At 48.9% G+C, this 205,482-nt stretch carries 216 protein-coding genes, 8 tRNA genes, 3 rRNA genes, 1 other RNA gene, 2 pseudogenes, 1 riboswitch and 1 other annotated feature (1 of these 232 only partly in view); of the genes and pseudogenes, 181 read left to right on the top strand and 49 right to left on the bottom strand.

The window, feature by feature from the left end; translation table 11 throughout:
• The first annotated feature begins 448 nt into the window (after positions 1-448).
• From rpmH to rpsR, 16 genes are all read left to right on the top strand, one after another.
• Positions 449-586 carry a 50S ribosomal protein L34 gene (gene rpmH / locus RQP18_RS13330; RefSeq protein ID WP_000240855.1) on the top strand — a complete coding sequence of 46 codons (138 nt, stop codon included), beginning with the start codon at positions 449-451 and terminating at the stop codon, positions 584-586.
• 195 nt (positions 587-781) lie between these two features.
• The gene (gene rnpA / locus RQP18_RS13325) at positions 782-1,117 is read left to right on the top strand and encodes a ribonuclease P protein component (RefSeq protein ID WP_031546770.1); all 336 of its coding nucleotides are present in this window, start codon (positions 782-784) and stop codon (positions 1,115-1,117) included.
• A 16-nt stretch (positions 1,118-1,133) separates the two neighbouring features.
• Complete coding sequence (gene jag / locus RQP18_RS13320) at positions 1,134-1,985, top strand: RNA-binding cell elongation regulator Jag/EloR (RefSeq protein ID WP_342388148.1); 852 nt, start codon at positions 1,134-1,136, stop codon at positions 1,983-1,985.
• 14 nt (positions 1,986-1,999) lie between these two features.
• A complete protein-coding gene (gene mnmE / locus RQP18_RS13315; protein WP_342388147.1) occupies positions 2,000-3,379 on the top strand; it encodes a tRNA uridine-5-carboxymethylaminomethyl(34) synthesis GTPase MnmE in 1,380 nt (459 codons plus the stop codon).
• Between the two features lie 13 nt (positions 3,380-3,392).
• The gene (gene mnmG / locus RQP18_RS13310; RefSeq protein WP_342388146.1) at positions 3,393-5,276 is read left to right on the top strand and encodes a tRNA uridine-5-carboxymethylaminomethyl(34) synthesis enzyme MnmG; all 1,884 of its coding nucleotides are present in this window, start codon (positions 3,393-3,395) and stop codon (positions 5,274-5,276) included.
• Positions 5,273-5,989, top strand: coding sequence for a 16S rRNA (guanine(527)-N(7))-methyltransferase RsmG (gene rsmG / locus RQP18_RS13305; RefSeq protein ID WP_342388145.1), 717 nt, complete (start codon positions 5,273-5,275; stop codon positions 5,987-5,989). Before mnmG ends, rsmG begins: the two co-directional genes overlap by 4 nt.
• A 13-nt stretch (positions 5,990-6,002) precedes the next feature.
• Entirely contained in the window at positions 6,003-6,815 is an 813-nt protein-coding gene (locus RQP18_RS13300; protein ID WP_342388144.1) for a ParB/RepB/Spo0J family partition protein, read from the top strand.
• A 109-nt stretch (positions 6,816-6,924) separates the two neighbouring features.
• Positions 6,925-7,776, top strand: coding sequence for a ParB/RepB/Spo0J family partition protein (locus RQP18_RS13295; protein ID WP_342388143.1), 852 nt, complete (start codon positions 6,925-6,927; stop codon positions 7,774-7,776).
• 8 nt (positions 7,777-7,784) lie between these two features.
• The gene (locus RQP18_RS13290; RefSeq protein WP_373446089.1) at positions 7,785-8,756 is read left to right on the top strand and encodes a mechanosensitive ion channel family protein; all 972 of its coding nucleotides are present in this window, start codon (positions 7,785-7,787) and stop codon (positions 8,754-8,756) included.
• Entirely contained in the window at positions 8,731-8,925 is a 195-nt protein-coding gene (locus RQP18_RS13285; RefSeq protein WP_031546760.1) for a DUF951 domain-containing protein, read from the top strand. The genes RQP18_RS13290 and RQP18_RS13285 overlap by 26 nt, the downstream gene beginning before the upstream one ends.
• A 12-nt stretch (positions 8,926-8,937) precedes the next feature.
• Entirely contained in the window at positions 8,938-10,038 is a 1,101-nt protein-coding gene (gene ychF, locus RQP18_RS13280) for a redox-regulated ATPase YchF (protein WP_342388141.1), read from the top strand.
• Positions 10,039-10,154: 116 nt separating this feature from the next.
• Positions 10,155-10,451: a 30S ribosomal protein S6 gene (gene rpsF / locus RQP18_RS13275; protein WP_342388140.1), complete on the top strand. Its 297-nt coding sequence runs from the start codon at positions 10,155-10,157 to the stop codon at positions 10,449-10,451.
• Positions 10,452-10,475: 24 nt separating this feature from the next.
• On the top strand, positions 10,476-10,979 hold the full coding sequence (ssb, locus tag RQP18_RS13270; protein WP_342388139.1) for a single-stranded DNA-binding protein: 504 nt from the start codon (positions 10,476-10,478) through the stop codon (positions 10,977-10,979).
• A gap of 209 nt (positions 10,980-11,188) precedes the next feature.
• Positions 11,189-11,956 (top strand): molybdate ABC transporter substrate-binding protein, encoded by a 768-nt coding sequence (modA, locus tag RQP18_RS13265; RefSeq protein WP_342388138.1) that lies wholly within the window; start codon positions 11,189-11,191, stop codon positions 11,954-11,956.
• A complete protein-coding gene (gene modB / locus RQP18_RS13260) occupies positions 11,937-12,623 on the top strand; it encodes a molybdate ABC transporter permease subunit (protein ID WP_342388137.1) in 687 nt (228 codons plus the stop codon). Before modA ends, modB begins: the two co-directional genes overlap by 20 nt.
• A gap of 194 nt (positions 12,624-12,817) precedes the next feature.
• Positions 12,818-13,057: a 30S ribosomal protein S18 gene (gene rpsR / locus RQP18_RS13255; protein WP_031546752.1), complete on the top strand. Its 240-nt coding sequence runs from the start codon at positions 12,818-12,820 to the stop codon at positions 13,055-13,057.
• 105 nt (positions 13,058-13,162) lie between these two features.
• Here rpsR and RQP18_RS13250 read toward each other — a convergent pair whose 3' ends face one another.
• From RQP18_RS13250 to RQP18_RS13240, 3 genes are read right to left on the bottom strand one after another with little or no spacing between them, the layout of a single operon-like run.
• Positions 13,163-13,897 carry a hypothetical protein gene (locus tag RQP18_RS13250; RefSeq protein ID WP_342388136.1) on the bottom strand — a complete coding sequence of 245 codons (735 nt, stop codon included), beginning with the start codon at positions 13,895-13,897 and terminating at the stop codon, positions 13,163-13,165.
• Positions 13,897-15,117 carry a tyrosine-type recombinase/integrase gene (locus RQP18_RS13245; protein WP_342388135.1) on the bottom strand — a complete coding sequence of 407 codons (1,221 nt, stop codon included), beginning with the start codon at positions 15,115-15,117 and terminating at the stop codon, positions 13,897-13,899. Before RQP18_RS13245 ends, RQP18_RS13250 begins: the two co-directional genes overlap by 1 nt.
• Before the next feature lie 36 nt (positions 15,118-15,153).
• A complete protein-coding gene (locus RQP18_RS13240) occupies positions 15,154-15,774 on the bottom strand; it encodes a helix-turn-helix domain-containing protein (protein ID WP_342388134.1) in 621 nt (206 codons plus the stop codon).
• A 123-nt stretch (positions 15,775-15,897) separates the two neighbouring features.
• On the opposite strand from RQP18_RS13240, the gene RQP18_RS13235 reads away from it, so the two are divergent.
• The 16 genes from RQP18_RS13235 (at position 15,898) to RQP18_RS13160 (ending at position 24,359) form a co-directional block, all read left to right on the top strand.
• Positions 15,898-16,164, top strand: coding sequence for a helix-turn-helix transcriptional regulator (locus RQP18_RS13235; protein WP_342388133.1), 267 nt, complete (start codon positions 15,898-15,900; stop codon positions 16,162-16,164).
• 13 nt (positions 16,165-16,177) lie between these two features.
• Positions 16,178-16,450, top strand: coding sequence for a helix-turn-helix transcriptional regulator (locus RQP18_RS13230; protein WP_342388132.1), 273 nt, complete (start codon positions 16,178-16,180; stop codon positions 16,448-16,450).
• 14 nt (positions 16,451-16,464) lie between these two features.
• A complete protein-coding gene (locus RQP18_RS13225) occupies positions 16,465-16,959 on the top strand; it encodes a hypothetical protein (RefSeq protein ID WP_342388131.1) in 495 nt (164 codons plus the stop codon).
• Positions 16,956-17,132 carry a hypothetical protein gene (locus tag RQP18_RS13220; protein WP_342388130.1) on the top strand — a complete coding sequence of 59 codons (177 nt, stop codon included), beginning with the start codon at positions 16,956-16,958 and terminating at the stop codon, positions 17,130-17,132. Before RQP18_RS13225 ends, RQP18_RS13220 begins: the two co-directional genes overlap by 4 nt.
• Before the next feature lie 24 nt (positions 17,133-17,156).
• A complete protein-coding gene (locus RQP18_RS13215) occupies positions 17,157-17,450 on the top strand; it encodes a hypothetical protein (protein ID WP_342388129.1) in 294 nt (97 codons plus the stop codon).
• Between the two features lie 109 nt (positions 17,451-17,559).
• Complete coding sequence (locus RQP18_RS13210; protein ID WP_342388128.1) at positions 17,560-17,820, top strand: helix-turn-helix domain-containing protein; 261 nt, start codon at positions 17,560-17,562, stop codon at positions 17,818-17,820.
• Positions 17,817-18,677 carry a DNA replication protein DnaD gene (locus RQP18_RS13205; protein ID WP_342388127.1) on the top strand — a complete coding sequence of 287 codons (861 nt, stop codon included), beginning with the start codon at positions 17,817-17,819 and terminating at the stop codon, positions 18,675-18,677. The genes RQP18_RS13210 and RQP18_RS13205 overlap by 4 nt, the downstream gene beginning before the upstream one ends.
• Positions 18,678-19,040 carry a hypothetical protein gene (locus tag RQP18_RS13200; protein ID WP_342388126.1) on the top strand — a complete coding sequence of 121 codons (363 nt, stop codon included), beginning with the start codon at positions 18,678-18,680 and terminating at the stop codon, positions 19,038-19,040.
• Complete coding sequence (locus RQP18_RS13195) at positions 19,033-20,310, top strand: replicative DNA helicase (RefSeq protein ID WP_342388125.1); 1,278 nt, start codon at positions 19,033-19,035, stop codon at positions 20,308-20,310. The genes RQP18_RS13200 and RQP18_RS13195 overlap by 8 nt, the downstream gene beginning before the upstream one ends.
• Positions 20,311-20,327: 17 nt before the next feature.
• Positions 20,328-20,663 (top strand): hypothetical protein, encoded by a 336-nt coding sequence (locus RQP18_RS13190; protein WP_342388124.1) that lies wholly within the window; start codon positions 20,328-20,330, stop codon positions 20,661-20,663.
• Positions 20,660-20,938, top strand: coding sequence for a hypothetical protein (locus RQP18_RS13185; RefSeq protein WP_342388123.1), 279 nt, complete (start codon positions 20,660-20,662; stop codon positions 20,936-20,938). Before RQP18_RS13190 ends, RQP18_RS13185 begins: the two co-directional genes overlap by 4 nt.
• A gap of 382 nt (positions 20,939-21,320) precedes the next feature.
• Complete coding sequence (locus RQP18_RS13180) at positions 21,321-21,527, top strand: hypothetical protein (RefSeq protein WP_373446088.1); 207 nt, start codon at positions 21,321-21,323, stop codon at positions 21,525-21,527.
• A 33-nt stretch (positions 21,528-21,560) separates the two neighbouring features.
• On the top strand, positions 21,561-21,863 hold the full coding sequence (locus RQP18_RS13175; RefSeq protein WP_373446087.1) for a DUF771 domain-containing protein: 303 nt from the start codon (positions 21,561-21,563) through the stop codon (positions 21,861-21,863).
• 510 nt (positions 21,864-22,373) lie between these two features.
• Entirely contained in the window at positions 22,374-23,042 is a 669-nt protein-coding gene (locus RQP18_RS13170) for a hypothetical protein (RefSeq protein WP_342388120.1), read from the top strand.
• Complete coding sequence (locus RQP18_RS13165; RefSeq protein WP_342388119.1) at positions 23,043-23,522, top strand: hypothetical protein; 480 nt, start codon at positions 23,043-23,045, stop codon at positions 23,520-23,522. It begins immediately after the preceding gene.
• Positions 23,523-23,714: 192 nt separating this feature from the next.
• Positions 23,715-24,359 carry a hypothetical protein gene (locus RQP18_RS13160; RefSeq protein ID WP_342388118.1) on the top strand — a complete coding sequence of 215 codons (645 nt, stop codon included), beginning with the start codon at positions 23,715-23,717 and terminating at the stop codon, positions 24,357-24,359.
• Here RQP18_RS13160 and RQP18_RS13155 read toward each other — a convergent pair.
• Positions 24,346-24,483: a hypothetical protein gene (locus RQP18_RS13155; protein ID WP_342388117.1), complete on the bottom strand. Its 138-nt coding sequence runs from the start codon at positions 24,481-24,483 to the stop codon at positions 24,346-24,348. The two genes, RQP18_RS13160 and RQP18_RS13155, sit on opposite strands and share 14 nt — an antisense overlap.
• Before the next feature lie 405 nt (positions 24,484-24,888).
• Entirely contained in the window at positions 24,889-25,440 is a 552-nt protein-coding gene (locus RQP18_RS13150) for a hypothetical protein (RefSeq protein ID WP_373446086.1), read from the bottom strand.
• Between the two features lie 303 nt (positions 25,441-25,743).
• Between RQP18_RS13150 and RQP18_RS13145 the strand changes: the two genes are divergently transcribed.
• From RQP18_RS13145 to RQP18_RS13135, 3 genes are all read left to right on the top strand, one after another.
• The gene (locus tag RQP18_RS13145; protein ID WP_342388115.1) at positions 25,744-26,838 is read left to right on the top strand and encodes an Abi family protein; all 1,095 of its coding nucleotides are present in this window, start codon (positions 25,744-25,746) and stop codon (positions 26,836-26,838) included.
• 164 nt (positions 26,839-27,002) lie between these two features.
• Entirely contained in the window at positions 27,003-27,692 is a 690-nt protein-coding gene (locus tag RQP18_RS13140; RefSeq protein WP_373446085.1) for a hypothetical protein, read from the top strand.
• Between the two features lie 12 nt (positions 27,693-27,704).
• Positions 27,705-28,346, top strand: coding sequence for a hypothetical protein (locus RQP18_RS13135; RefSeq protein WP_342388113.1), 642 nt, complete (start codon positions 27,705-27,707; stop codon positions 28,344-28,346).
• A gap of 351 nt (positions 28,347-28,697) precedes the next feature.
• Here the strand turns inward: RQP18_RS13135 and RQP18_RS13130 are convergent, their stop codons facing one another.
• Positions 28,698-29,978: a DUF2382 domain-containing protein gene (locus tag RQP18_RS13130; RefSeq protein WP_342388112.1), complete on the bottom strand. Its 1,281-nt coding sequence runs from the start codon at positions 29,976-29,978 to the stop codon at positions 28,698-28,700.
• Positions 29,979-30,170: 192 nt separating this feature from the next.
• Here RQP18_RS13130 and RQP18_RS13125 point away from each other — a divergent pair, with 192 nt between their 5' ends.
• Both RQP18_RS13125 and RQP18_RS13120 read left to right on the top strand, forming a co-directional pair.
• Positions 30,171-31,016, top strand: coding sequence for a helix-turn-helix domain-containing protein (locus tag RQP18_RS13125; RefSeq protein ID WP_373446084.1), 846 nt, complete (start codon positions 30,171-30,173; stop codon positions 31,014-31,016).
• A 211-nt stretch (positions 31,017-31,227) separates the two neighbouring features.
• On the top strand, positions 31,228-31,866 hold the full coding sequence (locus RQP18_RS13120; RefSeq protein WP_373446083.1) for a YfbU family protein: 639 nt from the start codon (positions 31,228-31,230) through the stop codon (positions 31,864-31,866).
• 73 nt (positions 31,867-31,939) lie between these two features.
• Here the strand turns inward: RQP18_RS13120 and RQP18_RS13115 are convergent, their stop codons facing one another.
• Positions 31,940-32,335 (bottom strand): general stress protein, encoded by a 396-nt coding sequence (locus RQP18_RS13115; protein WP_342388109.1) that lies wholly within the window; start codon positions 32,333-32,335, stop codon positions 31,940-31,942.
• Between the two features lie 149 nt (positions 32,336-32,484).
• Positions 32,485-32,585, top strand: a riboswitch (purine riboswitch).
• A gap of 79 nt (positions 32,586-32,664) precedes the next feature.
• On the opposite strand from RQP18_RS13115, the gene guaB reads away from it, so the two are divergent.
• Together guaB and guaA are read left to right on the top strand one after the other, a co-directional pair.
• Positions 32,665-34,134, top strand: coding sequence for an IMP dehydrogenase (gene guaB, locus RQP18_RS13110; protein WP_342388108.1), 1,470 nt, complete (start codon positions 32,665-32,667; stop codon positions 34,132-34,134).
• 20 nt (positions 34,135-34,154) lie between these two features.
• On the top strand, positions 34,155-35,699 hold the full coding sequence (gene guaA / locus RQP18_RS13105; RefSeq protein WP_342388107.1) for a glutamine-hydrolyzing GMP synthase: 1,545 nt from the start codon (positions 34,155-34,157) through the stop codon (positions 35,697-35,699).
• Positions 35,700-35,849: 150 nt separating this feature from the next.
• Here guaA and RQP18_RS13100 read toward each other — a convergent pair whose 3' ends face one another.
• Positions 35,850-36,566 carry a hypothetical protein gene (locus RQP18_RS13100; protein ID WP_342388106.1) on the bottom strand — a complete coding sequence of 239 codons (717 nt, stop codon included), beginning with the start codon at positions 36,564-36,566 and terminating at the stop codon, positions 35,850-35,852.
• 372 nt (positions 36,567-36,938) lie between these two features.
• Between RQP18_RS13100 and RQP18_RS13095 the strand changes: the two genes are divergently transcribed.
• The 22 genes and pseudogenes from RQP18_RS13095 (at position 36,939) to rsmI (ending at position 58,782) form a co-directional block, all read left to right on the top strand.
• Positions 36,939-37,844: a YitT family protein gene (locus tag RQP18_RS13095; protein ID WP_342388105.1), complete on the top strand. Its 906-nt coding sequence runs from the start codon at positions 36,939-36,941 to the stop codon at positions 37,842-37,844.
• A gap of 159 nt (positions 37,845-38,003) precedes the next feature.
• Positions 38,004-38,852, top strand: coding sequence for a prealbumin-like fold domain-containing protein (locus RQP18_RS13090; protein WP_342388104.1), 849 nt, complete (start codon positions 38,004-38,006; stop codon positions 38,850-38,852).
• Positions 38,853-38,958: 106 nt separating this feature from the next.
• Complete coding sequence (locus tag RQP18_RS13085) at positions 38,959-40,173, top strand: ammonium transporter (protein WP_373446082.1); 1,215 nt, start codon at positions 38,959-38,961, stop codon at positions 40,171-40,173.
• Between the two features lie 246 nt (positions 40,174-40,419).
• Positions 40,420-41,868, top strand: a complete 1,449-nt coding sequence (gene treP, locus RQP18_RS13080; RefSeq protein ID WP_342388102.1) for a PTS system trehalose-specific EIIBC component — start codon at positions 40,420-40,422, stop codon at positions 41,866-41,868.
• Between the two features lie 24 nt (positions 41,869-41,892).
• A complete protein-coding gene (treC, locus tag RQP18_RS13075) occupies positions 41,893-43,536 on the top strand; it encodes an alpha,alpha-phosphotrehalase (RefSeq protein WP_342389418.1) in 1,644 nt (547 codons plus the stop codon).
• Positions 43,537-43,593: 57 nt separating this feature from the next.
• Positions 43,594-44,322, top strand: coding sequence for a trehalose operon repressor (gene treR / locus RQP18_RS13070; protein WP_342388101.1), 729 nt, complete (start codon positions 43,594-43,596; stop codon positions 44,320-44,322).
• 47 nt (positions 44,323-44,369) lie between these two features.
• Positions 44,370-44,635, top strand: an RNA gene (gene ffs, locus RQP18_RS13065) — signal recognition particle sRNA large type.
• A gap of 121 nt (positions 44,636-44,756) precedes the next feature.
• On the top strand, positions 44,757-46,409 hold the full coding sequence (dnaX, locus tag RQP18_RS13060; RefSeq protein ID WP_342388100.1) for a DNA polymerase III subunit gamma/tau: 1,653 nt from the start codon (positions 44,757-44,759) through the stop codon (positions 46,407-46,409).
• 76 nt (positions 46,410-46,485) lie between these two features.
• Complete coding sequence (locus RQP18_RS13055) at positions 46,486-46,809, top strand: YbaB/EbfC family nucleoid-associated protein (RefSeq protein WP_031546737.1); 324 nt, start codon at positions 46,486-46,488, stop codon at positions 46,807-46,809.
• Between the two features lies 1 nt (position 46,810).
• A complete protein-coding gene (recR, locus tag RQP18_RS13050) occupies positions 46,811-47,407 on the top strand; it encodes a recombination mediator RecR (RefSeq protein WP_342388099.1) in 597 nt (198 codons plus the stop codon).
• A gap of 318 nt (positions 47,408-47,725) precedes the next feature.
• A 16S ribosomal RNA gene (locus RQP18_RS13045) occupies positions 47,726-49,278 on the top strand.
• 234 nt (positions 49,279-49,512) lie between these two features.
• A 23S ribosomal RNA gene (locus RQP18_RS13040) occupies positions 49,513-52,392 on the top strand.
• A gap of 81 nt (positions 52,393-52,473) precedes the next feature.
• Positions 52,474-52,588, top strand: a 5S ribosomal RNA gene (rrf, locus tag RQP18_RS13035).
• Together the 16S, 23S and 5S rRNA genes form the textbook arrangement of a ribosomal RNA operon.
• Positions 52,589-52,690: 102 nt before the next feature.
• Positions 52,691-53,938 carry a hypothetical protein gene (locus RQP18_RS13030; protein ID WP_342388098.1) on the top strand — a complete coding sequence of 416 codons (1,248 nt, stop codon included), beginning with the start codon at positions 52,691-52,693 and terminating at the stop codon, positions 53,936-53,938.
• Entirely contained in the window at positions 53,935-54,567 is a 633-nt protein-coding gene (gene tmk, locus RQP18_RS13025) for a dTMP kinase (protein WP_342388097.1), read from the top strand. Before RQP18_RS13030 ends, tmk begins: the two co-directional genes overlap by 4 nt.
• Positions 54,564-54,893, top strand: coding sequence for a cyclic-di-AMP receptor (locus RQP18_RS13020; protein WP_031547740.1), 330 nt, complete (start codon positions 54,564-54,566; stop codon positions 54,891-54,893). Before tmk ends, RQP18_RS13020 begins: the two co-directional genes overlap by 4 nt.
• A 12-nt stretch (positions 54,894-54,905) precedes the next feature.
• On the top strand, positions 54,906-55,820 hold the full coding sequence (locus tag RQP18_RS13015; protein ID WP_342388096.1) for a hypothetical protein: 915 nt from the start codon (positions 54,906-54,908) through the stop codon (positions 55,818-55,820).
• 6 nt (positions 55,821-55,826) lie between these two features.
• Positions 55,827-56,636 (top strand): PSP1 domain-containing protein, encoded by an 810-nt coding sequence (locus tag RQP18_RS13010; RefSeq protein ID WP_342388095.1) that lies wholly within the window; start codon positions 55,827-55,829, stop codon positions 56,634-56,636.
• Entirely contained in the window at positions 56,636-56,950 is a 315-nt protein-coding gene (locus tag RQP18_RS13005; protein WP_031547735.1) for an initiation-control protein YabA, read from the top strand. The genes RQP18_RS13010 and RQP18_RS13005 overlap by 1 nt, the downstream gene beginning before the upstream one ends.
• A gap of 36 nt (positions 56,951-56,986) precedes the next feature.
• Positions 56,987-57,715, top strand: a complete 729-nt coding sequence (locus RQP18_RS13000; RefSeq protein WP_342388094.1) for a tRNA1(Val) (adenine(37)-N6)-methyltransferase — start codon at positions 56,987-56,989, stop codon at positions 57,713-57,715.
• A pseudogene (locus tag RQP18_RS12995) lies at positions 57,708-57,944 on the top strand (GIY-YIG nuclease family protein); the annotation flags it as partial. The gene RQP18_RS13000 and the pseudogene RQP18_RS12995, both read left to right, overlap by 8 nt.
• 13 nt (positions 57,945-57,957) lie before the next feature.
• Positions 57,958-58,782: a 16S rRNA (cytidine(1402)-2'-O)-methyltransferase gene (gene rsmI / locus RQP18_RS12990; RefSeq protein ID WP_342388093.1), complete on the top strand. Its 825-nt coding sequence runs from the start codon at positions 57,958-57,960 to the stop codon at positions 58,780-58,782.
• A 28-nt stretch (positions 58,783-58,810) separates the two neighbouring features.
• Here the strand turns inward: rsmI and RQP18_RS12985 are convergent, their stop codons facing one another.
• Entirely contained in the window at positions 58,811-59,089 is a 279-nt protein-coding gene (locus RQP18_RS12985; protein ID WP_031547729.1) for an AbrB/MazE/SpoVT family DNA-binding domain-containing protein, read from the bottom strand.
• A 298-nt stretch (positions 59,090-59,387) separates the two neighbouring features.
• Between RQP18_RS12985 and metG the strand changes: the two genes are divergently transcribed.
• The 5 genes from metG to RQP18_RS12960 all read left to right on the top strand — a co-directional run bounded on the left by metG (position 59,388) and on the right by RQP18_RS12960 (position 64,006).
• On the top strand, positions 59,388-61,361 hold the full coding sequence (metG, locus tag RQP18_RS12980; protein ID WP_342388092.1) for a methionine--tRNA ligase: 1,974 nt from the start codon (positions 59,388-59,390) through the stop codon (positions 61,359-61,361).
• A gap of 12 nt (positions 61,362-61,373) precedes the next feature.
• Entirely contained in the window at positions 61,374-62,138 is a 765-nt protein-coding gene (locus tag RQP18_RS12975; protein WP_342388091.1) for a TatD family hydrolase, read from the top strand.
• A gap of 75 nt (positions 62,139-62,213) precedes the next feature.
• A complete protein-coding gene (gene rnmV / locus RQP18_RS12970) occupies positions 62,214-62,765 on the top strand; it encodes a ribonuclease M5 (RefSeq protein ID WP_342388090.1) in 552 nt (183 codons plus the stop codon).
• 5 nt (positions 62,766-62,770) lie between these two features.
• A complete protein-coding gene (gene rsmA, locus RQP18_RS12965) occupies positions 62,771-63,667 on the top strand; it encodes a 16S rRNA (adenine(1518)-N(6)/adenine(1519)-N(6))-dimethyltransferase RsmA (protein WP_342388089.1) in 897 nt (298 codons plus the stop codon).
• A gap of 75 nt (positions 63,668-63,742) precedes the next feature.
• Positions 63,743-64,006 (top strand): Veg family protein, encoded by a 264-nt coding sequence (locus RQP18_RS12960; RefSeq protein ID WP_031547719.1) that lies wholly within the window; start codon positions 63,743-63,745, stop codon positions 64,004-64,006.
• 85 nt (positions 64,007-64,091) lie between these two features.
• Here the strand turns inward: RQP18_RS12960 and RQP18_RS12955 are convergent, their stop codons facing one another.
• Positions 64,092-64,655 (bottom strand): NADPH-dependent FMN reductase, encoded by a 564-nt coding sequence (locus tag RQP18_RS12955; RefSeq protein WP_342388088.1) that lies wholly within the window; start codon positions 64,653-64,655, stop codon positions 64,092-64,094.
• A gap of 179 nt (positions 64,656-64,834) precedes the next feature.
• Between RQP18_RS12955 and RQP18_RS12950 the strand changes: the two genes are divergently transcribed.
• The 34 genes and pseudogenes from RQP18_RS12950 to RQP18_RS12785 all read left to right on the top strand — a co-directional run bounded on the left by RQP18_RS12950 (position 64,835) and on the right by RQP18_RS12785 (position 91,037).
• Positions 64,835-65,746 (top strand): LytTR family DNA-binding domain-containing protein, encoded by a 912-nt coding sequence (locus RQP18_RS12950; protein WP_342388087.1) that lies wholly within the window; start codon positions 64,835-64,837, stop codon positions 65,744-65,746.
• A 161-nt stretch (positions 65,747-65,907) separates the two neighbouring features.
• Positions 65,908-66,756 (top strand): ABC transporter ATP-binding protein, encoded by an 849-nt coding sequence (locus RQP18_RS12945; RefSeq protein ID WP_342388086.1) that lies wholly within the window; start codon positions 65,908-65,910, stop codon positions 66,754-66,756.
• Position 66,757: 1 nt separating this feature from the next.
• Positions 66,758-67,462 carry an ABC transporter permease gene (locus RQP18_RS12940; protein ID WP_342388085.1) on the top strand — a complete coding sequence of 235 codons (705 nt, stop codon included), beginning with the start codon at positions 66,758-66,760 and terminating at the stop codon, positions 67,460-67,462.
• Positions 67,463-67,539: 77 nt separating this feature from the next.
• On the top strand, positions 67,540-68,385 hold the full coding sequence (gene ispE / locus RQP18_RS12935) for a 4-(cytidine 5'-diphospho)-2-C-methyl-D-erythritol kinase (protein ID WP_342388084.1): 846 nt from the start codon (positions 67,540-67,542) through the stop codon (positions 68,383-68,385).
• 63 nt (positions 68,386-68,448) lie between these two features.
• Positions 68,449-69,312: a pur operon repressor gene (gene purR / locus RQP18_RS12930; RefSeq protein ID WP_342388083.1), complete on the top strand. Its 864-nt coding sequence runs from the start codon at positions 68,449-68,451 to the stop codon at positions 69,310-69,312.
• 3 nt (positions 69,313-69,315) lie between these two features.
• Positions 69,316-69,696, top strand: coding sequence for a RidA family protein (locus RQP18_RS12925; RefSeq protein ID WP_342388082.1), 381 nt, complete (start codon positions 69,316-69,318; stop codon positions 69,694-69,696).
• A 61-nt stretch (positions 69,697-69,757) separates the two neighbouring features.
• Positions 69,758-70,066 (top strand): annotated as a pseudogene (gene spoVG, locus RQP18_RS12920) (septation regulator SpoVG); the annotation flags it as partial.
• A 242-nt stretch (positions 70,067-70,308) separates the two neighbouring features.
• Entirely contained in the window at positions 70,309-71,670 is a 1,362-nt protein-coding gene (gene glmU / locus RQP18_RS12915; RefSeq protein WP_342388081.1) for a bifunctional UDP-N-acetylglucosamine diphosphorylase/glucosamine-1-phosphate N-acetyltransferase GlmU, read from the top strand.
• A gap of 12 nt (positions 71,671-71,682) precedes the next feature.
• Positions 71,683-72,657: a ribose-phosphate diphosphokinase gene (locus RQP18_RS12910; protein ID WP_342388080.1), complete on the top strand. Its 975-nt coding sequence runs from the start codon at positions 71,683-71,685 to the stop codon at positions 72,655-72,657.
• 115 nt (positions 72,658-72,772) lie between these two features.
• On the top strand, positions 72,773-73,432 hold the full coding sequence (locus tag RQP18_RS12905; RefSeq protein WP_342388079.1) for a 50S ribosomal protein L25/general stress protein Ctc: 660 nt from the start codon (positions 72,773-72,775) through the stop codon (positions 73,430-73,432).
• A 65-nt stretch (positions 73,433-73,497) separates the two neighbouring features.
• Complete coding sequence (pth, locus tag RQP18_RS12900; protein WP_342388077.1) at positions 73,498-74,070, top strand: aminoacyl-tRNA hydrolase; 573 nt, start codon at positions 73,498-73,500, stop codon at positions 74,068-74,070.
• Positions 74,063-77,533, top strand: coding sequence for a transcription-repair coupling factor (mfd, locus tag RQP18_RS12895; RefSeq protein WP_342388076.1), 3,471 nt, complete (start codon positions 74,063-74,065; stop codon positions 77,531-77,533). Before pth ends, mfd begins: the two co-directional genes overlap by 8 nt.
• The gene (locus RQP18_RS12890) at positions 77,530-78,708 is read left to right on the top strand and encodes a MazG nucleotide pyrophosphohydrolase domain-containing protein (protein ID WP_342388075.1); all 1,179 of its coding nucleotides are present in this window, start codon (positions 77,530-77,532) and stop codon (positions 78,706-78,708) included. The genes mfd and RQP18_RS12890 overlap by 4 nt, the downstream gene beginning before the upstream one ends.
• The gene (locus tag RQP18_RS12885) at positions 78,698-78,973 is read left to right on the top strand and encodes an RNA-binding S4 domain-containing protein (protein ID WP_342388074.1); all 276 of its coding nucleotides are present in this window, start codon (positions 78,698-78,700) and stop codon (positions 78,971-78,973) included. Before RQP18_RS12890 ends, RQP18_RS12885 begins: the two co-directional genes overlap by 11 nt.
• 62 nt (positions 78,974-79,035) lie before the next feature.
• On the top strand, positions 79,036-79,428 hold the full coding sequence (locus RQP18_RS12880) for an FtsB family cell division protein (protein WP_342388073.1): 393 nt from the start codon (positions 79,036-79,038) through the stop codon (positions 79,426-79,428).
• Between the two features lie 86 nt (positions 79,429-79,514).
• Positions 79,515-79,892, top strand: a complete 378-nt coding sequence (locus RQP18_RS12875) for a S1 domain-containing RNA-binding protein (protein ID WP_342388072.1) — start codon at positions 79,515-79,517, stop codon at positions 79,890-79,892.
• 60 nt (positions 79,893-79,952) lie between these two features.
• A complete protein-coding gene (gene tilS, locus RQP18_RS12870; protein WP_342388071.1) occupies positions 79,953-81,206 on the top strand; it encodes a tRNA lysidine(34) synthetase TilS in 1,254 nt (417 codons plus the stop codon).
• A complete protein-coding gene (gene hpt / locus RQP18_RS12865; RefSeq protein ID WP_342389417.1) occupies positions 81,196-81,729 on the top strand; it encodes a hypoxanthine phosphoribosyltransferase in 534 nt (177 codons plus the stop codon). The genes tilS and hpt overlap by 11 nt, the downstream gene beginning before the upstream one ends.
• Positions 81,730-81,803: 74 nt before the next feature.
• On the top strand, positions 81,804-83,918 hold the full coding sequence (ftsH, locus tag RQP18_RS12860) for an ATP-dependent zinc metalloprotease FtsH (protein WP_342388070.1): 2,115 nt from the start codon (positions 81,804-81,806) through the stop codon (positions 83,916-83,918).
• A 44-nt stretch (positions 83,919-83,962) separates the two neighbouring features.
• Positions 83,963-84,838 carry an Hsp33 family molecular chaperone HslO gene (gene hslO / locus RQP18_RS12855; RefSeq protein WP_342389416.1) on the top strand — a complete coding sequence of 292 codons (876 nt, stop codon included), beginning with the start codon at positions 83,963-83,965 and terminating at the stop codon, positions 84,836-84,838.
• 69 nt (positions 84,839-84,907) lie between these two features.
• Positions 84,908-85,837, top strand: coding sequence for a cysteine synthase A (gene cysK / locus RQP18_RS12850; protein ID WP_342388069.1), 930 nt, complete (start codon positions 84,908-84,910; stop codon positions 85,835-85,837).
• A 124-nt stretch (positions 85,838-85,961) separates the two neighbouring features.
• On the top strand, positions 85,962-86,750 hold the full coding sequence (folP, locus tag RQP18_RS12845) for a dihydropteroate synthase (RefSeq protein WP_342388068.1): 789 nt from the start codon (positions 85,962-85,964) through the stop codon (positions 86,748-86,750).
• Positions 86,743-87,108, top strand: a complete 366-nt coding sequence (gene folB, locus RQP18_RS12840; RefSeq protein WP_342388067.1) for a dihydroneopterin aldolase — start codon at positions 86,743-86,745, stop codon at positions 87,106-87,108. Before folP ends, folB begins: the two co-directional genes overlap by 8 nt.
• A complete protein-coding gene (gene folK, locus RQP18_RS12835; RefSeq protein ID WP_342388066.1) occupies positions 87,108-87,584 on the top strand; it encodes a 2-amino-4-hydroxy-6-hydroxymethyldihydropteridine diphosphokinase in 477 nt (158 codons plus the stop codon). Before folB ends, folK begins: the two co-directional genes overlap by 1 nt.
• Positions 87,577-88,572, top strand: coding sequence for a tRNA dihydrouridine synthase DusB (dusB, locus tag RQP18_RS12830; protein WP_342388065.1), 996 nt, complete (start codon positions 87,577-87,579; stop codon positions 88,570-88,572). The genes folK and dusB overlap by 8 nt, the downstream gene beginning before the upstream one ends.
• A gap of 12 nt (positions 88,573-88,584) precedes the next feature.
• Positions 88,585-90,072 carry a lysine--tRNA ligase gene (gene lysS / locus RQP18_RS12825; protein WP_342388064.1) on the top strand — a complete coding sequence of 496 codons (1,488 nt, stop codon included), beginning with the start codon at positions 88,585-88,587 and terminating at the stop codon, positions 90,070-90,072.
• A gap of 133 nt (positions 90,073-90,205) precedes the next feature.
• Positions 90,206-90,281, top strand: a tRNA-Val gene (locus RQP18_RS12820).
• Positions 90,282-90,300: 19 nt separating this feature from the next.
• Positions 90,301-90,376 (top strand) — tRNA-Thr (locus tag RQP18_RS12815).
• 79 nt (positions 90,377-90,455) lie between these two features.
• Positions 90,456-90,539 (top strand) — tRNA-Leu (locus RQP18_RS12810).
• A gap of 26 nt (positions 90,540-90,565) precedes the next feature.
• Positions 90,566-90,640, top strand: a tRNA-Gly gene (locus tag RQP18_RS12805).
• A gap of 42 nt (positions 90,641-90,682) precedes the next feature.
• Positions 90,683-90,756: transfer RNA gene (locus RQP18_RS12800), tRNA-Arg, on the top strand.
• Between the two features lie 11 nt (positions 90,757-90,767).
• A tRNA-Pro gene (locus RQP18_RS12795) sits at positions 90,768-90,841 on the top strand.
• A gap of 25 nt (positions 90,842-90,866) precedes the next feature.
• A tRNA-Ala gene (locus RQP18_RS12790) sits at positions 90,867-90,939 on the top strand.
• 24 nt (positions 90,940-90,963) lie between these two features.
• A tRNA-Ile gene (locus RQP18_RS12785) sits at positions 90,964-91,037 on the top strand.
• Positions 91,038-91,155: 118 nt separating this feature from the next.
• On the opposite strand, the gene RQP18_RS12780 is transcribed toward RQP18_RS12785, so the two are convergent.
• The gene (locus RQP18_RS12780; RefSeq protein WP_342388063.1) at positions 91,156-92,490 is read right to left on the bottom strand and encodes a PLP-dependent aminotransferase family protein; all 1,335 of its coding nucleotides are present in this window, start codon (positions 92,488-92,490) and stop codon (positions 91,156-91,158) included.
• Positions 92,491-92,589: 99 nt separating this feature from the next.
• Here RQP18_RS12780 and pdxS point away from each other — a divergent pair, with 99 nt between their 5' ends.
• Positions 92,590-93,474, top strand: coding sequence for a pyridoxal 5'-phosphate synthase lyase subunit PdxS (gene pdxS / locus RQP18_RS12775; protein ID WP_342388062.1), 885 nt, complete (start codon positions 92,590-92,592; stop codon positions 93,472-93,474).
• Positions 93,474-94,055 carry a pyridoxal 5'-phosphate synthase glutaminase subunit PdxT gene (gene pdxT, locus RQP18_RS12770; RefSeq protein ID WP_342388061.1) on the top strand — a complete coding sequence of 194 codons (582 nt, stop codon included), beginning with the start codon at positions 93,474-93,476 and terminating at the stop codon, positions 94,053-94,055. The genes pdxS and pdxT overlap by 1 nt, the downstream gene beginning before the upstream one ends.
• A gap of 60 nt (positions 94,056-94,115) precedes the next feature.
• Here the strand turns inward: pdxT and RQP18_RS12765 are convergent, their stop codons facing one another.
• Positions 94,116-95,015: an SDR family NAD(P)-dependent oxidoreductase gene (locus RQP18_RS12765; protein ID WP_342388060.1), complete on the bottom strand. Its 900-nt coding sequence runs from the start codon at positions 95,013-95,015 to the stop codon at positions 94,116-94,118.
• Between the two features lie 176 nt (positions 95,016-95,191).
• Between RQP18_RS12765 and RQP18_RS12760 the strand changes: the two genes are divergently transcribed.
• Together RQP18_RS12760 and brnQ are read left to right on the top strand one after the other, a co-directional pair.
• A complete protein-coding gene (locus RQP18_RS12760; protein ID WP_342388059.1) occupies positions 95,192-95,578 on the top strand; it encodes a hypothetical protein in 387 nt (128 codons plus the stop codon).
• 279 nt (positions 95,579-95,857) lie between these two features.
• Positions 95,858-97,183 carry a branched-chain amino acid transport system II carrier protein gene (gene brnQ, locus RQP18_RS12755; protein ID WP_342388058.1) on the top strand — a complete coding sequence of 442 codons (1,326 nt, stop codon included), beginning with the start codon at positions 95,858-95,860 and terminating at the stop codon, positions 97,181-97,183.
• A 54-nt stretch (positions 97,184-97,237) separates the two neighbouring features.
• Here the strand turns inward: brnQ and RQP18_RS12750 are convergent, their stop codons facing one another.
• Genes RQP18_RS12750 through RQP18_RS12705 form a run of 10 tightly spaced genes read right to left on the bottom strand, consistent with a single transcriptional unit; the run spans position 97,238 to position 104,297 of the window.
• Positions 97,238-97,429, bottom strand: a complete 192-nt coding sequence (locus RQP18_RS12750; RefSeq protein ID WP_342388057.1) for a hypothetical protein — start codon at positions 97,427-97,429, stop codon at positions 97,238-97,240.
• A 16-nt stretch (positions 97,430-97,445) separates the two neighbouring features.
• Complete coding sequence (hisIE, locus tag RQP18_RS12745) at positions 97,446-98,069, bottom strand: bifunctional phosphoribosyl-AMP cyclohydrolase/phosphoribosyl-ATP diphosphatase HisIE (RefSeq protein WP_342388055.1); 624 nt, start codon at positions 98,067-98,069, stop codon at positions 97,446-97,448.
• The gene (gene hisF / locus RQP18_RS12740; protein WP_342388054.1) at positions 98,066-98,830 is read right to left on the bottom strand and encodes an imidazole glycerol phosphate synthase subunit HisF; all 765 of its coding nucleotides are present in this window, start codon (positions 98,828-98,830) and stop codon (positions 98,066-98,068) included. The genes hisIE and hisF overlap by 4 nt, the downstream gene beginning before the upstream one ends.
• Positions 98,827-99,528: a 1-(5-phosphoribosyl)-5-[(5-phosphoribosylamino)methylideneamino]imidazole-4-carboxamide isomerase gene (hisA, locus tag RQP18_RS12735; RefSeq protein ID WP_342388053.1), complete on the bottom strand. Its 702-nt coding sequence runs from the start codon at positions 99,526-99,528 to the stop codon at positions 98,827-98,829. The genes hisF and hisA overlap by 4 nt, the downstream gene beginning before the upstream one ends.
• Positions 99,529-100,104 (bottom strand): imidazole glycerol phosphate synthase subunit HisH, encoded by a 576-nt coding sequence (gene hisH / locus RQP18_RS12730; protein WP_342388052.1) that lies wholly within the window; start codon positions 100,102-100,104, stop codon positions 99,529-99,531.
• The gene (gene hisB, locus RQP18_RS12725; protein WP_342388051.1) at positions 100,101-100,679 is read right to left on the bottom strand and encodes an imidazoleglycerol-phosphate dehydratase HisB; all 579 of its coding nucleotides are present in this window, start codon (positions 100,677-100,679) and stop codon (positions 100,101-100,103) included. Before hisB ends, hisH begins: the two co-directional genes overlap by 4 nt.
• Positions 100,624-101,658, bottom strand: coding sequence for a pyridoxal phosphate-dependent aminotransferase (locus tag RQP18_RS12720; protein WP_342388050.1), 1,035 nt, complete (start codon positions 101,656-101,658; stop codon positions 100,624-100,626). The genes hisB and RQP18_RS12720 overlap by 56 nt, the downstream gene beginning before the upstream one ends.
• Positions 101,659-101,662: 4 nt before the next feature.
• The gene (gene hisD, locus RQP18_RS12715) at positions 101,663-102,895 is read right to left on the bottom strand and encodes a histidinol dehydrogenase (protein WP_342388049.1); all 1,233 of its coding nucleotides are present in this window, start codon (positions 102,893-102,895) and stop codon (positions 101,663-101,665) included.
• Positions 102,892-103,497 carry an ATP phosphoribosyltransferase gene (hisG, locus tag RQP18_RS12710; RefSeq protein ID WP_342388047.1) on the bottom strand — a complete coding sequence of 202 codons (606 nt, stop codon included), beginning with the start codon at positions 103,495-103,497 and terminating at the stop codon, positions 102,892-102,894. Before hisG ends, hisD begins: the two co-directional genes overlap by 4 nt.
• Complete coding sequence (locus tag RQP18_RS12705; protein ID WP_342388046.1) at positions 103,494-104,297, bottom strand: ATP phosphoribosyltransferase regulatory subunit; 804 nt, start codon at positions 104,295-104,297, stop codon at positions 103,494-103,496. Before RQP18_RS12705 ends, hisG begins: the two co-directional genes overlap by 4 nt.
• Before the next feature lie 160 nt (positions 104,298-104,457).
• Between RQP18_RS12705 and RQP18_RS12700 the strand changes: the two genes are divergently transcribed.
• Positions 104,458-104,745 (top strand): YerC/YecD family TrpR-related protein, encoded by a 288-nt coding sequence (locus RQP18_RS12700; protein ID WP_342388045.1) that lies wholly within the window; start codon positions 104,458-104,460, stop codon positions 104,743-104,745.
• Positions 104,746-104,893: 148 nt separating this feature from the next.
• Positions 104,894-105,175, top strand: a complete 282-nt coding sequence (locus RQP18_RS12695) for a hypothetical protein (RefSeq protein ID WP_342388044.1) — start codon at positions 104,894-104,896, stop codon at positions 105,173-105,175.
• Positions 105,176-105,182: 7 nt separating this feature from the next.
• Here the strand turns inward: RQP18_RS12695 and RQP18_RS12690 are convergent, their stop codons facing one another.
• Positions 105,183-105,992: a metallophosphoesterase gene (locus RQP18_RS12690; protein WP_342388043.1), complete on the bottom strand. Its 810-nt coding sequence runs from the start codon at positions 105,990-105,992 to the stop codon at positions 105,183-105,185.
• A gap of 154 nt (positions 105,993-106,146) precedes the next feature.
• On the opposite strand from RQP18_RS12690, the gene RQP18_RS12685 reads away from it, so the two are divergent.
• Positions 106,147-106,701 carry a GNAT family N-acetyltransferase gene (locus RQP18_RS12685; protein WP_342388042.1) on the top strand — a complete coding sequence of 185 codons (555 nt, stop codon included), beginning with the start codon at positions 106,147-106,149 and terminating at the stop codon, positions 106,699-106,701.
• Between the two features lie 100 nt (positions 106,702-106,801).
• Here the strand turns inward: RQP18_RS12685 and RQP18_RS12680 are convergent, their stop codons facing one another.
• Positions 106,802-108,013 carry a NupC/NupG family nucleoside CNT transporter gene (locus tag RQP18_RS12680; protein WP_342388041.1) on the bottom strand — a complete coding sequence of 404 codons (1,212 nt, stop codon included), beginning with the start codon at positions 108,011-108,013 and terminating at the stop codon, positions 106,802-106,804.
• A gap of 204 nt (positions 108,014-108,217) precedes the next feature.
• On the opposite strand from RQP18_RS12680, the gene RQP18_RS12675 reads away from it, so the two are divergent.
• From RQP18_RS12675 to tuf, 29 genes are all read left to right on the top strand, one after another.
• Positions 108,218-108,685 carry a CtsR family transcriptional regulator gene (locus RQP18_RS12675; RefSeq protein ID WP_031545967.1) on the top strand — a complete coding sequence of 156 codons (468 nt, stop codon included), beginning with the start codon at positions 108,218-108,220 and terminating at the stop codon, positions 108,683-108,685.
• A 4-nt stretch (positions 108,686-108,689) separates the two neighbouring features.
• Positions 108,690-109,208: a UvrB/UvrC motif-containing protein gene (locus RQP18_RS12670; RefSeq protein WP_342388040.1), complete on the top strand. Its 519-nt coding sequence runs from the start codon at positions 108,690-108,692 to the stop codon at positions 109,206-109,208.
• On the top strand, positions 109,162-110,226 hold the full coding sequence (locus RQP18_RS12665; protein ID WP_342389415.1) for a protein arginine kinase: 1,065 nt from the start codon (positions 109,162-109,164) through the stop codon (positions 110,224-110,226). Before RQP18_RS12670 ends, RQP18_RS12665 begins: the two co-directional genes overlap by 47 nt.
• Before the next feature lies 1 nt (position 110,227).
• Entirely contained in the window at positions 110,228-112,666 is a 2,439-nt protein-coding gene (locus RQP18_RS12660) for an ATP-dependent Clp protease ATP-binding subunit (RefSeq protein ID WP_342388039.1), read from the top strand.
• 144 nt (positions 112,667-112,810) lie between these two features.
• Entirely contained in the window at positions 112,811-114,184 is a 1,374-nt protein-coding gene (radA, locus tag RQP18_RS12655) for a DNA repair protein RadA (RefSeq protein WP_342388038.1), read from the top strand.
• A gap of 15 nt (positions 114,185-114,199) precedes the next feature.
• Positions 114,200-115,255, top strand: coding sequence for a PIN/TRAM domain-containing protein (locus RQP18_RS12650; RefSeq protein ID WP_342388037.1), 1,056 nt, complete (start codon positions 114,200-114,202; stop codon positions 115,253-115,255).
• The gene (gene ispD, locus RQP18_RS12645) at positions 115,252-115,929 is read left to right on the top strand and encodes a 2-C-methyl-D-erythritol 4-phosphate cytidylyltransferase (protein ID WP_342388036.1); all 678 of its coding nucleotides are present in this window, start codon (positions 115,252-115,254) and stop codon (positions 115,927-115,929) included. The genes RQP18_RS12650 and ispD overlap by 4 nt, the downstream gene beginning before the upstream one ends.
• 1 nt (position 115,930) lies before the next feature.
• Positions 115,931-116,413 carry a 2-C-methyl-D-erythritol 2,4-cyclodiphosphate synthase gene (gene ispF / locus RQP18_RS12640; RefSeq protein ID WP_342388035.1) on the top strand — a complete coding sequence of 161 codons (483 nt, stop codon included), beginning with the start codon at positions 115,931-115,933 and terminating at the stop codon, positions 116,411-116,413.
• Positions 116,413-117,867, top strand: a complete 1,455-nt coding sequence (gene gltX, locus RQP18_RS12635; RefSeq protein WP_342389414.1) for a glutamate--tRNA ligase — start codon at positions 116,413-116,415, stop codon at positions 117,865-117,867. Before ispF ends, gltX begins: the two co-directional genes overlap by 1 nt.
• 255 nt (positions 117,868-118,122) lie before the next feature.
• Positions 118,123-118,779 carry a serine O-acetyltransferase gene (gene cysE / locus RQP18_RS12630; RefSeq protein ID WP_342388034.1) on the top strand — a complete coding sequence of 219 codons (657 nt, stop codon included), beginning with the start codon at positions 118,123-118,125 and terminating at the stop codon, positions 118,777-118,779.
• Entirely contained in the window at positions 118,763-120,157 is a 1,395-nt protein-coding gene (gene cysS / locus RQP18_RS12625; RefSeq protein WP_342388033.1) for a cysteine--tRNA ligase, read from the top strand. Before cysE ends, cysS begins: the two co-directional genes overlap by 17 nt.
• A complete protein-coding gene (locus RQP18_RS12620; RefSeq protein ID WP_342388032.1) occupies positions 120,150-120,551 on the top strand; it encodes a Mini-ribonuclease 3 in 402 nt (133 codons plus the stop codon). The genes cysS and RQP18_RS12620 overlap by 8 nt, the downstream gene beginning before the upstream one ends.
• Positions 120,544-121,284, top strand: a complete 741-nt coding sequence (gene rlmB / locus RQP18_RS12615) for a 23S rRNA (guanosine(2251)-2'-O)-methyltransferase RlmB (RefSeq protein ID WP_342388031.1) — start codon at positions 120,544-120,546, stop codon at positions 121,282-121,284. The genes RQP18_RS12620 and rlmB overlap by 8 nt, the downstream gene beginning before the upstream one ends.
• A gap of 1 nt (position 121,285) precedes the next feature.
• Positions 121,286-121,813: an NYN domain-containing protein gene (locus RQP18_RS12610; protein WP_342388030.1), complete on the top strand. Its 528-nt coding sequence runs from the start codon at positions 121,286-121,288 to the stop codon at positions 121,811-121,813.
• A gap of 60 nt (positions 121,814-121,873) precedes the next feature.
• Positions 121,874-122,506, top strand: a complete 633-nt coding sequence (locus RQP18_RS12605) for an RNA polymerase sigma factor (RefSeq protein ID WP_342388029.1) — start codon at positions 121,874-121,876, stop codon at positions 122,504-122,506.
• A 37-nt stretch (positions 122,507-122,543) separates the two neighbouring features.
• Entirely contained in the window at positions 122,544-122,681 is a 138-nt protein-coding gene (gene rpmG, locus RQP18_RS12600) for a 50S ribosomal protein L33 (RefSeq protein ID WP_175287866.1), read from the top strand.
• An 18-nt stretch (positions 122,682-122,699) separates the two neighbouring features.
• Complete coding sequence (gene secE, locus RQP18_RS12595; protein WP_031545932.1) at positions 122,700-122,876, top strand: preprotein translocase subunit SecE; 177 nt, start codon at positions 122,700-122,702, stop codon at positions 122,874-122,876.
• A 16-nt stretch (positions 122,877-122,892) separates the two neighbouring features.
• Positions 122,893-123,432, top strand: a complete 540-nt coding sequence (gene nusG / locus RQP18_RS12590) for a transcription termination/antitermination protein NusG (RefSeq protein WP_228311190.1) — start codon at positions 122,893-122,895, stop codon at positions 123,430-123,432.
• A gap of 139 nt (positions 123,433-123,571) precedes the next feature.
• Entirely contained in the window at positions 123,572-123,997 is a 426-nt protein-coding gene (gene rplK / locus RQP18_RS12585) for a 50S ribosomal protein L11 (RefSeq protein ID WP_342388028.1), read from the top strand.
• A 77-nt stretch (positions 123,998-124,074) separates the two neighbouring features.
• Positions 124,075-124,770, top strand: a complete 696-nt coding sequence (rplA, locus tag RQP18_RS12580; protein WP_342388027.1) for a 50S ribosomal protein L1 — start codon at positions 124,075-124,077, stop codon at positions 124,768-124,770.
• Between the two features lie 53 nt (positions 124,771-124,823).
• Positions 124,824-124,968: a sequence feature (ribosomal protein L10 leader region), on the top strand.
• Positions 124,969-124,996: 28 nt separating this feature from the next.
• The gene (gene rplJ / locus RQP18_RS12575) at positions 124,997-125,497 is read left to right on the top strand and encodes a 50S ribosomal protein L10 (RefSeq protein ID WP_342388026.1); all 501 of its coding nucleotides are present in this window, start codon (positions 124,997-124,999) and stop codon (positions 125,495-125,497) included.
• Positions 125,498-125,525: 28 nt separating this feature from the next.
• Positions 125,526-125,894: a 50S ribosomal protein L7/L12 gene (gene rplL / locus RQP18_RS12570; RefSeq protein WP_342389413.1), complete on the top strand. Its 369-nt coding sequence runs from the start codon at positions 125,526-125,528 to the stop codon at positions 125,892-125,894.
• A 99-nt stretch (positions 125,895-125,993) separates the two neighbouring features.
• Entirely contained in the window at positions 125,994-126,596 is a 603-nt protein-coding gene (locus RQP18_RS12565; protein WP_342388025.1) for a class I SAM-dependent methyltransferase, read from the top strand.
• A 228-nt stretch (positions 126,597-126,824) separates the two neighbouring features.
• Positions 126,825-130,361 (top strand): DNA-directed RNA polymerase subunit beta, encoded by a 3,537-nt coding sequence (gene rpoB, locus RQP18_RS12560; protein WP_342388024.1) that lies wholly within the window; start codon positions 126,825-126,827, stop codon positions 130,359-130,361.
• A gap of 37 nt (positions 130,362-130,398) precedes the next feature.
• Positions 130,399-134,022 (top strand): DNA-directed RNA polymerase subunit beta', encoded by a 3,624-nt coding sequence (gene rpoC / locus RQP18_RS12555; RefSeq protein WP_342388023.1) that lies wholly within the window; start codon positions 130,399-130,401, stop codon positions 134,020-134,022.
• Positions 134,023-134,243: 221 nt separating this feature from the next.
• Entirely contained in the window at positions 134,244-134,660 is a 417-nt protein-coding gene (rpsL, locus tag RQP18_RS12550; protein ID WP_342388022.1) for a 30S ribosomal protein S12, read from the top strand.
• Positions 134,661-134,713: 53 nt separating this feature from the next.
• Positions 134,714-135,184 (top strand): 30S ribosomal protein S7, encoded by a 471-nt coding sequence (rpsG, locus tag RQP18_RS12545; protein ID WP_031545910.1) that lies wholly within the window; start codon positions 134,714-134,716, stop codon positions 135,182-135,184.
• A 65-nt stretch (positions 135,185-135,249) separates the two neighbouring features.
• Positions 135,250-137,331: an elongation factor G gene (gene fusA / locus RQP18_RS12540; protein ID WP_342388021.1), complete on the top strand. Its 2,082-nt coding sequence runs from the start codon at positions 135,250-135,252 to the stop codon at positions 137,329-137,331.
• A 126-nt stretch (positions 137,332-137,457) separates the two neighbouring features.
• Positions 137,458-138,645, top strand: coding sequence for an elongation factor Tu (tuf, locus tag RQP18_RS12535; RefSeq protein ID WP_342388020.1), 1,188 nt, complete (start codon positions 137,458-137,460; stop codon positions 138,643-138,645).
• 89 nt (positions 138,646-138,734) lie between these two features.
• Here tuf and RQP18_RS12530 read toward each other — a convergent pair whose 3' ends face one another.
• Genes RQP18_RS12530 through RQP18_RS12520 form a run of 3 tightly spaced genes read right to left on the bottom strand, consistent with a single transcriptional unit; the run spans position 138,735 to position 142,257 of the window.
• A complete protein-coding gene (locus tag RQP18_RS12530; protein ID WP_342388019.1) occupies positions 138,735-139,907 on the bottom strand; it encodes a M20 metallopeptidase family protein in 1,173 nt (390 codons plus the stop codon).
• Positions 139,904-141,094, bottom strand: coding sequence for an amidohydrolase (locus tag RQP18_RS12525; protein ID WP_342388018.1), 1,191 nt, complete (start codon positions 141,092-141,094; stop codon positions 139,904-139,906). The genes RQP18_RS12530 and RQP18_RS12525 overlap by 4 nt, the downstream gene beginning before the upstream one ends.
• Positions 141,079-142,257 carry a M20 metallopeptidase family protein gene (locus RQP18_RS12520; protein WP_342388017.1) on the bottom strand — a complete coding sequence of 393 codons (1,179 nt, stop codon included), beginning with the start codon at positions 142,255-142,257 and terminating at the stop codon, positions 141,079-141,081. The genes RQP18_RS12525 and RQP18_RS12520 overlap by 16 nt, the downstream gene beginning before the upstream one ends.
• Positions 142,258-142,393: 136 nt before the next feature.
• Between RQP18_RS12520 and RQP18_RS12515 the strand changes: the two genes are divergently transcribed.
• The 5 genes from RQP18_RS12515 to RQP18_RS12495 all read left to right on the top strand — a co-directional run bounded on the left by RQP18_RS12515 (position 142,394) and on the right by RQP18_RS12495 (position 146,723).
• On the top strand, positions 142,394-143,584 hold the full coding sequence (locus RQP18_RS12515) for a glycine C-acetyltransferase (protein WP_342388016.1): 1,191 nt from the start codon (positions 142,394-142,396) through the stop codon (positions 143,582-143,584).
• Between the two features lie 16 nt (positions 143,585-143,600).
• A complete protein-coding gene (locus tag RQP18_RS12510) occupies positions 143,601-144,542 on the top strand; it encodes an L-threonine 3-dehydrogenase (protein ID WP_342388015.1) in 942 nt (313 codons plus the stop codon).
• A gap of 44 nt (positions 144,543-144,586) precedes the next feature.
• Positions 144,587-145,303, top strand: a complete 717-nt coding sequence (locus tag RQP18_RS12505) for an HAD family hydrolase (protein WP_342388014.1) — start codon at positions 144,587-144,589, stop codon at positions 145,301-145,303.
• Positions 145,296-145,754, top strand: a complete 459-nt coding sequence (gene tadA, locus RQP18_RS12500) for a tRNA adenosine(34) deaminase TadA (protein WP_342388013.1) — start codon at positions 145,296-145,298, stop codon at positions 145,752-145,754. Before RQP18_RS12505 ends, tadA begins: the two co-directional genes overlap by 8 nt.
• 63 nt (positions 145,755-145,817) lie before the next feature.
• On the top strand, positions 145,818-146,723 hold the full coding sequence (locus RQP18_RS12495) for a Cof-type HAD-IIB family hydrolase (RefSeq protein WP_342388012.1): 906 nt from the start codon (positions 145,818-145,820) through the stop codon (positions 146,721-146,723).
• 155 nt (positions 146,724-146,878) lie between these two features.
• Here RQP18_RS12495 and RQP18_RS12490 read toward each other — a convergent pair whose 3' ends face one another.
• Positions 146,879-148,213: an MFS transporter gene (locus RQP18_RS12490; RefSeq protein WP_373446081.1), complete on the bottom strand. Its 1,335-nt coding sequence runs from the start codon at positions 148,211-148,213 to the stop codon at positions 146,879-146,881.
• Between the two features lie 134 nt (positions 148,214-148,347).
• On the opposite strand from RQP18_RS12490, the gene RQP18_RS12485 reads away from it, so the two are divergent.
• From RQP18_RS12485 to RQP18_RS12470, 4 genes are all read left to right on the top strand, one after another.
• On the top strand, positions 148,348-149,598 hold the full coding sequence (locus tag RQP18_RS12485; RefSeq protein ID WP_342388010.1) for a helix-turn-helix domain-containing protein: 1,251 nt from the start codon (positions 148,348-148,350) through the stop codon (positions 149,596-149,598).
• Between the two features lie 150 nt (positions 149,599-149,748).
• Entirely contained in the window at positions 149,749-149,910 is a 162-nt protein-coding gene (locus RQP18_RS12480) for a hypothetical protein (RefSeq protein WP_342388009.1), read from the top strand.
• Positions 149,904-151,313, top strand: a complete 1,410-nt coding sequence (locus RQP18_RS12475; protein ID WP_342388008.1) for a hemolysin family protein — start codon at positions 149,904-149,906, stop codon at positions 151,311-151,313. Before RQP18_RS12480 ends, RQP18_RS12475 begins: the two co-directional genes overlap by 7 nt.
• The gene (locus RQP18_RS12470) at positions 151,303-152,328 is read left to right on the top strand and encodes a hemolysin family protein (RefSeq protein ID WP_373446080.1); all 1,026 of its coding nucleotides are present in this window, start codon (positions 151,303-151,305) and stop codon (positions 152,326-152,328) included. Before RQP18_RS12475 ends, RQP18_RS12470 begins: the two co-directional genes overlap by 11 nt.
• A gap of 484 nt (positions 152,329-152,812) precedes the next feature.
• Here RQP18_RS12470 and RQP18_RS12465 read toward each other — a convergent pair whose 3' ends face one another.
• The 5 genes from RQP18_RS12465 to thiD all read right to left on the bottom strand — a co-directional run bounded on the left by RQP18_RS12465 (position 152,813) and on the right by thiD (position 156,412).
• Positions 152,813-153,421, bottom strand: coding sequence for a YkuS family protein (locus RQP18_RS12465; RefSeq protein WP_342388006.1), 609 nt, complete (start codon positions 153,419-153,421; stop codon positions 152,813-152,815).
• A 162-nt stretch (positions 153,422-153,583) separates the two neighbouring features.
• On the bottom strand, positions 153,584-154,462 hold the full coding sequence (gene folE2 / locus RQP18_RS12460) for a GTP cyclohydrolase FolE2 (protein ID WP_342388005.1): 879 nt from the start codon (positions 154,460-154,462) through the stop codon (positions 153,584-153,586).
• A gap of 11 nt (positions 154,463-154,473) precedes the next feature.
• On the bottom strand, positions 154,474-155,142 hold the full coding sequence (gene bshB2, locus RQP18_RS12455; protein ID WP_342388004.1) for a bacillithiol biosynthesis deacetylase BshB2: 669 nt from the start codon (positions 155,140-155,142) through the stop codon (positions 154,474-154,476).
• Positions 155,143-155,153: 11 nt separating this feature from the next.
• Positions 155,154-155,513, bottom strand: a complete 360-nt coding sequence (locus RQP18_RS12450) for a DUF1806 family protein (RefSeq protein WP_271401760.1) — start codon at positions 155,511-155,513, stop codon at positions 155,154-155,156.
• A gap of 68 nt (positions 155,514-155,581) precedes the next feature.
• Positions 155,582-156,412 carry a bifunctional hydroxymethylpyrimidine kinase/phosphomethylpyrimidine kinase gene (thiD, locus tag RQP18_RS12445; RefSeq protein WP_342388003.1) on the bottom strand — a complete coding sequence of 277 codons (831 nt, stop codon included), beginning with the start codon at positions 156,410-156,412 and terminating at the stop codon, positions 155,582-155,584.
• A gap of 114 nt (positions 156,413-156,526) precedes the next feature.
• On the opposite strand from thiD, the gene RQP18_RS12440 reads away from it, so the two are divergent.
• From RQP18_RS12440 to RQP18_RS12415, 6 genes are all read left to right on the top strand, one after another.
• On the top strand, positions 156,527-157,180 hold the full coding sequence (locus RQP18_RS12440; protein ID WP_342388002.1) for a uracil-DNA glycosylase: 654 nt from the start codon (positions 156,527-156,529) through the stop codon (positions 157,178-157,180).
• The gene (locus RQP18_RS12435; RefSeq protein ID WP_342388001.1) at positions 157,177-157,500 is read left to right on the top strand and encodes a DUF5327 family protein; all 324 of its coding nucleotides are present in this window, start codon (positions 157,177-157,179) and stop codon (positions 157,498-157,500) included. Before RQP18_RS12440 ends, RQP18_RS12435 begins: the two co-directional genes overlap by 4 nt.
• Before the next feature lie 23 nt (positions 157,501-157,523).
• Complete coding sequence (locus RQP18_RS12430; protein WP_342388000.1) at positions 157,524-157,889, top strand: DUF423 domain-containing protein; 366 nt, start codon at positions 157,524-157,526, stop codon at positions 157,887-157,889.
• Between the two features lie 127 nt (positions 157,890-158,016).
• Positions 158,017-158,397 (top strand): GntR family transcriptional regulator, encoded by a 381-nt coding sequence (locus RQP18_RS12425; RefSeq protein WP_342387999.1) that lies wholly within the window; start codon positions 158,017-158,019, stop codon positions 158,395-158,397.
• Positions 158,387-159,271 carry an ABC transporter ATP-binding protein gene (locus RQP18_RS12420; protein ID WP_342387998.1) on the top strand — a complete coding sequence of 295 codons (885 nt, stop codon included), beginning with the start codon at positions 158,387-158,389 and terminating at the stop codon, positions 159,269-159,271. The genes RQP18_RS12425 and RQP18_RS12420 overlap by 11 nt, the downstream gene beginning before the upstream one ends.
• A complete protein-coding gene (locus RQP18_RS12415; RefSeq protein ID WP_342387997.1) occupies positions 159,268-159,963 on the top strand; it encodes a hypothetical protein in 696 nt (231 codons plus the stop codon). Before RQP18_RS12420 ends, RQP18_RS12415 begins: the two co-directional genes overlap by 4 nt.
• Positions 159,964-160,204: 241 nt before the next feature.
• Here the strand turns inward: RQP18_RS12415 and hemQ are convergent, their stop codons facing one another.
• The gene (hemQ, locus tag RQP18_RS12410; protein ID WP_342389412.1) at positions 160,205-160,951 is read right to left on the bottom strand and encodes a hydrogen peroxide-dependent heme synthase; all 747 of its coding nucleotides are present in this window, start codon (positions 160,949-160,951) and stop codon (positions 160,205-160,207) included.
• 136 nt (positions 160,952-161,087) lie between these two features.
• On the opposite strand from hemQ, the gene pta reads away from it, so the two are divergent.
• The 12 genes from pta to RQP18_RS12350 all read left to right on the top strand — a co-directional run bounded on the left by pta (position 161,088) and on the right by RQP18_RS12350 (position 173,483).
• Positions 161,088-162,074: a phosphate acetyltransferase gene (gene pta / locus RQP18_RS12405; protein WP_342387996.1), complete on the top strand. Its 987-nt coding sequence runs from the start codon at positions 161,088-161,090 to the stop codon at positions 162,072-162,074.
• On the top strand, positions 162,067-162,888 hold the full coding sequence (locus RQP18_RS12400) for a lipoate--protein ligase family protein (RefSeq protein WP_342387995.1): 822 nt from the start codon (positions 162,067-162,069) through the stop codon (positions 162,886-162,888). Before pta ends, RQP18_RS12400 begins: the two co-directional genes overlap by 8 nt.
• 179 nt (positions 162,889-163,067) lie before the next feature.
• Positions 163,068-163,280 (top strand): hypothetical protein, encoded by a 213-nt coding sequence (locus RQP18_RS12395; protein ID WP_342387994.1) that lies wholly within the window; start codon positions 163,068-163,070, stop codon positions 163,278-163,280.
• Between the two features lie 92 nt (positions 163,281-163,372).
• The gene (locus tag RQP18_RS12390; protein ID WP_342387993.1) at positions 163,373-164,674 is read left to right on the top strand and encodes an HD domain-containing protein; all 1,302 of its coding nucleotides are present in this window, start codon (positions 163,373-163,375) and stop codon (positions 164,672-164,674) included.
• A 12-nt stretch (positions 164,675-164,686) separates the two neighbouring features.
• Positions 164,687-165,211, top strand: a complete 525-nt coding sequence (locus RQP18_RS12385; protein WP_342387992.1) for a YwhD family protein — start codon at positions 164,687-164,689, stop codon at positions 165,209-165,211.
• A 185-nt stretch (positions 165,212-165,396) separates the two neighbouring features.
• Positions 165,397-166,752: a magnesium transporter gene (gene mgtE, locus RQP18_RS12380; RefSeq protein ID WP_342387991.1), complete on the top strand. Its 1,356-nt coding sequence runs from the start codon at positions 165,397-165,399 to the stop codon at positions 166,750-166,752.
• Positions 166,753-166,825: 73 nt separating this feature from the next.
• Complete coding sequence (locus tag RQP18_RS12375; RefSeq protein ID WP_373446079.1) at positions 166,826-167,206, top strand: DUF1934 domain-containing protein; 381 nt, start codon at positions 166,826-166,828, stop codon at positions 167,204-167,206.
• Positions 167,207-167,209: 3 nt separating this feature from the next.
• Entirely contained in the window at positions 167,210-168,856 is a 1,647-nt protein-coding gene (gene argS / locus RQP18_RS12370; RefSeq protein ID WP_342387989.1) for an arginine--tRNA ligase, read from the top strand.
• A gap of 48 nt (positions 168,857-168,904) precedes the next feature.
• Positions 168,905-169,816 carry a helical backbone metal receptor gene (locus tag RQP18_RS12365; RefSeq protein ID WP_342387988.1) on the top strand — a complete coding sequence of 304 codons (912 nt, stop codon included), beginning with the start codon at positions 168,905-168,907 and terminating at the stop codon, positions 169,814-169,816.
• The gene (locus RQP18_RS12360) at positions 169,809-170,765 is read left to right on the top strand and encodes a FecCD family ABC transporter permease (protein WP_342387987.1); all 957 of its coding nucleotides are present in this window, start codon (positions 169,809-169,811) and stop codon (positions 170,763-170,765) included. The genes RQP18_RS12365 and RQP18_RS12360 overlap by 8 nt, the downstream gene beginning before the upstream one ends.
• Before the next feature lie 85 nt (positions 170,766-170,850).
• Entirely contained in the window at positions 170,851-172,806 is a 1,956-nt protein-coding gene (locus tag RQP18_RS12355) for a S9 family peptidase (protein ID WP_342387986.1), read from the top strand.
• 119 nt (positions 172,807-172,925) lie between these two features.
• Positions 172,926-173,483 (top strand): sugar O-acetyltransferase, encoded by a 558-nt coding sequence (locus tag RQP18_RS12350; RefSeq protein WP_342387985.1) that lies wholly within the window; start codon positions 172,926-172,928, stop codon positions 173,481-173,483.
• A 46-nt stretch (positions 173,484-173,529) separates the two neighbouring features.
• Here the strand turns inward: RQP18_RS12350 and RQP18_RS12345 are convergent, their stop codons facing one another.
• Positions 173,530-174,141 carry a hypothetical protein gene (locus RQP18_RS12345; RefSeq protein WP_342387984.1) on the bottom strand — a complete coding sequence of 204 codons (612 nt, stop codon included), beginning with the start codon at positions 174,139-174,141 and terminating at the stop codon, positions 173,530-173,532.
• Between the two features lie 115 nt (positions 174,142-174,256).
• On the opposite strand from RQP18_RS12345, the gene RQP18_RS12340 reads away from it, so the two are divergent.
• Positions 174,257-175,357, top strand: a complete 1,101-nt coding sequence (locus RQP18_RS12340; protein ID WP_342387983.1) for a M24 family metallopeptidase — start codon at positions 174,257-174,259, stop codon at positions 175,355-175,357.
• 31 nt (positions 175,358-175,388) lie between these two features.
• On the opposite strand, the gene RQP18_RS12335 is transcribed toward RQP18_RS12340, so the two are convergent.
• Positions 175,389-176,276 (bottom strand): EamA family transporter, encoded by an 888-nt coding sequence (locus tag RQP18_RS12335; protein WP_342387982.1) that lies wholly within the window; start codon positions 176,274-176,276, stop codon positions 175,389-175,391.
• 134 nt (positions 176,277-176,410) lie between these two features.
• Between RQP18_RS12335 and RQP18_RS12330 the strand changes: the two genes are divergently transcribed.
• Positions 176,411-177,229 (top strand): ZIP family metal transporter, encoded by an 819-nt coding sequence (locus RQP18_RS12330; protein WP_342387981.1) that lies wholly within the window; start codon positions 176,411-176,413, stop codon positions 177,227-177,229.
• Between the two features lie 77 nt (positions 177,230-177,306).
• Entirely contained in the window at positions 177,307-177,930 is a 624-nt protein-coding gene (locus RQP18_RS12325) for an SDR family oxidoreductase (RefSeq protein WP_342387980.1), read from the top strand.
• A gap of 399 nt (positions 177,931-178,329) precedes the next feature.
• Here the strand turns inward: RQP18_RS12325 and nhaC (RQP18_RS12320) are convergent, their stop codons facing one another.
• Positions 178,330-179,796 carry a Na+/H+ antiporter NhaC gene (gene nhaC, locus RQP18_RS12320; RefSeq protein WP_342387979.1) on the bottom strand — a complete coding sequence of 489 codons (1,467 nt, stop codon included), beginning with the start codon at positions 179,794-179,796 and terminating at the stop codon, positions 178,330-178,332.
• Positions 179,797-179,993: 197 nt separating this feature from the next.
• Between nhaC (RQP18_RS12320) and RQP18_RS12315 the strand changes: the two genes are divergently transcribed.
• Positions 179,994-181,154 (top strand): DUF1722 domain-containing protein, encoded by a 1,161-nt coding sequence (locus tag RQP18_RS12315; protein WP_342387978.1) that lies wholly within the window; start codon positions 179,994-179,996, stop codon positions 181,152-181,154.
• A complete protein-coding gene (locus tag RQP18_RS12310; protein WP_342387977.1) occupies positions 181,155-182,003 on the top strand; it encodes an aldo/keto reductase in 849 nt (282 codons plus the stop codon). It begins immediately after the preceding gene.
• A 55-nt stretch (positions 182,004-182,058) separates the two neighbouring features.
• Here RQP18_RS12310 and RQP18_RS12305 read toward each other — a convergent pair whose 3' ends face one another.
• A complete protein-coding gene (locus RQP18_RS12305) occupies positions 182,059-182,496 on the bottom strand; it encodes an acyl-CoA thioesterase (protein ID WP_342387976.1) in 438 nt (145 codons plus the stop codon).
• 227 nt (positions 182,497-182,723) lie between these two features.
• Between RQP18_RS12305 and RQP18_RS12300 the strand changes: the two genes are divergently transcribed.
• Genes RQP18_RS12300 through uxuA form a run of 5 tightly spaced genes read left to right on the top strand, consistent with a single transcriptional unit; the run spans position 182,724 to position 188,003 of the window.
• The gene (locus RQP18_RS12300; RefSeq protein WP_342387975.1) at positions 182,724-183,737 is read left to right on the top strand and encodes a TRAP transporter substrate-binding protein; all 1,014 of its coding nucleotides are present in this window, start codon (positions 182,724-182,726) and stop codon (positions 183,735-183,737) included.
• Entirely contained in the window at positions 183,724-184,221 is a 498-nt protein-coding gene (locus tag RQP18_RS12295) for a TRAP transporter small permease (protein ID WP_342387974.1), read from the top strand. The genes RQP18_RS12300 and RQP18_RS12295 overlap by 14 nt, the downstream gene beginning before the upstream one ends.
• Positions 184,218-185,522, top strand: coding sequence for a TRAP transporter large permease (locus RQP18_RS12290; protein ID WP_373446078.1), 1,305 nt, complete (start codon positions 184,218-184,220; stop codon positions 185,520-185,522). The genes RQP18_RS12295 and RQP18_RS12290 overlap by 4 nt, the downstream gene beginning before the upstream one ends.
• 30 nt (positions 185,523-185,552) lie before the next feature.
• Positions 185,553-186,953 carry a glucuronate isomerase gene (gene uxaC / locus RQP18_RS12285; RefSeq protein ID WP_342387973.1) on the top strand — a complete coding sequence of 467 codons (1,401 nt, stop codon included), beginning with the start codon at positions 185,553-185,555 and terminating at the stop codon, positions 186,951-186,953.
• Positions 186,954-186,968: 15 nt separating this feature from the next.
• A complete protein-coding gene (gene uxuA / locus RQP18_RS12280) occupies positions 186,969-188,003 on the top strand; it encodes a mannonate dehydratase (RefSeq protein WP_342387972.1) in 1,035 nt (344 codons plus the stop codon).
• A 38-nt stretch (positions 188,004-188,041) separates the two neighbouring features.
• On the opposite strand, the gene RQP18_RS12275 is transcribed toward uxuA, so the two are convergent.
• A complete protein-coding gene (locus RQP18_RS12275; protein ID WP_342387971.1) occupies positions 188,042-189,211 on the bottom strand; it encodes an ROK family transcriptional regulator in 1,170 nt (389 codons plus the stop codon).
• A 95-nt stretch (positions 189,212-189,306) separates the two neighbouring features.
• Here RQP18_RS12275 and RQP18_RS12270 point away from each other — a divergent pair, with 95 nt between their 5' ends.
• The gene (locus RQP18_RS12270) at positions 189,307-190,158 is read left to right on the top strand and encodes an SDR family oxidoreductase (RefSeq protein WP_342387970.1); all 852 of its coding nucleotides are present in this window, start codon (positions 189,307-189,309) and stop codon (positions 190,156-190,158) included.
• 137 nt (positions 190,159-190,295) lie between these two features.
• Here the strand turns inward: RQP18_RS12270 and RQP18_RS12265 are convergent, their stop codons facing one another.
• Both RQP18_RS12265 and RQP18_RS12260 read right to left on the bottom strand, forming a co-directional pair.
• Positions 190,296-191,303 (bottom strand): sugar kinase, encoded by a 1,008-nt coding sequence (locus RQP18_RS12265; RefSeq protein ID WP_342387969.1) that lies wholly within the window; start codon positions 191,301-191,303, stop codon positions 190,296-190,298.
• Entirely contained in the window at positions 191,300-191,944 is a 645-nt protein-coding gene (locus tag RQP18_RS12260) for a bifunctional 2-keto-4-hydroxyglutarate aldolase/2-keto-3-deoxy-6-phosphogluconate aldolase (protein WP_342387968.1), read from the bottom strand. The genes RQP18_RS12265 and RQP18_RS12260 overlap by 4 nt, the downstream gene beginning before the upstream one ends.
• A gap of 102 nt (positions 191,945-192,046) precedes the next feature.
• Here RQP18_RS12260 and RQP18_RS12255 point away from each other — a divergent pair, with 102 nt between their 5' ends.
• The 3 genes from RQP18_RS12255 to RQP18_RS12245 all read left to right on the top strand — a co-directional run bounded on the left by RQP18_RS12255 (position 192,047) and on the right by RQP18_RS12245 (position 194,799).
• On the top strand, positions 192,047-193,027 hold the full coding sequence (locus tag RQP18_RS12255; protein ID WP_342387967.1) for a LacI family DNA-binding transcriptional regulator: 981 nt from the start codon (positions 192,047-192,049) through the stop codon (positions 193,025-193,027).
• 146 nt (positions 193,028-193,173) lie between these two features.
• A complete protein-coding gene (locus RQP18_RS12250; protein WP_342387965.1) occupies positions 193,174-193,581 on the top strand; it encodes a MarR family winged helix-turn-helix transcriptional regulator in 408 nt (135 codons plus the stop codon).
• A gap of 15 nt (positions 193,582-193,596) precedes the next feature.
• A complete protein-coding gene (locus RQP18_RS12245; protein WP_342387964.1) occupies positions 193,597-194,799 on the top strand; it encodes an MFS transporter in 1,203 nt (400 codons plus the stop codon).
• Positions 194,800-194,851: 52 nt separating this feature from the next.
• On the opposite strand, the gene RQP18_RS12240 is transcribed toward RQP18_RS12245, so the two are convergent.
• Positions 194,852-195,433 (bottom strand): GntR family transcriptional regulator, encoded by a 582-nt coding sequence (locus RQP18_RS12240; protein ID WP_373446077.1) that lies wholly within the window; start codon positions 195,431-195,433, stop codon positions 194,852-194,854.
• A 125-nt stretch (positions 195,434-195,558) separates the two neighbouring features.
• Here RQP18_RS12240 and RQP18_RS12235 point away from each other — a divergent pair, with 125 nt between their 5' ends.
• From RQP18_RS12235 to RQP18_RS12220, 4 genes are all read left to right on the top strand, one after another.
• Complete coding sequence (locus tag RQP18_RS12235; RefSeq protein ID WP_342387962.1) at positions 195,559-196,434, top strand: NAD(P)-binding domain-containing protein; 876 nt, start codon at positions 195,559-195,561, stop codon at positions 196,432-196,434.
• A 6-nt stretch (positions 196,435-196,440) separates the two neighbouring features.
• A complete protein-coding gene (locus RQP18_RS12230) occupies positions 196,441-197,826 on the top strand; it encodes a four-carbon acid sugar kinase family protein (protein ID WP_373446076.1) in 1,386 nt (461 codons plus the stop codon).
• 10 nt (positions 197,827-197,836) lie between these two features.
• Positions 197,837-198,115, top strand: a complete 279-nt coding sequence (locus RQP18_RS12225; RefSeq protein WP_342387960.1) for a hypothetical protein — start codon at positions 197,837-197,839, stop codon at positions 198,113-198,115.
• 146 nt (positions 198,116-198,261) lie between these two features.
• Positions 198,262-198,468 (top strand): hypothetical protein, encoded by a 207-nt coding sequence (locus RQP18_RS12220; protein WP_342387959.1) that lies wholly within the window; start codon positions 198,262-198,264, stop codon positions 198,466-198,468.
• A 199-nt stretch (positions 198,469-198,667) separates the two neighbouring features.
• On the opposite strand, the gene nhaC (RQP18_RS12215) is transcribed toward RQP18_RS12220, so the two are convergent.
• From nhaC (RQP18_RS12215) to RQP18_RS12185, 7 genes are all read right to left on the bottom strand, one after another.
• On the bottom strand, positions 198,668-200,104 hold the full coding sequence (gene nhaC, locus RQP18_RS12215) for a Na+/H+ antiporter NhaC (protein WP_342387958.1): 1,437 nt from the start codon (positions 200,102-200,104) through the stop codon (positions 198,668-198,670).
• Between the two features lie 28 nt (positions 200,105-200,132).
• Positions 200,133-201,362 (bottom strand): dihydrolipoamide acetyltransferase family protein, encoded by a 1,230-nt coding sequence (locus tag RQP18_RS12210; protein ID WP_342387957.1) that lies wholly within the window; start codon positions 201,360-201,362, stop codon positions 200,133-200,135.
• 13 nt (positions 201,363-201,375) lie between these two features.
• Positions 201,376-202,368: an alpha-ketoacid dehydrogenase subunit beta gene (locus RQP18_RS12205; protein WP_342387956.1), complete on the bottom strand. Its 993-nt coding sequence runs from the start codon at positions 202,366-202,368 to the stop codon at positions 201,376-201,378.
• On the bottom strand, positions 202,365-203,477 hold the full coding sequence (pdhA, locus tag RQP18_RS12200) for a pyruvate dehydrogenase (acetyl-transferring) E1 component subunit alpha (protein ID WP_373446075.1): 1,113 nt from the start codon (positions 203,475-203,477) through the stop codon (positions 202,365-202,367). Before pdhA ends, RQP18_RS12205 begins: the two co-directional genes overlap by 4 nt.
• 4 nt (positions 203,478-203,481) lie before the next feature.
• Complete coding sequence (locus RQP18_RS12195) at positions 203,482-204,612, bottom strand: Glu/Leu/Phe/Val dehydrogenase dimerization domain-containing protein (RefSeq protein ID WP_342389409.1); 1,131 nt, start codon at positions 204,610-204,612, stop codon at positions 203,482-203,484.
• 30 nt (positions 204,613-204,642) lie between these two features.
• Positions 204,643-205,038, bottom strand: coding sequence for a thioesterase family protein (locus RQP18_RS12190; RefSeq protein WP_373446074.1), 396 nt, complete (start codon positions 205,036-205,038; stop codon positions 204,643-204,645).
• Between the two features lie 144 nt (positions 205,039-205,182).
• On the bottom strand, positions 205,183-205,482 hold the final stretch of the coding sequence (locus tag RQP18_RS12185; protein ID WP_342387954.1) for a GntR family transcriptional regulator. It continues 342 nt past the right edge of the window; the window shows 300 of its 642 coding nt (coding positions 343-642); its start codon lies off the right edge, out of view; it ends in the stop codon at positions 205,183-205,185.

Raw genomic sequence — 205,482 nt, 5'->3', positions numbered from 1 at the left:
ACGATTGTCCTCTTTTCCTATTCACATAATCACAGTGTGTGGATAATCATTTCCACAGCGTTGAATAACTATCCACAGGTTACTCACATTCTGTGGACAAACTCTATTACCAAGACACCTTTTCCACAAATTTATATTCAAAATTATAACGAAAAACATAAGTAATATCAACAGTTTCACAAAGATATGCACAATATCCAGACTTATCCACAAGCCGTCTATAAACATGTGTGAAACTGGGGATAACTTATGCAGAAAGGTGTGGAAAAGAAATATCCACAATATAGTTATCCACACAGCTTGTCAACAGCGTGGGTTATCCACATCATGGAGTTCTCAAATCCAGGTGAAAAATGTATTGAAATCTGCAGGACCATCTGTTATTCTTTAATAGTTACAATTCTAAAAGCTATACACAGGCAATAGGTATCATGGAGGTGTATTTAATATGGTAAAACGTACTTACCAGCCAAATAAACGTAAGCACAGCAAAGTGCACGGTTTCCGTAAAAGAATGAGCACAAAGAACGGCCGTAAAGTATTGGCCCGTCGTAGAAGAAAAGGTAGAAAAGTACTTTCAGCCTAATCCTCAAGATCATCTGAATAGGTGATCTTTTTTTGTGTAGCAAGGCAGCTTTACATTTTACCACTTGCAGGCGGGGCCGCCGGGTATTGCTGGTGCCAGCCCTGAGCACAACGGGGCTTTTCAATGTATATGGCGTGCTATAATGACGATGGATTTTGTATAATGAAATATCATATATGAGAGAGCGTACTAATGATGAAAAAGAGATTCAGAATAAAAAAAGAACGTGATTTCCAGCTCGTCTTCAAAAAGGGCAGATCGTATGCAAACAGGCAGTTCGTCGTGTATTTGGCCGACCATCCGAAAACCGATCATATGAGGCTCGGAATCAGTGTGTCCAAACGGCTTGGCAACGCTGTGAAGCGCAATAAGATCAAGCGGCGCATACGCGTCTTCTTCCATAAGCATCAGGAGCGGCTGAAGCCGAGGGAGTATGTCGTCATTGCGAGGCAGCCGGTCAGCGACATGGATTATCATCAGATGGAAAAATCATTATTGCACGTGCTGAAAATCGCAAAATGTATAAAATGATACGGGGGTTACCGCCATGTACAGAGTTTACACAGATGAAACTGTTGATCGTGCAATCGCCAAAGGCCTTGAAGAGCTGAAAGTTTCCGAAGCGGATGTCAAAATCGATGTCGAAGAGGAAGGCAAGAAGGGGCTGTTCGGCTTCGGCAGGAAAGATGCCGTCGTCAGACTGACCGTCATAAACCCTGAATTGAAGATGTATGAATCGATCGAAGCCCTGATCGCAAGAGATGCGGAGAAGGCGGACAGCATCGTCGCTGAAGAAGCACCGGAAGATGGGGGGGCGCCCGGTCCCATCACCGAACCTTCCGATTCAATGGAAAAAGATGAAGAAGCGGATGTCATCGATACGGAAGAACTGGAGCATGTTCCTGCCCAGGAGGAGGCGCTGGATGAAGAAGTGCGTGTCCAGATCTCCATCGAAGAAGCGGCGGAACAGACAAGGACCTACGTGGAGCGGATCATCCAGGACATGAATATAGAAAGAACCAGTGAAGTCGAAGTGGTTCAGAATGAAGTGCGCATCGAACTGTTCTCGCCGATGGCAGCCAAGCTGATCGGCAAGCGCGGCGTGACGCTCAACGCACTGCAGGAAGTGGCACAGCAGTTTTTCAATTCGATATACAAGAGCTATGGTGTCATCACACTTGATGTGGAGGACTATCGGGAGAAGCGGCGTGAAACACTCGAAAATCTCGCAGTCAATATGGCGAAGAAGGCAAAACGTACAGAGGGGCCGGTAAAACTTGAACCGATGCCTTCTTTTGAACGAAAGATCATGCATCATGTGCTGAGCAGTATTGAAGGTATAGAAACGTATTCGGAAGGTGCAGAACCGAATCGTTATATTGTGATAGAAAAGAAGTAAAGGAGCATTGCATCATGCAATTAGAAACAATATCCAGCATCTCCACACCGGTGGGCGAAGGTGCAATTGCGATCGTGCGTCTTTCCGGCGTGGATGCAGTGGAAATCGCAGACCGTCTTTATAAAGGAGCGAATCCACTGGAATCGGTGGATTCGCATACGATCAACTACGGCCATATTGTGGATCCCGAGACCGGGGAGACCGTGGAAGAAGTCATGGCGGCAATCATGAGAGCGCCCCGCACCTACACGCGCGAGGATATCGTTGAAATCAATTGCCATGGTGGCGTCCACACGGTCAACCGCGTGCTCCAGCTGACACTGAAGCATGGTGCCCGCATGGCGGAGCCGGGGGAATTTACGAAACGTGCCTTTCTCAACGGCAGGATCGACCTGTCCCAGGCAGAAGGCGTCATGGATTTCATCAGATCTAAGACGACGGAAGCGTCTAAAGTTGCGAACCAGCAGATGCAGGGCAGGCTGAAGACACATGTCGAAGGCTTGCGCCAGAGCATCCTCAACATATTGGCACAGGTGGAAGTGAACATCGACTATCCGGAGTACGATGATGTCGAAGAGGCGACCACCTCATTCCTCGAGGAGGAAGCACAGAAGGTCAAAGATGAGATCAGGAAGCTGCTGAAGAGCAGCGCCCAGGGAAAGATCCTGCGGGAAGGCCTGAGCACTGTCATCGTCGGAAAGCCCAACGTCGGCAAAAGCTCATTGTTGAACTATCTCATCCAGGACAACAAGGCCATCGTCACCGACGTGGCAGGAACGACGCGCGACATACTGGAGGAATACGTGAATGTCAACGGCATTCCGCTCAAGCTCATAGATACGGCAGGCATACGGGATACCGACGATATCGTTGAAAAGATTGGTGTCGAACGCAGCCGCCAGGCGCTGAAGGAAGCGGAGCTCATCCTCTATGTATTGAACAACAATGAACCGCTGACGGATGAGGATATCGAAATTCTCGATTCGATGTCGGATCAGAACGTCATCAATATCGTCAACAAGCTGGATCTCGAACCGAAGCTCGATATCGAAGATCTTCAGTCGAGGTATCCCGACATGCCGGTCGTCAGAACATCAATCATCAATGGAACGGGTGTGGATGACCTTGAGGACCGGATCGCCGGCCTGTTCTTTGAAGGTGAAATCCAGTCTGTGGATTCCACCTATGTATCGAACAACCGTCATATCCACCTGCTCGAGCAGGCGGCATCAGCGATATCCGATGCGATAGAATCAGCCGGAATGGACGTACCGGTGGATATAGTACAGATAGACCTTGTCAAAACGTGGGAACTGCTCGGAGAAGTGATTGGGGAAGATGTCAGTGAACAGCTGATCGATCAGCTCTTCAGCCAGTTCTGTCTTGGAAAATAAAAGGAGGAGAACTATGACAGATAATATGAAATACGATGTTGTTGTCATCGGTGCAGGCCATGCGGGCGTAGAAGCAGGGCTCGCCTCTGCACGAAAAGGGCTGAAGACGCTGATGCTGACGATCAATCTCGACAACATAGCGTTCATGCCATGCAACCCTTCAGTAGGGGGACCTGCGAAAGGGATCGTCGTTCGTGAAGTGGATGCACTCGGTGGACAGATGGCAAAAGTGATCGACAGGACGCATATACAGATGCGCATGCTGAATACCGGCAAAGGACCGGCAGTCCGTGCCCTGCGGGCCCAGGCGGATAAAGTGCTCTACCAGCAGGAGATGAAACGTGTACTTGAGGACGAGCCGAATCTTGACATCCTCCAGGGCATGGTGGATGAAATGATCGTTGAAGACGACGAGGTCAAAGGTGTCAGAACGAATATCGGCACCATTTATGAAGCGAAGGCAGTCATTGTCACGACAGGCACCTTCCTGCGTGGGGAGATCATCCTCGGCGACCTCAAATATTCCAGTGGGCCGAACCACCAGATGCCTTCGGTACCCCTTGCAGACCAGATGAAGGATCTCGGTTTCGAAATCGTCCGCTTCAAGACGGGGACACCGCCGCGGGTCAACTCGGACTCCATCGACTACTCCAAAACGGAGATACAGCCCGGAGACGATGTACCGCGGGCCTTCAGCTTCGAAACGACTGAATTCATCATGGATCAGCTGCCTTGCTGGCTGACCTATACTTCGGAAAATACGCATATGATCATTAACGACAATCTGCATCTTTCTGCGATGTATTCCGGCATGGTCAAAGGTACAGGCCCACGCTACTGCCCATCCATCGAAGACAAGATCGTGCGCTTCAACGACAAGCCACGGCACCAGATCTTCCTGGAGCCGGAAGGCCGGAGCACAAAAGAAGTCTATGTACAGGGACTCTCCACAAGCATGCCGGAAAATGTCCAGAGGGAGATGCTCTCTTCTGTTCCCGGACTTGAAAATGCCAGGATGATGCGTGCAGGCTATGCCATCGAATATGATGCGCTCGTTCCGACGCAGCTGTGGCCGACACTTGAAACGAAGAAAATCAGGAATCTCTATACTGCCGGCCAGATCAACGGTACCAGCGGATATGAGGAAGCGGCCGGACAGGGCCTCATCGCAGGCATCAATGCAGCGAGCAAACTGCTCGGGGAAGAGGAGCTTGTGCTCAGCCGTTCCGATGCATATATCGGCGTCCTCATCGATGACCTTGTGACGAAAGGGACGAATGAACCGTACAGGCTGCTGACTTCGAGGGCGGAACACCGTCTGCTCCTGCGTCATGACAATGCAGACATGCGCCTGACCGAAATCGGCCACGCCATCGGCCTGATTTCTGAGGAAAGGCTCGAGGCGTTCCAGACGAAGAAGCAGCATATCGAAGAGGAATTCGACCGTCTGAAGAACATCCGCATCAAGCCGAACGCCCATACGCAGGCCGTCGTGGAGGAAAGGGGCGGCACACCACTCAAGGACGGCATACTGGCGATCGATCTGCTCAGACGTCCTGAAATGGACTATGCCTCCATCATGAAAATACTGGAGGAGGAAACGACGCTCACACAGGAAGAATATGAGCAGGTCGAAATCCAGGTGAAATATGATGGCTACATCAAGAAGTCGCTCATGCAGGTCGACAAAGTGAAACGCATGGAGAAGAAGAAGATCCCTGTGGATATCGACTATGATGCGATCCATTCACTCGCGACAGAGGCAAGGGACAAGCTGAAGACCGTCAAACCGCTCGATATCGCCCAGGCTTCGAGAATTTCAGGGGTCAACCCTGCGGATATTTCGATCCTCCTCGTCTATATTGAACAGGGCAGCATCCAACGGGTGGAAGCATGAAGGAAGCACAATTCATAGAGGCACTGCGCCAGCAGGGCATCATATTGGACGATGGTCAGATCGCCCAATTCAGAAGGTACTTCGAAATGCTGGCTGAATGGAATGACCGGGTGAACCTGACTGCCGTAACTGATGAAGCAGGCGTCTATCTGAAACACTTCTATGATTCGCTGACACCGCTCTTCCATGTGGACCTCCCCGAAAAAGCAAGCATATGCGATGTCGGGGCAGGGGCAGGCTTTCCAAGCATTCCGCTGAAGATCGTCAGACCCGATCTCAAAGTGACGATTGTAGATTCATTGAACAAACGCATACTGTTTCTGAATGAACTGACAGCAGAGCTTGATCTGGATAGGATTCATCTGGTCCATGATCGTGCGGAGACATTTGCACAGGGTGCCCAGCGCCATATGTTCGATATCGTGACCGCCCGTGCCGTCGCCCAGTTGAATGTGCTGGCGGAACTCTGTCTGCCGCTCGTACGTACGGGGGGACGGTTCATTGTATTGAAGGGCAGAAAGGGCATCGAGGAGCTGGAAGAAAGCCAGTTTGCACTGGACCTCCTTGGAGGCGAGCTTGTGGACATCTACAACTTCACCCTCCCGGAGGAGGACAGCGAACGCCATATCCTCGAGATCGTGAAGAAAAGGAAGACTCCGAAGAAGTATCCGCGCAAGCCGGGTACACCAAATAAATCTCCATTAAAACAATAGGCAGGTGGTGCACGTGAAAAAACCATTTTCAAGACTTTTCGGCTTGATAGACAAAAGTGAAGATCAGCAGGAGAATGTATCCCTGCAACACTTGCCGATGGAAAATATCGTACCGAACCGTTATCAGCCGAGGACTGCATTCGACCGGGACCGTATCCGGGAACTGGCGGACTCCATCGAGGAGCATGGGCTGCTTCAGCCGATCACTGTCCGTCCCATAGAGGAGGGCATGTTTGAAATCATTGCAGGGGAACGCAGGTTCAGGGCGCTGAAGATGCTCAACCGTGAAGAAGCGGAGGTCATCGTGAAGTATCTGACCGATACCGAATCTGCAGCGATTGCACTGATAGAAAACATCCAGCGGGAGAACCTTTCCAGCATAGAAGAGGCGAAAGCCTATAAGAAGCTCCTCAAGATGGATGGCATCACCCAGAAGAACCTTGCACAGAATCTCGGCAAAAGCCAGTCCTTCATCGCCAACAAGCTGCGCCTTCTGAAATTGTCCGATGAGGTGATCGAAGCCCTCCAGAAGCAGGAAATCACCGAACGGCATGCAAGGTCCCTCCTGAGTTTGGAGGACGCGGGCCAGGAAGAGATGCTTGAAGACATCAGGAAGCAGAAAATGACGGTGAAAGAGACGGAACATGCAGTCAAAAAGAAGCTGAAGCATGTCAATGATGAGCTGGATTTCGACGAGGACATGTCCTTCATACTGAACGACCTCAACCGTGAAGTGGACAGGCTGAAAGACAAAGGATTCAATGTATCCTATGAGTCGGCCGATGAAGATGCGTTCCATGAGGTGACGATAAAGATCTATAGGTAGACACTCACTGTGTGGGTGTTTTTCTTATGTTACAATGGGCAGGTTGACTGATATAATGGCATCATGTGATTTTATACTTATGAGAACCCTGCACTGGAGGTAGTGGCGCATGGCAAGGCAAAAAGGACTGGGAAAGAGTCTGGGAAAGGGACTGGATGCTTTATTTTCCAGCAGCAAGGAAGGTGAGACGGTCATCGAACTCAAAATTTCCGAAATCAGAAGAAACCCCTACCAACCCCGGATGGAGTTCAACGCGGACAAGCTCAGGGAACTGGCTGATTCCATTGAGACACATGGCGTGATCCAGCCCATCGTGGTGAGGAAATCCGTCAAGGGCTACGATATCGTGGCAGGGGAAAGAAGGTACAGGGCATGCAGGATGCTCGGCAGGGAGACCATTCCGGCAATCGTCAAAGAGATGACGGATACCGAAATGATGGAGCTCGCCATCATTGAAAACCTGCAGCGTGAGAACCTCAATCCCCTGGAAGAGGCGATGAGCTACCGCCAGCTGATGACCACTTTGAACATCACCCAGAATGAAGTCGCTGAGCGGCTGGGCAAATCACGGCCCTATATCGCAAATATGCTGAGACTGCTCAACCTGCCGAATGCCATCAGACAGATGATCAATGACGAGATGCTCTCGGGGGCGCACGGGAGGACACTTCTGGCGCTCAAGGACCCCCTCCAGATGGAACGCGCAGCAAAACGCGCCATCGATGAAGGGATGAGCGTCAGGACACTCGAAGCCCATGTCAAAAGCCTGCAGGAAACCCATGTCAAAAGAAAACAGAAGCATGACAAGCCAAAGTTCATCGAAAAGCATGAGACAATGCTCAAGGAACAATTCGGTACGGCAGTGGAGATAAAGAAGAAGCGGAAAAAAGGAACGATATCATTCGAATTCAGGAATGAAGAAGAGTTCAAAAGACTTATCTCCATGTTGGAAGATAAGTAAACTGGAAAGTGAAGGTGGAAGCAGTGTTTGCGAATATACTGATGACAACAGCGGATGAACAATTCATGTTCATCGCTGAAATCATGGATACTTTGAGGGACCCCGATCTATGGATGGGTATTGCTTCAAAGGTGATATGGGCACTTATACTGATCATTGCAGCGATGATCATTGTCAGAATCGTCAACAGGATGATCGAGAATTTCTTCAAGGTCAAATCGAAGTCCCGGATGAAAGGGAACAACAAGCGCAACCAGACGCTGATAAATGTGCTGCAGAATGCAGTGACGGTATTCATATGGTTCGTCATCATCATGATGGTGCTTGAAACGTTCAGCCTGCCTGTAAGGACGCTCCTCGCCGGTGCCGGAGTTGTCGGGCTGGCGATCGGTTTCGGTGCACAGAGCCTTGTAAAGGACATGATTACGGGATTCTTCATCATTCTGGAGAACCAGTTCGACAAGGGCGACTTTGTCAGGGTGAACACTTCCGGTACGACGGTTGCCGAGGGCGAAGTGCTGTCCCTCGGCCTCCGTGCTTCAAAAATCCAAGGGTGGGAAGGCGAACTCTTCATCATCCCGAACGGCACCATCAACGAAGTCGTCAATTTCTCCCGCTACAATGCGATATCCATGCTGGATATGAATGTTTCGGTGGAAGAGGATCTCGACCAAGTCGAGAACATATTGGAGAGATTCCTGGACGCCCATTGGCAAGAAGAGGAGATGCTCGTATCCAAACCTGAAATTCTCGGACTGCAGGGCATACAGAGCGGTGAAGCCATCATCCGGGTAATGCTCGAAACACAGCCGATGGAGCACTTTGGTGTGACACGGCGCATGAGAAAAGCGATCAAGAACCATCTTGAAGGCAAAGGGATTGGAATTTCCGTACCTAAAATGGACATCAAGCACTTTGATGTTAAAATGGCTGAAGATGAAGGTGAATATAATCATGACAAAAGAATATGGTCTGAATGATATCGTTGAAATGAAGAAGCCGCATCCGTGCGGAAGCAGACTGTTCTCCATCACCCGCATGGGGGCGGACATCAAGATAAAATGTAATCAGTGTGACCGGGTCATCATGATGCCGCGTCGTGATTTCGAGAAAAGAATGAAAATGGTAAGAAAAAAATATGAAGCATAAAGGTGATTATAAATGGCTCTGACAGCAGGGATCGTCGGGTTGCCGAACGTCGGCAAATCGACATTATTCAACGCAATAACCAAAGCAGGTGCGCTCGCAGCAAACTATCCGTTCGCCACAATCGATCCGAATGTCGGCATCGTTGAAGTGCCGGATGAAAGATTGAATGTACTGACGGAAATGGTGGAACCGAAAAAAACCGTCCCTACGGCATTTGAATTTACAGACATCGCAGGCATCGTCAAAGGTGCGTCCAAGGGCGAAGGGCTGGGGAACAAATTCCTCGCCCACATCCGTGAAGTGGATGCGATATGCCAGGTGGTGCGTGCATTCGATGATGAGAATGTCACACACGTATCCGGCAAGGTGGATCCGATCGATGATATCGAAATCATCAATATGGAACTGATTTTTGCGGACCTTGAAAGTGTGGAGAAAAGGATACCGCGCCTCGAGAAGATGGCGAAGCAGAAGGACAAGGATTCGATAGCCGAACTTGCACTGCTTTCCAAGATCAAGGAAGGTCTTGAGAACGACCGTCCGGTCCGGGCGCTTGAATTTACAGCTGAAGAGGCGAAGCAGGTCAAAAATCTCCATCTGCTGACACAGAAGCCGATGCTGTACGTTGCAAATGTAGCAGAAGAAGAGCTCGGCAATCTCGAACAGAATGAATACCTGAAATCCATTGAAGCATATGCGGAAAAAGAAGGCTCCGAAGTCATCGTGATTTCTGCGAAAGTGGAAGAGGAGATTGCGGTGCTGGATGAGGACGAGAAAGAGATGTTCCTGGAAGATCTCGGCATAGAGGAATCCGGGCTGGATAAGCTCATCAAAGCCGCATATAATCTGCTTGGTCTGGCGACATACTTTACAGCAGGCGTCGAGGAAGTCCGGGCATGGACCTTCAGGGAAGGCATGTCAGCACCGGAATGTGCAGGCATCATCCATACGGATTTCCAAAAAGGCTTCATCCGTGCAGAGACGGTAAGCTATGACGATCTGGTGGAGAATGGAAACATGGTCAAGGCCAAAGAGGCGGGCAAGGTCCGCCTTGAAGGAAAAGACTATCTCATGAAGGACGGAGACGTCGTCCATTTCAGATTCAATGTGTAAAAATGATTGTAAATAGAACCGATCACTGGTATAATATCGGATTGTGAGTAATGAAAATTATTCCTTGCTTATTTCTACGGAAATGGGCCGCTAAAGACCATAAGGAGGTGTAGAAGATGAGAGCATATGAAATACTATATGTGATTCGCCCGAATATTGAAGAAGATGCGAAACAGGCGCTTGTTGAGCGTTTTGATACCGTTTTGACTTCACAAGGTGCGGAAATCGTCGAATCAAAAGAGTGGGGTAAACGTCGTCTTGCTTATGAAATCGAAGATTTCAGCGAAGGCTTTTATCAAATCATCAAAGTGAATGCTGATGTAGAAGCCACAGATGAATTCGAACGTTTGGCCAAAATCAACAATGATATCATTCGTCATATCATTGTACGCGATGAACAAGCAGAAAAATAGTAATAATACAATGGAGTTGATTACATGCTGAACCGTGTTGTATTGGTAGGGCGTCTTACAAAAGACCCCGAACTGAAAGTCAGTCAAAGTAATATATCTGTAGCGACCTTCACTCTGGCAGTCAACCGTCCGTTCACAAGTGCGAACGGCGAACGTGGGGCTGACTTCATCAACTGTGTCGTTTTCCGCAAACAGGCAGAGAACGTCAATCAGTACTTGAAGAAGGGCAGTCTGGCGGGAGTCGATGGCAGACTGCAGAGTCGTTCCTATGAGAACAAAGAAGGTCAAAGGGTATATGTGACTGAAGTAGTGTGTGATAGTGTGCAGTTCCTGGAACCTAAAGGACAAGGGCAAGGCAGTAATCAACAGCAAAATAACTCAGCAGATAGCTATCAGAATGCGTACGGTAACCAGTCCACTGGTTCAAGACCCGCACCTCAGAAATCCAGACAGGATTCAAAAGAGGAAAACCCATTCGCCAATGCAGATGGGCCGGTCGACATCAGTGATGACGATCTACCATTCTAATCCATACCCAAAGATCGGGTATGCATGATAGACGTGTGAAAAGTGTGTGTGTGCATGTGTAGGATATAGTGTGTGTATCCTATACCCGAGGCATTCCGGATTATCCGGAATGCCTTTTTTATTTCAATAATCGTCATCCAGCATATTCTCTAAGGCAGCAGAAATGTTTATAATGACAGTTAAGCATACATTTAGATTGGAGAGCTTTTATGAAAAAGGGCGCTTTGGCATGGATATGCATGATGGGCATGCTTTTGATAATGATCGGTTGTGGCAACGATGCAACGGGAAACAGTGGAAAGGCAATTACGATCTCGGCGGCAGCAAGTCTGAGCGATGCGATGGAGGAAGTCGGAGCACTCTATGAAGAATCACATCTGGATGTCGAACTGTCCTTCAACTTTGGGGGCTCCGGTTCCCTGCAGCAGCAGATTTCCCAGGGCGCCCCGGCCGACCTGTTCATTTCGGCCGCAGAGGACAAGTTCCAGGTGCTGCTCGATGAAGGATCAATCGATTCTTCAGCAAACACGGAACTCCTTGGGAACTCCCTTGTGCTCATCGTCCCTGAAGGCGGGGAGGTATTCGGCCCTGATGACCTCAACCATGCAGGGAAGATTTCGATTGGCACGCCGAGTGCCGTACCTGCAGGCATGTACGCCAGGGAAGCGCTGGAATCCTTGGACATCTTCAGCGATATTGAAGAAGATATCGTCTATGCGAAGGACGTGAGACAAGTGTTATCCTATGTGGAGACGGGGAATGTCAAAGCGGGCCTCGTCTATCGTACAGATGCCCTTTTGAGCGATAAGGTGGAGATTGTCCATGAATTTTCGGCATCCCTTCATACGCCCATCACATACCCGGTAGGCGTGACGGAAGATTCCCCAAATCATGAAACCGCCGTGGAATTCTATGAATTCCTTCAATCCGAAACGGCCCTAAAGGTGTTTGAAGCATATGGATTCACTATTCAGTGACATTACATTCGAAGAATTCCTGGATCCGATCCGGCTGTCGATCCGGGTTTCCGTTCTGGCCTTCATCATTGTGCTCATTCTGGGCACACTCCTGGGCAAGTGGATGGTGGACAGAAAATTTCCCGGGCAATCAATCATCGAGACTCTCATCATGCTGCCGCTTGTACTGCCACCGACAGTCATTGGTTTTCTGCTGATTGTCCTCTTCGGCAATAACAGTCTGATCGGTGGTTGGATCACCTTTATTTTCAACCAGCCCATCATCTTCACCTGGTATGCCGCAGTGCTCGCAAGCGCTGTCGTCGCCTTTCCCCTGATGTATCAGTCAGCCAAGGCGGGTTTCCAGAATATCGACAGGGATATTGAAGAGGCGGCCAAAGTGGATGGGGCGGGCAGGCTCCAGACATTTTTCAGCATTTCCATCCCTCTTGCCTCAAAAGCCCTGATGGCCGGAGGCATATTGAGCTTCGCACGGGCGCTCGGGGAATTCGGTGCAACCCTGATGTTTGCCGGGAACATACCGGGTCGGACACAGACTGTGCCGACAGCGATATACATCGCTCTGGATTCCGGGAAGATGATCCTTGCCTGGATGTGGGTCATCACCATCGTCATCATATCATTCATCATGCTTTTCATCGTAAGGACGAAAAGCAGCAATGCTTAATTGTGTAGTTATAGGCAACAATTTGTGCATCACTGATTGACAATAGGCCTGGAAATGTGTAAAATATACCATGCACATACAAAAACACTTACACACGTTCATCAGGAAATAACTAAAATTATAGATATGAATACGCATTTGCAGTACCACACACTACTGCATGGCAACATTCAATCTGTAGAGGAGGATAACTCATGGCAGGTCCAAGAAGAGGCGGTCGTCGCCGTAAAAAGGTTTGCTACTTCACAGCCAATGGCATTACGCACATTGACTACAAAGAAGTAGATCTCCTTAAAAAGTTCATTTCAGAACGTGGTAAAATTCTTCCAAGACGTGTAACAGGTACTTCTGCGAAGTATCAACGCCAGCTTACAAAAGCGATCAAGCGTTCACGTCATATGGCATTGCTTCCATATGTGAAGGAAGAACAATAATATAAGTTAAGTGTAAAACCCTTGATACAACAATGTTTCAAGGGTTTTTATTATATTTAAATTTAGTTTTCAGGGCAATCTCAGGGCAAAGTATCGAAAAAAAAATTAATATTGATCTCTATATTCACTCTCTATTTCTCTTTTTAATTCCTTTAAATACTCCTCTTTTTGATTTTTAAGTTCTTCTACATATAGCAATTGATGATACAGCATTGATAATTCTTCCTCGATTTTAGTTGAGATCACTTTAAAATTATATAATGAAATAGTTATATTATCTGTTGTCTCAGTATAAAAATATCTGTCTTTTTTAATGTTCAATGGATAACGAGTAAAGTCTAAATGTTTACTATCTTTAAAAATTTGATACTTATTAAGTTGTGATAAATATGATTTTAAATACTTGAATCTTTTTTCGGTTTTTTCTATTTTAGGAAGATTGGAATCCTTTAATATCTTAATAAGGTCACATGTAAGTTCATTTATATTGTGACCTTTAGGAAAAGGTACAAAATATTGCTCTCCATTTTCCTCTTTTTGCAGTATTTCTTTTAGTCTTTTGTTGTCTTTATCCAAGTATACGTAAGAATTAATAATCGCTTTGATTTTTAATTCTATATAATGGTTGAAAGAAAATAATATAGCAAAAATAATGGAATCTGCTTTCTTATCTGTATTATTGTTGATGGCTGCATCTAAAAGTATTTGAGACGAATCGAAATATGATTCACTCATGGTATCGAGCATTGTATGTTCGTCCTTCGTAAATTTACTATAACGCCAATTTAAATAAGCATGATTGTTATGCCCACCAGGTCCTTTGTATATATCGATTTTCATTAAATACTCACCTTCTCCAGTTTATTCATCAAGTCCTTATTCATCTGTTGTGTTACATGCGTATAGATGCGCAGCGTTGTCTTGTGGTCTGTATGACCTACCCGCTCCATTATCGCCTTCAGGGAGCCGCCCAGTTGCGCCAGCAGGGAGATATGAGTATGCCGCAGAGTGTGGGAGGTAATTTTTTTATCAATGCCGCACCATTCAGCAGCTTCTTTGAGCAGGACATTCACCTTTTCTTTGAAGAGGGGTGTACCTGCCACACTGGTAAATACATATTGCTTATCCTGGAACCGATCACTCCACATGGCTTCTTTCTTATTGTCGAGCATGGCTTTTCTCAATATCTCACAACTCCTATCTGTCAGGTCAATGACACGATAGGATTTTTCTGTTTTAGTGGTGTCTTTGATGCCGAACCCTTCATCACTCTTTTCCCAGATGATGGAGCCGTCTATCTCCAGCTTTTTATTGTCGAGATTCACATTATGATTCTGTATGGCCAAGAGTTCACTGATGCGCATGCCATTCAGCACCTGGAACTCTATGATATATCTCATCATCTGAAGATTCCTTTTGATGTCCGGCCGCTTATTGTTTTTAATCTTATAGTCGATATACTCCAGTATTTTCTTTACTTCATCCATTTCAAGATAATTATTGCGCTTACTCTTTATCTCCTCGATGGTCTTTACCTTCACCGGCACCTCTATATCATGAACAGCCACATTGGATTTAATGTGATAGTTCTTTTCCCCAAACTTGATGATGAACTTGATGACGGAAAGGTATCCCGTGATTGACCCCCGGCTCATTTCCCTATGATGGAGATCGTCTATGAAGTCCTGGATAATCCGGGTGTTCAGATTCTTGAAGAGGATGTCTGCATCAAATGCCCGATAGATGCCATTCAGCTTGGAACGCTTCTCCTTCATCGTCCCCCGCTTGCTGCCGGATGTCAGCTGGTACCGCTCAAACCATTCATGCGCCATCTGATGAAAGGTGAGGTCATCCAGACCAGGGGCATGAGAAGTGGATGTCTTGACCTTCTTCTCTATGCGCTCATTAAGGAGCCGCTGGGCTTCCTTTTGGGATGGACGGGTATCCTTATTCATTACAACGCTGGTACGCTTTCGCTTGCCGCTCATGGGATCTACATAACGCTCATAAAAGCGGTACTTAGTATTGCCCTCTTTGTCCTGGAATGGTTCAGACCACATATTATTCCCTCCTTTTTGCTAACGAAATTCATCGCATTAGAGTTCTTCTATATTCGATTGAGTTTGTGATAGCTCATCTACTATATTATTAATTAGCTCTTCGGAAACATTGTTATCTTTAAGTATTCTAGCGATATCGTACTTCATAGCGTTGATTTGTTCTGTTACAAACCATATAGTATTTCTTTTATTAAAAGGCTTGTATTTTTGAGTTTTATCAGAATCATAAATTTTATTTCTTATAATTTCTAAAACAACATTATCTGCATCGAAATTCATACCTTTATAATGCTCATTTTTTGAATCAGTAGATTGCCCTTCGATAATATCAGTAACTTCTTTAATTAAATTATACTTGAAATTAATATCATATAATTCTTTATATCTTTTATCGACATTCGTGTCCTCCTCTAATTTTTCTACTAACTGCTTAACTCTTTCATGTGTTTCTGGTCTAGTAAGGTGATGTGTAGACACTCCCCCAAGTTCGGCAATCTTCTTTAATGTGATATCGTTAGGAACATTTTTTCCACTTTCCCATTTAGAGACATTACTTTTCCCCGAATTCAATTTTTTTGCAAATTGCTCCATTGTTTCTTGCCTGTTAACCCTAATATTTTTGATCCGTTGTCCCAATACTTTCTTATCAATATCCAATAGCATTCACCTCTTTATAATAAATATTACCACATAAGTGTCAAAAGTTGAACAAAAAACATTGCATCGTGTCCTCGTATTTGTTAAGATTAAAGTGTCAAAAGTTGAAAGGTGGTGATTGGCTTGAAAAACAATGTCTCTAAGTACCGAAAGTTTATAGGTCTGACACAAACCGAATTAGCTGAACATTTCGATATAACTCTACAATCATATTCTAGGAAAGAGAGAGGAGTTATACCTTTTAATGACAGAGAAAAGGTAGAAATAAAGAATCTTTTACTCGAACATTTTCCGGATATCACAATTGACGAAATTTTTTTTGCGGATGAAGTGTCAAAAGTTGAAATGGGAGTTAAGGAGAACGTTAGAAATCAAAACATTAGCAATTAAGGAGGGATAAGCAATGGGAGAAGTGCATCAGATCTATGAGGAGCCGAACTTGAACAATACAGTTACAAAGCCGGAACAAGTCACAACTAAGCCAATATATGTGAGCAAGAAAGTCGCTGCTGAAATGTTCTCGGTCAGTAAATCGACCATCTATAAGTGGCTGGCCGAAGCTGAGGATAGTGGGGAATGGCCGATCTTATCAGTTAGACCCTCAGCTACAATCACTCTGATCCACCTGGATACATTAGAAAAATTCATTGTTTCAAAAAACAAAAGTTTTCTTTAAAGGAGGTGAAAAGCATGTCCGAATTTGTTGAAAAAATGATGGAGGTTGCTGAAGCTTCAGACACCAGCCAACTGATTGATGCTGATAATGCCTTCGACCTCCAGGCTGTCTACACAGCTGAAAGAGATCTGTTCATCATCGGCTTTAGGAACGTTCTGAAACCCTACCACAAAAGCGCCATAGCGACCGTCTCAGAGCAATCTATATCTGAAGGGCACTATCAGTTCAGACACTGCATCAGTCGCTTGTGTGAGGGCTTCGAGGTCTATTATGAGGAGATTAACCATTCTCAACCTGGCATGAGAGATGTCAATAAAATATACAGGAATGTCAATCAGCTCCATGATGCAATGACCGACCTCATTCTGTATGCAGCAGCCATTGAAGAGCCGACAGCTGAAGAGGTGCAAAGCTTCAATAAGGCACACACCTACTTTACCAAACGAAAGGATTTAACCGCAGCAGATCTATTAATCATCCGCGAAGAGATAGGGGGAGTGAGCGCATGAAACTATTACAAGCATTAATTCCAGAGATCCTGGTCGTGTCCAGTGTTCTTACGGCAAGCATAGCCATGCTGGTACTGATGGGGTGGCCGTATGCATTGATATTCTTCAGCGCATTCTTGCTGGTCGCTAGTGTCTATGTCAATAACGTGATGCGAACCGAATTGGATGAATAATAAAAAATCAAAGGAGTGTTTTGAATGGTAGTAAATGAGACTAGAAGTTATACACACGTAACAGAAGAGGTTAAGGAATTCAGTCCGGCACTAGGCCATGAGGTGTACGACTTAGGAAGTGACCTGGAGAGTGCTGAAACTGAGAAAGAAATTAAGAAAGAGGGCATCGAAGCGATGGTGCAAAGCTTGAAGGAAGAGCTGGATGAATTAGAGGGCTTCTATGATGTGCATGCTGAGGGCAAAAAAACTATTGTTCACGAAAAGGTGGAAAGGCTTAGAGCGTTAATTGAAGTAGTCAGGGTTTACAATCTCAATTAAAAAATCGACCACTTATTAAAGTGATCGATAGTTACCGACGGCCATCGGTAGGACGAGAAATCGCATGTGTATATTATAGCAAACTTTGGAGGTGATGACTATTAACAACATGAAAACAGTAGAGATGGGAGGTGTCTTTGACGAAGGTTATGGCATCATCCCTAAAAAAGTAATGAAAGATACCGAATTAAGCATTGAAGCGAAGGCGATATATTCATTACTTAGTACCTATGTCGCAGGAGAATCAGATGATTCTAGTGTCGCTACGATCTGCTGCTCCTTGAACATATCCGAGCGTAGATATTACAGGCACCGTAAGCAGCTAATAGATAAGGGATATATGACCGTGAAAAAGGAGGGGAGGTTATGAGTAGTTGGTTTTCAATTCATCGAAGCATTAAAAATCATTGGTTGTTCCAGGAAGAAAGAAAGTTTTCCAAGTTTGAAGCATGGTTCTTCATTTTGATGGAAACGAACTTTGCTGATGGTAAAGTGCCAATCGGAAACCAGATTGTAAGTGTGAAGAGAGGAGAGTTTTTCACTTCTAAACTTAAATTGTCTGAAAAATTTGGATGGTCTAGAAAAAAATTAGATGCATTTTTAAGAGCGCTCGAAAGAGACAACATGATACACATCAAAAGCACAACGAAATATACCCTTATAACCGTTGTCAATTATGACTTTTATCAAGGTAACGAAGGACGAAATGCACAACAAAAGAGACAACAAGAGAGACAACAAAGTGAACAACAACCGCACAACAACCGCACATCAAATGCACAACAACTGCACACAACGAATAAGAAAAAAGAATTTAATAATGTTAATAACTTATATAGCGCAGCTGGTGAAGAATCAAATTCAAGTTATGAACACGTGGATAAAGGTCATGAACCGAAAGAGAAAACCAATACAGTCGATCTACTGAATAAGTACGGTATGCCTGATAATAAGTTAGGCAATAAAGACCGCATGGAACTCTTCGAGCTTCATGAGAAGGTGAAGGATAAGTATTTCATTCGAGCCATAGAGAAGGCAAAGACTAAGAACGCTCCAACTGCCAATTATGTCCTTGGGATATTAAGGCGTGAAACAGAGGGTGGGAAGCTCACTTATGAAGACCTGGAGAAGCAGCCTGTTAAAACGTATGGGCATCGTAGCAGGAATAATGACCCAATCAAACGATTGAGAGAGCTAACTGAAGAAGATGTGTTTGGAGGGGAGTAGATGGAATTCATTCAAGCCAAATCAATAATGGAAGAGTTATATGCAGTATATCCCAACTTCAACCGCAAAGGCATTGAGGACTTCGACAAAATATGGATCAAGCGCCTGATGAAGGGGGACTATAAGAAGACCATGCGTAAGGTTGAAGAGTACACGGGAACCAACCCGTACCCACCTTCTCTTGCAGATGTCCTGGTCAAAGAATATAAACCAACACCAATAGCGCAGATGGAACTGCCCAGGGCAACTGCGGAGGTCGAAAGGGAGCTGGCCGACCCTGAAGCCCGGAAGAGACGGGAAGCCACCCTGGAGAAAGCCCGACAGAAGAGAATGGAGTTTCAGGAGCTGATGCGAAGTGATTAATGAAAGCACCAGGATGACCGATGTCGATTATTCAGAGAAGGCCGTCCTTTCCGTTGCGATCAAATATCCGGAGAAGAGACGGGACATCCGATTGAAGCCTGAACACTTCGCAGACAAGCGGCATGCAGCCATCCTGGAAGCGATAGTGAGCAATCCGCACTTTACCGAAAACGATTTATTGAGCATGGCGCTGAAAGACAGTAAGAAGTATGGCGGTTTTGACTTTGCAAATGATATCGCCAACTTCCCATTGCCTACAAGGTTGACATTCAAGACCGACCAGATGGAAGTATACCGCTTATACAAGCATCGGGAGATCTCAAAGCTGGTGGATGAATACAAGGCTGCCCCGACAGATGGAGCGGCACTGGAAATCAGCGGTAAGATTATCAGGATGAACCAGTTCGACATTAACGGAGACAGCTCCAAAATTGATGTCATGTCCGAGATCCTGGACGACATGAATAATCCCAAATCGAACCGGGTGATTCCGACAGGCTTCAAGAAACTCGATTACCTTATTACCGGATTCGAGGACGGCCAACTGAATGTTGTAGCTGCTAGACCATCGATTGGGAAGACCGCCTTTGCAATTGAATTAGGAAAGAACTTGGCGACTGAAGAGAATCAGGTTGTGTTTTGCTCAATGGAAACTAGAGAACGAAACATAACGGAGCGCATCCTAGCGAACATTGCCAAGGTGCCGCTGGTCAAGTTCAAGAATCCTTCGAGGGATATGAACCAGGAGGAAATGGATCGTGTGCTTGCTGCAATGGATGTCTACAACAAAATGAATCTGAGGGTGGTGGAGAAGCCGAAGATGACACCGGATGAAATCCGGGGCATAGCAAATTCATTGAGTGAAGCCGAGCATGGCATCATCATTATCGATTATCTCCAGCTCATGCAGTCAGACAGCAAGCATAACAGCAAGTATGAAGAAGTCAGTCATATCTCCCGTGAGCTGAAGATCATCGTCCAAGAATTCGAGAATATCACCATTGTGGCGATTGCGCAGCTGAATAGGAGTGTGGAGCAGCGACAGGACAAACGCCCGATGATGAGCGACTTGAGGGATTCAGGGGGCATAGAACAGGATTCCAACATGATTATGATGCTTTACCGGGATGATTACTACTACAAGCCCGAAGAGCAGGATACAGAGCCGGGTGCCCCAAGTACCATGGATGTCATTGTTGCGAAGAGTAAAGACGGGGCGACAGGCACCGCACAACTTAAATTCTATAAGACCATTCAGAGATTGTATTAAAAAAAGGAGTTGATCGTATGGCAAGAACACAGAACGTTTTAAATGCACTCAATTCAATCGAACTTGGCATCTGCTTTGCCGAAAAGCAGAGGGGCAGCAGTTATGGCGAAAGAATCTATATGACCTATAACGTATTGAAACATTCCATGTTCCATGCTGTCTCCAAAGATAAGATGACGATGAGCGACCCCATCGAGCGTTGGGAGGAATACCAGGAAGCCCACAGCTTTTTGGAGCATCTGCATTTTGCCAATGAATATCTTACTTCCATCGGCCAAGAGCCGCTGGATTGCAGTGAAGCGGTGATGGATGAATTCAAGGCGATTGCCTTCAGCAAGGGACGATACAAATGACCACGGTTAAGGATCACCTGGAAGGCATTAATTACACCCTAAAAGAGAATGGAGCGGAAACCACGATATTCAAGTTAAGCCTGGTATGGAAATACTCAATCCTCTACCTGATCCAAAAGGGAGCGCTGGACTTCTCAGATCCAGTGGAGAAGTGGAAAGCCTATGTGGAGAGGTATTCACCAGCCGACCATTTCAAGACGGCCAACGCCTTTCTGAAGCGACAGGGCGCAGCACCGCTGAACTACCGTGATGACATGTTCCGAAATAGCGTATAAAAAAGAGATCTGCTAATCAATCAGCAGACCTCACATAGAAAGAGTGTATTTAGATAATTCCATTATACATCATTTCAATTCATGAAGGTGTATCAAATAAGTTTAGGTGGTGTAAGTGTGAGCTTTAATTTTCTATGTGAGGCTGGAAGAGGAATGTTGTTTGCCAAGTCTAGTGAAGTGCTGGCGCAGAGGTGGTCCTGTGATTAAGTGGCTCAGCAGGTACGAGGCTATCAACCAAGAAATTGCCGTAATTGAAATTGATATCGGTTGTGCAGAAATAGAATATTACAGGTGGAAGGAGGGAGACCTATCCAAAACTCAGTCATTCGAAGCCCTACTCTTAAAGCAGCGTGAGCTCTCGCAGTTAATCCAAGACAAAAAGGTGCTAATCAACAAGCTCAAGGAACAGTCGGAAGCCATCGAGAAGACCGTTGAAAAGTTCAAGGGCATCCATAATATGATTGCGAAAGAGAAATATATTCACGGGAAAACACTCGCGAAGATTGCAGGAGAAAATCACTATTCGGAGCAGTACATCTATAATAAGCATGCTGAGATCAAGAAGATACTCAGCTACACTGAAAGCTGAATTAGTAGAAAGCAGGCGGTTTAAATCCAAAGGTTGAATATTCAAGTGACGATCCCGGAAGACCATGTCATCATTACTCGCGAAGAATACGAGGCGCTTCAGAGTGTGGAGTTGACAGGCAAGTTCATCAAGATGAAAGAGCTGGTCGCTCACACAAGCCATAGCGCTCCATGGATTAAACAGAATGTGCTTTATAAACCAAATTATCAGAAGGATTTAGAGGAGATTGTCTACTACCCAAAAAATCAGGGTGACACATTTATCTTCAAGGCCAAAGAGATGTACGAGTTTCTTGATAAAAACTTCTTAAATATTTTGAGAGAAGAAAGGGAGTGAATCTATAAACGTATTCACATATGATAAGTCAGGCAAGCCGATAGTATTACCCGATCATATCACAAGACAAATACTGATGATGTTAAGGAAGGAGCGGTAGAATTGATATTTGATGAAAAGTTTTAAAATTTCTCGTTCAAGAAGCGTTCAAAGATGTACCTTCGAAGAAAGAACAAGGGTTGTACTAAGAGTGAACAATTCTCAGCATCAGCGGGACAAAAGAAACCTGGTTCAATGAAAAATTGCTTGCACATCTGACTTTCAAAGAGTTTATCTTTCGGCCAGACAATAACTATTAGATTCATGTAACTAAGGGATTAGCAAAACTTGAAGTTGTACTGAGGAATCTGGAAAAAAACTAGACCCCCGGGTCAAACCAAATGGATTTTAATTTGAGTCCAGGGAACGGCGAGGGGGAGTCTACTCCAGAAAAAAAGTTAAAAATAATTTCAATATAAGGGGGGCTCCCCCTAATCTAAATCTAGATTAATGATAAAAAGAGGAGATTCTATGAATATTAAAGATATGCTTAAAGTATGGAAGGAAAAAGATCAGGAGTACAAACTCGGAAGTGCTTTAAGTAGAAAGACAGTGATTGACAAAAAAGAACTTAAACTACCGTACTTTGAAGAGACGTTTAAAGTAATGTTACATCTTGATCAGGAGGAGCAACGTTTGTCGAATGAAATGAGTTATACAGAAGAACTTGAGATGTATGAAGAAGCATTAGAAAAAGCTAAGACCGAAGACGAGTATAATCATATCGAAAAAAACATTAATCATTTAAAGCGATCTTTAAAATTGAATATAAATAAAATTTCAGTAACCATTCCCGCAGAAAAAGTAAAAGTGATTTTAGATAATCACCAAGTTGAAAAGGCAAAAGCTGAAGCAAGATCTAACCAGCTAATTAAAGATAGAAACAGCATTCAGAGTCAGGTTGAAGAATTGAGAAGGAAAGAAAAAGAAATTGAAAAAGAGATATCTAAAATAAGTAAGCTAATTCGTCAAGCAGACGTTTTACCCGAATTTATTAAGAGTGAGGGGAACACTGTATTGCTTTCTTATAACAAAGAACAAAAGACCGCAGTCCAACCATTGTATAAAACACTACTGTACTTAGAGAATTGGCATACTACAGATGGAAATCCCTACAAGACTATTAAGGAAGTGAAGTAGATGAGCATGATTATTCCTCGCATTGAAAAAGCCAAGCAAAATTTCGAAAAGCGAAGAAAGACGCTTAGCGTCACAGTAAAGTATAAACTATTTAATGAACCCACTATAAAGCAGTTTCACACTGCTCTTAACACTCATATCGACTCTAAGGGTTCTAATGAAATAACCAAAGAGATTGTATTTTATATAGAAGAAAAATTTTGGGACGAAAATGAGATCTATTTAGAAACCATTGGAAGAGCTAGAAATATAGTATCTGGAGTACCATTGATCGAATTAGATGGACATACTACCAAATGGCACGGTATCAGAAGTAGGATTATCTTCCACATGTATTCTTTAAAAGATAAGGCGGTAAATTTTCCTAAGCCTATAAAAGAGAACGAAGATTTCAAAATAACAATAGAAAGCATCACCGCTTATGAACACGACACAGACATTCCTTTCTCATGGGACGACGTTCAACCAATTGAAAATTGAGGAATGTTTTAAACCGGAGTAGTTTAATGGTTTGAGACATTTGTCAAAGAAGTTCAAAAGGTCTTACATCGATATTTAATTAGATGTGAGACCTTTTGCTTATCTTTAATATATAATTTCAGTGCTCATTTATACCTAGGTGTTAGTATTAGGTAATGAAGTTGGTATAATAAAAAGAAAAGGTGATTATTAGTGAATTTGTTTTTATCAATCATAGCCACAGGTGTACCAGGGTTTATATCATACTGGATTCTAAGCCAATTTAGACTATTGGATGTAGATAAAAATAATAAAGATGAGAAACTAATTCTTCTTACAGGATTATCCCTCATCAATATCTTTGTGGTTTATTTAGTACTTGTTTCTCGTGATTACTCGTTTCCGTTAGAGTCAATAACACCAAAAACTCTTATAGGTGTTGCTCTTACTTCTATGATAGTTGTTCTTATACTTTCTGTGTTAATTTGGCCGCTAATAATTAAAATTACTAAAGATTTATTAAATAAGTGGAAATTCGTGCTTAACATTCCTAACGATTCTAACCGCACTGTGTTTGATGAAATAATGATGAGTAGACCCAATGAAACTTTCACCCAAGCATATATATTTACGTTTGATGACAAGCTTATTATAGAGGGTGCAACGGGCTATATTTCACATGACAGACCAGAATTATCGATAAGAAATAAAATAGATATCACCACCACATATGAGCAAGCGATCAAAGTTTATAATAAAACTGATAACGAACATAGAGAAATTCTCATAGACTACGAGCGACAATTAAAAATAATCCTAATCCATTTTGCTAAACCTAAAAAATCTAATCCTTCTTAGGAGGTTCAGGTGAGTTTTTAGGTTTCGGGTTATACTCGCTGGTTGTAAAGTTTTTAGATTCTTTTAATGCGTGGGGTCTGCTGTTCTCTTTCTTAGTTTCTTTATTGTTCTTATTCTCTGTCATATTCTTCTCCCTTTCATGTTAAAATAATTTTGAGAGGCTACCGCTTTTCAACAACCACTCAGTTTAGGCGGGCAGGGTGGTTATTTTTATTTAACTAAGTCTTCTTATATCTATTTTTTGTAATAAAATGTTCTGGAAGCTTATATAAATTAGTATACCAAAGAGTAAAGGCTTAAATATGATGGTAAATTAGTCTTTAGCTCTAAAATAAATAAGATAATGTATATGTGATTAGCACCGAGTCAAATGATGATTCGGTGCTTTTTTACGTTTGTAACATATATCGCAGATAGTAGTAGAAAGGTTATAAATAACCGTACTTGTCAGTAATTTAAAATCTTTCACGCAATTGTTGGAGCCAGAAGTACAAACGTTCTGCTGGTGATGAGTAAAAAAGTTTAGCATCTAAGAAAATAGATTCATTAAAATCTCCCATACCTTGTCTCTCAATAGTAAGAGTATTGGCGTAAATATCCAATATAAAATATTGACGACTCGAGTAAATACATTGTCATTGTTTAGGCCAAGATATCCAATCACACACTTTGGGAAAAATACAACCGAGTCTATCCAGTACATTAAATTAAAATTTTGATGAAACTTATACTGATGTGCGTCGACTCCTTGATATATCAGGGGTAGCAACTGCTTCAAAACTTGTCGATCAGCTGTCGGATAGCTTTGTAAAGGGGCGACTGCAACATTTCTGTAATGTCGGGGACCTAAAACATCAGTATACGCAATTGGGGTGTCGTTAATATCAACCTTTTTTAGTAGTTGCCTCATTACTTCGCCATTAGGAGCTTTGACTAATTTATCTTTATCATTTAACCAATTTTCGAATTTATTAGCTTCACGTTTGATTGAGTTATAATCCAATCCAGTTGAGGTTGTTCTATATAAAAAAATCGCTAGTAAAAATGCAAACATATATACAAAGATCACATCAACACTCACTTCCTTTATAAATTAACTAAATTATAACAAAGAAAAGGAATTTAATGTTAGAGTGAAAGAGCACATAAGATAGATGGAGTATAGCGTTTATGAACTTTTACGATATATGCTCTTAAAATATTTGAAGTCGCTCAGAATGGCTTATTTTACCACATAACTTGGTGTAAATATTATATAAAAATAGTGTTAAAAAACTTTACTACTATACTTATGTGTAGTACAATAATATGTAATATAAGGCTAACCGCCATGGCTCTACTATTTTAAATAAATAGTAGAGCTTTTCTTATAAGTGGGGATATAATGGTTAATGAAATTAAAGGAATGAATTTTTATAGTTTTTTAAATAATGACGCACTTGAGAGAAGATGGGGTATTGAGGAGTTATTAAATCAACTATATAGTATAGAAGATAGGTTTTATTCGAAGAAACCTTTTATAACTAAAGCTCACCAGATAAAGTTATTAAAAAAGCGTAATCTTAAATTTGAGCAAGAAGATGTAGCTGAAGTAGTATTACATAATATTCCTTACTATAAATTGGTCAATGGATTCAAGAATAACATCTTGAAGGATTCTAAAGAAGATTATAGCGGGTACAGCTTCGAAGATTTAATTGATTTATACAATTTTGATAGAGAACTGAGTACAGTCATTTTTAAGTATATATTGATATTTGAAGAGTCCTTTATATCGAGTTTGTCACATTATATATGCATCCATTTAAGTTATAAAGATCAAGTTTATTTAGATAGAAGTAAATATAATAGAGGCAAGTTATTACCAAGCGGTGCAACAGAAAAAGACATTGTATTTCAAAATATTGAACGGTTGAAAAAAGAGAGAATAAAGCCAATAGAGCACTATAAAAATTATTACGATAATGTACCACCATGGATACTATTTCAAAGTATGGATTTTGGCAATAAGAAATATTTGTATAAAATCTGTAGTGAGAAAATCAAAGACGATATTGTAAGTCACTACTTAGGTGGTTATAAACAGCATCAAAAAGATATATTTATGTATAGTTTAAACATGATGAACAATTACAGAAATGGCGCAGCTCATGGGGATATAATTTCTAACACATTTTACATAAAGCAACCCAAAATTTCAAAAGAATCTTATGTAAGAGGATTAGCTTCTAAGAGATATGTATTTAAAAATTACAATGAAGATATTGGTAAAGTTGGGCTTTTCTCTCTCATGCTATGCATGAATAGGGTATTTAGGAAAAGGACTACAGTCAAAGATGACTTTAGAAATGATATAAGTAAGACTATTAATGATTTTGAGACCAATAATCCAAAGTTATATGGAGAGTTTTGTAAATCTATGACATTTCCCCGAGACTACTTAACGTATTTCGATGATTTAAATAACAATGTAAATTGAAAAATGTGATCAGGTGATTTGAAAGGAGCGATGAGTCGCTCTCTATTCCCTAAATAAAATGCTTCCCTCAAATGAGAGAGGTTACTTAAAATTGGGTATTAAAAGAGAAGAAAGTCAAAAAAGATATAATGATTTCAATTTACTAAAAAATAATGTAAATTTATATGAAGAAAGGCGGTGTTATAATGGAATTGATTGGATATATCTCTTCAGTTTTTGGAATTCTAGGGACAGCTTATGGACTATTTCAACACTTTTACCATAACCAGATAAAATTCTATTTCTTTATAACAAAACTTTTTAATAGGAAAAAGGCCGTCAAGTTTTCAGTTCTTTCAAGGGCAACCATTGACGAATTGGATATCAAGAGTCTAGCTAAATCAGTTAGAGATAACTATACTGAAAGCAAGAAAGTAAACTCTTCGAATAATTCTATAACCATTAATATGGGTGACTTTATTGCTTCGATAAATTTCGATGATTTTCCAGCAGATGAATTTGGAGAGAACTTCTCTATAGAGTGTTTCGTTACCACAACTAACTATAAGAACGCTATTAATACTGTTGACGATTATATTGATTTTTGTAAATTTATTAAAAATAAATTGAACATAGATAGCTTTATGTATACCCTTACTATTGATTACAGTAAAGTTAAAAATCCTTATCTATCAGCTGATATAGGGGCTCTCAAATCAGGGTACATTAAAAAATTGTTATGTGTAATTGATACTAACTTCATATCAGAAAACAATATAAACGATGAAGTTATTATTAGTAAGAATAAACTTAACTTTACTTCAAAAAATGACATCCAGGTTTATAAAGTTGCAGAAAAATTTATGATTGTTTAAGGAGATAAAACTATGCAATCCATATGGATATTTGAAACGATGAGTAATAATATCGAAGTTAATAATAATACTGCCGAAAGAATAGAAGAAATTAACGGGTACGATGAAAAATTAACTACTCAACTATTCACAAATGAAGAAGTTAGAAGTTATATCAGATGCAATTTAGTAATGGATGAGGTAATCAGTATTAGAGCAAGAGCATTAGGAGAAGAGCTAGATCAAGTTATAGTAAAAAACAACTATGATGTGTTAGTAAGACCATCTGATGGTACAATGATAGCATTCGCCAACAAAAAAGCAGCAATGGAAATCAGAGATTTTTTTAAGGCACAATACCAATTGGAATACGAAGCTAGAACATTTGATTTGAATGAAATCATGGAAACCTCAAATAACGTTAGGAAAACTCAATTCAAAAATGTCACTATAGAAACTCTTTCTGGTAGTTCATTAAGCGGTCAACAAGTTCACAACACGGAAGTTTTCGACATAATGCACACTGCTGGTGAACTTACTAATGTGGCTGTTGCTTATCCATTCAGGGATAAAGAAGCCAGTTTTACAGTTTCTATATATGGCAGTGTTGTAATGTACTCGAATTTATCCATTGAAGAATGTCTAGAGTTATTAGATGAACTTTTTAATATATAACGATTTCTGCCACCTCATAATAGGTGGCTTTTTTACTTTACAATACAAGCATAATGAACTAATTAATATAGAGTAGATACTATAAGGTATTCTCACCTAGAAAGAGTTTGGTTTCAGGGCAATCTCAGGGCAAAATTTTAAATAAAGGGCAAACGGTATCGGAATTGAAACAAGACTGAAGTACCCAAAAACCTTGGAATAACGTTATTTCTATTAAGTCTAGTACCCTTGTAAAGCGTACTATATAAAAGAAGAACAATAATAATGTGAGTGAAATCCCCATCCTTAATGGATGGGGATTTTTTGCGTAAAAAAAGCCCATGGCCTGAGCCATGGAGCCAATTGAATCTATTATAGTCTATCTTTGTCTCTATCCAGACGATCGTCATCAAGACGTCCTCTGTCATTTGTCGTCTCGTCAATGTCCACATCTTCGTGGCGGACATCTTCGGAAACGTGTTCCGTGTCTCTGACTTTGTCTTTCTTGACGACAACTTCTTCATTTACGACATCTTCTTTTTCTACATTTACACGCTCTTCGTTGACCGGTACATTGATGGAGTCATGGTCATCCGCGTCAACATCGCCTGCAGGACGGTCTCCATCCACGGGGCGTCTCTCTACTGTGACCTCTTCACGTTCGACCGGCACATCGAATTCCTGATGATCCGTCTCAACATGCTTGTCGACATTCACTTCACCTGTCTGAACCCTCTCTTTGTCTACGTTCAGCCGTTCTTCGCGAAGCTGGATTTTCTCTTCGTCCGTAAGGTCATCCCGGTCTGCAAACTCATCGGTATCGTTTGCAGGGCCACTGGTGTTCAAGGCGCGTTCATCAACGCTATAGCGCCCTTCCCTATCATCCAATGGTGCATCCCGTTCTGTATTGATTACATTCTGGTCACGACGTCCTTCGACCATGTCGTCGTTGATTGCGCGGTTATCCCGATCAGCATATTGATAGTCCTCTTCGATTTCCGGCCGTTCAGCACCATCGACATAACGGTTTTCATCCCGTTTATTGGAACCGATGCCGCCATCTGCTTCAGTCGTACCTTCGTTGTGTGCGCTACCGAGGGCGGAATCTGTTTCCCTGTCGATTTCCGGCCGTTCAGCGCCATCGACGTAACGGTTTTCATCCCGCTCATCAGAACCGATGTCACCAGCTGCCGCTGTAGCACCAGCCGCTCCTGTTACACCAGGGCTATGCGCACTGCCAGGAGTGGATCTTGGACGCTCTGCAGAGTCACCCTTATCCACCCTGTCTTCATCATCTTCGAGCAGTGGATCTTTAGGATAGTCAGTGGTGTCCCCTTCAATTTCATCGTTGACATAGAGAAGAATCTTACCGCTATCCAAGGCTTCCTTATACTCTTCCTCTTCCTGTGGATTCAGATTGAGGCCTGTCATTACCCGTTCTTCAGGCTGTTCTGCAGTAAACCAGGAAACGATCTTATCCCAAGTGCTTCCTTCGGAAGTCTTGTAGTTCACATCAGTATAGTTCAAGGAAGAACCTTCAAGCTCTTCTCTGGAAACTACAGTAATCTGATTTTCGGCTATCCCTTCGGATTTAAGCTGTTCAATTCTCCCCAACATTTCCTGTTCGCTCATGTATGATTCAATCTTACGCATAACTCATACCTCCATTTTGTTTGATGATTAGGTTTCGTTACATCTCTAGAAAATGACTGATCATAGCGCGCATGCATCATCCTAATACGTATTAGATTTATACCCCTGTGTATATTTAATAAACTCTCCTGAAAAATTTAATGGACGTCCTGACAGGGCTGTGGAATAATAATCTAAAAAGGGTGGAAATGATTGGAAGATATCTCAAGCAAGATCAGGATAAGAAGAAAAATGATGGCACTCTCCCAGGGAAAACTTGCGGAAGGCATTACCTCCCAACCCGCAATATCCAGATTGGAAAATGGAAAGTTCACCATACGTTTGGATGAATTTCTGGATGTGATGGAACGCCTCAATCTGAGCATACATGATGTATTCTGCAACGGTGACAAGACACCCGACCTTATTGTGCGGGAGCGATTGGATGATGCAAGATCAAACCAGGATTACATAAAGATGGCTGAGATTCTGGAAAGCGAGAGCGGCGGATTCTGGAAGCAGTCGCCGGAACTCGATGGATATAAGTATTGGCATCAGGGGCTTGTAAAGCAATCAAAGGGAGAATATAGAATGGCACTCCGCCTGATCAGTACAGCGATAGAAAAGAACCAGACGAATGAATGGATGTATGAAGCGGTCGCAGAAATGCATCTGGCCAAAGGAAATATATACAATATGACTGATTTGGGTGGTTTAGATTCTTATAAAGATGCCCTATTATTTTATGAAAAATCAAAGAAACAATCTCCGGGCCTGGTAGTGAAAATCCTATACAACTTGGCAGTCAGTCTCTGTGAAGATAACGAACATGAAAAATCATTGAAGTATTGTAACAAAGCCTTGGATATACTTCATAAAAATGACTCTACATACTTGATTGTTCATATATTGTATATGAAATTGTCCGCCTTGATACACTTGCGACAGTATGAAGAATATACAGTTTTGAAAGAAAAGAATAAGATTTTTTTTGAAAACTATAATGAGGTTGAATTGTTGAATAAATTAGAAAACTATTCAGCGAGGAATATTTCCTAAAAAACAATGCTTATTTTCTTTCAAATCTTTTACAATGGATGTGTTCCTATATAGAAACAATACTCGAAAAAGATTAGGAGATATGAAATTGAAAAAGTTGATAAAATATTTGATGGTGGCAATGCTACTGGTTGGTGGGAATAGTATGCCACTTAGTGATGACGCAATGAAACAAGCAAGCAACTGCTGGTGTCTGGACTTCATCTTCTAAATGGGGGCGGACGACAACGGAGTGAATGGGCTGGATAGTCCTCTGGCAAGATTGGTGCTCTTGAACCAGTTCAAGATTATGAGTCTCCTTGACTCGGCAAATTGGGATTCCTATTGCTACTACATGGATATTCTTACTGAAGGGATACAGAAGAAGTATCCCCATGTCATGGAAATGATCAGCCGGGATGAGGTGACTATGGATGTGTCCGGAGAGGTGGACCTGGTTCTTGAAATTTTCAACAAGGTGGAAAGATCGATGGGACAGTTATCCGAAGAGGTGCAGGATGAACTGTCTGCAGGCTATCATGTACATTTCAATGGGTTCGATAGCGGCAGTAATGTAGAACGTCATCATTTTACATACTGCAATTTTTTGAACCGGCATAAGGAAATTGATATCCAAAAAAGGGAAGGTGACATATATAATTTGTCGCTTCATCATTATAGGCAGATGATCCTGAACCACAAGTCGTATGAATATATGGACCTTCTATCGGCTGATGAGATTAGGAATGTCTGTATTGAAAAGGGGCATGAAATGGAAATGCTCAGGCCGAAGAATCTGAATATTACTGATGTGGGCGGCTTGAATGCACTGCAGGTGGTGAAGGAAAGCGGCTTGGGCGCGAAGGAGTAATTATTAGTGGAACCACAGAATAAAAATGATCTGAAGCTGCATACAGCAGCTTCAGATCATTTTTTCTTCCGATCTATTCAGGGTCTTTGACTTCCCCTTTGAAATCCGCTTCTGCACTTTCTTCCCTTTCCTGCTGTTCTTCCCTCCGTTCCATGAGATCCAGGTCTGCATAGAACATCAGATAGTTCCCTTCACTGATTTTGAATAAGTATCTTTCTATTTCGTCTTCATCCAGTTCATAATCATGAAGGAACCGTTCTGCCGGCTCGTTTCTGGCTAATATCTCCTTCAGTCCTATGTCACCCGTCACGTGGATATGATAGACGACTTCTGTATATTCAAGGGCTTCGAATTCTTTATCGTCCCGGCCCATAAGATGGATATCCTCTTCATAATACCCTTCAGCTTTCAACTGTGTAATCCGATCGAGCACTGCTTCCTGACTATCATACAGTTCGAAATAATTCACGATGAACCTCCTTTTCACAAATATCTTCAATTTTAGTTAATATTCCCTGTCTGACCTCTTCAAAACCCTCTTAAAGTATTTGTTCAAATTTTCAGTATTATCCCTATTATCGAAAATGCATTGTTTATACCGGGCTTTTTTGCTATCATAAGTAATTAATTATTTTATTTCATATAATCATAATAATATGGATTATGAGTTTCTAGGCTTTACCTTAAATAAAGCTGCTATGGAATAACAATTGGATATCCGATCATCGGCTGTATCTTCATTGTTCCTATCATATGTCTTTTTTAAGGTGCACTATTTTAAAATAGGAGGCAATAAGAATGTGGGAAAGAAAGTTTGAAAAAGAGGGTTTGACGTTTGATGATGTGCTGCTGGTACCGGCGCATTCAGAAGTATTACCGAAAGAAGTGGATCTGTCCGTACAGCTGTCCGAGAGCATCAGGCTGAACATACCGGTTTTGAGTGCAGGCATGGATACGGTGACTGAATCTGCCATGGCGATTGCGATTGCACGCCAGGGGGGTCTTGGTGTCATCCATAAGAACATGTCGATTGAACGCCAGCGTGATGAGGTGGAGAAGGTCAAGCGTTCCGAGAACGGTGTCATCAAAGATCCCTTCTTCCTGACGAAGGAGGAGCAGGTGTTTGCAGCAGAGCATCTGATGGGCAAATACCGTATTTCCGGTGTTCCAATCGTCAACAATCCGGAAGAGAAGAAACTGATCGGCATCATTACAAACCGTGACCTGCGTTTCATCGAAGACTATTCAAAACCGATTGATGATGTAATGACGAAGGAGAATCTTATTACTGCTGAAGTGGGTACGACACTGGATGAAGCGGCACAGATTCTTCAGAAATACAGAATTGAAAAACTCCCACTGGTCGATGAAGACAATATATTAAAAGGACTCATCACAATAAAAGACATCGAGAAGGTCATCGAATTCCCCGGTGCTGCCAAAGATAGCCAGGGGCGTCTGCTTGTGGCGGGTGCCATCGGCATCGCCAAAGAGACGGACAAGCGTGCTGAAGAGCTTATCGCAGCCGGGGTGGATGCGCTCGTCATCGATACGGCGCATGGACACTCGGAAGGTGTACTCAAAGCGATCCGTGATGTCCGCGATAAATTCCCTGATATCACGCTGATTGCCGGAAACGTGGCAACAGCGGAAGGCACGAAAGCACTGATCGACGCAGGTGTCGATGTAGTCAAAGTCGGCATCGGTCCGGGTTCCATCTGTACAACACGGGTGGTTTCAGGTGTTGGTGTTCCTCAGATCACTGCAGTCTATGACGCAGCGAGTGAGGCAAGGAAACATGGTAAGACGATCATTGCAGATGGCGGCATCAAGCTGTCCGGCGACATCGTCAAAGCACTTGCAGCCGGGGGACATGCTGTCATGCTCGGCAGCCTGCTTGCAGGGACGAGCGAATCTCCAGGGGAGACTGAAATCTTCCAGGGGAGAAGATATAAGACATACCGTGGCATGGGTTCACTGGGGGCGATGGAGAAAGGCTCCAAGGACCGCTATTTCCAGGAGGATTCGGAAGCGAAGAAATTTGTTCCTGAAGGCATTGAAGGGCGTACAGAGTATAAGGGGCCACTCAGCGATACAATCTATCAGCTGATGGGTGGATTGAGATCCGGCATGGGCTATACGGGATCACAGAACCTTGAGGCTCTGAGGGAGGACTCCCAATTCGTCAAGATTACGGGTGCAGGACTGATCGAGAGTCACCCGCACAATGTCCAGATCACTAAAGAATCCCCGAACTACTCTAGATAAGATAGGAGCACGGTTGAAAGATGGAAATGGCTAAAGAGCAGGAACTCATACTGGTTATCGACTATGGCAGTCAATATAACCAACTCATTACACGGCGTATCAGGGACCTTGGAGTCTACAGTGAACTCCATAACCCAAGCATTACAATAGAAGAAATCAGAGAATTGAACCCACAGGGCGTTATCCTCTCAGGCGGACCCCGTTCCGTCTATGCAGAGGATGCATTTACTGTGGATCCGGAAGTGTTCGAACTTGGCGTACCGGTGCTCGGCATCTGCTACGGCATGCAGCTCATCACACAATTGAACGGCGGGGAAGTCGTCCCTTCAAATGAGAAGGAATTCGGACCGACTGAAATCAGTCTGGATATCAATGCACCACTGTTCAAAGGACTGGCGGAAAATGAAACGGTTCTGATGAGCCACAGCGACAAAGTCACTCATATTCCGGAAGCCTTCAAACAAATCGCCTATACGCCGTTGTGCCAGTATGCAGGCATCAGGCATGAAGAGAAGGAAATCTATGGCGTGCAGTTCCACCCGGAATCCAAGCACTCCAAAAATGGCGATACATTCCTCAGGAATTTCATACGTGACATCTGCGGATGCCACGGAGAATGGTCGATGGATAATTTCATCGCCATTGAAATTGATAAGATCCGCGAGGAAGTGGGCGACAGGAAAGTGCTGTGTGCAATGAGCGGCGGGGTGGATTCATCCGTTACCGCCGTATTGATGCACAGGGCGATCGGCGACAACCTCACATGCATCTTCGTCGATCATGGTCTGCTCCGCAAGGGCGAAGCGGAAATGGTCATGGAACAGTTTGGTGAAGGGTTCAACATGAATATCATCAAAGTGGATGCAAAGGACCGTTTCCTGAATAAGCTTAAAGGCGTGGCCGATCCGGAACAGAAGCGGAAAATCATCGGCAATGAATTCATCTATGTATTCGACGATGAAGCGTCCAAGCTCGAAGACGTTGATTTCCTTGCCCAGGGCACGCTCTACACGGATATCATCGAATCCGGTACAGAAACGGCAACGACGATCAAGTCGCACCATAACGTCGGCGGACTGCCGGAGGACATGCAGTTCAAGTTGCTCGAACCGCTCAACACACTGTTCAAGGATGAAGTGCGTGAGCTCGGCATAGAGCTCGGCATCCCTGAGCACCTTGTATGGAGGCAGCCGTTCCCGGGCCCGGGCCTCGGCATCCGCATCCTTGGTGAAATCACAGAAGAGAAACTGGAAATCGTGCGCGAAAGCGACTGGATCCTCCGGGATGAAATCAAGAAGGCAGGACTCGACCGTGAAATCTGGCAGTACTTCACAGTCCTTCCGGACATCCGCTCCGTCGGTGTCATGGGTGACTACCGTACATACAGCCACACCATCGGCATCCGTGCCGTCACAAGCATCGACGGCATGACGAGTGAATTCGCCAAAATCGACTGGGATGTACTGGAACGCATTTCAAAACGCCTCGTCAATGAGAGCGAACAGATCAACCGCGTCGTCTATGACGTAACAAGCAAGCCACCGGCGACAATCGAGTGGGAATAGCTGAATAGAATTAAAGCACTCTATAACGGCAGTGGTTATAGAGTGCTTCTGTTTTATAGTCATGAATCAGAAAATGGATTACAGACAAGACACGCCGCAGGAAAACCGTCCTGCGGCGTGTCTTTTTATTTGTCTAAACTTAAAATTGGACTACTTCTTCTTATATGACCAGGACCATTTTTCTCCATCAGAAGAGAAATGATAAACATACTTGTTTTCATGATCGTATAAGTGGAAGTCGTAGGCCCCGGCTTTCACCGGCTTTTCATTCAGCTTCTCTGGATCATTATGGGCCAGGTAAATCAGCTCATCATCCGTAAAGTTCTTTGAAGTTGCATATGACCATTTCCAATACGTGCCGTCATAGGAAAAATGGAATTCATAACCGTCATAAACAAAGTTATAGTTATACGGTGTATCTTTCAGCGGAGCGTCATTCAATTTTTCAGGTGAATATAATGCCAGTTCAGCCATATTTTCTTTTGTTGCATCCATATCCACTGCGTCAATTCCTTGCTGAGGAAAGTTTGTCTGTCCGTTATTTTCTCCAGCCTGAAGCTGCTGTTCTTTTTGGTATATTGCTGCGACTTTTTCATTAAATTCTACTTGGGACAACTCGCCGAAGTCCTTTTCGTAAGCCAATTCGTTAATTCTGTCCTGAGATTCTTGGGACATCCATGTGATATCAAATCCTGTGTTCGCCCATCCGTCACCATCCGGATCAGTTTCTGCAGGGAGTATTTCGCCCCAGACAGTTTTCGCTCCCTCTTCTTCCTCCGCTTCATCTGCTTGTGCCGTGCCGCTCATTCCTGTAAACACCAGTGTACTCGAGACTAGTAGTGAACTGAGTAAAGTTCTTTTCTTCATTTAAGAACTCCCCTTTCAGAGATGATTGAATCTCTTTCTACCATGAAAGTAACATAGGCAATTTGACGTTTCAAATGTACTGAAAATACTGAAAATATTAAACAATACATGGCATACTTTATATCAAACTTAACTTTATTATTGCTGTCGATATTCTATAAAAGACTGTCACATCAACTATATTGCTGCATATTGTATTGGCGAAGTATCGGGTGGGAATAACAGCATATATTCTATAGTCCTCTGATCCTTTTAGGACAGAGGTTTTTTTTGGGTTAAAGAATATAAATTAAATAACATTTCCAGTGTTGATGCAATATGAGACTAAAACTTATATACTTGAAATCATTGTAGAGAAAAAGGATGTGCGATATGAAAAATTTTGGACTTATGGTACTGGGTACTTTTTTCTTTGCTTTTTCAGTAGCGATATTTGCCATGCCCAATTCGCTGGCAGAGGGAGGAATCCCTGGGTTGTCCCTATTGCTATATTTCGGCCTGGGCTGGTCTCCGGCACTGGTAACTTTGGTTGCGAATGGTCTGGTTTTATTAATTAGTTATCGTTATCTGCCTAAATCGATAATATTAAAATCAATTATTTCCATCCCCTTATTTTCCATCTTTCTCTTCTTATTGGAAGGTTTTGGTTCCCCGATGGGTGATCCTCTCCTTGCGGCGCTTTATGCAGGCGTTTTTACTGGAATCGGTTTTGGTTTCATTTTCCGTTCAGGGAGTACTATTGGCGGGACATCTACAATTGCAAAGGTATTGAATTATAACTTTGGCTGGGGAATAACAGGAACCAACCTTGTGCTGGATGCTTTAGTAGTGGCGGGTGGGGTAATGGTTATAGGACCCATTCTGACACTATATACTGTTGTGGCCTTATTTATAGGAAAAAAAGTGACTGACTATGTTCTGGAAGGTTTTGAATCAAAGAAGATCATACATATATTTTCGGACTATAGTGAATCAATAGCCCGTTCCATCAGAAATAATCTCGGCGCCCACACCACCATACTGCAAGGAAGGAACGACCGGAGTGGGGATGATGAAAATCTTATTTATGTTGTAGTTCCAAAACAGCAACTATTCTATTTGAAAAAACTGATTGGGGAGATAGATGAGAACGCATTTACTGTTGTCAGTACTGTGAAGGATGTGAGCGGAGGTTCATTTTCAAGGGCGCATTATCCGCTTCAGAAAACTTTTATCAGTGAAAAGGAAGAAAAACAGTATTACAAAGAAAAAGCGGATTCTGATGAGGAGCCAAGATAATGAATAAATGAAGCAAGCCATGCTTCAAGTCATAATTCAGTTTGTACCCAAGGTGTTCTTATTTTTTATTTTATAGTATTATTTAACCTAGTGTTACAGATATTGGTGGATTGAAATGTATGCATCACTAAAAATATAAGACTATCATTGGAGGCTGACATGCGTAAAATTGCCTATTATATCGCTATTATACTATTCATTATACTCATACCTGTTTCTCGGGTAGCTGCAGATACTCATGAGGAAGCGACCCAGGAGAATTCACAGGACCCTTCGACTGAAGACACGATGGAGGAGCCGACCTCAGAACCTTCTGCAGAAGAGGAATATACCGGCGAGTACTATGAGGAGTGGACGGAAGAGACATATGATTACGTCCCTCCTCAAACTGAAGAGACATATGAAGAATGGACTGAGGAATCTTACGAAGATTCATATGAAGACTACGAACCTGAACCGACTGTGGAACAGACGCTTGAGCCGACTGTCGAGGAATTCACCCAGGAGGTCATCGAAGAACCGGTTGAAGTGCCAACTGAGGAGCCGGTTGTAGAAATGGAACCGGTGAAGGTGAATATCAATCAGTCTGAAGTGACTGAGTTTTCGATTGAGGGAAAGGTAATGGCAGGTGCCAAAGGTGTGGAGGATGTCACGGTCTCCCTCTCGGGAGAGAAGGAAGATGAAGCGGTGACGGATGCAGAAGGAAAATTCCAATTCCCGGAAGTGCCGGCCGGAGACTATACGCTTGAAATGGATGTACCTGAGGGGTATGAAGCGGATGAGGCAGACAAAACATTGACGATTGATAATAAAGGAAAAAAAGGTCTCGTCTTTGACCTTTCTGAAAAAGATGAACCGCAAGCAGAAAATCTGGAACCGGAAGAACAGGTATCTGCTGGTGAAAACATAGAAGACCCGGGGATGAACACGATGCTGGTGATTATGGGAAGTGTGCTTCTGATGCTCGGTCTGTTGATATATGCCATTCGGATGCTTCGGAATAGATAGATGATGTGAGAAAGTCTGACATGTGATGTCAGACTTTTTTACATGGATTTTGAACATTCAGAAAATGGTTATATAATGTCCTCATACTTAATTTGGGGGAATGATCATGGATACGATTTTTATATTTCTTTGTACACTTCTGGTCTGGCTGATGACGCCGGGACTGGCACTGTTCTACGGGGGTCTTGTGCAATCCAAGAATGTGCTGAATACTTCGATGCACAGTCTTGCCGCTATTGTCGTCGTAACTTTTGTGTGGGTGGGTCTCGGATTTTCCTTGAGTTTTGGGGGGAGTAACCTGTTCATAGGAGACCTTTCATATATCGGTCTGACAGGAGTCGGATATGAACCGAACGCTGCATTTTCCGAAACGATTCCATTTGCCTTATACATGCTGTTTCAGCTGACATTCTGTACGATTGCAGTCTCCATCCTTACAGGGTCGGTTGCAGAACGTATGAAGTTTGGTCCTTTTCTATTATTTATGGCATTATGGGTCATCCTTGTCTACAGTCCGGTCGCGCACTGGGTGTGGGGCGGTGGGTGGATTCACTCCATCGGCGCAATCGACTTTGCCGGAGGGACAGTCGTCCATATCTCATCCGGTGTGTCAGGCCTGGTACTCGCTTTGATGCTCGGGTCAAGGAAGCCGGATAATAAAAAACCGCCGCACAACCTTGTCATCACGATGGTCGGTGCCATCCTGGTATGGTTCGGCTGGTTCGGATTCAACACAGGTAGCGCACTGACATTTGATGCCATTGCGATGAGTGCTTTTGCAAATACGATTCTGGCTTCTACAGCCGGGATTGCCGGTTGGGTACTGGTTGAAAGACTCATGAAAGGCAAGGTGTCACTGATCGGGACACTGTCAGGCATGCTTGCCGGACTGGTGGCCATCACGCCGGCAGCCGGATTCGTCACCTATGGTGGAGCCATGGCTCTTGGTCTCCTGGGCGGTGCAATCTGTTTCTTCGCCATCACAAAACTGAAAGTGCTGTTGAACTACGATGACGCGCTCGACGCATTCGGGCTCCACGGTATCGGAGGCATCGTCGGCGCAATCGGCACAGGGGTCCTTCAGACAAGTGCCGTAAATCCGGGCATTTCAGACGGCCTCCTTGCAGGCGGCGGATTCACGCCTGTAGTTGCGCAGATTGTTGCGGTGACCGCCACAATCCTGTTCAGTGCTGTAATGACATACGGAATCGCCAAAGGCATCAGCCTCTTCACGACACTCCGCACGGATGAGAAAGAAGAGCTCGATGGACTTGATGTTGTCATCCATGGCGAGAAGGCATATGAGTATTCCAACTCATAGAAGTGAGGGAGATATAAAATAGGGGAGAAGTGTTTCATTCATTTAAAAAGGGGTAACATATAATAAAGATTGAAAGTAGTATTTGCTTTCACTGATAAAGTGCCGCTCCAAGTAGCGGCACTTTTTTATATGGCATGCATTCCGAAGGAAAAAATTTACATTTCACAATTTATGAAAGCCTTTACATTGCTGTCTATACATGTTATAGTTATGGCGATAAATCAACATTGAAGGAGTGTGGAATGAATGGCAGTGAACCGTGATGATGTCAAAGCCATTATTGACGCGATTGGTGGCGAGGAGAATGTCAATGCAGCAACACACTGTGTGACAAGATTGCGTCTTGCTCTTGAGGACGAATCCAAGGTGGACAAAGAGAAGCTGGATTCGATCGATCTTGTAAAAGGCTCTTTTGCTGCGAACAACCAGTTCCAGGTGGTCATTGGCCAGGGTACTGTAAATGAAGCGTTTAAGATTTTCGAGGAGGAGACGGGCAAGGGTGGCGGCTCGAAGGATGAAGTGAAGGCGGCAGCGGCCCAGAAGATGAATCCGATCCAACGGTTCATCAAGATGCTTGGTGACATATTCATTCCAATTCTTCCTGCAATCGTTACAGCGGGTCTGCTGCTCGGTATAAACAACCTGCTGACAGTGGAAGGGCTGTTCTGGGACAATGATTCCGTCATTACCCAATTCCCTGGCATCGAAGGCATTGCGAGTATGATCAACTTCATTGCGGTTGCACCATTCATCTTCCTGCCGGTGCTGATCGGCTGGTCTGCCATGAAGGTGTTCGGTGGAAATCCGCTGCTCGGTATCGCACTCGGTGTGGCATTATGTCACCCGGATCTTGCAAGCCAATATGGACTGTTCGACGCGGAAGCCGGCGAACTGGCAGAAATTCCAACATGGAATTTCTTCGGTCTGCAAATTGAACAGCTGAACTATCAGGGTCAGGTCCTGCCGGTACTTGTAGCCGCATGGCTGCTTGCGAAAGTTGAAAACTTCCTGGATAAACGGATCCATGACATGTTCAAGCTACTTCTGGTCGCACCGATTTCATTGCTCGTAGTCGGTATACTTACTTTTACTCTGATCGGTCCCATCACTCTCTTCCTGAGTGGCGTCATTTCTGACAGCGTAGTCTGGTTGTTTGAATCTGCAGGCATCCTGGGTGGTGCGGTCTATGGACTGTTCTACGCACCACTTGTCATAACAGGTCTGCACCATATGTTCCTGGCAATGGACCTTCAGCTTATCGGAACCACTGGCGCAACATACCTCTGGCCGATACTGGCAATCTCAAACATCGCCCAAGGCTCCGCAGCCTTCGGTGCGTGGGTCATCTACCGCCAGCAGAAGAAGAAGAAGGAGGAAGGTCTGGCAATGACTTCCGGTATTTCCGGTTGGCTCGGTGTCACTGAGCCTGCAATGTTCGGTGTCAATCTGCCGCTCAAATACCCATTCCTTGCAGCAATCCTGACCACAGCATTTGTCGGCGGACTTTTTGGAATGAACGGCCTGACCGCAGCGAGTGTCGGTGTCGGCGGGGTGCCGGGAGTCATCTCCATCACGGAAGGCTTCTGGATGCTCTTCACCATAGGTATGGGAATTGCAATCGTTGTTCCATTCCTGCTTACACTGCTCTTCTCCAGATTTGCAAAAGAGAAGACGAAAGATATGGTCAAAGATTAAACCAACTAAAAGGAGTTTTTTATGATGGCATCTACAGACTGGAGAAAATCGGTGGTCTACCAGATCTATCCCAAATCATTCAATGACACGACTGGAAGCGGAGAAGGGGATATCAGGGGCATCATAGAGAAGCTGGACTATTTCAGGACATTGGGTGTGGACTATCTCTGGCTCACACCGGTCTATGAATCCCCCATGAATGACAACGGCTATGACATCAGCAATTATTATGAAGTGAATCCCCAGTTCGGAACAAAGGAAGATCTTGAGGAACTGCTGGAGAAAGCCCATGACAAAGGCCTCAAGATTATGATGGATATCGTCATCAACCATACGTCGACAGAGCATCACTGGTTTGTCGAATCAAGGAAATCCCGGGACAACAAGTATCGGGACTACTATATATGGAAGGATGGCACATATGACACACCCCCTACGAACTGGGAATCAAAATTTGGCGGGAATGCATGGGCATATGATGAAAATACAAACCAATATTATCTCCGGCTGTTCGATATCACCCAGGCCGATCTGAACTGGGAGAATGAAGATATGCGACGAGACATCTATGACATGATCAACTACTGGATAGACTTCGGTGTGGATGGTTTCCGTTTTGATGTCGTCAACCTGATATCCAAAGGGGAATTCAAGGACTCCGAGGGCCCGGGGAAAGAATTCTACACCGATGGTCCCAAAGTTCATGAGTACATCAATGAACTGAATCGCAATACTTTCGGTGACAGGGACATCATGACGGTTGGAGAAATGTCCTCGACGACCATCGAACATTGCCTGAAATACACCAATCCCGAACGTAATGAACTGAATTCAGTGTTCAACTTCCATCACCTGAAGGTCGATTATCCCGGAGGGGAAAAATGGGCGCTTGCGAACTTCGATTTTCTGGAACTGAAAAGAATATTGATGGAATGGCAGGTGGCAATGGATGAAGGCGGGGGCTGGAACGCCATTTTCTGGTGCAACCACGACCAGCCCCGCGTCGTATCCAGGTTTGGCAATGATGAAACCGAAGAAAACAGGGTGCTGAGCGGAAAAATGTTGGCGATTGCACTACATGGATTGAAAGGCACGCCCTATATCTACCAGGGCGAAGAGATAGGCATGACGAACCCCGACTTCAAACGCATCGACCAGTACCGGGATGTGGAAAGCCTCAATGCATATTCGATACTGAGGGATGAAGGAATGGATGCATCCCTTATACTGGATATCCTGGCCACCAAGTCCAGGGACAACTCAAGGACGCCGGTGCAGTGGGATGATTCAAAGCATGCGGGATTTACAGAAGGTGTGCCGTGGATCGAAGTATCTGACAGGTACGAAGAAATAAACGTTGCACGCGCTCTCGAAGATGGCAACTCCATTTTCTATACGTATCAGAAGCTGATTCAGCTGAGACATGAACTGGATGTGCTGACATACGGCAGTGTGGAGCCCCGTCTTATGAAGGATGAGGACCTCTTTGTCTATGAGCGTCTATATGAAGGGGACCGCACCACTGTCATAGCCAACTTCAGGAACAGGGAAGTGCCGTATCCGGAAAGCATTGATGCAGAAGGGGAGGTCCTTCTATCCAATTATGAGGACAGGCAGGATGTTCTCAGGCCTTTTGAAGCCATGATGATATATGGACAAAGCAAGTAAAAAAGGATATGATGTATGTGATTTTAATACATCCGGGAAAACGGTAGGGTGAGTCCAATGAATTTGAACAAATACAATCATATTTATCAGGTGCTGTCTAGTGATATTGCAGAAGGCAAATACAACAAGGGTGATGTTCTGCCTTCTGAGCATACGCTGGTCAGCATGTTCGATGTATCCAGAGAAACAGTCAGAAAGGCTCTGAATCTACTGCAGGAGAATGGCTACATCCAGAAGATGAAGGGCAAAGGTTCTGTGGTCATCTATAACCCTTCCATGGATTTCACCGTTTCCCACCTTACAAGCTTCAAGGAAATCCAGCAGCTGAAAACAAAGCAGTATTCCACAAAAGTGGTGGAGCTCAAGCAGTATCCTGCTGAAGATTTCCCGCGTGTAATAGAGGCATTGAAACTTCAGCCTGAGGAGAGGGTATGGCGTCTGATCAGGCAAAGGCGTTTTGAGGACAGGACGCATATTGTGGATATAGACTACTTCATCGTAGAGATGATGCCTGGATTGAACGAGAAAATTGCAGGCGATTCAATCTATGAATACATTGAAAAAAGAATGGGACTCACAATTGCCTATTCCCATAAGGAAATTACATTTGAGCCAATGAATGAACAGGACCTTGAGCTGTTCGGCAATGTGATTCCTCCATACACCGCAACGGTCCGTTCAATCGTCCATCTGAACGATGCCAGACCATTTCAGTTCAATGTCTCCAAGCACCTGGCCAATGAATTCAAGTTTGTCGATTTCTCCCGCCGCTTTCATGGCGAATAGTGGTTTAATCTTGCATTGGGCCATGGATTTTGATATTATATAATATGCCGTGCTAAGTGGGGAGGTAGCGGTGCCCTGTACCTGCAATCCGCTCCAGCAGGACCGAATTCCGCTTCCGAGGATACTCGGTGTGAGGACTGCCTCGATCTCACCAGTGTTGAGATCCCGGTCCTATGCAATAGAACGTCACGAACCATGTCAGGTCCGGAAGGAAGCAGCATTAAGTGGCCCATTCTATGTGCCGTAGGACAGCCGGGGTTGAGCTGGTGGATCGAGTAACGCTTGTGCCGGGTGTTCGAAGAGCGGTGCACGGTTACATAGCAGATGACTGCATCTTATGATGCAGTCATTTTTTTTGTTGCTCCGATTAGGGTGGATAGTTTATATATGGTATAATAAACAGCATAAATGACTCAGTATGGAGGTGCCGCTGGATGGAATATCAAGCCTTGTATCGGGCGTTCCGGCCGCAGACATTTGAAGATGTGGTGGGGCAGAAGCACGTCACTAAAACTTTAAGAAACGCGATAATCAGAGATAAGGAATCCCATGCATACCTGTTCAGCGGACCAAGAGGGACGGGAAAGACAAGCATTGCGAAAATATTTGCCAAAGCGCTCAATTGTCGTTTTGGGTCCGAAGGTGAACCATGCAATGAATGCGATATCTGCATGAGCATCACTGAGGGCAGTGCGAATGATGTAATAGAAATCGATGCTGCCAGCAATAACGGTGTGGACGAAATCAGAAATATACGTGAAAAAGTGAAGTATGCACCTTCTGAAGCAATGTACAAAGTGTATATCATCGATGAGGTGCATATGCTGACGACAGGTGCTTTCAACGCACTGCTGAAAACTCTCGAGGAGCCGCCGGGCCACGCCATCTTCATTCTGGCGACGACAGAGCCCCATAAGATTCCGGCTACCATCATTTCAAGGTGCCAGCGCTTCGATTTCAAGGCGATCGAGCTGAATGAGATTGTGGAGAGGCTTGAGTATGTGGCACAGAGTGAATCCCTTGAATATGAAGCGGATGCCATAGAATATATTGCAAGGACTTCCGAAGGCGGGATGCGGGATGCACTCAGCATCATGGATCAGGTCATTGCCTACAGCAATGATGTAATCACCCTGGAGGATGCCATCATGATTACGGGAGGCATCAAATCCGAGGAGCTGAACGAATGGCTGAAACTGATTGACCACAGGGACTCAAGGGAAGCGTTCATCAAATATCATCAGTTCATCGAAGAGGGTAAAGATCCGACAAGACTGATCCACGAGCTTGTCTATTACATCAGGGACATCATTCTGATGAAGCATGACGGAGAAATCAATGAGGATGTCGCCTTTGCCCATACCGAGGACAAGGTGCTCTACGAAATGATTGATGTATTGAACGATGCGATGGTCATGATGCGCTTTTCCGTGAATACGAGCGTCCACCTTGAGGTGGTCATCGTCAAGCTGATCCAGGTGCTCAACCGGAACGACCGGGCTGTGGAACCACAAGCGGTGGATCTTTCCCACATCGAACAGAAACTGGCGGAGCTGGACAAGAAGCTCTCCAATTATTCCCAAACCCCGAGCTCCCAGGCCCCGGAACCGCAAAAGAGGACGGAAAGTCAAAGCCGGTCTTCAAAAGGCTTCTCTTTGAGACAGATTGAGAAAGTCCTCGATAATGCCAACAAGGAAGACCTGGTGAAACTCAAGGATGATTGGCCGAAGGTCTATCAGCATGTCGAAGAGAAGGGCTATCATGCTCTGAGGTCACTGATCAAAGATTCGGAACCTGTTGCTGCCAGTGACACACATGTCCTCCTCAAGTTCAAAAGTGATTTGCATAGCGATCTGATCAATAAGGATGAAAAGAAACGGGAGGAGCTGGAAGCGGTCATCCCTTCCATCATTGGGAAGGACGTAAAAGTTGTCGGTGTGCCCGACTCCAGCTGGCTGCAGGTAAGACACGACTATATTCAGGAAAAGAAGGCGCATAAGGAAAAGAAATCTGATGAGGATGGCAAGAAGCCCTCTGATGTCGCCAAAGAGATTTTTGGAAGCGACGTTGTAGAAACGCGCTCATGATATCTGTTTATAAAAGAAGCAATTTCATATATACTATATAGAAGAAAAATGAAAACTGATTTGGAGGAGAATATATATGCGTGGCGGAATGAACAATATGCAAGGCATGATGAAACAGATGCAGAAGATGCAGAAGAAGATGCAGGAAGAGCAGGAAAAGCTGAAAGAAGAGAAAGTTGAAGGCACTGCTGGAGGCGGCATGGTCAAGGTGACCGTTTCCGGACACAAGGAAGTGCTCGATGTGGAAATCCAAGAAGAAGTGGTGGATCCGGAAGATATCGAAATGCTCCAGGATCTGATCGTCGCTGCTACGAATGAAGCGATGACGAAAGCGGATGAGCTCTCAAGCGAACGTCTTGGCCAACATACCAAAGGTATGAACATCCCGGGAATGATGTAGAATGCATTATCCGGAACCAATATCAAAGCTGATTGACAGCTTCATGAAATTGCCGGGCATTGGGCCGAAGACTGCCCAACGTCTGGCATTTTATGTACTCAATATGAAAGAAGACGACGTTGTCAACTTTTCACGCAGCCTAATGGAAGTGAAAAGGGATCTGCAATTCTGTTCCGTGTGTGGACACATTACAGACATCGATCCCTGCTATATATGTCAGGATAAAAATAGAGATCGCTCCATCGTCTGTGTTGTACAGGATACGAAAGATGTCATCGCAATGGAGAAGATGCGCGAGTATAAGGGTCTGTACCATGTCCTTCATGGTGCAATCAGTCCAATGGATGGCATTGGACCGGAAGACATCAATGTGGCCACATTGATCGAGAGACTGAAGGATGACCAGATAAAAGAAATCATATTGGCAACGAACCCCAATATAGAAGGGGAGTCTACAGCAATGTACATTTCCCGTCTGGTCAAGCCGATCGGTGTGAAGATCACGCGCCTTGCGCATGGACTGCCGGTCGGAGGAGACTTGGAATATGCAGATGAAGTCACCCTGTCAAAGGCGATAGAGTACCGCACAGAGCTGTAGAAGAAACCAGGCCATTGAACGAAAAGATGGTCTGGAAAACTTTTTTGAAAAACCCCTTGCATTCTTTAATCAAACCCTGTATAGTTATTTCTTGTCGGACGAAACGCAAAACCGACACAACAAACGTTACTATTAAGTTAAAAAAGATATAAAAAAGTGTTGCATCGCTCAGATCAACATGCTATAATAGTAAAGCAGTCAAAACAGAGAACATTGAAAACTGAATGACAATATGTCAACGTTAATTCCGAAAAAAACGAATGCTCCGGCATTCACTTGGGCGACAAGTAAAACCGCAACGGAGTCAGAGAACTTCCAATTATGGAGAGTTTGATCCTGGCTCAGGATGAACGCTGGCGGCGTGCCTAATACATGCAAGTCGAACGCGCGGATCAGGAGCTTGCTCCTGTGACGCGAGTGGCGGACGGGTGAGTAACACGTAGGCAACCTGCCCATCAGACCGGGATAACCACGGGAAACCGTGGCTAATACCGGATAATCCTTTTCCACACAGGTGGGGAAGTTGAAAGGCGGTCTTTTGGCTGTCACTGGTGGATGGGCCTGCGGCGCATTAGCTGGTTGGTGGGGTAATGGCCCACCAAGGCGACGATGCGTAGCCGACCTGAGAGGGTGATCGGCCACACTGGGACTGAGACACGGCCCAGACTCCTACGGGAGGCAGCAGTAGGGAATCTTCCGCAATGGACGAAAGTCTGACGGAGCAACGCCGCGTGAGTGAAGAAGGGTTTCGGCTCGTAAAACTCTGTTGTCAGGGAAGAACGCCGACGGGAGTAACTGCCCGTCGGGTGACGGTACCTGACCAGAAAGCCACGGCTAACTACGTGCCAGCAGCCGCGGTAATACGTAGGTGGCAAGCGTTATCCGGAATTATTGGGCGTAAAGCGCGCGTAGGCGGTTCGTTAAGTCTGATGTGAAAGCCCCCGGCTCAACCGGGGAGGGTCATTGGAAACTGGCGGACTTGAGTGCAGAAGAGGAGAGTGGAATTCCATGTGTAGCGGTGAAATGCGCAGAGATATGGAGGAACACCAGTGGCGAAGGCGGCTCTCTGGTCTGCAACTGACGCTGAGGTGCGAAAGCGTGGGGATCAAACAGGATTAGATACCCTGGTAGTCCACGCCGTAAACGATGAGTGCTAAGTGTTAGGGGGTTTCCGCCCCTTAGTGCTGCAGCTAACGCATTAAGCACTCCGCCTGGGGAGTACGGCCGCAAGGTTGAAACTCAAAGGAATTGACGGGGACCCGCACAAGCGGTGGAGCATGTGGTTTAATTCGAAGCAACGCGAAGAACCTTACCAAATCTTGACATCCTCTGACCACCCTGGAGACAGGGCTTCCCTTCGGGGCAGAGTGACAGGTGGTGCATGGTTGTCGTCAGCTCGTGTCGTGAGATGTTGGGTTAAGTCCCGCAACGAGCGCAACCCTTATTACTAGTTGCCAGCATTCAGTTGGGCACTCTAGTGAGACTGCCGGTGACAAACCGGAGGAAGGTGGGGATGACGTCAAATCATCATGCCCCTTATGATTTGGGCTACACACGTGCTACAATGGACAGGTTACAAAGGGCAGCCAGACCGCGAGGTTGAGCGAATCCCATAAAACTGTTCTCAGTTCGGATTGGAGTCTGCAACTCGACTCCATGAAGCTGGAATCGCTAGTAATCGTGGATCAGAATGCCACGGTGAATACGTTCCCGGGTCTTGTACACACCGCCCGTCACACCACGAAAGTCGGTAACACCTGAAGCCGGTGGGCCAACCCTTTGGGGGGCAGCCGTCGAAGGTGGGACCGATGATTGGGGTGAAGTCGTAACAAGGTAGCCGTATCGGAAGGTGCGGCTGGATCACCTCCTTTCTAAGGATATTACAGGAGACATCTGCTCCGGCAGATGTAGCGGAACCGTTGACATATTGTATTCAGTTTTGAATGGTCTTATTTGGCTATTCTCCATGTACATTGAAAACCGTATAGAAACAATGCGAAAAATGATTTTTAACCGAAAATCTAGCGTAGAAAACCGAGAACCGAAAGAGTTCAAAAAAACACGCGTTGTGTCAGCTTCGGCTGGCACACTCACAATTTCATTGCGATTAAGTAATGAAGGGCGCACGGTGGATGCCTTGGCACCAAGAGCCGATGAAGGACGGAACCAACACCGATATGCTCTGGGGAGCTGTAAGTAAGCGTTGAACCAGAGATTTCCGAATGGGGGAACCCCGCACATTAGTGCGACTGTCCGGTGAATACATAGCCGGACAGAGGTAGACCCGGGGAACTGAAACATCTTAGTACCCGGAGGAAGAGAAAGAAAAATCGATTCCCTGAGTAGCGGCGAGCGAAACGGGAAGAGCCCAAACCAGCTTCGGCTGGGGTTGTAGGACACCGATGATACTGCGCATCGCGAGCAGAACGGTCTGGAAAGGCCGGCCATAGGGGGTAACAGTCCCGTATGCGTAGCGATGCAAGGTTGCGGTGGATCCTGAGTACGGCGGAACACGAGGAATTCCGTCGGAATCCGGGAGGACCATCTCCCAAGGCTAAATACTCCTTGGTGACCGATAGTGAACCAGTACCGTGAGGGAAAGGTGAAAAGCACCCCGGAAGGGGAGTGAAATAGAACCTGAAACCGTGTGCTTACAAGTAGTCAGAGCCCGTTTATGGGTGATGGCGTGCCTTTTGTAGAATGAACCGGCGAGTTGCGATTTCATGCAAGGTTAAGCAGAGGATGCGGAGCCGCAGCGAAAGCGAGTCTGAACAGGGCGTTTAGTATGGGGTTGCAGACCCGAAACCAGGTGATCTACCCATGTCCAGGCTGAAGTCCAGGTAACACTGGATGGAGGGCCGAACCGACTTACGTTGAAAAGTGACCGGATGAGGTGTGGGTAGCGGAGAAATTCCAATCGAACCTGGAGATAGCTGGTTCTCTCCGAAATATATTTAGGTATAGCCTCGTGTTAGCATCGTGGAGGTAGAGCACTGTTTGGACGAGGGGCCCATCCCGGGTTACCGAATTCAGACAAACTCCGAATGCCACAGATGTGATGCACGGGAGTCAGACAGCGGGTGATAAGGTCCGTTGTCGAGAGGGAAACAGCCCAGACCACCAGTTAAGGTCCCAAAATATATGTTGAGTGGAAAAGGATGTGGCGTTGCACAGACAACTAGGATGTTGGCTTAGAAGCAGCCATCATTTAAAGAGTGCGTAATAGCTCACTAGTCAAGTGACGCTGCGCCGAAAATGTACCGGGGCTAAACATATTACCGAAACTGTGGATCAATTATATTGATGGTAGGAGAGCGTTCCAATGGCAGGGAAGCATGACCGTGAGGACATGTGGAGCGATTGGAAGTGAGAATGCCGGTGTGAGTAGCGAAAGACGGGTGGGAATCCCGTCCACCGAATGACTAAGGTTTCCAGAGGAAGGCTCGTCCGCTCTGGGTTAGTCGGGACCTAAGCCGAGGCGGAAACGCGTAGGCGATGGACAACAGGCAGAAATTCCTGTACCGGTGATATGTGTTTGAGTGAAGTGGTGACGCAGGAGGAGAAGCAGAGCGTGCGGAAGGAAGAGCACGTCCAAGCATCGAGTCGGCAGGGTAGGCAAATCCGCCCTGTGCCAACGACGAGGTGTGACGGGGAGCCGAAATCTAGTAGGCGAAGCTGTGGATTCACACTGCCAAGAAAAGCTGCTGGCGAATATATCACTGCCCGTACCGCAAACCGACACAGGTAGTTGGGAAGAGAATTCTAAGGTGAGCGAGCGAACTCTCGTTAAGGAACTCGGCAAAATGACCCCGTAACTTCGGGAGAAGGGGTGCTCATGGAGACATGAGCCGCAGTGAATAGGCCCAAGCGACTGTTTATCAAAAACACAGGTCTCTGCCAAACCGAAAGGTGACGTATAGGGGCTGACGCCTGCCCGGTGCTGGAAGGTTAAGAGGAGCGCTCAGCGTAAGCGAAGGTGCGAATCGAAGCCCCAGTAAACGGCGGCCGTAACTATAACGGTCCTAAGGTAGCGAAATTCCTTGTCAGGTAAGTTCTGACCCGCACGAAAGGCGTAACGATTTGGGCACTGTCTCAACGAGAGGCTCGGTGAAATCATAGTACCTGTGAAGATGCAGGTTACCCGCGACAGGACGGAAAGACCCCGTGGAGCTTTACTGTAGCCTGATATTGAATCTTGACCTCACCTGTACAGGATAGGTGGGAGCCGATGAAGTGTGGACGCCAGTCTACATGGAGGCACTGGTGGGATACCACCCTGGTGATGTTGAGATTCTAACCCGCGCCCGTGATCCGGGCGGGAGACAGTGTCAGGTGGACAGTTTGACTGGGGCGGTCGCCTCCCAAAGAGTAACGGAGGCGCTCAAAGGTTCCCTCAGAATGGTTGGAAATCATTCATAGAGTGTAAAGGTATAAGGGAGCTTGACTGCGAGACATACAGGTCGAGCAGGGTCGAAAGACGGACTTAGTGATCCGGTGGTTCCGCATGGAAGGGCCATCGCTCAACGGATAAAAGCTACCCCGGGGATAACAGGCTTATCTCCCCCAAGAGTTCACATCGACGGGGAGGTTTGGCACCTCGATGTCGGCTCATCGCATCCTGGGGCTGTAGTCGGTCCCAAGGGTTGGGCTGTTCGCCCATTAAAGCGGTACGCGAGCTGGGTTCAGAACGTCGTGAGACAGTTCGGTCCCTATCCGTCGTGGGCGTAGGAAATTTGAGAGGCGCTGTCCTTAGTACGAGAGGACCGGGATGGACATACCACTGGTGGACCAGTTGTCGTGCCAACGGCATCGCTGGGTAGCTATGTATGGCCGGGATAAGTGCTGAAAGCATCTAAGCATGAAGCCCCCCTCGAGATGAGATTTCCCCATTAGATCCCTCAGAGATGATGAGGTGGATAGGTTCGGCGTGTAAGTGTGGCGACACATTCAGCGGACGAATACTAATCGATCGATGACTTATTCAATTAATGAAAACCGTGTTGGTTTTCTGCGCAGCGCATTGTTTCTATCCGGTTTTGAATGTATATCATTCAACCTGAATATTGTCCGGTGGCACTGGCGGAGAGGCCCCACCTGTTCCCATGCCGAACACAGCAGTTAAGCTCTCCAGCGCCGATGGTAGTTGGACTGACGTCCCGTGAGAGTAGGACGCCGCCGGGCAATTACATACAAGGATTCCTTTTATAGGAATCCTTTTTTTGTGTTATTGGAACCTTTTTGCTTATAATTAAAGGAAAATATATCAAACCCAGTGGTGAATATATGGAACTGTATAAAAAGATAACTGAGAAGATCCGGCATGAATGCATTTCGATGCATGTACCAGGGCATAAAAATAATACAATCGGCTATTTGTCTGATTTGGATTGGCGCTATGATATGACAGAGATAGAAGGACTGGATGACCTTCACGATCCTGCTGATGTACTCAGTCGGCTGAATGCAGATATTGCCACAAAATATGAAGGATATAAGGCGCAACTGATGGTAAATGGAACTACAAACGGGATTATATCCGCCATCTATGCACTTTCCCAAGCTCATGAGCGCTTTATTGTCATCAGAGGTGCGCATAAATCGGTCTATCATGGTTTGGGTCTCACGGGGTCATCGTATCGGGAGATGGCTTTGGAAGAAATCTACTCAAATGACATCAACCCGGGGGACGTCGTGATCATTACTTATCCTACATATACTGGAGAATGTTTTGATATAGAGAATGCCATCCATCATATCCATTCGCTAGGGGGCCTTGTACTGACGGATGAGGCCCACGGAGCCCATCTCGATATAGCAGAAGGGTTTCCATCTTCCTCAATGAAATTCGATTCGGACATCACTATCCAGTCGTACCACAAGATGCTGCCTGCCCTGACGATGGCTTCGGTCATCTTTGTCAGGGATGTGAAATTATATGAAAGCATCATGAAATATATCAATTACTTCGAAACATCGAGTCCTTCCTACCTGGTTATGCTTTCGATAGAACAGGCGCACGCATTCTATAGGAACTATTCAGCCGATGAGTTCTTCCGAAAGAGGTCGCTGATGATTGAAATATTGGAAAGGGAAGGACTCCAGGTGAATGAACAGGATGACCCGGCGAAAATTCTTCTGAAGCATAAGGATATGACGCCCTTCATGTTGCATGATGTCTTCACTGCCCATTATATCTATCCGGAGATGGTGACGGATGAAGGTGTTCTGTTCTGTCTTCCCCTGTTTCATGCACAGGACAGGTATCCCTTTTCACTGCTCATCGACCGTATCGGGAAAGTGGAGTTCAGAGCAAGGAAGCTTGAACCGGCCGAAGCAGAGGTGGACATATTAGAGGGACGGAGGTGTGTGAAAACCATCGTACCCTATCCACCAGGGATTCCGCTCGTCCATGAAAATGAAGTGATCACACAGGCGCACCTTAAATCGATTAAGCACTATCTTTATAATCATGTTAGAATAGAAGGTATAAAATATAATTTACAATACTACAGTAATGAGGATAATCAATGAGCCATTTCATAACTTTTGAAGGACCGGAAGGTTCGGGAAAGACGACGCTCATCGCCCGGGTTTTCGAATATCTTTCCAAGTCGCATGAAGTAATCATGACGCGGGAACCTGGTGGCATAGGGATAAGCGAGATGATCAGGGAGATCCTTTTGGCCAAAGGGAACGACATGGATGAAAGGACCGAAGCATTGCTTTTTGCCGCATCCAGGCGACAGCATCTTGTAGAAAAGGTGATTCCTGCACTGGAGGCAGGGAAGATTGTCCTATGCGACCGCTTTATAGACAGTTCCATTGCCTATCAGGGTTATGCGCGGCATATAGGCACTGAAGCAATAATGGATATCAACCGTTTCGCGATAGAGGACCATATGCCCGATTTGACAATCTATCTGAAGTTGGACCCTGAAATCGGTCTTGAGCGCATTTCCAGTAATGAACGGAACCATAACAGATTGGATGCCGAAGAAATAGACTTTCATAAAGATGTTGTTATGGGTTATAATGAATTATCAGAAAATTACCCAAGCCGCATTAAAATAGTAGATGCAAACCAGTCGCCTGATAGGGTGATGGAGGATGCAATAGAGATAATTAACCAATACTTGAATCAAGAGGTGAATCAGTCATGAAAATGATAATCGCAATTGTACAGGATCATGACAGTCAGAGGTTGGCTGATCGGTTGGCTAAAAACGACTTCAGGAGTACCAAGCTTGCAACGACAGGCGGATTCCTCAGGGCAGGAAATACGACCTTCCTTTGTGGTGTCAGAGATGAGCGTGTGGATGAACTGCTCACACTGATCGATGATACTTGCGGAAACCGGGAGCAGACAGTGGCTCCAGTCACGCCAATGGGAGGAAACGCAGATTCCTACATCCCTTATCCGGTAGAGGTTGAAGTGGGTGGCGCAACAGTATTTGTACTGCCTATTGAACAATTTGAAAGATTTTAAGAGTGAAACGCTATGAAGGCTGAAAATAGCGTCGTTGAAAACCAATTGAATCGAATTATAGAAAATGGCAGATTGAGTCATACTTACATGTTTGAAGGAGATGCGATAGAGACCTTAAAGCGTTATAGCGAGTATTTCGCACTGAACATCCTTGGGCATACACCAAGGAACGCGCGGCTGATTTCAGAGGGGAACCATCCGGACTACTTCTACCTTGAGACTTCGGAAACGAGTATCAAGAAGGAAGCGATCGAAGACCTCGTCCGGCGAATGAATCGCAAACCGACCGAATCCGAGTATAAGGTCTATGTGATCGAAGCCTTTGAAAAGCTGACACCTCAGGCAGAAAACAGCGTATTGAAGTTTCTTGAAGATCCTCCAGACAAAACGATTGCAATTCTGCTTACCATAGATAAAAGCAGCATACTTCCCACCATCCACTCGAGGGCTCAGCACATCCATATTAAAGGAGAGCGTGATGACCGTATAAAGATGCTGGATTCATTGAGTCAGCCAGAGCTTACCACCGTAGATGTACTAGCTCTGAATGCCCAGCATGTCAAAGATCTTGAGGCGTCATTTTCAGGTCTGAGACAGGCTGCAATGGATTTTTCAGCAAAATGGCTCGGGAATCATCCGCTGGTACTGATAGAGATCAAACCGATGCTCGACCTGTGCCAGAACAAAAGGGACCATGCCCTCCTGCTGCAGATGATTGACGGCTACGTCAGGCAATGTCTGCATGAACTGCTGGAGCTTGAGGATTTCAAACCATTCGGGGATGAAGTGAAAAATATGAAAGCAGGGCAGCGTGTGGAAAAGCTGTCGCGCATGCTGGAGGAAGTTCAGACTGCAAACCGTCTGCTACAGTCCAATGTGCATCCGATGCTCGTATTTGAAAGTATGGTTATCTGCTCGAAAGGTTGAATGATTATGATAGAACTCATCACTGCTACCCAACTGGACTATTTCGATAATATTTATATAGAAGCGAAGGAAGATAAGGTCGAGCGCGATGATTTCATTGTCACCGAGACAAAGCGCGGTATTGAAATGCTGCGTGTTGTGAAATCGAACTACCGTGTCTCAAAAGATAATATTGTGGAGCCTGATGGCAGGTTCATCCGCAAGGCAACAGATGAAGACGTGGAGACATTCCATAACAACCAGTCTCTGGCACAGGAAGCGCTCGGCTTCTGCAAGGAAGCCGTCGTACAGGAAGCGCTCGACATGCAGCTCGTCAACGCCAAGTACACCATGGATCGCAAGAAGCTCATTTTCAATTTCACGGCAGATGAAAGGGTGGACTTCAGAAACCTGGTGCGGGTGCTGGCGACCCGTTTCAAGACGCGTATCGAATTGCGCCAGATCGGCGTAAGGGACGAAGCGAAATATCTGGGAGGCATCGGACCTTGTGGCCGGGCCCACTGCTGTTCGACATTTCTTGGCGATTTCGTCCCCGTAAGCATACAGATGGCCAAAAACCAGGACCTTTCGCTGAGTCCGACAAAGATATCAGGGGCATGTGGCCGCCTGATGTGCTGTCTGAATTATGAAGACGAATATTATGAAGATGCACGCGAACAGATGCCTGACGTCGGACAGACGATTGAGACGCCTGATGGACGTGCTGTTGTAATCGGCATGAACATACTGGATCTGGTCGTGAAAGTGAAGTATAAGGATGACTATATCCGCGAATACCACTGTGATGAACTGAATGCAGCCGGCGGGGTGCAGTAATGGATCGGGAACGCCTGTTTACGCACATCAGCAAACTTGAAGCGGATATGAATCATATGTATGAGGAGCTTCAGACATTGAAGGAGCTCTCGGTCCGCCTCGTTGAGGAGAATGTAAGCCTGCAGATGGAGAAGGACAACTACGAGCAGCTTCTGGCGAAGGAAGAATCCGAGAAGGCGAAGTCATTCAAACAGAATACTTTAAACAATCTCTATGATGAAGGTTTCCACGTGTGCAGTATTCATTTCGGCACACACCGCCATGGCGAGGACTGTCTGTTCTGCCAGGGCTTCCTTCAGCATAGGAACAACTAGGCGGCTTCGGCCGCTTTATTTATTGAGGGTGAAGACATGTTAAAAGAAGGCGAACGTGTGGATGAGCTGTTCAGGGAGTCGATGAAGATCATCCAGAGCGAGGCGGTGTTCTCATTTTCTGTGGATGCGCTTTTGCTGGCAAACTTCACACGATTTTTGAAAAGGGACAGCCGCATCATCGATCTATGCTCCGGAAATGGCATCATTCCGCTGTTGCTGTCGCACCGGACCACACTTCCGATTGAAGGGGTGGAGCTCCAGCCTGAACTCGTCGATATGGCAGAACGCAGCATCGTAATGAATGGCAAAGAATCACAGATTCAGCTTTCCCAGGGAGACATCAGCAACATCAGGGAGATGTACCAGCATTCCACCTTTGATGTCATTACGGTAAATCCTCCGTATTTCACGAACAACCAGCCGCTGAAGAACAAAGGGCCGCACAGCATCGCCCGCCATGAAATCCACATCGATCTCAAGGGTGTAATCGGGGCGGCACGGTTCCTGGTGAAGAACAAGGGCCGACTTTATATGGTGCATCGTGCTGAACGGAGCATGGAAGTGGTGAATGAGCTCTTCAATGCAGGATTCCGCGTCCGGCGGCTGCAGTATGTCTATAATGACCTGTCGTCCGGGACGGCGCTGTTTGTCCTGGTAGAGGCCATATTCAACAGTCAGGCTTATGCGGACATCCTGCCACCAATCTATATCTATGATGAGAAGGGGAACTATACGGAAGAGATGATGGCGGTCTACTATGGCTGAGCACTTCGTCTATATCGTGAAATGTGCCGATGGTACACTCTATACCGGCTATGCAAAAGATGTCCGGAAGCGGCTGGAGAAGCATAACAGTGGTCAGGGTGCCAAATATACCCGCAACCGGGGCCCGGTCGAGCTCATGTATCATGAAGGACATGATACAAAAAGTGAAGCATTGAAAAGGGAGCATGCAATAAAAAAATTGACCAGACAGGAAAAGCTGGCATTGATCGGGAGGGATGGATATGCAACTCTATATCACGGGGACACCACTCGGCAACTTGGAAGACATGACCTACAGGGCGGTTGAGACGCTCAAAACCGTAGATATCATACTGTGCGAGGATACGCGTACGACACGGAAACTGACCACACATTTTGGCATCGACACGCCTCTGAGGGCATATCATGATTTCAATAAGGAAGAAGCCGAAGATCGGATCATCGAAGAGATGCATGATGGCCGGACGTTCGCCCTGGTAAGTGATGCGGGGATGCCGGTCATTTCCGATCCCGGTTTTGAACTGGTTGCCCGCATGCAGGATGAAGGGCTTGAATACGTGGTCATTCCATCAGCTTCCGCTTTTACGATGGCGCTTGTCGCGAGTGGCATCCCATCATATGAATTCACCTACTTCGGTTTTCTGCCGAAGACAGGGGGGAAGCGGAAGAAGAAGCTGAAGGAGATTATGGCACATGAGCTGACATCTGTGCTGTATGAATCTCCCCATAAGATAAAAGATACTGTGGCAATGATCAGAGATGTCGATGAAAACAGGATGGTCAGCATATCGAGGGAAATCACGAAAAAATTCGAACAGCATGTCAGAAGGCCGGCAGCCGAGATGCTGGATCTGCTGGGCGTAGACATCCCTTTGAAAGGGGAGTTCGTCATCGTCATAGAAGGGGCGGAAGCAGAGGCGGTGCACTTCGACATTCCGGTGGCCGAACATGTGGAAGCACTCATCAAGGAGGGGCTGACACCGAAGCAGGCAATCAAGAAAGTGGCGGGAGCCCGTGAACTGAAGAAGCAGGATGTCTATGATGAGTTTCATGAAACAAAAAAATAAGCGGTGGTCGCCGCTTATTTTTTATGCATTACTTATTCATCTTTGATTGGATCTCTTCGATGAGCTTCTCTGCGCCTTCCTGGCTCAGAATGATACGGCCGTCTGCAAGGCGCATGTTCTGTTCGGAGACATCTCCAGTGACAGCACACGTCATCTGAGGTTTATATTTCTTGAGAATGATCGTATCATCATCCGTATATATTTCAAGTGCATCCTTGACTTCGATATCAAGTACACGCCTCAGTTCTATAGGGATGACCACCCGTCCAAGTTCATCCACTTTGCGTACAATCCCCGTTGATTTCATAAGAATCCCTCCATAAATTCATTCATCCACTTACCCTATGCCACCTTCCTATCCATGTCCCAGAAGAAATCATGAAAAGGGAGGATCAGTATCTAGATTGGTTACCCGAGATAAAATTGATGAAACATCGAATTATCATATTGACGAACAATTGTCAATAAACATATGCCGGCTCTCTGTTGAGTTCTTGCTGATTATAGCATATTGCTTCCTCAGGTGCCAATATAAACCACTGATATTATTGAAAAAAACCGTTATATTAGTTATATTTAATAGATGAACAAATAGGAGGAAGAGCATGGAGAAACCAACTTACTATATCACCACACCGATATATTATCCAAGTGGAAAGTTGCATATCGGCAACGCCTATACAACGATTGCATGCGATGTCATGGCAAGATACAAGCGCATGCGTGGATACGATGTCTATTATCTGACTGGTGCTGATGAACATGGCCAGAAAATAGAGAAAAAAGCAGAAAAAATGGGCATTTCGCCACAGAAATATGTGGATGATATGGCAGAATATATGCAGAACCTGTGGTCGCTTCTGGAAATCACCAATGATCAGTTCATCCGTACGACAAGCCCGGGTCACAAGGCTGCAATCCAGAAGATTTTTGACAAGCTCTATGAGCAGGGCGACATCTATCTGGGTGAATATGAAGGCTGGTATTCCGTCGAAGACGAGGAGTTCTTTACAGAAACCCAGCTGGAGGAAGTCTATCGGGATGATGCCGGCAACATGATCGGCGGCATGGCACCAAGTGGCCATGAAGTGGAGCTCGTCAAGGAAGAAAGCTACTTCTTCAAAATGAGTAAATATGCAGAACGCCTCGAGAAATTCTATGAGGAAAATCCCGGCTTCATCCAGCCGGAATCCCGCAGGAATGAAATGCTGAACAACTTCATCCGTCCGGGTCTCGAAGATCTGGCGGTATCCCGTACGACATTCGATTGGGGCGTACCCGTCAAATCCAATCCCGAACATGTGGTGTATGTATGGATAGACGCCCTGTGCAACTACATTACAGCGTTGGGTTACGAGTCGGATGATGATGGCCTGTTCCAGAAATACTGGCCTGCAGATCTCCATATGATCGGCAAGGAGATCGTCCGTTTCCATGCCATCTACTGGCCGATCATGCTCATGGCGCTCGACCTGCCACTGCCGAAGAAGATACTCGGCCACGGCTGGCTGGTGATGAAAGACGGCAAGATGTCGAAATCCAAAGGCAACGTCATCTATCCGGAGACGGTTGTGGAGCGGTATGGCCTTGATGCACTCCGCTATTACCTGATGCGGGAGGTGCCATTCGGCTCTGATGGCGTCTTCACACCGGAAGCCTTTGTCGATCGTACAAACTATGACCTGGCAAACGATCTCGGGAACCTGGTCAACCGTACAATCTCCATGATCAACAAATACTTCGACGGCAACCTGCCTGACTACACAGGCCACAACAATGCTTTTGATGAAAGCCTGGAGAGTACTGTATATGAAAACGTCAAACTCTATGAAGAAAGCATGGAGGAGATGGAATTCAACAAGGCACTCAGAGCCGTATGGACGATCATCAGCCGTACGAACAAGTACATTGATGAAACGAAGCCCTGGATCCTCGCAAAAGACGAGTCGGAACGTGAAGCGCTCGGCAGCGTCATGGTGCACCTGGCGGAAAATATCCGCATCATTGCAATTCTCCTGAAGCCGTATCTGACACATGGACCGAAAGAGGTCTTCAGGCAGATGAACGTGACAGACCTGGAACTTCAGACGTTCGATTCCATCCTGTCATATGGCAGCATCCGAACAACGGGACAGATGATCACAAAACCGGAACCGATCTACCCGCGTCTTGATGTGGAAGCGGAAGTCTCCCACATCAAGGATCTGATGACACCTGAGGAGCCGGAGGCAGATGTCGAGGAAGAAGAGGATGCTGGGAAAATCACAATCAAGGATTTCGATAAGGTGGAAATCAAAGTCGCGACAGTCATTCATGCAGAAGGCATCAAGAAAGCGGACAAGCTCCTCAAGATCGAGGTGGACCTTGGAAGTGAAAAACGTCAGATTGTATCCGGCATCCGCGAGGCTTATGAACCTGAGGATATCGTCGGTAAAAAAGTGCTTGTAGTGACGAACCTTGAACCGGTGAAGCTCCGGGGGGAACTGTCCCAGGGAATGATCCTTACAGCAGAGAAGGGCAACCACCTGACGCTGATATCAGTGCCGAGCGGCATTGAGAACGGCAGTACAGTCAAATAAGGAGGACATATCATGCTTATTGATACGCATGTACATCTGAATGCAGACCAGTATGATGAAGACCTGGAAGCCGTCATCGAACGCGCGGAGGAAGCGGGTATCGGCAAGATGGTCGTCGTCGGTTTCGACAGGAAGACGATCGAACGCACGATGGATCTGATCGACCGGTATGACAACATATACGGTGTCATCGGATGGCATCCGGTGGATGCCATAGACTGTACAGATGCGGATCTTGAATGGATTGAGGAACTGTCCAGTCATGAAAAGATAGTGGGTATCGGTGAGACCGGACTCGACTATCACTGGGAAAAGTCCCCGCATGATATCCAGAAGGAAGTCTTCAAAAAGCAGATCGCCCTTGCCAAACGTGTCAACCTTCCGATCATCATCCATAATCGCGAAGCAACATTGGATTGTGTCGACATCCTGAAGTCGGAAGATGCACACGAAATCGGCGGCATCATGCATGCATTCAGCGGCACCCCTGAGATTGCAGATGAAGTCATCAATATGAACTTCCATGTTTCGCTGGGTGGGCCTGTAACGTTCAAGAACGCCCAGGACCCGAAAGAAATCGCCAAGCATGTGCCGATCGACAAACTGCTGGTGGAGACGGATGCGCCATACTTGGCACCACATCCGTACCGTGGAAAAAGAAACGAGCCGGCCAATGTGAAACTTGTTGCTGAAAAGATAGCCGAACTCAGGGAAATATCCTATGAGGAACTGGCAAAGCAGACAACAGAAAATGCCGAGAGGCTTTTTAAGATATAGAAATAAAATCACCGCACCGACGGTGGTTTTATTTTTTGCATGAAAAATATGATATTATGGAAATGAGGTGCATATATGGACAGACCGGTAATAAAGGAAGTCATCATCGTCGAAGGCAGGGATGACACAAGGCGTCTGAACGAAGCTGTTTCCTGTGAAACAATAGAGACGAAAGGCTCCGCCATCGACGAAACAGTGATGCGTGAAATAGAAGTGGCGCTGGCCACGAGAGGTGCAATCATATTTACCGATCCGGATTACCCTGGGCAGAAGATCCGCAATACGATACTCGAAAGATTCCCGGACATCAAAGAGGCCTTCATGCCCCGGGCGAAAGCGAAGGGGAAGAACGGGGGAATCGGGATAGAACATGCAGCTGTGGAGGATATCATCGAGAGCCTCTCGCAGGTGTATACAAGCGTATCGGACCATGAAGAAAAGATCACCATCCAGGACATGGTCAGATGGGGACTGTCCGGAAACAGGGAAGCTGCAAACCGTCGGATATACTTGTGCAGCCGGCTGAACATCGGTTATGCCAATGCAGGGCAGCTGAGGAAGAAGCTGAACCGATACAGTATTGGTCATGCACAGATCGAACGGATACTAAATGAATTAAAAAGGTGAATAGAATGAAGGATATCGCGACAGTAGGAAGAACAAAGCAAATATTGGCAGACCACGGATTCACCTTCAAGAAGAGCCTTGGACAGAACTTTCTCGTCGACCTGAACGTGATCAGGGAAGTGCTGAACAAGGCCGGCATCACGGAGAGGACCGGCGTCATAGAAGTGGGGCCGGGTATCGGCTCATTGACCGAGCAGCTTGCGAAGCGTGCAGGTAAAGTGGTGGCCTTCGAGATTGATCAGCGCCTGATTCCCGTGCTCGAAGATACACTCTCCCCGTACGCCAACATTGAAGTGATCAATGAGGATATATTGAAAGCCGATATCAGAAGGACGATTGCCGAAGAATTTTCGGAATGTGACGAAGTGATTGTCGTTGCGAATCTGCCCTATTACATTACAACGCCCATACTGATGAATTTCCTGGAGCAGAATCTCCCCATTGCGCGCTTTTATGTCATGATGCAGAAGGAGGTGGGGGAACGGATCAGCGCAGCACCGGGCAGCAAGACATATGGGTCATTGTCCATCGCCATCGATTATTTTACAGAAGCACGTGTGGTCCAGAACGTTCCCAAGTCCGTATTCATGCCACCACCGAATGTAGACTCCATCATAGTGGAGATGGTGCGCCGTGAGACACCGAAAGTGGAAGTGGAGGATGAAGCGCTATACTTCAAGCTGACACGTGGTGCATTCGGCCAGAGGCGGAAGACGATCCTCAATAACTATTCGAGTATCTTTGAAGATGGGAAGAAGAAAAAGGAAGCCATCCATCAGATGCTGGAGCAGGCGGGCATCGACCCGGGACGACGCGGCGAGAGTCTTTCTACGGAAGACTTTGCAAAAATATATGATGCACTCAAAGCGTTTCCGGAGCTCAAAGTAAGTGGTGAAGTCTGAAAATTGACTGAATTTACTCGAAATTTTGACAGAATTATGTAAACTTGCTATAATGGATGTAGTGAGGTGGGCCAAATGCCAAAAACTTTAGTCGACATCAAAAATATTCTTGATTGTCAATTGGGGAATCCAGTTTTACTCCGTGCAAATGGAGGACGCAAGAAATTGATTGAACGACGGGGTATTCTTAGAGAAACGTATCCTTCTGTCTTCGTCGTAGAGCTCGATCAGGAGGAACATAGCTTTGAAAGAGTGTCATATACATATACGGATGTATTGACATCAAACGTTGAAGTGACATTCTATAATGAAGAGAGAGAAGCATTTGTAATCCAATAATCGAACGGCGGCCGCCATCCTGGGATGGCGGCTATTTTTTTATATCAAATATAGAAAAGGACAAGCTGAGGCTTGTCCTTTTCTGCTATCTGATTGTTTTGAGTCCTTTGGACCAGTTCACTGTCGTCGTGATGACGTTCTCCATCGTCGCATTGTGCAGCTCCGCCGGTTTGAAAGTCGTCATGTTCTCAAAATCGGTGAACAGGCTGAAGGCACCGAACGGCGTTACCGTTGCGATGTTCAGGTTGCCGAGGATCTGACGCAGGGAGAGTGTCGCCGCAACTGCCAGTGTGGAACCATAGCCTACGATGCCTGCTGCCTTGTTGCCCCATTCCGGTCCGATATAGTCGATGGCATTCTTCAGGGAAGAAGTGATGCTCTTATTGTACTCAGGTGTGATGAATATGAAGCCATCAAGCTCATCAATCTTCTGGGACCACGCATTGACCGTATCCTTGGAGTATTCCTTGTTCGCCATGGCAGGCGGTACGTCTTCATTGAACATCGGGAACTCGTATTCTTTGATATCGACGATTTCGAATTGCGCATCCAGGTCCATCTTTTCTGCGAAATCCTTTACCCATTCTGCAACCTGCAGATTGACGCGTGCAGGGCGTGTGCTGCCTGTAATAATTCCAATTTTAACCATAAATGATTCCTCCATCAAGATATATATTCTAGTTATAAAAAGTAACTTACTTTTTATATATTACATTAAATGGATTAGATTTCAACCTTTTTGTCTTCAATGAAAATCGTATTTGTGGAAAGCAGAAGAACCCCAACTATAATATAATATACATATAATCGGATTTTGAGGTGAAGGGAATGGACGAGATCAGAGTTTCCGAAGTGATTGGTAAAGAGAACGGGCAGGCAATAGCGTTTGAGCCCGGAGAATCAGTCGTTATACAGATGCCGGTGGAGTATATCAACAGAATCGCCGATATGTTGAAACGCTCACAGGACATCTTCTTACTCGAGAGCTCAATGCCCTTCTATAATCGTCTGACAGTACGGGAGCAGCTCAAATTCAATGCAAAGTGGCACGGCAGCGGACTGGCTGTTGAAAATATCATCAGACAATACAACCTCGAACCATGGCAGAAGACGCGACTTTCCAAATGTACTGAGGAGATTATCCAGAGGATGGGTTATATCCATGCAATGATGTCTTCACAGAAAAATATTCTTGCAGTAGATCCTCTGCATAGTGCAACGGTCGATAATATCCATCTATTCCATAAAGCCATTCATCAGATGAAACGGATGGAAAAATCTATGGTGATTATTACGCAGAGCACAGAAGAAGCGTTCGTACTGTCATCAGACATATTGAAACTCAATGAGCAGGGACTCAAATCAGTGGCAACAGACGAGGCTTCGGAGGAACCACAGGTTACGCTCAAGAGGCTGAAGGCAAAATACCAGGATAAAACGATCTTCATAGACCTTGAAGATATAGAATATATCGAAAGCAGTGAAGGGAAGGTACTGATAAATATTTCCCGGGAAAAGTTCGTGATGGAGGGCACACTTGCCCAGGCAGACGAAAATTTGAGAAGTTACGGCTTCTACAGATGTCATCGTTCATACATCGTCAACCTGAAAAAGGTGAAGGAGATCATTTCCTGGTCGAAAAATACATATTCGGTGGTCATGGATAACCCGGAAAAGACCAAGATTCCCTTATCCAGGACAAAATATAATGAGATTCAGGAGTTATTGTTGCACCACTAGTACAATCCGGCTGAAATGTACTCATTTCAGCCGGATTTGTTCACTCTCCATCTTTCCCCTTCCACAATCCATCCTCATTATTCAACATCTCAAATGGAATCCATCGCGACAGGTCCATAGACTTTCTATAATGAAGTCGAAGAATGAATGGAGGTTGAATTATGGAAAGAGTAATCATTATGGAAAATGTGAAGAAACATTTTGCCAATGAAGAAGCTTTGAGAGGTATAACATTTGAAATCGCGAAAGGAGAAGTATTTGGTCTACTGGGACCGAGTGGGTCTGGAAAGACGACTACCATCAAAATACTGACAGGGGAACTCGAACCCTCGGAGGGACGGGTTGAAGTGCTGGGCCATTCACACGAAACATTCAATAGTACGCAATATGTAAAATCGCTAGGCATACTCTCGGACAACAGCTCATTGTATGAACGTCTCACTGTTAAAGATAACTTGGCACTTTTCAGAAAGTTATACAGTACAGAGCAGACGAAAGTGAATCAGGTACTGAAAGATGTAGGCCTGGAAGAACATATCAATAAGAAGGTCAAGGACCTGTCCAAAGGTATGAAACAGCGCATACTGCTGTGCAAGGCGGTACTTCATGAACCGGAAGTACTCTTCCTTGATGAACCGACAAGCGCCCTTGATCCTGTGACAACAGACAGCATTCATGCCATGCTCCTTAAAATCAAGTCGCAAGGTACAACAATCATGCTGACGACGCATAATATGGACGAGGCGACAGCGCTCTGTGATACGGTTGCTTTCCTGAACAGTGGCACAGTCATTGACATGGGTTCTCCGGAGTCGCTCAGGCAGGCCTACAAGACCAATGACATCCATATAACATACAGAAATGGGACGACCAGACATATACCGAGACATAAGGAAAACAGGTCACAGCTGGAAAATGCCCTATTCGATCCGGAAGCCGTCAATATAGAAAGCGACTATCCAACATTGGGTGAAGTATTCAAAAAAGTAACGGGAAAGGAGCTTGTCTGATATGAACACAGGAAGAATCATGGCAATATTTGAGAAGGATCTGAAAGAGTTCATGCGGAATGCGATGCTTTTCACGACAATACTACTCCCCATTTTTCTGGCATTCATGTACTCACGCATGGGTGATGGGGAGGAAGCTCTTCCTACAATGCTCGTATATCTTATTGTCGGCGTCGCATTCTCGGCGATACTATGCAGTGGCATTATGACAATGATGGCTGAGGAGAATGAAAAGAATACATTGAGAGGGCTGATACAGTCACCTGCATCAATGGTGGATATATTGGCCGGTAAGAGCCTTGTCGTTATTCTGATGACTGCCGCTTCTCTTGTCATATCCTTCCTTATTATGGATGTGGCATTTGAATGGTCGGTTGCTTCGGTTGGGGGTCTGGTTCTGCTGGCACTGTTTTTCCTTAATGTCGGCATAGCTGTCGGTCTTACCGTCGATAGTGTAGCTACAACCTCAGTCTATCTGCTGCCAATAATGTTTGTATTCGGCTTCACTCCGATGATTGAGGTGATTATACCGGATTCGGATCATTTCATCAGACAGTTGACCGATTACCTGCCACTGTACCAGAATATCGCACTGCATGAGAACGAAACAGCGGTTCCATTACTCATTCTGGTCGCCTGGACACTTGTGAGTTTCCTCTATGTCACATGGGCTTTCAGAAAGCGTATGAGCGACGAGGCGAAATAGATGCCCCAAAGTCATATTGTATCCAGTGGATTTATGATAAACTGATACAAAAATGACCGTATAATGGAAGTGAAAGCATGCATTTTGAAACAGCACCAGCCAAGATCAACCTGACTCTGGACACACTATACAAAAGGGACGATGGATATCATGAAGTGAATATGGTCATGACGACCGTCGATCTGAACGACCAGCTCTCCTTTGAGAAAAGGACTGATAGGAAAATAGTCATCGAAACTGAACACCAGTATGTCCCATCAGACCGACGCAATCTGGCATATCAGGCGGCGGAGCTCATGATGGATACATATGGCATCACCAGTGGTGTGACCATTTCAATAGAGAAGAACATACCGATTGCTGCCGGACTCGCCGGTGGATCTGCTGATGCTGCTGCAACATTCAGGGGCATCAATGCCCTGTACAACCTGGAGCTTGATATCGATACGCTCGCTGAACTGTCCGGTGAACTCGGATCGGATATCCCCTTCTGTGTGTACGGGGGAACGGCCCTGGCCTCAGGAAGAGGAGAGAGGATAGAGCATCTGCCCAAACCGCCGAATGCCTGGGTGGTGCTGGCAAAGCCCAAGGTGAATGTCTCGACGAAGACGATCTACCAGGCACTGGAGCCCGGCAGGAATGTCCCGGCTTCCCCAAAGATGGTCGAAGCGATAGGGAACCGGGATTACCCGTTGATGATGCAGGTGATGAAGAACGATCTGCAGGAAGTGACCATGAAGAAGTACCCGGATGTCAGGAAACTGATCGATACGATGCTCAGCAATGGTGCAGACGGTGCCATGATGAGCGGCAGTGGTCCGACGGTCTTCGGGTTTGCGCATAAGGAGAGGCAGGCCACCCATCTCTACAACGCAATAAAGGGATGCTGTAACGAAGTTTATAAAGTGAGATTGCTCGGATGATTGCCGAAAACCGAACTTTTATGGTAACATCACTATATTAAATACGGTATTAGGAGTTATCTTATGAAATTCAAACGCAGTGAACGTCTGGTCTTCATGACCCAGCATCTCACATCGCATCCGAACGAGCTGATTCCCCTCACTTATTTTGTCAACAAGTTCACGCAGGCAAAGTCTTCCATCAGCGAGGATATCCGGATTCTCAAAGATGTTTTTGAGAATGAAGGGATCGGTACGGTGCAGACGACGGCCGGTGCAGGCGGCGGGGTGACATTCCAGCCAAGGATAAGCGATGCGCGTGCGCGGGAGACCGTCGGCCGTTTCATGGAGATATTGAAAATGAAGGACCGGCTGCTCCCGGGAGGTTATCTGTACATGTCCGACATCATGGGCAACCCCCATCTGATGAGCGATATCGGCGAGCTGATTGCGACGATGTATGGTGATGAGACGATCGATGCCGTCGTGACGGTGGCGACGAAGGGGATTTCCCTCGCAAACGCAGTTGCAAGAAAGCTGAATGTGCCTGTGGCAGTGATCCGGAAGGATAATAAGGTGACGGAAGGCTCGACTGTCTCCGTTAATTATGTGTCGGGGTCGACACGGAAGATAGAAACGATGGTCCTGTCCAAAAGGACATTGAAGGAAGGTTCGAAAGTGCTGGTCGTGGACGACTTCCTCCGGGCGGGCGGCTCGATTTCAGGAGTCATCAATCTGATGGAGGAATTCTCCGCAGAAGTGGTCGGTGTCAGCGTACTTGTAGAAGCGAAGCAGGTGGAGAACAGACGTTTCACCGACTACACTTCGCTGCTGAAGGTATCTGAGATCGACGAGTTCAACCAGTCCTTCCTGGTAGAAGAAGGCAACTGTTTGGAGTATATTGAAAGAAGAAAAGAAGTATCCAATTCACAGTCAAAGGAGTTTTAAACAATGGAACCCATCAATTCTTCAAAAGCACCGGAAGCACTCGGTCCATACAGCCATGGAATGAAAGTCGGACAGATATTCTATTCTTCAGGACAGATTCCACTCAACCTCGAGGGGGAGATCGTCTCAGAGGACGTCCAGGAACAGACGAAGCAGGTGATGGTGAACGTCGGCCATGTACTGGAGGCTGCAGGACTTGGGTATGGGAATGTGGTCAAGACTACGATTTTCATCAGCGATATGAATGACTTCCCGCTCATCAATGAAGTTTATGGCAGCTACTTTTCGGGTAAACTACCAGCAAGATCATGTGTAGAGGTCAGTCGTTTGCCGAAGGATGTAAAAGTAGAGATAGAAGTTGTCGCATCTGAAGCGAACGAATAATCTGGGTGGCTGAAGCAGTACACATTCGATCCAACAATAATTATTATTGGGGGAACAAACGATGAAGATAACAGATGTAAGACTGCGGAAAGTGAATAACCAAGACACCAGAATGAAAGCACTCGTATCGATTACTTTTGAAGATGCATTCGTAATCCATGACCTCCGGGTCATTGAAGGAAATAATGGACTGTTCGTCGCCATGCCAAGCAAGAGGACGCCCGATGGGGAGTTCCGTGATATCGCGCACCCGATCCATTCCGATATGCGCCAGCATGTACAGGAAGAAGTCATGCGCGTATATGACGAGACGGAAGATCCCGAACCACAGGAATCCCAGGAGCAGCAGGGGTCTCAGGATGATGCTGCAATCGAGACGGCAGAAACGATCGAAGATCCATCCCAGGACGCTGCGGCGCGTGATGAAGAACATCACCGGGACGCACCGAAGCAGGGCGAACTTGAAATCGAAGACGACAAGTAGCATTCACCCGTGAAGCGCATGCTTTACGGGTTTTTTATGAGGAGAAGTTTGTGATTATATTCTCTTATACCTTGAAACTCCTTCTTTACTAAAATATAATTAGGATAGTTATAAAATGGAGGGACACTATGCAAACGAGAGCAATTATCTTGGCAGCTGGAAAAGGCACACGGATGCGGTCCGAAAAGTACAAGGTGCTGCATGAAGTATGCGGCACACCAATGATTCAGCATGTCATTGGCAATTTGAGGAAAGCGGGCATTTCAGAAATTTATGCTGTTCTTGGGCATGGTTCCGAGACAGTGAGCAATTACCTGGGGGAGCGTATTCATAAGACGATCCAGGAAGAGCAGCTTGGTACTGCACATGCAGTGCGCCAATGGCAGGACGAGCTCCAGGATAAGGAAGGACATACGATGGTCGTGTGTGGTGACACGCCGCTCATCAGCGAGACGACCATGCAGGCGTTTATGGACTATCATCTCAAGACCGGCTCCAAGGCAACCATCCTGTCTTCCCGTACCCAGACACCATTCGGCTATGGGCGGATCATCAGGAAGGAGAACGGCTCTGTCAAACGCATTGTGGAAGAGAAGGATGCAGCTGACGCTGAACGGGAAATAAAAGAAGTGAGTTCCGGAACTTTCATCTTTGATAACCGTACACTGTTCGAAGCACTCGATGAAGTGGACAATGATAATGCCCAGAATGAATACTATCTTCCGGATGTCATCTCCATCATGCGCGACAGAGGTGCGCGTGTAGAAGCCTACGTGACACCTGATTTTGAAGAGACGCTCGGCATCAATGACAAAGTCGCCCTTGCAAACGCCGAAGCAATCCTGAGAAAACGTATCAATACGCTACATATGCAGAATGGCGTAACACTGATTCATCCGGAAGCGACATACATCGATGCAGAAGTCGAGATTGGCACCGATACGGTCATTCATCCGGGAGCCATCATTCGTGGCAAAACGAAGATCGGCAAAAATGCTGTGATTTCATCCGGTTCCGAAATCAAGGATTCCGTCATTGGGGACGGGGCGGAGATCAGGCAGTCCGTCGTTACTGAATCAAAGGTCGGAAGAGGCACCAAGATTGGACCGTTCGCCCAGCTGAGGCCGCAGTCGGAACTTGGGGAAGAAGTGAAGATCGGAAACTTCGTCGAAGTGAAGAAGTCCAAGCTCGATAATGAGTCCAAAGTATCGCACCTGAGCTACATCGGGGATGCATCCATCGGTGCACGTGCCAATATCGGCTGCGGCACCATCACCGTGAATTATGATGGCAAGAACAAGTACAGGACGGAAATCGGACAGGATGCATTTATCGGATGCAATTCAAACCTGGTCGCCCCGGTCAGCATCGGAGATCGCTCCTTCATAGCCGCAGGGTCCACCATCACAGACCAAGTGCCTGAAGACAGCCTCGCTATTGCTAGAAACAGGCAGACGACAAAAGATGGATATTATAAAAAAGATAATTAATGGAGGATGAACATGTTAGCTTCTAGCAATCAGTATAAGAACTCAAATCTACGTCTTTTTTCCTTGAAGGCGAATGAACCGCTCGCAGAAGAAATTGCCGATCACATCGGGATCCCGTTGGGAAAATGCCAGGTCAATCGCTTTTCCGATGAAGAGGTCCAGATCAATATAGAAGAAAGTGTCCGCGGGTGCGACGTGTTTGTGGTCCAGTCCACAAGCCAGCCGGTCAATGAGCACCTGATGGAACTGCTGATCATGATCGACGCATTGAAACGTGCTTCTGCAGCAACGATCAACATCGTGATGCCCTACTATGGCTATGCACGCCAGGATAGGAAGAGCCGTTCCCGTGAGCCAATTACTGCAAAGCTCGTTGCCAACCTGATTGAAACAGCAGGCGCTGACCGTGTCATCTCTCTGGATCTCCATGCACCGCAACTCCAAGGGTTCTTTGACATCCCGATCGACCATCTCATGGGTGTGCCGATTTTGAGTGACTACTTCCTGGAGAACAAGGACTTCAATTTTGACGAAGTGGTGGTCGTCTCCCCCGATCATGGAGGCGTAACGCGTGCACGCAAGATGGCGGACCGTCTGAAGACACCGATTGCAATCATCGACAAGAGGCGCCCGAAGCCGAACGTCGCAGAAGTCATGAACATCGTCGGAGAGATAGAGGGGCGTACTGCAATCATCATCGATGACATCATCGATACCGGCGGTACAATGAAGCTTGCAGCGCAGGCACTGATGGACAAAGGCGCCAAAGAAGTCTATGCATGCTGCACACATCCCGTACTGTCAGGACCGGCGATTTCCAGGATTGAAGAATCAGTCATCAAGGAACTGGTCGTCACGAACTCCATCCAGCTGCCTGAAGATAAGAAAAGCGACAAGATTACAGAGCTCTCCGTCGGCGAACTGATGGCCCAGGCGATCGTCCGCGTCTATGAGGAAGAATCCGTAAGCATACTCTTCGATAATTAATGGAAAAATAACATGTTTTTTTTACAAAAGCCCGGGTAATATGCTATTATTATGCATGGCTATGTGTTAAAAGACGTAATGAAAACTGTCTGTAAATGAAAGGTGGAAATATACCATGGCAAATTTGGCCACAACGAATAGAGAAGGCAAGACAAAGCGTTCAGAAGTAACTGAACTGCGCACGACAGGTAAGATTCCTGCAATTCTATATGGTTATCAGGTGGAGAATACTCCTGTAGCCGTAGATGAAAATGAATTCATCAAAGTGATCCGCGAAGTCGGACGTAACGGCGTCATCGACCTCGATGTCTCTGGCAAACCGGTAAAGGTGATGGTAACTGAGTACCAGTTCGACTCCCTTAAAAACCAGATTACACACATCGACTTTGTAGCAATCAACATGAAGTCCGAAGTTACAGTGGATGTAGCCATCGAAGTCGTTGGAGAGGCTGCGGGCGTACAGGAAGGCGGCGTGCTGGAGCACCCGATCTTCGAAGTTTCCGTTACAGCGACACCGGATAATATACCGGAATCCCTCGAAGTCAATGTAGAGGATATGGAAATCGGAGATACACTCTACGTTTCCGACCTTCGCTCCAAAGGCAACTTCACAATCGAGAACGAAGATGACGAAGCGGTCGTTACAGTCGTTCCACCTCAGAAAGAGGAGCCGGAAGAAGGCGAAGAAGGCGAAGAGGTTGAAGGCGAAGAATCCGAAGAAGCAGCAGAAGACGCGGAAGAAGCTTCCGATGAAGAGAACAAAGACGAAGAGTAATATTATGCATGATCACGGCGGTGGATTTCCCATCGCCTTTTTTAACGTTGTATGAGGTGATGGAGATGAAATGCGTAATTGGACTTGGAAATCCAGGAAAAAAGTATGATAACACGAGGCATAATATCGGCTTCATGGCTGTGGACCATATGGCTGATATGCTCGGAATCGAAATGACAAACAAGAAATTCAAATGCCTTATCGGCGTCGGCTACCACAAAGGCGAGAAGGTGATGCTCGTCAAGCCCCAGACTTTCATGAATTTGAGTGGCGAGGGCGTGCGTCCGCTCATCGACTACTACAAGGTGGATGTGGATGATATCCTTGTGTTGTATGATGATCTCGATCTGCCTGTCGGCAGGTTGCGTCTCAGGAAGAAAGGGAGTGGCGGCGGCCACAATGGCATCAAGTCGCTCAACCAGCATCTCGGGACCGAAAAGTACAAGCGGATCAGAATCGGCATCGACCGCCCGGCGCCCGGTGCATCCATACCCGGGTATGTTCTTGCCAGATTTCCCAAAAGTGAGCAGCCCCTGATAGAAAAGGTCATCACACGCACTTCCGAAGCATCGGCTGCCTTTCTGACGCAGCCATTCGAAGAAGTGATGACGGAATATAACGGTGATGTAGATGAATGATAAAGTATCTCAGAAAATACAGAATGATGAACGCTTCCTTGAAGTCGCCGGTCACAAGGATGCATTGAATATGATGGTCACGGGCATCAACGATGATTTCAAACCGGCATTGCTGTATGAACTGGTTCAGGCTGAGGACCGGCCGGTCGTACTGTTCGTCCAGAACAACCATCAGATGGAGAAGTTGGCAAACCCATTGATGGATATGATGGATAATGTCCATACTTTCCCGGTCGGTGACATCATGATAGAAAATCATGCCAAGCAGAGCCCCGAATTCATGAAGTCGCGGATGAGCAGCCTGTTTGCTCTGGCCCATAATGAGCCGGGGCTATTTGTCGTACCTGTGCATGCACTGCTCAAGCCGGTGATGCCGAAAGAGAAGCTGCTCAGTTATGAAAAGACGATCGAAGTCGGCAGCATACTTGATTATGACCAGTTCATCGAGGATCTGGTGAGCCTCGGCTACAGAAGGATGAACCAGGCCGTCCATTTCGGTGAATTTGCAGTACGCGGAGACATCATCGACATATACATGTCGGAACAGCTTGTCAGGATTGAACTGTTCGATGATGAAGTCGATTCGCTCAGGTCCATCGATCCTGAAACACAGCGTTCAATCGAAAATATCGGTTCCATCACGATGGAACCGCACGCAGAATATATCATTGAACGTGAGGAACGTGCGCAGCTGCTTGGAAAAATAGAGGCGCTCTACCATGAGACGAGGGCGAAACTCGACCAGGCAGGCATGGAGACACTGGATGAGTACTATGACACGGTCACGCATCCGGACCAGACATTCAATCATCTCGTCCACTACAGCAGACTGCTCACCGACCAGGACATCTCCATCCTTGACTATATCAGTGACGGGCACCGCGTCATCATCGACGAAGTGAAGAACATGGCGGCAGCCTATGAATCGGAGTTCAATTCGGTCAGCAGCTACTACGAATCGATGGTGGAAGCGGGGCGGATGTTCAAGGGGGGCGGGAATTTCCTGGAAGGTCAGTACGAGCGCCTGCTCTCCCTTCGGGGCACCACCTATTTCACCCTCTTCACCAAAAGCATGCCTGTGGAGATGGGGCATATCGTCAAAATTTCGGTACGTCCGACCGAAATCTATTACGGGCAGTACGACATACTTGCCTCAAACCTCAACAGGATGCTGAATGATGGCTATATGATCAACATCGTCCTCCGTGACGAGGATGAAATCGACAAGACACGCCAGCTGCTCGAGGACTTGAAAATCCCGAGCTACATCGAAGAGATTCCAACCGATTCGGGCATTGTGCTGACCCAGGGCACCCTGTCCAAAGGGTTCATACTGCCCTTCATGAAAGTGGCTGTACTCGGTTCCAAGGAGCTGTACAACAAGACCACCCGCAAGAAGAAGCGGGCGAAGAAGATCTCCAATGCCGAAAAGATCAAATCATATCAGGAATTGAATGTCGGTGACTATGTAGTGCATGTCCACCACGGAGTGGGACGCTACCTCGGCATCGAGACGCTTGAGGTCGGCGGCATCCATAATGACTATATGAAATTGCAGTATAAAGGGACCGACCAGCTCTATATTCCGGTCGATCAGATGGACCTCGTGCAGAAATACATTGCCAGTGACGATGGCCAGCCGAAGATGCACAAGCTAGGCGGCACGGAATGGAAGAAGACGAAGGCGAAGGTCGAAGCCAATGTGAACGAAATTGCCGAAGAACTGATCAAGCTGTATCAGGAAAGAAGCCAGGCTGAAGGATTTTCTTTTTCCGACGATACGGATATGCAGTCCTCCTTCGAAGAGCGGTTCCCCTATGAACCGACGCCCGACCAGGTGGCTTCCATCAATGAAATCAAAAAGGACATGGAATCCCTGCGTCCGATGGACCGCCTGCTTTGCGGAGATGTAGGCTACGGCAAGACGGAAGTCGCGATACGGGCGGCCTTCAAGGCAGTGCAGGATGGCAAACAGGTGGCTTTCCTTGTACCGACGACCATACTTGCAGCCCAGCACTACGAAAATATGATTGAACGCATCGAAGATTTTCCGATCAACGTGGATATGATGAGCCGCTTCCGGACTCCTGGACAGCTGAAGAAGACGAAGGAAGGCCTGAAGAAGGGTACCGTCGACATCGTGGTCGGTACGCACAAGATCCTCGGAAAGGATGTCCAGTTCAAGGATCTTGGACTGCTTGTCGTCGATGAGGAGCAACGTTTTGGCGTCCGTCACAAGGAGAAGATCAAACAGCTGAGGACCAATGTGGATGTGCTGACGCTGACTGCAACGCCGATTCCAAGAACGCTGCATATGAGCCTTTCGGGGGTAAGGGACCTTTCCGTCATCGAGACACCCCCTGAGAACCGTTTCCCGGTCCAGACATATGTGCTCGAATACCAGGCGGATTTTGTACGGGAAGCGATAGAGCGTGAGCTCGCACGTGACGGCCAGGTGTTCTACCTGCATAATCGTGTGGATACGATCTATCAGAAAAAGGCGCACGTTGAAGCCATGGTCCCTGACGCAGAAGTCGGTGTCATGCATGCCAAGATGAATGAAAAGGAAGTGGAGGAGACGATGATGGCCTTCGTCAATGGCGAGTACGATGTCCTCGTCACCACCACGATCATCGAAACGGGAGTCGATGTCCCGAATGCGAACACCCTCATCATCGAGGATGCCGACCGCTTCGGGCTGAGCCAGCTCTATCAGCTGCGCGGCCGTGTGGGGCGGAGCAACCGCATCAGCTATGCCTATCTCTTCCATCAGCCCGACAAGGTGCTGACCGAAGTGGCTGAAAAAAGGCTTGAAGCGATCAAGGAGTACACGGAACTCGGCAGCGGCTTCAAAATTGCGATGCGCGATCTGAACATCCGTGGTGCAGGCAATCTGCTCGGAAAACACCAGTCCGGATTCATCGATTCGGTCGGCTATGAGCTCTATTCCGAAATGCTCGAGACGGCGGTCAAGGAGAAGCAGGGCGGAGAGCCGGAACCGGAACCGGTCAACATACCGATCGATGTGACGCTGGATGCCTATATACCGGCCTCCTATATTTCCCATGAACAATCCAAGATCGACATCTACAAACGTCTGAGGAAGGCGGAGTCGATAGAAGCAGTACGCGATATCGAAGATGAACTGCTGGACCGCTTCGGGGAATACCCGGTGGAGGTGGAGCGTCTGCTGCAGCTCGTACGGATCAAGGTCCATGCATTGATGTTCGGCATCTATCACGTCAAAGAGGACAAGCGCAATTTCTATCTTCACGTATCAAAGCAGGCGACCGGGCAGATCGACGGTGAGAAACTGTTCATGGATACGCAGGATTATGGGCGTATCATGAACATATCCGTCCAGGATGGGGAGATGAGGATCACCATCCGGAGCCGGGATGTCGCCCAGCTTGTCGACATATTGGAAGCAGTGCAGGATAGCAGAATGGAGGAAGCGGTATGAAGCATATAGAAATAATCGGACTCGGGAGTTCGGATCTTGACCAGATGCCCCTCGGCATATGGCGCCGTCTGGAGAATGCCGGACGCATCCACCTGCGTACGAAGGATCATCCGGCGGTTTCGGCTTTGGCTGAACTTGGAGTGGAACTGGTTGATTTCGATCATCTGTATGAACAGAATGAAACTTTCGAGGCGACCTATCACGCCATAGTGGCGGCGCTTATGGAAGAAGCGGAGCAAGGGGAGGTGCTCTACGCTGTGCCGGGCCACCCCCTCTTCTATGAAACGACGACGGAACTTCTGATCGAACGGGAGAGGAACGGTGAAGTGACCTTGGCAATATCCGGCGGTCAGAGCTTCATCGATGCGGTCATCACCGCCCTCAAGGTGCCTGTGAATGAAGGGTTCCAGGTGCTGGACGGGACAAGCTTCAAGGCAGGTGAGCTGGACTACCATCAGCACACGCTGATTACGCAGGTCTATGACCAGTACAGCCTCGGGGAGGCCAAGCTTTCCCTTCTGGACTATTATCCGGCAGAGACCCGGGTGGAGGTCGTGGATGCTGCGGGCAGTGCCGAAGAACAGGTCTACAGCATGGCACTTCATGAAATTGATCATCTGGACATACAGAGCAATCTCCTCTGCCTCTACATCCCCCGTGTCGAGGACAGCAGCATGGCACAGCGTGACATCCATCATATGACGGAAATATTTGATATACTTGTCGGTGAAGAGGGGTGCCCGTGGGATAAGGTTCAGACACATGAATCAATCGAACGCCATCTGATCGAAGAGACTTATGAAGTGATCGAAGCGATCGAAAGGCAGGATGACGATGCAATCGTTGAAGAGCTTGGAGATATCCTCCTCCAGGTCGCCCTCCATAGCGCCATCGGCAAGAAGAACGGATATTTCGACTTCTATGATGTGCTGGACAGCCTGAATGCCAAAGTCGTCAGACGCCACCCGCATGTATTCGGTGAAGCATCGGTGGAGTCGCTTGATGACCTGAGCCGGGTGTGGTCTGAGGCGAAGGCGAAAGAAGGCAAGAAGGAGAAGGTGAAGTACGAGAAGGCATACGGTGAAATTGTATTGGAATGGATGAAGGAGACGATCCATCATGAACGTGCGCTGGAAGATATTCTAAAAGAAGGAGGGGATAGGGATGAGACTTGATAAATTTCTGAAAGTGTCCAGAGTGATCAAAAGGCGTACACTTGCCAAGGAAATCAGTGATGAAGGCCGGGTGAAGGTCAATAACAGGGCGGCAAAGGCAGGAACGGACCTCTCTGTCGGGGACATCGTCGAGATAGAGTTTGGCAGGAAGATCGTCACGCTGGAAGTGGTGCAGCTCGAAGCGCATGCGAAGAAGGAAGATGCCGATCGGATGTACAAGATAATAAAAGAACAGAAAATTGAAAAGGATTCCAGTTTTCTCTAGCAAACAGCACGTTTATAGTGTATTTTAAAGGTAGACAACGGACAAATTGAGGGTGTGGTGCCGTGAGTAAAGTTGTTAAGGTCATTAACAATTACACTAGGAAACGTGAAAAGGAAAAGAAAACGAAACAGGATGAAAATCGTGTGGCAAAGAGACGGACCCTGCTATTCGGCAGCATGCTGCTGGTGGTAGTTGGGATTCTTCTCATCATTGCCTTTAATCAGAAAAACCAGAATCAGCTGATCCATGAAGAGCTGGTCCAGGCCCAGGTCGTGCTTGACGAACGCAAAACCGAAGCGAAGGACCTGGAACAGCAGATCAAACAATTGAATGATGATGACTATATTACACGTATAGCACGCAGTGAGTTCTTCCTGTCGGAAGAGGGGGAGATCGTCTTCAACCTCTCCGATCTGGAGGAAGAGAAAGCAGAGAAAGAGGAAAATGGGGAATAATCATTACAATAATGTAATGATTATTTTTCTTTTTAATGATATGATGGAAGAAGATTAAATGATAATTGGGAGGATAATATATTAACATGTCAGTTGAAGTGGGCAGTAAAGTAAAAGGGAAAGTCACGGGTATAAAGAATTTCGGTGCATTTGTCCAGTTGCCGGGAGGTAAGACAGGGCTCGTTCACATCAGTGAGGTTGCAGATCAGTATGTAGAGGATATCAATGAGCACCTTAGTGTAGGCGAAGAAGTTGAAGTGAAGGTCCTATCCGTTGGTGATGACGGTAAGATCAGTCTGTCCATCAAAAAAGCCAAAGATCCAAAACCTAAGCCGAAACCACGCAAGGATCCGTCTCCGGAAGACTTCGAAAAGAAACTTTCAAGCTTCCTGAAAGACAGCGAAGACCGCATGTCTACAATCAAAAGACAGACCGAATCACGCCGTGGTGGAAGAGGCAAATAATAAATAGATATATAGACGATTCCAGTAATCGTCTTATTTTATTTTGAGAAGGGTGAGAGTATGGAGCTCTTCAGTCCATGGAAACAGGATGAAACGATTGCCCTCGCAATATCAGGCGGGATGGATTCGATGGTGCTGTATCATGTGCTCAGGACAACGCATGCATACGCCTCCGGACAGCTGATTCTCCTCCATGTGAATCATGGACAGCGGACAGCTTCAATTGAGGAGGCGGAATACATAATGAAGATGGCACAGCAGGACGGTCATATATGCGAGATGACGACCTTGGACATACCATCGGATGCATTCAGCCAGGAACGTGCAAGGGAAGCCCGCTACCAGTTTTTCGACACGATGATGAAGAAGCATGGAGCCTCCATACTGCTCACAGCACATCATCTGGATGACCAGTATGAAACCATTCTCCACTCCCTCCTTTCAGGCCGCCATCTTCCGGGTGCGATGGGGATACCTTCTGATAGGGATATGGTGGACTACAGGGTGGTCCGCCCGTTGATCGGCGCAACGCGGGAGGAGATCGCCGCATACGCACGGCATCATGGCGTCGTCCATTTCGAAGACGAAACGAACAGCGGCACCGACTATACAAGGAACTACATCCGGCACCGCCTCATGCCCTCGATCAAAGAGAGTGCGCATCTGCAGGAAGAGCATCTGATCCGTCTGCGTGATGATATGGCAGACATTGATGGGATACTGAAAGCCGAAGCGGAGACTTTTCTGGAAGGTCGGTCGAAGACCCTTCCGAGGAGTGCCTTCAATGCACAGAAGCACATCATCAGGTTCTACATCATGCAGGCCTGGCTGAAGGCGGACGGAGTGGAGCTGAGACGCCGATACATCGAAGAAATCATGGCGGTCATCGCCTCGGACACGGCAAATGCCGCGTTTGAAGCCGGAAAGACAAGCATTGTCATATCATATGATCAAATCACCAGAAAACAGGGTAAGGATGAAAATGTGGATGTCCTGAGGATCGAGAGGGATGGCAGCTATGTCTTCAACGGGTACAGGATCACCACCAGGCTCGCGGCACACCAATATCCACTCGAGGTGAGGACGAAGGAAGCGGGAGACCGCATGAAGATACCCGGTACCGGGACGAAAAAGCTGTCCCGTATTTTCATCGACGGGAAAGTCCCCCGGGACGAGCGGGAAAAAATGCCGGTCATTCTGGATTCGGACCACCAAATTATTGCACTGGGTGAAATTTATAATATAATGGGTAACAAGGAAAAGAACAGCCGATTACTTATTGAAAAGGAGTTTACGGATGAGCCTGAGAAATGATATAAGCGAAGTTGTACTATCCGAAGAGGAAATTCAGAACATAGCAGAACGGCTCGGTAAGCGGATTACTGAAGACTACGAGGGAAAGACACCGATACTGGTCGGCCTGCTCAAGGGTTCCATCATGTTCATGGGCGATCTGATCAAGTACATAGATACGCATCTGGAAATAGATTTCATGGATGTCTCCAGCTATGTAGGAACGAAATCCTCCGGTGAGGTCAAAATCCTCAAAGACCTGTCCAATTCTGTGGACGGCCGTCATGTTCTTGTGGTGGAGGACATCATAGAAACAGGCACAACATTGAATTCGATCATCGATCTGATCGAATACAGGAATGCAGCATCACTGGAAATAGTGACGTTGCTGGACAAGCCCATAAACAGAAAGCTTGATGTGGACGTAAAATACGTAGGAACGGAAATACCTGATGGTTTCGTCGTCGGTTATGGCCTGGATTTTGATGAAAAATATCGGAATCTGCCATATATCGGACTATTGAAACCTGAGCTTTACCAGTAAGTCAAAACAGTGGAATAATAGTGTGAAATCATGGTATTATTTCTTTTAGTCGTACTAGAAATGGAGGTTTACGGATGCCTAAGAATGTAGGCCGTAACATAGTACTGATATTGATATTATCAGTCATAATGTTTGGTATATTTCAAAGTTTCAATGGCGATTCAGCACTTGAGGAGGAACTCCAGTATGGAGAGTTCCTTGAAGAACTGGATGCCGGTAATATAGAAGAACTCACGATTCAGCCAGAGCAGAACGTATACCTCATCGAAGGCCGTCTATCCGGCCAGAATGAGCAGGAATCCTTTACCTCGGTGATTCCATATAACAGCACTGAAGACCTGGACCAGATTCTTGATACAGCAAGAGCCCAGGAAGACTTGAACTTTACAATCGAACCTGCCGAAGAGCAGAGTCCTTGGACGAGCATGCTGTTTACGTTCATCCCATTGCTTCTCATCCTCTTCCTCTTCCTGTTCCTGATGAGTCAGGCACAAGGCGGCGGTGGCGGTGGCGGCCGCGTAATGAACTTCGGCAAGAGCAAGGCGAAGCTCTATGACCAGAGCAAGAAGAAGGTCCGCTTCGAGGATGTTGCGGGCGCAGATGAAGAAAAGCAGGAACTCATCGAAGTGGTGGACTTCCTGAAAGATCCACGCCGTTTCGACCGCATCGGTGCAAAAATCCCGAAAGGTGTGCTGCTTGTCGGCCCGCCGGGTACAGGTAAGACACTGATCGCAAAGGCGGTAGCCGGAGAGGCGGGCGTACCTTTCTTCTCAATCAGTGGTTCCGACTTTGTGGAAATGTTCGTCGGGGTCGGTGCATCCCGTGTACGTGACCTTTTCGAGAATGCCAAGAAGAACGCGCCATGCATCATCTTCATCGATGAAATCGATGCAGTGGGACGCCAGCGTGGTGCAGGCGTCGGTGGCGGTCATGATGAACGTGAACAGACACTGAACCAGCTGCTTGTTGAAATGGATGGTTTCGGTGAGAACGAAGGCATCATCATGATTGCAGCAACAAACAGACCGGACATCCTCGACCCGGCACTGCTCCGTCCAGGCCGTTTCGACAGACAAATTCCTGTCGGCCGCCCGGATGTCAAAGGGCGTGAAGCGGTGCTCAAAGTACACTCCAAAGGCAAGCCGTTCGATGATACGGTGGATCTGGGGGCTCTTGCCGCCAGGACACCAGGCTTCTCAGGGGCAGACCTTGAAAACCTGCTGAATGAAGCGGCACTCGTTGCTGCAAGACAGAATAAAAGCAAGATTGATATGCGTGATGTCGATGAAGCGACAGACAGGGTAATCGCCGGACCGGCGAAGAAGAGCCGTGTCATATCCGAGAAGGAACGCAATATCGTTGCATTCCACGAAGCTGGACACACGGTCATCGGCATGGTACTCGACGATGCCGATATGGTCCACAAGGTCACGATCGTGCCACGTGGGCAGGCCGGCGGCTACGCGGTGATGCTTCCGAAAGAGGACCGCTACTTCATGACGAAGCCCGAGCTCGAAGATAAGATTGTCGGATTGCTTGGTGGCCGTGTCTCCGAGGAGATCAACTTTGGTGAAGTGTCGACAGGGGCCCATAATGACTTCCAGAGATCTACAGGCATCGCACGCAGCATGGTGACTGAATACGGCATGAGTGATAAACTCGGACCGCTCCAGTTCGGGGAGTCGAATGGCCAGGTATTCCTGGGCAAAGACATGCAGTCGGATGCAAACTACTCCGACCGCATCGCCTATGAAATCGACCAGGAGATGCAGCATATCGTCAAAACACAGTATGAACGCTGCCGTGAGATATTGACGGAACATCAGGAGCAGCTCACCCTCATCGCAGAAACACTGCTTGTTGAAGAAACATTGGACCGTGAACAGATCGAAGGACTCTTCTATCGTGGCAAGTTGCCGGAACGCAATTATGATGACAGCCATGAGGAAGAAGACGACAAAATCGGACCATCCTATGAAGATGTCAAAGAAGGGCTGAGCGACCGTTCAGACGAAGCGGAATCACGTGACGCGGTTGAAGAGGAAGAGACTTCCCGCTACGATGAACGCAGAGAGCAGCCGGTCGAACAGGGGGAATACCCACAAGAGAGGAACACCCAGGAAAGTCCTTCTGCAGACAGGCAGAGGGAAAGGGCGCAGCAGTGGGAAGAAGATAACAGAAGAAACTAATGCCAAGTCGCCTACGGGCGACTTTTGGTGATTTATAAGGAGGAATTCCAATGGACCACCTGATCAGAGGGATTGGAATGAATGATGAAATTCGTATTTTTTCTGTAGATACTACAGATACAGTAAATGAAGCAGTAACAAGGCATGGTGCCTATCCGACTGCTGCAGCGGCACTCGGCCGGACGATGACTGCAGGACTCATGATGGGTGCCATGCTTAAGAATGAAGAGAAGGCAACGGTCACCGTCCAGGGAGGCGGACCAATCGGTGCAATTGTCGTCGACAGCAATGCAAAAGGCAAGGTCCGCGGCTATCTTGGGAACCCGCATGTGCATTTCCCGCTCAATGATGTTGGGAAGCTTGATGTGCGCCGTGCTGTAGGCACGGACGGGTTTGTCAATGTTGCCAAAGACATAGGGTTGAAGGAGCACTTTACAGGTTCCACGGAAATCGTCTCCGGGGAAATCGGAGAGGACTTCTCCTACTACTTCTATGCCAGTGAGCAGATTCCATCCATCGTGGCGCTTGGAGTTCTGGTCAACCCTGACAATACAATCAAGGCTTCTGGCGGCTTCATCATCCAGGTCATGCCGGGCGCAAGTGATGAAACGATGGCATTCCTGGACGAACGGGCAAAGGAAATGACCCCCGTGTCCAAATTGATCGACCAGGGCCTGTCCCCACAGGAGATCATTGACGAAGCGATCGGACAGGAAAATTGGAGAGTGCTGGATGAAATGCCGGTAGAGTTCGAGTGCAGCTGTTCGAAGGAACGGTTCATCAATGCGATTGCTTCCCTGGATCCATCCGAAATCGTCGCCATGATCAAGGAAGATGGCGGCGCTGAAGCAGACTGCCATTTCTGCCGCAACAAAGTGTGGATTGAAAAGGAAGAACTTCAGGAACTCATCACGCATTAAAATTGATTTGGGAAACAAAAAATGGTATGTTATCCATAGTTAACAAGTATGGATAAGAGGGAGATTGTTATGAGTAAACTTTATAATAGCATTACAGAAGTCATCGGCAACACGCCACTTGTGAAGCTTAATAATCTGACAGACGATAACATGGCCGATATTTACGTGAAGCTGGAATTCATGAACCCTGGAAGTTCGGTCAAGGACCGTATCGCACTCTCCATGATCGAGCGCGCCGAGGAAGAAGGCGTATTGAACGAAGATACGACAATCATCGAACCGACAAGCGGAAATACAGGTATCGGCCTTGCGATGGTCGCAGCAAGTAAAGGGTACAAGACAATCCTTGTCATGCCGGATACGATGAGTAAGGAACGCCGCAACCTGCTCAAGGCATATGGTGCAGAACTCATTCTTACACCTGGTGCCGAAGGTATGAAGGGCGCAATCAAAAAGGCGGAAGAGCTTGTTGAAAAGCATGGCTACTTCATGCCGCAGCAGTTCGAAAACATGGCGAACCCTGAAATCCACGAAAAGACGACAGGGCGCGAACTGGTCGAACAGACAGAAGGCCTCGACGTTGCCGGATTCGTTTCAGGCATCGGAACAGGCGGCACCATTTCAGGCGCCGGCAAGGTGCTGAAGGAGGCATATCCCGATCTTAGGATCTATGCAGTGGAACCGAAGGATTCTCCAGTACTGAGTGGCGGGGACCCGGGGCCACATAAGCTCCAGGGACTTGGTGCCGGCTTTGTACCCAAGACTCTGAATACCGAGATCTACGATGAAGTCATCCAGATCGGCAATGAGGAAGCGATGGAATGGGCGCGCGAACTTGCAGCCAAAGAAGGCATACTCGGTGGGATCTCCTCCGGAGCAGCAGTGCTGGCAAGCCTTGAAGTGGCGAAGAAGGTTGGAAAAGGCAAGAGTGTAATCACTGTGCTGCCGTCCAATGGTGAGAGGTACCTCTCCACACCGCTATTCAATTTCGAAGATTGATAACAGCCATATTGAATGCCATATCCCTTGGGGGTATGGTATTTTATTTTCCCTGGAAGCCATTATATTTCATCAGCCATACATGTTATAATATGTCTATTATTGTGGAATAGAGGATGATAGTATGAAACGACTTCAGATTATGGGCATCCTGAATGTTACACCGGATTCATTCAGTGATGGCGGCAAGTACCACGCTGTGGAGGATGCTGTCGGAAGAGCCCGGCAGATGGTGGAGGAAGGTGTGGACATCATTGATGTCGGCGGCTATTCCACCCGCCCGGGCCATACTGAAATCAGTGCAGAAGAGGAGAGTGGCCGTGTGGTCCCTGTCATCGAAGCGATCAGGGATCTCGGTGTGGATATATCCATCGATACTTTCCGCGGGGATGTGGCCCGAGAGGCACTTGCTGCAGGAGCGACGATGATCAATGACCAGTGGCGCGGCACGTATGATGAAACGATACTCGACGTTGCCAGTGAACATAATGTGCCTATTTTTCTGATGCATAATAACACCCATGGCCGATACGGGGACGTGGTCCGTGACATGATTGAAGAACTGATGGCTTCCGTCGCCCTGGCAAAAGAGCATGGCGTGAAGGAAGATAAGATCTGGCTCGATCCCGGCATCGGATTCGTCAAGACACGCACCGAGGAACTGACGGTGATGCGCCGTCTGGAAGAACTCGTGGCAACAGGCTATCCGATCCTTCTGGCAACAAGCCGCAAGCGCATGGTCAAAGCGCTCGCCGAAGAGGATACACAGGCGTCGGAACGTGATGAGGCAACCGCTGCAACGACGATCTACGGCATCGACAAAGGTGTCAGAGCGGTTCGCGTGCACAATGTGGCGCTGAACAGGAAGATTGCAGATGCCTATATGAAACTCAAGGAGGAGCTGGATGGATAACATCAGAATCAATGGCATAAAGACGTATGCATACCATGGCGTATTCGATGCGGAACGCACGCTGGGGCAGTTCTTCATCACGGATGTCGTGATGCATCTCGATCTCGCTCCGGCTTCCACAACAGACGACCTGACAGAGACCGTCCATTATGGTGAAGCCTATCAGATGATAGAGGAGATCATCAAAGGTGATCCCGTAAACCTGATCGAACATCTCGCAGAGAAAGTGTCGAAAGCGCTGTTTGACCAATATGATAAAATAGTAGGGACAGAAGTGACAATCACTAAAGTGAACCCTCCGATAGAGGGCAACTATGATAACGTCAGCATTACATTGAATAGAAAGCGGGAAGATTAATGGCTGTTGTATATTTGGGACTCGGAAGCAATATGGGAGACCGCAGGAACAATCTGGAATCTGCCATACAAAAACTTGATGACCATGAAGCGATAGAAGTTGTCAAACGCTCCTCCATCCTTGAAACAGAGCCCTATGGCAAAACAGACCAGCCGGATTTCATGAACATGTGCCTCATGATTGAAACGCGGGTGTCCCCCCTGGATCTTCTTGAAGTCGTCCTGTCGGTCGAACATGACCTGGGACGTATCAGGAAGGAAGTTTGGGGACCGCGCACGATCGATATAGATATACTGCTCTATGAGGACCTGGAGCTTTCCCTGGATGAATTGAATATTCCACATGCGGAAATGCACAAGCGCAGTTTCGTCCTCGAGCCTCTGGCAGAAATTGCCGGGAATGTCGTCCACCCGGGAACGGGAAAAACGATAGAAGCAATGAAGAAAGAGCTGGAGGCAGGTGAAACGAATGTTTAGGATCGGCGATGTGGAAATAGACAACAGGGTCGTGCTCGCACCGATGGCAGGCGTGTCCAACGTGGCATTCAGGCTGACGGTCAAGGAGTTCGGTGCAGGGCTGGTATGTGCGGAGATGATCAGCGACAAGGCACTTCTGTTCGGCAACGAAAAGACAATGAAGATGCTGTATATAGACGAAAATGAACGTCCGATGTCGCTGCAGATATCCGGCGGGGAGAAAGATACGCTCGTCGAAGCTGCCAGATATGTCGACCAGAATACAACGGCCGACATCATCGACATCAACATGGGGTGTCCGGTGTCCAAGATCATCAGGTGCGAAGCCGGTGCCCGGTGGCTGCTGGATCCGGATAAGATATATGATATGGTCAGTGCAGTGGTCGAGAATGTATCAAAGCCCGTGACGGTGAAGATGCGCATCGGCTGGGACAGCGACCATATCTACGCAGTGGAGAATGCCAAAATGGCTGAAAAGGCGGGTGCCGCCGCCATCAGCATGCATGGCCGCACACGCGAGCAGATGTATGAAGGCGAAGCGGATTGGGATATCATCCGCCAGGTCAAGGAAACCGTCAGCATTCCGGTCATCGGCAATGGGGATGTCACCTCCCCGGAACTTGCCTGGAAAATGCTGGATGAGACCGGTGTGGATGCCGTAATGATCGGAAGGGAAGCGCTCGGCAACCCGTGGATGATCTATAGGACGGTACATTATCTTGAAACAGGCGAACTGATCGGGGAGCCCGGACTCGAAGAGAAGATGGAAGTGCTCAAGCTCCATATGGACCGCCTGATCGACCTCAAAGGTGAAAAAATTGCGGTCATGGAGATGCGCAAGCATGCTTCATGGTACCTGAAAAATATAAAGGGCAATGGCAATGTACGCAGGGCGATCAACCAATCGGAAACAAGAGAGGCAGTTGTCTGCGCAATAGACAATTTCGTTCATGAACAAACGGAAAAACAAAATGAAATGATAGTATAGGAGAGAAAATCAGTGAGTGAAGAAATAAATGATCAGATAACCGTCAGAAGAGAAAAAATGCAGCAGCTCATCGACCTTGGCATCGACCCTTTCGGTGAGAAGTTCGAACGTACAGCCTACACCGATGTACTTAAAGAGGAGTGGGACGCATTTTCCAAAGAAGAACTTGCAGAGAAAGAAGGAGAATCCGGCACTGTCATTGCAGGGCGTCTGATGACGAAGCGGGGCAAGGGTAAAGCCGGTTTCGCCCATATCCAGGACATCAAGGGGCAGATCCAGATCTACGTGCGGAAAGACCAGGTGGGCGAAGCGGCATTCGATATCTGGAAGCAGGCAGATCTCGGGGACATCGTCGGAGTCAAAGGTGTCATGTTCAAGACGAACACCGGGGAACTCTCCGTCAAAGCGCAGGAATTCACTTTGCTCACAAAAGCATTGCGCCCGCTGCCGGACAAGTATCATGGTCTGAAGGACGTTGAGGAGCGCTACCGCAAGCGCTATCTCGACCTGATTACAAGTGAAGACTCCAAAGATACATTCATCAAACGCAGCAGAATCATCCAGGAAATGCGCAACTATCTGAACCAGCGTGGATTCCTTGAAGTTGAAACGCCGATGATGCACACCATCGCAGGCGGCGCGCAGGCACGTCCGTTCGTAACGCATCATAATGCACTCGATATGGAACTCTTCATGCGTATTGCGATCGAACTCCATCTGAAACGCCTCATCGTCGGCGGACTTGAGAAAGTGTATGAAATCGGCCGCGTATTCAGAAACGAAGGCGTATCCACCCGCCATAACCCTGAATTCACGATGATTGAATTGTATGAAGCTTACGCAGACTTCCATGACATCATGGATCTGACAGAAGAGATGATCGCCCATATTGCCGAACATGTCAATGGGACAATGGTCGTCGAATATGGTGGGGAGCAGATCGACCTGACACCAAGATGGAAACGCGTGCACATCGTGGATGCCATCAAGGAGCAGACAGGTGTGGACTTCTATGAAGTGAAATCCGATGAGGAAGCACATCAGCTGGCAAAAGAGCATGGCATCGAAGTGCAGGATACGATGAAGTATGGTCACATCCTGAATGAATTCTTCGAGCAGAAAGTCGAGGAGACGCTCATCCAGCCGACATTCGTGTACGGCCACCCGATTGAAATTTCACCACTGGCGAAGCAGAACCCGAAAGATTCCCGCTTCACAGACCGTTTCGAACTGTTCATCGTCGGCCGGGAGCATGCGAATGCGTTTACAGAGCTCAATGACCCGGTTGACCAAAGGCAGCGTTTTGAAGCACAGGTTGCCGAAAAGGAAGCGGGCAACGATGAAGCGCACGAAATGGACGAGGACTTCCTCGAGTCTCTTGAATACGGTATGCCGCCAACAGGCGGACTCGGCATCGGCATCGACCGTCTGGTGATGCTGCTGACAGATTCAGCTTCCATCCGTGACGTACTGCTGTTCCCTTACATGAGACAAAAGTAATGTAAATATATAATAATACGCCCAAAATTCCATTTGGGTGTATTATTTCCTTATTAAAATGTTTGTATTTGTTGACTTGGGCGGCGTATATAGTATATTATGAAACAGTCGCAATTAATCAACGCATCTTTCAGGAGAATTAGCTCAGCTGGGAGAGCATCTGCCTTACAAGCAGAGGGTCGGCGGTTCGAACCCGTCATTCTCCACCATTTAAAACTTAATGATTCAGCCGGTCTAGCTCAATTGGCAGAGCAACTGACTTGTAATCAGTAGGTTGGGGGTTCGATTCCTCTGGCCGGCACCATCTGATTTTCAAATAGTCGGAAGCCAGTTGACGGATGACGGAACCAATCGGGGGATACGCTCCTCTATATTTCATATATGCGGGTGTGGCGGAATTGGCAGACGCGCTAGAATCAGGATCTAGTGCCTTTAACGGCGTGGGGGTTCGAGTCCCTTCACCCGCATCATATATTTAATTTCATAATATAAAGCGGAAGTAGTTCAGTGGTAGAACATCACCTTGCCAAGGTGGGGGTCGCGGGTTCGAATCCCGTCTTCCGCTCCATTATTTTTTAAGCGGTCATGCCGTTTTATTTTTTTGTTTCATGCGCCCGTAGCTCAATTGGATAGAGCGTTTGACTACGGATCAAGAGGCTAGGGGTTCGACTCCTCTCGGGCGCGTCAGTAACTGACGGGAAGTAGCTCAGCTTGGTAGAGCACTTGGTTTGGGACCAAGGGGTCGCAGGTTCGAATCCTGTCTTCCCGACTCTTATATTCTATATTTACATGATGGGGGCTTAGCTCAGCTGGGAGAGCGCCTGCTTTGCACGCAGGAGGTCAGCGGTTCGATCCCGCTAGTCTCCACTTTTATTTTCAATTACATAACAGGGGCCTATAGCTCAGCTGGTTAGAGCGCACGCCTGATAAGCGTGAGGTCGGTGGTTCGAGTCCACTTAGGCCCACTCAAAAGACATGGAAATATCCATGTCTTTTTATTTTGCGCTGAATGGGGTGTGGGTGTGCCACACCCCCGGTGCACAAAACGCCAGAGGACGAATAGGAATTTGCCGTTCTTTGTCCTCAAACACCCACCTCCTCAAGAAAAAGATCCAGAATCTCCATGATCTCCTCTGTTTCCTTCTCCCCGATTCCCACGACGACGGTGTCTTCAAGGTTTTTCTCATAGGAATAGGCATTACCGTGGACGAGTCCATGGTTTGCTGCAGCTTCTTCAAGGTTCATGCCAGGCACCCGGATGATGAAGTGCATGCCTGTATGCTCTCCGTGAATTTCAACAGCACTATGCGCTGCGACCCGTGCGATAATGGTTTCCATCTTCTTCCGGTAGACCTTGCGCATCCTGTTGATGTGGCGTGTCAGATAGCCCTGTTCCATAAAACGGGCGACGATGTGCTGCATCTGCCGGGGCACGTTGCATGAGAGTGCCTTCTGATAATAAAGTTCGGCAAGTGATGCGGGCAGTACCATGCAGGACAGCCTCAGGGAAGGGTAGAGGGATTTTGAAAATGTACTCATATAGATGGTGCGGTCGTTCTGATCGAGTCCCTGCAACGAAGGCAGGGGCCGTCCTGTATATCTAAACTCGCTGTCGTAGTCGTCTTCGATGATATAGTGTCCATTGCTGCTTGCATGGTTCAGCAGCTGGATGCGCTTCTGGAGGGACATGACGGCGCCGCTTGGAAACTGATGGGAAGGGGTGACATGAACGACCGGATGGGCGAGGTCCGCCACCTGATCGATATCTATGCCATCTTCAAGTACCCGGGCCGTGTCCATGCCACTGTCGAGCCGATCGAGCACTTTACGGATGACCGGATAACCGGGATCTTCGATCGTCATCTCAGGATATTTCAGCAGGTACAGCACCTGCTCAAGCAGGAATTCCGTCGACGGGCCGATGAATATCTGATCGGTGGAACATGTGACGCCCCGGTTGATATTCAGATAGTGCCTGATCTGTTCCTTCAGCACCGTTTCTCCGCTGTCGTCCCCTTTATTCAGAAGCTCTGGGTCCGAATAGACCTCCTTGGCAATCTGCTTCAGGACATCGCTCTGGACGAGTGTTGTATCTATAGTGCCGAGTGGCAGCACATATTCCTTCCTTACGGGTCGTCTGATTTCGGGTGCGGCCTCCGGTTTCCCCTGTTTGAGCTGTTCGATGGCGGATACATAGAACCCGCTTTTCTCCCTGCTGTAGATCAGGTCTTCGTCCAGCAGCAGGTTGTAGGCGTGCTCGATCGTCGTCTGGCTGATGGCAAGATCCGTCTTCATCTGCCTTTTGCTCGGCAGCTTCTGATCGCTTGCAAGCTCGCCATTCAGTATCTGTTCCTTGAGTGCCCCGTATAATTGTTCGAAAAGCGGTGTATCCGATTGCCTGTCCAGATTGATCAGCATAATCTGACCCCCTAAAATTATTCTAAACTGATACTTCTAAGTATTCAGATTTAATTCTATACTATTTTAATATAATATCAATAGAAGGAGTCGTTATAGATGCAGCAGACAGGTACTGAGAGAGTCAAAAGAGGAATGGCGGAAATGCAGAAGGGTGGCGTCATCATGGACGTCGTCAATGCGGAGCAGGCGAAGGTGGCTGAGGCGGCAGGTGCCGTGGCAGTCATGGCCCTGGAGCGTGTCCCTTCCGATATCCGTGCAGCCGGCGGTGTGGCAAGGGCGTGTAACCCGAGAATCGTCGAGGAAGTGATGAATGCCGTATCCATACCGGTCATGGCGAAATGTAGAATCGGTCATATCACGGAAGCACGTGTGCTGGAAGCGATGGGCGTCGACTACATCGACGAATCAGAAGTGCTGACACCGGCAGATGAAGTATTCCATTTGAAAAAGGATGACTACACAGTACCGTTTGTTTGCGGATGCCGGAATATCGGCGAAGCGGCCAGACGTATCGGAGAAGGTGCAGCCATGCTCAGAACGAAAGGGGAGCCGGGCACAGGCAACATTGTGGAAGCGGTGAGGCATATGCGCATGGTCAACCAGCAGGTCCGTCAGATCGCTGTAATGAGCGATGACGAGCTTATGACCGAGGCGAAGAACCACGGTGCGCCATATGACATTCTGAAGGAAATAAAAGAATTGGGCAAACTGCCCGTCGTCAACTTTGCAGCCGGAGGTGTAGCGACACCGCAGGATGCGGCACTGATGATGGAACTTGGTGCAGATGGCGTGTTCGTCGGCTCCGGTGTATTCAAGTCCGATAATCCTGAGAAGTTCGCCAAAGCGATTGTGGAGGCAACGACGCACTATCAGGACTATGAACTGATCGGCAAGCTTGCGAAGGAGCTCGGTACAGCAATGAAAGGCCTCGACATCAACCAGCTCTCCCTCGAAGACAGGATGCAGGAGCGCGGCTGGTAATGAGAATCGGCATACTCGCCTTGCAGGGTGCTGTAAGGGAACACCAGAGGATGGTCGAGGCATGTGGACAGGAAGCGGTCGCCATTAAGCGTGTGGACGAGCTGACACACATTGATGGCCTCATTCTCCCGGGTGGAGAATCCACCACAATGCGGCGCCTCATGGACCGCTACGGTTTCACAGAGGCGCTGAGGGAAAGTGCCCTGCCGATGTTCGGCACTTGTGCCGGTGTCATACTGCTCGCTGAAAGGGTCATCGGTCAGGAAGAGGGGCATCTCGGCAAGCTCGACGTCACCGTCGAACGCAATTCGTTCGGCAGGCAGGTGGACAGCTTCGAGGCGGAACTCGATGTCCGGGGCCTTGAAGAGAAGGCACTTGCCGTCTTCATTCGGGCACCGCATATCGATGCTACGGGTGAAGATGTGCAGGTACTGTCCAAAGTAGGTGAGAAGATCGTCGCAGTGCGTTCCGATCGTCATCTCGGCATCTCCTTCCATCCGGAACTGACGGATTCACTCCTCTTCCATAGGTACTTCATCGATATGGTGAAGGAGAACATGGCAAAAGAAGTGTTGGCATAAAATTAAGGTGCAGGGCTCAAAACGAGCCCTGCACCTTTTTGTCTTTCATCCATATCCATTCTACTCGTCCATCTTCAGCCGCGTCTTCCATCCAGCAGAAACCTCAGTACCGTCTTCCATCGGTTCATGGAGCGTTCCGGAAGTATCGGAAGATGCCGGTGCATCCTCGATGACATTTTTGACATGGTTTGCATTGAACTTTTCGGTGAGTCCCGGCAACAGGCTTTCAGAGATGGCGGATCCCTTGGTCTTGACGCCGACTTCCACACTTTCCTGTGAATTGTCTATGAGGCCGATGGTGGCCTCGATGACGCTTTTTGGCTCATCCATCGGCTTCATCTGCGCACGATGTCCGGAATAGTTTCCGGAATGGTCGAACCATGGTGTATCCGTCGCCCATGGATGGACAGTGCAGACGTGGATATCCTCGTATCCTTCCACTTCCATCTCCCTTTGCAGGGCATAGCTTAGGCCGGAGACTGCAAACTTGCTTGCGCTATAGCTCGTATAATACGGGAATGGCACTTTGGCGGCAATCGATCCGACATTGATCAGTGTGCCGGATTTCTGCTTCTTGAACTCTCTGAGTGCGTACTGGCTCCCAATCATCGTACCGAATACATTGATATCGAGCAGGCGTTTCATATCCTCGACGGGAAGTTCGGTGTAGGAGCCGATGAGGCCCACACCTGCCATGTTGATCCATACATCAATTTTTCCGAATTTCTCAAGAGCGGCATCGTGGATTTTTTCGACATCCGCCTCCTTGCTGATGTCCGTCGTCACTGCCAAAGCCGACGGCCCGATTTCTTTGGCGAGCTCCTCGATCAGATGTGTGCGGCGGGCGCCGAGTACAACGTTTGCCCCTTCTTCAGCAAGCTGCTGTGCGACGCCTTTCCCGAATCCGCTTGAAGCGCCTATAATGACTGCCGTCAGTCCTTCGCGTTTCTTATCTGCCATTTCATATTCCTCCAATTCAGAGTAAGGTTCAGTATCCCATTCCCCGGTATGGAGGGAGATACTCCTATAAGCGGGAAGAAGCATGCCTTCCTTTCATATAGGATTCATATTATTTCTAATATTTGGTAATATGGAATTGATGATACCAAATGAACACAGAGGGGAATTGAAATCTCATGAAACGTTTATTTGCTGCGATGTTTGCTGTATGCATCCTTTCAGGATGCTCGGATGAACCTGAGCTTGTTGAGGAATCCCACAGCTCGATTTCGGATGAATTGATGCACCAGATTGAGGATGATACCGAAGATGGAGAAATTCGTTTCTATGAGTTTGATGGTGGGGAACCACTGCTTGTATCCAGACTGGCAGACGGCTCGGAATTCGATGCAGATATGGAATCGGACTCCAGAATCGCTGTAGAAATAACGGAACCGGAAGCAGAGGGGGAGACCACTCTGCAGATGCATCGGCTGAGAATGTCCATGTCGAACAAATCAAAGAAGGAGGTCATCCTATATCTGAATGGGGTGGAACAGGTGATTGATGGAGTGGAAAACTAGGGAGTCTGAACAAGTAGGAAGCAAAGGCTTCCTTTTTATTCATACTGCAAATCATCAAATGCTTTTGTCTATCATATTGACAATATTTATAAAAGTCATATAATTGGTGAGGTGTTTTTATTTATCATCTTTTTAACGGAAGGCTCCTGAATGGGGGAGGGGCCTGTCATATTGAACGGATTTCTTAAACTGATGGGGATCAGGGGGAATATTCAAAGGGGTGCCACGGCGTGACCGCCGGCCTTAAAATGGTACTTTTTTTATTCTAGGAGTGTTTTGATGAATCGTTTAGTATTGATTTCCGGCCTGATGCTTTTTTCATTGTTCTTTGGCGCAGGCAATCTCATATTCCCTCCGATGCTTGGACACCAGGCAGGTGTGGAGATGTGGGCAGCGATGGCCGGCTTCATCGTCACGGGCGTACTGCTGCCGTTTCTGGCAGTGGTTGTCGTGGCCTATTTCGATGAGGGGGTGGAGCGGATGGGGCGGCCAGTCCACCCGGTGTTCGGAATGGTGTTTGCCGTTCTGGTCTATCTGTCGATCGGTGCATTCTACGGCATACCGAGAGCGGCGAATGTGGCGTATGAGGTGGGGACTGCGAATCTCCTGCCTGTCCATGATGCATCTACACTCATCGGATTTTCTGTTGTGTTCTTCATCATCGTTTTCATGGTGGCATTGAATCCGGCGAAGATTGTCGACAGCATCGGCAAGTATCTGACGCCCATTCTGCTGCTTGCGATTGCACTGCTCTCCATATTTGCAGTATTCCGCCCGGAGACTTCGCTGCAACCAGCCCAGGACGGATACAGTGGCACACCGGTGGTATCAGGAATCCTGGAAGGCTATTTCACAATGGATCTCATCGGGGCCTTGGCGTTTTCGATGGTGATCATCAGTGGACTCAAATATTCAGGCATTACCGACAGGGCAGGAATCGTCTCCCATGTCATAAAGGCCGGGGTGCTTTCATCCATCCTCCTGATGGTGATCTATCTGGCCTTGGCCTATATCGGCGGTACGACAGCACGCGGCGGCTATGAAAACGGCACGGACATCCTTACATACAGTTCGATGCGGCTTTTCGGCAGTTCCGGAGATCTGATCTTCTCTGCCATTGTCGTCGTGGCCTGTCTGACGACATGCATCGGTCTGGTCAATGCGTGTTCGGAGTTCGGCTCCAGGCATTACAGCAGGATTCCATACAAGGCGTATGTCTTTGTTTTCACCGCTGCCGGGTTCCTATTTACCACGCTCGGCTTGAATACGATACTTTCCTTGGCGGCGCCTCTGCTTGCGTTTCTGTATCCGGTAGCGATTGTACTGGTAGTGGTTTCATTCATTAATATATTCATCCGTTTCGAAATGAAGTATGCCTATTTGCTTCCTGTAGTCTCGACGATTCCGATTTCCATCATGGAGATCATCCATACGAACGGCCTGCTGAAGATGGAGGCCATTTCTGCCATATATACGGCGCTGCCACTGTCCGATGCATTGCTCGGATGGCTGCTGCCCTTTGCAGCAATGACGATGATCGGCCTGATGGTCGACTGGAGAAGGGAAAGTCATATCGATGCTGCGAGGCGCCAGACGGTCTATTGAATATGCAAGAAGGAAGGCGGAGCAAACTCATGCTCCGCCTTCCTTCTTTAATTTCTATTCCTCTTCGAGGACCGCATCCACATACTCTCTGTTTACGAGCCCTTCGACATCATCGGATGGAATATATCCCGCCTCCATGCTGATGGTCGCCATCTCCTGAATCACATCTTCGTTGATTTCATATGCCGGGTTCAGGCGGTTGCTGCCTTCGAGCGTTTCATCGAAGTCGAGGATACTACTTGTCATTTCAGAGGGATTGCGCCTACCATTCTTCTATTTCTCCACGGACCTTGTAGGACAGATTCTCCCCGTGGCGTGCTTCAAGCCGGTCTTCCACATCTCCAAGGGAGACGCCCTGATGTTTGAGCAGTACAAGAGTATGATAGAGGAGGTCGCTCGTTTCATCGATGAGTTCCTCCCGCTCGTCATTCTTCGCCGCGATGACGACCTCGGTCATTTCCTCACCGCATTTCTTCAGGATCTTGTCGATGCCTTCTTCGGTAAGGTATTTCGTATATGAGCCTTCTTCCGGGTGCTCGACCTTCCGGTCCACAATCTTTTCAAGCGTCTGCAGGTTGAAATGATCGTCGCCGAAGCAGCTCTGTGTGCCGAGGTGGCATGTCGGGCCCTTCGGTTCCACCTGGATGAGGAGCGCATCCGAATCGCAGTCGAGTGCCATGCTTTTGACCACCTGCACATTGCCGCTCGTCTCCCCCTTTTTCCAGAGGCGTCCCTTTGAACGGGAATAGAACCATACGACTGCCTCTTCCCTGGTCTTCTGATAGGCTTCCTCGTTCATGAAGCCGTTCATCAGGACCTGTCCCGTCCTGTCGTCCTGCAGGATGACGGACAGGAGCCCGCCGCCTTTATCAAAATCCGGTTTCATGTCATCCTCACCTCTATTTCTGAATTCTGCAATGTCTGTTTCAGGTCCCTGATCTCGACTTCCTTGTTGTGGAAGATGGATGCTGCCAGCCCTGCAGATACATCCGTCTGGCGGAACAGGTCGGTGAAATGGTCTGCATCGCCGGCGCCGCCGCTTGCAATGATGGGGATGCGCACCATTTCATTCGCCTGTTTCAGGAATTCCGTATCAAATCCCCGTTTGACACCGTCATGGTCCATGCTCGTGATCAGCAGCTCCCCGGCGCCCAGTGCCTCGCACTTCACAATCCAGTCGAACGCACGTATGTCCGTCTTTTTGGAGCCGCCGTGCGTATGGATGAAATAGTCCTGCGCCTCTGCGTCGTATTTCACATCGACCGCGACACAGATGCACTGGCTGCCGAAGACTGCGCTGGCTTCACGGATCAGTTCCGGATTCCTGATGGCTGCAGAGTTGATGCTGACCTTGTCCGCTCCGGCATTGAGCAGCTGGCGTATATCATCTATGGAGGAGATGCCGCCGCCAATGGTCAGCGGAATGAACAGCGCCTTGGCGGTCTCGCGGATGACATCGATCATCAGGTCATGGCCGTTCTGGGTTTTTGAAATGTCCAGGAAGACGAGTTCGTCAGCCCCCTCTTCGTTGTAGCGTGTTGCGAGTTCGACCGGGTCGCCGACGTCCCGGAGTCCGACGAAATTGACCCCTTTGACCACGCGCCCCTCCTTGACATCGAGGCATGGAACGATGCGTTTTTTGATCATCTTATATCCCTCCAGAATTCATCACTGTGGCTTGCCTTGCCGACGATGGCTTGTGTGATGCCCATCGCTTCGAGCTGGTCCAGGTCATCCTTGCTCCTGACGCCGCCGCTTGCGATGACGGTATGGCGCGTCAGGCCATTGATGCGCTGTGTATTTTCAAAATTCGGCCCCTGGTTCATGCCGTCCTTGTTGATGTCGGTATAGATGATGCCTGCAATATCGAGGGGCTCGATCTTTTTCAGGTAGTCATCGATTGTGATGCCGCTGTTTTCCGTCCAGCCGTTGATGTAGATGTCGTTCTCCTTGGCGTCCACACCGACGAAGATGCGGCCGGGGAACTTTTTGACGACCGTTTCAAGCCAATCGAAATCCATGATGGCCCGTGTACCGAGGATGAAATAGTCGATGCCGATGGCATCATATTTTTCAATCGTTTCGGTCTCCCTCAGGCCGCCGCCGATCTGGAGGGGCAGGTCGGTCTTTTCCTTCAGCTTCTGGATGACCGTCGTTTCCTGGGCGTCCTGTTTGAGTGCGCCCATCAGATCGACGATATGGATGCGTGTGACCTGTTGAAAGCTGCTGTAGAAGGCAATGGCCTCCTCAGGTGTACGCTTCATGGCCGTCTTCTTGCCGTAGTCGCCCTGTGTCAGACGGACATTCTGGCCGTCTATGATGTCTATTGCTGGAATGATGTTCATCTATATGCCTCCTTCAATGGCCTGCTTCAATATTTCCACGCCGATATCACCGGATTTTTCCGGGTGGAACTGGATGCCGATGATATCCTCTTTTCTGACGACGGCGGGCACCGTCACGCCGTATTCTGCCGTAGCGATGGTGGCGTCCGTCCCGGTCGCCATGAAGCTGTGTACGAAATAGACATCCTTGCCATCAAGTACGGGGGACGGACTCTCCAGCGTGTTCCAGCCGAGATGCGGTACAGGGTGGGGCGTCTCCATCCTGGTGATTCTGCCTGTAAGCAGCCCAAGGCCCCGGGCATTGCCCTCCTCGCTTTCTTCGAACAGGAGCTGCATGCCGAGGCAGATGCCGATGAACCGCTTCGTCTCGGCCAGCTTCAGCAGGTCCTCCCTGATGCCGAGGCGGGTGATGGTCTCCATTGCGTTGCCGAAGTGGCCGACGCCCGGCAGCAGGATGGTGTCACAGTCCGCCAGATCTTCATATTTGCTTGAAAGGATATAGTCATATCCAAGTTTCTCGAGTGCATTCTTTATGTTCTGTATGTTGCCGAGTGAGTAGTCGATGATGCCGATCATTCGATGACACCCTTCGAAGAGGGGATGCCGGCGTCACTCGGTGCGAGTGCCGCCTTCAGACTGCGGGCAAACGCCTTGAAGATTGCTTCGATCTCATGGTGGGTGTTGCCGCCCTTGAGCAGGTCGACATGGAGCGTCATGCGGCTGTTCATGCTGACCGCATTGAAGAATTCCATGACCAGTTCGGTGTCGAACGTGCCGACCGTCTCCTTCGAGAAGTTCGCCTGGAAGTTCAGGTGCGGCCGGCCGGAGAGGTCGAGCACCACGCGCGCAAGGGATTCATCCATCGGGATGTATGTCGTGCCGTAGCGCTGGTAGGATGCTTTCTCCACATAGAGTTCGCGGAGCATCTGGCCCAGGATGATGCCGACATCTTCGACAGTATGGTGGGCGTCGACTTCGAGGTCGCCGTCCGCCTCCACATTCAGGTAGAGCCCGGAGTGGAAGCTGAACAGTGTGAGCATATGGTCGAAGAAGCCCACTCCCGTCGAGATGGAGGACTCCCTGAATGATTTTTCCTCATCGAGTGATATGGAGATCTTCGTCTCCTTTGTTGCTCTTTCCTTCTTGATCATATTGATTGCTCCATTCTTTGATTAATTGATTGAGCTGGCCGTAATCCTCCGGCCGGATCACCGAGTATCTGACGACATCCCCGAGCGGTGCGGCGTCATACATCCTCGGCTGGTAGCCATTCTGGAGAAGGTAGGCACCGAGCGAACGTGCATGCCTGCCATAGGTGAAGACGAAGTTCGTATTGGATTCGATGATGTTTATTTTATCAGATACCTGGCTGAACGACTCGGCAAGCTGTGCTTTCGAGTCGAGCTGGTAGCGTACGAACGCATCGAGCGCCGGCTTCTCCGAAAATATTCTGCTGGCCAGGTTCAATGACAGTGAATTCACCGGGTAGGGGTGGTTGAGCCGGGTGATCTTCCCGAATGTCTTCCCTTCCGCAATGGCGATGCCGACCCTGAGGCCGGCGATGCCGAACATCTTGCTCAGTGTCCGGATGATGAGGACATGGTCCCCTTCCGGCCGCGTGTAGGCGTGTGCGAATTCAAAGTACGCCTCATCGAGGACGAGGTAGCCGCCCACGTCCTCCATGGCATCGGCGAGCGCCTTCAGTTCGCTGTCTGCAAACATCTGTCCGGTCGGGTTGTGCGGTACCGAGATCAGGAACAGGGAAGGCCGTTTCTCTTCAATCGCCCGGACGACCTGGTCAAAGTCGAACTGGAAATCTTCATTGCAGGGAACGGTATATACGGGCACATCCACCTGGGCGGCATATTCATGGTACATGACGAAATCCGGAGCGAGTGTCATGACACCATTCTGCCCGAGCGTCATGATGGCCTTCTGGATCCATTCATCCGAGCCGTTGGCGACTTCAATCGTCCTGCTGTCTATGCCGTAGTAGTCGGCATACAGCTGTTTGAAGCGTGTGATTTCATCACTTGGATACTCATGGATGTTCGTTTCTTTGACGACTTCTGCGATCACCGCGTCGCTGAGCGGGGGGATCGGACTTGTATTGCGGTCCATGTGGATCATTTCATCACTCCGTTCGGATCCGTAGAGATTGATAGTGGGCGTCGAGCTGTTCACGCCTGGCGACGGTCTTCGCCGGTCCAGCGATTTCGGTGTAGGTTTCCTTCCCGAGGGAGATGACGGCATGGCTCGTCAGGAAGTCGTTCACATTGAGTCCATGGCTGAACCTCCCCGTCCGGTCGGTCGGCAGTACATGGGAAGGGCCTGCGGCATAGTCCCCGATGGCTTCCGGAGAGTAGTAGCCGTTGAATACGGCACCGGCATATCTGATGTTGCGTATGATCATGTCGGCATCACGGTGCTGGATGGAGACATGCTCTGGGGCGATGTGGTTCACCATATCGAGCAGTGCTTCCCGGGAATCGACGACCGCGTAATGGTTGTCCCGGATGGAGGCACGAATGATTTCGCTGCGCGGTTGTGCATCGATCAGCGCCTCGAGACGGGCTTCGATTTCCGATATGACCGCCTCCTCTTCGCTGAGCAGGAATGTCCGTGCGTTCCGATCATGCTCGGCCTGGGCGAACAGGTCGTAGACGATCGCATCCACATGGACATCCCCATCGACATAGATCAGTATCTCGCTCGGTCCTGCAATCATGTCGATGCCGACTTCGCCGAACAGCAGGCGTTTGGCAAGGGCGACATAGTAGTTGCCGGGGCCGACGATCTTATCGACCTTCGGAATGGATTCCGTCCCGTAGGCGAGTGCGGCGATGGCCTGTGCGCCGCCGACAGTATAGACATCTTCCACCCCGCATATGTAGAGGGCGGCAAATGTGATGTTGTTCTCGTCGAATGTCGGGGTCGTGACATGGATTTCCCTGACGCCTGCAGCAAGCGCAGGTACGACGGTCATCAGCACGCTCGACGGATAGAGTGCCGTGCCGCCGGGCACGTAGACGCCGATCTTCTCGATCGGATGGTAGACGTACTGGAACTCCCCGTCGTCCCTGTCCTCATACTTGATGCTCTCCTGATAGCGTTCAATGCGCGTGCGGATCGTCTCGAGCGCCGCCTTCTCCTCATCGGATATGGCGTCATAGCTTGCCTTGAGCGCCGCTTTCGGCACTTTGAAGGATTCCGGCGTCCTGCCGTCGAACTTCTCCGTATAGTCACGGAGGGCGGCGTCCCCTTCGGTACGGACCCGTTCGATGATGTCCATCACATCCTTATAGCCGTCGAATCCGGCACCATCACGCTTCTGGTCGAAAGCCTTCCTGAATTCCTGGACATTCATTCGATCACCCCGATTTCACGGATGAAGTCATAGATCTCATCCTCTTTTGTGTAGAAGGTCCGCTTGTTTGCGATGAGCCGTGCATGGATGTCCATGATCTTCTCGTGCTCGACGAGCCCGTTGTCCCTGAGCGTGCCGCCCGTCTGGACGATGTCCACGATGCCGTCCGAGAGTCCGAGCAGCGGTGCAAGTTCCACCGAGCCGTTCAGGTGGATCAGTGAGACATCCTGCCGTTTATTCTTGAAATATTCATGGGCGATGTTGGTGTACTTCGTCGCGATGACCTTGAACTCCTCCTGCTCTGGGAGGGCGGCCACGGAGAAGTGGCAGTCGCCGAACGGCAGCTGGGAGACATTCAGTATATTGAATGTGTCTTCGGTGATGATGTCGGAGCCGACGATGCCGAGGTCCGCCACACCGCTTTCGACATAGGTCGGCACATCCGGTCCTTTGGCGAAGATGAATTTGACGTTGTCCACGACGGTGTAGAGCGAGCGCGTCTCGCCGTCCAGGGCACTGATATAGTTGTTCAGGTCGTTTTCATTCATGTATTTGAGAAAGTCCTTGAAAAGTCGGCCTTTCGTAAGTGCGACTGTAATCATAGCAATCCTCCGTTAGATAGGTTTACCGCAATGCCGAAAGCGCTGCTGTTGTATTCCCCGCCGCTCAGAAGCGGATAGTCGTGATCCAGGAAGGCCTGGAAATAGAAGCCGTTGTAGTACGACTGTGGGGATCGGAATGACAGGTCGAGTATGAACTTCATGCCGTAGCCTCCAAGCGCCTGCTTCAGCCTGTCGATGAAGCGCATGATTTCGCTGTCGCCGAACTCGGCGTTCACAAGGTCCATCTGGTCGCTCACCTTGGCCGAGAGCAGTATGTAGAGCGGGTGGGTCTGTCCGAGCTGTTTCCGGAGTTCCGACAGGTTCTTTTCATGGACCAGATTGCGTATGCCGGAATCGAGTGCGTACTTGTCGATGTAGAGGTCGAGCAGCGTATCGTCATTGACCACGATCGAATGGAATTTCTCGCTGTACCTTTCTGTGACGAACGACAGATGCATGTCGATGCTCGACAGTATCTCCTCATCAGTGGGACGGTAGAGTTCCACTCCCGCCTGATGGAATGTCTCGTAATTCCTCACCACGGGGCCGAAGTATCCGAAGAAGCGCTGGCTGAGATGATAGTTCTCACTGTAGTTGAGCAGGGAGCGCGTCCAGTCGCTGCGGATGGAGAAGAGCTGTTCGTTGCGCTCGAAGATGATGGTCGAGGAATGGTGGCGCTTATCGTCGATATTGAAGGGCTCCACCATATTCATGTCGACCAGCTGATAGTTTTCATCGGCAAGCAGTTGTGTATAATCCTGTGCAAATTTCAGGCGTCGGATGATCAAATCGTTTTTCATACCATATCTCCTTTAATACTTTAGCGTGATAAAGAATAATCAATAAATCTGATAATAACAAAATAAATCGGTGCTGACAAGACTTTCAGACAATTTGATTTAACACTTTAAAACGCTAAAGTGCTTTGATATGATGGGCGTATTAAATGGAGGGAAGCATATGCAAATAGATAAACTGAGAGGCAAAGAGCTCGATGATCTGTTCGAAGGGATACTGAAGCTTGAAACGGTTGAAGAATGCCATCACTTTTTCGATGATCTATGCACAACAAACGAACTTGTCTCATTGAAGCAGCGTTTCCAGGTGGCAAAGATGATAAAGGAGGGGCATACATACTCCAGGGTCCAGAATGAAACAGGCGCCTCGAGCGCCACGGTCTCAAGGGTCAAGCGGTGCCTGGACTATGGCAGCGAGGGATACCATACGATCATCGATCGGCTGGATTAGATGACCTTAATCAAGTTAAGGTCAATTTTTATCCAAATAAAATTTTAAAATATTTCAAAAATTCAGTTCTATCGTTGATTGGTTGGGAAGTATTATGAGAATGTGGAACTGTAATGGTGGACCAACTTCAGAAAGGGTGGAGCAGAAAATGAGGAAACGGATTATTGACAGTGTTGGTGCTTCAATCGTGACAACTTTAATTATCTTAGCAATTAACTTTTTGATAATGTTGTTTTCAAGTGCGGAAATCGGTCGTCGCACAGCATACTTTGGAGCAGTATTTTTTGATGCCACACCCATTTCTTCAGATACTATAGATATGAGTGTGGGTATAGATAATATAACGCCGATCATTATTACATTCATCATTTTTACTGGAATTTACTATTCAGGTCTTCGCCTGATCAATAAGAATAGAAAATCATATTGACTAAAAGTCATATTTCTATCACCTGCAAAGTATCCCTGATTTCAGCGTGGATATCATCCGTTTGCCATTCCCTCTGGTAGCCCAGGCAGGCACAGATGTACGTAACATCATTCTGCCTGAATTGATGCCGGAAGTGCACGTGCCCCATGATGCTGTATCTGATGGGGTATTTTTCATACAATCCATCAAAATCAGACGTTCCTATAAACGCGTTGAAATAGTCGAACAGGCGGTGCGGCATCGGGACGGCATACCTTCTATGTGTAACGACATGGGTCATCAGAATGATGTTTTTATCCTTCACCTTCTCCAGGTCCCCTTTTACTTTTTCGGCAAATATTTTGGAGAGCTCCCTGTCGTGGAGCTGCCAGTCTATATTCAGTTTATCCTGCCAGGTGCCGCCGTAGAATTTGCCCCGGGTCAGTTTTTCCTCGCTGAAACGGGCATCCGCATAAGTATAGTCATACCATCCACTGTGGCCGACAATCGCCCAGTCGTCATTGATGATGTAAGGCGCTTCCAGCACACTCCCCGGCATATTTTTATATAGTTCATATACTTCGGGGGTTGTGAGGGTATCCTCCTCTTTCAGCCAATAGTCATGATTCCCCGGGACGAAGAGTACCTTGATCTGTGCCAGGTCGGAAAGTGCCTTCAGGAACGCGGAGGTCATTTTATAGTGGCTCGACACATCCCCGGCAATGAGCAGCAGATCCAGTTCCTGTGCTTTGATTTCATGTGTCAGAAGCTGTTCCATTTCATTTTTATCGATATCACTGCGGTCTATGTGCAGATCTGAAATAACGCCAATTCTCATCATCATTCTCTCCATCACATTTATTTTATATCAATTCTATCATCCTGAATTTCAAATGCCATTTTAACAATCGGGTTGACCACAATCTGATGGAAAGATATACTGTAAAATATTCCTAGTTAGTGAATATGAATTAAATGGATGGAGGGAGACAATGTCCGAAGATATTATCAGAGTGGCTGTAAAAGAGGATGCTGAAGAATTTCTGGATTTGATGAAGCGTGCATTTGAACCACTTAAAGAACTGGGCATAGAATGGCCCTCGGTTAATGTGGACCTGGAAGATGTGTCTAATAATATAACGCACTCTACAGCATATGTACTGGAACGTGATGGTGAAATCATTTCAACGATAACGATCAGATTTCCCTGGGACGAAGGGATTTCGATTTCCGGTTACCCATTTGTCTGGTGGTTCGCAACAAAACCGGAGTATAAAGGCCAGGGTGTAGGAGACAGGCTTCTCACATATGTAGAAGAAACAATATTGAGGGATATGCTGAAGGCTCCGGCGGTGGTTTTGGGCACATCATTGAAATTCCATCCATGGTTGAAAGGGATTTATGAAAGACGGGGATATGAGCTCTACGCCACACATGAGCAGGAATACGGTGATGTCGATGGGTTGATGCGTAAAGTGCTGATTCCGGAGCGCTTCGATGAAGAAATCCTTGGTCAGCCTGTATTGGATGAAGCAGAACGAACTTAAGATGGAGTTGGATGATGAGGGGGAGACAACTCAAAATGATTTGAAACAAAAAGAGATTGGGGTCGCAACCCCAATCTCTTTAACTATACATTCATTTTCATTAAGCGAAGAAGCCGACGATTGCGGCTGTGAGTACACTGACCAGGGAAGCACCGTATACGAGCTTCAGGCCAAACCGCGCCACTTTGTCGCCACTCTCGTTATGCAGCCCTTTGACGGAGCCCGCGATGATACCGATGCTTGAGAAGTTGGCGAATGAAACCAGGAACACGGAGATCATCGCCTGGGATTTGCGGCTGAACTCGTCCGCCATACCCGTATAGTCGAGCATCGCAACGAATTCGTTCGTAATCAGCTTTGTTGCCATCAGGCTGCCCGCCTGCTGGGCTTCGGCCCAAGGAATTCCGATGAGGAATGCGATCGGCATGAAGATGTAGCCGAGTACATCCTGGAATGTGATGTTCATGCCAGGGATGAGCAGGAATGCTTCGTTCAGGATGGCGATGAGGGCGATATAACCGATCAGCATTGCTGCAACGGTCATCGCAACTTTGGCACCATCCATGATGTAGTCCCCGAGTATCTGGAAGAACGATTTGCCTGCATCCGGGTTGTCATCGACATCTGCAGCATCTTCCGCTTCGGTGACATCGTATGGATTGAGGATGTGCACGATGACGTATGTACCGAACAGGTTGAGTACAATCGCCGTAACGACATACTGCGGTTCGAGCATTGTCATATAGGAGCCGACAATGGACAGTGAAACCGAACTCATAGCCTGTGCAGAAAGCGTGTAGAGCCGATGTTTTGGCAGGTGCGCAAGCTGGTTCTTCAGTGAAATGAAGACCTCGGATTGTCCAAGGATCATGGATGCTGCACCATTATAGGATTCGAGATATCCCATGCCGGTAATTTTGGTCAATAGGAAACCGAGCGCGCGGATGATCATGGGCAGTATTTTGGTGAACTGCAGAATTCCGATCAGTGCTGAAATCACGATGATCGGCAACAGCACGTTGAAGAAGAATACATCTGCAGCTGATCCATCTTCAAGTGTCGTCAGGTCACCCATGACAAAGGCGACACCTTCAGCAGCGAATCCGAGCAGTGCGTTGAAGCCGGTGGCCAGAAATTCGATGACAGCCTGTCCTGCGCCAGTGGAAAGAAGTATGAAAGCGAGCAGCAGCTGGATGGCGAGCAGGATCAGAATGTTCTTCCATTTTTTGAAAGCGAGCTTGCGGTTGCTGCTGACAAGCCATGCAAGGAAGAATGTAAATAAGATTCCGATGATACCCATTAGAATATTCAAGAATTTCACCCCATAAAAGATAAGTTGTGTTCATTATATAGCATGGCGTTATTGTCTGTATATGTAATCATGTGACAAAATCATCCCGATTCATTATAATGCAAACGTTTACAGAAATAAAGGGGGATATGCAAAACATTACATTTGCCATATTTGAGTATAGGATATATAATTTAGTCAAAGAAGGTCAAAAGGGGTGATGTAATGCGCAACATGTCGGATATAATCGAACAGTATCTCAAGCAGCTGATTGAAGAATCCGGCGGTGAAGTCGTGGAAATCAAACGCGCGCATATCGCAGAGAAATTCGACTGTGTCCCCTCACAGCTGAACTATGTGATAAAGACCCGTTTCACCAACGAACATGGCTACACCGTGGAAAGCAAGAGAGGCGGTGGCGGATACATCAGGATCACCAAGGTCGAGACCCATTCCAAATCCGAGTATCTGGCGCGTCTGAAACAGCTGATCGGCGATGGCATTTCGCAGCAGAATGCAAAGCATATCGTCCAGTCGCTGATGGAGAATGAAGTGATTACCATGAAAGAAGCGAAAATCATAGATGCGGTCCTGGAGAGGGAATCGCTGATGCTCGACCTGCCATACCGCGATCGCCTGCGTGCGAATATACTGACGAGGGTGATTGATGTCATTCTCTACACTGAGGAGTGATTGGATGAAATGCGAATCATGCAACGAAAGAGAAGCAACCATTCATATCTCAAAGGGCAACGGCTTCGAAAAGACTGAAAAGTTTCTTTGTGAGCAGTGCGCCAACGCATCGTTTGAGAATGATTTCAGTTATCCGGACGATACCTTCAACATCCAGAAGCTGCTCAAGTCACTGTCCGAGCACCCGTCCCTGCAGCAGACGCAGCGGCGTCCGAAGCAGTGCGGGACATGCGGCTCCACCATCAACACCATTGTACAGATGGGGAAATTCGGCTGTCCGGACTGCTACGCCACCTTCGGCAGCCAGGCCGCCGACATCATCAGCAGGGTGCAGGCCCACCAGTCGGAACATGCCGGGAAGATGCCGGTGAAATCCCGCGCCCATCTGAAAACGAGGAAAAAGCTCGAGCAGCTGAGGGGCCGGCTTGAAAAGCTTGTCGAAACCCAGGAGTTTGAAGAGGCGGCAGTAGTGCGTGATGAAATCAGAGCGCTGGAACAGGCAGGTGATAGTGATGGAATATAGCCATATCAGCCCATGGATGCAGGATGTCGAGGAACTGCCGGTTGAAATGTCCACACGGGTCAGGCTGGCCCGTAACGTGAGCCATCTCCCCTTCCCCTACATGATGAAGGACGATGGTGGCCTCGAACCTGTGCTGGCGAAGTTGGAAGCGGTACTGGATGGATACCGGCGTGTGGAGATGAATGGCCTCCAGTTCGAGGACAAGGCCCTGCTGGTTGAAAAGCATCTGGTGAGCCCATTGTTTACGAAGCGGGGGCTCCTCAGTTATATTAGTGAAGACGAATCCGTTTCCATCATGGTCAACGAAGAGGATCACCTGCGCATCCAGACGATGGGTGTCGGCATCCCGATGATCGACCTCTATAGAAAAGCGGACGCGATCGATGATATGCTGGAGTCGGAAGTCGATTATGCATTTGACGAAAAATACGGCTATCTTACCGCCTGCCCGACAAACGTCGGCACCGGCCTCCGGGCATCGGTGATGCTCCACCTGCCGGCGCTCACGTTCGGCAGCCGCATCCAGACGCTGGCTGCGAATCTGAGCCGTTTCGGCTTTACATTAAGAGGTATATATGGAGAAGGGTCCGTCCCGCTCGGTCATATATACCAGCTGTCGAACCAGCTGACGCTCGGGCAGACGGAAGAAGAGATCATAAACAACCTTGACGAACTGAAAGAACGCATTGTGGAAGAAGAGATGGAGATGCGCTCATGGCTTGAAAGTGAACATCTTCTCGAAGTGAAGGATTCGGTCTACCGCTCCTACGGCCTCCTGAAGCATGCCTACAGGATGCCATTGAAAGAAGCGGCGAAATGTCTGAGCGATCTGAAGCTCGGCACCGACCTCAAGCTGATTGAACATGAGGATTTCCAGTTCCAGAAGTGGATTCAACTTATTCAGCCAGCATTCATCAAGATGCGCCTGAATGAAAAAGATAAAGAGATCACGTCCTTGGAGCATGCTGTTGAAGAAGAGCGTGCGGCTTTGATGAGACAACTATTAGGAGGGGAATAATATGTTATTTGGGAGACTGACTGAAAGAGCGCAAAAAGTGCTGGCTTACGCACAGGAAGAGGCAATCAACCTCAAGCATTCGAATATCGGGACCGAGCACCTGCTGCTTGGGCTCGTGAAGGAAAATGAAGGGATCGCCGCGAAAGTGCTCGAATCCTTCAATATCACCGAAGAGAAAGTGAAGGAGGAAGTGTTCAACCTGATCAACGAAGGCAGCGAACCTTCCTCATCCATCCACTACACGCCGAGAGCGAAGAAGGTCATCGAGCTGTCAATGGATGAAGCACGCAAGCTCCACCATAATTTCGTGGGGACGGAGCATCTCCTGCTCGGCCTGATCAGGGAGAGTGAAGGTGTGGCCGCACGTGTGCTGTCCAATCTCGACCTGAACATTACGAAGGCCCGTGCTGCAGTCATCAAGATGCTCGGCAACCCCGAGTCGTTCCAGCAGAAGGACGGCATGAAAAAGGATCACAATACACCAACCCTGGATTCACTGGCACGCGACCTTACGCAGATTGCCCGTGATGAAATGCTCGACCCGGTCATCGGCAGGTCCAAGGAGATCACCCGCGTGATTGAAGTGCTGAGCAGAAGGACGAAGAACAACCCGGTACTGATTGGTGAACCTGGTGTCGGCAAGACGGCGATTGCCGAAGGCCTTGCACAGGCGATCATCAAAAATGAAGTGCCGGAAACACTGAAGGACAAGCGTGTCATGTCACTGGACATGGGAACCGTTGTGGCAGGTACGAAGTACCGTGGTGAATTCGAAGAACGCATGAAGAAGGTCATGGAGGAAATCCACAAGGCCGGCAACGTCGTGCTGTTCATCGATGAATTGCACACGCTGATCGGGGCCGGTGGCGCCGAAGGCGCAATCGATGCATCCAACATCCTGAAGCCTGCGCTTGCACGTGGGGAACTGCAGTGCATCGGGGCGACGACGCTTGATGAATACCGCAAGCACATCGAAAAGGATGCGGCACTGGAGCGCCGTTTCCAGCCTGTACAGGTGGATGAGCCGAATGTCGAAGATGCGATACTGATTCTGAGGGGTCTCCGTGACCGCTACGAAGCCCACCACAGGATCACCATCACGGACGAAGCGCTGGAAGCGGCGGCAGTCATGAGCGACCGTTATGTCCAGGACAGGTTCCTGCCGGACAAGGCGATCGACCTGATTGATGAAGCGTCCTCCAAAGTCAGGCTCAGAAGCTACACATCCCCGCCGGACCTGAAAGATCTTGAGGGCAAGCTCGAAGCAATCAAGAAGGAGAAGGATGCAGCCGTACAGAGCCAGGAGTTCGAAGCGGCGGCGAACTATAGGGATCAGCAGACGAAACTTGAAACCGAACTTAAAAAACGCGAAGATAACTGGAAGAAGGAACAGGGACAGGCATCACAGTCGGTGACCAGAAGTGACATCGAACTGGTCATCAGCAGCATCACAGGCATCCCGCTGTCCAAAATCGCAGAGGACGAGTCGGAGAGGCTGATGAACCTCGAGTCCATCCTGCATGACCGTGTCATCGGCCAGGAGGATGCTGTGGCTTCGATCTCGAAAGCGGTCAGAAGGGCACGTGCCGGGCTCAAGAATCCGAAGCGTCCAATCGGCAGCTTCATCTTCCTCGGCCCGACGGGTGTCGGTAAGACAGAACTTGCCAGAGCACTCAGTGAAGCGATGTTTGGGGAAGAGGATGCGATGATCCGCGTCGACATGAGTGAGTACATGGAGAAGCATTCCGTCTCCCGTCTCGTCGGTTCACCACCGGGCTATGTCGGATATGATGATGGTGGCCAGCTTACGGAAAAAGTGAGAAGGAAACCTTATTCACTCGTACTTTTCGATGAAATCGAGAAGGCTCACCCGGACGTCTTCAACATGCTTCTGCAAGTATTGGATGACGGACGTCTGACAGACTCCAATGGACGTACCGTCGACTTCAGGAACACGATCATCGTCATGACATCGAACGTCGGTGCCCAGGAGCTCAGGGACAATAAATTTGCAGGCTTCGGTACAACGACGCAGTCCCAGGACTACGACACGATCAGAAATACGATGATGAAGGAGCTGAAGAACAGCTTCCGTCCGGAATTCATCAACCGTGTGGATGACATCATCGTCTTCCACAGCCTGGAAAAAGAACATCTCAAAGAGATTGTGACGCTCATGATCAACCAGTTGACACAGCGCTTGAGCAACCAGGATATTCATCTTGAAGTCACCGAGTCGGCCACCGAGAAGATTGCAGAGGAAGGATATGATCCGGAATATGGTGCGCGTCCACTCGCCCGCTCCATCCAGCGTCATATCGAAGACACGCTCAGTGAATCCCTGCTTTCCGGTAACGAACTCGAAGGCAGAGTCGTCACAATCGACTACAAGGATGACGAATTCAGTGTAAGCACGAAAGACAAAGTTGCAGTAGAATAGAAGGAGTGGCATGCCGGGATGGGAAACCATCCCGGCTTTTTCTACATGTACGCATAGGGCGCCTACGAGGTTACCGCTTTAAAATCACAGGTAATAGTTATACAATATTAATAATAAATTCAAAGTACAGGAGAGTCTCTAAACATGGCAAAAACGAAAAATATTTTCGAGTGCATGGCATGCGGACATGAATCGCCCAAATGGATGGGCAAATGTCCAAACTGCGGTGCATGGAACCAGATGGAAGAGAAGCTGGTTCATAAGGAGACGAAGGGCAGGGGAACATTCGGCAAGCCCGAAGCGGAAGGCCGCCAGCGCAGCCGGAAGCTTGAACGTGTAAACAAGAGCAACACGCCGAGGACGCTGACGCAGAGCGGCGAGTTCGACCGGGTCCTTGGTGGCGGCATCGTCGATGGATCCCTGATCCTGATTGGCGGGGACCCTGGCATCGGGAAGTCGACGATACTTCTGCAGACGGCCCTGACTCTATCCCAGAATCACGAAGTGCTGTATGTCTCCGGTGAGGAATCACTGGAACAGATCAAGTTGCGCGCGGACCGGCTGACTGAAGGGAGTGATCGGCTGAACGTCTATAGCGAGACAAACCTTTTCTACATCCATGATGAAATAAAACAGCTGGATCCGGATTTCCTGATCATCGACTCCATCCAGACCATATACAATCCTGATGTGACCAGTGCTCCCGGCAGTGTCTCCCAGGTGCGGGAGTGTACACAGAGCCTGATGAATATCGCGAAAAGCGGCAATGTCGCAACCTTCATCGTCGGTCACGTGACCAAGGAGGGGCAGATTGCCGGACCAAGGATGCTCGAGCATATGGTGGATACGGTACTTTATTTCGAAGGGGATCAGCACCATACGTATCGCATGCTCCGGGCAGTCAAGAACCGCTTCGGATCGACGAATGAAATGGGCATGTTCGAGATGAAGAGCGAAGGGCTGAAGGAAGTGCTCAACCCTTCGGAAATATTCCTGGAGGAGCGCTCGAAGAACACTCCGGGTTCGGCCATCGTGGCTACCATGGAAGGGACACGGGCCCTGCTGGTTGAAGTCCAGGCACTCGTCACGCCGACGCATTTCCATAATCCGCGGCGCATGGCCACAGGCATCGATCAAAACCGGCTCTCCCTGCTGATGGCGGTGCTCGAGAAGAGCGAAGGCCTGCTCATGCAGCAGCATGACGCCTACATCAAAGTGGCGGGGGGCGTGCGTCTGGATGAGCCGGCAGTCGACCTCAGTGTCATCGTCAGCATCGCTTCAAGCTTCAAGGCCGCCCAGGTCAGAGGCGATGACTGCTTCATCGGTGAAGTCGGACTTACGGGTGAGGTCAGGCGGGTCACCAAGATAGAACAGAGACTCCAGGAGGCGGCGAAGCTCGGTTTCAACCGTGCAATCATTCCGGCGTCGAATATGAGTGGATTGGAGGTGCCGGAAGGCATCGAAGTCATCAGCGTCCGCACCTTGAGGGATGCGCTGAAAGTCGCAATTACAAAGTAGGGGAGGTGAATATTCATGTTGAAGTATCTGTTGTATATTTTGTATGTACTTATCGGGGTTTCGCTCGGCGTCTGGCTGATGCCGATCCTCTTCCAGGTGCTTCCGGTCGATTTGCCGCTGGTCCTTGATAATGTACTGGTGCATGGTTTGGCCGGACTCCTGCTGTTCCTTCTCCTTTTCCTGTGGACGGTGTCGAAAGTCGAGTCGCTGATCCGGAGGGGTGAAGTCCTGATTCTGAACCGCAGCCTTGCGGAGATTGCATCCGCCACATTGGGAATGATCATCGGTCTTTTAATTGCTGTCTTAATTTCCCTATTGATCAACGCGATCGACATTCCACTGATCGGCGATATCTTCCCGTTCATACTGGCTGTGATACTGGGGTATCTCGGGTTTCAGATCGGACTCAAGAAGTTCAGTGAAGTCCTCGATTTCCTGCCCGGCAATTTCTCGAAATCCCAGGAGGATGAGAGGAAGATCCCGCGGAAGTTTCTCGATACGAGCGCCATCATCGACGGCAGGATCGTGGATGTGGCAAAGACCGGATTCATCGAGGGGGAACTCGTCATCCCGCAGTTCGTACTGGATGAACTCCAGCTCATTGCCGACGCTACAGACCCCATCAAAAGGGACAAGGGTCAGAGGGGGCTGGATATGCTGAATGCCCTGCAGGAGCAGAGCGAGAATGTTACCATCATGCCGGTCGATTACGACAAGCTTGATGTCGATCATCAGCTGATTGAAGTTGCAAAAGCTGAACAGGGCGCCATCATCACCACCGACTACAACCTGAACAAGGTATGTCAGCTGCATCAGATCCAGGTCCTCAATGTAAACCAGCTGTCCGATGCAATAAAGGTTGTCGTCATCCAGGGCGACATTTTCGATCTGCTGATCTCGAAGGCGGGCAAAGAGGAGAACCAGGGTGTCGGTTACCTTGAAGATGGTACGATGGTTGTGGTTGAAGAGGGGAGATCCCTTATAAATAAAACCACCAAAGTAGAAGTGGTAAGTGTGCTCCAGACGAATTCCGGACGCATCGTATTCGCGAGGAAAGTGAGAAAGAAATGAAATATACAGTAATAATTCCGGCTGCCGGAATGGGCAGCAGAATGCACATGAATTACAATAAGGTCTTCATCAGGCTGGGAGACACCCCGGTCATCCGGATGACCGTCGAGAAATTTGAAAAAGACCCCGACTGCGAGGCCATCCATCTTGCCGGACGCAAGGGGGAGATAGATATACTATGGGGCATGCTCGAGGGATGTGCCAAAGTCAAAGGCATCCATGAAGGCGGCAGGGAACGTCAGCACAGCATCCATAACGTCCTCAAGGCCATGGAGCCGACAGGATACGTGTTTGTCCATGATGGAGCCAGGCCCTTCGTCAGCCAGGCTACGCTGGATGGCCTGAAAGCCTCGGTAGCATTGCATCAGGCAGCCATCTGCGGCGTGAAGCCGAAAGACACCCTGAAGCGCATATCCGGTGATGCTGTCGAGGAGACCATCGACCGGACGTCAGTCATCGCCGTGCACACACCGCAGGCGTTTGAATATGATCTGCTCATGCAGGCCTATCGTCATGCGGCGGAGAACGATCTTTCCGTAACGGATGATTCGATGATGGTGGAAGCCCTCGGAAAAAGGGTCCACGTCACAGCATCGACTTATGATAATATTAAAATAACGACTGAAGAGGATCTGAAAGTCGCCGAATCCATTGTGAAGAAAGGGAGTGAATGACATGTTCAGAATCGGTCACGGATTTGATGTCCATGCGTTTGAAGAAGGCCGGCCACTGATCATCGGCGGCATCGAGATCCCCTATGACCGGGGTCTCAGGGGGCACTCGGATGCGGACGTACTGCTCCATACGATGGCGGACGCCATCCTTGGCGCACTGGCGCTCGGGGACATCGGCAAATTCTTCCCTGATACGGACGCGGCGTTCAAGGACATGGACTCCAAATTGCTGCTTGCAGAAGTGGTGGAGATGATGTCCAAAAAAGGGTACAGGATAGGGAACATGGATGCGGTCATCATGGCGGAACGCCCCAAATTCAGGCCGCATATCGACGATATGCGGAATGTTGCCGCCTCCCTTTTGAAGACGGACCTTTCGAATGTTAATATTAAAGCGACAACTACGGAAAAACTCGGTTTTACAGGCAGGGGCGAAGGCATCGCTTCTGAAGCGGTAGTTCTAATTGAAAAAGTGGAGGAATAATAATGGATAAAGTAAGAGTAAGGTACGCACCCAGTCCGACAGGGTATCTGCACATCGGTAATGCGAGGTCGGCATTGTTCAACTATCTTTTTGCCCGTCATTATGACGGAGATTTCATCATCCGCATCGAAGATACGGACAGCGCCAGGAACGTGGAAGCAGGTGAAGAGTCCCAGCTCCACTATCTGAAGTGGCTCGGCCTGGATTGGGATGAGAGTGTCGACAGGGACGGGGGATACGGTCCCTACCGTCAGTCGGAACGCCAGCACATCTACCAGCCGGTCATCGACAAGCTGCTGGAAGCGGGCAAGGCCTATCGATGCTACATGACATCCGAAGAGCTCGAAGCGGAGCGTGAAGCACAGATCGCCCGTGGAGAAATGCCAAGGTATGGCGGCCAGCATGCGAATCTGACGGAAGAGGAGGAGCAGGCCTTCATCGATGAAGGCAGACAGCCGAGCATCCGCTTCCGTGTGCCGAAGGATGAGACATTAGTATTCGACGACATCGTAAAAGGTGAAGTGTCATTCGATTCGAACGGCATCGGCGACTGGGTCATCGTCAAAAGGGACGGCGTGCCGACGTACAACTTCGCGGTCGTCATCGATGATCATATGATGGAAATCTCCCACGTCCTGCGCGGGGATGACCACATCTCCAATACGCCGAAACAGCAGATGATCTATCAGGCGATGGGTTGGGAAGAGCCGAAATTCGGCCACATGACACTCATCGTCAATGAAAATAAGAAGAAACTCTCCAAGCGTGACGGCTCCATCATCCAGTTCATCGAACAGTACAAGGATCTGGGCTATCTGCCTGAGGCACTGTTCAACTTCATCGCACTGCTCGGGTGGACGCCTGAAGGGGAAGAGGAAATCTTCTCCAAGGAAGAATTCATCGAGCTGTTTGATGAGACGAGACTGTCCAAGTCTCCGGCCTTCTTCGACAAACAGAAGCTGACATGGATCAACAACCAGTATATGAAGGAGAAGGATGCTGAAACGGTGTTCCAGATGGCACTGCCCCACCTTGTGAAGGAAGGGCTTGTAGAGGAAAATGCTTCCGAAGCGGAACTGGACTGGGCACGCAAGCTTGTGGCCCTCTACCAGGAACAGATGAGTTTCGCCGGAGAGATTACGACACTATCCGAACAGTTCTTCAAGGAAGAGATTGAATTTGATGAAGCGGCAAACGATGTCGTTGCACAGGAGCACATCCCGGAACTGATGACAGCTCTGCATGAGAGTTTCAGCACGATGGATGACTTTTCTCCGGAAGCTGTCAAGGCGGCCATCAAGGATGTCCAGAAATCGACAGGATATAAAGGGAAGAAGCTCTTCATGCCGATTCGTGTGGCAGTTACAGGCCAGACGAAGGGGCCGGAACTGCCTGAAACCATCTCCCTGATCGGCAGGGAGAAGGCCCTGGCACGCATCCAGAAGCTGAAGTGACCGGGCAAACCAGTTGCAGCATGGCAAGGAATCCATTATGATTGTTAGAACAGAGAAACCAGTATGATCTTTTGACGGAAACCAGAGATTATCCGGAAGGTGTGAGGATGACCGGTCATTGATCAGAATTGCCCTCTGTGGAAATCTCAATATATCGAGAGTGCAGCATAGGCTGCAAGCAGAGTGGAACCGTGCTTATTGCGCCTCTGTCCTAAATGGACAGGGGCATTTTTATTAGAATGGAGGAACTGGGAAATGCTGGAGAGAATGAAAGAAGATATCGACATGGTACTGGAGATGGATCCGGCAGCCAAGAATCGGATGGAAGTGCTCGTCACCTGTTCGGGCCTCCACGCCATCTGGTCACATCTGATCGCCCATAAGCTATATAAGAAAAAGTTCACGACAAGTGCACGTATAATCTCGCAAGTGAGCCGTTTCCTCACCGGGATTGAAATTCATCCCGGTGCCCAGATCGGCCGCAGACTGTTCATCGACCATGGCATGGGCACTGTAATTGGCGAAACATGCCGTATCGGTGACAATGTGACGATATACCAGGGAGTGACGCTTGGCGGGACCGGCAAGGAAGAGCAGAAGCGGCACCCCGACATCGACGATAACGTCCTTGTTTCGGCAGGCGCCAAAGTACTGGGTAATATACGTATCCATGAAAATTCCAAAATCGGTGCAAATTCCGTAGTGCTGAAGGACATTCCCCGAGATTCGACTGTCGTGGGCATCCCGGGGCATATAGTCAAAAAGGCGGGGGAAAAAGTGAGGAATACAAGAGACCTGAATCATGCCGATCTGCCTGACCCGATTATGGACATGATTCTGGGCTTGGAAGACGAAATCAAAGACTTTAGAAACGAAGTCAGGAACGAGGTAGAAAATGGTTCTCATATTTAACTCTTTGACGCGGCAGAAGGAAGAATTCAAGCCCATCGAAGAAGGCAGGGTGAAGATGTATGTATGTGGTCCCACCGTTTACAACTATATCCACATCGGCAATGCACGTCCGGCCATCGCATTCGATACGGTACGGCGCTATCTGGAATATAAAGGATATGATGTGGAATATGTCTCCAACTTCACTGATGTGGATGACAAGCTCATCAAGGCGTCGCTCGAACTGAAGGAGGAGGTCCCGGTCATTGCCGACCGTTTCATAGAAGCCTTCTTTGAGGATACAGGCGCATTGAATGTGAAGCCTGCAACGCACCACCCGCGTGTAATGGACCACATGGATGACATCATAGAGTTCATACAGGTGCTGGTCGACAAAGGGCATGCCTACGAATCGGATGGTGACGTCTATTTCAGGACGCGCTCCTTTGACGAATACGGCAAGCTCTCCCATCAGTCGGTGGATGACCTGAAAGTCGGAGCGAGGATCGAAGCGGGGGAGAAGAAGCAGGATCCGCTGGACTTCGTCCTGTGGAAGCAGGCCAAGCCGAACGAAATCAAATGGTCCTCCCCCTGGGGGGAAGGGCGTCCGGGCTGGCATATCGAATGCAGTGTCATGGCGCGCCATCATCTGGGTGATACGATCGACATCCATGCAGGCGGCCAGGATCTGACTTTCCCGCACCATGAAAATGAAATCGCCCAGAGCGAGTGCATGACGGACAGTACATTCGCCAACTATTGGATGCATAACGGCTATATAAACATCGACAATGAGAAGATGTCGAAATCCCTCGGCAACTTCATCCTTGTGCACGATATCATCAAGGAGATCAATCCGAACGTTCTCCGCTTCTTCATGATCAGCGTCCACTACCGCAATCCGATCAACTACAACCGGGAATTGGTGGGAGCGGCCGAGAATGGCCTGAAGCGGATCCAGTTCAGTTACCTGCAGGCCAGGGAGCGCCTTGCCAGTGCTGTCGGCAACGGGGATGACGAAGTAATGGTGAAGATCATCGGAGACAACCTCAAAACGTTCGAGGCGCATATGGATGATGACTTCAATACAGCAAATGCCATCACTGCGTGGCATGACCTGGCGACCGAACTGAACAAATATCTGCGCCGCAATACGACATCCGCCGAGGTATTGGAACGCTTTGTCGAAGCGTTCGAAATCTACAGCAATGTCCTCGGCATCGAGCTGGATGAAGCGGAAGTGCTGCTCGATGAGGAGATCGAGGCATTGATCGAAGAGCGGAACGAAGCCAGAAAGAACAGGGATTTTGCACGTGCGGATGAAATCCGTGACAATCTGAAGGATCAGGGGATCATTCTCGAGGATACAAAGGAAGGCGTGCGCTTCAGACGTGGGTGAGCATAATACTGATGGCATGCAGCCCCTGTCCCTCGCCTTTGTGGGAGATGCGGTATATTCCGTCTATGTGCGGACCCATCTTCTGGTTGAAAAGCCCTATCTGAAACCGGATGCCATCCATCAGGCAGCCAACCGGCTGGTGAAGGCAAGTGCCCAGGCCGAAGCCCTGGACCACCTGCACAAGCACGTCCTGACGGAGGAAGAGTGGGATATTGCAAGGAAAGCACGAAACAAGTCGAGCGCAACACGGGCGAAGAACGCGTCGATCAAGGACTACAGGAACGCTTCTGGGCTGGAAGCGCTGATCGGACACCTCCACCTGGAGGGGAATACATCGAGACTTGATGAATTGATGCATATTATTTTGGAATCAGGGAGGGAAAGAGATGAGTGATTCAGTGATAGCGGGACGCCATGCGGTGCGGGAGGCGCTCATGGGGGATGCAGACATCAACAAGGTCTTCATCCAGGACTCCGTGAATAAGGGCCAGATCAAGGATATACTTGATGCCGCAAGAAAAAAGAAGGTCGTCGTCCAAACAGTGCCGAAATCGAAGCTTGATGGACTGACTGATGAACGGCACCAGGGTGTAGTGGCACTCGGCAGTCCGCATGACTACATGCCGTTTGAAACATTGATGGAAAGGATCGAAGGGAAGCGTGCGAACCTGGTCATACTCGATGGACTGGAGGATCCGCACAACCTCGGCTCCATCCTGAGGACATGCGATGCGACCGGATTTGATGGCGTCATCATCCCGACCCGCCGTTCCGTACAGCTTACGGACACCGTGGCCAGGACATCCACGGGGGCGATAGAGCATGTGCCGGTCGTCCGCGTGACGAACATCAACCAGACGATCGACAAACTGAAGGAAAAAGGATTCTGGATTGCCGGCAGTGACGGCAAGGGGACGATGGACTACCGGGAAATGGCGGCAGACGTCAATACGGCCCTTGTGATAGGCAGCGAAGGCAAAGGAATCAGCAGGAAGACATTGGAAAAGTGCGACTTCGTCGTCCAGATTCCAATGGTGGGTCACATCACCAGCCTCAATGCCTCGGTATCGGCCGCACTGCTGATGTACGAAGTGTTCCGCAAGCAGAACGATGTCGGGCGTGGATGATATGCAACGGAAAAAAAGACGCGTTCTGATCGTGGACGGCTATAATCTGATTGGTGCGAATCAGGAGTTGCATAGGGAGTCCTTCCATTCACTTGAGGTGCCAAGAGAGAAGATACTGGCAGCTTTGGCTGAATACCAGTCGGTGGCGAACTATGAAATCATCTGTGTATTCGATGCCTATGAAGTACGTTCGAAAGAAAGCATCTTTGACTATCATGGCGTCACTGTGGTGTATACAAAGGAGAAGGAGACGGCCGACGAGTATATCGAGCGTTTCGTCCATGACCACTATCATCCCCACCTGTGTGAAATCAGTGTGGTCACGAGCGACCTGACCGAGCAGAACGCAATATTCGCGCTCGGTGCATACAGGATTTCTTCCCGGGAGATGTGGGTGAACCTGATGGAGGCCGAGAAAAATATCAGCAGGAAAATAGATACGATTAACGAAAAAATGCCCAGACAGAAATTGAATATCGGTGATGACGTCCAGGCAAAACTTGAAAAATGGCGCCGGGGGCGATTCTAGCATATTGAATTCAGGACGATTCCCTCTTATCATTCCTATTAACAGGATGGGGGGATGGATATGTACCATATTGCCACGTTTTATTTTTTTGTCAGGGAAGATGTCGATGATGAGCTGGATGCGCTGGCATTCAGGGTCCGCACGGGGGATATGGAAGCTTTCGATCTGATGGATGTGAAGCTGAGACCCCAGGTCCACCGCATGAGCTATCGCTATATGAATGATTTCCATGATCGTGAAGATGTCGAACAGGAAATGATGGAGCAGGCGCTCAGACTATGCAGCCGCTATCAGCATGACAGGGGAAGGTATCGCCATTACCTGTTCCGCACGCTACACCTTGAAATGCGCTCGCGCAGGAAGCGGGGCATGAGGGAATGCAGTGCGCTTGTGCCGGTCGGGGAGAAAGGTGTGGCGGAACCGGCCGATCCGGAGGAGAAGGTGGCCAATCCCATCAACATCATGGTGAAGGAGGAACAGCTCCAGTACCTGATGCACAAGCGTGGGGTATGCTCTCCGCTGGAAAGGAAGGTGCTGCAGCACCTCGAAAAGGGGCATGGCATCAGTGATGTCTGCAGTGAATTCGCCCTCGACAGAAAGAGTGTGCTGAACACCCTCCACCGCATCAGACGGAAAAAGGAGCGCCTGGCCCTTATGGAGGAGTCCGGGGAGCCGTTTGACAACCTGGCTTGAAATCGGTATAGTAAATTAGAATTGAAATGAGGATTTTATGATGAAAGTGGCATTGTTATGCACTGAATGCGGGTCGCGCAACTACACGACTGAAAGCGAGCATAAAGAGCGGCTTGTGCTCAAGAAATACTGCAGGACATGCAACCGGCATACGACTCATAAGAGTTCCATCTGATACAGGAGGAAGCAACCGATGGCAAATGATAAGAATTTCTTGCAGAATGTTGTCAGCGAAATGAAGAAAGTAAGCTGGCCGACTGGTCAGGAGACGGTACGCTATACTGCGGTCGTCATGTTCACAGTGATATTCTTTCTGGCGTTTTTCTATGCGCTGGACCTGGGTATCTCCGCAATCATAGACTTAATGTAACTAAAGGAGAGATACTATGTCTGGAGAAAAGAACTGGTATGCTGTGCACACCTATTCCGGATATGAAAATAAAGTAAAAGCAAATCTCGAGGCGCGCCTCGAATCGATGAATATGCAGGATCAGATCTTCCGCGTCATCATTCCCGAAGAGGAAGAGACGACCGTCAAGGATGGCAAGCGAAAGACTGCCATGAAGAAGACTTTCCCGGGCTACGTACTGGTGGAGCTGGTCATGACGGACGAATCATGGTACATCGTACGGAATACGCCTGGCGTCACCGGCTTTGTCGGCTCCCAGGGGGCGGGCAGCAAGCCGAATCCGCTGCTGCCGGAGGAAGTCAAATTCATCCTGAAGTCGATGGGAATGGCAGAGCGTACAGTCGACTTCGAAGTCGAAGTCGGTGAATCCGTCAATATCGTTGATGGACCGTTCAAGAACCAGACCGGGGAAATCCGTTCGATCGACGAGGAGCACTACAAGCTCACGGTACTTGTTGAAATGTTCGGGCGGGATACGCCTGTAGAAGTCGAATTCGACCAAATCGAGAAATTGTAATAAGTGACTTGTGTTTTCAGTGGAATAATGGTATATTGTCATGGTCGAATTTTGTTCGGCCATCTTTTTTTATGATGCGAGTGGGAGGGTGAAAACTGACATCCTATGACCACATCACGATAACGAGGAGGTGCACATCGTGGCTAAAAAAGTAATCAACGTAGTAAAATTGCAGATTCCTGCAGGTAAAGCGAACCCGGCACCACCGGTAGGTCCGGCACTAGGTCAGGCGGGCGTAAACATCATGGGATTCTGTAAGGAATTCAATGCACGTACACAGGAACAGGCGGGTCTTATCATTCCGGTTGAAATTTCCGTATTCGAGGACCGTTCTTTCACATTCATTACGAAGACTCCACCAGCAGCCGTTCTTCTGAAGAAAGCTGCAAATGTCGAAAAGGGTTCAGGCGAACCGAACAAGGACAAAGTGGCGGCAGTAACTGAAGCGCAAGTACGTGAAATTGCTGAAACTAAAATGGAAGACCTTAATGCAGCAGACGTGGAAGCGGCTATGCGTATGGTCGAAGGTACAGCAAGAAGCATGGGCTTCTCTGTAGAGAAATAATTTGAATTGACCATAAGGTTAAAGTATTAATACAAACGTGGGAGGATTACCCGCTATAACCACAAGGAGGAATAGTAATGGCTAAGAGAAGTAAAAAGTATCAGGCTGCTCTCGAGAAGTTTGATCAAAATGCGTCTTACAGCGTAGAAGAAGCAGTCAAACTTGCCAAAGAGACAAGCACTGTAAACTTCGATGCTTCTGTAGAAGTAGCATTCCGCCTGGGTATTGATACGCGTAAAAACGATCAGCAGATCCGTGGAGCAATCGTTCTGCCGCACGGTACTGGCAAGTCACAGCGTGTATTGGTATTCGCTAAAGGCGACAAGGCGAAAGAAGCAGAAGCAGCAGGTGCAGACTACGTAGGAGAACAGGACTACATCCAGAAGATTAATGATGGATGGTTCGACTTCGATGTCATCGTAGCTACACCGGACATGATGGGTGAGGTCGGCAAGCTCGGCCGTGTGCTTGGACCTAAAGGTCTCATGCCGAACCCTAAAACAGGTACAGTAACCATGGATGTTACTAAAGCCGTTGAAGAAATCAAAGCAGGTAAAGTTGAATACCGTGCAGAAAAATCTGGTATCGTTCATGCAGCGATCGGTAAGGTTTCCTTCGATGAAGAGAAGCTCGCCGACAACTTCAGAACAGTTTACGATGCACTCGTAAAAGCGAAACCAGCTTCTTCCAAAGGTACTTACTTCAAATCCGTGGCACTGTCTTCAACAATGGGGCCTGGTGTCAAAGTTGATCTGAACGAAGTGAGAATCTAAATTTCAATACCAGATTGGATATTGACAACTGCAGCTGTATTGTGTATAGTTGCAGTTGTATTTTAATATTCCCTAAGACAGTAGGAGCACCCCGTGCTTAAAACCCGATCCTACCGAGGCAAATGATGACGACTTGAATTCATAATGAATATTCAAGCACTTTTTGCCGTGGGTAAAAGGTGCTTTTTTAATGCACCGGATACACAAAAATTATGGAGGTGTAACTATGTCAAATGTGATTGAAGCTAAAAAGCAGCACGTAGATGTCATTTCCGACCAGCTCAAGAACTCTGTATCTACAGTGCTTGTAGACTACCGTGGCCTGTCTGTATCTGAAATGACTGAACTGCGCAAACAGCTTCGTGAAGCAGGCGTCGAGTTCAAAGTCTACAAAAACACGATGACACGCCGTGCAGCTGAACAGGCTGAACTTGCTGAAATCAATGAGTTCCTCACTGGTCCGAATGCTCTTGCATTTTCCAACGAAGATGTGATTGCTCCTGCGAAGATCATCAACAACTTCTCAAAAGACCATGAAGCATTGGAAATCAAAGCTGGTATCATCGAAGGTACATTCACACCGGCTGAAGATGTGAAAGCGATCGCCACGCTTCCGAACAAGGATGGACTTGTTTCCATGCTGCTATCTGTACTTCAGGCTCCAGTACGCAACTTCGCCTATGCGGTTAAAGCAGTTGGTGAAGAGAAAGAGAACGAAGAAGCCTAAACCAATCTATTAAAAAAACGGAGGAATTATAATGTCTCAAGAGCAAATCATTGAAGAAATCAAAGAAATGTCCGTACTTGAACTTAACGACCTTGTCAAAGCAATTGAAGAAGAATTCGGCGTAACAGCTGCAGCACCAGTAGCAGCAGCAGGCGCAGGCGGCGGAGAAGCAGCTGCTGAAGAGCAGACTGAATTCGACGTTGAACTCACAGACGCTGGATCTTCCAAAATCAAAGTCATCAAAGTTGTCCGTGAAGCAACTGGTCTTGGACTCAAAGAAGCGAAAGCAGTCGTTGACGGCGCACCTAAAGTTGTCAAAGAAGGCCTTTCCAAAGAAGAAGCTGAAGAACTCAAATCCCAGCTTGAAGAAGTTGGCGCTGGCGTAGAACTTAAATAATTTTTGTGTATACACTTGGAGGCTCATGTTAAACATCTACTGTTTAAATGAGCCTCTTTATTGTCTTATGCTAGTGCTTTATTACATAGGAGTGGTATCATGAGCCATTATTTCACTGGAGATAATACAGAACATGAATATAGGGAAATCAAATTCAATTATAAGGACAGGACCTACCGCTTCAGGACAGACCGCGGCGTTTTTTCGAGGGACCGCATCGACTACGGCTCCTCGGTCCTGATCGACGCCGTCATCCATGATTGCGACCTGCCGGAAGGCGGCGTTTTCATAGATATGGGCGCAGGCTATGGGGCGATCGGAATCGTGCTGGGGGATACGCTGGAGGCAAAACCCATCATGGTCGAGGTGAACTCCGATGCACTTGTGCTGTGCCGGGAGAATGCAGAACACAATGGTGTCGAGGCGGAAGTGGTGAGCCGGACGGAGTATGGTGCAATGGAACTTGCGGAGCGTCCATCGCTCTATGTGACCAATCCACCATTCCGTGCGGGAAAGCCGGTGGTATTGGAAATGATTGAAGATGCCCATAAGAAACTTGTGGCGGAGGGTGCCTTCTATATGGTCGTCCAGAAGAAGCAGGGCATGCCTTCATATAGAAAAGCAGTTGAGAAGCTTTTCGGAAACTCAGAAATCGTCGTCAAAGACAAAGGCTATTATGTACTGAAGGGCGTCAAAGTATAGAAAGGCCGGTATTTGACTTGACAAATTTTTTGTGGTATAGTTATAGAATGTAAAAATATAATGTCAATCAGTATGCGCATTTTGAGTACTGATTGGATGGAGCGTATTAAATATTGTTAATAAATAGAAAATGGGGTTGGTCACGATTCCGTTTTCTTTTTGTCTTATTAACTGTTTAACTGCTTCGGTGAATGTTTTACGTAATTTTTATTAGGGGTGAATCTGTCGATGAGTCAACTGATTCAATATGGAAGACACGCTAAACGCAGAAGCTATGCACGTATCGAAGAGAAATTGGATCTGCCGAACCTGATCGAAATCCAGACGAAATCCTATGAATGGTTCCTTCAGACAGGTCTGATCGAAATGTTTAAGGACATTTCACCGGTAGAGGACTTCACTGGAAACATGTCATTGGAATTTGTGGACTACAAGCTTGGGGAACCCAAGTACGATGAGGAAGAAGCAAAGAACCATGATGCAACATATTCTGCACCGTTGCGTGTAAAAGTGCGCCTTGTCATCAAAGAAACAGGTGAAGTCAAGGAACAGGAAGTATTCATGGGCGACTTCCCATTGATGACGGATACAGGTACTTTCATTATAAATGGCGCAGAGCGCGTAATCGTATCACAGCTTGTCAGGAGTCCGTCCGTATACTATTCGGAAAAAATGGATAAAAATGGCAAGGCCAGCTTTGGAGCAACGGTGATTCCGAACCGTGGTGCATGGCTCGAATACGAAATCGATGCCAAAGATATAGTTTACGTAAGAATAGACCGTACGCGCAAGCTGCCGATGACGGTACTGCTCAGGGCGCTCGGCTTTTCTACAGACCAGGAGATCATCAACCTTCTTGGTGACAGCGAACATATCAGGAACACACTGGAGAAAGATACGACAGAAACAGTGGATCAGGCACTCCTAGAAATATACGAACGACTTCGCCCAGGCGAACCGCCGACAGTTGAGAATGCCAGAAATCTCCTCTACTCACGGTTCTTTGATCCGAAGCGTTATGATCTCGCGAGTGTTGGACGCTATAAAATGAATAAAAAATTACACCTTAAGAACCGCTTGTTCAATCAAGTGCTCGCAGAACCTATCGTCGACAAGGAAACTGGCGAAATCGTGGCAGAAACAGGCACCACGATCGACAGGCGTACATTGGACAGCATCATCGATGTGCTTGAAGCCAATGCGAACCTTGAAACATTCCGTCTCGAAAATGGACTTCTGGATGAACCAATTGAAATCCAGTCCATCAAAGTGGAGGCGCCGAATCAGGAAGAGGGTACGACAACGGTCATCGGCAATGCCTTCCCGGATGTGGAAGTGAAATCCATCACACCGTCCGATATCATCGCCTCCATGAGCTATTTCTTCAACCTGATTGAGGGTGTCGGACATACGGATGATATCGACCACCTTGGAAACCGTCGTCTGCGTTCTGTCGGCGAACTGCTGCAGAACCAGTTCAGAATCGGCCTTTCCCGTATGGAGCGTGTAGTGAGGGAGCGCATGTCCATCCAGGATACAGAGTCCATCACACCACAGCAGCTCATCAATATCCGTCCTGTGATTGCGTCCATAAAAGAGTTCTTCGGAAGCTCCCAGCTCTCCCAGTTCATGGACCAGACGAACCCGCTTGCAGAGCTGACGCACAAAAGACGTCTGTCTGCGCTTGGACCCGGCGGTCTGACGCGTGAACGTGCAGGCATGGAAGTGCGGGACGTCCACTACTCCCACTACGGCCGCATGTGTCCAATCGAGACTCCGGAGGGGCCGAACATCGGTCTGATCAACTCACTGTCCAGCTTCGCCAGAGTGAATGAGTTCGGCTTCATCGAAACACCGTACAGAAGAGTGGATCCGGAAACAAACCGTGTAACGGACCAGATCGACTACCTTACTGCCGACGAAGAAGACAGCTATGTCGTGGCCCAGGCCAATGCCATACTGGATGAAGACGGATCATTCGTCAGAGAGGAGATCGTATGCCGTTTCCGTGGCAACAACACGAAAATGGCGAGAGAACGCATGGACTACATGGATGTTTCTCCGAAGCAGGTTGTTTCCGCAGCGACAGCATGTATCCCATTCCTTGAAAATGACGACTCCAACCGTGCATTGATGGGTGCGAACATGCAGCGTCAGGCAGTACCGCTCCTCATTCCGCAATCTCCTGATATCGGTACAGGCATGGAACACGTGGCTGCCCGCGACTCCGGTGCTGCAGTAGTTGCGCGCTATAGAGGCCGCGTGGAGCACGTGGAAGCGAAAGAGATCCATATCCGCCGCATCGAGGAGGAGAACGGCAAGGAGATCGAAACGGAGAAGGATATCTACAGACTTTCCAAATTCATCCGTTCCAACTCCGGTACCTGCTACAACCAGAAACCAATCGTTTCAAAAGGCGATGTGGTGACGAAGGGTGAAATCCTTGCTGACGGCCCATCCATGGATAATGGCGAGATGGCACTTGGACAGAATGTTGTCGTCGGCTTCATGACATGGGACGGCTACAACTACGAGGATGCCGTAATCATGAGTGAACGTCTTGTCAAAGATGATGTCTATACATCCATCCATATCGAAGAGTATGAGTCCGAATCCAGGGATACAAAGCTCGGGCCTGAGGAGATCACCAGGGATATCCCGAACGTTTCCGACAATGCACTCAAGAAGCTCGATGAGCGTGGCATCGTCCACATCGGTGCAGAAGTCAAGGATGGCGACATCCTCGTCGGTAAAGTAACGCCGAAAGGTGTGACGGAACTGACGGCAGAAGAACGCCTCCTGCATGCGATATTCGGGGAAAAAGCACGTGAAGTGCGCGATACTTCATTGCGTGTACCACACGGTGCCGGCGGCATCGTCCTTGATGTCAAAGTGTTCAACCGTGAAGATGGCGATGAACTGTCTCCAGGTGTCAACCAGCTTGTACGTGTCTACATCGTCCAGAAGCGTAAGATCAGCGTAGGCGACAAGATGTGTGGACGTCACGGGAACAAGGGTGTAATCTCCAGGATCCTTCCGGAAGAGGACATGCCTTATATGCCTGACGGCACACCGATCGACATCATGCTCAACCCGCTTGGGGTACCTTCCCGTATGAACATCGGACAGGTGCTTGAACTCCACCTCGGCATGGCAGCCCGTGCGATGGGTCTGAAGATGGCGTCACCGGTATTCGATGGTGCCAACGAAGAAGACGTATGGGATACGATGGCGGAAGCCGGCCTTGCACGTGATGGCAAGACAGTGCTCTACGATGGACGTACAGGCGATCCGTTTGAAAACCGTATCTCCGTCGGCGTCATGTACATGCTCAAACTCGCCCACATGGTCGATGACAAGCTTCACGCAAGAAGCACCGGACCATACTCCCTCGTCACACAGCAGCCACTCGGTGGTAAGGCCCAATTCGGTGGCCAGCGTTTCGGGGAAATGGAAGTATGGGCACTGGAAGCTTATGGTGCCGCCTATACCCTTCAGGAAATCCTGACGGTCAAGTCGGATGATACTGTAGGGCGTGTGAAGACTTACGAAGCGATTGTAAAAGGTGAAAATGTCCCTAAACCTGGTGTCCCTGAATCATTCCGTGTACTGATGAAGGAACTCCAGAGTCTTGGCCTCGATGTCAACATCCTCGATGATCAGGACGAAGAAGTTGAGATGCGTGATACTGAAGAGGATGATGCATCCAATCAGATGAATTTGAGCGAGAAGACAAGCGCTGCAACTGAAGATGTCACTGAATGATGATTGAGCTTGATAAAACTTTAGGGAGGAAAGCTCATTGATAGATGTAAATAGATTTCAATATATGAAAATAGGTCTGGCTTCATCAGAAAAGATCCGCTCATGGTCCTTTGGTGAAGTGAAGAAGCCTGAAACGATCAACTACAGGACACTGAAGCCTGAAAGGGACGGTCTGTTCTGTGAAAAGATCTTCGGTCCTACAAAGGACTGGGAGTGCAGCTGTGGAAAATACAAGCGTGTAAGATATAAAGGTATGGTCTGTGACCGCTGTGGAGTGGAAGTGACACGTTCCAAGGTACGACGGGAAAGGATGGGGCATATTGAACTTGCTGCCCCTGTCTCCCACATCTGGTACTTCAAGGGCATCCCGTCCAGAATGGGACTGCTTCTTGACATGTCACCGCGTTCACTGGAAGAGGTCATCTACTTTGCTTCCTATGCAGTGATCAAGCCGGGTTCCACGGGGCTTGAGCCGAAGCAGCTCCTTACTGAACGCGAGTACAGGGAATACTACGACAAGCACGGCAATACGTTCACAGCCAAGATGGGTGCTGAAGCGATCAAGGAACTTCTTATGGACGTCAATCTTGAAGGAGAGCTCGAAGCGCTGAGGAAAGAGCTGGAGACAGCTACGGGACAGCGGCTGACAAGGGCGATCAAACGCCTTGAAGTCGTTGAATCATTCCGCAGTTCCGGCAATGATCCATCCTGGATGATCCTGGATGTCCTGCCGATCATCCCACCGGAGATCCGTCCGATGGTACAGCTCGATGGCGGCCGTTTTGCGACAAGTGATCTGAATGATCTCTATCGTCGTGTAATCAACCGTAACAACCGTCTGAAGCGTCTGTTGGACCTTGGTGCTCCCGGCATCATCGTCCAGAACGAGAAACGCATGCTCCAGGAAGCGGTGGATGCACTGATCGACAATGGTCGTCGTGGCCGTCCAGTGACAGGACCGGGGAACCGGCCGCTCAAGTCACTGTCCCACATGCTCAAAGGGAAGCAGGGCCGTTTCCGTCAGAACCTTCTCGGTAAGCGTGTCGACTATTCAGGCCGTTCCGTAATCGTTGTAGGGCCAAGCCTGAAGATGTATCAATGTGGCCTGCCTAAGGAAATGGCACTCGAACTCTTCAAGCCGTTCATCATGAAAGAGCTTGTGGAACGTGAAATGGCTACAAACATCAAGAATGCCAAAGGCAAGATCGAGCGCATGGAAGATGATGTATGGGATGTTCTTGAAGACGTCATCAAAGAACACCCTGTACTCCTCAACCGTGCACCGACGCTCCACCGTCTGGGCATCCAGGCGTTTGAGGCGACGCTTGTCGAAGGCCGTGCCATCCGTCTGCACCCGCTTGTAACAACGGCGTACAATGCCGACTTTGATGGAGACCAGATGGCGGTACACGTACCGCTCTCCAAAGAAGCACAGGCGGAAGCACGCATGCTGATGCTCGCTGCCCAGAACATCCTTAATCCGAAGGATGGGAAGCCGGTTGTTACACCATCACAGGATATGGTGCTCGGCAACTACTACCTCACCCTCGAGAGGGAAAACACGAAACGTGAAGGACACATCTTCAAGGATGCGAACGAAGTCGTAATGGCTTACCAGAACGGCTATGTCCAGCTGCATACACGCATCGGACTGCATACCAACTCCCTGGAGACGGAAAAAGTCTCTGAAGATAACAAAGGCAAGATACTGATGACGACAGCAGGCAAGGTCATCTTCAATGAAATCATGCCGCCGTCCTTCCCATACCTCAATGAACCGACAAGGGAAAACCTTGAGGAGAAGACACCGGACCGCTACTTCGTCCCAGTGTCGGAACTTGGTGAAGGCGGACTCGCAGAGAGATTCAAGGACACGCCGATTGTGGAACCTTTCAACAAGAAATATTTGGGTCAGATCATCGCTGAAGTGTTCAACAAATTCCACATTACAGAAACGTCCGTAATGCTCGACCTCATGAAGGACCTTGGCTTCAAATATTCTTCCAAAGCCGGTATCACAGTAGGTGTATCCGACATCGTGGTTCTGCCGGACAAACAGCAGATCATTGACGAAACGGAAGAGAAGGTCGAAAAAGTGCAGAAACAGTTTGCACGGGGGCTGATTACTGAAGCAGAGCGCTATGGTGCAGTCATCGAACTATGGACAAGAGCGAAGGATGTCATCCAGGATCGCCTGATGGCCTCACTTCACCGCCTGAATCCGATCTTCATGATGAGTGATTCCGGGGCCCGTGGTAATGCGTCCAACTTCACCCAGCTTGCTGGTATGCGTGGACTCATGGCCAACCCGTCTGGACAGATCATCGAACTGCCGATCAAGTCGAGCTTCCGTGAAGGTCTGACAGTACTCGAGTACTTCATTTCCACACACGGTGCGCGTAAAGGTCTTGCCGATACAGCGCTCAAAACGGCCGACTCCGGCTATCTCACAAGAAGACTTGTGGATGTGGCACAGGATGTCATCGTCCGTGATGACGATTGTGGTACGGATAAAGGACTCCTTGTTTCTGCGTTGACAGAAGGATCAGAACTCATCGAACCGTTCATCGACCGTCTGGAAGGGCGTTATTCGAAAGAAACGGTGAGACATCCTGAAACGAAAGAGATTCTCGTCCGTTCAAACGAACTCATCACGGCCGAACTTGCGAAGGAAATCGTAAACAGCGGCATCGAAGAGATGTACATCCGTTCCGCTTTCACATGCAACACCCGTCATGGTGTATGTGAACGCTGCTACGGCAAGAACCTGGCAACAGGCGAAAAAGTCGAAGTGGGCGAAGCAGTCGGTACAATCGCTGCCCAGTCCATCGGTGAACCGGGTACACAGCTTACAATGCGTACATTCCACACGGGTGGGGTTGCCGGAAGCGATATTACCCAGGGTCTCCCGCGTATCCAGGAGCTCTTTGAAGCACGTAATCCAAAAGGTCAGGCGATGATTTCAGAAATCCGCGGTGCCGTTACGGACATCGAAGTTGTCAAAGACCGTCAGCAGGAGATCAAGATCAAAGGCGAGCAGGAGACGAAGACCTACACAGCACCAGCGACAGCACGCCTGCTTGTAGAAGTCGGAGAGCAGATCGAACCTGGCCAGATCCTTACGGAAGGTTCAATCGAACCGAAGGAACTCCTTGCGGTTGCGGGTCTGAACCGCACACAGGAATACCTTCTCAAAGAAGTGCAGAAGGTATACCGTATGCAGGGGGTTGAAATCGACGATAAGCACGTCGAGGTCATGGTAAGGCAGATGCTCAGAAAAGTAAGGATCATCGATGCTGGAGATACGACGCTTCTTCCAGGAGCGCTTGTCGACATCCATGCATTTACGGATGCAAACAAAGAGATCTTCAAGAAGCGCAAGCGTCCGGCAACGGCGAAACCGGTACTGCTTGGGATTACGAAAGCATCCCTTGAAACAGAAAGTTTCCTTTCTGCAGCCAGCTTCCAGGAAACAACAAGAGTGCTTACAGATGCTGCAATCAAAGGGAAACGCGATGAACTTCTCGGTCTCAAGGAGAACGTCATCATCGGTAAGCTGATTCCTGCAGGAACAGGTATGCCGAAGTATCGGGATGTTGAAATTGATGTAGCCAAAAGTTCCAAAGCAACAGAGAAGGAAGAAGTCCTGATAGAAGAATAACAGCAGCACCCACTCCCCGGAGTGGGGCCTGTTTTTCATGATATATTGTTGACATCAACAAGGGCAGATGCTATTATTATTAAGGTTACTCTATATGGGATCTACGGGACCGGTATGGAGATAGAAAATGTTGAAATGTAAGATTTCAGTCTTACACATTTTTTATACCCTAAAAATGAACCACCTGGATGTGTGGGATTAATGAAGAGAGGAGGAAAACCATGCCAACGATTAATCAGCTTGTAAGAAAACCTCGTCAAACCAAAACAAAAAAATCAGACTCACCAGCATTGAACAGAGGGTTCAACAGCCTTAAGAAGCGTGTGACACACGAAAATGCACCACAGAAACGCGGTGTTTGTACTCGTGTTGGAACAATGACTCCTAAGAAACCGAACTCCGCTCTGCGTAAATATGCACGTGTGAGACTTTCAAATAATGTTGAAGTGAACGCATATATTCCTGGAATCGGGCACAACCTGCAGGAACACAGTGTAGTACTTATTCGTGGTGGACGTGTAAAGGACCTTCCTGGTGTACGTTACCATATCGTACGTGGTGCGCTTGATACTTCAGGTGTCAACGACCGCAGACAAGGCCGTTCACTCTACGGTACTAAACGCCCTAAGAAGAAATAATTGCGTCATGATATGACGATCAGACAAACCTAATTTTTGAAAGGAGGATGACTATGCCACGTAAAGGACCAGTTGCTAAAAGAGATGTATTGCCGGATCCGATTCACAATTCCAAACTTGTGACCAAGCTTATCAATAAAATGATGGTGGACGGGAAACGCGGTACATCCCAAAGAATTCTCTATTCAGCATTTGATCTTGTACAGGAACGTTCTGGCAGGGATGCAATCGAAGTTTTTGATGAAGCGATCGAAAACATCATGCCGGTACTTGAAGTTAAAGCACGTCGTGTAGGTGGTTCAAACTACCAGGTGCCAGTAGAGGTACGTGCAGATCGCCGTACAACTCTTGGACTTCGTTGGCTCGTGAACTACGCACGTCTGCGTGGGGAAAAGACAATGGAAGAGCGCCTAGCGAACGAAATTCTTGATGCTGCCAACAACACAGGCGGCGCTGTCAAGAAACGTGAAGACACACACAAGATGGCTGAAGCAAACAGGGCATTCGCTCACTACCGCTGGTAGTCGGCGGACCCTCATAGCCACTTAGCTTAATTTCATCCCATTCCTGGAAGGAGAAAAGGATACAAATGGCAAGAGAATTCTCTTTAGAAAAAACGCGTAATATCGGTATCATGGCCCACATCGATGCCGGTAAGACGACGACGACTGAACGTATTCTTTATTATACAGGCCGTATTCACAAGATTGGTGAAACTCACGAAGGTGCATCCCAGATGGACTGGATGGAGCAGGAACAGGAACGTGGAATCACGATTACATCCGCTGCCACAACTGCGCAGTGGGAAGGTCACCGCGTAAACATCATCGATACACCAGGACACGTAGACTTCACTGTAGAAGTTGAACGTTCCCTCCGTGTACTTGATGGTGCGGTAGCAGTTCTTGATGCCCAATCCGGCGTCGAGCCCCAGACAGAAACTGTCTGGAGACAGGCGACAACTTACGGCGTCCCTCGTGTTGTATTCGTCAACAAGATGGACAAAGTCGGTGCAGATTTTGATTATTCAGTAGGTACGATCAGAGATCGCCTGCAGGCGAATGCTCACCCGATCCAGTATCCAATCGGTGCCGAAGATGACTTCACTGGCATCATCGATCTGGTAGAGATGAAAGCATTCCACTACAACAACGATCTTGGTACGGAAATTGAAGAAATCGAAATCCCGGCCGAATATAAAGACAAAGCTGATGAACTCAGAGAGGGCCTCATTGAAGGACTCGCTGATGTGAATGAAGATATCATGGAAAAATACCTGGGTGGAGAAGAGATTTCCCTTGAAGAACTGAAGTCTGCAATCCGCCAGGCGACATGTGATGTCGAATTCTATCCGGTACTTTGCGGTACAGCTTTCAAAAACAAAGGGGTACAACTGCTCCTTAACGCAGCAATCGACTATCTTCCATCTCCACTTGATGTAAAGCCGATCATCGGCCACAGAAAAGATGACGAAGATGAGGAAGTCGTTGCCAAGCCTGATGATTCCGAGTCATTTGCAGCGCTCGCATTCAAAGTAATGAGTGACCCGTTCGTCGGTAAGCTCACTTTCTTCCGTGTGTATTCCGGTACACTGGATGCAGGTTCCTACATCAGGAATACTACGAAAGACAAGCGTGAGCGTGTCGGACGTATCCTGCAGATGCATGCAAACTCCCGTCAGGAAATCTCCACGGTATACTCAGGAGATATCGCAGCAGCGATCGGCCTGAAGGATACTGGGACCGGGGACACACTATGTGATGAAAAGAATCAGGTCATTCTTGAGTCCATGGACTTCCCTGAACCGGTTATCCACTTGTCTGTAGAACCGAAATCCAAAGCTGACCAGGACAAGATGACGAATGCCCTCGTCAAGCTTCAGGAAGAGGACCCTACATTCACAGCGCATACCGACAACGAAACTGGACAGGTTATCATCGGTGGTATGGGTGAGCTCCACCTCGACATCCTTGTTGACCGCATGAAGCGTGAATTCAAAGTTGAATGTAACGTAGGTGCGCCAATGGTATCCTACCGTGAGACATTCAAGAAGCAGGCTGCTGTCCAAGGTAAGTTCACGCGTCAATCCGGTGGTCGTGGCCAGTATGGTGACGTTCATGTTGAATTCACACCTAACGAAGTCGGTGGCGGATTCGAGTTTGAAAATGCCATCGTCGGTGGTGTGGTACCACGTGAATATATCCCATCCGTTGAAGCAGGTATCAAAGACTCCATGGAAAATGGCGTACTCGCCGGCTATCCGATGGTAGACGTCAAAGCGAAACTCTTCGATGGTTCATACCACGATGTCGACTCCTCAGAGATGGCCTTCAAGGTGGCTGCATCCCTGGCACTCAAAGAAGCTGCCAAAGTATGTGACCCTGTAATCCTTGAGCCGGTCATGAAAGTTGAAATCGTAATGCCTGAAGAGTACATGGGCGACATCATGGGCGACATTACAAGCCGTCGTGGCCGTGTCGAAGGTATGGCTGCGCGTGGTAACGCACAAGTTGTCAACGCATTCGTTCCACTATCCGAAATGTTCGGGTATGCAACAAACCTGCGTTCGAACACGCAAGGTCGCGGAACTTATACAATGGCATTCGATCACTATGAAGAAGTGCCGAAATCAATCTCTGAAGAAATCATCAAGAAAAATAAAGGTGGATAATCAGGGCGCTTGATTTTTACGCTTGAATCATTTATAAGTGATTTAGAAACACCTCGGGCGGGTGCGTCCCGCTCCGAGTCTCAATATAAACCAAACAATTACTTTATTTAAGGAGAGGTATACGAAATGGCAAAAGAAAAATTCGACCGTTCCAAAACACATGCCAATATTGGTACAATTGGTCACGTTGACCATGGTAAAACTACTCTGACAGCTGCTATCGCGACTGTTCTTGCTAAAAGAGGTCCAGGTGAAGCTCAGAGCTATGACATGATCGACAACGCACCAGAAGAAAAAGAACGTGGAATCACAATCAACACTTCCCACATCGAGTATGAAACTGAAAAGCGTCACTATGCGCACGTTGACTGCCCAGGACACGCTGACTACGTTAAAAACATGATCACTGGTGCAGCTCAAATGGACGGCGGTATCCTCGTTGTTTCTGCAGCAGACGGTCCAATGCCACAAACTCGTGAGCACATCCTGCTCTCTAAAAACGTTGGCGTACCTGCGCTTGTTGTATTCCTCAACAAAGTTGACATGGTAGACGACGAAGAACTTCTTGAACTCGTAGAAATGGAAGTACGTGAACTTCTTTCCGAGTACGATTTCCCTGGCGACGACATCCCTGTAATCGCTGGTTCTGCCCTCAAAGCACTTGAAGGCGACGAAGCGTATGAAGATAAAATTCTTGAACTGATGCAAGCTGTGGATGACTATATCCCAACTCCAGAGCGTGACTCTGACAAGCCATTCATGATGCCAGTAGAGGACGTATTCTCCATCACTGGCCGTGGTACAGTTGCAACTGGTCGTGTTGACCGTGGACAGATCAAAGTCGGTGCTGAAGTTGAAATCATCGGTCTTGCTGAAGAATCCACTAAAACAACTGTTACAGGTGTTGAGATGTTCCGTAAGCTTCTTGACTATGCTGAAGCAGGCGACAACATCGGCGCGCTTCTCCGTGGTGTAGCACGTGAAGACATCCAACGTGGCCAAGTACTTGCTGCGCCTGGATCCATCACTCCACACACAGAATTCAAAGCAGAAGTTTATGTTCTTTCAAAAGAAGAAGGTGGACGTCACACTCCATTCTTCAACAACTACCGCCCACAGTTCTACTTCCGTACTACGGACGTAACTGGTGTAGTCAATCTTCCTGAAGGTACTGAAATGGTTATGCCTGGCGACAACGTTGAAATGACAGTTCAACTCATTTCTCCAATCGCTATCGAAGACGGTACACGTTTCTCCATCCGTGAAGGTGGACGTACTGTTGGATCAGGCGTTGTAACTGACATCCTGAAATAATCCAATCCTATTGGATGAAAGAGCCGGATTTTCCGGCTCTTTTTTTATATTATGAATAAAGGCGGCCTCCATTGGAGGCCGCCTTTATTCTACTTTTTTCCAAAGCCAAGCACTATTTTTACGAGAGATTCCACTCCGGCTTTCATGCCGCGTTCGTCAATGTCGAACAGGGGATGATGATGCGGCTGATCCGCGCCGATTTCACTGTTCCGTACACCCGTGTAGAAGTAGCATCCGGGCCTGTTCTGCAGGAAGTAGGAAAAATCCTCTCCTCCCATGGATGGTGGATTTTCTTCACATGACTTTACATAGCTGGCATCCTTCAATGCATCCAATGTGTGATCAAGCTTCTCGTTGTCATTGAGCAGTGCAGGATAGCCCTCGGTGTAGTTGAGGTTGCATTTGACATCGAAGCTCGATTCCACTCCACGGACGATGCCTTCGATGCGCTCCTGGACACCTTCTTTGACTTCCTTCTCAAAAGTTCTGACTGTACCGCTGACTTCAGTAGTGTTTGGAATGACATTGAATGAAGAGCCGCCATTGAAAGTCGCCACGGTGACGACGGCGGACTTCAACGGATCGACTGTCCTTGAGACGATGGTCTGCATCTGCTGGATGAGGGAGGCAGCCGCAACGACCGGATCGATCGCTTCATGGGGTTCCGCACCGTGCCCGCCACGCCCTTCGATTTCGATGGAGAATGCATCGGCGCTTGCGAATGCATAGTCGTAGGTATATGACAGGGTGCCGACGGGGTAGAGGCTGGAAACATGGGTGCCGAATACATAATCCACACCTTCAAGGGCGCCGTCCTCGACCATGGCTTTTGCGCCTCCCGGCAACAGTTCCTCCGCATGCTGGTGGATGAACACGACATTGACCGGCAGTTCCTCCCTGTGCGCTGCAAGTATGCGTGCCGATGTAATCAGCATTGCTGTATGGGCGTCATGGCCACATGCATGCATCACACCGGAGGCGGTCGATGCGTAGGGGACATCCTTCTCATCCTGAATCGGCAGGGCATCGAAGTCGGCGCGTAAACCAACCGTCTCGTAGTCGTCGTTTACATGGAGACGTGCGACAATACCATTGCCGCCGACATCCTGACGGACATCAAAACCGAGGTCCCTGATCTGTTCATATATATACCGCTTCGTATTCTCCTCTTCAAATGATACTTCAGGATGCATGTGCATATGGCGGCGTATGGCCACCATATCCTCATAATGCTTTTCTATTTCGTTGGTCAGATCCATCATTCAAAAGACTCCTTTTCCAGATAATTGAATACGGACTTCAGCATGACGGATACTGCATTCGTCAGGCCCTTTTCATCAATGTCGAATTTGCCATGATGGTGGGGATAGTCCGCTTTGAAATTGGGGTTCCGTGTCCCCGTATAGTAGAATGTGCCCGGCACCCGCTGCAGATAATAGGAAAAATCCTCGCCTCCAAGGTCGGGTTCCAGCTCCTGGACCTCCTTCACGGTGGAGATCTGCTTTGCCGCCGCCAGCACAAGGTCCGTCTCGTCAGTCGTATTCACCACAGGCGGATAGCCCTTCATGTAATCGAGATCATACGATATGCCGGTAGTGGTGACAAGCCCTTCCAGACACTTCTTCAGCTCGGTGATCATGACATTCTGTGCCTCGGCATTGAAGGTGCGGATAGTCCCTCCGACCTCGACCTCATCCGGGATGATGTTATGCTGATGGCCGCCGTTGAACATCGTGATGGACAGGACGACCGGTTCCATCGGTTTCGATTTTCGGGTGACGACGTACTGCAGCTGATTGCAGAAGGTGATGGCCGCCGCCACGGGATCGATGGCAGCATGCGGTTTTGAGGCATGCCCCCCGCGCCCATATATTTTTATGGTGAAATCATCCGGCATGCCCGTTGCCGTACCATACTTGTAGCCGATGGTGCCGACATCGAGGCTGCTCGTGACATGCTGGCCGAAAATGACATCGACGTCCTCCAGGCAGCCGTCAGCAATCATCTGTATGGCGCCGCCGGGATCCACCTCTTCCGCATGCTGGTGGATGAAGACCACGTTTCCTTTCAGCTGATCTTTATTTTCTGAGAGGATCCGTGCCACAGTGAGCAGCACAGAGGTGTGGGCATCGTGTCCACACGCATGCATGACCCCGGGAACAGTGGACTTGTATGGGACATCCTTCTGGTCATGGATGGGCAATGCATCGAAATCGGCACGCAGTGCCACGGTGGGCAGGGTGGGGTCGATGACCAGCCTGCCGACAACACCGCGGCCCCCGACGCCTTCCTGGACATCCAGGCCAAGCTCCCGGAGATATTCGGCAATATATGCAGGCGTCTGAACCTCATGGAATGAAAGTTCAGGATACATATGAAAATGCCGGCGCAGACGCACCATTTCATTGTAGTGGGTGTGCGTCAGACGCTCTATCATTTCTGTTTCCATTCGATCACCTGCTCGATCTCAAGTATTTTCATGAACATGGAAAGACCACTTTCCATGGCCTCTTCGTCCATGTCGAACTTCGGATGATGGTGCACATAGTCGCTCAGTTTCTCCGGGTTTCCCGAGCCGGTGAAGAAGAAGGCGCCAGGGCGTTCATTGATGTAGTAGGAGAAATCCTCGCCGATCATCAGTGGCTTCGCCGCCTCGAAGTCGAGGCCGATCTCTTCGGCCGCCTGTTGGATTATTGCGGCTTCCGACTCGTGGTTGACGACTGCAGGATAGCCGAAGCTATAGTCCACTTCTGCTGTGGCTCCACGTTTTTCGGCGGTGAGGCGGGCTTCCTCATGGAAGATGTCCCTGATCTTCTCCTTTACGGCATGTTCGAATGTCCGTACCGTCCCTACAAGCTCTGCAGAATCCGGTATGACGTTGAAAGCATCGCCGGCACGCACTTTGCCTACAGTGACGACCGCATTATCAAGCGGTGAGACCTGTCTGGATACGGCAGTCTGCAGGTTTGTTATGAGTTCCGCGGCAATCACGACCGGGTCGACTGAATTGTGGGGCTGGGCAGCGTGCCCGCCCTTGCCCTGTATACGGATCGTGAACATGTCGGGACTCGAGATGACAGGTCCGGGTTTCGTCTTGATCTGGTGCGTGGGATACTGGCTCCAGTAGTGCTGGCCATAGACCTTGTCGATGCCATCAAGCACACCGTCTTCCACCATGGAAATCGCACCGCCGGGCTGTACCTCTTCGGCAAACTGGAAGATGAATGAGACACTGCCTTTGAGGTGATCGCGGTTCCTGTGTACAAGTTCCAGCAACGCAAGGAGTGTACTCGTGTGGGCATCATGTCCGCAGGCGTGCATCACCCCATCGACCGTCGATTTGTATGGCACATCCTTCTCATCCTGGATCGGCAGTGCATCAAAGTCTGCACGGATGGCGATGTGGGGGTGGGGAGCGCTGCCGATTGTAGCGAGCAGACCGCCGCCGCCGACCCCTTCCCGGATGGTGATGCCGGAATAGCGTTTCAGGCGTTCCAATATGTATCCATAGGTCTCCTGCTCGTGAAATGAAACTTCAGGATGCATGTGCATATATCGTCTATTTTCAACCATGTCGGGAAGTAGGGTCTTTGCAATTTCGTCTATCGTCATATGATTCGCCTCCATAAATTATATTACACAATTTTATCAAATTTTCGCACTTTTATAAACATAATAAACCCCATGTTTTCAATTCTAAGTGAAGTTCGACTTGTGATATGATATGGGAAAGAGGAGGAGATTGACAATGTCTAAAATTTTGGACGAATATCTTGCATCGAATCTGCAAGAATTGAAGGAAAACGGACTTTATAATGAGATCAATGTCGTAGAGGGCGCCAATGGCCCCGAAATTACGATTGAAGGGAAAAAATTGATCAACCTGTCTTCCAACAACTACCTGGGTCTGGCGACGGACGAGACACTGAAGAAGGTGGCGAAGGAAGCGATCGACTCCCATGGGGTGGGGGCAGGCGCCGTACGTACAATCAACGGGACGCTCGACCTGCATGTGGAATTGGAGGATACGCTGGCTGAATTCAAGGGGACAGAAGCAGCAGTAGCATTCCAATCCGGCTTCAACTGCAACATGGCTGCCATCCAGGCAGTGATGGGCAAGGAGGATGCGATCCTCTCGGATGAGCTGAACCATGCCTCCATCATCGATGGATGCCGCCTGTCCCGTGCGAAGATCATCCGCGTAAACCACTCTGATATGGAGGACCTCCGCAAGAAGGCGAAGGAAGCGGTGGAGTCCGGCCAATACAGGAAAGTCATGTACATCACGGACGGTGTCTTCTCCATGGATGGGGATGTTGCACTGCTGCCTGAGATTGTCGATATCGCAAAGGAATTCGACCTGATCACATATGTCGATGACGCACATGGTTCAGGTGTCATGGGCAAAGGGGCAGGCACAGTGAAGCACTTCGGCCTTGAAAAGGATGTCGATATCCAGATGGGTACACTGTCCAAAGCGATTGGCGTCGTCGGTGGATATGTCGCGGGCAGCCAGGATCTGATCGACTACCTGAAAGTGGCGGCGCGTCCATTCCTGTTCTCCACATCACTGACTCCGGGGGATACACGCGCAATCACCGAAGCGGTGCGCATGCTGATGGCTTCCACCGAGCTGCATGACAAAGTATGGGAGAATGGCGATTACTTGAAAGCGGGGCTGAGGAAGCTCGGCTTCGATATCGGCAATTCAGAAACGCCGATCACGCCTTGCATCATCGGGGACGAGAAGACGACACAGGAGTTTTCAAAGCGCCTGATGGAAGAGGGCGTATATGCAAAATCCATCGTCTTCCCGACGGTTCCGAAAGGTGCCGGCCGGGTAAGGAACATGCCGACAGCAGCACATACGAAAGAGATGCTGGATGAGGCGCTTGAAGTCTACGAAAAGATCGGCAAGGAACTGGATGTAATCTCATAAATTAAGGAGTACAGCAATGGAACGAATTATTATAACGGGTGCGCTCGGCCAGATCGGCACGGAGCTCACCCTGAAACTAAGGGAAAAGTATGGGGAAGAAAATGTATTGCCAACAGATATAAAGGCGCCTGAGGATGAGAATTTGAAGGGCAGACCATTCGAGATCCTGGATGTCAGGGAAATGGACAGGATGAAGGAACTGGTTTCCGAATTCAAGCCGGATACGATCATGCATATGGCGGCGCTTTTGAGTGCGACTGCTGAAAAGAATCCCCAGTTTGCGTGGGAGATCAATATGGGCGGTCTGATGAATGCGCTGGAGACGGCGCGGGATTTCAATTTGAAATTCTTCACGCCGAGTTCGATCGGGGCCTTCGGCCCTTCGACACCGAAGGAAAATACACCGCAGGTCACAATCCAGCGGCCGACGACCATGTACGGGGTGAACAAGGTTGCAGGTGAGCTGCTGTGCGACTACTACTTCGAGAAGTTCGGCGTGGATACGAGGGGCGTACGGTTTCCGGGCCTCGTATCCCATGTCAAGGAGCCGGGCGGCGGTACGACGGACTATGCCGTGGAAATTTATTTTGAAGCGCTCAGAAGTGGCAGGTATACATCATTCATCGGCAAGAGCACGAACATGGATATGATGTATATGGACGATGCGATCGATGCGATCATCAAATTGATGGAAGCGGATCCCGGACAGCTGACTGACCGCAATGCATTCAACGTCAGTGCCATGAGCATCAACCCGGAAATGGTCGCAAATGAAATCAGGAAGCACATTCCCGACTTCGAGCTGGACTACGAGGTGGACCCTGTACGCCAGGGGATTGCAGAAAGCTGGCCGAATGCGATAGATTCTACAGAAGCAAAGCGCCAGTGGGGATTCAATCCCCAGTACGATCTTGAAAAGATGACTGAAGTCATGCTGGAAGCGATACGAAATAAGTAGTAAGAAGGCACTTTGCCTTCTTATTTTTCTAACTGGGAGGCAAAATGACGCGTGTAATTCTATTTGACAAAGACGGGACACTGATGGACTATCATAAGGTGTGGACACCTTATGCAAAGCGGTCGATCGAAGCATTTGCACAGGAGTTCGACCGCCATGACATAAAAGATGAATTGGCACACAGGCTGGGTCTGATCGATGGAGAGATTGCCCCGAACTCCATACTCGCCAGTGGTACAGGCGAGACGATCCAGAATTATTTCGAGCGCTATCAGAAGGGGGCCGGCAAGTGGATGAAAGCCTTCTATGAAGAGAATCTCGATTCACTGCGTGACAGCATGGAACTGATAGAAGGCGCAGAAGATGTGCTGCATCATCTGGCGGCTGATGGCTATAAAAATGTCATCGTAACGAGTGACAGCCGTCTCTCCACGGAATATTTCGTCCGCAAGTTCTCCCTGGAAAATGTCGTGCACGAAGTGGTTGCAGGGGATGACTCGGCGTTCCACAAGCCGGATATACGCATTCTGGACCCTTTGTTCAAGAAGTATGACTATGCACTCGAGGAGATGGTGATGGTCGGGGACAACCGGGCGGACACCATGCTCGGCTATGAAGAGGGGCTGCGCACCATCGGCGTACTCAGCGGAACCAGCCGCAGGCAGGATATGGCAGGTGCCGACATCATACTGGACAGTGTGACTGAAATCATCCAGGACGGACGTTTCATCATGGACGAAGGCGGCAGGAGCGATGCATGAAAAATATATGAAACTGGCGATTGCGGAGGCGAAGAAGGCCGAATCCCTCGGAGAAGTGCCGATTGGGGCGGTCATCGTCCATGAAGATGCGGTCATCGCCACTGGTCACAACTTGAGGGAAACCTCGCAGAACCCATTGACCCACGCCGAGGTCATTGCGATCGACCGGGCCAGCGAGGTGATCGGATCGTGGCGGCTTGAAGACTGTACAATATATGTCACCCTCGAACCGTGCGTCATGTGTTCGGGTGCCATCGTGATGAGCCGCATCCCCTATGTCGTCTACGGGGCAAAAGACCCCAAGGGTGGAACGGTGGACAGCCTGATGCATCTGCTCGGGGAACCCCGTTTCAACCACAGGGCCGAAGTGACAGGCGGAATTCTGGAAGCGGAATGCAGCCAGATGTTAAAATCATTTTTCAAATCATTGAGGGAAAAGCGAAAAAACTAACCAGATGATTTAATTTTCTGATAAAATGAAGTTAAAAATAATAGAGGGAGTTTTGGAACGCCTATGGTCAAACTAATCGCATTGGATATGGATGGGACCCTGCTTGGTCCCAATCACGATATCAGTCGCCGAAACATGGAGGCGATCAATAAGGCGATGGAACGCGGTGTACAGGTCATTGTAGCCACAGGACGTGCATTCTATGAAGCACATGGCATCATCAGGGAGCTGGAAACACCTTTGCCATACATCTGCCTGAATGGTGCCGAAGTACGCAATGAATCGCATGAGATCCTGTCCACCAATGCATTGAATACAGAGCTGATCCATAAAGTTGCAGATGTATTCCGTGCGGAGGACATTTTCTATCAGATCTATACAGACCGCGCAATATATACATCAAGCGTCGAGCGGGACATAGAGGTCTTCATGGATCTTGCAGGGCAGATGGGCCACCTTGCGAGTGAAGAGCGGATCAGGAACTTCATGGAAGAAAGGCTCGAACGCGGAACACTGATAGAGACGGATGACTATCGATCGATATTTGAGAGTGAAGACGAAAATGTATTGAAGCTCCTTGCTTCATCATCGAGCAGGGCGAAGCTCGTGCGCGCCAAGAATGAGCTGCATGAAATCGGCAATCTTGCCGTATCGTCATCATCGGCCGGCAACATCGAGCTGACCCATGAAAATGCGCAGAAAGGGATCGCCCTAGCCCACATCGCAGAAACCATGAACATCGATATGAAGGATGTCATGGCAGTCGGGGACAACCTGAACGACATCTCCATGCTCAAACGCGTCGGCACAGCCGTCGCCATGGGCAATGCAGCCTCGGAAGTCAAAGGCATCGCAGACAAGGTGACGGCCACCAACATCGAGGACGGTGTCGCCCTGGCCATCGAAGAGGCCCTTGTTTCACTTGAAGAGAAGCAGGAAGCCCAGGCCGGGGGGTCAGCCGAATCATAGAATATGAGAAAATTTCCAACTGTCACTGAGAAAAGTGGTGAGTGACAGTTAGGGGCCCGACCATCACTGAACAAAATAGTGAATGACAATTAGTCTCATATTATCAATATCAATAATGCCCGTTTCCTTATATGGAAGCGGGCATTTTTCATTTTCTATATGCTTTGAGGGGCGGCTCCAGGATGAAGTCCTTCATCTGCTGATCCATCGTCCATCTCATCGGTCTTCACCTTGGCAGCGGCATACATCCTTTTCGACTTGGCGATGAGTCTTCTGTTGAAGAATACGAGCACCACCGCGATCATCAGGATTGCACTGACGGTGTTGATGATCCAGTAGAGTTCAAAATCATAGAGGAACCCGTAAAAGATGGCGCCGACCGGCATGATGCTCATCGAACAGAGGCTCATTGTCGAAAATACCCGTCCTTTGATATGCTGGGGGGTGACGAGCTGTATGAAGAGATTGATCGGTATATTGATGAACTGGAGCACCATGGCAACGCTGACGCCGATGCCTCCGATAATCAGGATATGGGAGACGATACTCCCATCAAGGTACAGTGGCAGCAGGTAGACGACAACCAGTCCGGAAAATACCAGCAATCCTCTTTTCATGAGCAGAAATGGATTATCAAGCCGCTTGATCCTGGCAACCGCCACTCCGCCGGCAAGTACGCCGATGCCCCCGATGGCGTTGACGATGCCGACGGTTTCGGGCTGGAAGGACAGTTCATGAATCATCATCTTCTCAGGGAAGATTGTAATGACCCCAGCCATGAAGTTGATCAGGGCAGCAATGAGCAGGAGGGATTTGAATACTTTGTTTTTGGCGATGAAAATGAAACCCTGGCTGATGTCGCGCTTGAACCTGTTCACCCCGTCATCTTCCTGGATGTTTTCTGTATAATTCTCTTCGGTGTAGTAGAGCTTGAAATCCAGAAGAAAATCGAGGGAGGCGGAAATGATGTAGGCGATGAGGAAAAGCATGATGATGTGCGGGAAGCTCAACAGACCGAACAGAGCACCGCCAAGGATGGGGCCGAGGATGACCGTTGAGGAAAGGATTGCGGAAGTATATCCCATCACCTTCTGGATTCTGGCCTTATGGAAAAGTTCGGTGATTGCAGTCTGGAACGCGTTGGATACAAATGGCTCAATCATGGAAGTCAGGAATGTGACGAGATAGATGGCCATCAGATTGATGTCATGGATCATTGTGTAGAAGAAGAGGCCAAGAATGACAAGGGTGTTCATGAGCTCTCCTGTAATGATTATTTTCCTTTTATTTCCAAAATCACTCAATACTCCGGAAAATGGCAGCAGGATGACAGTTACGACAATGCTGATGGCCATGTTGATGGAGAAGTAGAGTGCGGATCCCGTTTCATACATGATGTAGTAGCTCACAGCAAACAGGTAGACATATTTTCCGACACTCAGAATGAATCGGCTCATGGCATATACGATGAAGTTGAGACGTTCCTTCATGGGCAACTTTTTATCAAAAAGCATTTTTCCACCCCATTTGTTTAATTTAATTAAACTTATTATAATGCAGGAAAGAATTGCTTGTCAACTAAAAGTTTAATATAATTAAACTATAATATTATGGAGATGAGAATATGACTTTGGGAAAACGCATCAGACAACTGCGGAAAGAACGGAAGATGACACTGGTGGATTTGGCAGGCGACAAGATCACCAAGGGCATGCTGAGCCTGATAGAGAATGACAAGTCGACACCTTCCATGGAGACCCTCGCCCATATTGCGAAAGAGCTTGATGTCTCCATCGGCTACCTCACCCGCGAGGGTGATGAGGATTGGACGAAGCAGATGCTGGCCGAATCCGACTTCAGCCATTACTTCTCTTTTCCTTTCGAACATATTGAAAAGAATATACTGCCTCAGCTGGACCGGGTTTCACAGAGCAACAAGGGGATGGAGCTGTACAACATCATCCGCATCTACTACAGGTATAGAGGGGAGCACGGGACTGCGGATGAATATACAGAGAAGATCGGGAAGTTCTACAGGAGCATCGGCATAGAGCACCTCGTCGTCAGAAACAGGCTGAATGATGCCGTCTCGCTCATGTACAGTCAGGATTACAGCGAAGCCTACAGCAGACTGGTGGAAACGGAAGCGGAGGTCATGGAGTTCAAGGACTATGATTCCCAGCTTGAACTGGACTACTACTACCTCAAGGCTGTTTTTTCCGTCTCCGTCGATATGAAGGAGTTCATTCCCCTCGGCGATAGGGTAGTCGCCCTGTCATATGAAACGGAGAACTTCAAACGCTTCTTCTCAGCCAATATGATCCTCGGCTATTATTATGGACTGGAAGGGGATATGGAAAAGCATAAGGAATATCAGGGAAACTTGAGGAAGTATCTGGATTTCAACAGACAGGAAAAATACGAGCTGGAGCTGATCGATACAACCACCCCAATTACGGTTTTCTACGTACTGGTGGAGGACAGACAGCGGCATGTCACTCTGTATGAGGCATATATCGAAAACATTGAAGTGCATCATGAGGCAGGCACCATCCAGTCCAGCAATATGACATTCTATCATCCACTGTTCATGATCGAACTGTCCTATTTCAGGGAGGACTACAGGACGGTAGTGGAAAACTATAAAGAAAATATGTATATTCGTTCGGCCGCCCAGCATCCGATAGACCGGATCATCATGGCCACCCGCTCGTGCATCTACCCGCTCAGCCTGTACCAGCTTGGAGAGAAGCAGGAGGCCAGAGAGGCATTCGGGAGGATAGAGGATACCATCGAGGATATAAAGCATTCCCCATTCACGAAGGAGTTCTACATGATCCGTGACATCATTTTTGAGGAAACACAGAGTGAATAAGTAAGAAGAAGCAGGGCATCAAAGATATGGTTTGACCACCTTCTATAAAAATTTTGGAGTCGGGAGGAAGCGTGTACACTTGTTTTTCATGAGGGAATTTCGGGTAGTTGGGTAATATTGAAAAAAGTGTTTGAAAACGGAGGGAATTCAATGGCAGGCATCATATCAGCGACACCATACTTACAAATGCAGACATGGCACCGGGAGCGCCTGGGCAGAAAAAATCTGGCCCTCGAGAGTCATCATCTGTTTGATGCAGAAAGCTGCAGGGGGTCCGTCAGTCATGACAAGGCGGTGGGACGCCTATGTTAACCGCGGTATTGACCCTGATCCTCGGCATTGTGGTGATTTTTGCGATAATCGTAGCCAACGGCTACTTTGTCGCCCAGGAGTTCGCCTACATGTCTGTCGACCGTTCAAGGCTCGGTGCATTGGCCGATCAGGGGGACAAGGCGGCTAAAAATGCTTTGACCGTTACAAAACGTACATCCTTCATGCTTTCGGGAGCCCAGCTGGGCATCACAGTTACGGGGCTGCTCATCGGTTATGTGGCAGAACCCCTTGTCGGACAAAGCCTGGGCACTCTGCTTGGGGGCGTCGGGGTGCCTACTGCTGTAAGCATCTCAGTGGGTACTGTTGCGGCGTTGGCCCTATCCACAATCGTGCAGATGATTTTCGGTGAGCTTTACCCGAAGAACCTTGCCATTGCGAATCCGGAACCGTTGGCGCGGACCCTTGCCCGTTCGACGAACATCTATCTCGCCGTCTTCGGCTGGCTGATAAAGTTCTTCGACTGGTCAGCAAACAGTGTACTTAGACTTTTTAGGATCGAGCCGGTGCATGATGTCGACAGTAGCGCAACCGCCCGCGACCTTGAACATATTGTTGCAGATTCCAGGGAAAGCGGCGATCTGCCGGTGGGGCTTTCGATGATGCTCGACCGTATCCTCGATTTCCCGCAGCAGGATGTCGAACATGCCATGGTTCCCCGTTCACGGACAGATATAGTGGCGCCGGATGCCACTATCGGCCAGGTGCGGTCAATGATGGCGGAAGCACATACCCGTTATCCTGTCATCAATGGTGAGGATGAACCTGTCGGGGTGGTGCACCTCGTCGATATACTGGGAAATGCTTCAGAGAATGCCCCGGTAACTGAAGTCATGCGGCCGCCTCTGGTGGTGCCGACTTTGATGGCACTGCCCGAGGCGCGTTCGAATATGGTCGAAACCCAAAATGACCTTGCCTGTGTCATCGATGAGTATGGCGGTTTTATCGGTATCGTCACATTGGAAGACCTTTCTGAAGAACTGGTTGGGGAAATTACGGATGAACATGATGATGAAATTCCACCACCTGTGGAGACGGAGGGAGAAAATAATTGGCAGATGAGCGGAGATCTCCATATAGATGAAGCGGAACGGGAGATTGGCCATCAACTTCCGAGAGGGGAATATGAAACCGTTTCGGGTATGATCATTGCCCATTTCGGCAACTTGCCAGATGTGGGAGAAATTGTGAATATCGACCTGCCGGTCGATCCGACTGACTTCATACATGATGCCCCTATTCGACGGTACCTGGAGGCGGAGGTGACGGAAGTGGACAAACATGTGCCCACTTCTGTTTCCCTGACGCTCCAAGTGTTGGAAAGCGATGAAGCGGATCGACCTTCGTCCGAAATCAAGCAGCAGAGGAGGGGTAATGATGACTAATCCGTGGGTTGTTCTCATAGTGACAGCAGCGCTGATTGCCTTAACGGCGTTTTTCGTCATCATCGAGTTTGCGCTTCTGGGCGCTCGGCGCCATAGACTTGAAGAGTCGGCGGCCACGAGCCGCGGCGCCCGTGCTGCATTGAAATCCGTCAACGAGCTCACAGTCATGCTGGCTGGTGCGCAACTTGGCATAACAGCGTGTACGTTTGCACTTGGTGCCGTGACCAAGCCGGCAGTGGATTCCTGGTTTTCCCCATTATTTGCGGGGATTGGCCTGCCCTATTGGCTGGCAGACGGGACATCATTCTTCCTTTCTCTGCTTGTGGTGACATTTCTGCACCTGGTAATCGGTGAGATGGCGCCGAAATCATGGGCAATCGCCCATCCGGAGAAATCGGCGATCATGGTCAGCCCGCCGGCCCGTGCATTTATTTGGATTTTCAGACCCCTTTTGAAATGGGTCAATAGCATTGCCAACCGTCTTGTTGAACTTTCAGGTGTAGAGCCGGTTGAAAGTGCAGCAGTCGGCGGCCAGAATGCTGCAACGATCCGCCACCTCGTAGAGCATTCTGCGCAGGTGGGCACGCTCGATGCATCGATGCGAACCCCGATATCAGGTGCACTGGATCTGGAAACCTTGAAGGTGGATGATCTGGTTGCGGAAGGAAGACAGCCGACAGCCGTCGCATCTGATGCAACGGTCCGTGAGCTTCAAAAAGCAACAGAGCAGTCCGGCCATAAGCGTATCCTTGTAATGGATGGCGAGGGAAACGCACCTCTTGTCGTCCATGTCAGGGACACACTGCTTGAAACGATGGAGCGTCCGGTGAAGGAGATTGCCCGGCCTGCCTTCATACTCGAGTCCGGCATGCTGGTGCATGAAGGCCTCAGGCGCATGCGCCAGTCGAGTGAACAGCTGGCGGTTATCATGGACGGCGCAAAGTTCATCGGAATCATGACCATCAACGATGCATTAAACAATGTCCTGCCGGCTGCAGAAGAAAATAGGCAATAATCTCCTGAAGCACTGTTCTGTAGGGTGGCAAGAACCACAAAAGGACAGGCCAGCGAATACATTCGCTGGCCTGTCCTTTCTATATTGGGTGCCATATCCTCTATGAGATGTATGGAGGATATGGGACTGTTTATTTCTGGTACGACATCCTGCTGAAGGCGTCATGCTGGTGGGTGCCTTCTTCGTTGTGGCACTCGAGTGCAAAGCCGTTGTCCCAGTCGGATTTCAGCGAGGGACGTAGGCATTCAGGCGGTTGGGATTTTCGACAAAGCACAGATTTTCGCAGGCGTGCTCTGTGCCCATCTTCTCATCCGTATGTTTTGAGGCCGGATAGAGCAGTGCCAAAAAATATATTTAACTTTTCCACTGTCTCCTTCACAGAGTCCGGTCCATTCTCAGGAGAAAAATTTTATATTATCCACCTCTCAGCCCGGTTGCATTAAAATCAGCTTTTAGCGGAAGTCAGGCGTTGCTTCTGTATTTTTTATTCGTTTTTCGAATTATCGTTCTCCTCCTGGGATGACCCTGTTCCTTTTTCATTATCAGTATCAGTGCCTTGCTGGTCTTTGGCACTCGAAATTTCCTCTCTTACTTGATTCTTTGCAGTTTCAGCCTTTTCTTGCAACTGGCCAGTCAAATCAGTTGCTTTTTCTTTCACTTGGCTCAGTTTTCCACTGCTGTTTTTATTGGAATTGCCGCTTGGTAGTTTTTCTTTTAAGGTATTCTGCATTTCTTTTCCGCTTTTAGGCGCAAGGAGAAGAGCCGCTGCGCCACCAAGCAATGTGCCGGTTAGAATGCCGGTTGCAAAACCGCAGACCGATCCGCTTTTCTCAGCATCTGCTGTACCAGGAATTTTCCCGGCTCGCTGTAGGCGTTCTTCCACTTCTTCCACAATTTCACTGATGCTTAGGCCACTAGTTTCAATCAGAGATCCGGTAACGCGGGAATCTCCAAAAACAGTCCTGTCTCGAACAACGAGGGCGTCGTAGGCTCCGGGATTTGTCGTCTGGTGAATCATATCAGCCTGATACCCTTTTTTCTTCAGGGCCTGGCGTACATCTGTGAATGGTTGTTCCACTGCTATTCTTGTCATTGTACCACCCCTAATTCTTCTTATGAATGCATGTTTACCTTTTACCCTTTTTTATCAAGTATCTAAACATTTAATTTTATTCCTACTATCAGGAACAGGAGGGACAAAGGAAAAGGGAAGCAACAAAGAAAAATCCTCCCTACAGCAGTAGGAAGGATTTCATCATTTCTGGTATGACATTCTGCTGAAGGCATCGTGCTGGTGGATGCTTTCTTCGTTGCGGCATTCGAGTTCGAAGCCTTTGACCCAATCGAGTTCCACGAGATCATAGGCGATCAGACGGATGAGGTCCTCGACAAAGCGCGGATTCTCATAGGCGCGTTCTGTAACCATCTTCTCATCCGTACGCTTCAATATCGGATAGAGCTGGGAGGACGCATTGACCTCCAGCAGTTCGTAAAGCTGCTCCTTATGATCGCCCGGCAGTTCCGCATCCGGATCGATGTCGAGCAGCACTTTTACATAGCCGCGCTGGTTGTGTGCGCTGTATTCGCTGATTTCCTTAGAGCACGGGCATAGTGTGGTCACCATCGCCGTCATGCCGAGCTGCTTGTGTAGGACGCCGGCCCCGGAAATTCTCATGGAGTATTCAACGTCGGCGTGGGCCATGCCGCTGAGCAGTGTATGGGGACTCGGTTTTGAGAAATACCATTTCCCCGACCCTGTGACTTCCGCCTCGTCCTGGTGCATGCGTACGCGCAATATTTCAAGCACGTTCTCCAGTGTCTCGAAAGTAAGCGGTACACCGCCGTCATTCTCCGTCTCCAGTGACTCGAGGATACGGCTCATGTTGATGCCCTTTTCGTTTTTCCTCAAGCTCGTAGCAAGCTCGAAGGTTCCCACGGACTGGAAGTCACCGATGACTACAGGATAGCTCAGATTGTTGATGCCGACGGAATCGACTTCGAACAGGAAGTCCTTCTTCGAACTCTGCAGGTCCACCATCATTTCCTTCTCTACGGGTTTCGTGCCTTCGATCGGATCGACGGATCCGAAGTGCCTGAAACGTGCTTCTCTACTACTAAGATCCAATTGTTCCATGTGTCTACTCCTTAATCTATATCATAACTGTAGAATGTTTCGTTCTTCATCCACATCTGGCGGGCTGCTTCACTTTCCTGCGTGTTGCCTGCAAGTGTCTTGAGCAGTGGGCCGGTCTGTGATTCATGGGCGGCCATGATCTTCTCCTTGCGGGCTTCGTATCCTTCGATATTGACGACGATGTCCGGCTCGCCAAGATCCTGGAGTGTATTGTTGCTGAAGGCGACGAGCTGGAGTGCCGGGCGTTCTGATGCCGGCATTTCCGATACGGCCTCTATGACCGCTTCTGCAGTGGCTTCATGGTCCGGATGGACGGAGTAGCCGGGGTAGAAGGTGATGATCCGGCTCGGTTCGAGCTCATCGATCATATTCTTGATGACACCTTTCAAATGGCCGGGCGCCTCGAATTCGAGCGTCTTGTCGCGATATCCGAGAAGCCTCAAATCATCAAGTCCAATCAGGCGGGCACTTTCCTCTACTTCCCTTTTGCGTATCTCATGCAGTGATTCCCGTGTTGCAAATGGAGGATAGCCAAGGTTTCTGCCCATATCGCCGAATGTCAGGCAGGCATATGTCACCGGCACTCCCATATCCACATAGCGGCTCATTGTACCGCTCACTCCGAAAGCTTCATCATCGGGGTGCGGGAAGATGACGAGTACTTGTCTTTCTTTTTCCATAGCGCTGCCTCCTATTTAAAGAATTCTTTTGTAGAAATTTCAAGTGCACTTGCGAGTTTGCCTTCATAGTTGAATCCGTGCATGATGAATTCGTTGTTCTCATTGACTTCGAAATGCGTGAGGCCAAGTACATAGACCCAGCCGCCGTTGTCGAGCTTCAGCCCGACACGGTACTGGCCTTCGTCGCCGCCCCTGATGGCGCCCTGGGTGTAATTGACCGGGACGTTCCTCAGGAACATGCCCGTATTGAACACTTGGTCATCCAGGTGGCTCGCATACATGCCGCTCGTCACTTCTACGTGGATGTATACTTTCTTGTCCTGATAGCTGTTCAAAAGTTCCTGTACCTGTTCGCGATTGATCTTCTCCATTGTGTGAAACGCTCCTTAAAATAGCATACACAAAAGAGATAGGCGGGCTATCTCTTTTGTGACTGTGACTATATCTGTTCTTCTGTAACTTCAATCTGCTCCACAGTATTGGCTGCACCATGACGGACGACGCCGACATGTTCGTTCATCTTCCAGCCGTTCTTGATGGCGGATGTGACGAATGCCTTGGCGTTCTTGATCGCTTCAAGCGGCTCCTGGCCATTTGCGAGGTTCGCCGTGATGGCCGCTGCGAATGTGCATCCGGCACCGTGGTTGTAGGAAGCGTCTATCTTATCGCTTGAAAGGAGGTGGAATGCTTTGCCATCATAGTATACATCAACAGCCTTTTCGCCTTCTATTTCAGAGCCGCCTTTGATGATGACGTGCTGTGCACCTTTGGAATGGATGACTTCCGCGCATTTCTTTGCGGCATCCAGTGTTTTGGGCGTCTTGTATCCGGCGAGCTGTCCCGCTTCGAAGAGGTTCGGCGTCACGACTGTCGCATGTGGAAGCAGGTGCTCGACCATCGCATCGACAAGGCCCGGGTTGAGAACTTCGTCATCACCCTTGCAGACCATGACCGGATCCATCACGAAATGCTTCGCATCACTGTCGAGGTAGGCGTCCTTGCTGCGCTCGATGACCTCTTCCGACGGCAGCATGCCCGTCTTGATCGCATCCGGTGAAATGGAGAGTGCTGTCGCAATCTGTGCGTCAACGACATCGAGTGGTATTGGATTGACACCATGGGACCATGTTTCAGGATCCATCGTCACAATCGTAGTCAGTGCCGTCATGCCATACGTTTCATGCTCCTGGAATGTTTTCAGGTCAGCTGCAATGCCTGCGCCGCCACTTGTATCTGAACCTGCAATTGTGAGTGTCTTTTTAAGTGCCATGAGTTAAATTCCTCCAATGTCATTAATAATGATATTTTACTATAATGAAGGGTATATTTCTAGAGACATGCTTGCTTAAATGATATAATCAAACTTTAGACAGAGGTGAGAATCATGGAATGGGAAGATGTCTTCCAATCAATAAAAGAAGAGAACGACTTTTCCGAACTGGAATCGACACTAGAAGAAAAATATGGGTCGGGGGAAGTGTTCCCGCCGCGTGAACAGATATATACGGCTTTTGAACTCACACCGCTTGAAAATGTGAGGGTCGTCATACTGGGGCAGGACCCCTATCATGGGAAAGGCCAGTCCCACGGACTTGCATTTTCAGTCAATGATGGTGTCAAAATACCGCCATCCCTGAGAAACATGTATAAGGAGCTGGAATCCGACCTCGGCATCAAAAGGACCACCGGCAGCCTGAAGGACTGGGCGAAAGAAGGCGTGCTGCTGCTCAATACAGTATTGACCGTTGATGCCAACCAGGCGAATTCCCACCGTGGGCTCGGCTGGGAACCGTTTACGGACGGCGTCATCAGCCATGTATCGGAAAATCTGGAGCATGTGGTCTTCATCCTTTGGGGCAAACCGGCCCAGAAGAAGGAGAAGCTGATCGATACATCCAAGCATTGTGTCATCAAGTCGACCCATCCAAGTCCGCTGTCCGCCCACAGGGGATTCTTTGGCACCCGGCCATTCAGCCGGGCCAACGACTATCTGGAGGCGCATGGCAGGGACCCTGTGGACTGGAGTGAACAGGAATGAAGCAGGAAATCATTGCAGAGCTGAAACAGGAGCTCCACAGGATGGAAGTGGCCAGCCAGCCGCATGAATTCGAAAAGCACCTCTATGCGATGGAGCGGCTGCTCGGGCTGCTGAAATCGGATGCGGGCGGCAGCGTGCAGCATGCAACTCCGGCAACTGGAGCGCAGGGCGGACAGGCACTGTCCGAACGCGACCGCATGATGCTCGAACAGATGGGCGGCAAGGTGGCCGAGACGAAGCCGGCATCGGCACCAGTGACCCGGGAAACGCTCAGAACAGACGACGGTTTCGGCAACGGTGATTCCCTGTTCGATTTCTAGACTGATTCAAAGGAGAAAAGGAAATGAAGACTTTCATCATACTCGGGGCGATCAATGCATTCATCTCGGTGGCCCTCGGGGCTTTCGGGGCGCATGGCCTCGAAGGCAAGATCAGCGAACATTATATGAGTGTGTGGGAGAAGGCCGTATCCTACCAGATGTACCATGCACTCGGCCTGATTGCAGTCGGCCTCCTCGTCCAGGTGACAGGGGCGCCGCTGCTCGGTGCCGCCGGCTGGCTGATGCTGCTCGGCATCATCTTCTTCAGCGGCTCCCTATACATTCTGGCGGTAAGCGGCATCTCCATACTCGGTGCCATCACGCCGATCGGCGGTGTACTCTTCCTGGCCGGATGGGTGTGCCTCATCATCGGCATGATCAGGCTATGATATTTTGTTGGACTCCACTGCGGTGGGGTCTTTTTATTTTGCGAAAAATGGGAGTTCATGTTTACATTTTCCACACGTTGATATATACTTATATACATAACTATATAACCATTTAGGAGGGTTGCGTATGGCGGGGGTGCTCAATGACAAGAAGCCGATCTTTGAACAGATCAAGGATTGGATCAGTGATCAGATCATCGATGGAACGCTCGAGGCGCATGACAGGGTTCCTTCCACGAATGAAATCGTCCAGTTTTACAAGGTGAATCATCTGACGGTAGCAAAGGGTGTCAACCAGCTCGTCGATGAAGGTGTCATCTATAAGAAGCGGGGTGTCGGCATGTTTGTCGCACCGGATGCAAGGGGCGTGCTGCTCGACAGCAGGAAAGAGAGTTTTGTCAGTGAATACTTGAAACCGATGATCGATGAAGCGGAAAAGCTGGGTTTTTCAACACAGGAGATTGAAGGATTGATTCATGAGATGGAGGGGAATAGAAATGGCGAATAGTGTATTGGAAATCAAAAATGCGTCTTTGGACATAAAGAAGGACAGGATACTGGAAGACATCACTCTGAAGATGGAGGCCGGCAAGGTCTACGGACTGCTCGGCAGAAATGGCGCAGGGAAGACATCGTTGCTGTCTCTGATCTCCTCCTTCAGGAAACCGACCCGTGGAGTGGTCACGATTGACGGGCAGGATCCATATGAAAATGCGGAGCTGATGCCGAAGGTGGATTTTCTCTACGAAGTCGACTACTCGGAGGAGTACCGGACACCCGAGGATTTCTGCAGGATGACGAAACGGTACAAGCAGGATTTCGACATCGACTATGCATACGCGCTCTTCGATGGTTTCAGGATTGATCGCAAGAAGGCGCTCAACCGCATGTCGAAAGGCCAGCAGGCGGCGGTGAATGCGGTCCTCGGTCTTGCTTCCAATTCGCCGATCACCATCTTTGATGAAGTGACGAACGGGATGGATGCCCCGTCGAGGGAGTACTTCTACCAGAAGGTGCTTGAAGCCAATGCGCGTACCCCGAGGATCATGATTCTCTCCACCCATATCGTATCCGAGATGGAATATCTGTTTGACGAGGTCATCATCATCCACCAGGGGAGGCTGATGCTGCAGGAGCCGCTGGATATATTTCTTGAGCGTGGATTCAGGGTCACAGGGCCGAAGGAGAAAGTGGAGCACTTCACCCGTGAGATGGATGTTCTTGCCACGGAGAGCCTTGGACCGACACAATCGGACATGGTACTTGGCCATCTGGAGGAAACACAGATGAAGGACGCAAAGTCACGCTATTTGAACATTACACCTTTGAAACTGCAGGAATTGTTTATCCGAATGACTGAAGACAGGGAGGGTGTACAATGAACAATAAATTGAAACTGGCAACAATGGACTTTTCGAAGGAAATCGCCAAGTGGACGATGTGGTATCTGCCGGTCATGGCTGTGATATATATCCTCGTATCACTATTCCTCAATGAAGTCGAAGTGAATGAGATGTCGTTCTATGCGATGGCTTCGTCGGCAAATCGCATCTTCATGCTTGTAGCCGGCATCATGGCAGTATTCATGTTTCTGGAACTCGCAATCAGCGTTGGATTGACACGAAAGACATTCCTCAATTCGATGCTTCTGACAGGCGGGGTGATCACAATCGGTCTGGCAGCCGTGACGGGAATCATCTCCCTCATCCTCGGCCTGATGCCATGGTTTGGGGATGGCATCGTCGCACCGGGTGCAACCGGCGGTCCAGTGGTCAATGTCATCGGCCATCTGCTGACGACATATGTATTCTTCCTGGCCGGATTCATCATAAGCATCGGATTCTACCGCGGTTTCCTCGGCGGCATGATTTCAATCGTACTCAGCATCGGCATCGCGATTGCAATCGACTCGATGTGGACGTGGCAGACTTCGGGAACGGTCTTCAATATGGAAATGGCAGGATACGGTTCCAGCAATCTGCTGCTGACCATCATATTCAGTCTGCTGCTCGTATTCTTCACCATTGCGATATTGCAGTCCCTCATCCGTTCGGTGCCGGTGAAAGTCAAATAGAAAAAGACCTCCCCGTGCTGGATTAAATCCAGCACGGGGAGGTCTTTCCTATTTCAGGGGAGCGGCTATTTGCGCTTGCCGTCGCCTTTATTTTTACGGTTCTTGAACTTTCTGATTATGAATGGCAATGCCAAAGGGATGAGTCTGCGAAGTAGACGGCCCATCTTGATTCCTCCCAACTCTCTCGATAAGTGTATTTATTTATATATAGCCACCTGAGATTGTATTGAAACCTTGAAACTTACCTGAAGAAGGCGGACAGGGAATCCGTCGGCAGGTGCACCCCGACGAAGAAGTCGCCGAAGTCGCCGTAGCGCGCCGATACTTCATCGAATCTCATTTCATAGATCAGCTTCTTGAACTGCAGCATGTCATCGGAGAAGAGGGTCACGCCCCATTCGTATTCGTCGAGGCCGATCGAACCTGTGATGAACTGCCTCACCTTGCCGGCGTAGCTGCGGCCGATCATGCCATGTGAACGCATGAGTTCGCGGCGCTTTTCCATATCCAGCATGTACCAGTTGTCATCACCCTGGCGACGTTTGTCCATCGGGTAGAAGCAGATGTACTGGGATTTCGGCACTGCAGGATAGAGGCGCTTCCTGACAAATTCATTCTGGTAAGGGTCTTCACCGGAATCTTTCGCAAGGTAGTTGCTGAGTTCAACGATGGAGACATACGAATAGGACGGGATGAGGAAATCGCTGATTTGGAGCTTGTTGAATTCCAGTTCCAATGTATTGAGCTCATCGATCGTCGGACGCAGCATCCATAGAATCAGGTCTGCCTTCTGTCCGGTGATATTATAGAAGGAATAGCTGCCTTCGTTCTTCTGGTGCACTTCCTCCTGGCGTTCGAGGAATCCCTTCAATTCTGACACGAGAGTGTTCAATTCTTCTTCTTCAAGCAGACGGAGGGATGGCCAGTCCACGTTGTAGAGAAGGTGAAGGCTATACCAGCCATCGAGTGTTTGTGCAGCTTCATTCATTTGTGTATCTCTCCTTTTTTTCATATCTCCCTCCATCTTACTCCATAAGAAAACGTTTTAAAAGCAGATAGGGATGAAATAATGTGACAAAAAGAGTATAATACAGCGTATGCAAAGGCTAACCAAGGAGGATATTATGAGTCAATTTCTAGAGAATCTCAAATCTAACCTGGAAGATAGAAATATAGAAATCGTTTTTCCGGAGGGCACGGATCCAAGGATCCTCACTGCTGCTGTGGAACTAGCTGAAACAACCTACGTAAAACCGATCGTTCTCGGAGATGAAGCCGGAATAAAGGCCCTGGCTGAAAGGGAGGGACTGGACATCAGCAAGCTCGATATGATCGATCCGGCGACCTATGAGGATAAGCAGAGGCTTGCGGATGAATTTGTCAAACGCCGCAAAGGAAAGGTGACATCGGACCAGGCGCTCGAAATACTGAATGATGTCAACTATCTCGGCACGATGCTCGTATATACAGGACGTGCCAAAGGGCTCGTGTCCGGTGCAGTGCATTCGACTCCCGATACGGTGCGCCCGGCGCTCCAGATCATCAAGACGAAGCCCGGAGTAACACGTACGAGCGGCGTATTCTTCATGCTGCGCGGCGATGAGCTTTACGTCATGGGAGACTGTGCCATCAATCCGGAGCTGAACGCAGAAGAGATGGCGGAGGTTGCGGTGGAAGCGGCAAAGACGGCAAAAAGCTTCAAGATGGATCCCCGCGTTGCGCTGCTCAGCTTCTCTACGAGAGGATCGGCAAAGACGGAAGAGACGGAAAAAGTGAAGCTTGCGGCTCAATATGCGAAGGAAAAGCTGCCTGAAGTACCAATCGATGGAGAACTTCAGTTTGATGCTGCCTTCGTTCCAAGTGTAGCCGAAAAGAAGGCACCCGATTCCGAACTGAAAGGGCGGGCCAATGTATTCATCTTCCCTTCCCTCGAAGCCGGTAACATTGGCTATAAGATTGCACAGCGCCTTGGCGGTTTCGAGGCCTACGGACCGATTCTCCAGGGGCTGAACCAGCCGGTCAATGACCTTTCCCGTGGATGTTCCAAGGATGAAGTCTTCAACCTTGCCCTGTTCACAGCCACACAGGCCCTGACACAGGACGATGCATAGGCTGTTCCAAGAGCGCTGGCACTATGTGCCGATTGAAACGACACCCCACCCCTACATGTCATTTGCCATGGATGATGTGCTCCAGGAGATGGTGAGCGGAGACGGTGTGCCGAAGTTCAGGGCATGGGTCCATGATCCGTACATCATCCTCGGACTGCACGATGGCCGGCTGCCCCATCTCATGGATGGACTTTCCTATCTGGAGGATGCTGGATTCGACTATATCGTGAGGAACAGTGGGGGCCTCGGCGTCGTACTCGACGCGGGGGTTCTGAACGTCTCGCTCATCCTGTCGAAATCATCAGTTGCACAGATCGATGATGGGTACGATCTGATGCTGGAGCTTGTCCGGAAGTCCTTTCCCGGTACGGACATCGAAGCATATGAAATCGAACACAGCTATTGTCCCGGCAGCTATGATCTGAGCATCGGCGGACGGAAGTTCGCGGGAATATCCCAGCGGAGGATCCGGCAGGGTGTCGCAGTACAGATCTACCTGTGTGTGACAGGCAGTGGCGCCGAACGCGCTGAAATCATGCGTAATTTCTACCACTCGAGTAGAAAAGGGGAAGAGACGAAATTCTCCTATCCCGAGATTCATCCGGAAGACATGGCTTCACTGAATGAACTGCTTGGTACGGACCTGACCGTTGACGCGGTGCTTGAGCGTATGCTCGGAGTCATCCGGGAGAGCGGAACCCTTGAGCCGCTCCCCGACATGGATGCTGCGATGCGCGATCGCTACCATCACCATATCGAGCGGATGAAACAGCGGAACAGGGATATCCGGGCGGATAAAGAGGATATGAAGTGAGAAGGCCGTCCGGCATCGGAGGGCCTTTTTTGTTGTGTGGAGAGGGAGTGTGCGCTGTAACTGGATTTCACGCTGCCCGCCAGCGGGAGTAATCAACCTCTTATACGGAAACCATATGCAAATGAAACGTTTAATCCTTCCAAGGGGGTGGAATATACTCTAAAAAGGAGTGGATATGAATGGCTGAAGAAAGGAATAAAAGGATGACGACTGAAGAGGATGAAGAAAAGCTCAAGCGCCAGAAAGAGCGCGGACCTGAGGATGAAGTCAAAGAAGACGTTCCTCCAGACAGCCCACCAAGCCAAAGGGGCAAAGATGAAGCGGAAAGGAAAGAGGATGTGCAGAAACAGAAGGACGAGAAACATCCTCTCCATAACGAGGAGGATGAGTAGCATCCATTTCATCCTTATTATATAGTACAGGGTTGCCTATCTTTGGTAGCCCTTCTTTTTATGATATTATAGGGGCATAGGAGGGCAGTGGGATGACAATCAGTGAATATGGCAAAAAACAGCTTGTAGAAGAGAAGGTTTTCAAAGATCCGGTGCATCGGTATATTCATGTACGTGACCAGGTGATATGGGACCTGATCAAGACGAAGGAGTTCCAGCGGCTGAGACGGATCAAGCAGCTGGGGACCCTTTATTTGGCATTCCATTCCGCAGAGCATTCCCGGTTCAACCACTCGCTTGGCGTATATGAGATTGTGCGCCGCATGGTGGTCAATTTCCAGGAGTTCAAAGAGTGGAATAATGACGACCGTCTGCTGGCATTATCGGCGGCCCTGCTCCACGATCTCGGTCATGGACCGTTTTCCCACTGCTTTGAAACGATATTTGATACCGATCACGAGGAATTTACGCGCAAGATCATCCTTGGCAATACCGAAGTGAACGAGGTATTGAAAAAGGTCAGTGTGGACTTCCCGCTTGAAGTGGCGAAGGTTATAGACAAGACGCATGAGAACAAGCTGGTCATCAGCATGATATCCAGTCAGATCGATGCCGACCGGATGGACTACCTGCAACGGGATTCCTACTATACCGGTGTGAGCTATGGCAATTTCGACATGGAGCGCATACTTCGTGTCATGCGGCCGAGCCGGGAGGAGGTCATCATCAAGGAAAGCGGCATGCATGCCGTCGAGGACTACTTGATGAGCCGCTACCAGATGTACTGGCAGATCTACTTCCACCCGGTATCGCGCGGCGGGGAAGTGCTCCTGAACCTTGCATTGAAACGGGCGAAATACTTGCACGAAGGTGGCTACAAGTTCAAACAGGCCCCGAAATACTTTATACCATTCTTCTCGGGGGAGGTCACCGTCGAGGATTATCTGCGACTGGACGAGATGGTCGTCAATTTCTATCTGCAGGAATGGATTCATGAAGATGATCCGATACTGAGCGACCTCGCCCACCGGTTCGTCAACAGGGATCTGTTCAAATACCTCCCGTTCGATGGCTCGGTCATCACGATTTCCGAACTCGAGGCGCTTTTTGAAAAGGCGGGCATCGACCCGGATTACTATTTCTTCAGCGACTCCTACTCGGATCTGCCATATGATTACGACCGTCCGGGCTCAAAGAGCAACCGCAGGCCCATCCATCTGAAAAGGAGCAATGGCGAGTTGCGTGAAATCAGTACGCAGTCGGCCATCATCCATAGTATAACGGGTGTCCATCGCATGGATTCGAAACTTTATTACCCCAGAGAGAAGATAATGCAGATTGAAGATCTTGAAATCAAAGGCGAAATTATAAACCTGCTTAATGAATTGGCATAGGAGTATGATAATATGACGAATGATTCTAACGGCAAAAAACCTGGATTCCAGTTCAATATTCTTAAGAACGATCCCCTTGATGGGCACAAGGGTCAAAATATCGGCTCGATCAGCCTGGAGAACGTCGCTCCCGTCTATGTAAATAAGGACACTGGTGAAGTGTTCATTGATATGGGTGGATTGCATGCCCGAGCCGAAGTGGAACGGCGTGTAAAATGGGTGACCGACCGGTCCGAAGTCGAAGGGGAGGACGCGGAATCCTACTGGCTGGTATGGGTGAGCGTCGAGCGGATGGACGTGGGTCCGGTATACAGCGGAGTGGCAGCATGTTTCGAGATGGTCAACAGGACGAAACGCCGTGGGTACAAGCTGATGCCTGAGCATGTCAACATGATGGACCGTTCCATGAAGGGGAAGATCGACCTGAACGACATGGATCCGGGCAGCCGATCTGCCCTGAAATCCTTCCTCATTTCCCACAATAAAGAAATATGGGACAATTCGGAAGCACTTCAGGAAGAGATGAAAAATGACTAATTGTGACGGTATTGTGTCAAAGTCATAAAACGATTGCAGATTGGTCCGGCGAAATATAGAATATATGTAGTTATATGCGATATAACTAGGACACGGTGGCCGGGAGGAATCCTGGCCACTTTTTTTGTTCTGTTACGCCTCCGGACGGGTATGGTCCAATAGATGGTTTCAAGGGAGGTATGAAAATGAGGGATATGAAGAAAAGACTCGATTCACGGACGATCGAGACATACAGGAAGATGCTCAATGAGGACGGATCAGCATTCGCCGAACGTTTTCCCGGATTACATAGCAACGAACAGTACCAGATACTGAGATCCTTCGGCAGAGAGGAGCAGGGAGCAGTATTTGAAATCATTTCTCCGGAGGCGTTCGCCCAGGTTTTCAAATGGTTCTCCCGTGATGAGCAGCTCGAATTGTACGGCCATATGGAAGAAGACTACCGGATGCGCATGCTGGAGCGTCTGGCCACGGATGATGTGCGCCATTTCATCGAACCGATGGGTGATGGGGCACAGAAGGGAATACTCTCCAAAATGAGCGCGACCAAGCGTCGTCACATGGAGGAGCTCCTCCAGTATGACCGCCACAGTGCAGGCAGCATCATGCGGAAGGAATTCGTCAGCGGGGCACCCGAAGACGATGTGGCAACGGTGGTTGAAAAGCTGAAGGATGATACGACGACGTATGAAGCGGTGCATTTCGTCTATGTGGTGGATCATGACCAGCAGCTGGTGGGACTGGTCGCATTGCGGGACCTTCTCATCGCCGATGGTTCACAACAGTTGAAGGAGATATGTGATACAAGTGTCCATACGGTGACCGTTGACATGGACCAGGAGCAGGTGGCCCATATCATACAGGACTACGACATCATAGCCGTTCCGGTCGTCAGTGCGGACAATGAACTGCTCGGCATCATCACGGTGGATGACATCATCGACATCATGGAATTAGAAGCGACGGAAGACATGGGAGAGCTCACAGCCTCACGGGGGACGACCGACATGAACATCTCCCCTTTCAGGGCGGCCAGAAAGCGGGCACCATGGATCATGCTCCTCATGGGCCTTGGGCTGATTACGGCAAATGTCATCGGTGCATTCGAGGAGACGCTCGAATCGGTCGTGCTGCTTTCCTTCTTCATTCCGCTCGTCATGGATGCAGCGGGCAACACGGGCACGCAGTCGCTCGCAGTGATGGTGCGGACGATATCCACCGGTGAATACCAGAAACATGGCCTGTGGCGGACGCTGGGACGGGAGCTTGGTACCGGGGTGATGGTCGGCGCGGCGAGCGGGATTACGATCATCACATTGATCCTGGTCTTCTATCAGGAGCTGTGGCTCGCATTCGTCGTCGGCATCTCACTGCTCCTGACACTGAGTGTCGCAACCGTGATCGGTACGATCCTGCCGATCATCATCAGCAAGCTGAAGATCGATCCGGCTGTTGCGAGCGGGCCGTTCATTACGACCCTGAATGACATCATCGGCCTGTTCATCTACTTTTCAATAGCCACCACCCTGCTTCAGATATAGGCGTAGTCTACATTATGCCGGTATGTTATAATTTACCTTACTTGTAGGTGATATTATGGATAAGAAGGAAACAATGTACAGAATCAACCAGGTCGTCGATATGGATGGCGAAAGGAAACGCTATGAACAGACGGTCAGGGCTGAAGTGCTGGAACGGAAGGACCGCTATCTCCGCTACACGGAGCAGCTGGACGAATACGAAATTGATGTAGTGATGCGTGTCGGTGATGATTTCATCAAGATCCAAAGGCGCGGCATCATCAACATGAATTTTCATTTTCAGCAGGGGGAGACGACGGATACATTCTATGAGTCTCCGGCGGGAAAGCATCATTTCCGCATCAATACGACCGCGCTCGACATCGGGGAAGTGACGATTGAGATCCATTACGAATTGTACGACCATAACGGCAAACTTGGAGACTATCATTATAAAATCAGGAAAGTAGGGTAAGCGATGGATTTGAGACAGCAGTTAAGGACATCGATCGAAGCAGCAGTCAGAAAGTCGGGGCTCGTGGAAATCGTACCCCCGGTCAAGGTGGAAGTGCCGAAGGAGAAGGCGAACGGGGATTTCTCCACGAATATAGCGATGGTGCTGACAAAAGAGGCAAAGCGCAATCCGCGGGAGATTGCACAGGCGGTCATCGACAACCTCGACTATCAGGAAGCCAGTGTGAAATCCGTGGACATTGCGGGACCGGGCTTCATCAATTTCAGGATGGACGAGGCATCCCTGACGGGCATCATCCATAAGGTCCTGTCCGAAAAGGACCGATACGGCAGTACGGTGCACGAGAACCCCGAAAAGGTGCTGATCGAGTTCGTCAGTGCGAATCCGACGGGGGACCTCCACATCGGCCACGCACGAAATGCGAGCGTCGGTGATACACTGTCGAACATCATGGCGTTTGCAGGGCATGATGTGACCCGCGAATACTATATCAACGATGCTGGAAACCAGATTGAAAATCTGGCCCTATCCATCGAAGCCCGCTACCTGGAAGCGCTGGGGCAGGAGCTGTATATGCCGGAAGACGGGTATATGGGCAAGGACATCCAGGTGATCGGCGAGAAGCTTGCCAAGGAGTCGCCTGAACTGATTGAAACGTCCCGCGAAGACCGCGTGAAGATGTTCCGTCAGATGGGCGTCGACTATGAGATGGAGAAGCTGAAGCAGGACCTCCATGATTTCAACGTGCACTTCGACAGCTGGTTCAGTGAATCGACCCTCTATGAGAAGGGCGAAATCAACGAGGCGCTCGACAAGATGACGGAGAACGGCTATACGTACGAGGCGGATGGTGCGCTGTGGCTGAGGACGACGGACTTTGGAGATGACAAGGACCGCGTGCTCAGGAAGCAGGATGGCACATACACATATCTGATGCCGGACATCGCTTATCACTTCGACAAGGTCGAGCGCGGCTACGACAAGCTGATCAACCTTTTCGGTGCGGACCACCATGGCTATATAAAACGTCTGAAGGGATCGCTCGGGGCACTGGGTGAAGATCCGGAACGCCTGGAAATCCAAATCATGCAGATGGTGCGCCTGATAGAAAACGGTGAAGAGGTTAAGATGAGCAAGCGTACCGGCAAGGCAATTACACTGCGCGATATCATCGAGATGATTGGAGTGGACGCAAGCCGCTATTTCCTGGCCATGCGCAGTCCGGATACGCACTTCGACTTCGATCTTGAACTGGCGAAATCCGAATCCAGTGACAATCCGGTCTATTATGCACAGTATGCGCATGCCCGCATCTGTTCAATACTGCGCCAGGCGAAAGCCGATGGTCATGCACTCGATATGGAAGCGGACCTGGATGTGATTGTACATGAACATGCGCTCGAGGTCCTGAAGAAGCTTGCCGACTTCCCGAATGTGGTAAAAGGCGCGGCGGAGAGCCGTGCGACACACCGCATTCCAAACTATATACAGGAACTCGCCGGGGTGTTCCACAAATTCTATAATGCAGATAAGGTGCTGACGGACGACCATGCAAAAACGGCTGCCTATCTGCTCATGATTGAAGCGGTCAGACAGACTTTGGAAAATGCACTGGGTCTGATCGGCGTCTCTGCACCTGAGCAGATGTAATCATCGCCCCCGCCATGTGGTGGGGGTTTTTTACAGGAATTGAAATCAATGACCAAGGAAGTGGCGGATATGGACAACAGGCTGACAGGCGTACTGCTCATATTTATCATCATGCTTGCAGGATGTGCTTCGGAAGGCGAAAGTGTGGACGAAATCGGCCCGGAAGAGACACCGCTCGAGGAGCGACGCATCGTTTCGCTGATGCCGAGCAACACGGAGATTATTGCAGAGCTGGGACTCGGAACCAATCTGGTGGCTGTGACGACGGAAGTCAGCCACCCGGAGTCGGTCGTGGAGAATGACGAAATTGAGAAAATGAATGTGTTTGAACTGGATGAGGAGCAGCTGGTCGAACTCGAGCCGACACACATCCTTGGACATGAGTCCTCCGTGCCCCAATATGCAGAAACGCTGGAACGTGTCTCCGAGACGACCGGAGCAGAAGTGCTGATCGTCAATGAAGAGAGGGCCATCGAGGAAATATATGCATCCATTACAGCCATCGGGGAGTTCCTTGGAGAAAAGACGGCTGCCGAATGGCTGATCGAAGATATCGAACGCGATATCAACGTGCAGAACAACATCTATGAGGATCATTCGGAATCCTATGAGGTATTCATCCACATCTCGGACCAGCCTGAACTCTATACGGCAGGGAGTGGGACCTTCATCGAAGACGCCCTGTCAGAAATCTATATCGACAATGCATTCGGTGATCTTGAAGGGTATCCGAATGTCAGCCCCGAGGATGTCGTAGAAAGGGATCCGGACAAGGTGGTGTCGATCATGGGCCTTGAAGACGCGGCCCTTGAGGAATCGATCGGTGGGACGCCGGGCTTTTCGGAGCTGGCAATCAGCCAGCCTGAAAACCAGTGCAACATATCCCCGGACCTCCTGGCCCGTCCCGGCCCCCGCATTGCGGATGGCCTGAGGGCAGTCGGACGCTGTGTCTATGAATAGACATGTCGCCCTCGTTGCAGCAACAACCTTTCTGGCAGGCACCTTGAGCCTACTCATCGGTTCTGTGGAGCTGGCCGGCCTCCCGCCCGGCCAGAGCAAGAATATCATTTTCAACATCCGGCTGCCGCGCGTACTGTTCGCAATCATCCTCGGAGCTGCCCTTGCGATGAGCGGGGTGGTCTTTCAGATTGTACTGCGCAACCCGATGGCCGACAGCTTCACCCTCGGGATGGCGAATGCCGCCGTCCTCGGCAGTGCGGCCTCCGTCACCGGAGTGCTGCCCCTGGTCCTCCGCCCGCTGGCGAGTATCGTCGCAGGGCTGCTGGCCCTCGCACTCGTCCTGGCAGCAGCCAGGCGGCTCGAGACCACCTACCGTCCTGAAACGCTGATCATCATCGGGGTGCTGCTTGGGGCGATGATGAGTGGAATCCTCTATATCATCGTGCTCATCGCCCCCGATCAGACCGAATCCATCGTCCGCTACATGTTCGGTTCGTTATCGGGCATAGATTACGATGCGGTGCTGCTGACGGGGGTGCTGACCCTGCTGTCGGGCGCAGTACTGTATCGTGCCGGTGGTGCGCTCGACCTGCTCAACCTGGGTGATGCCAGGGCGTACAGCCTCGGCGTCGATGCAAGGAAGATCCGTCCCCTGCTGCTTGTGGTCGCATCGATCCCCCCGCTTGTTGCGATCAGCTTCACCGGCCTGGTGGCACTGGTCGGCATCATCGTCCCGCAGATGATCCTCTATTTTAAACCGCTGATGTTCCGTCCGCTCTTCATACTCTCTTCACTGTATGGTGCGTTATACATCATCATCATCGATACCATCGGGCGTACGGCCATTGCGCCCATCCAGATTCCTACAGGGGTGATGGTGATGGTTTCGGCGGTGCCGCTCTTCATCTTCCTGATGTACAAGCGGGTGCTCACCGGAGTCCGGCAGTGACATGAGTAGGCAATTGAATATCATCGTGATAAAATAATGAAAAGGCTGTATATTCAGTCTTTTTTCAATTTAAGGGGGAATCATAGTGACACGTAAAACGAGCATTCAGGACATTTTCAAAATCAATTCGGTCTCTTCGCCGAAAGTGGGCGCAGACCAGCGGATCACCACTCTGATCACGCATCTCGATGAGGAGAAGAACGACTACATCACCAACCTGTACCGACTTCAGGATGGCGCCATGCAGCAGCTTACATACCAGCCGGAACGCCTGTCCAATATCAGACATTCAAATGATGACCAGTGGATGCTGTTCATTGCAAAAGCGGATGACAAGCCGCAAGTGTTCCTGCTGAATACAGCAGGCGGCGAACGTGTCCAGCTGACGAAGGAAAAGGAAGGCGTCAACAGCGCAGATTTTTCAAACGATGGCAAGAAGGTCTATTATCATGTATCCAATGAGAAAGGGAATGGTGAAGGGGAAGAGAAGTCGAAAGACGAGAAAGATAAGAAGCCGGAACCGGTTGTCATCGACCGGATGAAATACAAGGCGGACAGCCTGGGCCTGCTCAAGGAGAAGTATCAGGCGGTGAAAGCCATTGATCTCGAAACACGGGAGGATGAGATCCTGTTCGAAGGGGAGGAGAACTTCACGCTCCACGAAATGATCGGTGGAGATGTGTATGTCTATTCCACGGATGACAGTGAGGATCCAGACTTCAACTTCAACCAGACGCTGTATATCAAAAACGGCGATCAGCAGCCTAAAGAGGTGCCGACCGCAGAAGGTGGCGTGGTGAAAGTTGAGGCATCACCCGATGGGGAACATCTGCTCATCGTCGAGATGGGGCGCGAGTTTGAGAATGCCACCCACGCGACACTGCACGTATATAACATCGATACAGGGGATAAGAAGCATATTACCGAAGGGCTCGACAAGCCGGTCGGCGACTATGTCGCTGCAGATACACAGCAGGCCATCGAACCCAACCCCGCCCAATGGATATCCGATACACGTTTCGTCTTCCTCGTATCGGACAACGGCAGCGTAAATCTTTACGAAGGCAGTGTGCAGGGCGAAACCAGACCGCTGCTCGAAGACCGCCACCATATCTTCGGCATGGATGCCACAGAGGATTTCGCGGTGCTCGCAATCTCCAGCCATGCATCTCCGGGTGAGCTGTACAGGTTCGACTTCGATTCGAAGAAGCTTGAGCAGCTGACACATGTCAACCGGACATATGTCGAGGAGACGGAACTTGTGGATCCCGAGGATATCACGTTCAACAGTGAGGACGGTACAGAAGTGCATGGATGGTTCATGAAGCCGGCAGGATTTGAAGACGGGGGAAGCTATCCGATGATCACGAATATCCACGGGGGGCCGCATGCATTCTATGGCAATACATTCTTCCATGAGATGCAGGTGCTTGCCGCCAAAGGCTACGGGGTCCTGTTCGTAAACCCAAGGGGCTCGCACAGCTATTCCCAGTCCTTCGTCGATGCCGTCAGGGGCGACTACGGCGGCGGGGACTACAGTGACATCATGGCCGGAGTCGAGTACATCACAGGAAAATACGACTGGATCGACCAGGACAACCTCGGTGTTACAGGCGGATCCTATGGTGGCTTCATGACCAACTGGATCGTCGGCCACACGAACCGTTTCAAAGCCGCCGTCACGCAGCGGAGCATCTGCAACTGGGTGAGCTTCCGTGGCGTTTCCGATATCGGCTACTACTTCACAGATTGGCAGATACAGGCGGAATTCGGCGATATCGACAAGATGTGGCACCATTCCCCGATCAAGTACGTCGACGCCATCGATACACCTCTGCTCATCCTCCACAGCGAGCGTGACTTCAGATGCCCGATCGAGCAGGGGGAGCAGCTGTATATCGCCCTCAAGTATCAGAAGAAGGAGACGCAGTTCGTCAGGTTCCCTGAAGCGGACCATAACCTCTCCCGCACAGGTAAGCCGAACTTGAGAATTGAACGCCTGACGCACTTGACGGACTGGTTTGGGAAGTATCTCGACTGATTACAGGAATTTCCCGGGAAATCCAATCTGCGAACGCCCATCTTTCTGCTGTCCTGCTTAATCCCTAGGAAAAAGGGAAAGTGAAACGGGAGCAACTTTTTATGGATGAGGTGAGTGGAATGACCGAAAAGGAAAAGATGCTGCGGGGTGAATACTATGACCCCAGGGATCCAACCCTTGTGCACTTGAGGGATAATGCCGAGAATCTGATGAACCAGTATAACCATCCGCACGGTGAAGAGAAAGGGCGGCTGCTCGATATGCTGTTTGGCTATCATGCCGAAGGACTCAGCATCCGTGCGCCATTCTACTGCGACTACGGCATCAACATCAAAGTCGGGCGCAATTTCTATGCAAACTATAACTGTGTTTTTCTGGATGTCGCAAGGATTACGATCGGTGATGATGTGTTTTTCGGACCGAATGTGTCACTCATTACAGTCAACCATCCCATCGACCCTGAAAAAAGGAAGCAGGGCCTGGAATATGCTGAGGAGATTACGATAGGCGACAATGTATGGATCGGTGCGGATGTCACGGTCAATCCGGGAGTTACAATCGGCGAGAACACGGTTATCGGATCCGGCGCGGTCGTCGTCAAGGATATTCCGGCGAATGTAGTGGCTGCCGGCAACCCCTGCAAAACGATCCGGACGATTGAAGCGGAAGGGGAATGATGGAAACAAAAAGATGTGGCACCCTTCAAGGATGCCACATCTTATTTTACGATGAGATGCCGAGGTTCCATATCAGTATGAGATCGACGGCGTTCCATAAGCGCAGCATGATATACGTGATCAGATGAATGCCGATGACATACAATATCAATGGCCAGAAAATATCCATCGGACGGTGGCGGATGGCCAGATAGAACAGGTAGCCCGGATAAAGATTGAGCAGTGTGAAGATGATGACAAGTGAAATTCCGAATATGATGAGCAGTGGTGCTTCATTGATATCGAAGATGGAATGGAATGCCCAGACGAGCAGGAACATCAATATGGTCAGTATAAAGACGACTGTTGTGAAGACGAGATAGTAGGACAGGATCACCGCCACATTGACGAATGATTTCCTGAACCATCCAATCATGAGGTATAGGAAGAACAGGTTGGCCATCGCATACAGTCCAAGGACACTCATGCGGAGTAGCAGGGTTTCAAAGAGCAGGGTATTTGGTATCGTCTCCTGCGAGAAGAGTTCGATACCGAGCAGGTAGCCGAAGATGCCGCTGATGAACGTATAAAGCAATAAGAGGGAAACGGTGATATATGGTGAGATATAAAAGGTGGGATTGAACTCCTTATGGAGCTGTTTGATGAATGCTGGTAACATGAATCAGGCCTCCATGTATCGATACAGTAATAGTAGCATAAGTACCCATGAATTTATATTTACTCAACCTGTGTTATATTGGAAACGATGAATTGAATGAGAAAGGATGTTGGAAATGACAGGGAAATACAAAGAGAGAGTGGAACGGCTCACATCAATGCTTGATATCGATATGGTGGTCGTTACAGAACCGACAAATGTCTTTTATTTCACAGGCTGCTATATCCAGCCGCATGAAAGGGTGCTCGCCCTGCTGATCAACGTAAAGACGAACGATACGGCACTGATGTTCCCGGCGCTTGACCAGGAAGTCGTCAATGATACGGCCACCGTCGATAACCACCTGCCGTACAATGATGGGGAGGATGCTTTCAGACTGATTTTTGAACATGCAATCGATGCAGAGTCACTCGGAATCGAAGGCGGTCACGTTACCTATAACCGCTATCAGAGGTTCCTTGAAAACTATACGGCCGACCAGATATACTCCGTAGAGGATGAAATCAACCGGCTGCGTGGCAAGAAGGACGAGGATGACAAGGAGAAGCTGCAGGAAGCGGTGGATATTACCGAAAAGGCTTTGGCCGATCTGGTGAACGAACCGGTATCAGGCAAAACGGAGAAGGAAATCGCTGAATTTCTGCTCGGCAGGGTGAAGGTTCATGGCGCGGTGGATGTATCGTTCGGCCCACTGGTACTGACGGGGGAAAACTCTGCACTGCCGCATGGTACGTCCGGGGATACGGTCGTCGAACCCGGACACTTCCTGCTCATCGATTTCGGTGTGGTGACGAAGGACCGCTATGTATCCGACATGACGCGGACATTCATCATCGGTGATCCGACCGAGGAGCAGGAGGCCATCTACAACTCCGTACTGAGGGCGAATGAAGCCGGCATCCGCCAGGCTCAGATTGGCGCACCGATGAATGCGCTCGATGAAGCGGCGCGCGATGAAATAAAGGCCGACGGCTACGGGGAATACTTCACCCACCGCATCGGACATGGACTGGGTCTCGGGCTCCACGAAGCGCCATCACTCGATGCACAGAATACGGACAAGCTTGAAAAGGGCCATGTCATTACTGTCGAGCCGGGTGTCTACAAGGCTGGATTCGGCGGTGTGCGTATAGAAGACATGCTGTATATCGACGATACGACGTACATCTTCACCAAGTTCCCGAAAGATATCGACAGTATTACAATCGAAGGATAGAGAAAACCCGTTTGGCTCGCCAAACGGGTTTTTAAGTATTGACATTCGCCTGTTGCGGACGTTGCCTTGATTGTAATGCCAGGATGAGAAGACCCATCAGCAGCATGAGAAGGCCGACCCATGACCACAGGGCAAGCACTTCCCCGACGAACAGGACACCGAGCAGTGAAGCGGTCAATGGCTCCGCAAGCGACAGTGTGACGGCGGAAGAGGACTTTACATATTTCAGTCCATAGGCAAAAAGGAAATACGCAAGTCCCGTGCCGAACAGTCCGATATAGAGCGAGGCCGAGATGCCACTTGAAGTCATCATCCATGACTGGTCGTTGAACAGCAGGAATGGGGTGAGCATCAGGGCGCTGATTGTAAAGACGATGGCGGCAGTGGCGATTGGATGATGATGCCTGACCAACCTTGAATTCATTATCGTATAGCTGGCAAAAGAGACGCCCGCCCCAAGTCCGGAAAGTATGCCGAGCGGATCGACGGTGATCGACCCCGTATTGAACATAAGAATGGCACATCCGGTGATGGCGAGGATGGTGGAAATCCACCATACACGGCCCGGCCGCACTTTGAAGAACAGCCATTCAATCAGTCCTGAGAACACGGGCGCACTGCCGATCGATGCCACCGTACCGACCGCGACGCCAGTCAGTGTGACTGCATTGAAGAAGAAGGGCTGAAAAAGCGCCATGGCAAGTCCGGCAGTCAGAATGACTTTTAGAGGCCAGCCCCTGAAGGTCAGTTGGCCAAGCAGCCGGGCGATGATGAGGAGGATGAGGCTGCCGATGATCAGGCGCATGGCCCCGATTGATATGCTGTCGGCGCCTGGCGGCAGATATACCTTTGCAGTGCCTACCGTCCCCCATAGTATTGCAGCGATGAGAATGATCACAGGTGCTAGACTGGCTTTCATTATGCTCCCTCCGTTTTAACAGTTAGTCGATGTGGTATTGAGTGAACATGGAATAAATCATATTATGGATACTATACGCCATAATGGAGTATAATTTCCATAGGAATATTCAGATACCTGAAAGGAATAGACTGATGATAGATACATTTATGGGATTCGACCCATGGCTGCAGGCACTCACAGCCACACTGTTCACATGGATTACAACGGGGCTGGGGGCAGCCGTCGTATTTTTCACAAAAGAAGTGAATGATAAGTTTCTCGATACGATGCTCGGCTTCGCAGGGGGTGTCATGATTGCAGCAAGTTTCTGGTCCCTGCTCGCCCCTGCAATCGAGCACAGCCAGAGTCACTTCATCGGGGAATGGTTCCCGCCGGCAGTCGGTTTTCTGCTCGGTGGCCTGTTCATCTATGCATTCGACCAGATGATTCCCCATGCGCACAGGAACGCCCCGGAAGACCGGATGGAAGGGTGGCGGGCAAAGAAAAAACGGCGGAGCACACTGCTCGTATTCTCTCTGACGCTACATAACATTCCCGAAGGGCTCGCCATCGGTATCGCATTCGGTGCCGTTTCCGCCAACGGGGATGGAGCGGCCATCGCAGCAGGCGCTGCCACACTGGCGCTTGGCATCGGCCTTCAGAACATTCCGGAGGGGATGGCAGTATCCATGCCGCTCCGTGGTGAGGGCATGTCGCGGACGAAGAGCTTCCTCCTAGGATGGATGTCGGCAGTCGTCGAACCGATTGCAGCCGTCATCGGTGTTGTAGCCATTTCATTCATGAGCCCGGTACTGCCCTATGCACTCGCGCTGGCAGCAGGTGCAATGATCTTTGTCGTTGTCGAAGAGGTCATTCCGAGCACCCAGGAAAACGGCCACTCCGACCTTGCAGCAATGAGCCTCATGCTCGGATTCACCCTCATGATGATCCTCGATGTCGCGCTCGGATAGAATAATATGAACTTCATGTTTAAGACCCCCTCCCCATGTGGGTATAGACAACAGATTAGACAAGGAGGAATCATTACATGAAAGTACTAGTTATTGGTGCAAATGGTCAGGTCGGCCATCAACTTGTAGAAAAATTGAAAGACAAGGGTCATCAGCCGGTGGCAATGGTCCGCAAGGAAGAGCAAGTGGAACAGTTTAAAGACAAGGGAATCGATACGGTGCTCGGTGACTTGCAGAAAGACTTCTCCCATGCGTTCGAAGATGTCGACTCTGTCGTATTCGCGGCAGGATCCGGTGGTGATACAGGTACGGATATGACCGTTCTGATCGACCAGGAAGGTGCAATAGAGTCTGTGGATAATGCGAAAAAAGCTGGCGTCAAACACTTCGTCATACTCAGTTCCATGGGAGCGGATGATCCGAAAAATGCAGAGCAGATACAGCCTTATCTGTATGCCAAGCACCGTGCAGACGAATACCTCAGGGATTCAGGCCTCGACTTTACAATTCTGCGTCCAGGCAAGTTGACGAATGACCCGGGTACGGGCAAGGTCAGACTCTTTGAAGGCGGCACTGAAATCGCCGAAATTCCAAGGGAAGACGTTGCAAATGTACTGACGCACATTGTCGATACAAACAAGCCTGAAGGCAAGACGTATTATCTGCATGAAGGCGATACACCAGTGGAAGATACACTATAATAGATATCAAAAAGCTGCAGAGTCCTATCTGGGATTCTGCAGCTTTTTACTGTTTGCTGGTGGAGGACGCCTCCAATTAACAGTGGTGGATGTTCCGACTGCGAGTTGGGCTTCCAATTAACAGTGGTAGCCGTTCCGACTGCAAGTTGGCCCTTCAATTCGCAGTGGTAGCCGTTCCGACTGTGAGTTGGGCTTCCAATTTGCAGTGGCAGCCATTTCGACTGTGAGTTGGGCTTCCAATTTGCAGTGGCAGCCATTTCGACTGCGAGTTGGGCTTCCAATTTGCAGTGGCAGTCATTCCGCCTGCAAGTTGACCCTCCAATTAACAGTGGCAGCCATTCCGACTGTGAGTTGACCCTCCAATTAACAGTGGTAGCCATTCCGACTGAGAATTCACCATCACACTGTCTCGGGCGTCAGTGATTCCTTCGATTTTTCCTCTCCATAATGCTTGTCGAGGAAATCCTCCCTCTCCTCATCGGAAATCTTTTCAATACCGATGCCTGTTGCAGCGAGGAAGATGGAGATGAACGGTACGACCAGGTTGAATATCGCATAGGGTGCATATTCCCAGGCTGCGACACCGAGCACGCCGTAGATGAATACGCCGCATGTATTCCACGGAATGAAGACGGAGGTCAGTGTGCCACCATCTTCAAGCGCACGGGAGAGGTTTTTGGAATGCAGGTTCTTTTCTATATAGGTCCTTAAAAACATACGTGAAGGGACGACGATGGATATATACTGTTCGGAACATGTGGCATTCGTTGCGAACGCAGCGACGATTGTCGAGGTGACGATGCCGAGTGTTCCTTTGGCAATTTTGATGACTTGTTTCATGATGGCCTGCAGCATGCCGCTGTATTCGAGAATTCCTGCGAATGTCATTGCGACGATGGTCATCGATACGGTATACATCATCGATTCCAGTCCGCCGTTGTTGAAGAGTTCATTGATCATATCGTTATTGGATTCGATGACATAGCCACCCTGCAGTGTGGCGATTGCGGTTCCGAGATCCCCGCCCTGGATAAGGATATGGCACAGGAATCCGAGAACGATGCCGACAATCAGCGCAGGAATAGCAGACATTTTGAAAGCTATGCATACGATGACGGCGAGCGGAACGAGCAGGAGCCACGGCGAAATGATGAACTGGGCATCGAGCGCCTGCATCATGCCGGCGATCTCAGCATCATTGCCATTTCCCTGACCTCCGAACTGCCGGCCGAGGAAGAAGAATGCCACCAGGGCGATGATGAGCCCCGGAATGGTTGTATAGAACATATGCCTGATATGTACGAACAGGTCCGTATTCGTGAGGCCCGAAGCAAGGTTCGTCGTATCGGACATCGGGGACATCTTGTCACCGAAATACGAACCGGATATGACCGCACCTGCGACCATCGCCGGCGGAATCCCCATGCTTATGCCGATGCCCATTCCTGCGACACCGACCGTCGCCATCGTGGACCAGGAGCTGCCGATGGACAGTGCCACAATCGCACAGAGTACCGTGATGGTGACCAGGAACAGCGCCGGGCTGATTAGTGCGAGGCCGTAGTAGATCATCGTGGCCACAATGCCCCCGCCAATCCATGAACCGATGACGAGGCCGACGAGTATGATGATGACGATTGCCGGCAGTGCCAGACGGATCCCCTTGTACATCATATCCTCGATTTCTTTCCATTTATATCCGTAGAACATTGCGACGATTGCTGCGGAAGCTGTACCGAAAATGAGCGGCAGGTGTGGATCCTGTCCCAGCCAGATGACCGCTGTTCCCATTGCTGTAATCATGAGCAGAAGCGGCAATAGTGCCATGAAGATATTGAAGTCTTTCTTTTCCCTTTGTTTTTCCATTTTTATCACCCAAGCATGATTATATAACAATGGGACAATAATGCTGAAATGATTATACGAATATTCTAATATATTTTATGAATAGTATTACACTGTGGATATATGATGAGTAAACGGGCCAACGGGTGAGCTTCATTGGTTTAGAAAATGTCCAAAAGGTGAATTTAATGAGAGAGAAGGAAAAGGGAGGGACTTTCATGAAAACGTCAGCAGATGTCATCATCGATCTGATCGAGCGGTTCGATGTTCATGATCCGGGGGCGAGAAGAGCACATGGGAACGGTGAGCATCATGAAGCGGCAGTGCACCTGAATGACAAAGGGAAGCAGATTTTCGGGAATGTTACACAGGCGACCGTGCGGCTGTCGAATGCAGCGACTTCGGAAAAGGTGCCGAACAAACTGGTGAACATCAAAGGGTGTTCGGTCAGGTTTCATCATCCATTGAGGCCGATTGATATCGTCGGTGTCAATTTTCCTTATTTCCCACTGGGCACTGCAGCGGAAGTGACCAGTGTAATGTATAACGTCAACCTGTATTTGAAACAGAAAAGCGCACGCCGGTTCATCGACATATTTCAGCCCGGCGGCCTGTACCGGGATCTGGATACGCTCCTAAAATGGCTGCCGAAGCGGACGGATATGGATTATAAGTATTACACGGCCCAGAGCTATGGGGACGATCCACTTAAATTCCGTCTGGACTATGACCCGCAGACCAGCAATATCGAACTCTATGCAGAAAAGGATGGACACGTCACAGAGTATCGTCCGGAAGGTGAAATGCATCTCGGCCACATTTCGGTCGACCAGGAGCCGAACGGGGAGGAAATAAAATTCCTCGATACGATGAATGCACCATTCGGCCGGGATCCGAATGGGGAGATTCCGCTGCTCCGCCATTTCCTTTACAGGCGGTCCTTCCTCGGCCGCATGAAGGAGGCGGAACTCGATCAGAAGAAATTCGACATGCTCGGGGAGTTGTGGAAAGAGGAGCAGCTTTTCGTTCTCCTGAAAAGTCCGCAGCTCCATGAGGAAGTGCAGAAACTGATCGAATCGGGCACCAGCATGTCCGTCGGAGAATTCGGAAGGCTGCTTGATCAGGCCTATGATATGGCCCATGATGCAGAAAATGTCCGGAACTATATGAAGACGGTATGGGAGCATTTCAGGAATGAGGCCGATGAAGGTGAGACGGCCCGGTATCAGGAGTTGCAGGGGGCTTCCGATATCGATGAAATCCATACATTCATAGCCGGCATGGCCCTGAAGCATGAAGTGCCGGAGCTGCTCGACTCGATTGTCGTCAAACTTCTGGGAAGACGCGAAGTGCAAAGGATAAAGAAAGGAAGGATATAGATGTTGGATAGAAAATATGAACTGAATGATGGCAGTACTCTGCCGGAGATCGGACTGGGCACGGTGAACATCCAGGGTGCCAGAGGAGTGAACAGCATTTTGACGGCCATTGAAGAGAATGGGTACCGACTCATCGATACTTCCACGAACTACAACAACGAAGGTGCGGTGGGGGAGGCCATCCGGCGTACGACCGTGCCCCGCGAGCAGCTGATCATCAGCTCCAAGCTTCCGGGTGCGGCACATGACTATGACAAAGCCATCAGTATGATCCAGGAGTCGCTGTACCGCATCGGCATCGACTACTTTGACAAATACCTCATCCATTGGCCGCTGCCGAAACAGGACAAATATGTCGAGGCATGGCAGGCACTGATCGATGCCCAGAAGTTCGGACTGATCAAGACCATCGGGGTATCGAACTTCCTCGCTGAACACCTCGAGCGGCTCATCGATGAAACCGGAGTCACGCCGGCAACCAATCAGATTGAACGGCATCCGTATTTCAACAACAAGGAGCTGGTGGAGACGAACAGGAAGCACGGCATACTGACCGAGGCGTGGAGCCCGTTCGGCCGGGAGATCAACGATGTGCTGGAGAATCCGACGATAAAGGAAATTGCCGATAAATATGCCAAGTCACCGGCACAGATCATCGTACGGTGGAATGTTCAGAACGGTGTCCTGGTCATCCCGAAATCCGACTCATCGCTACACCAGAGGGAGAACCTCGATGTATACGGCTTCGAACTGACACAGGAAGACCTTGAAGCGATAGATGGATTGGACAAAGGGGAATCCGGCAGGGTGGAGGACCAGCATCCGAATGAATATGAGGAGTATGTATAGGGCATGTCAAAAATTCATATATTAAAAATAGAACGTCCCCGAGGGGGCGTTCTATTTATTTCCCTGTTTTGATCTCCTCATACTTCCTGAACCATTCAGGGAAAATCTTCTTGAAGGCGACCGGTTTGAATTCGCCTTCCACCTTCTTGACGATGATGTGGGTCGTCGTGCCTTCTGTACATACCTCACCATTAATGTTGACGATCTGGTAGCCATATGTCGTCCGCATCCCGGTATTTTCCACGACCCATGTCCTGACCGAGGCACGGTCTCCATATTTCAGTGCCTTCTTGTATGTGACATCGACGTTATAGACCGGAGCATAATATCCCTCGCGTTCCATTGTGACATAGTCGTATCCGATGTCCTGGATGAGCTGCATGCGCCCGACTTCGAACCATTTCAGGTAGTTGCCGTGATAGATGACGCCCATCATATCCGTATCGGCATACATGATCTGTATTTCCCTTTCGGAAACGTAACCCTGTTCCATTTTATACTTCCTTTCTCTCTTTTGTTTGTTAAAAACATTATAACAAACTGCCAGAATCGGGTCGTCTGTAAGATTCGCTCTGCAAGAATTTTGATAGGCATATTAAATATGTATATTGTTTAACTAAAAAACTAAATTTTATATTACATTTTTGATATTCCATTGATTTAATTATTAATTAGTTGTACTATTAAACTAATTAATAAGATACGGGAGCGGTAAATGAAATGAGAAAATATTTTGTTCTTTTTGTAAGCGCATCCATCCTACTTCTTCTGGGTGCATGCTCCAATGCCTCGTCTGAAGCGGGGGGTGGCCACAAGATGGTTCTTGCACACAACCACCCGACGGATCATCCGGTGCATAAATCACTTGAAAAATTCAAGGAAGAGGTTGAGGCGCGCTCTGATGGTGATATGTCGATTGCACTCTATCCGAACGGACAGCTCGGGGATGAGAGGGAGGTCATCGAGCTGACCCAGACGGGGGCGGTTGATGTCACCAAGGTCAGCGCGGGCGCGCTTGAGAGCTTCCGTCCGGAATATTCCATTTTCGGCCTGCCTTACCTCTTTGAAGATACGGATGAGTTCAAGGAGAAGATGTCGGATCCTGAAATTACGGATGTCATCTACAATGCGTCGGAGGATATCGGGTTCGTCGGCCTGACATACTTCGATGCCGGTAGCCGCAGCCTCTATACGAGGGATCGTGTGGTCGATGATACGGAAGATATGGAAGGACTCAAGGTTCGGGTCCAGCCGAGTGCGACAAGTGTGGCGATGATTGATGCACTCGGCGGTACGCCGACGCCGATGGCCTACGGAGAAGTCTATACATCACTGCAGTCGGGCATCATCGATGCAGCCGAGAACAACCTGACGTCACTTGTCAGCTCGAAGCACGGAGAAGTAGCCAAGCACTGGATGTATACGGAGCATGCGATTGTTCCCGACATGCTCATCATGAACAAGCAGAGGCTGGACCGCATGACGGAAGCAGAGCGTCAGATCATCCACGATTCGGCGGATGCTGCGAACAAATTCCATGAAGTCGTATGGAATGAAGCGACAGAAGCGGCGGCGGAAGAGGCGCAGAATGAAATGGGTGTGGAGTTTCATGACGTGGACAAGTCCTCCTTCATCGAATCTGTACAGCCGCTCCATGAAGAAATGAAGGCGGACGAGACGATGGGGCCGATCTATGAACTGTTCAAGGGAGGAGATTCTGATGAAGAAAGCTAAGCGCATAGTGGACATTGTCATCCTCACTTTCGCAAGCATCGCCATCATCGGCATGACACTGCTGTCGATCTGGCAGGTCATCGCAAGATATATATTGAACGACCCGAGCACGATGAGTGAGGAGATCATCAGATACACATTGATATGGTTCACACTTCTCGCCGCAGCCTACGTCTTCGGTAAAAATAAACACATCGCCATCCTGTTCGTCCGTGAAAGGATGAGCTGGAATACGCAGGTGGCGTTGACATACCTGGCACAGATTGCGATCCTGCTCACGGCAGTCATCGTCTTCATCTACGGCGGCATCCGGATTACAATGCTGACGACACCGCAGATTGCACCTGCGACGGGCATCTCCATGGGATTCGTCTATGCGGCACTGCCGGTGTCCGGAGTGATCACACTGTTCTATACGATCTATAACATCACGACCATTGAAAGGGTCGCGAAAAAAGAGGATGAGGATGTGAAAAGTCTATGAGTTTGACAGTATTATCAGGGATAGTGATATTCGGACTGCTGCTGCTGTTCCTGGCCCTCGGGTTTCCGATCGCCATTTCCATCCTGCTCAGTTCACTTTTCACGCTTATGCTCATCATGCCATTCGATACTACGATACTGACGGGAGCACAGCGCCTCGTCACCGAGATGGACAGCTTTACGATGCTCGCGGTTCCATTGTTCGTGCTTGCAGGCATCATCATGAACAACGGCGGCATCGCCTTCAAACTGATCAACTTCGCCAAAGTACTCGTCGGCAGGCTGCCGGGATCGCTGGCTCATACGAACGTTGTCGGCAACATGCTTTTCGGCTCGATTGCAGGATCCAGTGTGGCCTCTGCAGCGGCCATGGGACGCATCATGACACCGATGCAGCTGAACAGCGGCTACGACCGCAAATATGCAGCGGCTGTCAACATCGCATCTGCACCTGCCGGGCTGATCATCCCGCCGACGTCCATACTGATCGTCTATTCACTCGTCAGTGGCGGCACATCCATCGCTGCACTATTCATGGCCGGCTATATTCCGGGGATTCTCTGGGGACTGGCCACGATGATCGTCGCCTATGTACTGGCGAAGAAATACAAGTATCCGATCTCCGAGAAGATCGCCTGGCGGGATAAGGCATACCTCACACTGGATGCCATCCCGAGCCTGCTCCTCATCGTCATCGTCATCGGCGGCATCGTCGCCGGCATCTTCACTGCAACGGAAGGTGCTGCGGTCGCTGTGGTCTACGCCACGATACTCTCGATGATCTACAGGAACCTGAAGATAAGGGAAATTCCGAACATACTTAGGGAAACGGTTGAAATCACAGGGATGATCCTGCTCCTGATCACCGTCTCGGGACTCTTTTCGCTGGTCATGTCCTACACAGGGCTGCCGGACGCCATCAGCAATTCGCTGCTGTCCCTGACGGACAATACGATCATCATACTGCTCCTGATGACGGTCATCCTGCTGGTCATCGGAACATTCATGGACATCACTCCGGCGGTACTGATATTTACACCGATCTTCCTGCCGATCGCAATGGACATGGGCATCGATCCGATCCACTTCGGCATCATCATCACGTTCAACCTGTGCATCGGCAACATCACGCCACCAGTCGGATCTGCACTGTTCGTCGGCGCGAGTGTCGCCGATATACGGATAGAAAAGGTCGTGCCGGTCCTGATTCCATTCTTCATCGTACTTTTCATCATGCTGCTGATCGTGACATTTACGCCGGTTCTGAGCATGTTCCTGCCGGAACTGTTCAATCTGACATAAACCATCAATAAAGGATTAGGAGAGATACAAATGATCAACAAGGATTTCCTGCTCACTACAGAGACGGCAAAGTGGCTGTATCATGATGTGGCCAAAGACCTGCCCATCATCGACTATCACAACCACCTCAACCCGAAAGAGATATACGAGAATGAAAACTACCGCTCGATCACGGAAGTGTGGCTCGGCGGCGACCATTATAAATGGCGCGCCATGCGGGCGGCGGGCATCAAAGAGGACAGGATAACGGGGGAAGCCGATGAGAAGGCCAAGTTCGATGCCTTCGCGGAAACCGTACCCCAGCTCTTCGGCAACCAGCTGCTGCACTGGACCCAGCTTGAGCTGAAGACCTTCTTCGGCATCAGCGACCTGCTGTCGCCAAAAAGTGCCGATGCCATCTATGAGAAGACGAATGAAATGCTGCAAGGGGAAGCACTGAAACCGAGAAGCATACTGGAGAGCCAGAAAGTGAAGTTTCTCGGCACAACCGACGACCCGACCGATGACCTGGAATATCACCGGCTCCTCAAGGAGGATGACACGATAGATGTGCAGGTGGCGCCTTCGTTCAGGCCCGACAAGGCCATCGCCATCGATACGCCGGACTACAAGGAATGGCTCGGGAAGCTGGAGGGTGTTGCAGGCGGCAAGCTCGATACCTACCAGAAGTTCCTGGGTGCACTCTTCGACCGCATCGACTTCTTCAATCAGATGGGATGCCGTGCGTCCGATCATGGCATCAACGAAATGTTCTATGAGGAGGCGGATGCGGAAGCGGTCGGAGCAATATTCGATAAAGTCCTCCGGGAAGAGGAACTGTCGGAATACGAAGTGGCACAGTTCAAGACATACACACTCGTGCAGCTTGCGGAGCAGTACAACGCATACGGTTGGGTGATGCAGCTGCACATCGGGCCACTCAGGAACAACAACTCCCGCATGTTCAAAGACCTCGGGCCGGACAGCGGGTTCGATTCGATCAACGACCAGCTTGTGGCGCAGCCGCTTTCCAGATTCCTGGATCGGATCGATCAGGATGATGCACTGCCGAAGACGGTGCTCTATACACTGAATCCGAGGGACAACATCATCATGGCGACGATGGCCGGAAACTTCCAGGGGGGCGGTATTCCGGGCAAGGTGCAATTCGGTACGGCATGGTGGTTCAACGACAACTATGATGGCATGAGGGATCAGATGAAGACGCTGGCGAACGCGGGTGCCTTCAAGACGTTCATCGGCATGCTGACGGATTCAAGGAGCATGCTGAGCTTTACGCGCCACGAATACTTCAGAAGAATTCTTTGCGAACTGCTCGGAGAATGGGTGGAGGCAGGCATGGTGCCTGACGACCGTGAACTGCTCAAGGAATATGTCGAGGACATATGCTACTACAACGCGAAAAAATACTTTGGACTTGAAAATGAATAAAAAGGAGCGACTGTTATGGAAATGAGTTTTAGATGGTATGGACCGGATGATCCGGTGAAGCTTGCGGACATCCGCCAGATTCCACAGATGAAGGGGGTCGTCTCGGCGATCTATGATATTCCGGCCGGCGAGGTATGGCCGTACGACGAGATTGTGAAGCTGCGGGATGCGGTGGCGGCGCACGGCATGCGCCTGAACGTCATCGAATCCGTACCCGTCCACGAGGACATCAAGATGGGCCGCGGCCGCCGCGACGCCCTGATCGAGAACTACAAGGAGACGATCCGCAATCTGGCTGCTGCCGGCATCAGGACGGTCTGCTACAACTTCATGCCGGTGTTCGACTGGACCCGCATCGAACTCGATGCGCCGCTGCCGGATGGTTCGAATTCCTTGAAGTATGACGAGGCGCTGGTGAAGGACATAGACCCGCTGAGCGGCGAGCTGACCCTCCCGGGCTGGGACCTGTCCTACCAGACGGACGACCTGAAGGAGATCATCGATGCCTATCAGGACATCAGTGAAGACCAGCTGTTCGACAACCTGATCTACTTCCTCGAGCGCATCATCCCGGTCGCGGTGGAGGAGGATGTTCTGATGGCCATCCACCCGGACGATCCGCCATGGGGCATCTTTGGCCTGCCGCGCATCATCACCGGTGCCAAGGCACTGAGAAGACTGTTCGAGGCCGTACCGAGCAGGCACAATGGCATTACATTCTGTACCGGATCCTATGGTTCCATACCGGACAACGACCTGTTCGAAATCATCGAACTGGCTCGTGAGCGCATCCACTTCGTGCATGCCAGGAACGTCAAATGGACCGGCGAGCGCTCCTTCCAGGAAACGTCCCACTCCGTCCATGACGGCTCACTCGATATGGTGGGCATCATCGAGAAGCTCATCGAGAGCGGTGTCGACGTGCCGATCCGTCCGGATCACGGCCGCATGATCTGGGACGAGACGGGCAGACCGGGCTACGGCCTCTACGACCGTGCGCTCGGCGCCACCTACCTGAACGGCATCATCGATACAGTAAATAGAAAATAAAAAAGAAAAGGATAAGTCCGACTTATCCTTTTCTGATATTAATGTGCGATGTGATACGCATTCAGATCGAAGTGGGTGATATCGAGGTATTTCGCAAGGGGCACAAGTGCTGCCCCGAGGGCGCTTGACTGTGTGCCGAGGGGCGAGATGAGGATGTCTCCATAATCGATGAATGACGAAGTGAGGCCGGGTTTGAGCTCCTCGAGCAGTTCCGGATATTTCGAAAATATGGTGCTGTTGATGACAAGTTTTTTAGGGTTGAAGACATTGATGATATTGTTCAGTCCGACGGTGATGAAGGAGATATAGTCTTCGAATATGGCCTTTGCCTTTTCGTCCGCCTTCAAGGATTCATATGTCGGATATTCAATGAGGGAGATGCCCGCATCAGCAAGCGAGCGGGTGAGGACCTCATCGGAAGCATAGCGCTCGAAACATCCCCTGTTTCCACAACGGCACTCGATGCCATCCTGCTTGATGATCATATGTCCGACCTCACCGGCATAGCCGGAAAATCCATGGAACACTTCGTTGTTCAGCAGGATGCCGAGGCCGATACCACTGGACAGCGTCATGCTGTAGAGGTTCGTCTCGTATGCAGTGAACGACTGTTCGGCACGGACGGACATATTGGCGTTGTTGTCGATATGGACAGGCACTTCGAACCTCTGCTCAAGCTCGGACAGAAGTGGCTTCAGATCAAGCTGCTGCGGCGGGGAATAGAGCAGTTCCAGCTCGGCATTGACGATTCCGTGGAAACTGATGCCGATGCCGACAAGCTGGTTCGGGCGGTAGACTTCGCTGTACTGGCTGATGACCGGCTCGAGCAGTGCCGGCAGCAGTTCGGCAAGCGTATCCGTATGACGGATGTCGAAGTCATGAATGTTGTTGTAGACAGTCATGCCTTTGAGATTGATGAGCATGATGCGTATATGGGAACGGTCGATGTCGATGCCGATGGAATATGTACTCATCGGATCAAGTTCCAGGATGATCGGCCGGCGGCCGGGTTGTGCATAGTTTTCAACCGGTTTTTCGATGATCAGGGACTGATCGATCAGTTCATTCACCTGGGAAGAGACCGTCGCTTTGTTCAGTCCAGTGCGTTTTGATATATCCACCCTTGAAATGGAGCGGCTACGGATAATATCTTCAAGTACAAGTCTGCGGTTCATCGTTTTAATATAGTTCGAATCACCAGTAACCATAAGGAGCACCTCGTTTTGGTTTGTTAGATAAACTAATCTTACCAAATAGTTATTCAATGAGCAATTTCACTTACCAGAAAATAGGAGGAAGAATGATGACTACCCCTTTCAATACAAATCTTAAAAACCAGGTCGCAATCGTCACAGGCGGTGGCGGTGTGCTGGGTTCATACTTTTGCCGTGGACTTGCAGATGCTGGTGCCAAAGTCGCCGTCCTCGGACGCACACTTGAATCATGCGAAACAGTGGCAGCTGAAATACAAGAGGCGGGCGGAGAAGCGATTGCAGTGCAATGTGATGTTACGGATAAGACATCTGTAGAGAAAGCGCGTGAAGCCGTGAATAAATCCCTCGGAACATGCGACATACTCGTCAACGGTGCAGGCGGCAACGATCCATCTGCATCCACTGAAGACGAGTACCTGGATCTCGACAAGCTGGATGACCCGAATGTCAGGAACTTCTTCGCACTTGATACGGACGGCATCGATTTCGTCTTCAAGCTCAATTTCCTAGGGACTTTGATACCCTCCCAGATCTTCGGCAGGGACATGGCACCGAAAGCGCACGCCAGCGTAATCAATGTATCCTCCATGAACGCTTTCACCCCGTTGACCAAGATTCCGGCCTACAGCGGGGCAAAATCTGCGATCAGCAACTTTACGCAGTGGCTCAGCGTCTACCTGTCACGTACAGGTGTCAGAGTGAACGCCATGGCACCGGGCTTTCTTGCAACGAACCAGAACAGGGACCTCCTTTTCGATAAGGACGGCAACCTGACGGACAGAAGTCATAAGATCATCAATGCGACACCGATGGGCCGCTTCGGCGAACCTGAAGAGCTGCTCGGTACACTCCTCTATCTGGCAGACCATAAGGCATCCGGCTTTGTCACCGGCATCGTCATCCCGGTCGACGGCGGATTCTCAGCATATTCAGGTGTGTAACTGTAACTTTCCCTGGCGGCACACGCAAAGTGCAGTTGGGCGTTTATCCACCAGATAAGCCCCAGCTATCAATAACAATCCAATAGACTCCATGACAAAGGCTGCTCCCGTATCGGGAAGCAGCCTGTTTTCGTTTCCTATCTCTTCACTTCTCTTGTCGCATCGAGCACATCCGCCATTTTGGAAATGTTTTCTGTGGCGAAGTCGCCGCTGATCGTATGCTTGTAAAGCATGTTGCCAAGTGCATTCTGCAGGATATCCTGGTGTTCGAGACCGTTCATCAGTCCATGGATGACACCGGCAGTGAAGGCATCACCCGTACCGATCCGGTCGAGGATCTCCACTTCGTAGGCATCCGTCTCCCTGATGCCCTCCTTCGAAGACAGCATCCCCTTGATGATGTTCCTGTTGGAATGGACGACGGTGCGCTGGGTGAATGCAATATATTCTATATCATATGCAGCATGCAGCTTTTCGAGTATTGGTGCCAGGGTATCGGCATCCGGATTGCGCTCGAGGCCCTCCTTGACTTCCTTGCCATCTTCCTTCAGCTCAATCGGCTCATAGCCGAAGATGACGTCACAGTATTTGATGAACTGCGGCATCGTCGACCTTGCCTCTTCAAAGGACCAGAGGTTGCCCCTGAAATTGAGGTCGGCACTGATTTTGAGGCCCATCTCCTTGGCCGTTTTCACTGCCTCGAGCAGCACCTTCTGAAGTCCGGTGTTGAGGGCGGGTGTGATGCCGCTGAAATGGAACCAGTCATATCCTTCAAACGCGGCCTTGAAATCATAGTCGTCCACCGTCGACTGTTCGAAGCTTGAATACTTGCGGTCATAGACGACGGACGAGGAACGGATATTGAATCCCTGTTCCAGGAAGTATGTGCCCATCCGCTGGCCTGCCAGACGGATATGGCGCGTCTCCACGTCGTTGCTCTTGAGCAGTGAGAGTGTACGCTGGCCGAAGGCGTTGTCGGGCAGGGAGGTGATCACCGCAGTATCCACACCGGAAGCGGCCAGGCTCATTGTGACATTCATCTCGCTGCCGCCGATGTTGACGTTCATCTGGTCGGCTGTTTTGAAAGTGTCGGATGCTTCGGTGCTCAGACGCATCATGATCTCTCCGAATGTAATGAATTTCATGGCTGTTCCCCTTTCACGGCTTTCTGATAGGCTGCGACAAACGCTTCAGTGTTCTCTTTGACGACCTCTGGGTTCGACCCATCATAGCCTTTGGCGAGGGCACTGCCGATGCCGATGGCAAAGGCGCCGTTATCGATCCAGTCCGCCATGTTCTCCTTATTGACACCGCCGGAAGGCATGAGGTTCGCATGTGGAATCGGTCCTTTGATGTCCTTGATGAATGAAGCGCCGAGAACGCCGCCAGGGAAGATTTTGATCACATCCACGCCTGACTTCATCGCTTCTACAATCTCCGTCGCTGTGGCACAGCCAGGCAGGTAGGGAATCTGGTTCTGGTTGCAGAGCGCTGCAATATCCTTGTCGAAATGCGGGCTGACGAGATACTGCGCGCCGCGACGGATCGCCTCATCCGCCGTCTCCCTCGACATGACGGTACCCGCACCGACACATGCTTCACTGTTTGTTGCGAAATGTTCGATCAGCGCGCTTGCCTTCGGTGTCGTGTAGGTGATTTCGATATTTTTAATGCCGCCTTCGATGATATTTTCAATCATCTTCACCGTATCCTCGAAACCTTTGCCGCGGACAACCGCAATCAGGTAGTTTTCACGAATTTCATTCAAAACATCAAATTTCTTCATTGACCTTATCCTCCTCAAATATCTTGACTCTTCACTACTTTGGCTATACATTAAGTAATAAACAGTTTACTAAAACGATTTAGTAGTTAGGGGTATTATATCATGAAAAAGGTGACAATCAAAGATGTTGCACGAGAGGCTGGCGTTTCCACCAGCACCGTTTCCCAGTATTTGAACGGACGGTACCACTACATGGGCGAGGAAACGAAGGAACGGGTCTCCGGGGCGATCGAGTCCCTGGGTTATCGTCCCAATTATATGGCGAGGAACTTGAAGAGTGCATCGACAAAGACCATCGGTATCATCGTTTCGAACATCCTGCACCATTTTGCAGTGGGCATGACAAGAAAAATCGAGGACTATTGCGATCGTGACGGCTATAACCTCATCATATGCAATGCCGATGATGACCCTAAGAAGGAGCGCAAGTATATCGACGGCCTCCTCGAGAAGCAGGTGGATGGCCTCATCATCATGCCGACGAGAGGCAATGATGATATGTACGAAAAACTTGCCGCCCAGCAGTTCCCCATCGTCTTCATCGACCGGTATGTGGAAAATATAGATATCCCCGCCTTCAAGCTGGACAACTATCAGGCGGTTTCCCTTGCGCTCGATTATCTGAAAGGGAGGACAGTGGAGAACTTCTACTATGTCGGCGCCTCGGATGACATGGCACTTACGCCTCGGATTGAACGGCTTGAGGCATTCAGGAGTATCGCCGGGGATATAGGGGTCTCCCATTATGCCATCACAGACACCAACGAGGCATTGTATGGAAGGATGGAAGCGGAGTTCAAAGAGGAACCGTCCAATGGCATAGTGCTTGCGAACGATTTTGCACTGATGGCATTTCTGAAGTATGCAAACGTCCATGGGCTGGATCTGGAAAGAAAAAATCATCTTGTTGCGATCGACGACCTTCCGCTTGCCGGGGTCTACCGGCCGAAAATTACGACCATTGCCCAGCCGATTGAAAAGATTGCAGAAGAGGCGTATCGGACGGTGATGGGACGGGCCGAAAATGAAATATCCACAGAGCATCGGATTCACAGCTATAAAGGGAAACTTATGGAAAGATGACCGGCCAATGCGCCGGTTTTTTCATTTGTTTTATAAGTAAACGTTTCCAATGGGAATTCTTTTGGAAGTAACCGTTTGCATAAATTGACTCGTAACTGTGCACACTATATAATTAGTTAGTCTAACTAACTAAAAGAGGTGATCCAATGCGCATCGAACAGGAATTTTTTGATGCCTATATCGCAATATACCGCCCGTACATCAACCGGGCGAACACAATCCTCTCGGCATATAATCTGTACAGCTCCCAGTGGCTGATACTTAAAGACATCGCAAAGAACGGTACGACCACCTCAGTGGATGTGAGCCGGCGTCGGGGCATCGAGAAGCCGACGGCGACTAAGGTGATTAAGCATCTGCTTGAACTCGGTCTCATCGAGTCCAAACAGGGTGAGGACCGCCGCATCAAATATTTGACGATGACGGAATCCGGCAAAGCTCTGTTCGATGAAGTCAGCGGCAGGATGAATGAGATGCAACGAGAAGTCCTGGAGGATTTCGACCACGAAGAGATTGAAATGCTGATCCGATCACTCAAGAGAATGAATTTATAGGAAGGGTGTGCTACTTTGCAGAACAGCGAGTATTCAAACGATAGAATATGGACAAAGGAATTCGTCATCATATTCATGTATCACTTCATCATCATGTTTGCCATGTATGTATCCATGGTGACCATAGGAAGCTTTGCCATCGACAACTACAATGCCTCACCCAGTACGGCTGGACTTGTAGCAAGTATTTTTATCGTCGGTGTCCTTGCCGGGCGCGCATTGACCGGCCAGCAGATCAACCGTCTGGGAGCGAGACGCATCCTCTATATCGGTACGGCGATGTTCTTTGTCACGTACTGTCTGTACTTCATCGAGGGTGGTCTATCGTTGTTGATTGCCACTCGTTTCCTGAATGGTTTTGCCACAGGACTGATCAGTACGGCCCTCAATACGCTGGCCACGATATCTGTGCCTGAAAACCGCAGGGGAGAGGGCATCAGCTACTTCAGTCTGAGCTTTGTGCTCGGTTCTGCAGTCGGCCCGTTCCTTGGCTTCCTGCTTGCAGGTTCCATATCCTACCGCATGATGCTTCTGCTGGTTGCGGGAATGGTATTGATTGTGGCCTTGACGATACCAATGGTCCGAACGAACAACGTCAAGCGGCCGATGAAGCCGACGGTGAGGGGATTCAGGATGATCGATAGGGATGCACTGCCGATGGGCTTTTCCATCCTCTTCATGGGGCTTGCCTATGCAGGCATCCTGTCCTTCCTGAACATGTATGCGGATGAAGTGGGTCTTGTCACTGCAGCAAGCTTCTTCTTCATCGTCTATGCCATATCCATTACGATGACTCGTCCGTTTACTGGCCGACTGATGGATCAGAAGGGCGCCAACATTGTCCTTTATCCGGCATTCATACTGATGGCTCTCGGATTCTTCGTACTGGGCAGTGCGACGACGGGTGTCGTCCTGCTGGCTTCCAGTGTCCTCATAGGATTCGGCTATGGGAACTTTCAGTCCGTTGCGCAGACCGTCTGTGTCAACCTGGCCTCCCGTGAGAACGTGGGCCTTGCCACGAGCACCTATTTCATCATGCTTGAGATCGGTCTCGGCTTCGGCCCCTTCTTCCTCGGTTTTCTCGTACCGTCACTCGGCTACGGCGGACTCTACCAGTTCCTCGTCATCTCCATACTACTCGCCATGGGCATTTTCCATGTCGTCTATGGACGCCATGAGAGTGCTGAGAAGCGGATGTCGCAACAGAGTTTGAAGTAAATATATGAATAGATATAAAAATAAAGCGGCCGGAATAAAATTCCGGCCGCTTTTACATATGATATAGGGTGAATTCAAGATCCTTTTCCAGATGTCTTCGGATGAGCGTCTTTACCTTTTCCACATCCCTCTCTTCGATTGCCCCTACAATCTTCCCGTGTTCTTCTAATAGGCTGGGTCTCTGCTTTTCAACCACTGTCCGGCTGAAGAAGTATATTACCGAATTGAGCCGGTCGTATGTTTCCATGAGGAATGGATTCCGTACGGCGCTGACAAGTTTCTCATGGAAAAATTTATTGGCTTTCAGTGTTTCTTCTTCGGGCCCCTCATGTGCCTTCTTTATAGACTGTCTGAGGCCTTCTAAATCATCTTGACCGAAAAAGAGCACAGCCTTTTCCACAGCATGTGTTTCAATCAGGGTGCGCATTTCGAAGAGGTTCCTATAGTCTTCTGGAGAGGGCTTATATATGTGGCCATTCTTGACCAAGTACTCGAACTCAAGTTGCTTGAGCACCTCTCTGATTGGTGTTCTGCTGACACCATAGAGTTTAGCCAGTTTGACTTCGGTCAACTTTTCCTCTTCATCGAATCGCCAGTTAAGGATATCTTCCCGGATTTTTTCATATAAAGACATGTCTCCATTCATAGTTTTCACCTCAAAAATCATTATACAGTAAATATACCGCTTTTAAATGTATACATTATTAAATTTTTGGTATACAATAATTTTAAGTAAACGTTTTCAAAGGAGAGGTTATTGTGAATATTGGTTTTATCGGCCTGGGGATCATGGGAGCGCCAATGGTCAAGAACCTGTTGGGTCATAAGCATACAGTGTTTGTAAATGATGTAAACAAGGAGGCGGAAGCACGGGTGGTGGAGTATGGGGCCACAGCTGTGAGTTCTCTGCAGAAGATGGCACAGCGTGCGGATGCCATCATCACGATGCTGCCCAATGGCGCAATCGTAAAAGAGGTGCTGTTCAAATCTGAGAATGCTCTGTATCCGCATCTTAAAGAAGGACAGTTGGTCATCGATATGAGTTCGCTGGCTCCGACGGATTCCATTGAAATCAGCGGAATTCTTGGATCGAAGAATGTTATTTTTGCAGATGCGCCTGTCAGTGGGGGAGAGCCCCTGGCGATAACCGGTGAACTGTCGGTGATGATGGGATGCAGCGCGGATCACTTTGACAATTTGAAAGCAGTCGTCGAGCCGATGTCCAAATCAGTCATCAGGGTTGGTGATGTGGGAGCAGGAAGTACCGTGAAACTTGCCAACCAGATTATTGTCAACACGAATATTGCAGCGCTGGCAGAAGCTGTCGTACTGGCCAAAAACTATGATATAAATCTCGAAGCCATGTTTGATGCGATCAGGAACGGGCTGGCCGGTTCCAATGTCATGGAAGCGAAGTTCCCTAAAATGATTGATGAGGATTATAAAGCAGGCGGCACAATCAACATCAATTACAAAGATCTCCATAATGTCACTTCAACAAGCGACCAGGAACAGATCACCCTGCCGTTGACGAATATGGTCAAGGAAATGTATAAATCCGAAATCATAAATGGAAATGGGCTCAACGACCATTCAGGAATCATCAAATATATCGAAAGAATAAATGGGAGATAGGTGGGTATGATGAATAAAGAGCTTCTGAAAGATGTTCCAGATTGCAACCCGGAAAGGGATTTCGAAAACTTCAACTATAAAGTAGTCGTGCTCGATGACGATCCTACAGGTACTCAGACGGTAAAAGACCTGAATGTATATACTGCTTGGGACGAAGCGCTGGTCAGGGACGGCTTCCTGTCGGACAACAGCATGTTCTACGTCATGACCAACTCAAGGGCATTTACCGAGGAAAAGACGATTGCTGTACACAAGGAGATTGTCGAGGTCCTCGACAAGGTCTCAAAAGAAATCGGACAGCCCTATCTGGTCATCAGCAGGGGAGACTCCACATTGAGGGGACATTCATATATAGAACCGAAGACAATAGATGAAGCCAGTGAAGGTGGGTTTGATGCAGTCTTCCATATCCCTGCATTCTTCGAAGGGGGCCGTTATACATATGGTGGTGTGCATTATCTGCAGGAAGACGGAGAGTTCATCCCTGTAAATGAGAGTGAATTCGCAAACGATTCGACATTCGGATTCAGTGCCGAAACAATGGCAGTCTATGTCGCAGAAAAGAGTGACGGTGCGGTTTCTGTAGATGAAGTGAAACATATAGACCTTGATATGCTCAGAGGTTGTGACGATGCCCAGCTTCTGGAGTTCTTTGACTCACTGTCGAACTTCGATTCGGTTGTAGTGGATGCAGTTCATGACAATGATCTTGCGTTCTTCACCTCTGTCCTTATGGACTACTTGAATAGGGAAGACAGGAAATTCATTTTTCGTACGGCGGCTTCTTTTGTGAAGTCCATCTGTGCGACGCCGGGAGAGGTGCTCCAAGCAGACGAAATTGCAAATGAACAGGATGGACACGGCGGCATCATCGTTGTCGGGTCACATGTGGAAAAGACGACCCAGCAGCTCAAGCATCTGCTGGATCATTCAAGCATCATACCCATTGAGTTTGAGGTGGATAGGGTCAGGGATGCTGATGAACTGAAGGGTTATATAGATACCATCAGGACGCATGTCGAGGAGCAGATTAATGGCGGCAGGAACGTAGTGGTATATACCTCCCGTAAATTGATCAGCACCGACGACAAGTTTGAAAGTCTTGAAATATCCAAGCGGATTTCGGAAAGTCTCGTCGAAATCGTCTCGACGCTTGATGTGAAGCCAAGGTTCATTATCGCGAAAGGTGGCATTACATCAAGCGATGTGGCGACGATCGGGCTTAAAGTAAAAAAGGCGCGTGTGCTCGGTCAGGCGGATAAAGGGATTCCTGTTTGGAAGACGATGGCCGAAGCGAAGTATCCAAATATGCCCTACATCGTATTCCCGGGGAATGTCGGTGGCGTAGAAACATTGCATAGCGTATACAACAAATTGGACAAGGGGGAATAGGGGCATATTGATGATGTTATTCATTTTGGCACTGGCGGTACTGTTCCTGCTGATTTTGAAGTTTAAGCTGGAACCCTTCATCGCACTGTTGATCACATCTTTCGGTCCCGCCCTGGCAGTACAGATACCGATTGCTGAAGCATCATCGATTATTGCCGAAGTCGGCATACTGATCGGTCTGGGGATTGTCTTTCGGCAGTTCCTGGCAAAATCAGGAGCAGTGGAGAAGATTGCAGAAGGCATCCTTTCCATCACAGGGGTAAAAAATCCCGAGAAGGATTGCCACTGACGGGTTCCATAGTTTCCATCCCCATGTTCTTTGATGCGGCATTTGTGATTCTGAAAAAGGTGATCAAAAGCGTGACCAAAAAATGGGCATAGCCAAAATCATGTTTGTAACCGCTCTAGCCGTGGGGGTTGATTGTTTCACACAGTATGGTCATCCCAATCCCAGGCCCCCTCGCAGTAGCTGAGAATATCGGGGTGGATTTTGGTATATTCCTGATGATGGGCATCTTCGTGGCAGTCATCGCTACACTCGTTGGTGGGTATGGCTACGGAATGTTCATCGGTAAAAGGATGAAGACGGAAGAAATCATTGAAGAAACAGAGGAGCGGTCAAATGGAAAAGAGATTACCTAAAGTCTCTCATTCGGTCTGATTGCGTTACCGATTGTGCTGATACTGAGCAATACAGTGGCGCAGCTCTTCATTGCGGAGAACCCTCTGGCAGCATTCTTTACATCATCCATAAAATAAAGACTGCCGGGTTAGAAGTTATCTAATCCGGCAGTCTTTATTTTATTAGGTTTTATATATTTATCCATGAACTACTGTCATATTAACCGAATTCGCCTTGGACAAGCGGTTTCGCTTTTTCCTGTTCCTGTACGTGTGCCTTTGTATAAGTTAAAGTTTTTCCTGTCATGCCGAAGAAAATGGTAAGGATCGGACAGAGCAGACAGAAGAAGGCAAACGGCAGGTAAGACAGGGTGGGGACGCCAAGCACGCTTGCGATGAAGACACCGCAGACGCTCCATGGTACAAGTGGATTGATGACGGTACCTGCATCCTCTGCTACTCTTGAAAGGTTCTTGTTTTCAAGGCCAACCTTTTCGTACTGCCTCTGGAAAGTCTCTGTAGTAAGAAGTATGGACAGGTATTGTTCGCCGATAAGTATATTGATGCCAATGGCATTGAGTGCGGAACCGAGTATTACGCTCTTTACGTTTTTGAGCATCCTTTCTATGGCCGCAAATAGTCTCGGAACGATGCCGAGCTTGAAGAGGAGTCCGCCCATGCCCAGTGCGAGCAGCACGATGCCGATGGTGAAGAACATGCTTTCCATGCCTCCTCTGGACAGCAGCTGGTCAATCTGTTCTATACCGGTTTCCGAAACGAAGCCGCCGAACAGGATGCCGAATATACTGCCTATGGAAGGCGCCGTATGCATTACCGACAGGACCAGTGCGCTGATGATGCCTGCAGTAAGTGAGATGAGGGCAGGTGCCCGCATCAGTGAGAAGACAAGCAGTACTCCAAGTGGGATGATGGCGTTATACCAGCTGATAAGCCCGGTTTCCATCAATCCCTGTTGATAGATTTCCATTTCTCCGAAGTTGGCCGAGGAGATATTCGGCGACATGAAGGCAAACAGGATCAGGGCGATCAGGAATGCCGGAATGGTCGTCCACATCATGTTTTTGATATGCTCGAAAAGGTCTACTTTAAGTATGCTTGATGCCATGTTAGTTGTGTCTGAGAGTGGAGACATCTTATCCCCGAAAAATGCACCTGATACAATTGCGCCGGCTGTCATGGCCAATGATATGTCGAGGGCACCTGAGATGCCAATGAAGGCGAGGCCCACGGTGCCCACCGTCGTCAATGAACTGCCGACACATATGCCGACTATTGAAGTGACGATGAGTACGACTGCAAGATAAAAGTTCGGTGTAACAAGTTCGAATCCGCCATAGATCAATGTCGGTATGGTGCCACTATAGATCCAGGAAGCAATGAGCATGCCGATCATGAAGAAGATAAATACAGCCCCCATCCCTGAGACTGCCCCTTCCGAAAAGCCTTCCTGCAGCTTCTGGTAGGGTATCTTCTTTGCCATTCCATATAGGATCAGCAGAAGTAGTGAGAGCATCAGTGGTATATGGGGCACTGTTTCGAAATAGATGATGCTCGTACTGATTATGATCACAATGGCGGCTACGACGGCAAGTGCTTCGAATAACGATGGTGTTTGTGCAGGTTTAATACGGAACATGGAAATCCCCCTTTGTTTTAATCATTCATCAAACCAGTTCCAATAAAAGCAATTTCGGATTTTCTAGAAGTGACTTAAACCTGTTAGTGAACGCGATTGCCTCCCCTCCATCGGCAACGCGATGATCGAATGTCAATGTGATGTTCATCATGGAACGGATGACAATCTCATCGTTCTCATCCACTACCGGCATCTTTTTGGTCTTGTGGAAAGCCATCAGAGCGACTTCCGGGTAGTTGATGATGGGTGTCGCCCCAATACTGCCGAGCGGCCCGACATTGCTGATGGTGAATGTGCTGCCTGTGGCCTCCTTTCCTGTAAGCTTGTTTTCCATCGCCTTTGCAGTGAGTGATTTCATCTCTTTGTGAATATCTGAGAGAGGCTTTCCTTCTGTATTTCTGATTACCGGAACAATCAGTCCCTCAGGAGTGTCTGTGGCAATCCCCATGTGAACGGAATCCTTGAGAAGGATCCGACCATTTTCTTCGTCCAATTCAGAATTGAAGATCGGGTAATCCTTGAGTGCGATTGCCAATGTTTTAATGAAGAATGCTGCTATGGAGATGGAAACTTCAGGCTTCAGTTCCTGCCTGAAGGCGAGGAGTTCCGTCATATCCACCTCTTCCATATGGGCGACGTGCGGTATCGTGTAGATGGACTGGGTCATCTTTTTGGCGATCTTTTTGCGTCGTCCCTTGAATGGAATCCAATTTTCATCTTCCATCGGGCTTTCGGCGGCTTTCTTGGTGGCAGTAACCACGTTTTCCCCTTTATCTGCAGCTTCTCCCGGGCTCTTGAAGTCTTTTACATCTTCGACTGTAATGCGACCATCTTTACCGGTGCCCTGAACCTGTTCGATATCCACTTCAAGCTCCCTGGCAATCTTTCTGGTGTAAGGCGCGGCCTTGATTCTGACAGGACCCTTCACTTCCAGTTTCCGATCATGACCTGATACCGGCTCTGATGATTTGGGTGTCTCGGAAATATCTTTTGGTGATGCCTTATCTTCTTCATTGGATCCATTCTCTGCATCTATGGTCAGTATGGTGGTGCCTACGGATATGGTGGCCCCTTCTTCCACCAAAATATCCTTGATTTTCCCTCTTTTCGGAGCAGTCAATTCAGTCACCATCTTCTCTGTCTGGACTTCGATGATGGGCTGGTCTTCATTGACGTCTTCCCCTTCTTTGACGAAGTAGGTGATGATATCCCCTTCGGTCATCCCTTCTCCAATATCATGCAATTTAACCTCTACCACTGTTGATCCCTCCTTAGAAATCCATTACTTTCTGTATGGCATGCATCGTCCGTTCCGGTGTCGGGAGAAAATGCTCCTCCAGTGCCCAGAATGGCACGTGGACATCCGCTCCAGTCACTCTTTCGATTGGTGATTTCAGATAGAGGAAGGAAGTGTCGTTTATGATGGAGATGATGTCATTCCCGAGGCCGCCTGTAGTCTGGGCTTCATGCACGATCACACAGCGGTTGGTCTTTTGTACGGACTCTGAAATGATGTCCTTATCGATGGGCGAGAGGGTGCGCAGGTCAATCACATCGCATCCGATTCCTTTTTCCTCCGCCAGCTGTGCCGCTTTTTTTATGACGGGGACCATCGCTCCCCAGGCGATCAGTGTGACATCCTCTCCTTCCCTTAACAGTTCCCCCTTGCCGATTTCAACTTCGTATTTGCCCTCGGGCACTTCGTCTTTATATGCACGGTAGAGCTTCAGAGGTTCGAGGAAAAGGACAGGGTCGGGATCCTCGATGGCTGAAATGAGAAGCCCTTTTGCATCATAGGCATTGGAGGGACATACTACTTTTATGCCGGGCATATGGGTGAATAGCGCCTCCATACTATCGGAATGTATCTCCGGTGCTCTGACTCCAGCCCCATACGGTGCACGAATGACCATCGGGACGGTAAAAGCGCCCATCGACCTGTAGCGCATTCGTGTGGCATGCGTCATGACCTGTTCATAGGCAGGATAGACGAAGCCGAAGAATTGTATTTCGGCGACAGGCAGCATGCCGTTCATGGCCATGCCGATGGAGGTGCCGATGATGCCCGATTCGCTCAAAGGCGTATCGAACACACGATCTTCCCCAAAACTTTCCTGGAGGCCGTCTGTTGCACGGAAGACGCCTCCGTTGATGCCTACATCTTCACCAAGCACCACCATCTCCTCACGTTCGTGAAGCATGGTGCGAAGTCCGTCATTGATCGCCTGGACCGGGGTCATGCTATTGGTCTTCACTGTTGTCATTTTTCAGAGCCACCTTTCAGGTATTCCATATATGCTTTCTTCTGCTCTTCGATGGGCCATGTGGCTGAGTCGAACATATGGTCATATATGTCGTTCACATCCGGTTCCGGCATGGTTTCCATTTCCTTTACAGCTTCGTCAATTTCAGCCTTTATCTCCTTTTTGATGTCTTCTGCCCACTGCACGTCCCAATAACCTTCTGCTTTCATGAATGCTTCAAGCCTCGATAGTGGATCGTTCAAAATGTGCTTTTTGTTCTCTTCTTCATTATCTCTGTACTTGGTTGGGTCATCTGCTGTTGTGTGGGCGCCGTATCTCCATGTGACTGCTTCTATCAATGTCGGTCCATCTCCGCTTCTGGCCCTTTCCAGGGCTTTCAGGGTCTCATGGTAGACAGCGAATACATCATTGCCATCGACCCGGGCGCCTGGCATGCCATAGGCGAGAGCTTTCTGTGCAATGGTTTCCGAATTCATCTGTTTCCATACAGGGACGGAGATTGCATAGCGGTTATTCTGATTAAAGAAGACTACAGGAGCTCTGAATACGCTGGCGAAGTTCATCCCTTCATGAAAATCTCCTTCGGAGGTGGCCCCGTCACCGAAGTAGGCGATGACCGCCTGCGAAGACTGCCTGTATTTACTTGCCATTGCTGCGCCAGTGGCCAGCGGCAACTGTGTTGCAATCGGTACGGAAGGAGGAACGATGTTGCGGCCTTCCGGCGGGCGATTGCCCTCGACCCGGCCCTTCCATGAGGAAAGTATTGCGTAGGAGCCACCGAACGTGATACTAGCTGCGTGGTCCCTGTAGGTGGGGAACATCCAGTCATCCTCCCGGAGGGCCATTGCACTGCCGACCTGGGCCGCTTCCTGTCCTTTGAAGCCGGGATAAGTTCCGATTCTGCCTTGGCGCTGCAGGTTGATCGCTTTCTGATCGAAGGTACGCATGCACAGCATCTGACGATAGAACTTCCTGGTATTTTCGACGGTAATCTCATTCCGGTATGTGTCCTCGACGAGGTTGCCTTCGCCATCGATAATCTGCTTCACAGGGAACTGTTCTGTAATATCCTGATGATGGGCACTCCTGTTTTTGATTGATGTATGCATGAAATCACTCCCTTATTTCCCATTTTGGACGACGTTTTCTGGAGAAGAAATTGTTCCTGTGCTTCTGTTCCTCGAGCACATGTGTTACCTTCTGATTGGCAGCTTCGGTAGTGGTTGTCGCGTCCATTTCCGCCTGCTGGTATATCTTCAGAAGCGATTGGTAGATGGTTTTGGTTTTGGCAAGGACCCGTTTTGGATTCGGACCGTACAGTTCATCAGCGACCTGAATCAGTCCCCCTGCATTAACGATGAAGTCAGGCGCATAGAGTATGCCGGATTTCTGTAGCTTCTCTGCCATGGAACTATCAGAAAGCTGATTGTTTGCCGAGCCGACCACCGCCTTCACCTGCAGTTCCTTCAGGGAATTTTCATTGATGATTCCTCCCATTGCACATGGGACGAAGATGTCGGCTTCAACACCATAGATTTCATCGCTGGCCACGATCGTCAGCTCACCGATGGTGCTGGATGCATAATTCCCGATGTTGCGGAGCGCTACCTCATTGATGTCTGTAACGAAGAGTTTGGCTCCAGCTTCGAGCAACTGCTCAGCCACTTTATATCCGACTTTACCAAGTCCCTGGATGGCATAGCTGCGCTTGCCGAGCTCCCGGCTGTTGAACAGATGCTCGTTGGTCGCTTCGAGTGCATAGAGGACGCCCTGTGCAGTAGGGATGGATGAATCCCCACTGCCACCGTACTCTTCAGGAATGCCATTGATGAAGTGCGTCTCCTTGAAGGCCTCCACAAAATCGTCGGTTGTGGTCCCCATATCAGTGCCAGTATAGAAGCGCCCATTCAAGGAATCGACGAACTGACCGAATGCCCGAAAAAGGGCAGGGGATTTGTCGGTTGCAGGATCGGCTATGATGACCGCTTTGCCGCCGCCGAAATCGAGGCCGGAAGCGGCACATTTATAGGTCATGCCTTCTGAAAGCTTAAGTACATCATCCAAAGCGGCATCGACACTTTCGTATGGATACATCCGCGTGCCGCCCAGGGCGGGCCCGAGGGTCGTATCATGTATGGCAATGATTGCCTGGAGTCCCGTTACCGGATCGTTGCAGAAAAGCACCTGCTCATGGCCTGCTATCTTTTCAAACATGTCTTTCGTTTCCGTTTTACTGTATTCCATCTGTTTCAAAGTAATCCCTCCTGAAATTATTCATGCCTTCTGATGCGCCAGTCTGTTTCTCATGGTATGTTTCGGCATTATCGCCTGGACGACCTCCCCCTTGCCGATGATGCCTTCTGCATTACGTGACACCACTTCCGTCGTAGCACGTGTAGGGGTGAGATGTACAAGTTTGGCTTCATGCACCACCCTGGACCCGAGTGGTGAAGGGGCAGAGTGGGTGAGTGATACGGCCGCCCCTGCACTCTCCTCATCGACGTCCAAGTAGGGAAGAAGCAGGTCGCGAGATGCGCATTCCATATGGTAGACCATGGAAGCGGTTGAATACACTGGATGTACGACTTCTCCATGGAACTGGGGAAACATCTCTTCAGTTACTGTCACTTCGAGGGTATGTGTGATGCCTGTTCTAATGCTGTCCTTCAAAAAATTCACCACCTATCCATTTTTGAAAACGCTTACAAAACAAGAGAAAAATTTATGAATATTCCAAATATAGTTAAATTATATACACCCGACAGTTAACCGTCAACTGTAAATAAAAATATTGAAGCCTAATTCGTCATTGAATTAGGCTTCAATATGCATCAATACACCTTTTAGGGCTTTTTGAACATGTTCGCTCATCAATTTTTCTGACCGTTGTGCGTCGCCATCGCTTAGAGCATCGTAAATTCTTTGATGTTCCTCAATGAAGGAGGTATAGAATGGTTCTCCGACCATGCAGTTCCTCATATAGTGAATCTTCACCTTGATTGCTTCGAGCAGCTTAATAAGGTGATTGTTGTCGGAGCTCTCTATGATGATCGTATGGAATTCCTGGTCGTAAGTCCCGAGCTCAGAGGAGGAAGCATCAAGTTTTTTGGTTTC

The sequence above is a fragment of the Salinicoccus sp. Bachu38 genome (assembly GCF_038561955.2).
Taxonomy (GTDB): domain Bacteria; phylum Bacillota; class Bacilli; order Staphylococcales; family Salinicoccaceae; genus Salinicoccus; species Salinicoccus bachuensis.
Note: the sequence above shows the minus strand (reverse complement) of the source record. Positions and strands in the feature narration are given on the sequence as shown.

What these genes read in the sequence shown, in the direction of transcription:
- RQP18_RS12485 (WP_342388010.1), top strand. Translation starts at nt 148,348, where the DNA reads ATGACTTTGGGAAAACGCATCAGACAACTGCGGAAAGAACGGAAGATG.
- RQP18_RS12360 (WP_342387987.1), top strand. Translation starts at nt 169,809, where the DNA reads ATGAATAGACATGTCGCCCTCGTTGCAGCAACAACCTTTCTGGCAGGC.
- glmU (WP_342388081.1), top strand. Translation starts at nt 70,309, where the DNA reads ATGCAAACGAGAGCAATTATCTTGGCAGCTGGAAAAGGCACACGGATG.
- hisG (WP_342388047.1), bottom strand. Translation starts at nt 103,497, where the DNA reads ATGATTACAGTCGCACTTACGAAAGGCCGACTTTTCAAGGACTTTCTC.
- rnpA (WP_031546770.1), top strand. Translation starts at nt 782, where the DNA reads ATGAAAAAGAGATTCAGAATAAAAAAAGAACGTGATTTCCAGCTCGTC.
- mnmG (WP_342388146.1), top strand. Translation starts at nt 3,393, where the DNA reads ATGACAGATAATATGAAATACGATGTTGTTGTCATCGGTGCAGGCCAT.
- recR (WP_342388099.1), top strand. Translation starts at nt 46,811, where the DNA reads ATGCATTATCCGGAACCAATATCAAAGCTGATTGACAGCTTCATGAAA.
- RQP18_RS12605 (WP_342388029.1), top strand. Translation starts at nt 121,874, where the DNA reads ATGTACCATATTGCCACGTTTTATTTTTTTGTCAGGGAAGATGTCGAT.
- RQP18_RS12975 (WP_342388091.1), top strand. Translation starts at nt 61,374, where the DNA reads ATGCTTATTGATACGCATGTACATCTGAATGCAGACCAGTATGATGAA.
- mfd (WP_342388076.1), top strand. Translation starts at nt 74,063, where the DNA reads ATGAATGATAAAGTATCTCAGAAAATACAGAATGATGAACGCTTCCTT.
- RQP18_RS13230 (WP_342388132.1), top strand. Translation starts at nt 16,178, where the DNA reads ATGGGAGAAGTGCATCAGATCTATGAGGAGCCGAACTTGAACAATACA.
- RQP18_RS13210 (WP_342388128.1), top strand. Translation starts at nt 17,560, where the DNA reads ATGAAAACAGTAGAGATGGGAGGTGTCTTTGACGAAGGTTATGGCATC.
- RQP18_RS13220 (WP_342388130.1), top strand. Translation starts at nt 16,956, where the DNA reads ATGAAACTATTACAAGCATTAATTCCAGAGATCCTGGTCGTGTCCAGT.
- RQP18_RS12685 (WP_342388042.1), top strand. Translation starts at nt 106,147, where the DNA reads ATGTCCGAAGATATTATCAGAGTGGCTGTAAAAGAGGATGCTGAAGAA.
- RQP18_RS12480 (WP_342388009.1), top strand. Translation starts at nt 149,749, where the DNA reads ATGGCAGGCATCATATCAGCGACACCATACTTACAAATGCAGACATGG.
- pta (WP_342387996.1), top strand. Translation starts at nt 161,088, where the DNA reads ATGAGTCAATTTCTAGAGAATCTCAAATCTAACCTGGAAGATAGAAAT.
- RQP18_RS13250 (WP_342388136.1), bottom strand. Translation starts at nt 13,897, where the DNA reads ATGAAAATCGATATATACAAAGGACCTGGTGGGCATAACAATCATGCT.
- cysE (WP_342388034.1), top strand. Translation starts at nt 118,123, where the DNA reads ATGCTGGAGAGAATGAAAGAAGATATCGACATGGTACTGGAGATGGAT.
- treR (WP_342388101.1), top strand. Translation starts at nt 43,594, where the DNA reads ATGAATTTGAACAAATACAATCATATTTATCAGGTGCTGTCTAGTGAT.
- RQP18_RS13200 (WP_342388126.1), top strand. Translation starts at nt 18,678, where the DNA reads ATGGAATTCATTCAAGCCAAATCAATAATGGAAGAGTTATATGCAGTA.
- pdxS (WP_342388062.1), top strand. Translation starts at nt 92,590, where the DNA reads ATGCAGCAGACAGGTACTGAGAGAGTCAAAAGAGGAATGGCGGAAATG.
- RQP18_RS12400 (WP_342387995.1), top strand. Translation starts at nt 162,067, where the DNA reads ATGCATAGGCTGTTCCAAGAGCGCTGGCACTATGTGCCGATTGAAACG.
- RQP18_RS12270 (WP_342387970.1), top strand. Translation starts at nt 189,307, where the DNA reads ATGACTACCCCTTTCAATACAAATCTTAAAAACCAGGTCGCAATCGTC.
- RQP18_RS13030 (WP_342388098.1), top strand. Translation starts at nt 52,691, where the DNA reads ATGGAACTGTATAAAAAGATAACTGAGAAGATCCGGCATGAATGCATT.
- nhaC (WP_342387979.1), bottom strand. Translation starts at nt 179,796, where the DNA reads ATGGAAAAACAAAGGGAAAAGAAAGACTTCAATATCTTCATGGCACTA.
- RQP18_RS13140 (WP_373446085.1), top strand. Translation starts at nt 27,003, where the DNA reads ATGAAGAAAGGCGGTGTTATAATGGAATTGATTGGATATATCTCTTCA.
- RQP18_RS13215 (WP_342388129.1), top strand. Translation starts at nt 17,157, where the DNA reads ATGGTAGTAAATGAGACTAGAAGTTATACACACGTAACAGAAGAGGTT.
- hisF (WP_342388054.1), bottom strand. Translation starts at nt 98,830, where the DNA reads ATGATCAAAAAACGCATCGTTCCATGCCTCGATGTCAAGGAGGGGCGC.
- RQP18_RS12295 (WP_342387974.1), top strand. Translation starts at nt 183,724, where the DNA reads ATGAAGAAAGCTAAGCGCATAGTGGACATTGTCATCCTCACTTTCGCA.
- rsmI (WP_342388093.1), top strand. Translation starts at nt 57,958, where the DNA reads ATGCAACTCTATATCACGGGGACACCACTCGGCAACTTGGAAGACATG.
- RQP18_RS12510 (WP_342388015.1), top strand. Translation starts at nt 143,601, where the DNA reads ATGGAACGAATTATTATAACGGGTGCGCTCGGCCAGATCGGCACGGAG.
- guaB (WP_342388108.1), top strand. Translation starts at nt 32,665, where the DNA reads ATGTGGGAAAGAAAGTTTGAAAAAGAGGGTTTGACGTTTGATGATGTG.
- RQP18_RS12520 (WP_342388017.1), bottom strand. Translation starts at nt 142,257, where the DNA reads ATGACGATAGACGAAATTGCAAAGACCCTACTTCCCGACATGGTTGAA.
- RQP18_RS12515 (WP_342388016.1), top strand. Translation starts at nt 142,394, where the DNA reads ATGTCTAAAATTTTGGACGAATATCTTGCATCGAATCTGCAAGAATTG.
- ftsH (WP_342388070.1), top strand. Translation starts at nt 81,804, where the DNA reads ATGCCTAAGAATGTAGGCCGTAACATAGTACTGATATTGATATTATCA.
- brnQ (WP_342388058.1), top strand. Translation starts at nt 95,858, where the DNA reads ATGAATCGTTTAGTATTGATTTCCGGCCTGATGCTTTTTTCATTGTTC.
- thiD (WP_342388003.1), bottom strand. Translation starts at nt 156,412, where the DNA reads ATGGCACTTAAAAAGACACTCACAATTGCAGGTTCAGATACAAGTGGC.
- RQP18_RS12890 (WP_342388075.1), top strand. Translation starts at nt 77,530, where the DNA reads ATGAAGCATATAGAAATAATCGGACTCGGGAGTTCGGATCTTGACCAG.
- rpsG (WP_031545910.1), top strand. Translation starts at nt 134,714, where the DNA reads ATGCCACGTAAAGGACCAGTTGCTAAAAGAGATGTATTGCCGGATCCG.
- RQP18_RS12435 (WP_342388001.1), top strand. Translation starts at nt 157,177, where the DNA reads ATGAAGCAGGAAATCATTGCAGAGCTGAAACAGGAGCTCCACAGGATG.
- hisD (WP_342388049.1), bottom strand. Translation starts at nt 102,895, where the DNA reads ATGAATGTCCAGGAATTCAGGAAGGCTTTCGACCAGAAGCGTGATGGT.
- RQP18_RS13100 (WP_342388106.1), bottom strand. Translation starts at nt 36,566, where the DNA reads ATGAAGAAAAGAACTTTACTCAGTTCACTACTAGTCTCGAGTACACTG.
- RQP18_RS13085 (WP_373446082.1), top strand. Translation starts at nt 38,959, where the DNA reads ATGGATACGATTTTTATATTTCTTTGTACACTTCTGGTCTGGCTGATG.
- RQP18_RS12225 (WP_342387960.1), top strand. Translation starts at nt 197,837, where the DNA reads ATGATGTTATTCATTTTGGCACTGGCGGTACTGTTCCTGCTGATTTTG.
- RQP18_RS13015 (WP_342388096.1), top strand. Translation starts at nt 54,906, where the DNA reads ATGAAGGCTGAAAATAGCGTCGTTGAAAACCAATTGAATCGAATTATA.
- argS (WP_342387989.1), top strand. Translation starts at nt 167,210, where the DNA reads ATGGATTTGAGACAGCAGTTAAGGACATCGATCGAAGCAGCAGTCAGA.
- RQP18_RS13010 (WP_342388095.1), top strand. Translation starts at nt 55,827, where the DNA reads ATGATAGAACTCATCACTGCTACCCAACTGGACTATTTCGATAATATT.
- RQP18_RS13185 (WP_342388123.1), top strand. Translation starts at nt 20,660, where the DNA reads ATGACCACGGTTAAGGATCACCTGGAAGGCATTAATTACACCCTAAAA.
- RQP18_RS12940 (WP_342388085.1), top strand. Translation starts at nt 66,758, where the DNA reads ATGAACACAGGAAGAATCATGGCAATATTTGAGAAGGATCTGAAAGAG.
- RQP18_RS12300 (WP_342387975.1), top strand. Translation starts at nt 182,724, where the DNA reads ATGAGAAAATATTTTGTTCTTTTTGTAAGCGCATCCATCCTACTTCTT.
- RQP18_RS12525 (WP_342388018.1), bottom strand. Translation starts at nt 141,094, where the DNA reads ATGGAAACAGAAATGATAGAGCGTCTGACGCACACCCACTACAATGAA.
- rsmA (WP_342388089.1), top strand. Translation starts at nt 62,771, where the DNA reads ATGAAGGATATCGCGACAGTAGGAAGAACAAAGCAAATATTGGCAGAC.
- ispF (WP_342388035.1), top strand. Translation starts at nt 115,931, where the DNA reads ATGTTCAGAATCGGTCACGGATTTGATGTCCATGCGTTTGAAGAAGGC.
- metG (WP_342388092.1), top strand. Translation starts at nt 59,388, where the DNA reads ATGGAGAAACCAACTTACTATATCACCACACCGATATATTATCCAAGT.
- folB (WP_342388067.1), top strand. Translation starts at nt 86,743, where the DNA reads ATGGATAACATCAGAATCAATGGCATAAAGACGTATGCATACCATGGC.
- ssb (WP_342388139.1), top strand. Translation starts at nt 10,476, where the DNA reads ATGCTGAACCGTGTTGTATTGGTAGGGCGTCTTACAAAAGACCCCGAA.
- RQP18_RS12275 (WP_342387971.1), bottom strand. Translation starts at nt 189,211, where the DNA reads ATGGTTACTGGTGATTCGAACTATATTAAAACGATGAACCGCAGACTT.
- RQP18_RS12705 (WP_342388046.1), bottom strand. Translation starts at nt 104,297, where the DNA reads ATGAAAAACGATTTGATCATCCGACGCCTGAAATTTGCACAGGATTAT.
- RQP18_RS13005 (WP_031547735.1), top strand. Translation starts at nt 56,636, where the DNA reads ATGGATCGGGAACGCCTGTTTACGCACATCAGCAAACTTGAAGCGGAT.
- RQP18_RS12395 (WP_342387994.1), top strand. Translation starts at nt 163,068, where the DNA reads ATGGCTGAAGAAAGGAATAAAAGGATGACGACTGAAGAGGATGAAGAA.
- RQP18_RS13170 (WP_342388120.1), top strand. Translation starts at nt 22,374, where the DNA reads ATGAATATTAAAGATATGCTTAAAGTATGGAAGGAAAAAGATCAGGAG.
- uxuA (WP_342387972.1), top strand. Translation starts at nt 186,969, where the DNA reads ATGGAAATGAGTTTTAGATGGTATGGACCGGATGATCCGGTGAAGCTT.
- RQP18_RS12305 (WP_342387976.1), bottom strand. Translation starts at nt 182,496, where the DNA reads ATGGAACAGGGTTACGTTTCCGAAAGGGAAATACAGATCATGTATGCC.
- RQP18_RS12450 (WP_271401760.1), bottom strand. Translation starts at nt 155,513, where the DNA reads ATGGAGAAGATCAATCGCGAACAGGTACAGGAACTTTTGAACAGCTAT.
- hemQ (WP_342389412.1), bottom strand. Translation starts at nt 160,951, where the DNA reads ATGAATGAAGCTGCACAAACACTCGATGGCTGGTATAGCCTTCACCTT.
- RQP18_RS13155 (WP_342388117.1), bottom strand. Translation starts at nt 24,483, where the DNA reads ATGACAGAGAATAAGAACAATAAAGAAACTAAGAAAGAGAACAGCAGA.
- RQP18_RS13130 (WP_342388112.1), bottom strand. Translation starts at nt 29,978, where the DNA reads ATGCGTAAGATTGAATCATACATGAGCGAACAGGAAATGTTGGGGAGA.
- tadA (WP_342388013.1), top strand. Translation starts at nt 145,296, where the DNA reads ATGCATGAAAAATATATGAAACTGGCGATTGCGGAGGCGAAGAAGGCC.
- RQP18_RS13190 (WP_342388124.1), top strand. Translation starts at nt 20,328, where the DNA reads ATGGCAAGAACACAGAACGTTTTAAATGCACTCAATTCAATCGAACTT.
- hisB (WP_342388051.1), bottom strand. Translation starts at nt 100,679, where the DNA reads ATGATCAAGAAGGAAAGAGCAACAAAGGAGACGAAGATCTCCATATCA.
- RQP18_RS12345 (WP_342387984.1), bottom strand. Translation starts at nt 174,141, where the DNA reads ATGTTACCAGCATTCATCAAACAGCTCCATAAGGAGTTCAATCCCACC.
- modB (WP_342388137.1), top strand. Translation starts at nt 11,937, where the DNA reads ATGGATTCACTATTCAGTGACATTACATTCGAAGAATTCCTGGATCCG.
- hisIE (WP_342388055.1), bottom strand. Translation starts at nt 98,069, where the DNA reads ATGAAACCGGATTTTGATAAAGGCGGCGGGCTCCTGTCCGTCATCCTG.
- RQP18_RS12565 (WP_342388025.1), top strand. Translation starts at nt 125,994, where the DNA reads ATGAGCCATTATTTCACTGGAGATAATACAGAACATGAATATAGGGAA.
- RQP18_RS12315 (WP_342387978.1), top strand. Translation starts at nt 179,994, where the DNA reads ATGAAAACGTCAGCAGATGTCATCATCGATCTGATCGAGCGGTTCGAT.
- RQP18_RS12660 (WP_342388039.1), top strand. Translation starts at nt 110,228, where the DNA reads ATGTTATTTGGGAGACTGACTGAAAGAGCGCAAAAAGTGCTGGCTTAC.
- tmk (WP_342388097.1), top strand. Translation starts at nt 53,935, where the DNA reads ATGAGCCATTTCATAACTTTTGAAGGACCGGAAGGTTCGGGAAAGACG.
- RQP18_RS12430 (WP_342388000.1), top strand. Translation starts at nt 157,524, where the DNA reads ATGAAGACTTTCATCATACTCGGGGCGATCAATGCATTCATCTCGGTG.
- rplA (WP_342388027.1), top strand. Translation starts at nt 124,075, where the DNA reads ATGGCTAAGAGAAGTAAAAAGTATCAGGCTGCTCTCGAGAAGTTTGAT.
- pdxT (WP_342388061.1), top strand. Translation starts at nt 93,474, where the DNA reads ATGAGAATCGGCATACTCGCCTTGCAGGGTGCTGTAAGGGAACACCAG.
- modA (WP_342388138.1), top strand. Translation starts at nt 11,189, where the DNA reads ATGAAAAAGGGCGCTTTGGCATGGATATGCATGATGGGCATGCTTTTG.
- RQP18_RS12925 (WP_342388082.1), top strand. Translation starts at nt 69,316, where the DNA reads ATGGAACCCATCAATTCTTCAAAAGCACCGGAAGCACTCGGTCCATAC.
- RQP18_RS12325 (WP_342387980.1), top strand. Translation starts at nt 177,307, where the DNA reads ATGAAAGTACTAGTTATTGGTGCAAATGGTCAGGTCGGCCATCAACTT.
- RQP18_RS12290 (WP_373446078.1), top strand. Translation starts at nt 184,218, where the DNA reads ATGAGTTTGACAGTATTATCAGGGATAGTGATATTCGGACTGCTGCTG.
- RQP18_RS12955 (WP_342388088.1), bottom strand. Translation starts at nt 64,655, where the DNA reads ATGGTTAAAATTGGAATTATTACAGGCAGCACACGCCCTGCACGCGTC.
- RQP18_RS12910 (WP_342388080.1), top strand. Translation starts at nt 71,683, where the DNA reads ATGTTAGCTTCTAGCAATCAGTATAAGAACTCAAATCTACGTCTTTTT.
- RQP18_RS12875 (WP_342388072.1), top strand. Translation starts at nt 79,515, where the DNA reads ATGTCAGTTGAAGTGGGCAGTAAAGTAAAAGGGAAAGTCACGGGTATA.
- cysS (WP_342388033.1), top strand. Translation starts at nt 118,763, where the DNA reads ATGGTTCTCATATTTAACTCTTTGACGCGGCAGAAGGAAGAATTCAAG.
- RQP18_RS12195 (WP_342389409.1), bottom strand. Translation starts at nt 204,612, where the DNA reads ATGGAATACAGTAAAACGGAAACGAAAGACATGTTTGAAAAGATAGCA.
- RQP18_RS12675 (WP_031545967.1), top strand. Translation starts at nt 108,218, where the DNA reads ATGCGCAACATGTCGGATATAATCGAACAGTATCTCAAGCAGCTGATT.
- RQP18_RS12375 (WP_373446079.1), top strand. Translation starts at nt 166,826, where the DNA reads ATGTACAGAATCAACCAGGTCGTCGATATGGATGGCGAAAGGAAACGC.
- RQP18_RS12490 (WP_373446081.1), bottom strand. Translation starts at nt 148,213, where the DNA reads ATGAAGGAACGTCTCAACTTCATCGTATATGCCATGAGCCGATTCATT.
- RQP18_RS13205 (WP_342388127.1), top strand. Translation starts at nt 17,817, where the DNA reads ATGAGTAGTTGGTTTTCAATTCATCGAAGCATTAAAAATCATTGGTTG.
- RQP18_RS13225 (WP_342388131.1), top strand. Translation starts at nt 16,465, where the DNA reads ATGTCCGAATTTGTTGAAAAAATGATGGAGGTTGCTGAAGCTTCAGAC.
- RQP18_RS12960 (WP_031547719.1), top strand. Translation starts at nt 63,743, where the DNA reads ATGCCAAAAACTTTAGTCGACATCAAAAATATTCTTGATTGTCAATTG.
- dnaX (WP_342388100.1), top strand. Translation starts at nt 44,757, where the DNA reads ATGGAATATCAAGCCTTGTATCGGGCGTTCCGGCCGCAGACATTTGAA.
- ispD (WP_342388036.1), top strand. Translation starts at nt 115,252, where the DNA reads ATGAAATATACAGTAATAATTCCGGCTGCCGGAATGGGCAGCAGAATG.
- rpsF (WP_342388140.1), top strand. Translation starts at nt 10,155, where the DNA reads ATGAGAGCATATGAAATACTATATGTGATTCGCCCGAATATTGAAGAA.
- cysK (WP_342388069.1), top strand. Translation starts at nt 84,908, where the DNA reads ATGAGTAAACTTTATAATAGCATTACAGAAGTCATCGGCAACACGCCA.
- tuf (WP_342388020.1), top strand. Translation starts at nt 137,458, where the DNA reads ATGGCAAAAGAAAAATTCGACCGTTCCAAAACACATGCCAATATTGGT.
- RQP18_RS12700 (WP_342388045.1), top strand. Translation starts at nt 104,458, where the DNA reads ATGCAAATAGATAAACTGAGAGGCAAAGAGCTCGATGATCTGTTCGAA.
- rpmG (WP_175287866.1), top strand. Translation starts at nt 122,544, where the DNA reads ATGATGAAAGTGGCATTGTTATGCACTGAATGCGGGTCGCGCAACTAC.
- rpsR (WP_031546752.1), top strand. Translation starts at nt 12,818, where the DNA reads ATGGCAGGTCCAAGAAGAGGCGGTCGTCGCCGTAAAAAGGTTTGCTAC.
- RQP18_RS13135 (WP_342388113.1), top strand. Translation starts at nt 27,705, where the DNA reads ATGCAATCCATATGGATATTTGAAACGATGAGTAATAATATCGAAGTT.
- hisH (WP_342388052.1), bottom strand. Translation starts at nt 100,104, where the DNA reads ATGATCGGCATCATCGACTACTCACTCGGCAACATACAGAACATAAAG.
- secE (WP_031545932.1), top strand. Translation starts at nt 122,700, where the DNA reads ATGGCAAATGATAAGAATTTCTTGCAGAATGTTGTCAGCGAAATGAAG.
- RQP18_RS12530 (WP_342388019.1), bottom strand. Translation starts at nt 139,907, where the DNA reads ATGATGGATCTGACCAACGAAATAGAAAAGCATTATGAGGATATGGTG.
- RQP18_RS12385 (WP_342387992.1), top strand. Translation starts at nt 164,687, where the DNA reads ATGACGAATGATTCTAACGGCAAAAAACCTGGATTCCAGTTCAATATT.
- RQP18_RS12265 (WP_342387969.1), bottom strand. Translation starts at nt 191,303, where the DNA reads ATGAAATTCATTACATTCGGAGAGATCATGATGCGTCTGAGCACCGAA.
- rpoB (WP_342388024.1), top strand. Translation starts at nt 126,825, where the DNA reads ATGAGTCAACTGATTCAATATGGAAGACACGCTAAACGCAGAAGCTAT.
- RQP18_RS12255 (WP_342387967.1), top strand. Translation starts at nt 192,047, where the DNA reads ATGAAAAAGGTGACAATCAAAGATGTTGCACGAGAGGCTGGCGTTTCC.
- nusG (WP_228311190.1), top strand. Translation starts at nt 122,893, where the DNA reads ATGTCTGGAGAAAAGAACTGGTATGCTGTGCACACCTATTCCGGATAT.
- mgtE (WP_342387991.1), top strand. Translation starts at nt 165,397, where the DNA reads ATGAGGGATATGAAGAAAAGACTCGATTCACGGACGATCGAGACATAC.
- RQP18_RS12220 (WP_342387959.1), top strand. Translation starts at nt 198,262, where the DNA reads ATGGTCATCCCAATCCCAGGCCCCCTCGCAGTAGCTGAGAATATCGGG.
- pth (WP_342388077.1), top strand. Translation starts at nt 73,498, where the DNA reads ATGAAATGCGTAATTGGACTTGGAAATCCAGGAAAAAAGTATGATAAC.
- RQP18_RS13090 (WP_342388104.1), top strand. Translation starts at nt 38,004, where the DNA reads ATGCGTAAAATTGCCTATTATATCGCTATTATACTATTCATTATACTC.
- mnmE (WP_342388147.1), top strand. Translation starts at nt 2,000, where the DNA reads ATGCAATTAGAAACAATATCCAGCATCTCCACACCGGTGGGCGAAGGT.
- RQP18_RS13245 (WP_342388135.1), bottom strand. Translation starts at nt 15,117, where the DNA reads ATGTGGTCTGAACCATTCCAGGACAAAGAGGGCAATACTAAGTACCGC.
- uxaC (WP_342387973.1), top strand. Translation starts at nt 185,553, where the DNA reads ATGATCAACAAGGATTTCCTGCTCACTACAGAGACGGCAAAGTGGCTG.
- RQP18_RS13000 (WP_342388094.1), top strand. Translation starts at nt 56,987, where the DNA reads ATGTTAAAAGAAGGCGAACGTGTGGATGAGCTGTTCAGGGAGTCGATG.
- fusA (WP_342388021.1), top strand. Translation starts at nt 135,250, where the DNA reads ATGGCAAGAGAATTCTCTTTAGAAAAAACGCGTAATATCGGTATCATG.
- treP (WP_342388102.1), top strand. Translation starts at nt 40,420, where the DNA reads ATGGCAGTGAACCGTGATGATGTCAAAGCCATTATTGACGCGATTGGT.
- RQP18_RS13055 (WP_031546737.1), top strand. Translation starts at nt 46,486, where the DNA reads ATGCGTGGCGGAATGAACAATATGCAAGGCATGATGAAACAGATGCAG.
- RQP18_RS13145 (WP_342388115.1), top strand. Translation starts at nt 25,744, where the DNA reads ATGGTTAATGAAATTAAAGGAATGAATTTTTATAGTTTTTTAAATAAT.
- RQP18_RS12670 (WP_342388040.1), top strand. Translation starts at nt 108,690, where the DNA reads ATGAAATGCGAATCATGCAACGAAAGAGAAGCAACCATTCATATCTCA.
- RQP18_RS12440 (WP_342388002.1), top strand. Translation starts at nt 156,527, where the DNA reads ATGGAATGGGAAGATGTCTTCCAATCAATAAAAGAAGAGAACGACTTT.
- jag (WP_342388148.1), top strand. Translation starts at nt 1,134, where the DNA reads ATGTACAGAGTTTACACAGATGAAACTGTTGATCGTGCAATCGCCAAA.
- RQP18_RS12765 (WP_342388060.1), bottom strand. Translation starts at nt 95,015, where the DNA reads ATGGCAGATAAGAAACGCGAAGGACTGACGGCAGTCATTATAGGCGCT.
- nhaC (WP_342387958.1), bottom strand. Translation starts at nt 200,104, where the DNA reads ATGTTCCGTATTAAACCTGCACAAACACCATCGTTATTCGAAGCACTT.
- RQP18_RS12720 (WP_342388050.1), bottom strand. Translation starts at nt 101,658, where the DNA reads ATGATCCACATGGACCGCAATACAAGTCCGATCCCCCCGCTCAGCGAC.
- RQP18_RS13020 (WP_031547740.1), top strand. Translation starts at nt 54,564, where the DNA reads ATGAAAATGATAATCGCAATTGTACAGGATCATGACAGTCAGAGGTTG.
- RQP18_RS12690 (WP_342388043.1), bottom strand. Translation starts at nt 105,992, where the DNA reads ATGAGAATTGGCGTTATTTCAGATCTGCACATAGACCGCAGTGATATC.
- RQP18_RS12495 (WP_342388012.1), top strand. Translation starts at nt 145,818, where the DNA reads ATGGTCAAACTAATCGCATTGGATATGGATGGGACCCTGCTTGGTCCC.
- rplJ (WP_342388026.1), top strand. Translation starts at nt 124,997, where the DNA reads ATGTCAAATGTGATTGAAGCTAAAAAGCAGCACGTAGATGTCATTTCC.
- RQP18_RS12420 (WP_342387998.1), top strand. Translation starts at nt 158,387, where the DNA reads ATGGCGAATAGTGTATTGGAAATCAAAAATGCGTCTTTGGACATAAAG.
- RQP18_RS13120 (WP_373446083.1), top strand. Translation starts at nt 31,228, where the DNA reads ATGGGGGCGGACGACAACGGAGTGAATGGGCTGGATAGTCCTCTGGCA.
- RQP18_RS12950 (WP_342388087.1), top strand. Translation starts at nt 64,835, where the DNA reads ATGGACGAGATCAGAGTTTCCGAAGTGATTGGTAAAGAGAACGGGCAG.
- RQP18_RS12760 (WP_342388059.1), top strand. Translation starts at nt 95,192, where the DNA reads ATGAAACGTTTATTTGCTGCGATGTTTGCTGTATGCATCCTTTCAGGA.
- RQP18_RS12985 (WP_031547729.1), bottom strand. Translation starts at nt 59,089, where the DNA reads ATGAAATCAACGGGGATTGTACGCAAAGTGGATGAACTTGGACGGGTG.
- purR (WP_342388083.1), top strand. Translation starts at nt 68,449, where the DNA reads ATGAAATTCAAACGCAGTGAACGTCTGGTCTTCATGACCCAGCATCTC.
- RQP18_RS12340 (WP_342387983.1), top strand. Translation starts at nt 174,257, where the DNA reads ATGACAGGGAAATACAAAGAGAGAGTGGAACGGCTCACATCAATGCTT.
- RQP18_RS12425 (WP_342387999.1), top strand. Translation starts at nt 158,017, where the DNA reads ATGGCGGGGGTGCTCAATGACAAGAAGCCGATCTTTGAACAGATCAAG.
- RQP18_RS12205 (WP_342387956.1), bottom strand. Translation starts at nt 202,368, where the DNA reads ATGACAACAGTGAAGACCAATAGCATGACCCCGGTCCAGGCGATCAAT.
- RQP18_RS12905 (WP_342388079.1), top strand. Translation starts at nt 72,773, where the DNA reads ATGGCAAATTTGGCCACAACGAATAGAGAAGGCAAGACAAAGCGTTCA.
- folP (WP_342388068.1), top strand. Translation starts at nt 85,962, where the DNA reads ATGAAACGACTTCAGATTATGGGCATCCTGAATGTTACACCGGATTCA.
- RQP18_RS12390 (WP_342387993.1), top strand. Translation starts at nt 163,373, where the DNA reads ATGACAATCAGTGAATATGGCAAAAAACAGCTTGTAGAAGAGAAGGTT.
- RQP18_RS12230 (WP_373446076.1), top strand. Translation starts at nt 196,441, where the DNA reads ATGATGAATAAAGAGCTTCTGAAAGATGTTCCAGATTGCAACCCGGAA.
- RQP18_RS12475 (WP_342388008.1), top strand. Translation starts at nt 149,904, where the DNA reads ATGTTAACCGCGGTATTGACCCTGATCCTCGGCATTGTGGTGATTTTT.
- rpsL (WP_342388022.1), top strand. Translation starts at nt 134,244, where the DNA reads ATGCCAACGATTAATCAGCTTGTAAGAAAACCTCGTCAAACCAAAACA.
- RQP18_RS12415 (WP_342387997.1), top strand. Translation starts at nt 159,268, where the DNA reads ATGAACAATAAATTGAAACTGGCAACAATGGACTTTTCGAAGGAAATC.
- ispE (WP_342388084.1), top strand. Translation starts at nt 67,540, where the DNA reads ATGCATTTTGAAACAGCACCAGCCAAGATCAACCTGACTCTGGACACA.
- guaA (WP_342388107.1), top strand. Translation starts at nt 34,155, where the DNA reads ATGGAAATGGCTAAAGAGCAGGAACTCATACTGGTTATCGACTATGGC.
- RQP18_RS13095 (WP_342388105.1), top strand. Translation starts at nt 36,939, where the DNA reads ATGAAAAATTTTGGACTTATGGTACTGGGTACTTTTTTCTTTGCTTTT.
- RQP18_RS12610 (WP_342388030.1), top strand. Translation starts at nt 121,286, where the DNA reads ATGCAACGGAAAAAAAGACGCGTTCTGATCGTGGACGGCTATAATCTG.
- RQP18_RS12260 (WP_342387968.1), bottom strand. Translation starts at nt 191,944, where the DNA reads ATGAAGAAATTTGATGTTTTGAATGAAATTCGTGAAAACTACCTGATT.
- rlmB (WP_342388031.1), top strand. Translation starts at nt 120,544, where the DNA reads ATGAGTGATTCAGTGATAGCGGGACGCCATGCGGTGCGGGAGGCGCTC.
- RQP18_RS12465 (WP_342388006.1), bottom strand. Translation starts at nt 153,421, where the DNA reads ATGACAAGAATAGCAGTGGAACAACCATTCACAGATGTACGCCAGGCC.
- radA (WP_342388038.1), top strand. Translation starts at nt 112,811, where the DNA reads ATGGCAAAAACGAAAAATATTTTCGAGTGCATGGCATGCGGACATGAA.
- RQP18_RS13285 (WP_031546760.1), top strand. Translation starts at nt 8,731, where the DNA reads ATGACAAAAGAATATGGTCTGAATGATATCGTTGAAATGAAGAAGCCG.
- hisA (WP_342388053.1), bottom strand. Translation starts at nt 99,528, where the DNA reads ATGAACATCATTCCAGCAATAGACATCATAGACGGCCAGAATGTCCGT.
- tilS (WP_342388071.1), top strand. Translation starts at nt 79,953, where the DNA reads ATGGAGCTCTTCAGTCCATGGAAACAGGATGAAACGATTGCCCTCGCA.
- RQP18_RS13165 (WP_342388119.1), top strand. Translation starts at nt 23,043, where the DNA reads ATGAGCATGATTATTCCTCGCATTGAAAAAGCCAAGCAAAATTTCGAA.
- RQP18_RS12885 (WP_342388074.1), top strand. Translation starts at nt 78,698, where the DNA reads ATGAGACTTGATAAATTTCTGAAAGTGTCCAGAGTGATCAAAAGGCGT.
- ychF (WP_342388141.1), top strand. Translation starts at nt 8,938, where the DNA reads ATGGCTCTGACAGCAGGGATCGTCGGGTTGCCGAACGTCGGCAAATCG.
- RQP18_RS12240 (WP_373446077.1), bottom strand. Translation starts at nt 195,433, where the DNA reads ATGTCTTTATATGAAAAAATCCGGGAAGATATCCTTAACTGGCGATTC.
- RQP18_RS12505 (WP_342388014.1), top strand. Translation starts at nt 144,587, where the DNA reads ATGACGCGTGTAATTCTATTTGACAAAGACGGGACACTGATGGACTAT.
- RQP18_RS12470 (WP_373446080.1), top strand. Translation starts at nt 151,303, where the DNA reads ATGATGACTAATCCGTGGGTTGTTCTCATAGTGACAGCAGCGCTGATT.
- RQP18_RS12650 (WP_342388037.1), top strand. Translation starts at nt 114,200, where the DNA reads ATGTTGAAGTATCTGTTGTATATTTTGTATGTACTTATCGGGGTTTCG.
- treC (WP_342389418.1), top strand. Translation starts at nt 41,893, where the DNA reads ATGGCATCTACAGACTGGAGAAAATCGGTGGTCTACCAGATCTATCCC.
- folE2 (WP_342388005.1), bottom strand. Translation starts at nt 154,462, where the DNA reads ATGGAACAATTGGATCTTAGTAGTAGAGAAGCACGTTTCAGGCACTTC.
- RQP18_RS12695 (WP_342388044.1), top strand. Translation starts at nt 104,894, where the DNA reads ATGAGGAAACGGATTATTGACAGTGTTGGTGCTTCAATCGTGACAACT.
- RQP18_RS12335 (WP_342387982.1), bottom strand. Translation starts at nt 176,276, where the DNA reads ATGAAAGCCAGTCTAGCACCTGTGATCATTCTCATCGCTGCAATACTA.
- RQP18_RS12780 (WP_342388063.1), bottom strand. Translation starts at nt 92,490, where the DNA reads ATGCTGATCAATCTGGACAGGCAATCGGATACACCGCTTTTCGAACAA.
- rnmV (WP_342388090.1), top strand. Translation starts at nt 62,214, where the DNA reads ATGGACAGACCGGTAATAAAGGAAGTCATCATCGTCGAAGGCAGGGAT.
- RQP18_RS12750 (WP_342388057.1), bottom strand. Translation starts at nt 97,429, where the DNA reads ATGACAAGTAGTATCCTCGACTTCGATGAAACGCTCGAAGGCAGCAAC.
- RQP18_RS12310 (WP_342387977.1), top strand. Translation starts at nt 181,155, where the DNA reads ATGTTGGATAGAAAATATGAACTGAATGATGGCAGTACTCTGCCGGAG.
- RQP18_RS12350 (WP_342387985.1), top strand. Translation starts at nt 172,926, where the DNA reads ATGACCGAAAAGGAAAAGATGCTGCGGGGTGAATACTATGACCCCAGG.
- bshB2 (WP_342388004.1), bottom strand. Translation starts at nt 155,142, where the DNA reads ATGGAAAAAGAAAGACAAGTACTCGTCATCTTCCCGCACCCCGATGAT.
- RQP18_RS13295 (WP_342388143.1), top strand. Translation starts at nt 6,925, where the DNA reads ATGGCAAGGCAAAAAGGACTGGGAAAGAGTCTGGGAAAGGGACTGGAT.
- rpmH (WP_000240855.1), top strand. Translation starts at nt 449, where the DNA reads ATGGTAAAACGTACTTACCAGCCAAATAAACGTAAGCACAGCAAAGTG.
- pdhA (WP_373446075.1), bottom strand. Translation starts at nt 203,477, where the DNA reads ATGCATACATCAATCAAAAACAGGAGTGCCCATCATCAGGATATTACA.
- RQP18_RS12330 (WP_342387981.1), top strand. Translation starts at nt 176,411, where the DNA reads ATGATAGATACATTTATGGGATTCGACCCATGGCTGCAGGCACTCACA.
- RQP18_RS12665 (WP_342389415.1), top strand. Translation starts at nt 109,162, where the DNA reads ATGAAATCAGAGCGCTGGAACAGGCAGGTGATAGTGATGGAATATAGC.
- dusB (WP_342388065.1), top strand. Translation starts at nt 87,577, where the DNA reads ATGTTTAGGATCGGCGATGTGGAAATAGACAACAGGGTCGTGCTCGCA.
- RQP18_RS12250 (WP_342387965.1), top strand. Translation starts at nt 193,174, where the DNA reads ATGCGCATCGAACAGGAATTTTTTGATGCCTATATCGCAATATACCGC.
- RQP18_RS12365 (WP_342387988.1), top strand. Translation starts at nt 168,905, where the DNA reads ATGACCAAGGAAGTGGCGGATATGGACAACAGGCTGACAGGCGTACTG.
- RQP18_RS12945 (WP_342388086.1), top strand. Translation starts at nt 65,908, where the DNA reads ATGGAAAGAGTAATCATTATGGAAAATGTGAAGAAACATTTTGCCAAT.
- rsmG (WP_342388145.1), top strand. Translation starts at nt 5,273, where the DNA reads ATGAAGGAAGCACAATTCATAGAGGCACTGCGCCAGCAGGGCATCATA.
- folK (WP_342388066.1), top strand. Translation starts at nt 87,108, where the DNA reads ATGGCTGTTGTATATTTGGGACTCGGAAGCAATATGGGAGACCGCAGG.